At 32.9% G+C, this 230,686-nt stretch carries 218 protein-coding genes, 2 tRNA genes and 2 pseudogenes (2 of these 222 only partly in view); 48 read left to right on the forward strand and 174 right to left on the reverse strand.

Features of this window, described 5'->3' with window-relative positions:
• From ACQY44_RS15550 to ACQY44_RS15570, 5 genes are all read right to left on the reverse strand, one after another.
• Positions 1-813: the 5' portion of an MBOAT family O-acyltransferase gene (locus ACQY44_RS15550; protein ID WP_428231250.1), read on the reverse strand. Its footprint begins 873 nt before the window's first position; the window shows 813 of its 1,686 coding nt (coding positions 1-813); its start codon is at positions 811-813; its stop codon lies beyond the left edge, outside the window.
• Between the two features lies 1 nt (position 814).
• Entirely contained in the window at positions 815-2,146 is a 1,332-nt protein-coding gene (locus ACQY44_RS15555; protein WP_428231251.1) for a GDSL-type esterase/lipase family protein, read from the reverse strand.
• 82 nt (positions 2,147-2,228) lie between these two features.
• Positions 2,229-3,713 carry an SGNH/GDSL hydrolase family protein gene (locus ACQY44_RS15560; protein WP_428231252.1) on the reverse strand — a complete coding sequence of 495 codons (1,485 nt, stop codon included), beginning with the start codon at positions 3,711-3,713 and terminating at the stop codon, positions 2,229-2,231.
• Positions 3,714-3,983: 270 nt separating this feature from the next.
• Positions 3,984-5,081: an HmuY family protein gene (locus tag ACQY44_RS15565; RefSeq protein WP_428231253.1), complete on the reverse strand. Its 1,098-nt coding sequence runs from the start codon at positions 5,079-5,081 to the stop codon at positions 3,984-3,986.
• A 17-nt stretch (positions 5,082-5,098) separates the two neighbouring features.
• Positions 5,099-7,210, reverse strand: a complete 2,112-nt coding sequence (locus ACQY44_RS15570; RefSeq protein WP_428231254.1) for a TonB-dependent receptor plug domain-containing protein — start codon at positions 7,208-7,210, stop codon at positions 5,099-5,101.
• 105 nt (positions 7,211-7,315) lie between these two features.
• Here ACQY44_RS15570 and ACQY44_RS15575 point away from each other — a divergent pair, with 105 nt between their 5' ends.
• Positions 7,316-8,218, forward strand: coding sequence for a DUF6607 family protein (locus ACQY44_RS15575; protein ID WP_428231255.1), 903 nt, complete (start codon positions 7,316-7,318; stop codon positions 8,216-8,218).
• Positions 8,219-8,289: 71 nt separating this feature from the next.
• Here the strand turns inward: ACQY44_RS15575 and argS are convergent, their stop codons facing one another.
• Entirely contained in the window at positions 8,290-10,068 is a 1,779-nt protein-coding gene (gene argS, locus ACQY44_RS15580; protein WP_428231256.1) for an arginine--tRNA ligase, read from the reverse strand.
• A 313-nt stretch (positions 10,069-10,381) separates the two neighbouring features.
• Here argS and ACQY44_RS15585 point away from each other — a divergent pair, with 313 nt between their 5' ends.
• Entirely contained in the window at positions 10,382-12,796 is a 2,415-nt protein-coding gene (locus ACQY44_RS15585; protein ID WP_428231257.1) for a TonB-dependent receptor domain-containing protein, read from the forward strand.
• A gap of 92 nt (positions 12,797-12,888) precedes the next feature.
• Here the strand turns inward: ACQY44_RS15585 and ACQY44_RS15590 are convergent, their stop codons facing one another.
• Positions 12,889-13,560 carry a copper homeostasis protein CutC gene (locus ACQY44_RS15590; RefSeq protein ID WP_428231258.1) on the reverse strand — a complete coding sequence of 224 codons (672 nt, stop codon included), beginning with the start codon at positions 13,558-13,560 and terminating at the stop codon, positions 12,889-12,891.
• 194 nt (positions 13,561-13,754) lie between these two features.
• A complete protein-coding gene (locus tag ACQY44_RS15595; RefSeq protein ID WP_131427020.1) occupies positions 13,755-14,762 on the reverse strand; it encodes a 3-oxoacyl-ACP synthase III family protein in 1,008 nt (335 codons plus the stop codon).
• Between the two features lie 264 nt (positions 14,763-15,026).
• Between ACQY44_RS15595 and ACQY44_RS15600 the strand changes: the two genes are divergently transcribed.
• Positions 15,027-17,438: a prolyl oligopeptidase family serine peptidase gene (locus ACQY44_RS15600; RefSeq protein WP_428231259.1), complete on the forward strand. Its 2,412-nt coding sequence runs from the start codon at positions 15,027-15,029 to the stop codon at positions 17,436-17,438.
• Positions 17,439-17,546: 108 nt separating this feature from the next.
• Here ACQY44_RS15600 and ACQY44_RS15605 read toward each other — a convergent pair whose 3' ends face one another.
• The 3 genes from ACQY44_RS15605 to ACQY44_RS15615 all read right to left on the reverse strand — a co-directional run bounded on the left by ACQY44_RS15605 (position 17,547) and on the right by ACQY44_RS15615 (position 19,819).
• Positions 17,547-18,497, reverse strand: a complete 951-nt coding sequence (locus ACQY44_RS15605; RefSeq protein ID WP_428231260.1) for an ABC transporter ATP-binding protein — start codon at positions 18,495-18,497, stop codon at positions 17,547-17,549.
• Between the two features lie 105 nt (positions 18,498-18,602).
• Entirely contained in the window at positions 18,603-19,298 is a 696-nt protein-coding gene (locus tag ACQY44_RS15610; protein WP_428231261.1) for an OmpA family protein, read from the reverse strand.
• A 17-nt stretch (positions 19,299-19,315) separates the two neighbouring features.
• Positions 19,316-19,819: a hypothetical protein gene (locus tag ACQY44_RS15615; protein ID WP_428231262.1), complete on the reverse strand. Its 504-nt coding sequence runs from the start codon at positions 19,817-19,819 to the stop codon at positions 19,316-19,318.
• A 203-nt stretch (positions 19,820-20,022) separates the two neighbouring features.
• On the opposite strand from ACQY44_RS15615, the gene htpG reads away from it, so the two are divergent.
• The 3 genes from htpG (at position 20,023) to ACQY44_RS15630 (ending at position 23,708) form a co-directional block, all read left to right on the forward strand.
• The gene (gene htpG / locus ACQY44_RS15620) at positions 20,023-21,906 is read left to right on the forward strand and encodes a molecular chaperone HtpG (protein WP_428231263.1); all 1,884 of its coding nucleotides are present in this window, start codon (positions 20,023-20,025) and stop codon (positions 21,904-21,906) included.
• A 122-nt stretch (positions 21,907-22,028) separates the two neighbouring features.
• Positions 22,029-22,859: a hypothetical protein gene (locus ACQY44_RS15625; RefSeq protein ID WP_428231264.1), complete on the forward strand. Its 831-nt coding sequence runs from the start codon at positions 22,029-22,031 to the stop codon at positions 22,857-22,859.
• Positions 22,860-22,991: 132 nt separating this feature from the next.
• Positions 22,992-23,708 (forward strand): DUF4369 domain-containing protein, encoded by a 717-nt coding sequence (locus ACQY44_RS15630; protein WP_428231265.1) that lies wholly within the window; start codon positions 22,992-22,994, stop codon positions 23,706-23,708.
• 102 nt (positions 23,709-23,810) lie between these two features.
• Here the strand turns inward: ACQY44_RS15630 and ACQY44_RS15635 are convergent, their stop codons facing one another.
• From ACQY44_RS15635 to idi, 9 genes are all read right to left on the reverse strand, one after another.
• Complete coding sequence (locus ACQY44_RS15635; protein ID WP_428231266.1) at positions 23,811-24,209, reverse strand: helix-turn-helix domain-containing protein; 399 nt, start codon at positions 24,207-24,209, stop codon at positions 23,811-23,813.
• 46 nt (positions 24,210-24,255) lie between these two features.
• Positions 24,256-24,645 (reverse strand): helix-turn-helix domain-containing protein, encoded by a 390-nt coding sequence (locus tag ACQY44_RS15640; RefSeq protein ID WP_428231267.1) that lies wholly within the window; start codon positions 24,643-24,645, stop codon positions 24,256-24,258.
• 354 nt (positions 24,646-24,999) lie between these two features.
• Positions 25,000-25,073, reverse strand: a tRNA-Thr gene (locus ACQY44_RS15645).
• Positions 25,074-25,178: 105 nt separating this feature from the next.
• Positions 25,179-25,252 (reverse strand) — tRNA-Thr (locus ACQY44_RS15650).
• 78 nt (positions 25,253-25,330) lie between these two features.
• Complete coding sequence (locus ACQY44_RS15655; protein ID WP_428231268.1) at positions 25,331-25,597, reverse strand: hypothetical protein; 267 nt, start codon at positions 25,595-25,597, stop codon at positions 25,331-25,333.
• Positions 25,598-25,654: 57 nt separating this feature from the next.
• Positions 25,655-26,623 carry a type I phosphomannose isomerase catalytic subunit gene (locus tag ACQY44_RS15660; RefSeq protein ID WP_428231269.1) on the reverse strand — a complete coding sequence of 323 codons (969 nt, stop codon included), beginning with the start codon at positions 26,621-26,623 and terminating at the stop codon, positions 25,655-25,657.
• Positions 26,624-26,685: 62 nt separating this feature from the next.
• Positions 26,686-27,144 carry a peroxiredoxin gene (locus ACQY44_RS15665; protein ID WP_428231270.1) on the reverse strand — a complete coding sequence of 153 codons (459 nt, stop codon included), beginning with the start codon at positions 27,142-27,144 and terminating at the stop codon, positions 26,686-26,688.
• A gap of 3 nt (positions 27,145-27,147) precedes the next feature.
• On the reverse strand, positions 27,148-27,558 hold the full coding sequence (locus ACQY44_RS15670; protein WP_428231271.1) for a 6-carboxytetrahydropterin synthase: 411 nt from the start codon (positions 27,556-27,558) through the stop codon (positions 27,148-27,150).
• Between the two features lie 22 nt (positions 27,559-27,580).
• Positions 27,581-28,108: an isopentenyl-diphosphate Delta-isomerase gene (gene idi / locus ACQY44_RS15675; protein WP_428231272.1), complete on the reverse strand. Its 528-nt coding sequence runs from the start codon at positions 28,106-28,108 to the stop codon at positions 27,581-27,583.
• A 296-nt stretch (positions 28,109-28,404) separates the two neighbouring features.
• Here idi and msrB point away from each other — a divergent pair, with 296 nt between their 5' ends.
• The 3 genes from msrB (at position 28,405) to ACQY44_RS15690 (ending at position 30,749) form a co-directional block, all read left to right on the forward strand.
• A complete protein-coding gene (gene msrB / locus ACQY44_RS15680; protein WP_428231273.1) occupies positions 28,405-28,959 on the forward strand; it encodes a peptide-methionine (R)-S-oxide reductase MsrB in 555 nt (184 codons plus the stop codon).
• 5 nt (positions 28,960-28,964) lie between these two features.
• Positions 28,965-29,582 carry a peptide-methionine (S)-S-oxide reductase MsrA gene (msrA, locus tag ACQY44_RS15685; RefSeq protein WP_428231274.1) on the forward strand — a complete coding sequence of 206 codons (618 nt, stop codon included), beginning with the start codon at positions 28,965-28,967 and terminating at the stop codon, positions 29,580-29,582.
• Between the two features lie 207 nt (positions 29,583-29,789).
• Positions 29,790-30,749: a quinone oxidoreductase family protein gene (locus tag ACQY44_RS15690; RefSeq protein WP_428231275.1), complete on the forward strand. Its 960-nt coding sequence runs from the start codon at positions 29,790-29,792 to the stop codon at positions 30,747-30,749.
• Between the two features lie 76 nt (positions 30,750-30,825).
• Here the strand turns inward: ACQY44_RS15690 and ACQY44_RS15695 are convergent, their stop codons facing one another.
• Both ACQY44_RS15695 and ACQY44_RS15700 read right to left on the reverse strand, forming a co-directional pair.
• A complete protein-coding gene (locus ACQY44_RS15695; RefSeq protein WP_428231276.1) occupies positions 30,826-31,920 on the reverse strand; it encodes a DUF6630 family protein in 1,095 nt (364 codons plus the stop codon).
• Positions 31,921-31,926: 6 nt separating this feature from the next.
• Entirely contained in the window at positions 31,927-33,486 is a 1,560-nt protein-coding gene (locus ACQY44_RS15700) for an NAD(P)/FAD-dependent oxidoreductase (RefSeq protein WP_428231277.1), read from the reverse strand.
• Positions 33,487-33,808: 322 nt separating this feature from the next.
• On the opposite strand from ACQY44_RS15700, the pseudogene ACQY44_RS15705 reads away from it, so the two are divergent.
• Both ACQY44_RS15705 and ACQY44_RS15710 read left to right on the forward strand, forming a co-directional pair.
• Positions 33,809-34,945: pseudogene (locus tag ACQY44_RS15705) on the forward strand (PD-(D/E)XK nuclease family protein); the annotation flags it as partial.
• A gap of 71 nt (positions 34,946-35,016) precedes the next feature.
• The gene (locus ACQY44_RS15710) at positions 35,017-35,256 is read left to right on the forward strand and encodes a hypothetical protein (protein WP_056255101.1); all 240 of its coding nucleotides are present in this window, start codon (positions 35,017-35,019) and stop codon (positions 35,254-35,256) included.
• 193 nt (positions 35,257-35,449) lie between these two features.
• Here the strand turns inward: ACQY44_RS15710 and recQ are convergent, their stop codons facing one another.
• Positions 35,450-37,645, reverse strand: a complete 2,196-nt coding sequence (recQ, locus tag ACQY44_RS15715; protein ID WP_428231278.1) for a DNA helicase RecQ — start codon at positions 37,643-37,645, stop codon at positions 35,450-35,452.
• A gap of 86 nt (positions 37,646-37,731) precedes the next feature.
• Here recQ and ACQY44_RS15720 point away from each other — a divergent pair, with 86 nt between their 5' ends.
• The 4 genes from ACQY44_RS15720 to lptB all read left to right on the forward strand — a co-directional run bounded on the left by ACQY44_RS15720 (position 37,732) and on the right by lptB (position 40,686).
• The gene (locus ACQY44_RS15720; RefSeq protein WP_428231279.1) at positions 37,732-38,697 is read left to right on the forward strand and encodes a KpsF/GutQ family sugar-phosphate isomerase; all 966 of its coding nucleotides are present in this window, start codon (positions 37,732-37,734) and stop codon (positions 38,695-38,697) included.
• The gene (tatC, locus tag ACQY44_RS15725; RefSeq protein WP_428231280.1) at positions 38,697-39,512 is read left to right on the forward strand and encodes a twin-arginine translocase subunit TatC; all 816 of its coding nucleotides are present in this window, start codon (positions 38,697-38,699) and stop codon (positions 39,510-39,512) included. The genes ACQY44_RS15720 and tatC overlap by 1 nt, the downstream gene beginning before the upstream one ends.
• On the forward strand, positions 39,505-39,858 hold the full coding sequence (locus ACQY44_RS15730) for a carboxymuconolactone decarboxylase family protein (protein ID WP_428231281.1): 354 nt from the start codon (positions 39,505-39,507) through the stop codon (positions 39,856-39,858). The genes tatC and ACQY44_RS15730 overlap by 8 nt, the downstream gene beginning before the upstream one ends.
• A gap of 87 nt (positions 39,859-39,945) precedes the next feature.
• A complete protein-coding gene (gene lptB, locus ACQY44_RS15735; protein WP_056255108.1) occupies positions 39,946-40,686 on the forward strand; it encodes an LPS export ABC transporter ATP-binding protein in 741 nt (246 codons plus the stop codon).
• 75 nt (positions 40,687-40,761) lie between these two features.
• On the opposite strand, the gene ACQY44_RS15740 is transcribed toward lptB, so the two are convergent.
• Both ACQY44_RS15740 and ACQY44_RS15745 read right to left on the reverse strand, forming a co-directional pair.
• Positions 40,762-41,619, reverse strand: coding sequence for a glycoside hydrolase family 25 protein (locus ACQY44_RS15740; protein ID WP_428231282.1), 858 nt, complete (start codon positions 41,617-41,619; stop codon positions 40,762-40,764).
• Positions 41,620-41,629: 10 nt separating this feature from the next.
• On the reverse strand, positions 41,630-42,346 hold the full coding sequence (locus ACQY44_RS15745; protein ID WP_428231283.1) for a CDP-alcohol phosphatidyltransferase family protein: 717 nt from the start codon (positions 42,344-42,346) through the stop codon (positions 41,630-41,632).
• A 354-nt stretch (positions 42,347-42,700) separates the two neighbouring features.
• Between ACQY44_RS15745 and ACQY44_RS15750 the strand changes: the two genes are divergently transcribed.
• Together ACQY44_RS15750 and ACQY44_RS15755 are read left to right on the forward strand one after the other, a co-directional pair.
• On the forward strand, positions 42,701-43,684 hold the full coding sequence (locus tag ACQY44_RS15750; protein WP_428231490.1) for a PorV/PorQ family protein: 984 nt from the start codon (positions 42,701-42,703) through the stop codon (positions 43,682-43,684).
• Between the two features lie 37 nt (positions 43,685-43,721).
• The gene (locus ACQY44_RS15755) at positions 43,722-44,858 is read left to right on the forward strand and encodes a DUF4105 domain-containing protein (RefSeq protein WP_428231284.1); all 1,137 of its coding nucleotides are present in this window, start codon (positions 43,722-43,724) and stop codon (positions 44,856-44,858) included.
• A 1-nt stretch (position 44,859) separates the two neighbouring features.
• Here ACQY44_RS15755 and ACQY44_RS15760 read toward each other — a convergent pair whose 3' ends face one another.
• From ACQY44_RS15760 to ACQY44_RS16100, 69 genes are all read right to left on the reverse strand, one after another.
• On the reverse strand, positions 44,860-46,254 hold the full coding sequence (locus ACQY44_RS15760) for a sugar transferase (protein ID WP_428231285.1): 1,395 nt from the start codon (positions 46,252-46,254) through the stop codon (positions 44,860-44,862).
• 58 nt (positions 46,255-46,312) lie between these two features.
• Positions 46,313-47,662: an O-antigen ligase family protein gene (locus ACQY44_RS15765; protein WP_428231286.1), complete on the reverse strand. Its 1,350-nt coding sequence runs from the start codon at positions 47,660-47,662 to the stop codon at positions 46,313-46,315.
• 2 nt (positions 47,663-47,664) lie between these two features.
• Positions 47,665-48,762: a glycosyltransferase gene (locus ACQY44_RS15770; RefSeq protein ID WP_428231287.1), complete on the reverse strand. Its 1,098-nt coding sequence runs from the start codon at positions 48,760-48,762 to the stop codon at positions 47,665-47,667.
• Complete coding sequence (locus ACQY44_RS15775; RefSeq protein WP_428231288.1) at positions 48,759-49,877, reverse strand: glycosyltransferase; 1,119 nt, start codon at positions 49,875-49,877, stop codon at positions 48,759-48,761. The genes ACQY44_RS15770 and ACQY44_RS15775 overlap by 4 nt, the downstream gene beginning before the upstream one ends.
• Complete coding sequence (locus tag ACQY44_RS15780) at positions 49,878-50,852, reverse strand: hypothetical protein (protein ID WP_428231289.1); 975 nt, start codon at positions 50,850-50,852, stop codon at positions 49,878-49,880.
• Between the two features lies 1 nt (position 50,853).
• Entirely contained in the window at positions 50,854-51,867 is a 1,014-nt protein-coding gene (locus ACQY44_RS15785; protein ID WP_428231290.1) for a glycosyltransferase family 2 protein, read from the reverse strand.
• Positions 51,868-51,871: 4 nt separating this feature from the next.
• Positions 51,872-52,741 carry a hypothetical protein gene (locus ACQY44_RS15790; RefSeq protein WP_428231291.1) on the reverse strand — a complete coding sequence of 290 codons (870 nt, stop codon included), beginning with the start codon at positions 52,739-52,741 and terminating at the stop codon, positions 51,872-51,874.
• 7 nt (positions 52,742-52,748) lie between these two features.
• Positions 52,749-54,368, reverse strand: a complete 1,620-nt coding sequence (locus tag ACQY44_RS15795; protein ID WP_428231292.1) for a hypothetical protein — start codon at positions 54,366-54,368, stop codon at positions 52,749-52,751.
• Between the two features lie 3 nt (positions 54,369-54,371).
• Entirely contained in the window at positions 54,372-55,916 is a 1,545-nt protein-coding gene (locus ACQY44_RS15800; RefSeq protein WP_428231293.1) for a glycosyltransferase family 2 protein, read from the reverse strand.
• Complete coding sequence (locus ACQY44_RS15805; protein ID WP_428231294.1) at positions 55,916-57,088, reverse strand: glycosyltransferase family 4 protein; 1,173 nt, start codon at positions 57,086-57,088, stop codon at positions 55,916-55,918. The genes ACQY44_RS15800 and ACQY44_RS15805 overlap by 1 nt, the downstream gene beginning before the upstream one ends.
• Positions 57,089-57,090: 2 nt before the next feature.
• Entirely contained in the window at positions 57,091-58,416 is a 1,326-nt protein-coding gene (locus ACQY44_RS15810) for an alpha-1,2-fucosyltransferase (protein WP_428231295.1), read from the reverse strand.
• A gap of 30 nt (positions 58,417-58,446) precedes the next feature.
• Positions 58,447-59,328: a hypothetical protein gene (locus ACQY44_RS15815; RefSeq protein ID WP_428231296.1), complete on the reverse strand. Its 882-nt coding sequence runs from the start codon at positions 59,326-59,328 to the stop codon at positions 58,447-58,449.
• Positions 59,328-60,761, reverse strand: coding sequence for an MBOAT family O-acyltransferase (locus ACQY44_RS15820; protein WP_428231297.1), 1,434 nt, complete (start codon positions 60,759-60,761; stop codon positions 59,328-59,330). The genes ACQY44_RS15815 and ACQY44_RS15820 overlap by 1 nt, the downstream gene beginning before the upstream one ends.
• 6 nt (positions 60,762-60,767) lie before the next feature.
• Positions 60,768-62,165: a UDP-glycosyltransferase gene (locus ACQY44_RS15825; protein ID WP_428231298.1), complete on the reverse strand. Its 1,398-nt coding sequence runs from the start codon at positions 62,163-62,165 to the stop codon at positions 60,768-60,770.
• A 49-nt stretch (positions 62,166-62,214) separates the two neighbouring features.
• Entirely contained in the window at positions 62,215-63,090 is an 876-nt protein-coding gene (locus ACQY44_RS15830) for an N-acetylneuraminate synthase family protein (protein ID WP_428231299.1), read from the reverse strand.
• Complete coding sequence (locus ACQY44_RS15835; protein WP_428231300.1) at positions 63,077-64,243, reverse strand: cytidylyltransferase domain-containing protein; 1,167 nt, start codon at positions 64,241-64,243, stop codon at positions 63,077-63,079. The genes ACQY44_RS15830 and ACQY44_RS15835 overlap by 14 nt, the downstream gene beginning before the upstream one ends.
• Positions 64,244-64,323: 80 nt before the next feature.
• On the reverse strand, positions 64,324-65,478 hold the full coding sequence (locus ACQY44_RS15840) for a glycosyltransferase (RefSeq protein ID WP_428231301.1): 1,155 nt from the start codon (positions 65,476-65,478) through the stop codon (positions 64,324-64,326).
• A gap of 2 nt (positions 65,479-65,480) precedes the next feature.
• Positions 65,481-66,551: a glycosyltransferase family 2 protein gene (locus ACQY44_RS15845; RefSeq protein ID WP_428231302.1), complete on the reverse strand. Its 1,071-nt coding sequence runs from the start codon at positions 66,549-66,551 to the stop codon at positions 65,481-65,483.
• A gap of 64 nt (positions 66,552-66,615) precedes the next feature.
• Positions 66,616-67,812 (reverse strand): glycosyltransferase family 4 protein, encoded by a 1,197-nt coding sequence (locus tag ACQY44_RS15850; protein ID WP_428231303.1) that lies wholly within the window; start codon positions 67,810-67,812, stop codon positions 66,616-66,618.
• Between the two features lie 71 nt (positions 67,813-67,883).
• On the reverse strand, positions 67,884-68,810 hold the full coding sequence (locus ACQY44_RS15855; protein ID WP_428231304.1) for a glycosyltransferase: 927 nt from the start codon (positions 68,808-68,810) through the stop codon (positions 67,884-67,886).
• A 41-nt stretch (positions 68,811-68,851) separates the two neighbouring features.
• A complete protein-coding gene (locus tag ACQY44_RS15860) occupies positions 68,852-69,784 on the reverse strand; it encodes a glycosyltransferase family 2 protein (RefSeq protein WP_428231305.1) in 933 nt (310 codons plus the stop codon).
• Entirely contained in the window at positions 69,777-70,709 is a 933-nt protein-coding gene (locus ACQY44_RS15865) for a glycosyltransferase family 2 protein (protein WP_428231306.1), read from the reverse strand. Before ACQY44_RS15865 ends, ACQY44_RS15860 begins: the two co-directional genes overlap by 8 nt.
• The gene (locus ACQY44_RS15870; protein ID WP_428231307.1) at positions 70,706-71,692 is read right to left on the reverse strand and encodes a glycosyltransferase; all 987 of its coding nucleotides are present in this window, start codon (positions 71,690-71,692) and stop codon (positions 70,706-70,708) included. The genes ACQY44_RS15865 and ACQY44_RS15870 overlap by 4 nt, the downstream gene beginning before the upstream one ends.
• Positions 71,693-71,694: 2 nt before the next feature.
• Entirely contained in the window at positions 71,695-72,339 is a 645-nt protein-coding gene (locus ACQY44_RS15875; protein ID WP_428231308.1) for an acetyltransferase, read from the reverse strand.
• Entirely contained in the window at positions 72,333-73,409 is a 1,077-nt protein-coding gene (locus ACQY44_RS15880) for a DegT/DnrJ/EryC1/StrS family aminotransferase (protein ID WP_428231309.1), read from the reverse strand. The genes ACQY44_RS15875 and ACQY44_RS15880 overlap by 7 nt, the downstream gene beginning before the upstream one ends.
• A gap of 5 nt (positions 73,410-73,414) precedes the next feature.
• Positions 73,415-74,608, reverse strand: coding sequence for a glycosyltransferase (locus tag ACQY44_RS15885; protein WP_428231310.1), 1,194 nt, complete (start codon positions 74,606-74,608; stop codon positions 73,415-73,417).
• Entirely contained in the window at positions 74,605-75,324 is a 720-nt protein-coding gene (locus tag ACQY44_RS15890; RefSeq protein WP_428231311.1) for an FkbM family methyltransferase, read from the reverse strand. The genes ACQY44_RS15885 and ACQY44_RS15890 overlap by 4 nt, the downstream gene beginning before the upstream one ends.
• Before the next feature lie 10 nt (positions 75,325-75,334).
• Positions 75,335-76,600 carry a polysaccharide ABC transporter ATP-binding protein gene (locus tag ACQY44_RS15895; RefSeq protein ID WP_428231312.1) on the reverse strand — a complete coding sequence of 422 codons (1,266 nt, stop codon included), beginning with the start codon at positions 76,598-76,600 and terminating at the stop codon, positions 75,335-75,337.
• A 63-nt stretch (positions 76,601-76,663) separates the two neighbouring features.
• On the reverse strand, positions 76,664-77,530 hold the full coding sequence (locus ACQY44_RS15900) for an ABC transporter permease (protein WP_428231313.1): 867 nt from the start codon (positions 77,528-77,530) through the stop codon (positions 76,664-76,666).
• A gap of 167 nt (positions 77,531-77,697) precedes the next feature.
• Positions 77,698-79,665, reverse strand: coding sequence for a polysaccharide biosynthesis protein (locus ACQY44_RS15905; protein WP_428231314.1), 1,968 nt, complete (start codon positions 79,663-79,665; stop codon positions 77,698-77,700).
• 84 nt (positions 79,666-79,749) lie between these two features.
• Positions 79,750-80,634, reverse strand: a complete 885-nt coding sequence (gene rfbA, locus ACQY44_RS15910) for a glucose-1-phosphate thymidylyltransferase RfbA (RefSeq protein ID WP_428231315.1) — start codon at positions 80,632-80,634, stop codon at positions 79,750-79,752.
• Positions 80,635-80,718: 84 nt separating this feature from the next.
• Entirely contained in the window at positions 80,719-81,564 is an 846-nt protein-coding gene (gene rfbD, locus ACQY44_RS15915; protein WP_428231316.1) for a dTDP-4-dehydrorhamnose reductase, read from the reverse strand.
• Positions 81,564-82,112 (reverse strand): dTDP-4-dehydrorhamnose 3,5-epimerase, encoded by a 549-nt coding sequence (rfbC, locus tag ACQY44_RS15920; RefSeq protein ID WP_428231317.1) that lies wholly within the window; start codon positions 82,110-82,112, stop codon positions 81,564-81,566. Before rfbC ends, rfbD begins: the two co-directional genes overlap by 1 nt.
• 18 nt (positions 82,113-82,130) lie before the next feature.
• Positions 82,131-83,267, reverse strand: a complete 1,137-nt coding sequence (locus ACQY44_RS15925; RefSeq protein ID WP_428231318.1) for a DegT/DnrJ/EryC1/StrS family aminotransferase — start codon at positions 83,265-83,267, stop codon at positions 82,131-82,133.
• Positions 83,260-83,685 (reverse strand): WxcM-like domain-containing protein, encoded by a 426-nt coding sequence (locus tag ACQY44_RS15930; RefSeq protein ID WP_428231319.1) that lies wholly within the window; start codon positions 83,683-83,685, stop codon positions 83,260-83,262. Before ACQY44_RS15930 ends, ACQY44_RS15925 begins: the two co-directional genes overlap by 8 nt.
• Entirely contained in the window at positions 83,682-84,647 is a 966-nt protein-coding gene (locus ACQY44_RS15935; RefSeq protein ID WP_428231320.1) for an MraY family glycosyltransferase, read from the reverse strand. The genes ACQY44_RS15930 and ACQY44_RS15935 overlap by 4 nt, the downstream gene beginning before the upstream one ends.
• Before the next feature lie 181 nt (positions 84,648-84,828).
• Positions 84,829-86,004, reverse strand: coding sequence for a DegT/DnrJ/EryC1/StrS family aminotransferase (locus ACQY44_RS15940; protein WP_428231321.1), 1,176 nt, complete (start codon positions 86,002-86,004; stop codon positions 84,829-84,831).
• Positions 85,970-86,929 carry a GDP-L-fucose synthase family protein gene (locus ACQY44_RS15945; RefSeq protein ID WP_428231322.1) on the reverse strand — a complete coding sequence of 320 codons (960 nt, stop codon included), beginning with the start codon at positions 86,927-86,929 and terminating at the stop codon, positions 85,970-85,972. Before ACQY44_RS15945 ends, ACQY44_RS15940 begins: the two co-directional genes overlap by 35 nt.
• Positions 86,930-86,989: 60 nt before the next feature.
• Entirely contained in the window at positions 86,990-88,117 is a 1,128-nt protein-coding gene (gmd, locus tag ACQY44_RS15950) for a GDP-mannose 4,6-dehydratase (RefSeq protein ID WP_428231323.1), read from the reverse strand.
• Positions 88,118-88,290: 173 nt separating this feature from the next.
• The gene (locus ACQY44_RS15955; protein WP_428231324.1) at positions 88,291-89,196 is read right to left on the reverse strand and encodes an NAD-dependent epimerase/dehydratase family protein; all 906 of its coding nucleotides are present in this window, start codon (positions 89,194-89,196) and stop codon (positions 88,291-88,293) included.
• The gene (locus tag ACQY44_RS15960; RefSeq protein ID WP_428231325.1) at positions 89,197-90,015 is read right to left on the reverse strand and encodes a glycosyltransferase; all 819 of its coding nucleotides are present in this window, start codon (positions 90,013-90,015) and stop codon (positions 89,197-89,199) included. It abuts the gene before it with no gap.
• A 9-nt stretch (positions 90,016-90,024) separates the two neighbouring features.
• Positions 90,025-91,062 carry a glycosyltransferase family 4 protein gene (locus ACQY44_RS15965; protein ID WP_428231326.1) on the reverse strand — a complete coding sequence of 346 codons (1,038 nt, stop codon included), beginning with the start codon at positions 91,060-91,062 and terminating at the stop codon, positions 90,025-90,027.
• Positions 91,059-92,087, reverse strand: coding sequence for a hypothetical protein (locus ACQY44_RS15970; RefSeq protein WP_428231327.1), 1,029 nt, complete (start codon positions 92,085-92,087; stop codon positions 91,059-91,061). Before ACQY44_RS15970 ends, ACQY44_RS15965 begins: the two co-directional genes overlap by 4 nt.
• Positions 92,088-92,098: 11 nt before the next feature.
• Positions 92,099-93,235: an EpsG family protein gene (locus ACQY44_RS15975; RefSeq protein WP_428231328.1), complete on the reverse strand. Its 1,137-nt coding sequence runs from the start codon at positions 93,233-93,235 to the stop codon at positions 92,099-92,101.
• Between the two features lie 148 nt (positions 93,236-93,383).
• Entirely contained in the window at positions 93,384-94,469 is a 1,086-nt protein-coding gene (locus ACQY44_RS15980; protein WP_428231329.1) for a glycosyltransferase family 4 protein, read from the reverse strand.
• A gap of 19 nt (positions 94,470-94,488) precedes the next feature.
• Positions 94,489-95,481: a glycosyltransferase family 2 protein gene (locus tag ACQY44_RS15985; RefSeq protein ID WP_428231330.1), complete on the reverse strand. Its 993-nt coding sequence runs from the start codon at positions 95,479-95,481 to the stop codon at positions 94,489-94,491.
• Positions 95,482-95,775: 294 nt separating this feature from the next.
• Positions 95,776-96,615: an alpha-1,2-fucosyltransferase gene (locus ACQY44_RS15990; RefSeq protein ID WP_428231331.1), complete on the reverse strand. Its 840-nt coding sequence runs from the start codon at positions 96,613-96,615 to the stop codon at positions 95,776-95,778.
• Complete coding sequence (locus ACQY44_RS15995; RefSeq protein ID WP_428231332.1) at positions 96,612-97,673, reverse strand: glycosyltransferase family 10 domain-containing protein; 1,062 nt, start codon at positions 97,671-97,673, stop codon at positions 96,612-96,614. The genes ACQY44_RS15990 and ACQY44_RS15995 overlap by 4 nt, the downstream gene beginning before the upstream one ends.
• A gap of 13 nt (positions 97,674-97,686) precedes the next feature.
• A complete protein-coding gene (locus ACQY44_RS16000) occupies positions 97,687-99,195 on the reverse strand; it encodes a lipopolysaccharide biosynthesis protein (protein WP_428231333.1) in 1,509 nt (502 codons plus the stop codon).
• Between the two features lie 56 nt (positions 99,196-99,251).
• Positions 99,252-100,238, reverse strand: a complete 987-nt coding sequence (locus ACQY44_RS16005; RefSeq protein ID WP_428231334.1) for a glycosyltransferase family 2 protein — start codon at positions 100,236-100,238, stop codon at positions 99,252-99,254.
• 137 nt (positions 100,239-100,375) lie between these two features.
• Positions 100,376-101,680 carry a lipopolysaccharide biosynthesis protein RfbH gene (gene rfbH, locus ACQY44_RS16010; RefSeq protein ID WP_428231335.1) on the reverse strand — a complete coding sequence of 435 codons (1,305 nt, stop codon included), beginning with the start codon at positions 101,678-101,680 and terminating at the stop codon, positions 100,376-100,378.
• A gap of 33 nt (positions 101,681-101,713) precedes the next feature.
• Positions 101,714-103,432: a thiamine pyrophosphate-binding protein gene (locus ACQY44_RS16015; protein WP_428231336.1), complete on the reverse strand. Its 1,719-nt coding sequence runs from the start codon at positions 103,430-103,432 to the stop codon at positions 101,714-101,716.
• A 3-nt stretch (positions 103,433-103,435) separates the two neighbouring features.
• A complete protein-coding gene (locus ACQY44_RS16020) occupies positions 103,436-104,344 on the reverse strand; it encodes an NAD-dependent epimerase/dehydratase family protein (protein WP_428231337.1) in 909 nt (302 codons plus the stop codon).
• Entirely contained in the window at positions 104,337-105,428 is a 1,092-nt protein-coding gene (gene rfbG / locus ACQY44_RS16025; protein WP_428231338.1) for a CDP-glucose 4,6-dehydratase, read from the reverse strand. Before rfbG ends, ACQY44_RS16020 begins: the two co-directional genes overlap by 8 nt.
• Positions 105,422-106,198 (reverse strand): glucose-1-phosphate cytidylyltransferase, encoded by a 777-nt coding sequence (gene rfbF / locus ACQY44_RS16030; RefSeq protein ID WP_428231339.1) that lies wholly within the window; start codon positions 106,196-106,198, stop codon positions 105,422-105,424. Before rfbF ends, rfbG begins: the two co-directional genes overlap by 7 nt.
• 25 nt (positions 106,199-106,223) lie before the next feature.
• A complete protein-coding gene (locus ACQY44_RS16035) occupies positions 106,224-107,252 on the reverse strand; it encodes a flavin reductase family protein (protein WP_428231340.1) in 1,029 nt (342 codons plus the stop codon).
• Between the two features lie 14 nt (positions 107,253-107,266).
• A complete protein-coding gene (locus ACQY44_RS16040) occupies positions 107,267-108,334 on the reverse strand; it encodes a Wzz/FepE/Etk N-terminal domain-containing protein (RefSeq protein WP_428231341.1) in 1,068 nt (355 codons plus the stop codon).
• 7 nt (positions 108,335-108,341) lie between these two features.
• A complete protein-coding gene (locus ACQY44_RS16045; protein WP_428231342.1) occupies positions 108,342-110,786 on the reverse strand; it encodes an SLBB domain-containing protein in 2,445 nt (814 codons plus the stop codon).
• Between the two features lie 47 nt (positions 110,787-110,833).
• A complete protein-coding gene (rfbB, locus tag ACQY44_RS16050) occupies positions 110,834-111,880 on the reverse strand; it encodes a dTDP-glucose 4,6-dehydratase (protein WP_428231343.1) in 1,047 nt (348 codons plus the stop codon).
• A 5-nt stretch (positions 111,881-111,885) separates the two neighbouring features.
• On the reverse strand, positions 111,886-112,887 hold the full coding sequence (locus ACQY44_RS16055; protein ID WP_428231344.1) for a mannose-1-phosphate guanylyltransferase: 1,002 nt from the start codon (positions 112,885-112,887) through the stop codon (positions 111,886-111,888).
• Between the two features lie 6 nt (positions 112,888-112,893).
• The gene (locus tag ACQY44_RS16060; RefSeq protein WP_428231345.1) at positions 112,894-113,316 is read right to left on the reverse strand and encodes an adenylyltransferase/cytidyltransferase family protein; all 423 of its coding nucleotides are present in this window, start codon (positions 113,314-113,316) and stop codon (positions 112,894-112,896) included.
• A 10-nt stretch (positions 113,317-113,326) separates the two neighbouring features.
• Positions 113,327-114,640 (reverse strand): nucleotide sugar dehydrogenase, encoded by a 1,314-nt coding sequence (locus tag ACQY44_RS16065; RefSeq protein WP_428231346.1) that lies wholly within the window; start codon positions 114,638-114,640, stop codon positions 113,327-113,329.
• 270 nt (positions 114,641-114,910) lie between these two features.
• Complete coding sequence (locus tag ACQY44_RS16070) at positions 114,911-115,378, reverse strand: UpxY family transcription antiterminator (protein ID WP_428231347.1); 468 nt, start codon at positions 115,376-115,378, stop codon at positions 114,911-114,913.
• 84 nt (positions 115,379-115,462) lie between these two features.
• Positions 115,463-116,854, reverse strand: coding sequence for a UDP-glucose 6-dehydrogenase (locus tag ACQY44_RS16075; protein ID WP_428231348.1), 1,392 nt, complete (start codon positions 116,852-116,854; stop codon positions 115,463-115,465).
• 26 nt (positions 116,855-116,880) lie between these two features.
• Positions 116,881-117,864 (reverse strand): SDR family oxidoreductase, encoded by a 984-nt coding sequence (locus tag ACQY44_RS16080; RefSeq protein ID WP_428231349.1) that lies wholly within the window; start codon positions 117,862-117,864, stop codon positions 116,881-116,883.
• Positions 117,865-117,873: 9 nt separating this feature from the next.
• The gene (locus ACQY44_RS16085) at positions 117,874-120,321 is read right to left on the reverse strand and encodes a polysaccharide biosynthesis tyrosine autokinase (protein WP_428231350.1); all 2,448 of its coding nucleotides are present in this window, start codon (positions 120,319-120,321) and stop codon (positions 117,874-117,876) included.
• 9 nt (positions 120,322-120,330) lie between these two features.
• Complete coding sequence (locus ACQY44_RS16090; protein WP_428231351.1) at positions 120,331-121,119, reverse strand: polysaccharide biosynthesis/export family protein; 789 nt, start codon at positions 121,117-121,119, stop codon at positions 120,331-120,333.
• A gap of 70 nt (positions 121,120-121,189) precedes the next feature.
• Positions 121,190-121,810 (reverse strand): recombination mediator RecR, encoded by a 621-nt coding sequence (gene recR, locus ACQY44_RS16095; RefSeq protein WP_428231352.1) that lies wholly within the window; start codon positions 121,808-121,810, stop codon positions 121,190-121,192.
• 198 nt (positions 121,811-122,008) lie between these two features.
• Entirely contained in the window at positions 122,009-122,374 is a 366-nt protein-coding gene (locus ACQY44_RS16100; protein WP_271334619.1) for a CoA-binding protein, read from the reverse strand.
• A gap of 152 nt (positions 122,375-122,526) precedes the next feature.
• Here ACQY44_RS16100 and ACQY44_RS16105 point away from each other — a divergent pair, with 152 nt between their 5' ends.
• The gene (locus tag ACQY44_RS16105) at positions 122,527-123,156 is read left to right on the forward strand and encodes a MarC family NAAT transporter (RefSeq protein WP_428231353.1); all 630 of its coding nucleotides are present in this window, start codon (positions 122,527-122,529) and stop codon (positions 123,154-123,156) included.
• 278 nt (positions 123,157-123,434) lie between these two features.
• Positions 123,435-123,842: an XRE family transcriptional regulator gene (locus tag ACQY44_RS16110; RefSeq protein WP_428231354.1), complete on the forward strand. Its 408-nt coding sequence runs from the start codon at positions 123,435-123,437 to the stop codon at positions 123,840-123,842.
• Between the two features lie 83 nt (positions 123,843-123,925).
• Here the strand turns inward: ACQY44_RS16110 and ctlX are convergent, their stop codons facing one another.
• The 37 genes and pseudogenes from ctlX to rpsL form a co-directional block, all read right to left on the reverse strand.
• Positions 123,926-124,861, reverse strand: a complete 936-nt coding sequence (ctlX, locus tag ACQY44_RS16115; protein WP_428231355.1) for a citrulline utilization hydrolase CtlX — start codon at positions 124,859-124,861, stop codon at positions 123,926-123,928.
• Positions 124,862-124,935: 74 nt separating this feature from the next.
• The gene (locus tag ACQY44_RS16120; RefSeq protein WP_428231356.1) at positions 124,936-125,850 is read right to left on the reverse strand and encodes a dimethylarginine dimethylaminohydrolase family protein; all 915 of its coding nucleotides are present in this window, start codon (positions 125,848-125,850) and stop codon (positions 124,936-124,938) included.
• Positions 125,851-125,915: 65 nt separating this feature from the next.
• Positions 125,916-127,193 (reverse strand): citrate synthase, encoded by a 1,278-nt coding sequence (locus tag ACQY44_RS16125; protein ID WP_428231357.1) that lies wholly within the window; start codon positions 127,191-127,193, stop codon positions 125,916-125,918.
• 155 nt (positions 127,194-127,348) lie between these two features.
• Positions 127,349-128,641, reverse strand: a complete 1,293-nt coding sequence (gene eno / locus ACQY44_RS16130) for a phosphopyruvate hydratase (protein WP_428231358.1) — start codon at positions 128,639-128,641, stop codon at positions 127,349-127,351.
• Between the two features lie 102 nt (positions 128,642-128,743).
• On the reverse strand, positions 128,744-129,862 hold the full coding sequence (gene carA, locus ACQY44_RS16135; protein ID WP_428231359.1) for a glutamine-hydrolyzing carbamoyl-phosphate synthase small subunit: 1,119 nt from the start codon (positions 129,860-129,862) through the stop codon (positions 128,744-128,746).
• A 248-nt stretch (positions 129,863-130,110) separates the two neighbouring features.
• Entirely contained in the window at positions 130,111-130,599 is a 489-nt protein-coding gene (rplQ, locus tag ACQY44_RS16140) for a 50S ribosomal protein L17 (RefSeq protein WP_007803683.1), read from the reverse strand.
• Positions 130,600-130,635: 36 nt separating this feature from the next.
• A complete protein-coding gene (locus tag ACQY44_RS16145) occupies positions 130,636-131,628 on the reverse strand; it encodes a DNA-directed RNA polymerase subunit alpha (RefSeq protein ID WP_026109818.1) in 993 nt (330 codons plus the stop codon).
• Between the two features lie 21 nt (positions 131,629-131,649).
• Positions 131,650-132,255, reverse strand: a complete 606-nt coding sequence (rpsD, locus tag ACQY44_RS16150) for a 30S ribosomal protein S4 (RefSeq protein ID WP_026982953.1) — start codon at positions 132,253-132,255, stop codon at positions 131,650-131,652.
• A 95-nt stretch (positions 132,256-132,350) separates the two neighbouring features.
• A complete protein-coding gene (gene rpsK, locus ACQY44_RS16155; RefSeq protein ID WP_007803677.1) occupies positions 132,351-132,734 on the reverse strand; it encodes a 30S ribosomal protein S11 in 384 nt (127 codons plus the stop codon).
• An 8-nt stretch (positions 132,735-132,742) separates the two neighbouring features.
• On the reverse strand, positions 132,743-133,117 hold the full coding sequence (rpsM, locus tag ACQY44_RS16160; protein ID WP_007803675.1) for a 30S ribosomal protein S13: 375 nt from the start codon (positions 133,115-133,117) through the stop codon (positions 132,743-132,745).
• A 2-nt stretch (positions 133,118-133,119) separates the two neighbouring features.
• Complete coding sequence (gene ykgO, locus ACQY44_RS16165; RefSeq protein WP_072945378.1) at positions 133,120-133,236, reverse strand: type B 50S ribosomal protein L36; 117 nt, start codon at positions 133,234-133,236, stop codon at positions 133,120-133,122.
• A 12-nt stretch (positions 133,237-133,248) separates the two neighbouring features.
• On the reverse strand, positions 133,249-133,464 hold the full coding sequence (gene infA / locus ACQY44_RS16170; protein ID WP_007136545.1) for a translation initiation factor IF-1: 216 nt from the start codon (positions 133,462-133,464) through the stop codon (positions 133,249-133,251).
• A gap of 7 nt (positions 133,465-133,471) precedes the next feature.
• Positions 133,472-134,821 (reverse strand): annotated as a pseudogene (gene secY, locus ACQY44_RS16175) (preprotein translocase subunit SecY).
• A gap of 13 nt (positions 134,822-134,834) precedes the next feature.
• Complete coding sequence (gene rplO / locus ACQY44_RS16180) at positions 134,835-135,287, reverse strand: 50S ribosomal protein L15 (RefSeq protein WP_017495009.1); 453 nt, start codon at positions 135,285-135,287, stop codon at positions 134,835-134,837.
• Between the two features lie 11 nt (positions 135,288-135,298).
• A complete protein-coding gene (rpmD, locus tag ACQY44_RS16185) occupies positions 135,299-135,481 on the reverse strand; it encodes a 50S ribosomal protein L30 (RefSeq protein ID WP_017495010.1) in 183 nt (60 codons plus the stop codon).
• 12 nt (positions 135,482-135,493) lie between these two features.
• Positions 135,494-136,018, reverse strand: a complete 525-nt coding sequence (gene rpsE, locus ACQY44_RS16190) for a 30S ribosomal protein S5 (RefSeq protein ID WP_085950926.1) — start codon at positions 136,016-136,018, stop codon at positions 135,494-135,496.
• A 3-nt stretch (positions 136,019-136,021) separates the two neighbouring features.
• A complete protein-coding gene (gene rplR / locus ACQY44_RS16195; protein WP_017495012.1) occupies positions 136,022-136,372 on the reverse strand; it encodes a 50S ribosomal protein L18 in 351 nt (116 codons plus the stop codon).
• Positions 136,373-136,383: 11 nt separating this feature from the next.
• Positions 136,384-136,926 carry a 50S ribosomal protein L6 gene (rplF, locus tag ACQY44_RS16200; RefSeq protein WP_428231360.1) on the reverse strand — a complete coding sequence of 181 codons (543 nt, stop codon included), beginning with the start codon at positions 136,924-136,926 and terminating at the stop codon, positions 136,384-136,386.
• Positions 136,927-136,944: 18 nt separating this feature from the next.
• Complete coding sequence (gene rpsH / locus ACQY44_RS16205) at positions 136,945-137,343, reverse strand: 30S ribosomal protein S8 (RefSeq protein ID WP_017495014.1); 399 nt, start codon at positions 137,341-137,343, stop codon at positions 136,945-136,947.
• 104 nt (positions 137,344-137,447) lie between these two features.
• The gene (gene rpsN, locus ACQY44_RS16210) at positions 137,448-137,717 is read right to left on the reverse strand and encodes a 30S ribosomal protein S14 (RefSeq protein ID WP_007803655.1); all 270 of its coding nucleotides are present in this window, start codon (positions 137,715-137,717) and stop codon (positions 137,448-137,450) included.
• A 3-nt stretch (positions 137,718-137,720) separates the two neighbouring features.
• Positions 137,721-138,272, reverse strand: coding sequence for a 50S ribosomal protein L5 (gene rplE, locus ACQY44_RS16215; RefSeq protein ID WP_035619635.1), 552 nt, complete (start codon positions 138,270-138,272; stop codon positions 137,721-137,723).
• 2 nt (positions 138,273-138,274) lie between these two features.
• A complete protein-coding gene (rplX, locus tag ACQY44_RS16220) occupies positions 138,275-138,589 on the reverse strand; it encodes a 50S ribosomal protein L24 (protein WP_007803650.1) in 315 nt (104 codons plus the stop codon).
• An 11-nt stretch (positions 138,590-138,600) separates the two neighbouring features.
• Positions 138,601-138,969 carry a 50S ribosomal protein L14 gene (rplN, locus tag ACQY44_RS16225; protein WP_007803649.1) on the reverse strand — a complete coding sequence of 123 codons (369 nt, stop codon included), beginning with the start codon at positions 138,967-138,969 and terminating at the stop codon, positions 138,601-138,603.
• Between the two features lie 2 nt (positions 138,970-138,971).
• Positions 138,972-139,232 carry a 30S ribosomal protein S17 gene (gene rpsQ, locus ACQY44_RS16230; protein ID WP_007803646.1) on the reverse strand — a complete coding sequence of 87 codons (261 nt, stop codon included), beginning with the start codon at positions 139,230-139,232 and terminating at the stop codon, positions 138,972-138,974.
• 17 nt (positions 139,233-139,249) lie between these two features.
• Positions 139,250-139,441, reverse strand: a complete 192-nt coding sequence (gene rpmC / locus ACQY44_RS16235; RefSeq protein WP_007803639.1) for a 50S ribosomal protein L29 — start codon at positions 139,439-139,441, stop codon at positions 139,250-139,252.
• A 13-nt stretch (positions 139,442-139,454) separates the two neighbouring features.
• The gene (gene rplP, locus ACQY44_RS16240; protein ID WP_007803637.1) at positions 139,455-139,880 is read right to left on the reverse strand and encodes a 50S ribosomal protein L16; all 426 of its coding nucleotides are present in this window, start codon (positions 139,878-139,880) and stop codon (positions 139,455-139,457) included.
• 19 nt (positions 139,881-139,899) lie between these two features.
• Entirely contained in the window at positions 139,900-140,658 is a 759-nt protein-coding gene (rpsC, locus tag ACQY44_RS16245; protein WP_012022487.1) for a 30S ribosomal protein S3, read from the reverse strand.
• Positions 140,659-140,663: 5 nt separating this feature from the next.
• The gene (gene rplV, locus ACQY44_RS16250) at positions 140,664-141,077 is read right to left on the reverse strand and encodes a 50S ribosomal protein L22 (RefSeq protein WP_007803631.1); all 414 of its coding nucleotides are present in this window, start codon (positions 141,075-141,077) and stop codon (positions 140,664-140,666) included.
• 6 nt (positions 141,078-141,083) lie between these two features.
• A complete protein-coding gene (gene rpsS, locus ACQY44_RS16255) occupies positions 141,084-141,362 on the reverse strand; it encodes a 30S ribosomal protein S19 (protein ID WP_012022488.1) in 279 nt (92 codons plus the stop codon).
• 6 nt (positions 141,363-141,368) lie between these two features.
• Positions 141,369-142,193, reverse strand: a complete 825-nt coding sequence (rplB, locus tag ACQY44_RS16260) for a 50S ribosomal protein L2 (RefSeq protein ID WP_059114053.1) — start codon at positions 142,191-142,193, stop codon at positions 141,369-141,371.
• A gap of 9 nt (positions 142,194-142,202) precedes the next feature.
• On the reverse strand, positions 142,203-142,493 hold the full coding sequence (gene rplW / locus ACQY44_RS16265; protein ID WP_007803621.1) for a 50S ribosomal protein L23: 291 nt from the start codon (positions 142,491-142,493) through the stop codon (positions 142,203-142,205).
• A gap of 7 nt (positions 142,494-142,500) precedes the next feature.
• On the reverse strand, positions 142,501-143,130 hold the full coding sequence (rplD, locus tag ACQY44_RS16270; protein WP_395357230.1) for a 50S ribosomal protein L4: 630 nt from the start codon (positions 143,128-143,130) through the stop codon (positions 142,501-142,503).
• On the reverse strand, positions 143,130-143,747 hold the full coding sequence (rplC, locus tag ACQY44_RS16275; protein ID WP_007803612.1) for a 50S ribosomal protein L3: 618 nt from the start codon (positions 143,745-143,747) through the stop codon (positions 143,130-143,132). Before rplC ends, rplD begins: the two co-directional genes overlap by 1 nt.
• Positions 143,748-144,150: 403 nt before the next feature.
• A complete protein-coding gene (rpsJ, locus tag ACQY44_RS16280) occupies positions 144,151-144,456 on the reverse strand; it encodes a 30S ribosomal protein S10 (protein WP_007803605.1) in 306 nt (101 codons plus the stop codon).
• Between the two features lie 11 nt (positions 144,457-144,467).
• Complete coding sequence (fusA, locus tag ACQY44_RS16285; RefSeq protein WP_428231361.1) at positions 144,468-146,624, reverse strand: elongation factor G; 2,157 nt, start codon at positions 146,622-146,624, stop codon at positions 144,468-144,470.
• 10 nt (positions 146,625-146,634) lie between these two features.
• Positions 146,635-147,111 (reverse strand): 30S ribosomal protein S7, encoded by a 477-nt coding sequence (rpsG, locus tag ACQY44_RS16290; protein WP_007803600.1) that lies wholly within the window; start codon positions 147,109-147,111, stop codon positions 146,635-146,637.
• Between the two features lie 118 nt (positions 147,112-147,229).
• Entirely contained in the window at positions 147,230-147,613 is a 384-nt protein-coding gene (gene rpsL, locus ACQY44_RS16295) for a 30S ribosomal protein S12 (RefSeq protein WP_007136570.1), read from the reverse strand.
• 182 nt (positions 147,614-147,795) lie between these two features.
• Between rpsL and ACQY44_RS16300 the strand changes: the two genes are divergently transcribed.
• The 7 genes from ACQY44_RS16300 (at position 147,796) to ACQY44_RS16330 (ending at position 160,739) form a co-directional block, all read left to right on the forward strand.
• On the forward strand, positions 147,796-149,496 hold the full coding sequence (locus tag ACQY44_RS16300; RefSeq protein WP_428231362.1) for a ShlB/FhaC/HecB family hemolysin secretion/activation protein: 1,701 nt from the start codon (positions 147,796-147,798) through the stop codon (positions 149,494-149,496).
• Positions 149,497-149,583: 87 nt separating this feature from the next.
• On the forward strand, positions 149,584-152,799 hold the full coding sequence (locus ACQY44_RS16305; protein ID WP_428231363.1) for a SusC/RagA family TonB-linked outer membrane protein: 3,216 nt from the start codon (positions 149,584-149,586) through the stop codon (positions 152,797-152,799).
• A gap of 11 nt (positions 152,800-152,810) precedes the next feature.
• Positions 152,811-154,316 (forward strand): SusD/RagB family nutrient-binding outer membrane lipoprotein, encoded by a 1,506-nt coding sequence (locus tag ACQY44_RS16310; protein ID WP_428231364.1) that lies wholly within the window; start codon positions 152,811-152,813, stop codon positions 154,314-154,316.
• Between the two features lie 313 nt (positions 154,317-154,629).
• Positions 154,630-157,680 (forward strand): SusC/RagA family TonB-linked outer membrane protein, encoded by a 3,051-nt coding sequence (locus ACQY44_RS16315; RefSeq protein WP_428231365.1) that lies wholly within the window; start codon positions 154,630-154,632, stop codon positions 157,678-157,680.
• Between the two features lie 17 nt (positions 157,681-157,697).
• Entirely contained in the window at positions 157,698-159,077 is a 1,380-nt protein-coding gene (locus tag ACQY44_RS16320; protein WP_428231366.1) for a SusD/RagB family nutrient-binding outer membrane lipoprotein, read from the forward strand.
• Between the two features lie 85 nt (positions 159,078-159,162).
• On the forward strand, positions 159,163-159,897 hold the full coding sequence (gene rlmB, locus ACQY44_RS16325; RefSeq protein ID WP_428231367.1) for a 23S rRNA (guanosine(2251)-2'-O)-methyltransferase RlmB: 735 nt from the start codon (positions 159,163-159,165) through the stop codon (positions 159,895-159,897).
• Between the two features lie 41 nt (positions 159,898-159,938).
• The gene (locus ACQY44_RS16330; RefSeq protein ID WP_428231368.1) at positions 159,939-160,739 is read left to right on the forward strand and encodes a DUF2490 domain-containing protein; all 801 of its coding nucleotides are present in this window, start codon (positions 159,939-159,941) and stop codon (positions 160,737-160,739) included.
• 5 nt (positions 160,740-160,744) lie between these two features.
• Here ACQY44_RS16330 and ACQY44_RS16335 read toward each other — a convergent pair whose 3' ends face one another.
• Entirely contained in the window at positions 160,745-161,251 is a 507-nt protein-coding gene (locus ACQY44_RS16335; RefSeq protein WP_428231369.1) for a hypothetical protein, read from the reverse strand.
• A gap of 62 nt (positions 161,252-161,313) precedes the next feature.
• Positions 161,314-162,084, reverse strand: a complete 771-nt coding sequence (locus ACQY44_RS16340) for a rhomboid family intramembrane serine protease (RefSeq protein WP_428231370.1) — start codon at positions 162,082-162,084, stop codon at positions 161,314-161,316.
• Positions 162,085-162,236: 152 nt separating this feature from the next.
• On the opposite strand from ACQY44_RS16340, the gene ACQY44_RS16345 reads away from it, so the two are divergent.
• Complete coding sequence (locus ACQY44_RS16345; RefSeq protein ID WP_428231371.1) at positions 162,237-163,514, forward strand: replication-associated recombination protein A; 1,278 nt, start codon at positions 162,237-162,239, stop codon at positions 163,512-163,514.
• A gap of 15 nt (positions 163,515-163,529) precedes the next feature.
• Here ACQY44_RS16345 and ACQY44_RS16350 read toward each other — a convergent pair whose 3' ends face one another.
• From ACQY44_RS16350 to ACQY44_RS16365, 4 genes are read right to left on the reverse strand one after another with little or no spacing between them, the layout of a single operon-like run.
• Entirely contained in the window at positions 163,530-164,270 is a 741-nt protein-coding gene (locus tag ACQY44_RS16350) for a hypothetical protein (protein WP_428231372.1), read from the reverse strand.
• A 2-nt stretch (positions 164,271-164,272) separates the two neighbouring features.
• The gene (locus ACQY44_RS16355) at positions 164,273-164,959 is read right to left on the reverse strand and encodes a YjjG family noncanonical pyrimidine nucleotidase (RefSeq protein ID WP_428231373.1); all 687 of its coding nucleotides are present in this window, start codon (positions 164,957-164,959) and stop codon (positions 164,273-164,275) included.
• Between the two features lie 3 nt (positions 164,960-164,962).
• Entirely contained in the window at positions 164,963-165,652 is a 690-nt protein-coding gene (radC, locus tag ACQY44_RS16360) for a RadC family protein (protein ID WP_428231374.1), read from the reverse strand.
• Positions 165,653-166,123 (reverse strand): GNAT family N-acetyltransferase, encoded by a 471-nt coding sequence (locus ACQY44_RS16365; protein WP_428231375.1) that lies wholly within the window; start codon positions 166,121-166,123, stop codon positions 165,653-165,655.
• Between the two features lie 129 nt (positions 166,124-166,252).
• Here ACQY44_RS16365 and ACQY44_RS16370 point away from each other — a divergent pair, with 129 nt between their 5' ends.
• Entirely contained in the window at positions 166,253-166,879 is a 627-nt protein-coding gene (locus ACQY44_RS16370) for a DUF1287 domain-containing protein (protein ID WP_428231376.1), read from the forward strand.
• Positions 166,880-166,956: 77 nt separating this feature from the next.
• Here the strand turns inward: ACQY44_RS16370 and ACQY44_RS16375 are convergent, their stop codons facing one another.
• The 3 genes from ACQY44_RS16375 to ACQY44_RS16385 all read right to left on the reverse strand — a co-directional run bounded on the left by ACQY44_RS16375 (position 166,957) and on the right by ACQY44_RS16385 (position 171,549).
• Positions 166,957-168,312 (reverse strand): UDP-N-acetylmuramate--L-alanine ligase, encoded by a 1,356-nt coding sequence (locus ACQY44_RS16375; protein ID WP_428231377.1) that lies wholly within the window; start codon positions 168,310-168,312, stop codon positions 166,957-166,959.
• Positions 168,313-168,375: 63 nt separating this feature from the next.
• Positions 168,376-169,062 carry a tetratricopeptide repeat protein gene (locus ACQY44_RS16380; protein WP_428231378.1) on the reverse strand — a complete coding sequence of 229 codons (687 nt, stop codon included), beginning with the start codon at positions 169,060-169,062 and terminating at the stop codon, positions 168,376-168,378.
• Positions 169,063-169,404: 342 nt separating this feature from the next.
• Complete coding sequence (locus ACQY44_RS16385; protein WP_428231379.1) at positions 169,405-171,549, reverse strand: S46 family peptidase; 2,145 nt, start codon at positions 171,547-171,549, stop codon at positions 169,405-169,407.
• 314 nt (positions 171,550-171,863) lie between these two features.
• Here ACQY44_RS16385 and ACQY44_RS16390 point away from each other — a divergent pair, with 314 nt between their 5' ends.
• Entirely contained in the window at positions 171,864-172,394 is a 531-nt protein-coding gene (locus ACQY44_RS16390) for an outer membrane beta-barrel protein (protein ID WP_428231380.1), read from the forward strand.
• Between the two features lie 94 nt (positions 172,395-172,488).
• Here the strand turns inward: ACQY44_RS16390 and obgE are convergent, their stop codons facing one another.
• The 4 genes from obgE to hpt form a co-directional block, all read right to left on the reverse strand.
• Positions 172,489-173,490, reverse strand: a complete 1,002-nt coding sequence (obgE, locus tag ACQY44_RS16395) for a GTPase ObgE (RefSeq protein WP_072960539.1) — start codon at positions 173,488-173,490, stop codon at positions 172,489-172,491.
• Between the two features lie 177 nt (positions 173,491-173,667).
• On the reverse strand, positions 173,668-174,942 hold the full coding sequence (locus ACQY44_RS16400; protein WP_428231381.1) for a hemolysin family protein: 1,275 nt from the start codon (positions 174,940-174,942) through the stop codon (positions 173,668-173,670).
• Between the two features lie 243 nt (positions 174,943-175,185).
• Positions 175,186-175,758: an adenylate kinase gene (locus tag ACQY44_RS16405; protein WP_428231382.1), complete on the reverse strand. Its 573-nt coding sequence runs from the start codon at positions 175,756-175,758 to the stop codon at positions 175,186-175,188.
• Positions 175,759-175,834: 76 nt separating this feature from the next.
• Entirely contained in the window at positions 175,835-176,365 is a 531-nt protein-coding gene (gene hpt, locus ACQY44_RS16410; RefSeq protein ID WP_428231383.1) for a hypoxanthine phosphoribosyltransferase, read from the reverse strand.
• A 183-nt stretch (positions 176,366-176,548) separates the two neighbouring features.
• Here hpt and ACQY44_RS16415 point away from each other — a divergent pair, with 183 nt between their 5' ends.
• From ACQY44_RS16415 to ACQY44_RS16425, 3 genes are all read left to right on the forward strand, one after another.
• Complete coding sequence (locus ACQY44_RS16415) at positions 176,549-177,823, forward strand: PQQ-dependent sugar dehydrogenase (protein ID WP_428231384.1); 1,275 nt, start codon at positions 176,549-176,551, stop codon at positions 177,821-177,823.
• Positions 177,824-178,166: 343 nt separating this feature from the next.
• A complete protein-coding gene (locus tag ACQY44_RS16420; protein WP_428231385.1) occupies positions 178,167-180,155 on the forward strand; it encodes a TonB-dependent receptor in 1,989 nt (662 codons plus the stop codon).
• A gap of 21 nt (positions 180,156-180,176) precedes the next feature.
• Complete coding sequence (locus tag ACQY44_RS16425) at positions 180,177-180,728, forward strand: hypothetical protein (RefSeq protein WP_428231386.1); 552 nt, start codon at positions 180,177-180,179, stop codon at positions 180,726-180,728.
• Positions 180,729-180,819: 91 nt separating this feature from the next.
• On the opposite strand, the gene ACQY44_RS16430 is transcribed toward ACQY44_RS16425, so the two are convergent.
• The 4 genes from ACQY44_RS16430 to ACQY44_RS16445 all read right to left on the reverse strand — a co-directional run bounded on the left by ACQY44_RS16430 (position 180,820) and on the right by ACQY44_RS16445 (position 188,589).
• The gene (locus ACQY44_RS16430; RefSeq protein ID WP_428231387.1) at positions 180,820-181,707 is read right to left on the reverse strand and encodes a PorP/SprF family type IX secretion system membrane protein; all 888 of its coding nucleotides are present in this window, start codon (positions 181,705-181,707) and stop codon (positions 180,820-180,822) included.
• A gap of 23 nt (positions 181,708-181,730) precedes the next feature.
• Complete coding sequence (locus ACQY44_RS16435) at positions 181,731-186,122, reverse strand: gliding motility-associated C-terminal domain-containing protein (protein ID WP_428231388.1); 4,392 nt, start codon at positions 186,120-186,122, stop codon at positions 181,731-181,733.
• Positions 186,123-186,391: 269 nt separating this feature from the next.
• Entirely contained in the window at positions 186,392-187,453 is a 1,062-nt protein-coding gene (locus tag ACQY44_RS16440) for a helix-turn-helix domain-containing protein (RefSeq protein WP_428231389.1), read from the reverse strand.
• Between the two features lie 17 nt (positions 187,454-187,470).
• On the reverse strand, positions 187,471-188,589 hold the full coding sequence (locus tag ACQY44_RS16445; RefSeq protein WP_428231390.1) for a helix-turn-helix domain-containing protein: 1,119 nt from the start codon (positions 188,587-188,589) through the stop codon (positions 187,471-187,473).
• A 152-nt stretch (positions 188,590-188,741) separates the two neighbouring features.
• Here ACQY44_RS16445 and ACQY44_RS16450 point away from each other — a divergent pair, with 152 nt between their 5' ends.
• Both ACQY44_RS16450 and purE read left to right on the forward strand, forming a co-directional pair.
• Positions 188,742-189,896 carry a 5-(carboxyamino)imidazole ribonucleotide synthase gene (locus ACQY44_RS16450; RefSeq protein ID WP_428231391.1) on the forward strand — a complete coding sequence of 385 codons (1,155 nt, stop codon included), beginning with the start codon at positions 188,742-188,744 and terminating at the stop codon, positions 189,894-189,896.
• An 89-nt stretch (positions 189,897-189,985) separates the two neighbouring features.
• A complete protein-coding gene (purE, locus tag ACQY44_RS16455) occupies positions 189,986-190,468 on the forward strand; it encodes a 5-(carboxyamino)imidazole ribonucleotide mutase (RefSeq protein ID WP_041516353.1) in 483 nt (160 codons plus the stop codon).
• Between the two features lie 110 nt (positions 190,469-190,578).
• Here the strand turns inward: purE and ACQY44_RS16460 are convergent, their stop codons facing one another.
• A complete protein-coding gene (locus ACQY44_RS16460; protein ID WP_428231392.1) occupies positions 190,579-191,250 on the reverse strand; it encodes a hypothetical protein in 672 nt (223 codons plus the stop codon).
• 223 nt (positions 191,251-191,473) lie between these two features.
• Here ACQY44_RS16460 and ACQY44_RS16465 point away from each other — a divergent pair, with 223 nt between their 5' ends.
• A complete protein-coding gene (locus ACQY44_RS16465; protein ID WP_428231393.1) occupies positions 191,474-193,501 on the forward strand; it encodes a M3 family metallopeptidase in 2,028 nt (675 codons plus the stop codon).
• Positions 193,502-193,629: 128 nt separating this feature from the next.
• Complete coding sequence (locus ACQY44_RS16470; protein WP_428231394.1) at positions 193,630-194,289, forward strand: SanA/YdcF family protein; 660 nt, start codon at positions 193,630-193,632, stop codon at positions 194,287-194,289.
• A gap of 141 nt (positions 194,290-194,430) precedes the next feature.
• On the opposite strand, the gene ACQY44_RS16475 is transcribed toward ACQY44_RS16470, so the two are convergent.
• The 17 genes from ACQY44_RS16475 to ACQY44_RS16555 all read right to left on the reverse strand — a co-directional run bounded on the left by ACQY44_RS16475 (position 194,431) and on the right by ACQY44_RS16555 (position 212,117).
• Positions 194,431-195,693: a cation:proton antiporter gene (locus ACQY44_RS16475; RefSeq protein WP_428231395.1), complete on the reverse strand. Its 1,263-nt coding sequence runs from the start codon at positions 195,691-195,693 to the stop codon at positions 194,431-194,433.
• Between the two features lie 320 nt (positions 195,694-196,013).
• The gene (locus tag ACQY44_RS16480) at positions 196,014-196,742 is read right to left on the reverse strand and encodes a hypothetical protein (RefSeq protein ID WP_428231396.1); all 729 of its coding nucleotides are present in this window, start codon (positions 196,740-196,742) and stop codon (positions 196,014-196,016) included.
• Positions 196,743-196,874: 132 nt separating this feature from the next.
• Complete coding sequence (locus ACQY44_RS16485) at positions 196,875-197,585, reverse strand: hypothetical protein (protein WP_428231397.1); 711 nt, start codon at positions 197,583-197,585, stop codon at positions 196,875-196,877.
• Positions 197,586-197,931: 346 nt separating this feature from the next.
• Positions 197,932-198,417, reverse strand: a complete 486-nt coding sequence (locus tag ACQY44_RS16490) for a putative adhesin (protein WP_428231398.1) — start codon at positions 198,415-198,417, stop codon at positions 197,932-197,934.
• Between the two features lie 389 nt (positions 198,418-198,806).
• Positions 198,807-199,490, reverse strand: a complete 684-nt coding sequence (locus ACQY44_RS16495; RefSeq protein WP_428231399.1) for a helix-turn-helix transcriptional regulator — start codon at positions 199,488-199,490, stop codon at positions 198,807-198,809.
• A 784-nt stretch (positions 199,491-200,274) separates the two neighbouring features.
• On the reverse strand, positions 200,275-201,756 hold the full coding sequence (locus ACQY44_RS16500; protein WP_428231400.1) for a hypothetical protein: 1,482 nt from the start codon (positions 201,754-201,756) through the stop codon (positions 200,275-200,277).
• A 139-nt stretch (positions 201,757-201,895) separates the two neighbouring features.
• Positions 201,896-202,309: a DUF1842 domain-containing protein gene (locus ACQY44_RS16505; protein ID WP_428231401.1), complete on the reverse strand. Its 414-nt coding sequence runs from the start codon at positions 202,307-202,309 to the stop codon at positions 201,896-201,898.
• Between the two features lie 117 nt (positions 202,310-202,426).
• Positions 202,427-204,196, reverse strand: coding sequence for a hypothetical protein (locus ACQY44_RS16510; protein ID WP_428231402.1), 1,770 nt, complete (start codon positions 204,194-204,196; stop codon positions 202,427-202,429).
• Positions 204,197-204,434: 238 nt separating this feature from the next.
• Complete coding sequence (locus ACQY44_RS16515; RefSeq protein WP_428231403.1) at positions 204,435-205,631, reverse strand: hypothetical protein; 1,197 nt, start codon at positions 205,629-205,631, stop codon at positions 204,435-204,437.
• Between the two features lie 11 nt (positions 205,632-205,642).
• Positions 205,643-206,551 (reverse strand): glycosyltransferase family 2 protein, encoded by a 909-nt coding sequence (locus ACQY44_RS16520; RefSeq protein WP_428231404.1) that lies wholly within the window; start codon positions 206,549-206,551, stop codon positions 205,643-205,645.
• A 17-nt stretch (positions 206,552-206,568) separates the two neighbouring features.
• The gene (locus tag ACQY44_RS16525) at positions 206,569-207,795 is read right to left on the reverse strand and encodes a hypothetical protein (protein WP_428231405.1); all 1,227 of its coding nucleotides are present in this window, start codon (positions 207,793-207,795) and stop codon (positions 206,569-206,571) included.
• A 49-nt stretch (positions 207,796-207,844) separates the two neighbouring features.
• Complete coding sequence (locus tag ACQY44_RS16530) at positions 207,845-208,657, reverse strand: hypothetical protein (protein ID WP_428231406.1); 813 nt, start codon at positions 208,655-208,657, stop codon at positions 207,845-207,847.
• Between the two features lie 190 nt (positions 208,658-208,847).
• A complete protein-coding gene (locus ACQY44_RS16535; protein WP_428231407.1) occupies positions 208,848-209,423 on the reverse strand; it encodes a hypothetical protein in 576 nt (191 codons plus the stop codon).
• 1 nt (position 209,424) lies between these two features.
• Positions 209,425-210,849 carry a radical SAM protein gene (locus tag ACQY44_RS16540; RefSeq protein ID WP_428231408.1) on the reverse strand — a complete coding sequence of 475 codons (1,425 nt, stop codon included), beginning with the start codon at positions 210,847-210,849 and terminating at the stop codon, positions 209,425-209,427.
• A 77-nt stretch (positions 210,850-210,926) separates the two neighbouring features.
• Positions 210,927-211,097, reverse strand: coding sequence for a DUF1843 domain-containing protein (locus ACQY44_RS16545; RefSeq protein WP_428231409.1), 171 nt, complete (start codon positions 211,095-211,097; stop codon positions 210,927-210,929).
• 92 nt (positions 211,098-211,189) lie between these two features.
• Positions 211,190-211,366, reverse strand: a complete 177-nt coding sequence (locus ACQY44_RS16550; protein WP_428231410.1) for a DUF1843 domain-containing protein — start codon at positions 211,364-211,366, stop codon at positions 211,190-211,192.
• Between the two features lie 91 nt (positions 211,367-211,457).
• A complete protein-coding gene (locus tag ACQY44_RS16555; protein ID WP_428231411.1) occupies positions 211,458-212,117 on the reverse strand; it encodes a hypothetical protein in 660 nt (219 codons plus the stop codon).
• A gap of 370 nt (positions 212,118-212,487) precedes the next feature.
• Here ACQY44_RS16555 and ACQY44_RS16560 point away from each other — a divergent pair, with 370 nt between their 5' ends.
• The 5 genes from ACQY44_RS16560 to ACQY44_RS16580 all read left to right on the forward strand — a co-directional run bounded on the left by ACQY44_RS16560 (position 212,488) and on the right by ACQY44_RS16580 (position 215,277).
• Positions 212,488-212,991 carry a GbsR/MarR family transcriptional regulator gene (locus ACQY44_RS16560; protein ID WP_428231412.1) on the forward strand — a complete coding sequence of 168 codons (504 nt, stop codon included), beginning with the start codon at positions 212,488-212,490 and terminating at the stop codon, positions 212,989-212,991.
• Positions 212,992-213,059: 68 nt separating this feature from the next.
• The gene (locus ACQY44_RS16565) at positions 213,060-213,407 is read left to right on the forward strand and encodes a hypothetical protein (protein WP_428231413.1); all 348 of its coding nucleotides are present in this window, start codon (positions 213,060-213,062) and stop codon (positions 213,405-213,407) included.
• A gap of 18 nt (positions 213,408-213,425) precedes the next feature.
• A complete protein-coding gene (locus ACQY44_RS16570) occupies positions 213,426-213,812 on the forward strand; it encodes a hypothetical protein (protein ID WP_428231414.1) in 387 nt (128 codons plus the stop codon).
• Positions 213,813-213,873: 61 nt separating this feature from the next.
• Positions 213,874-214,782: a TIGR01777 family oxidoreductase gene (locus ACQY44_RS16575; protein WP_428231415.1), complete on the forward strand. Its 909-nt coding sequence runs from the start codon at positions 213,874-213,876 to the stop codon at positions 214,780-214,782.
• 48 nt (positions 214,783-214,830) lie between these two features.
• A complete protein-coding gene (locus ACQY44_RS16580) occupies positions 214,831-215,277 on the forward strand; it encodes an SRPBCC family protein (protein ID WP_428231416.1) in 447 nt (148 codons plus the stop codon).
• Between the two features lie 10 nt (positions 215,278-215,287).
• Here ACQY44_RS16580 and ACQY44_RS16585 read toward each other — a convergent pair whose 3' ends face one another.
• Entirely contained in the window at positions 215,288-215,842 is a 555-nt protein-coding gene (locus ACQY44_RS16585; protein ID WP_428231417.1) for an AidA/PixA family protein, read from the reverse strand.
• Positions 215,843-216,193: 351 nt separating this feature from the next.
• Between ACQY44_RS16585 and ACQY44_RS16590 the strand changes: the two genes are divergently transcribed.
• Positions 216,194-216,592 (forward strand): DUF1090 family protein, encoded by a 399-nt coding sequence (locus tag ACQY44_RS16590; RefSeq protein WP_428231418.1) that lies wholly within the window; start codon positions 216,194-216,196, stop codon positions 216,590-216,592.
• A gap of 211 nt (positions 216,593-216,803) precedes the next feature.
• Here the strand turns inward: ACQY44_RS16590 and ACQY44_RS16595 are convergent, their stop codons facing one another.
• Positions 216,804-217,613, reverse strand: a complete 810-nt coding sequence (locus ACQY44_RS16595) for a hypothetical protein (RefSeq protein WP_428231419.1) — start codon at positions 217,611-217,613, stop codon at positions 216,804-216,806.
• A gap of 216 nt (positions 217,614-217,829) precedes the next feature.
• Between ACQY44_RS16595 and gcvP the strand changes: the two genes are divergently transcribed.
• The 6 genes from gcvP (at position 217,830) to ACQY44_RS16625 (ending at position 225,419) form a co-directional block, all read left to right on the forward strand.
• On the forward strand, positions 217,830-220,679 hold the full coding sequence (gene gcvP, locus ACQY44_RS16600) for an aminomethyl-transferring glycine dehydrogenase (protein WP_428231420.1): 2,850 nt from the start codon (positions 217,830-217,832) through the stop codon (positions 220,677-220,679).
• Between the two features lie 402 nt (positions 220,680-221,081).
• Positions 221,082-222,140, forward strand: a complete 1,059-nt coding sequence (locus tag ACQY44_RS16605) for a 3-oxoacyl-ACP synthase III family protein (protein ID WP_428231421.1) — start codon at positions 221,082-221,084, stop codon at positions 222,138-222,140.
• Between the two features lie 222 nt (positions 222,141-222,362).
• A complete protein-coding gene (locus ACQY44_RS16610; RefSeq protein ID WP_428231422.1) occupies positions 222,363-222,905 on the forward strand; it encodes a methyltransferase in 543 nt (180 codons plus the stop codon).
• Positions 222,906-222,931: 26 nt separating this feature from the next.
• Complete coding sequence (locus ACQY44_RS16615) at positions 222,932-223,831, forward strand: glycosyltransferase (protein WP_428231423.1); 900 nt, start codon at positions 222,932-222,934, stop codon at positions 223,829-223,831.
• 80 nt (positions 223,832-223,911) lie between these two features.
• The gene (locus tag ACQY44_RS16620; protein WP_428231424.1) at positions 223,912-224,658 is read left to right on the forward strand and encodes an MlaE family ABC transporter permease; all 747 of its coding nucleotides are present in this window, start codon (positions 223,912-223,914) and stop codon (positions 224,656-224,658) included.
• Positions 224,658-225,419 (forward strand): ABC transporter ATP-binding protein, encoded by a 762-nt coding sequence (locus ACQY44_RS16625; protein WP_428231425.1) that lies wholly within the window; start codon positions 224,658-224,660, stop codon positions 225,417-225,419. The genes ACQY44_RS16620 and ACQY44_RS16625 overlap by 1 nt, the downstream gene beginning before the upstream one ends.
• Before the next feature lie 81 nt (positions 225,420-225,500).
• Here the strand turns inward: ACQY44_RS16625 and ACQY44_RS16630 are convergent, their stop codons facing one another.
• The 6 genes from ACQY44_RS16630 to ACQY44_RS16655 all read right to left on the reverse strand — a co-directional run.
• Positions 225,501-226,097, reverse strand: coding sequence for a SprT-like domain-containing protein (locus tag ACQY44_RS16630; protein ID WP_428231426.1), 597 nt, complete (start codon positions 226,095-226,097; stop codon positions 225,501-225,503).
• A 71-nt stretch (positions 226,098-226,168) separates the two neighbouring features.
• Positions 226,169-226,846 carry an SDR family NAD(P)-dependent oxidoreductase gene (locus tag ACQY44_RS16635; RefSeq protein WP_428231427.1) on the reverse strand — a complete coding sequence of 226 codons (678 nt, stop codon included), beginning with the start codon at positions 226,844-226,846 and terminating at the stop codon, positions 226,169-226,171.
• A gap of 35 nt (positions 226,847-226,881) precedes the next feature.
• Positions 226,882-227,859 carry a M20/M25/M40 family metallo-hydrolase gene (locus tag ACQY44_RS16640; RefSeq protein ID WP_428231428.1) on the reverse strand — a complete coding sequence of 326 codons (978 nt, stop codon included), beginning with the start codon at positions 227,857-227,859 and terminating at the stop codon, positions 226,882-226,884.
• A 356-nt stretch (positions 227,860-228,215) separates the two neighbouring features.
• A complete protein-coding gene (locus ACQY44_RS16645; RefSeq protein WP_428231429.1) occupies positions 228,216-228,929 on the reverse strand; it encodes an NRDE family protein in 714 nt (237 codons plus the stop codon).
• A gap of 6 nt (positions 228,930-228,935) precedes the next feature.
• On the reverse strand, positions 228,936-229,376 hold the full coding sequence (locus tag ACQY44_RS16650) for a DinB family protein (RefSeq protein WP_428231430.1): 441 nt from the start codon (positions 229,374-229,376) through the stop codon (positions 228,936-228,938).
• 242 nt (positions 229,377-229,618) lie between these two features.
• Positions 229,619-230,686, reverse strand: the 3' portion of a protein-coding gene (locus tag ACQY44_RS16655) for an acyl-CoA dehydrogenase (RefSeq protein WP_072960457.1). It continues 75 nt past the right edge of the window; the window shows 1,068 of its 1,143 coding nt (coding positions 76-1,143); its start codon lies beyond the right edge, outside the window; the stop codon is at positions 229,619-229,621.

A 230,686-nucleotide genomic window follows, 5' to 3' on the forward strand; every position in this document is an offset into this window, starting at 1 on the left:
TTGAATAGCATACCCGTAAGATGCCATTAAATTTTCGAAGGACGTATAGTTCATCGGCGTGTCAAAAACACGATCTACAAAGTTTATCGAAATGTAATTTGAGATTACAGTCTTCTTGATCAATCCACCAATAATCAAAAACAAGGCATTGTTTACGTCTTGTTTGGTCAGGTTTAGTTTTTGATAAATCTGAGGCAAGAAATCTTTCGCCCTAACAATTGGACCCGCAACTAACTGTGGAAAAAATGAAACGAAGAATAAATATTCGATGTAGTTTTTAGTTGGTTTAATTTCTTCACGATAAATTTCAATAATATAACTCATCGATTGAAATGTATAAAACGAAATTCCAACAGGCAGAAAAATATCGTGAAGCTGGTAATTACCATGAAACATATCATTGAATGTCACAATAATGAAATTCATATATTTGAAATACCCAAGCAATCCTAAATTAAGAATTACACTTATGACCAGATAGATTTTCTTTCGGCTATCTTTTGCTTCTCTGTAAATGATCTGACTCAGGCCGTAATCTACAACCGAGGAAAGTAATAATAGTAAAAAGTAAATTCCGCTTGACTTATAATAAAAGAAAAGCGAGAAGAGAATAACGTATGTTAATCGCAAATAAAATGTTTTGCGTAAAAAAGCATACACAAAATAAAAAACAAGAAACAAACCTAAGAACAACCCCGTATTAAACAGGAGTTTTTCTTCCGGATTGTATATAAACCAACCTTTTGCCTGTTCTAAAGTAACTTCGCCAAAATTCTGAACAAACCAATTATTTATGCTATCTATTGTAATCAACTTAATTTTGTAATTTAAAATTATCGTATGCTTTTAAAAATGCCTCTGAAAACAAATCCCCTTGTTTTTCGTATCCTTTCTTAGAATAATGAACCCAATCAGGCCCTATAAGTCCTGAAGATTTTAAATTTCTGATTCCATCCATTCCACCAAATTCGTCGTATAAATCCCAAACTGCAAACCCATCTGTTTTTGCGGTTTCTATAATATGTTTTGCATAATCCTGAACATAAACATTGGGTCTTCTTCCTTTTAACAAAGAAGGCGGCGGCGTCATAACAATTATGGGAGCATCAATGTTTTGGTCTTTTATATTTTTTATGAACTGACGCAATTCTGCTATATAAGCCGAAGCTTCCATATGATCATAACTTTCATTGGTTCCCAACGAAAAAATTAATAAATCAGGATGCAACGCTTTTAACTGCACAAAAAATAATGGATACTTATTATAATCTGAAAATTTAGCGCCATTTACTCCAATACTATTATATAGCACACCTGGATTATCTTTTTCTAAAACGATTCCGTTCAATTCATATTTTGAAGCTTCTTTATTCGGAATCAGAAAAATTTTATCTAATGCTTTTTCTGAGTGGTAATAATGAGAAAACGAATCAGATTCAATATTTAAAGGAACAAACTCTGAACTTGTAATGTTTTTAGGCCTTGTTTCGTTGGTTAAAATTTTTAAGGTTCTGCCTGCACGAATGTTATTAGACTTTAAATGATTTTCTCTTTTGATATCAGCGATTGAAATATGGTATTTGTCTGCGATAGTCGAAATGGCTTCTCCTTTTTTAATTTTATACGTGATTATTTTACGTTCTGTAGACTGAATCGTTTTGGTTTGAGACGATAGTGCCAAATCAAACATATTCTGATTCTGGGGCGTAATGATCCTGATTGAATTAAACTTATAATCCGCATCTTTTATGTTCAATTCGATTGCAAAACCGTCATTATCTCTCCAAAGTGCAATTCCGCTTAAACCAACGGGATGACTTTTAAAAGGATGAATGTTTCGATAACTTTCCCAACTTCTGTTAGAATAAAAACGTTCATTATAAGAACCGTTTGTTTTTGCCAACTGATACGGAAAAACTAAGCCCCGACCGGCATTACCTAATTTTTGCTGCAGATTCTTTCTAATTTCATTGGTCATCAAATCGCTCTGAATATGAGAATCTCCAATATGTACCATATTTATCTTCTGACTACTGTGACTTTCATTCTCTTTCAATTTCAGAAAAAAACGCTCTAAGACTTTTGCATTGTAGATTCTATCCTCAGAAAAAGAATCAACTGCTGCTTTATCGACTTTATGAATCATATTTTTTGTTATTGGAGGTGAAGCTGTCTCTTGCGTTTTATCGTTTGTTGAGAAAAAAAGACAACAAAAGAAAATAATAAGTCTATTCATTTACACTATCTTTTTTTACAGATACGGAATCTGTATTTGTTTTCCTGACCGTTTTTCGAGGACCAGTGCCCGTTTCCCTGTTTTCACGCAGTACCTTATATTGCTCGTAACCTTTATTTAACTGATCGTATAATAATTTTCCAATTGCTTTTGCTCCACGTTGGTTAAAGTGCGTATAATCTTTATTGGCTTTTGCCGGAGATTCGTCTACCCATTTTACCATTGAACCATCGCCGCCCATTAGAGTATATAGATTTACAAATCCGGATTCGGTTTCAAGTGCATATCTTTTTTGAGATTTCATTAAAGGAACTACCGCAGAATCTGTTTTCATTTCCAAATCATATTTTGTCGATTTATCTGCTGTTGAAATAATCAAAACAGAAACTCCCGGAAAAGATTCCTTAATTTTATTTACTGCTTTTGTCATTCCTCTCTGATACCAGGAATAATTCTTGGTCCCGTAATTTAAAACGTTTGTTCCGTAGTGCAAAATAACCAGGTCATACTTCAAACTGTTATTGAATCCCTGCATTATGTTTGCATTAAACATTGAGATTGGCAATCCTGAATTTCCTCTTTGCGAGAAATTATCAACATGAACTCCTGTTCCGTTATCAAAATTAAAGCCATAAATTGGAATTGAATCTGCATGAACGAAATTTGCCTTGAATGCTTTTATACTTCCCGAAGTCACTTTTAAAGTATTGATCAGATTATTCGGGATAAGACTTTTTCTTAAGGTGTCTTTACCAATAATAAAATTGACATTTCCTTTCTTAGAAGATCTTCCATAATACAATGTAGGATTATCAAGTGTTGTCGCATATTTATTAGGACCTGCTTCATACTGAACCCAGGTTGTATTTGCTTTGTCATTTGCAAAGAACACATGCCCGTTTACCCCAAAAGGGCTGGTTGGATTTTTGACATTCAGATACGATTGCATTTTCCAGTTCTTGGAATATAATGATTTTACAGATCCCCTTGATGCAGAAGATTCTGAGGTTATAGAAACAAAACCCACACCATTACCGCCAAAACGTTCCTGATAATTAGATCGAACATCCTGTACAATCAAGTCACCATCTGTCATGGAATCTCCGTAATAAGCGATTCTCACCTTGGCTTGCGGATTTTTTTCAAGCTGGTATAATTTTTCATAAAAAGAAATCAGATACTGATATCCTTTATAATTATCAAAAGTTTCAGACGGAAATTCGATTCCTTCAGTCGCATCAAAAGTAATTTTTTCTCCTGCTTCTTTTTTCTCACTATCAGCAATACTATCGCCTTTTAGGGCTAAAGAATCATTAGCCACAGATTCTAATAGCATACTATCAATAAGTACGTTTTTAGAATCGACTTTACTATCCGGAAAAATTTTATCAGGCAGGATTTGTTTAAATCCAATGAAAGCAATAAATGCTAATGCTACAATTGCAAAAGACTGAAAAAAATAAGATTTTGTATTCACTAGTACTTCTAAATTTAAGTAAAGGATTATTGAAAATTTTCATTCAAAATTCCTATTAATTGCTTATAAAAAATATGCGCAAAGATAGAACAATCATTAATGTATTGCTTCTTTTTAACATTAAAATAAAACAAAAAAAGAGGCTAGACAGATCTAACCTCTTTATCAAAAAAAATAAAAAAAACAAAGTTAATGATTAACTAAATTTAATACTTTGGAATTCATTAGTTAAAATAAAACAATCTTTACACTCTTATCTTTTAATCTATTTTATTTCAAAATAGCATATTCTAAAGCAATATTACCTCTTTCTCCAGCATCATTTGTCATAGAAAGGAATTTAATCTTATAGTAGTTTCCAGCCACATCTTTCACTACATAAAAACGATCAGTTCTGATACTTGGTAAAGAAGTCGGGCCTCCACCATTTCTCCAGTTAGAACCAATAGCTCTTTGATCTGTTGCTGATACTGTAAAGTTAGCCTCAACAACTTTATCTTTTGTAAAATCAGCGTAAGATCCACCAGTAGCAACTAAAACTTGATAAACTTGAGTTCCGCCTTTTACATTAGAGCTTACAAAATCAGAAAAACCGTAAGTAACTTCGATTGGTTTTTTATCTGCATCCTGAGATGGAATATAATTTGTAAATGTTGTAAAGTTCAAATCCCATTTAGCTTTTGCAGGCTCTACTGAAACAGTATTCCCTGTAGTTAAACTGAAAAATGAAAAATTAAAATCTGAATCTTTTGAGATTGTTTTCTCAGTAAAAGTTGCAGAATTCAAGTCAGCATATTGAATTTTATATCCATTTCCACTTCTTAAAATTCTAACTTTTTTCCAACCTCTTGAGTCACCATCAACACTTACAGAACCAATAGCCGGAACTTTAGTAGAAATAGCTAATCCTAAATTTACCAGGTAAACTTTGTTATCTGCATCTGTAGCTGAAACTTCTGCAATTGCTGTTCCAATTCCTGCTCCTGCACCAGCTAAAACACCTGTTGGATTATCTACAAATCCATTCGACGAAAGAGTTTCACCACCTCCAACTGAAACATTTGTATCAATTACTTGTGGCAAAGTGATATCAGAAGTTGCCAATTTTTTAGCGGCCATTTTAAGCGAACCGTTCAGGATTACTCTAAATTCTGAATTTGAAGAAAATCCAAGATCCCAAGTTGCTCTGTTTACAGATTTAGATTCTGCAGCACTTAAATCAAGATAAAGCTGATTTGGTTGGTTAGGCCCACCTACAGATTCTTTTAGTGTCGCCCCAACAGTTGGAACTTCAACTGGAGTATCATCATCACTTGAGCATGCAGCTAGTGACAATAAAGCTATCGATAGAAATAAAATTTTTTTCATTGTATTTGTATTTAATATTAAAGATTAAGGTTATATGCTAATTTTAAAAAATAAGAACGCCCGTAAGCAAGCATTACTTCTCCAGGTCCGGCATGCGCCGCTCCATTATTTGTTCCTGTCTGATTTACATTTTTAATATCAAGAATGTTTCTTGCACCAATAGTTACTTCAAATCGATCTTTGAAGAAATTTTGTCTAACAGTAGCATCAAGCCAATTACTTGCATCTATTGTAGACAAAGTATAAGAAGAAGTTCCTGCTATAAATTGTTGTGTCCTACCATTATATTTATAGTACCCTGAAAGAACTGTTTTCCATTTTGGAAGCTTATAAGAAGCACTGGCATTTAAATTGAAAGAATAAAGAAACTTATCATCTGAAGTAAAGACTTCGTTTTTTATTTCCTGGGAAACTCCTATTATCGCTGCTCCAAAATTGAATGTTAGATTCTCTTTTTTGAATTGGTTCATTGTAGAAAAATTCCACATTCTGTATTTACTAATATTGACATATTGATATTCAGGATTTCCTGTATCTGGATTAAATCTTACAAGTGCCATATCAATTCTATCATTCACATCTAAGTAACTTCCGGCAAATGTGCTTGAAAGCTGTGCTCCCTCAGAAAATGTAGTCGCTTTTTTAAGACTGGCTTCATAAGAAGTACTAGTTTCAGGAATAAGATTTTCATTACCTGTAAAAAAGTGTCCGTCAAATATTTGTTTCGAGTATAATTCGTCAAAAGTTGGTGTTCTAAAAGAGTTCCCATAAGAACCGCGAAGTTCAATTCCTTTATCAAATAAATACCTTAATCCAAGAGAGGAAGCATATTGATTGTCAAATTGAGATTGTGCAGAGAATCTTAATCCTGGCCGAATAGAAAATCTCTCGCTGGCCATAATTTCTGAAGAAGCAAAGAAATCGTAATTTTCAAGTGTTTTACGAATAGGAGTCATAATATTATTTGCTTCCTGAACCAAAGAATAACCACGATTGTTTACAAATTCATACCCCAATTGCAAATCAACCATTTTGCTAGAGAAAAAGTTATTTAGTGTCCCTGTAGAATAAATCACTTCCATTGACTGATCTTTCACTGTAGCATTGTTTGCTTCCTTTTTAGTAGATAAATAATATCTAAAATCTTCTACATCTCTTGCTTGTCTTTGGTGCGAAAGTGAAACATTATAATTCAATTGAGAAAACAACTTACCGGTTGCATTTAAATTATGAAAATATCTATTGGTTAAATATCTTTTATCACTTGCATAGCGATAAGATCCTAAAACATCATTAAATCCAGACTGTACAGTACTATTATAATAATCTACGTTTTCATCTAAATATTCGAATTTATAGAAAAAACGAAAATTATCCTTGTGATACGCTATTAATGCTGTACCGTTTAGCTGGTCTTTTGGCAGCCATCTATATCCACGTGTACCATCATTTTCAGAATAGTTTATGCCATTTTTATCGCTCAAATACCCCTGAAAATCGTTACGATTTGCTCCAATCGACACAAACCAATTTTTATTGAACGTATGAGAAACCTTTAAAGACTGAATATGACGTCCTTCGTCAAAAAGAGAATATTCATTATTAACCGTTTCTTCCTGGACTGATGCCGTAATTCCCCATTTATATTGTGACGATTTTTTTGTAATTATATTTAAAACACCACTTACAGCATTCGCACCATAACTAACTCCCATAGATCCTTCAACAATTTCGATATGATCTACGTCATTAAGGTTAATTTGGGATAAATCTGTATTATTACCAAAACCTGCCTCATTAACCAATGGAACATTATCTACCAAAATTTTAAAATACTGCGCATCCAAACCAAATAACGAAACGGTAGAACGTCCACTTGTTCCACTTGGTCTTACCGTAATATTTAAATACTGATTTAAAACATCTGCTAAATTAGTAGCTGCTAAATTTTGAATGTCAGCACTTGAAATAACCCGAACATTAAAAACGGACTTCTTAATAGACTGTGGTTCAAACTGTCCGGTAACAACCACTTCAGAAAGTTTATTCACAGCCGTGGTATCTTTTTGTTGAGCAAAAGATATTTGACAAAAAAGAACAGCTGTAAAAAGGATAAATTTTATTTTCATTATTTTTATTAAGTCTTAATAATGTCGCAAATATATAAACTATTTTTATTTGTTCTAAATAAAATTATATATTTGCCAAAAAATATAAAAACAAAACAATACGTTATGATTTCAAAAAGCCTCTATTTTTCAGCCGTTATGGCTTTGACTTGTAGTCTTGGTTTCAGTCAGGACAAAAAGCAACAGGACATTAAATCGATCAAATCAATGTGTGGTTGCTACGAAGTAAAGTTTAATTTTACAGAAACTTTTCAGTATCCTAAAGATTCTCTTACTTACAAACCTTCGGAAACTAAACACGAATCTGCTTTAGAATGGGTAGAGTTATTAGAAGATACTCCTAACAAAATTGTAATGCAACACTTATTAATCGTAAGTGATGACATGATCATTAAGCACTGGAGACAAGATTGGCTATACGAAAACACTGACTTATATTCCTTTGATAAAGGAACTTCATGGAAATATAAAAAATTAGATAAAAAAGCGGTAAAAGGTCAATGGACTCAAAAAGTTTATCAGGTAGATGACAGTCCAAGATATGAAGGATCATCAACATGGGTACATGTAGACGGACAAGATTATTGGGCAAACATTGCTGATGCTCCTCTACCAAGAAGAGAACAAACAAAACGTAATGACTATAATGTTTTAAAAAGAAGAAACATTCACGAAATTACTGCTACAGGATGGAATCATGAACAGGACAATCAAAAACTAATCAGAGATGATAGTAGAAAAGATGTTTTGTTAGCAGAAGAAAAAGGTATGGATGTATATACGAAAGTGGCAGACATTAAATGTATCGCAGGGCAAAAATGGTGGAAAGAAAATAATGCACTTTGGAAAAACGTTCGTGACAAATGGCAAACGCTGTTTGACAGACACCAAGACTTAAACCTGGAAGCTAAAGTAGACAGAAAAGCTCTTTATTCTCTTTTGTTTGATTTAAAACCAACTGCTACAAAAGCAGAAACGGATGCGATCATCAACAAATTCGTGAAATAAAATATTTGTGTTAGTTATTAAAAAAGCCGATAGTTTTAAAACTATCGGCTTTTTTTTATAGAATGATTTCTTTACATTCTTTCCGGAACTTCAATCCCTAGTAAGGTAAAGGCTGATTTTATAACTTCGGCCACTTTTTGAGAAAGCTGAACTCTGAATACTTTTTTAGTCAAATCTACTTCTCCTAATATATGCACTGATTGATAGAAGGAATTGTACTCTTTTACTAAATCATACGTATAATTTGCAATTAATGCCGGACTGTGATTTTGTGCTGCGTTTTGAATTACTTCAGGAAAAAGTTCGATTTGTTTTACCAGTTCTTTTTCTTTTTCATGTAATTCTTCTGTATTCGTTTGTGCTGAAAAATCAAAATCGGCTTTACGGATTATAGATTGAATTCTCGCGTAAGTATATTGAATAAAAGGACCTGTATTTCCGGCAAAATCAACAGATTCTTCAGGATTAAACAAAATACGTTTTTTAGGGTCTACCTTCAAAATATAATATTTCAAAGCTCCAAGTCCAATTGTTTTGTACAATTTTGCTTTTTCTTCAGCAGAATAACTGTCTAATTTACCCAGATCTTCTGAGATTTGTTGTGCTGTATTGGTCATATCCTGCATCAAATCATCAGCATCAACAACGGTTCCTTCACGGCTTTTCATTTTTCCTGACGGTAAATCTACCATTCCGTATGATAAATGATAGAGACTTGAAGCCCAGTCAAAACCTAATTTTTTAAGAATCAGGAATAACACTTTAAAGTGATAATCTTGTTCATTACCAACTGTATAAACCATTCCGCCAACATCCGGCATATCTTTTACACGCTGAATCGCAGTTCCTATATCTTGCGTCATATAAACAGCAGTTCCGTCAGAACGTAAAACAATTTTACGATCCAGACCTTCATCTGTTAGATCAATCCAAACTGAACCATCAGGATCTTTTTCGAAAACACCACTATCAAGGCCTATCTTAACCACATCTTTTCCTAATAAATACGTATTACTCTCGTAATAATATTTATCAAAATTAACCCCAAGATTGGTATAAGTTGTAGCGAATCCTTCGTAAACCCACTCGTTCATTTTTTTCCAAAGCGAAATTACAGCATCATCTCCAGCTTCCCATTTTTTAAGCATCTCTTGTGCTTCAATAATAATTGGAGCTTGTTTTTTAGCCTCTTCTTCGGTTTTTCCAGTTTCCATCAATTGAGAGATCTCTCCTTTATAGGCTTTATCAAACTCAACATAATATTTTCCAACTAATTTATCTCCTTTTAAACCTGAACTTTCAGGAGTTTCCCCATTTCCAAATTTCTGCCAAGCCAGCATCGATTTACAAATATGAATTCCACGGTCATTAATGATCTGTGTTTTGTATACTTTTTTACCTGAAGCTTTAATAATTTCAGCTACAGAATATCCTAACAAATTGTTACGAACGTGACCTAAATGTAATGGCTTATTTGTATTTGGCGAAGAATATTCGACCATAATAGCTTTATCATCCGGATTTGGAGTAACATATCCAAATTTTTGATTGTCTTTTATTTTATTAAAGAAATCCAAATAATAGCTATCGGCAATAACAATATTCAGAAAACCCGAAACCACGTTAAAACGTGATACCTCAGGAAGATTTTCAACTAAATAATTTCCAATTTTATTTCCTAATTCTACAGGATTGCTTTTGATCACTTTTAGTAAAGGAAAAATGACCATCGTGATATCGCCTTCAAACTCCTTTCGTGTAGTTTGAAATTCGATTTTATCAACAGTAACATCAAATAATGCTTGTATTGCTTTTTGTATAGAAGGAGTAAGAATTTGTGATAATGACATGTAAACTTATTTTTAAAGTGAGCAAAGATACTGCTTATTCACCAATTACAGAAAATGAAAAACATATAAAATACAACAAATGACTCAGAAATCTGTAAAAAGGATTTCATTTTGATTGTTAAAATTATCAAAAAATCAAACCGCTAATCTACTAATAAACAGACTCTCTTAAAAAAAATACAATATTTTTTATTTTTTCCTGTAACATATCCATAATAAAAGAGTCTTAATAGGGACTTTGAATTCATTTGAAGCAAAAAAACTAACAAAAACAATCATCATCAATCAAATCAAAAATAATCACTACTATATTATGAAATTAAAATTCTTTCTGTTCGCATTACTGGGGGTATTTGCAACAGCTCAGGCCCAGAACACCGGAACAGTTTCCGGAAAAATTACCGAAAAATCGAATAATGCACCTATCTCTTATGCAACAGTCTCGATAAAAGACAATGGAAAAGCAGTTACAGGAGTTAACACAGACGATAATGGAGGCTTTACCATTAAAAATTTAGCTTTAAAAAGTTATACGATCGAAATTCAATATATTGGATTCAAAAAATATACCGGATCGATCATTCTAAGCGACAATAAAAAAACAGCTACCATTAATGTCGCTCTTGAAGAAGAAGCAACACAACTTAAAGGCGTAAACATCATAAGTGACCGCTCGACAATAGAACAAAAAATTGACCGTAAAATAATTACAGTAGGAAAAGATTTGACAACTGCCGGAGCGTCTGCATCTGACATCATGAACAACATTCCATCAGTAAATGTGGATCAGGACGGAAAACTTTCGCTTCGCGGAAACGACAATGTTCGTGTATTAATCGACGGACGACCATCAAATATTGACCCTGCGCAATTGCTAAAACAAATTCCGTCAACTTCTATCAAAAAAATTGAGTTGATTACCAATCCAAGTGCAAAATACAATCCTGAAGGAATGTCCGGAATTATCAATATCGTTTTGCATAAAAACACGAATACCGGTTTTAACGGAAGTTACAGTGGGGGAATCACTTTTGGAGAAACGGCAAAATACAACCAATCTTTAAACCTGAATTACAAAACCGGAAAAGTAAATTTCTTTGGAAATGCAGGACAAAACTTCGGAACGTATCAAAACGACGGTTTCATCAAAAGATTTGATCCTGAAGTTGTTCAAAAAATTGATGTTTTAAACGATAATGATTCGTATTTGTATAAAATTGGAATGGATTATTTAATTGATGATCATAACACTTTATCTGTCTACACGAATCAGAATAAATCGAACGGAAAAGGTTTTGTAAACACTGGTATTGATTATAATAATGTAACCGATTCTGACGTTTCAAAAATCTTTCAGAAATCTAAATATTCAGGTCCCGATGAAGTTGGTACTTATAATTTAGCGTACAAACATATCTTTAAAAAAGAAGGACATACCTTAGATTTTGAAGGGAACTACAGCGACAATAAAGAAACACAATATTCTTCTTTTGATACTCAAACCATAAATACTGACAATACTCAAAACAATGTCATTTATGATGACTTTATAAAAGGAACACGTAAACTAACGACTTTAAATGTTGATTACGTAAATCCTCTAAACGAGAAAACTACTCTAGAAGCTGGTGCCGAAGCAAGAATTACTAAAACTGATAACGACTATATTACCGGAAACCCACTTGCAGCACTACCGGTTTCTAATTATACTTATGACACTGATATTTATTCAGCTTATGTAACATTTGGTCAGAAATTTAAAAAATTCAGTTACCAATTAGGCGCTCGTTTTGAAAGTTATAAAGTAGCCGCTAATTTAAACCACGGGCTTGACAAATTTAATGATGACTATATTACGCTATATCCATCAGCTTATTTAACGTATAACCTGAACGAGAAAAACACTTTGCAATTTAGCTATAGCCGTCGTGTAGACCGCCCAAGCTTAGAGCAAACAAAACCTATTCGTGAATTTTCGACTCCATTAGTGACCTCAATAGGAAATCCTGAATTGAGACCACAATTTACAAACTCTGTTGAAGTAAATTACACCAAAACTTTTACAAAAGGAAGTTTTACAACTGGTATTTTCTATAGAAGCATCAATGATCAGATTAGCAGAATTTTATATCCGGATGATACAGACCCAACTGGTAACAAACAAATCCTGACTTATACGAATTATGATCATAATACTTCTTATGGTTTTGAGGTCTCTTTTAATTACAAAATCACAAAATGGTGGGATATTGCACCCTCTATTGATTTCTCAAGTATCAATCAACAAGGTGTTGTATTCGCATACGACCCTGTAACACAAACAAGTAGTCCAATTGAAAGAAAAGTTACTGTTGGAGCATTTAATGGCCGTATGAACTCTAACTTTAAAGTAAACAAACGTTTAAGCTTCTTATTATTTGGTTTCTACAGAGGTGGAGTTGACGGACTTCAAAATAACAGTCACGAAATGTACAAAATGGACATGGGTTCACGTTATACATTGTTAGACAACAAGATGAACATAAGCTTGCGTTTCAATGACGTTTTCAATACTATGAAATATTCTTTTGATGCTATGTATCCTTATGCGCATGAAGGACAATTTAAATGGGAGAGTCAAACCGTTTATTTAGGCTTAACGTATAATTTTGGTGGTGCAAAAATCAAAAATCTAGAACGTAAACAAAGAGAAGACAACACTAGTAAAGGTGGTGGAGGAATGTTTTAATCCCACTTTTATTAGTAGATTTTAATAGTTCTTGTAGAAAAGAAAAGCCTGGAGTTTGCCAACTCCAGGCTTTTTTAGTTTATATCTGTACCTTATAAAAAATTACGTAATTCTTTTATTTCTTCCGGATTCGCTGTTTCGGTATTATTTGTAATTGCTGATGAATGATAAAAAGTAGGCTGGAGCTTTTCTTGTAATAATTTAATATTGGAAGATCGTAAACCTCCGCCCGGCATAATTTCGATTCGATCTTTGGCGAGTTTCTGAATGATTTCTAAATCTTCAATCCCTTCTTCAACATTTTTTCCTCGTCCTGAAGTCAGAATTGTTTGAAAACCACAATCTATAACATCTTCAAGACCTTTCTCAATTGAATCAACAACATCAAAAGCACGGTGAAATGTACACGAAAGCGGACTCGCCAAATCGACTAATTCTTTATTTTGCTTTTTATTGACACTCCCGTCCGGATTTAAAATCCCGAAAACAAAACCATCAATTCCAAGTTTTTTAAGATCTTTTATATCTTCACTCATTTGAGTAAACTCTTCATCAGAATACACAAAATCTCCACCGCGGGGCCTGATAATAACATGCATTTTTATCGATACATTTTCCCGCACCTTTTCTGCCAAAACAGCATTTGGTGTCGTTCCGCCAAGTTGCATATTTTCGCACAGTTCAATTCTGTCCGCACCACTTTCTTGTGCAATTATTGCCGATTCATAATTGAAACAGGCTATTTCTAGTTGATTTTTTTTCATTTTGATTAAAGAATGTTTCTCATCGTTTGTCATTTGTGACTTAACAAAAATATTAATTAAAATCGAAATCTCTTGCTCAAAATTAAAGACTTGCCAATCGAGACTTGGGTTTCGACTTTTCCTGACAAACGGATACAAAAAAACCTGCTCAAAAAAAGAGCAGGTTTTAAAAATATAATGCAAGATGAATTAATTTACCATTTAATAATTGCACTTGCCCAGGTAAAACCACTACCAAAAGCAGCTAAAACAACTGTATCTCCTGATTTGATTTTTCCTTGTTCCCAAGCTTCTGTTAAGGCAATTGGAATAGAGGCTGCGGTTGTATTTCCGTATTTCTGGATATTATTATGAACCTGATCATCTGTCAATTTGAATTTGTTCTGAATGAATTGTGAAATCCTCAAATTTGCCTGATGCGGAATCAACATATCAATATCTGAAACTTGCAGGCCGTTTGCTTCCAGACCCTCATTAATCACCTCAGCAAAACGAACTACTGCATTTTTAAATACAAATTGCCCGTTCATGTAAGGATAATAACTTTCATCATTCGGGTCATTATCGGCTAAAATATCAGTTACCCAACGCGCTCCCATTCCTGGTGCCTGTAAAGCTAATTCCTCTGCATGTTGCCCTTCTGAATGTAAGTGAGTGGATAAAATTCCTTTTGTCAAATCCTCTTCACGGCTTAAAACTGCTGCTCCTGCCCCATCTCCAAAAATTACAGAAACTCCACGACCACGAGTAGTCATGTCTAATCCCGTTGAATGAACCTCAGAACCAATGACCAAAATATTTTTATACATTCCGGTTTTAATGTATTGATCTGCAACAGAAATAGCATAAACAAAACCAGAACATTGATTTCGAACATCTAATGCTCCTACAGTGCGCAAGCCTAAATCACGTTGTACTAAAACTCCGGGTCCAGGAAAATAATAATCTGGACTTAATGTAGCAAAAACCACAAAATCTATATCTTCTTTGGCTACGCCGGAACGCTCTATAGCAATTTTAGCTGCTTTTACACCCATTGTAGTTGTGGTATCTTCTCCACGAATAATATGTCTGCGCTCCTGAATTCCTGTACGCTCCTGAATCCATTCATCATTGGTATCAATAATTTTCGACAAATCGTCGTTGGTCACAACATTTGAAGGAACATAATATCCTAAGCCCGTTATTTTTGAATGATACATATTCTTTTATTATTTGTTAAAAATTTGGATTGCAAATCTAAGTATACTTTAAAACATTAGCGTACAAATTAGTGTTTTTTTCGTAATTGACAATTTAATATACTTCAAATATATATCGAATTAAGCTTGTTTACATTTTGAAAAACCAGTATTTGTGTCAAAATGATGAAAAGTATGAAAAATAACGTTTAAAATGTAACAAGATTAAACTACTTTAGTCAAACATAACGAATACCATTTTTTTAAACTCCTAAAATTCAAATTATGAAATTAAAGGTTACACTCCTCTTATTTCTAAACATTGGCTTTTTTGCCTTTGCTCAAGAAAATTTAACCTATCAAAAACCATCAAAATCTATTTTAGATTTAGCAGACTACGAAAGAGCTCCAACAGTATCTATGGATACTAAAAAAGAGAATATGTTGCTATTATACAGAAGTACTTACAAAACATTAGACGATCTTAATCAGGAAGAACTTCGTTTAGGCGGTTTGAGAATTAATCCGGTAACGAATATTTCAAGCACTGTAACTTATACGATCAATCTTAAATTAAGAAAAATTAGTGGAAAGGAAGAAGTACAAGTTTCAGGTTTACCTCAGAACCCTAAAATAAGTAACGTTTTATGGTCACCAAATGACAAGAAAATTTTGTTCTCACATACTACCAATACAGGTGTGGAGCTTTGGGTTTTGGATGTCGCAACCGCAAAAGCTACAAAACTTACCGATGCCACTGTAAATGCAAATCTTGGAAATCCGTTTAGCTGGTTTTTAGATAATGAAACGATTTTGGTAAAAATGCTTCCAAAAAACAGAAAGCCTTTATTAGATTCTAAAAAAGATTTACCAACCGGCCCAATCATTTCAAGTACTGCGGGAGCAAAATCTCAAAACAGAACGTATCCCGATATGTTGAAAAATCAGAATGATGAAATCAATTTTGAAAATATCATCACTTCTGAATTGTATAAAGTCAACCTTAACGGGACTGCTACTTTATTCAAAGGTGCTGCCATGTATGCAGGAGAAAGAATTTCTCCGGATGGTAATTATATTATGTTAACGACTATTCAAAAACCGTTTTCGTATGTTGTTCCTTTAAACAGATTTCCATCTCAGACAATTGTATATGATGCTAAAGGAAAAGAAGTTAAAACTGTTAACGAAGTTCCGCTAAACGAAGTAATTCCTAAAGGTTTTATGGCAGTTCGAAAAGGAAAAAGAGAAATGGCCTGGAGAAATGACAAGCCAGCGACCTTATCCTACGTTGTAGCGCTTGACGAAGGAGATCCGGCCAATAAAGTTGATTTTAGAGATGAAGTTTATCTTTGGGATGCTCCTTTTGCAAACAATGCCACTTCATTAGCAAAAGTGCCTCAACGTTACAATGATATTGTTTGGGGTAATGATAATACCGCATTTCTTACTGACGAATGGTACGATACCCGTAATACCAAAACGTATTTAATCAATCCGTCAAACCCTGCTCAGCAACCAAAAGTAATTACAGACAGAAATCAGCAAGATGTTTACTCTGACCCTGGCATTTTTGAAACTAAAAAGAACCAATACAATAAATATGTTTTAGCAATCGAAAAAGACAATGCTTATCTTATTGGTGAAGGATATACAAAAGAAGGACAGTTTCCTTTTATTTCTGAATTTAATTTGAAAACATTACAATCAAAACGTATTTACACTTCAACTTATAAAGACAAAAAAGAAGATTTGTTAGGAATTGAAGATTTCAAAACGGGTAAAGTTTTAGTTCAGATTCAGTCTAAAAGTGACTATCCGAATTATTATTTCAGAAATATTAAAAAACAAAATAGCCTGACACCAATTACTTCTTTCAAAAATCCGTTTGAAAGCATTAAAAACGTAAGTAAGGAAGTGATCAAATACAAACGTAAAGATGGTGTTGAACTTTCAGGAACTTTATATTTGCCTGCCGGATACGATAAAGTAAAGAAAGAGAAATTACCTTTGTTAATCTGGGCTTACCCGGCTGAATACAAAGACAAAAACAGCGCAGGGCAATCGACTCAAAACCCAAACGAATTTACGTTTCCTTACTACGGATCGTTTGTATATTGGGTAACCAAAGGATATGTTGTTCTTGATGATGCTGCTTTCCCTATTATTGGTGAAGGAACTACAGAACCTAACGACAACTTTATACCTCAACTGGTAGCGAATGCAGAAGCTGCAATTGACGCCGTTGATGCTTTAGGATATATCAATCGTAAAAAAGTAGCGGTTGGAGGACATTCTTACGGAGCTTTTATGACTGCTAACTTACTGACACATTCTGATCTTTTTGCCTGCGGAATTGCCCGAAGCGGAGCTTACAACAGAACTTTAACTCCATTTGGTTTTCAGAGCGAACAACGTAATTACTGGGAAGTTCCGGAAGTTTATACTGCAATGTCTCCTTTTATGAATGCAGACAAAATGAAAACGCCCCTTTTGTTAGTTCACGGTGAAGCAGATAACAATCCGGGAACTTTTACTTTGCAGACAGAACGTTACTATCAGGCTTTAAAAGGCTTGGGAGCAACAACAAGAATGGTGATTTTACCTAAAGAAGCGCATAGTTATGTTGCCAAAGAAAACATTTTGCACTTGCTTTGGGAACAAGATCAGTTTTTAGAAAAGTATTTAAAAAACTAGATTTTCCAGAATTAACTATAAAAAAGAAACCCGACAGCTTAATCGCTGTCGGGTTTTTATTTTTACAGATAAAAAATTATCTAATTTTCTAATTGACAAATTATCTAATTACAAATAATTTAAACCTAAGAATATTTCCTGCTCTAGAGGCAAATCTATTTCGCTCTCAAAAAAGACTAATTGTCTTTTATAAACTGTTTCGATTAAATAATGATTTCCTCTAAAGTAAGTTCTCCGAATTTTTACCGGCAAATTAGATTCTCCTACCATTTTAAACTGATGCGGATACACCAATGTTTTATGTGTTTGGTCTTCATACGGCAATAACAAATGAGTTGGCAGCTCATTTACTTCACCAAAAAGTGACGCTACATATTTAGTTTCAGGATCTTCGTAAATTTTTATAGGATCGCCTTTTATGATCACTTCTCCGTTTCGCATCACAATTGCCTCATCTGCAAATGATAATGCATCTGTACTATCGTGTGTTGCAATAATACAGGTAATTCCTTTTTGTTTTAGATATCGAAAAAGATTTCGGCGTAAAGCATTTTTACGAAAAGCATCAATTTGACTGAAAGGTTCATCCAGTAAAATCACTTCCGGCTCTAAAGCCAAAACTCTTACTAAAGCGACTCTTTGCTGTTGTCCTCCACTTAAAAATTTTGCTTTTACGTTAGAGAAAGATTCCATTTCAACCATCTCTAATAATTCCTGAACACGAAGTTTTTTCATATTCGCAAAACCGTTTGAAAGAAACTTTCCAACATTTTCAGCTACGGTTTCAAAAGGAGACAGATCAAAATCCTGTGCCAGATATTTCATATAAGGCATTCCGGGAATCAAATTGTATTTAGGACCTAAAATTGGCTTTCCGTCATAAAAAATCTTGCCTTCATCCAAGTTATACAAACCATACAGAAGTTTAAGAAGCGTACTTTTTCCGCAGCCGCTTTCACCAATAATAGCAATATTTTCGCCTTTATTTATGGTAAAAGAAACGTTTTTTATAACAGGGTTTTCGGTATACGAAAAAGAGATATTTTGAATGTCGAGCATGGGTTCTATTTGAAAGCACAAATTTACAATGTTTAATTTCTAAAGTCAAAAAAAAGCTGCTTCAATTATGAAACAGCTTTTAAGAAATTTTATTGCGTTCGAAACTTATTTTCCAGCTTGCGCTTTAGCATCGTTTACCATTTTGTCATTTGCAGTAATAGAAAATTCTACACGACGGTTTTGTGCTCTGCCCTCAGGAGTATCATTGGTTGCAATAGGATCAGCAATTCCTAAACCTGAAGTTTTGAAACGGCTTGATTTTAATCCTTTTGAAACTAAATACGCTTGTACAGAAGCAGCTCTTTGTCCTGAAAGTGTCAGGTTATATTCTGGTTTTCCTGTATTATCAGTATAACCAAAAATTTGAATATCAGTATCTCCGTATTCATTAAATACAGGAACTAATTTATCTAAGTTTGCTTTTGCCTGAGTAGTCAAAGTTGATTTGTTAGTATCAAAACGAACAGAGTTTTCATTTAAAGTCAAATGAATTCCTTCCCCTACTCTTTCTACAGAAGCACCTGGTAAAGCCTGATCGATTTCACGGGCTTGTTTGTCCATTTTATTTCCAATAAGAGCTCCGGTTCCACCACCTACAGCAGCACCAATTGCAGCACCTAAAGCAGCGTTTCCTCCATGTCCTAAATTATTTCCTAAAATACCACCAATTAGTCCACCGGCAACTACTCCAATTCCGGCTCCTTTTTGTGTATTATTAGCGTTTTTTACTGAATCGCAACTTGTAAAGAAACTTACTAATACAAGTAAACTACTCAAACCTAAAACTGTTATCTTTTTCATATTATATATTTTTAATTTTAATTAGCTCTTTGAAATTGGTAAACCACATCCTTTACTTGTCCACCAACATTAATATTATCGATTAACTGAAATGAGTTATCAGTCAAACCTGCAACTTTTAATAAGTATCCGTCTCTTACTTTCTTTGCTTTTATACCAGCATCAAGAATTTTAAGTACAAACATCCCCTGATTGTTAATACTCCAGACAATTGGCGAACTAAAAGCAGTACAACTTGGTGCAGTTAGGGCCATTGTACCTTTATTATTATTAGAGATAAAACTCCAGGTACTACCAATGAAGCATTTTGAATCTGCAAGATCAAAAGAATTTACTTTGATATACTCAGAACCCGGATAAGAAACATTGGTTAGCACCCAATTTCCTTTAATAGCTACTTGAGTAGGTCTGTCAAGTTTAGTCGATAGTGTAGTGCCTTCTGATGAAGCAGTTGTAGACGAAGCTGATTTACACGCGAATAACATCGTGGCGATCATGCAAATGAAAATAATTTTCTTCATTTTGTACTTTTATTTAAGTTAATACTTACTTATTTAACAATTATTATAGCACAAAGATACAATTCATAGGAATATCTTTTGTTTTAGAATCTAATTATTTTCTTTCAAAATTAACACTTACGACATTTTGTCACTCAAAAAACAATTGGTATTCTATTTGAATAAATGAAAATCATCACATTAAACTAAAAAAATATAATAATATGACAACAGGTAAAATTAATGTTTCTGTAGAAAACATCTTTCCCTTAATCAAAAAGTTCTTATACAGCGATCACGAAATTTTCTTACGTGAATTGATTTCTAACGGAACTGATGCTACTTTAAAATTAAAACACTTAATCAGCATTGGTGAAGCTAAAGTAGAATTCGGAAATCCTGTTATAGAAATCAAAATTGATAAAGAGGGTAAAAAAATTCACATTATCGACCAGGGCTTAGGTATGACAGCTGATGAAGTTGAAAAGTACATCAACCAGGTTGCTTTTTCAGGAGCCGAAGAGTTCCTTGACAAATACAAAGATTCTGCTAAAGACTCCGGAATTATTGGTCATTTTGGTCTTGGTTTTTATTCTGCATTTATGGTTGCAGAAAAAGTAGAAATCATCACTAAATCATACAAAGATGAGCCAGCTGCACACTGGACATGTGACGGAAGCCCTGAATTTACTTTAGAGCCGGCTGACAAAACTTCACGTGGTACAGAAATCATCCTGCATATTGCCGAAGATTCACTTGAATTTTTAGAAGATTCAAAAATCAGCGGACTATTAAACAAATACAATAAGTTTATGCCTATTCCGATTAAATTCGGAACAAGAACAGAAACACTTCCTAAACCGGAAGATGCTCCTGAGGATTACGTAAACGAAACTATCGAAGTTGATAACATTATCAATAACCCAAATCCTGCATGGACAAAACAACCAACTGAATTATCTGATGAAGATTACAAAAGTTTCTACAGAGAGTTGTATCCAATGCAATTTGAAGATCCATTATTCAACATTCACTTAAATGTAGATTATCCTTTCAACCTGACCGGAATTTTATACTTTCCTAAATTAGGTTCGGATATGCAAATTCAAAAAGACAAGATTCAGCTGTACCAAAACCAGGTTTACGTTACAGATAACGTAGAAGGAATTGTACCTGAATTCTTAACGATGCTTAAAGGGGTTATCGACTCTCCGGACATTCCTTTGAACGTTTCTCGTTCTGGTTTGCAAGCTGATGGTGCAGTTAAGAAAATTTCTAACTACATCACTCGTAAAGTAGCAGATAAACTAAAAGCTTTATTCAACGAGAACCGCGCTGATTTTGAGCAAAAGTGGAACGATATCAAAATCGTTTTAGAATACGGAATGCTTTCTGAAGATAAATTCTACGAAAAAGCAGGTGCTTTCTTTTTATACCCAACGGTTGACGACACTTATTTTACTCTTGAAGAATTAAAGGAGAAATTAAAAGAAAACCAAACAGATAAAGACGGAAAATTAGTAGTTCTTTATGCCGGAAACAAAGATGCACAACACTCTTACATACAAACAGCAAAAGAAAAAGGATACGAAGTATTACTTTTAGATTCTCCGATTATCTCGCATTTGATTCAAAAAATCGAAGGTGATAATAAAGATGTAACTTTTGTTCGTGTCGATTCTGATCATATTGACAACTTAATCAAAAAAGACGAAAACACGATTTCTAAATTATCTGATGAAGAAAAAGAAACTTTAAAAACTTCATTAGAAGCTTATATTCCTAAAGCATACAGTGTACAACTGGAAGCTATGGACAGTCAGGCAGCACCGTTTATCATCACGCAACCTGAATTTATGCGTAGAATGAAAGAAATGAGCCAGTCTGGTGGTGGCGGAATGTTTGGAATGGGTAATATGCCTGAAATGTATAATTTGGTAGTCAACACCAATTCTGATCTTGCTACCAGCATTTTGAACACTGAAGACAAAACACATCAGGAACATTTGGTAAAACAAGCTTTAGATTTAGCTAAATTATCACAAAACCTATTAAAAGGAGAAGCATTAACTGCTTTTGTAAAAAGAAGTTTTGAGATGATTAAATAATCTTTTCAATAAAAAATCATTTAGAAAATCCTGTAGGCCCAGCTTACAGGATTTTTTTTTGTGATTCATTTTTTTTATTACATTTGAAGGCCTTTTTAACCTAATCAAAAACCAAAACTACTATGAAAAAAACTGCTATTTTACTCTTAACCCTTTGTGCAACAACATTTTTTTATGTTTCTTGCTCCAGTAGTGACAGCGAAAAAACCAACCAGACTGATGTATCATCAATTGGAGCTTCGATTGCAATAGATGCAACGAACGAAATGGACATTAAAACCGGACTATTTGTCGCAACAAAAGCTTCTATTACAGGAAAACCCGCTGAGACCGCACCCAGCCTGTGCGCAACTATTACTGTTAGTCAGGAAAATGCCAACTCGTATCCCAAAGTATTTACTGTAGATTACGGAACAGCTGGTTGCACTGATAATCAAATCTTCAAAAAAGGAAAACTAAAAATTACGCTTTCAGGCCCCATCACAACAACAGGAAGCAAAATGACGATTGAAAGAATCGATTATTCTATTAGCGGAATAAAACTGGAGGGAACAATTGAGTACACCAATACCACAACAGTGGCGACAGTACCTCAATTTAGTAGAAAAGTTTCTAACGGAAAATTTACTGATCTTGCCGGAAGAGTTTATCTGAATTCGGGAATAGTTACCATAAAACAAACTGCCGGCGTTGAAACTCCGTTTGTTTTAGATGATAATATTTATGAGATGCCGGAAGGCACACACACTGTAACTTCATCAACTGGAGCGGTTCTAACATTAACAGTTCAGGAAACCTTAATCAAAAAATATTCTTGTGAATTCATCTCTAAAGGACGATTAAAAGTTCAGGGAGGTTTATTAAACGGAGTTGTCGATTACGGAAACAATGATTGTGACAGTAAGTTTACCTATACAAACGAAAACGGAACATCATTTAATTTAGTGATGTAAGTAAATATTCAATCAAAAAATAACAATCCCAATTTAAAAAAATAGATTGGGATTTATTTTTTGTAAAATTTAAACCACACTCCATTACATTCAAACTATTTTCTTTATTTTGCAGCAAAATCTAAAAAACCAATGAAAAAATCAATTATTGCCTTTGTTACAATTGCCCTATTAGCATCATGTAGCAAAAAAGAATCAACTGACAGTTTGCACCTTACGGGAAATATAAAAGGACTAAAAAACGGAACTTTATACATACAAAGATTCGTTGACACCGCTCTTGTTGCTATCGACAGTATTAAAATAGACGGACAATCCACTTTTGAAACCAACATAAAATTAGAATCACCTGAAGTACTTTATTTGTATCTGGATCGCGGCGTTACCAATTCATTAGACAATAATATTTTGTTTTTTGCAGAACCAGGAAACCTTAACATCGATACCAACTTAGACAATTTTATTTATGGGGCTAAAATTACCGGATCTAAAAATCAGGAGTTATACGATGAATACAAAAAAATAAATTCCCGTTTTAATGACGAAAGCCTTTCTATGGTTGAATCAAAATTTAAAGCCATAAAAAGACAAGATCAAAAAGCTATTGATAGCATAAACGTAAAACAAGAGTCTAATATCAAAAGAAAATACTTGTATGCGACAAACTTTGCACTCAACAACAAAGATCATGAAATAGCTCCTTATATTGCTTTATCTGAGATTTATGACATCAATGTTAAGTTCCTTGATACGATACAAAAATCGATGACCCCGAAAGTAGCACAATCCTTTTACGGAAAGAAACTAACCAAATATGTTGCTGATATTAAAAAAGAGCAACAAAAATAGTCTTAAGAAATCCTTATCCTTACACACAAAAACGTCCTGAAATATTCAGGACGTTTTTTGTTTGAATAAATTCAAATTCTTTTAAATACCGTTTATAAAATATTATTTTCCTTTTAATATTTTTTCTAAATATTCGATTTTATCTTTTTCAACCTGAACCAAACGCTCATAAAGTTCTATTACTTTGTCAAGAGGATTAAAAGTAGGCTGATATTGAATATTTGAATTCATCGAAGCATTATCATTATTATTAATTGTATTACCAATAATATTAAAAATTGCTTCTTCTGAGAAGTTTTTAATTGCCTCAACAGTTACACCTAATGCTTTTGCAACTTCTGCAAGTTTTTCCTCATCAATTGTTTCACTATTTTCCATATTAGATATAGCCTGTTGATTTGTTCCTAAAGCTTGTGCCAATGCTTCTTGCTTCATGTCTCTAAGTTCACGAATACGGCTATTTTTTCGCCCTATATGATTTGGTCTTGCTAATGTGCTCATAATTAAGATAATATTTAAGTATAATAATCCATAAAATTAGAAAGGCTTATTTCCCTTTTAATATTTCTATTTTTTCTTTTTCAGACTGAACTAAACGTTCGTAAAGTTCTACCACTTTGTCAAGAGGATTGAATGAGAATTGCTGATTTTGACTAAATGCTCCTTGGCTATTGCTAAAATCAGTATCATGAAATGTATTGAAATAATTAATCATATTTTCTTCCGAAAAATTCTTAATTGCTTCCGCAGTTACACCAAGCGCTTTTGCTACTTCAATTAATTTGTCTTCATCTATAGTCTCACTATTTTCAATAATCGAAACAGCTTGTTGATTTGTTCCTAAAGCCTGAGCCAACGCTTCTTGCTTCATGTCTCTAAGTTCACGAATACGGCTAATTTTTCGCCCTATATGATTTGGTCTTGCTAATGTGCTCATAATTCAAAGATAATAATTAAGTGTAACGCAACAATATGTAAAAAACATCATGAATATGTATAATACAGTTCAAACAATTTGATGTAACATTTAGTATTGCTTAAATGCTGACAGAAACAAAAATACAATTTTTCGGACAGGATGCAAAATAAACCACTCCTCCAGAATTTCATAATCTTATCATTTCTGACGAAGGAGAAATCACATTAGAAATTCCGCAATGAATGCCGCCAATCTTTGCCGAGCTACGAGTGTGATTTTTCCTTCGTCGAAATGACAAACTAGCGGTTAAAATTTCAGCATTCAGTTTATTCCAAAAAAAAACCACCACTAAAAAGTGATGGTTTTACGTTGAGCCGGCGGAGGGACTCGAACCCACGACCTGCTGATTACAAATCAGCTGCTCTAGCCAACTGAGCTACGCTGGCGACTCATTACGGATGCAAATATAAAGTGGATTTTTGTATTTTCCAAAATAAATTCACTGCTTATTTTATTAAAAAACCACCACAAAAAGTGATGGTTTTATGTTGAGCCGGCGGAGGGACTCGAACCCACGACCTGCTGATTACAAATCAGCTGCTCTAGCCAACTGAGCTACGCTGGCGACTCATTACGGGTGCAAATATAAAGCGGTTTTTCGTTTTACCAAAATAAATTTGCACTTTTTTATACTTTTTTTTGCTTACAATTCGTTGATTTTAGCAATCAATTGATTAGCAGTTTCTTCCAATTCAACATTGATTTGTTTAAAGTGTGCTTTTTTGTTTTCAACATTTTTAGCATTCACTTTAGTGATCAAATTATCAAATGCAGCAATAGCCTGATCGATCAAAGCATTCGTTTCCGGAGTAGGATTTCCTGTTGTAGACATTTCGAATAAGTAAATTGCCTCAATAATATCTCCTAATACGAAGTTGATATCTTTCTTTAAATTTTTAACGTTTGCCATTTTTATTTTTATTTTAATTTGCGACTGCAAAAGTACATATAATCTTTCTATTAAGCGCTATGAAATGTAAATTTCTAAAATAGAAGCTTTTCCGTTCAGAATAAATACATTTATCTCAGCCGGAACTAAAACCGTATCTCCTTTTATATAGGATTGCTTAAATCCGTTATATTCAATTTCAAAACTTCCTTCAATACACATATAAACCGTAAAAGTTTCTCCTGACTTAGAAACTTCAAGCTGATTTTCTAAGGGAATAAAATTAGTCGTAAAATAAGGACAATCAACTACTACATTTGATGTATTTGTTTTTGTCTCATACTTCTTTTGCGTATTTACTTTGTTATAATTAATAGCATCTAGTGCCAGGTCTACATGAAGTTCTCTCGTATTTCCCTGAGCATCTTTTCTGTCAAAATCATACAAACGATACGTGATATCAGATGTTTGCTGAATCTCAGCCACAACCAAACCTGCACCAATGGCATGAACGGTTCCGGTTTCTAAAAAGAAAACATCTCCCGCTTTTGCTTTTACATCATCTAAAATAGAAACAAGGGTCTTATCATGTAAATGCTTTAGGTATTCTTCTTTACTGGAATCTTCCTTAAAACCAACAATGATTCTTGCATCAGCATCCGCTTGTGTCACGTACCACATTTCGGTTTTACCAAAAGAGTTATGACGTTCTTTTGCTAACGCATCATTTGGGTGTACTTGTATCGAAAGATCCTCACGGGCATCTAAATATTTAAAAAGCAACGGAAATTGTTTTCCAAAACGACTGTGAACTTTTGTTCCCAGAATTTCGTTTGGCGTTTCATCAATAAGTTCCATCAAAGATTTCCCTTTCAGGACTCCGTTAGCAACAACACTTACATCCCCTTCTACTGTAGATAACTCCCAGCTTTCACCGGTTATGTTTGAAGTGATTGGTTTATTGAGAATTGTTTTTAGTTTTTCTCCACCCCAGATTCGGTCTTTCAAAATGGGATCAAATTGTAACGGGTATAATTTTGGCGTCATAAATATATTTTTTGGCTAATATCTTTATTAATTTAATAGTTCTCTACTAGTATTTTGTATTTCTATAGTACTAATTCTTTGACTGTTTCAAGTGCTTTCGGAATATGTTTTCCTGCATTCATACTATCAAAAATCAAAATAACAACACCATTTCTGTCAATAACATACGTTACTCTTCCTGGCAAAAGGCCAAATAAAGTATCGCGAACTCCAAAAAGGTGTCGTAATTTCTTATCTTCATCAGACAAGAGAATAAAAGGCAACTGGTGTTTGTTCGCAAATTTATGATGCGATTTTACACTATCGCTGCTTATACCGATGACTTCAGCACCAAGATCCTTAAAATCTTCGTATTGATCTCTAAAACTACAAGCTTCAGTAGTACATCCGGGCGTATTATCTTTTGGGTAAAAATAAATCACTAGAGGTTTTCGCCCCAAAACACTTTGGCTTTCAAAAACTTCTCCATGACTATCTTTTGCAGTAAAATTCGGAACTATATCTCCTATTTTTAGTGACATTTATTATTCTCCTTTATAAGTTACAAAATTGCGGTCCGTTTCGTTCAAAACGATTTCTAAGTCAAAATCAGGTTGAATTTTTTTTCTAATTTTATTCCATATCACAACGGCAATATTTTCAGCTGTTGGATTCAAATCCTGAAATTCCGGAACATCCAGATTCAGGTTTTTGTGATCAAACGGAATTTCCACTTCTTCGTGTATAATATCCGCTAATACTTTCACATCTAAAACAAAACCAGTTTCCGGGTCAATTTTTCCTGTAACACTTACTGTTAAACCATAATTATGACCATGAAAATTGGGATTATTGCATTTTCCAAAAACAGCATCGTTTTTTTCAAATGTCCAATCTTTTCTGTGCAATCGATGTGCAGCATTAAAATGCGCTTTTCTTGATATGGTTACTTTCATTTTGGTGGTTGGTTAGTCTGGGTTAAAGTTTGTGATCTTCTAAATAATGATCAAATTCGTCAAATATTATTTTAAACCAAACGGTATAAATTTCGGGCTGTTTCTCAATATCTTGTTTTACATCTTCAATCTTCATCCATTTCCAGTCTTCGACTTCTTCACGATTTATAACAGGATTATCGTTATAATATCCAATCATAACATGGTCGAGTTCATGCTCTGTCAAACCATTATCAAAAGGTGCTTTATAGATAAAATGAAAAAGCTCTTTCAATTCAGCTTTAATCCCCATTTCTTCAAACAATCTTCTGGTTCCGGCTTCAACATTCGTTTCTCCTTCACGCTGATGGCTACAACATGTATTGGTCCAGAGTAAAGGCGAGTGGTATTTTTGATGAGCGCGTTGCTGCAGCATAATTTCGTTTTTATCATTTAAAATAAAAACTGAAAAAGCGCGATGCAAAACAGCTTTTTCATGTGCTTCTAATTTTGGCATTAAGCCAATTTGCTCATCGTTTTGGTTTACTAATATTACGTTTTCTTCTATCATAGGGCTTATTGATGAAACAAAAATACGAAAAAAGAAATGGCTTGAAAATCTCAGCAGACATTGTGAAAAGTTTAACGAGCAACTTGACCTGCAAAAAATTGATTCACAATTAAATAGAGTTAAATTAAAGCTAAAAAACCTTTTAAAACAAACCCTTAAAAACTAAAACCATTTGTTTTACGTAAATAATAAAAAGTTAAAACATACTTAAAAATATCTGAATTGTAAAGCATACGACATTTCAAGGCGAAATCTAGTCGTATCTTTGAAAGACAGAATTAAAGCATATAGAAATAATGAAAACAAAAACCCAAATTCTCAGCCTTTGCTTTTTAATTCCGCTTTTTATCTTACAGGCATGCGGGCAAAACGCAAAAAAACAAAATACCCAAACAGTAGTCATGGAAAATAAAATCACAAAACCCGGAAATCCCTATTACTCCAACACAGATACAACCAAACTCAATGTGAGTAATGCCGAATGGAAAAAAGTCCTGCCTGCAGATGTTTATGACGTAATGCGAAATGCAGATACCGAAAGACCTTTTACAGGAAAATACTGGAATACAGATGAAAAAGGAACCTACTATTGCGCTTCCTGCGGAAACCTGCTTTTTCGCTCCGGTGCTAAATTTTCCAGCAGCTGCGGATGGCCAAGCTTTTTTGAACAGGAAAACAAAAATAGTGTAGTATACAAAAAAGACAACTCTCTGGGAATGGAAAGACTAGAAGCATTATGTGGACGTTGCGGCGGCCATTTAGGCCATTTATTTGATGACGGACCTGCACCAACCGGAAAACGCTATTGCATGAATTCGATTGCTCTTGACTTTGTTCCTGATAAAAAATAACACACATGAAAAATATAGTCCTAATTTGCATTTTAGTCGTTTCCTTAAACGGATTTGCACAAAGCAACAAAACAAAAACCACCTCAAATTTAGAAACCATCACGCTTGGCGGAGGTTGTTACTGGTGCGTTGAAGCAGTTTACGAAGATTTAAACGGGGTAAAATCAGTAGTGTCCGGTTTTTCCGGAGGAAAAGTTGCCAACCCCACTTACGAAGAAGTTTGTACCGGAACAACCGGTCATGCCGAAGTAGTTCAGATTACTTTTGATAAGAATATCACTGATATTAATGAAATTTTCAAGGTTTTCTTTACCGTACACGATCCTACAACGCTAAACCGACAAGGCGCAGATGTTGGAACCCAATATCGTTCTGTTATTTTTTATAAAAATGCAGAACAAAAAAATGCCGCCGAAAGTATTATTGCAGAACTAAACAAAGCAAAAGTATACAGCAGCCCTATTGTGACGAAAGTAGAACCTTTTAAAGCGTTTTATAAAGCCGAAGATTATCATCAGAATTATTATGCAAACAATAAGAACCAACCGTATTGCAAAATGGTCATCCAGCCGAAAATCGAGAAATTCGAAAAAGTCTTCAAAGACAAACTAAAAAAGAAATAACAGACTTTTATATTGGTTAATAATAGTTGCCGTTCATGAAAATGAACGGTTTTTTTGTGTGTTTTTCGTCCCTAATTACACTAATTTTTATATTCGAAATGTAAAAAGTATAATTCGCGGCAAAATCCTTTTCTACTTTTTTTAAGAACACCTTTTTAAAACTGCAAACGAATTTTACTTTACTTTGTATTCTAAAAATAATTCACAATGAAAGCACTTACCTTCTCCTCTTTCGGGAATTCTGATGTTCTGGACTATATCGAAATTCCGAACCCTGAATTAAAAACCGATGAGATTTTAGTCGAGATGAAAGCCATCGGATTAAACTTTGCCGATGTTTACAGACGAAAAGGAAATTACCACTTAAAAGGAAACCCACCTTTTATAGCAGGTTATGAAGGCGCAGGAATTGTCGTTAACGCAAACAATCATCCCGAATATAAAATTGGAGATCGCGTGGCTTTTGCCGATGTTCCTTTTGCAAACGCAGAACTAGTTGCCGTAAACATAAACCATGTTTTACCGCTGCCCGAAGCTATTTCTTTTGAAACCGCTGCTTCTATTTTACTACAGGGTTTAACAGCACATTATCTGGCAACTGACAGTCATAAAACTGCAAAAGGTGAGACCGTATTAATTCATGCTGTTGCCGGTGGAGTTGGACAATTTCTGACTCAGATCAGTAAATCATTAGGTGCAAATGTCATCGGTTTAACCTCATCTCCTGACAAAGCAAAAGTTGCCGTCGAACAAGGTGCTGATCATGTTTTTCTATATAATGAAGATTGGAAATCAGCTATTTTCAAAGTGATTCCAAAGGGTGTTGATGTCGTTTATGATAGCATCGGAAGTACTTTGACGGATAGTTTTGAAGTTACCAAAGAATGCGGACAAGTCGTTTTCTTCGGAATGGCAGGCGGTGATCCTGAACCCATAAATCCGAGAATGCTAATGGACACTTCAAAAACCTTGACAGGCGGCGATTTATGGAGTTATTTAAACTCTAAAGAAGAACGAATCAAAAGAGCCAATCAATTATTTACCTGGATTATCGAAGGAAAAATCAAACTTTCAGAACCAACTTCATTTAAATTATCCGAAGGTAAATTAGCGCATGATTATCTCGAAAGCCGGAAGAGTACAGGAAAAATAATTTTGATTCCGTAAAAAGCCAGCATAAATTTTTTCACCACGAATTCCCGAATTATTATAAAACTAAAATTCGTGAATTCGTGGCGCTTAATCACAAACTCTCAACTTCAATTTTCGTTAATTCAGATAATTCCAAGATTCTGGCAACATCATTTTTATTCGCCACAAAAAACAAATAATTATCGCCATGAGTATCATAAGTCATTAGTTCAAGATCATGCTTTTCTAATGCTGATTGAATGTAAGGAAACAAATCATGGCTATAAGTTTCTTCCGGATATTCAAAATTTAAATCTTCGCCAATCATTTCAGAAATGAAATATTCAGCATCTTCAGGGTCAAATTTCCAATCGCTGTTCCAGCAATTTATAGCTTCAAAAAAGTTCCAGTGACCTTCAACTTTTGCATGATATTCTTTTATTTCTTTTTTAAAATCCTTGTAAAGCTTTTTAGATTGTTTTTGAAGCAGTTTTTCTTCAACATCTCCTCTGGAAACCAATTTTATAAACTCTTCGAAGGTTTCCTGCCTAACTTCAACCTCTTCCGGCAGTAAATTTTCCTGCGAAGGGAGCTCAATACTTTCCGGTAATTCGACTTCTAAATACTGGCAAATTCCCTGTAAAACCTTTTCAAATTCTTTGAACCCAATTTTCTGAGTATCATTTTTTGGATCCTTTACATCGACAGATTCCGTATCTAATATTCCTCTTGTGTAATCAAGGAAATAACTATTGTTATAAAGCATTCTAAAATCGTTTGTTTCTAAACTATTCGTACAACAAAAGAAGATGACGAAATTATGCAAAACATGCTTCAAATACTTTTTCGCTTCCGGAGTTGGCTCTGTATAAAACTGAATATGGATATAATCGTATTCTAATTCCTGAAGTATTTGTTCTTCAGAAACAGGTCCTATGTTAATCTTTTTATATATTTCGTTTAAAACTTCGTAGGCGTTTTTAAAACCATTTTTCTTAATCTCCTCTCTCCCTTCCTCATGATCAAAAGAACTTGGAAATGAATACAAACTTACAGAAACCGTATCATGAATTCCTTTGACTTTAAATTCAAAACTATTATTCCCATTATACAATTCTGAATAAATAGTATTCATAACATCAAAAGAAACAATTGATTTTGGATCGTTGTTTCTACCAAAGAAATTAGAAAAGAAGTCTTTTATCAAAATATATTATTTTAAAGTTTCTGCAATCATCAAAGCACATTTTTCGCCATCAATTGCAGCTGATATAATTCCACCTGCATATCCGGCTCCTTCCCCACACGGATACAAACCTTTTATTTGTAAATGTTCATACGTTATTGGATCTCTTGGAATACGAACCGGAGACGACGTTCTGCTTTCCGGTGCGTGTAAAATAGCTTCATTAGTAAGATAACCACGCATAGATTTTCCGAATTCCTTAAATCCTTCACGTAAAATTTGTGATAAAAATCCCGGAAAAACCTGCCCCATTTCTACCGAAGTTGTTCCCGGAACATAAGACGTTTTCGGAATATCAGCAGAAACTTTATTTTGGGTAAAATCTACCATTCGCTGTGCAGGAACTTTTTGAGTTTCTCCTGCTAAATGCCACGCTTTTTGTTCGATACTTTTTTGAAATTCCATTCCGGCCAAAGCACCATATTTTTCAAAAGGTTTAAAATCTTCTAATTTTAATTCGATCACAATTCCGGAATTTGCCGTAACCTGATCTCTTTTAGATGGTGACCAACCATTGGTAACCACTTCGCCCGGACTTGTAGCACAAGGCGCAATCACACCACCCGGACACATACAGAATGAATACATTCCGCGGCCGTTTACTTGTTTTACAATAGAATACGGTGCCGGTGGCAAATGTTCGCCACGATAATCACAACTGTACTGAATACTATCAATCAATTCTTGCGAATGTTCTGCACGAACTCCCAAAGCAAAAGGTTTTGCCTCGATAAATATTTTCTTTTTATCTAATAATTCAAAAATATCACGCGCCGAATGTCCTGTTGCTAATATCAATTTATTCGCCAGAATCTTGTCACCGTTTTGCGTTACAATTCCTTCGACTTCATTATTCTTTACGAGAATATCGGTTACTCGTGTATCAAACAAAACCTGACCGCCAAACTCGATGATTTTGTTTCGAATGTCTTCTATGATTTTGGGCAATTTATTAGTTCCGATATGCGGATGTGCTTCAACCAAAATATCTTCTGAAGCACCAAAAGCCACCAAAAGTTCTAAGATTCTGGTTACATCGCCACGCTTTTTAGAACGGGTATATAATTTTCCGTCAGAATACGTTCCTGCTCCGCCTTCTCCAAAACAATAATTAGAATCTTCGTTGACCAAATGATCTACATTGATTGCTTTTAAGTCACGTCGGCGTCCTCGAACATCTTTTCCGCGTTCGATTACAATTGGCTTTAAGCCTAATTCTATTAATTGTAAAGCAGCAAAAAGCCCGGCTGGACCAGCTCCAACCACAATCACTTCCTGCGCAGAAGAAACGTCCTTATATATAGGTAGCTCGATTTTGGTTTCCTGAAAGGGTTCACCTTGTAAATAGATGATCACTTTCAGGTTGATTTTTATCGCTTTTTGGCGCGCATCAATAGATCGTTTTAAAATAGAAACATGTTGAATTTCCTTAGGAGAAACCTTTATTTGTTTAGACAAATAGTCTTTTAGCAACAATTCGTTTGCAGCTATTTCCGGAGTTACCTGAAGTAAAAGTTCTCTTGGCATTTTGTTTTATTTATTCAATTAGCTTTTCTATTTATGAAAAGAACATGCAAAAATACTATTTTGAAATGAAATTAGTTGTTTTAATATGAAATCCATTTTGCATTTACTTCAGTATAATTATCAAATTTTAAATATTTAAAACGATAAAATTCAAAAATTATCAAATTCAAATTTCGCTAAGTAAAGTCTTAATTGTACGTTTGAAAAAAAAATAATAATTTATGCAAGAAAAAAACATAGAACACCTCTTGGTTAACACAGCAATTATTCAAAAAAATATAACGATTTAGCAGAATTAACTGGAGAGAATTATAATGTATTTGACATTTTAGGAAAGCGAAGCGATGAATTAACCCATTCATCAATTATTGCTAATTTACTGAATGCAAAAGGTAAGCATGGACAGAAAGATTTATTTCTTAAGCTTTTTATCGAAATTATTAAAAATAGTTTTATTAATGATGAAAATAAAATAAAATTCTTTACAGATTTTAAAACAGAAATCTCCAAAGCTGAAACAGAAAAATTCACAGGAAAAGTCAACTACATTGCCGAAGAAGGGGGAAGAATTGATATTATAGTAAATAATGGAAATTACAACTTAATAATAGAAAATAAAATCTATGCAGGCGATCAACCTTTACAACTAGTACGCTATAATGAATTTGACAAAAATGCTCCAATTCTATATTTAACATTAGATGGTAAAGATCCAACAGATATTTCTAAAGGTAGTCTAAAAAAAGGGATAGATTATTGTTGCGTATCTTACCGTGTGGAAATAATTAATTGGATCGAACAGTGCATAGAAAAAACTGCAAACAAACCAATTATTCGAGAAACTTTAAATCAATATCTTAATCTTGTAAAAACTATTACAAATCAATCAACAAACAACAATATGAGTGAGGAAATAAAAGATTTAATCAAAAGAGACTTTAAATCTGCAAGTGAAATCGCAAAAAACTACGAAATAGCTAAAAATGACATTTGCAACAATGTAAGAAACACAGTTAAATCAATACTCGAGTCAGAAATTGGTTCTAAATATTTCATCACCTATGCAAACAGTCAAGTCTCAGATAAAAACTCAAAAATTTTCCTAGAATTGAAAGAGTTTCCTAAACTAGGTGTCTTTTTTGGAATTGAACCTTTTAGCGGAAATGGCAATAAAGGAAGTGAATTATTTACAGGAATTCTTGACATCAACCAAAATAATAAACATTTTTTTCAAGAATACAGTTCAAAAGGCAGTTGGTGGTTTGAAAAAATCACCTTTACACCTTTTGACGATTGTAAAATTGATTTTAGTGACATTGATTTTTTAAGCTTACTTGCAAACAACGAAAAGAAGCAAATAGAATTATCAGAAAATCTAGCAACTCAAATTATCACTTATATCATTTCAAGAGAAGCTGATCTCTATAAAACTTGTAAAGAAATTACACAAAAAGTCTGATTATATTTAAAATCCATTTTCAAATTAGACTTTGTACCTTCGCCTCCCTGAACCTTTGCACCTTAAAAAAAATGTCTAGAAAAATAAAACTAATTTGGGATTTTCGTGGTCCGGCTTCTGCAAAAACAGCAGAACATCATGAAATTCATTTAAAAGAATATATCGCAATAGAAAAATTGCCTTTGAATATTACAGGATTTAAAATCATAAACGATATGCACGCTACCGCTTTTATGGTAGTAACTGATGAAAATATGATTCAGGTAAGAGACGCTTTGAAACCGCATCGTGGAGAAGTATACGAGGAATAAATTCCAAATTTTTTAAATTCCAAATTCCAATGGATGGAGGAAATTACAAACTCCAATTGCTTAAAAAATATTAAATAAAAAAAAAACCAAATTCCAATTGCTATGAATAGCTTAGAATTTGGATTTTATATTTTACCGTTTTGTTTTTTGTTTTGTTTTGGAATTTGGAATTTAAAAAAATTGGAATTTAACGCTAGTTCGCAACTTCACTAATAAACTTGATTCGCATTAATCGCAATTCATCGATATCATAATCGCCATCGAATTCTTTAAGAGCGTCTTCGATTTTATCCGATTCTGATTCCATAAAATAGTCATGAATTTCTTCCTGCTGATCGTCATCCAGCATATCATCTACCCAATATTTGATATTTAGTTTAGTACCTGCGTAAACGATCATTTCCATTTCTTTGATCAGAGCATCCATCGAAAGTCCTTTTGCAGAAGCAATATCTTTCAATGATAATTTTCGATCTATATTCTGTATGATGTATAATTTATTTGCTGAGTTGACCCCGGTAGATTTCACCACTAAATCATCCGGACGAATAATATCATTATCTTCGACATAACGATTGATCAGAGTCACAAACTCATTACCATATTTCTTGGCTTTTCCTTCACCAACACCATGTATATTATACAATTCCGTTAAAGTAATCGGATATTTCAGAGCCATATCTTCAAGAGAAGGATCCTGAAAAACCACAAACGGAGGAACCCCTAGTTTTTTGGCTACTTTTTTACGCAGTTCGCGCAACATTCCCATTAGAACTTCATCAGCAGTTCCTGATGATTTCGCTGCCGTTACGATTGCTTCGTCTTCAGATTCATTGTATTCATGATCCTCAGACATCATAAAGGAGACTGGTTTTTTAATAAAATTCAAACCTTCTTTAGTGATTTTGACCACACCATACGTTTCAATATCTTTAGACAAATAACCTGCAACTAAAACTTGTCGCAATAATGCCATCCAATATTTTTCGTCATGATCTGAACCTGAGCCAAAAAAGGATTGTGTATCTGTTTTATGTGCCTTAATTACCGCATTAATACGACCTATTAATGTAAACACAATTTCTTTTGATTTGTAAATATGCTTGGTATCGCGAACAATCTCAAGCAATTTAACCGCCTGATCTTTCGCTTCGACCTTAGTTTTAGGATTACGAACGTTGTCATCCATATCAGCGCCTTCACCGGTTTCACTGTCAAATTCTTCACCAAAATAATGTAACAAGAATTTTCTACGCGACATTGAGGTTTCAGCGTAAGCCACTACTTCCTGCAAAAGGGCAAAACCAATTTCCTGTTCTGCCACAGGTTTCCCTGACATAAATTTCTCTAACTTTTCTACATCCTTATAAGAGTAGTAAGCCAAACAATGTCCTTCTCCTCCATCACGTCCTGCACGCCCGGTTTCCTGATAATAACTTTCAAGTGATTTTGGAATATCATGGTGAATTACAAATCGAACATCCGGTTTATCGATTCCCATTCCGAAGGCAATTGTTGCTACAACCACATCTACATCTTCCATCAGAAACATATCCTGATGTTTGGCTCGTGTTTTAGCATCTAAACCTGCGTGATAAGGAACAGCACTAATGCCGTTTACTTGTAAAACTTCAGCGATCGATTCTACTTTTTTACGGCTTAAGCAGTAAATAATTCCGGACTTGCCTTTATGTTGTTTGATAAATCGAATAATATCCGATTCTATATTTTTAGTTTTGGTTCTAACTTCGTAATATAAGTTAGGTCTGTTGAATGATGCCTTAAAAGTATTGGCATCAGACATGTCCAGGTTTTTCAGGATATCTTCCTGAACTTTTGGAGTTGCAGTAGCCGTTAGACCAATAATAGGAACCTGACCTAATTGTTTGATTATATTTTTCAGGTTTCGGTATTCCGGCCTAAAATCATGGCCCCATTCTGAAATACAATGTGCCTCATCAATAGCGACAAATGAAATAGGCACACTCTGCAAAAAAGCCACATATTCTTCTTTTGTCAAAGATTCCGGTGCCACATACAAAAGCTTAGTCAAACCAGAGGTGATGTCTTTTTTTACTTGTGCGATTTCTGTTTTTGTGAGAGAGGAATTTAACACATGGGCAATTCCGTTTTCTGAAGAAAGGCTTCTGATGGCATCAACCTGATTTTTCATCAAAGCAATTAAAGGAGAAACAACAATAGCTGTTCCGTCCTGAATTAAAGCGGGTAATTGATAACAAAGAGACTTTCCTCCGCCAGTAGGCATAATTACAAAAGTATTCTTTTTACTTAAAATACTCGTAATGACTTGCTCCTGCAAGCCCTTAAATTGGCTAAAGCCGAAATACTTCTTTAATTCCTTGTGTATTTCAATTTCGTTTGAATTCATTCTTTATATTAATGGTATTTTGTATAAATTTGCAACACATAAAGATACAACTTTCTTTTATACATACAAATTTAAAATATCCTGTTTTGATCACAAAAGAAAATATATTGGCTATCGCCAAGAAAACCATACTCTCTGAAAGTGAAGCAATTACAAAGTTAATTGATTTTTTGGACGAAAATTTTTACGAAGCCACTCAACGCATTTACGAAACTAAAGGTCGGCTGATCGTTACAGGGATCGGAAAAAGCGCGATCATCGCACAGAAAATGGTTGCCACTTTTAACTCTACAGGAACACCATCTATGTTCTTACACGCCTCAGAAGCTATTCATGGCGACTTGGGAATGATACAAAAAGAAGATATCATCATCTGCATTTCAAAAAGCGGAAATAGTCCTGAGATTAAAGCTTTGGTTCCTTTATTAACACGCTTTGGAAACACATTAATCGCCATAACAGGAAACGTAACTTCGTTTTTAGCAAAAGGTTCTAATTATGTTTTGAACACAACAGTTGAGATGGAAGCTTGCCCGATAAATCTAGCACCAACAAACAGTACCACAGCTCAACTGGTTATGGGCGATGCCCTTGCAGTTTGTTTGATGGAAATGCGTGATTTTAAACCTGAAGATTTTGCAGTTTATCATCCAGGCGGGGCTTTAGGTAAAAAATTATTGCTTCGCGTAAAAGACATGATTGAACATTCGTTAAAACCAATGGTTACTCCGGAAACTTCAGTTAAAAAAGTTATTTTTGAGATCTCAGAAAAAAGATTAGGCGTAACTGCCGTAATCGAAAATGACAAAATAATTGGAATTATTACCGATGGAGACATCCGAAGAATGCTAAATGACGTAGATACTATTGCTGACTTAAATGCAATAGATATTATGTCAAAAAATCCTAAAACAGTATCTTCGGAGACTATGGCGGTTGATGCCTTAAATATTTTAGAAGATTTTTCGATAACACAACTGATTGTTTCAGACAACGGCGAGTACAAAGGAGTATTACATTTACATGACATTTTAAAAGAAGGAATCGTATAATGGCAAAAAAGAACCTTGGCGAGATGTCATTTTTAGACCATCTTGAAGAACTAAGATGGTTATTAGTTAGAAGCACCATCGCAATATGCATCATGGCATTTTTTACGTATTTTATCAGTGATTATTTATTTGATGAAATTATTCTAGGTCCAACCCGACCTACTTTTTTCACTTATCAATGGTTTTGCCAATTATCACATCAATTAGGTTTTGCAGATAGTATTTGCATTACTGAATTGAATTTCATCATTCAAAATACAGAAATGGAAGGGCAGGTAAACATTTTTGTCTGGATGTGTCTTTTAGCTGGTTTTATTCTAAGTTTTCCTTATATCTTATGGGAACTCTGGAAATTTATAAGTCCTGCTTTGTACGAGAAAGAAAGAAAAAATGCTAAAATATTCATATTCACTTCTTCCCTATTATTCTTCTTAGGAGTTTTATTCGGATATTATGTTGTAATTCCAATGTCCGTGAATTTCGTAGCTACCTTCTCCGTGAGTGATGTAGTAAAAAATCAATTTACAATAGATTCTTATATGGGAATGGTCAAAACGAGTATTCTGGCCAGCGGATTGTTTTTTGAATTGCCAATTATCATTTACTTCCTGACCAAATTAGGTTTGGTAACTCCTGTTTTCTTAAGAAAATACTGGCGATATGCAGTAGTAATTATTTTAATTGTTGCAGCAATCGTAACTCCACCGGACGTAGTAAGCCAAACTATTGTAGCTATACCAATGTTGATTATCTACGAAGTGAGTATCCTGATTTCGAGAATTGTTTATAGAAATAAATTGAAAGAAAATGTCTGATATTATAAAAGAATTTAATGAATATCGTTCTAAAATGAACGAAAAATTACTCGCTGATAATAACAAAATTGTTAAGCGAATTTTTAATCTTGACACTAACGCGTATGCACCTGGAGCTTTGGATGTAAAAACAAAAGAACTTTTAGGATTAGTAGCTTCGGCAGTTTTACGTTGTGACGATTGTGTAAAATATCACTTAGAAACCAGCCACAAAGAAGGTGTTACTAAAGAAGAAATGATGGAAGCAATGGGAATCGCAACTCTGGTTGGAGGAACAATTGTAATTCCGCATTTAAGAAGAGCTTACGAATTCTGGGAAGCTTTAGAAGAAGCCGAAACTAAATAATTGTTAATACGTTTACTTGTTGAATCGTTTATTCGTTAATTTGTGGCGAATAAACGATTCGAACGTTTAAACGATTAAACTTAAAAAATGAAATTAAGAGCTGATAATTTAATCAAGACCTACAAAGGCCGCAGCGTTGTAAAAGGAATTTCTGTTGAAGTAAATCAGGGAGAAATCGTTGGGCTTTTGGGACCAAATGGTGCCGGAAAAACAACTTCATTTTATATGATTGTGGGATTGGTAAAACCAAATTCAGGAAATATTTATCTGGACGATCTGGATATTACTGACTACCCGATGTACAAACGTGCTCAACAAGGAATTGGTTACCTGGCACAAGAAGCTTCTGTTTTTAGAAAATTAAGTATTGAAGATAATATTTTAAGTGTTTTGCAATTGACCAAACTTTCAAAAGAAGAACAAATTGCAAAAATGGAAAGTTTAATTGAAGAATTCAGCTTAGAACACATTCGTACCAACCGAGGAGATTTACTTTCCGGAGGAGAACGCCGTCGTACTGAAATTGCACGTGCTTTGGCAACAGATCCAAAGTTTATTTTATTAGACGAACCTTTTGCAGGAGTTGACCCCGTAGCGGTAGAGGATATTCAGAGAATTGTTGCTCAGTTGAAAAATAAAAACATCGGAATTCTAATCACCGACCACAACGTTCAGGAAACTTTGGCCATTACAGACAAAACATACTTAATGTTTGAAGGAGGTATTTTGAAAGCCGGAATTCCGGAAGAATTAGTTGAAGATGAAATGGTTCGTCGTGTTTACTTAGGACAGAACTTTGAACTTCGTAAAAAGAAACTTGAATTCTAAGAAAGTTAGGTGTAAATGGTAAAAAGTGAAATGCACATTACTTTTTACCATTTACATTTTACCTTTTACAAAGATTTATTCAACGGTTATAAACTGCAATTGTTGTAAATCTCCGTTGTAAATATTCACATCTACACGATGTTTTATCCCCGGCAAAGACGCTTTTTCTGTAAATTGCCAAAAAAGCCAATCGTCTTCAATCTTCTCTCTGTAGAAATTATAGTTCGCTATCCAAAATAAATATTCTCCGAATTCTTCTTTGAGGAAATCACCATAATAACGTTCACCGGTATAAATAATCGGGCGTACCTGATAATGCGCTTCGACTTTATTCAGCCAACGTTTCAAGCCTTTTTTCAAACTATCCAAAGGTTGATTCTTAGGCAATCTTTCTATATCTAAAACGGGCGGCAAATCCCCTTTTTGTAATTTTACTGTCTTGATAAAGAGGTTTGCCTGCTCAATAGAATTTTCATTTGGACGGTAGTAATGATAAGCACCACGTATAAATTTATGCTCTTTAGCGCCTTCCCAATTTTTCTTAAACTGCCTGTCGACTCTATCATTTCCAGCTGTAGCACGAACAAAAACAAATTGTACCGGGTATTTTCCCTCTAAAACCTCAACTTCGTCCCATTTTACTTTTCCCTGAAATTCTGATACGTCTATACCTATTACTTTCCCTTTATGATTTTCGAGAACCTGAATGTTCCTCACATCAGAAAGGTGTTTATCTACCTCATCTTCATCTAAAACTTTATTTGACTTGAAGCCAAGGTAATACGCCAGTCCATCACGATAATGATAAACTGCTGCAAAGAAAAGTAATACACAAAAAGAATAAATTATGAAACGAATTACTCTTGCCAGAATCGATTTTTGAGGTTTCGATTTTCGGGAATAAGAATTTCGTCTTGTCGTTTTTCTTGCCATTAAAATAAAACTACTTTTTCAAAAAGATATTATTCACTACCGATAACATAACATAAAAAATGATAATTAACGGAATCGCGATATAATGAAGTAATAAGACCAATACAATAGAAATTAATAAAAATACTACCTGTAAAGCATTATCTTTTAAATTAAACTTTTTAATTTTTAATGCAAATAGTGGTATTTCTGCATTCAAAATATAAGCACTACACAGAGTAATCGCCAATAAAACCCAGTGATTCGTTAAAATTTCGAACATCATTAAAGAATCTGAAAATTCAATAACCAAAGGCAAACTTAAAATAAATAAGGCATTTGCGGGAGTTGGTAAACCAATAAACGAATCTGTCTGACGCGTATCTATATTAAAATTAGCCAATCTGTAGCATGAACCTAAAGTTATAATAAATCCTAAAAAAGGAATAACAGATGATGCGATGAGATCATTCGGATTTGCACTTTTCAAAAACAAACTATACATAACGTATCCTGGCGCAACACCACTCGTAACCATATCAGCCAGAGAATCTAACTGTAATCCAAGCGGACTTGAAACCTTAAACAATCTCGCAAAAAAGCCATCAAAAAAATCAAAGAAGATTCCCAAACAAACCATATAAAAAGCCATTAAAAAATTGCCTTCTGAAACAAAAACAATGGCGATACAACCACAAAATAAATTGATTAATGTGATTAAATTTGGAATGTGCTTTTTAATATTCATGATTTTAAATTTTGATAATTATAACCACAAATTTCGCATAATAAGTGACATTTTATACTATTAGTACAAAAAAATTACACCATTAGTACTGATAAAGATTATTAAAACGCAAAAGAATGATAGACGGTAAATGAATACTGATATATAAAGACTTTTTTTAATTGAAATCCTCACTTTCATAATATTTCTCAAAAGGGATAAATTTGCTGCGTAAAATATTATATTTTTGGTAAAAATTAAAACAGACTTCGGTTTGCTAAAAAATATCCGTTGAAGAAAATCTTTGTGCTTTTATTATTTTGGAGTTGTACGTTACAGTATGCGCAAACCGTTCGAAAATATTCGAATGAATTTATGAATATTGGTGTTGATGCAGCTGCATTAGGAATGTCAAGTGCCGTAGTTGCGTCTACAGATGATGTGAACTCTGTTTATTGGAATCCTGCTGGTTTGACCAATCTGGAAGATCATCAAATTTCTTTAATGCACGCCAATTATTTTGCCAATATTGCACAATACGATTACATAGGCTACGCAAGCCCAATTGACGACAGAAGTGCCTGGGGGATTTCGATGATTCGTTTTGGTGTAGATGATATACTTGATACAACCCAACTTATCGATAATCAGGGAAATATTGATTATAACAGAATTAGCTTATTTTCGACTGCAGATTATGGTTTTACTTTTTCTTATGCCAGGAGATTACCTGTTGAAGGCCTTCAATATGGTGTAAATGCAAAAATAATCAGAAGAATTATTGGGAAGTTTGCTAATTCCTGGGGATTTGGTTTTGATGTTGGAATTCAGCTTGAAAGAAACAATTGGAAATTTGGATTAATGCTTCGCGATATTACGACCACTTATAATGTCTGGAATATTGACGAAGAAGAATACGCAAAAATTGCCAATGCAATTCCGGGAGAAAACAATACATTACCGGAAAGCACTGAAATAACCTTACCTAAAGCGCAATTAGGAGTGTCGAGAAAGTTTGATTTTCATAATGACTACAGCCTTTTGGTTGCGACAAATTTGAATATGCGTTTTGAACAAACCCATGATATCATTTCGTCAAAAGTAGTCAGTATTGATCCTGCAGTTGGTTTTGAATTTGGCTATACCGATCTTGTGTTTTTGCGGGCTGGTGCTGGGAATTTTCAAAATGTAACGCAACTTGACAATACTGAAAAATTGAATTTTCAACCTAATATTGGCTTGGGTTTTAAATATAAAGGTATTCAAATTGACTATGCTTTGACCGACTTAGGAAATCAAAGTACAGCTTTGTACTCAAATATTTTTTCTTTAAAAGTAGATTTAGGTATCTTTAGATAAAAATTACAAAACCATAAACTTTTTAAAATTTTAAATTATGAAAAAAGTCCTTTTCAAAAAAACACTTTTTAGTTTACTATTATTACTAAGTTTCCTTGGTTATAGCCAGAATTTGCCTTTATCCAAAGATGCTAAAATAAGCGTTATCACTTGCGGATTAGGCAATGAAAGTTACAGTTTTTTTGGGCACACAGCAGTTCGTGTTACCGATCAAATTAACAATATAGATGTTGTTTATAACTACGGCAATTTTGATTTTAGGACACCCAATTTTGTTGCCAAATTTGCAAAAGGCGATTTACAATATTTTGCTAGTGTACGATCATTTCCTGAGTTTATAGACGATTATACCAATGAACAAAGAAGTGTTTTTGAACAAGAACTGATTATTCCTCAAGAAGCAAAGCAAAAACTTTTTGACAATCTAAATACAACTTTAGCTTCTGAAGATCGTTACTACACTTATAAATTTATTGATAAAAACTGTACGTCTATGGTTGTGGATATAATTAATAAATCTTTGAATGGAAATGTAATTACTAAAAAAGGAGACACTGATAAAACATACCGCTCTATTTTATTCCCTTACTTTGATGGCCATTTTTATGAACAATTAGGAACTAGTATTATTTTTGGGACAAAAGTAGATCAATTAGGCACTAAAATATTTTTGCCTTTTGAATTAAAAAACACCTTAGAAAAAACTACTTATCAAAATCATCTTTTGGTAAGCAAAACTAAAACATTGCTTAATTTTGAGAAAGAAACACCAAGATCTTGGTGGAATAATGTTTATACATACCTCTTTATACTTGCGTTTGTTGTTTTGATACACAACAAAATAGTGGATAAAATCTATCTTCTGATTTTATCTTTTATAGGAATCTTTTTTGTTGCTGTTGGATTTTATTCGTTTCACCAGGAATTGGCGATGAATTATAATGTACTTTTATTTAGTCCATTATTATTGATTTTGATTTTATTATCCGTTATAAAAAACAAAAGATGGACGTATCGGTTTTCAGTTTTACATTTAATGTTTCTAATCGTCTACTGCTTTTTACTCATCAACAAAGCGCACTTTTTAATCGTTTTACCAATGATCATTACAAGTGGATTTGTTTTAGTAAGAGTAGCCATTCGAAATAAAAAACGTATTCCGATTATCATCTAAATTATTGTCCGCGATAGAATAAAACTGTAGTAATCGTTTTGAAAGTAATACTCAGGTCAAGAAAAATACTTCGGTGCTTGATGTAGTATAAATCATATTGCAATTTTATCAGACTTTCATCAATAGATTCTCCATAAGAATAATTGACCTGAGCCCATCCCGTAAGTCCTGGTTTTATAACGTGTCTTGTTTCGTAAAAAGGCATTACACGTGCTATTTCTTCCACAAAAAAAGGTCTTTCAGGTCGTGGTCCGATAACAGCCATATCACCTATTAAAACATTGAAAAACTGCGGCAATTCATCTATTCGCGATTTCCGCATCATTTTTCCAAAAGGAGTAACCCGTCTGTCATTTGAAGTCGCAAAAGCAACTCCATTTGATTCAGAATTTTCAATCATTGTTCTAAACTTGTATATTTTAAAAACAATCCCATTTTTACCTACACGTTCCTGAGTATAGAATAATGTGCCTTTATTGGCAAAAATGTTTCCAACATAAATGAAAGGGATAAAAAGAATGCAAACTAGTAGCCCAATAAAAGAAAATAAAAACTCCATAGATCGTACCAAAAATAAGTAGAGCCTATTACTGTTACTTCTGCTAAAAGGGAAAAACCGATAAAAATCCCTGGCAATATAATGCACTGGAATACGCTGTGTTTTGCTTTCGTAAACCTGCGTATATTCCCGAATAACATTTCCCGATTCTAACAAGTGCAGTAATTGCTGGTACAAATCAGCAGTAATTCCATCTGTCTTTTGAGAAGCGATTACAATTTCAGAAACCTGGTTTTTGATTACAAAAGCTTCTAAATCGTTCTTTTTAATTTCTTTTACATAATGAAAATTCAAATTCTCTTCAGAAATTGAATCCGAGTTTACAAAACCAATAATTTTATAATGGGGATCGACGCTTTCTAATCCTAAAACTAATTCTTCTACCTGATTTTGATCGCATATTAAAACAACACTTTGAGAAAATCGATGTGATGCCAAAAAGTAAACATAAAACAAGCGCCATAATAATAATGTAATAAGTATCGTAAAATAAAAGATTACGATAACGAGTCGCTGCTTGGGTAATTCAGGAGATAAAACGGGTGTAAACAAATAGGCTAAACTAGAAGAAGTTGCAGTAAAGATTACACTTTGAAGAATTTGTAATTGATTACTTGCCACCTGCAAATTATACATTTCGAATATTACTCCAAAAACGTATACATAACTTAAGAGTAGAAGAATGCTTAAAAAATTACCTGTATTAAAAACAAAGTAATTATAATCAAATATTAAGCTTAACAGATATAAAGCCGATAAAATAAAAACAGCATCAAAAACAAGAAGCAGTATTCTTCTTTCCGAAATTTCGAAATGCATTTTATTGGTAGAAAACATTTATTCAATTTTGTTTAGGGCTTAAACTTGAGACAAATGTATTATAAAAAAACAGATATTAGTCTACGGAATTTTCTGCTTTTTCAGGAATTTTAACCTGAACTAAAAGAAGCGATAATGCGTAGACGAAAGCTGGAGCAGCTATTCGCATTGCTGCATGATTTATAGTTAAAAACCAAAAGAGAAAAAAGGACAAGAAATATAGATGCTGCCTATTATTTATATAAACAATTAAAGGAGTAGCAAAAAGTATAAGAAGCCCAAAAATACCAAAGAGACCATGCTCACTTAACATACGAGTAATCTCATTATGTGAAGCTGCATCCTCTCCAAATGTTTCTTTTCGGATTTGTTTACCCATTCCGGCACCAACACCTAAAATAGGATTGTCCGTAAAAAGTTTCATTTCTTCGCCCATAATTTGCTCTCTTCCTCCTAAACGATCTTTTTTCTCTCGTCCTCTGGCATCTTGATTTGCGTAACGTTTTTCGATAAGTCCCTTGGTTTGAAAAGAAGAATATCCCCATACCCCAATTGCTATTAGTCCGGTTAAGGTAAAAACTAACACAAACTTTTTCCTTCCCTGAGCATTTGAAAAACTATAAAGGAAAAGCAATAAAAAAATGATCATCACCACAGCAGTTATAATACCTCCTCTAGAAAAAGTTACTATCCCTCTGTAAGTTATAAAAATTAATAATCCGCCATTTAAGATGATCTCTTTTTTTGTTTTAGAGAATAGTACTAATTGCGTAAAAAAAACAAAAATTCCTAATCCTAAAATAGTCGAAACCTGATTAGGTCCAAAACCTCCTGAAGTTTCAAAATTTGATTGCGTACCTGTTACAACATCTCTAACACTAGGATTATATAAAAACAAATATATTGCAGTGCTAACAATTGGTAATCCCATCGCAACTAATATATGTTGTAAATCTGAAAATAAGATTCTTCTTTTAAACATGTATATAGATGATATGGCTAAACATAATGGTCCTGATAAATTAAAAACTAATATTTTTTTTATGTCTATCGAAGTATTAAAAGCTGTAGAAGTAATTAAGATACTCGGAATTAATAAAATCAGGAAAAACAAGTAGATAATTGCATTAGTGGAAAAATTACTATAAATCATACCCAACAGCATGAAAAAAATAACATTAACCTTTACAAACTCATTATTAAAATTTCCTCCGGTCATTCGTAAAAACACCTCAACACCTACTAAATAAGCTGCTACAAACAATACCTCATTATTTCGATTTTTATTTTTATAAACAATGAAGAACCCTACAATCGGAATTACAATTGCATATATTTTTGACAAAAAAGGTAATGCAAAAACTGCCAAAGCAATTACTGCATGAATCAGTAGCAGAAAACTATAGGAAATTTTTGTATTTTTCATCTTTATTTTTGTTTTTTAACTGCAAAAGTAATCAAAGATTGCAGCCATAAAATATAGTCGCTAATAATAGTGTTTTCGCTAAAATTTAATCCAATATTATTATATAAGTTCAATGCCAGTTCTTCTCTGGTTTTTTCGTTCAAAATGAGTTTTTCGATTGCCTGAACAAATTCAGCGACATTATTAGATGGCACAAGTAATCCTTCTTTATCAGAAGTAATTATTTTTGAAATTTCACCAACTTTTGTCGCAACAACGGGCAACTTATACGACCCATATTCTAAAACTGCTAAGGGAAGTCCTTCGGAGAGAGAGGATAAAACTGCAATTTGACCCTGTTTTAACGCATCCGACACATTACTCGCAGAGCCATAAAAGAATACTGTTTCTTCCAGTTTTAAATCTTTAACCTTTTTTTTCAGTCTTTCAGAATATAAATCTTCAAAATCTTTCCCCAACAAATGAAAAGTCCAGTCAGGAAATTTTTTGCTGATCAAACTGGCAGCATCTATTAATAAATCGTGGTTTTTTTGTGGGCGTAAATTGGCTACACAAATAATCTTTTTACCAGCAGATCCTTTTAGTATTTGTTTTTCATTCGAAATTGCATCGACAATAAAATTAGGAAAGTAAACGATATTTGAGCACCATAAATAAGACTTAGCCCAATCTTTCAAAGCTGAATTTACCGAAATAATGCCAGCAAAGAAAAAAGAGCTGAATTTTAAAACTACATTTTTCCGGGCTGATAAATCCTGCGAGATCCCATAATGGTCATGCCAAATAATTTCGATTTTTGGCAAAGTGAGTTTTACCAGCACTGCGATAAAAAAAGAAGAACTGTGAGCATGAATTACCTCCACCTGATTTTTCTTTAAATATTTTCGTAAGCGAAAAATAGCCCCAAAATCAATTCTTTTCTTTTTGTTTACAAACAAATAAGAGACTTTTTTATCAATTTGACTTAGTAATAAACCCTCTTTTCGAGATACTATTAAGCCTGAAAATGGTATTTTTTTTGATAACGCATTCGCATAATTTACAGCCATACGTTCTGCTCCGCCCGCCTCTAAAGAGTCTATTATTTGTGCAATTCTCATTTTGATAATAGTTTTTCAATTTCAGCTTCAAAAACATTTGTGGTATAATTTTGAGACCATTGAGCAGCTAAATGACTTTTTTCAGAAAAAGCTTTTTCGTCTTTAAGCAATAAGCTTATGTTATTTACATCTTTCTCTAAGTTCATTGCTAACAAAAGTCCTCTATTACCGTAATCTAACATATAAGGAACACAGGAAACTTCACTTGCGATAGGAACACATCCCAAAAACATTCCTTCTGCAATGGCTTTTGGCCACCCTTCACTTTTTGAAGCTAAGATCACAAAATGACTTTTTTGATAAGCTTTTTTCAATGTTTCCTGATTTTGATTTCCGTATAAAATTACGATACTTTCTAAATTATTTGTTTGGATATAGTTTTCTAAATAAATCCTTTCGGGGCCTTCTCCGTATAAACTCAAATTTATTTTATATCCTTTTTCCACTAATTTCTCGACTAATTTTACAACATAAATTGGATTTTTACCGGAAACCAGACTTCCAACAAAAATAAATTCTATAGTAGTATCAAAATTTGTTTTTTGAATGCTTTCTTTTTCCAACTCTGAATAAGTAGCGGTAAAAAAAGGTTTTATGTTTTTTGATTGATTATTCCAATCACCATATACCAAAACTTTCATATTACAGGTCAAAAAAGTGTTACTTAAAATCCATTTTTGTATTTTGTATGTGTACGGTTGTTTACTTTCAGGATCCCAATTTCCGGCATATTTTGCTGTTTTTTCTTTTTTTGGAAATAAGATTTGAACCAGACATCCTATTAGCCCCATATTCCCCGGACAACGCAAATGAATATGATCGGCACTTTTCATCGCGCAAAATATTCTCCAGAAAATTATTGGTAATTTAAAAACTGAGTATAAAACATTCTTAAAATTAGTCAGATTAAAATCAGGTACCCGTCGAAAATCAATCTTGTTATGCTGATAAGGAATATCAATTTCTGTTGGTTTTATATTTTTTAATGGAGCAACAATAATTACTTCATCAATATATTTAAACCAAATGTTCATTTCGCGGACATAAGGAGCATAGGCAAAAAATAAATCTTGCTTATTTACATGTTCAACATGACTAATTATTACAAATTTCATTTATTGTTTTTCTTCTAGCCTTTTAATCACTTTTTGAGGAGCAAGATAAGTCTCAAAATAATTTCTGCTTTCGGATTCTAATTTCTTCTTAAAACTTATATCTGTTATTAACCTTTCTATTATATTGTTAATTTCACTATGATTTTCTGCATACATTAAATGTCTTTCATTTACTAAATCTACAGGTAATTTATTGTAATGAGTAGTTGTAATAATGGCTTTCCCCAGAGCTAAAAACTCCGCCAATTTCCAGCCATGACATGATAAAACTGCTGGTGTATTAAAAACAAAAGCAGAGTTTTTTATCTTTTTAATATACATTTTCAAAGGAATTTTTTCTGAATAAACTAAATTATCAAAACCTAAATTATCGCCGTTGTGTCTTGCCGCAAATCCCCCTTCAAAATTGACGTTCTGTTTATTTTTGCAGGTTTCTATAAATAAAGCTCTATTTTTATTCGTCTCACTTTCCTTTTTCCAAATGCTATTTAAAAAAAATACATCATTGATTGACGATTCCGTCAAATTATATTTTTTTAATTTCAATCTTTTATATTGCCGCCAATAATTAGCTGCAAACTCTCGTTTATTTAAGGCAGGATGTTTAAATCTGATAAAATTAAAAGCCAAATAATATAGCGTTTCAAACAAATTCCAGATCTTGATACCAAAGCTTGGTCCAATGGCAACAATTTTTTCGTGATACTTAACAGGTAAACGATCAGCATTATAATTCACTTTTCCATAAACATCACACCATTCTAACTCCGTTAAATTAATCTGGTTAGAATCTTTAGAATCAATAATTATTTTTTGCGAATCATTTTCATTCTCAATAATATAAGCAAAGGTTTCTTCTCCGAATTTGGGAAATTTGCAAACATTAAATTCAAAATCTTTATAAAGCTCTTTTATTCCCTGAATGTAATAACCGTCATAAAAAACATTACAAAGTCCATAAACATATACTTTCATTTTATTTTATTTCTCTGGGTTTACTAAATAATAAGCTCCACCAACCAACTACTCTGCCAATTGCTTCTGTAAATGATGCTTTTTTATTATGTGATGTAATTGCATTAGTAAACCGAATTAAAATCAGAAGAATTGTTATTGCATTCCACTTGAAGCGATCTTTAAAAATTGGATTGGGATTTTTGATTCTCCAGACATACCAGCCGTTTCTAACCACCATTTTACCATAATGGTATTGATTTGGTCTTCCTGGCTCGGCATGAAAATGAGATAACTGTGCTTTTGTATTAATTACATTTTTACCAAAATTAAGAGCACGTAAACTAAAATCTGCATCTTCATACAAACCATAGCCTTCAAAAAATTTAGAAAATTCAATATTGTTAACCACTACTTTTCTAAATGCCATTGACATTCCAATAAGTAAATCGACTTCATATATTTTTCCGGTTAATGGAAATCCGGACGTTCTTCCGTGTGAAAAATGCGGCATTTTTCCAGAACCCAAATCAGAAGAAAGACCTAAATAATTCCTGGCGACATTACGGATACCTTCTTTATAAAAGTACCCTTCAAATAAATAATACTTTTTCTGATTATAAAAAATATCAGGATTTTGAGGTTTCCACTTATGCTCATTAACGGCAACTCCTCCCACTCCGGTAATCTCTAAATTAGATTGAAATGTTTTTATAATCTCAACAAAATAATCAGGTTCTAAAATCGTATCATCATCCAAAAAACAAACTATTTCGGCATCTTGATTTACTTTGGATATTCCAAAATTCCTTTGTTTTGTTAACCCTCTGTTTTCTTCCGGAACTAAAAAATATTGTAAACTTTTGAAATTATTTTCTTCTAAAATAATTTCAGTTTCACGATTCGTTGATCCGTCAATTATTAAAATTTCATCAGGATACAATATTTGCTTCTGAACTGATTGCAGTAAAGACAGCAAAGATTCAGCACGCATATAGGTGCAAACGATTAAGGAAAAGCGCAATGGTAAACTCATTAATTTAGACTTTTAAAATCAGAAAAATATTTCCAGCCGTTAATTCTTCATCCGAATATTTTGTGTAATCTTCATGAAGTTCAATTTTTTTAAACAAATCGTACTTTTTTGTTCCTTTGCTTAGGCTCTCATATTCGAGATGAATAATTTCGTAATCGTATTTTTTAAATATTTCAAGAAACTGAGGCAATCTTAAGCGATTATGAAAATCAAATTTAGTATGAATTTTACTCCATTCGGACTTACTATACTTTAAAAAAGCCTGCTGTGATAAATTACTGTCACTATGTTGTCTTAAATCGCTTGGCGAAATAAAATGAATTACATAACTTCCTTTCTTTAACTCGCTCTTCATTTTTTTATGTAAGGCATCTACATCATTTGCATCCATGTGCGAAAGTACATAACGTGAAAAAACGATATCAACATCAGGATTTTTTTTTTTCACAACATTATAATTCGGAAAATATTCAACTCCATTAGGAAGTTGGTATGGGTTTTCTTGATTAGATAGTACTTTGCAATTGTATTTTTTCAAAAAGAGATCGTTTAATTTTAAAACAGTCTGTTTTTTAAAGTGTTGATTAATATCAACAGTATACACTCTTTTTACTTCAAACTTATACTTAAAAAAATAAGGCATACTGGGAAACCATCCTGACCCAACCTCAAAAACAATTTTATCTTTTAAGTTAATATTTAAATCGTCCAGGACTTTTAAAAGTCTTAAATAAGTTAATTCTACACTTTTTAAACGATCTTCTAATGTCAATTTATCAAAGAAACTTTGAATTTTATGATAGCAATAATCATCTGCCTTATTGGGTAATAAGGAAATTGATTTAAATAATATAGTTTTTAGTTTATGATTCATTTTATAATTAAATTACTTTTCGCCTTTGTAAGCCTGTACTGCTTTTTTCGCATATATTCCCGTTTAAATCAATGTCTAAAATGACTTTTTCAAAATTAGCCCAATATTCAATGAGTTCACTTAAAGTTGGATTCCAAATATCTTTACTTTTAATTTTTGCTCCTAAATATTTAAAATTCTCAGAAACTTTTTGATCTATTATTGCCGGAGTCGAAAACAATCTTCCTACATGATATTCCATCGGAACCGAAAAATAAGTATGCGCTATAAAAACGCCTTTTTCACTTATTAAGGATTGTATGTTTTGTTGTGATAATGACTTTTTAAAATCAAGCATTTCTATAGTCTGAAAAATATAAAAATCTTTTTCTGCAATGCTGTGTTTAAATAAGATTGGAGAATATTTTGCTAATTTATAAGGTCTGGTTTTATTCGTATTCCAAAATAAAAAGACGGAAAAAACAGATATACTAAGCTTAAACACATCTTTTGCTAAGTGAAGAATTGATTTTGTTTTTTTCTGAAAAAATACTTTTTTAAAGTTCGATGCCGCGTTTTTATACTTCAAAATCAAATCTTCTTCATTGTAATAATGAAAAATAATATTCTTAATCATGAGTTGCATTTTTTTTATTAAACCCTGATTTTTATTTCCTTTTAAAAAGCTTGATAACGTAAAATGCGTTGTATTGAACTGGTTTAATACGCCATTTGTTGCAGTTCCTGAATCGATATAATTCCAAAGCGTATTAATTTGCTTTTTATACAGAATCTCTTCGAATTGGTTTTCATTAAAATTCTTATTTTTTATAAGAGAAAAATTATACGGCTGAAATCCGTGATCGATCCATACCTTCATATCATTCAAAGGAGGAACAAATTGGCTGAAATCTGCAAAACTTTCTGTATCAGGTTTTATAGATTGAGAAAGCGAATGATAACACAATTCATGACCATCCTCGTTCCATTTTAAAAGTTCTTCTTTTTGATTTTGAAATGACGCATTATCCTCTCGTTTTGAGAAATGATTTAAAAAAAATCCTTTCGTAATTTTTATTTGATGTTTCTTGAAAAATTTTCTTTGCAAAGTCAAATTTTCTGCTGTATCAAAATCACAATGATCTGTAAAACAAGCAACAGCAGTAAACGGTTTTTTTGACCTACTAAATTCAACTGCTTCTTTTTTAGGAAATAACAATGTGGGATTTGCTTTAAAATCAAATTTTTGGTTTGCTGAAGAAATTGTTTTTCTATTTTCATTTCCCAAATAATTTGTAATTGGCGAAGAAATTTCAGGGTTAAACCTCCAGAACAGAATTTTTGGCGTTTTGTGGTTTATTTCCCAAATACCATCTGTCAAATTTGCCTGAACTAACTGACCGTTTTGAAGCTTTATAATTTTTGGAATAAACTGGTTTGCAATATATGCTTTGGTACATTTTTTCCATGTGTAATCATGATCGCGGAATTCTGAAACAGAGTCTGAAAAAGTGATTTTTATATCAAATGAATTAAAATCTGAAAGATCAAATAAAGATAAATTTATGGTAAGTTTGAAAGAATAATCTGCATCAAACGCAACTGCATGATTTCCTAAAGGTGTTATAATTATTATTGATTGTATCAAAATTTATGCTCTGTTTTTTAATTGATTTGCCCAATACAAACTTTGCTTCCATTGCTTTTTAAAATTCGAAAAATACCGAATAGGATTTTTTATCGATTGCAATTTATAAAACTTAATGAACAAAGTAGTTTTGTATCCATTCATTTCTTCTTTACTCAAATTCAAAATTTTATATAACATTACTGTTGGCGAAGGTTTGGGCTGAATTAGATCATCTTGCCACTCTAAAACTGGTTGGGTTCTAAATCCTCCAATTGGAGCTTTAAGGTGTAGTATTTCCGGTTTTGGGATATACACGATATCTATACCTGTATTTCTTAACTGCATTCCAAAATCGGTATCTTCAGCATAGCCAAATTCAAAACCTTTGCGATATTGAATTCCTTTCAAAAATTTGCGTTTTACGATACTGCAGCCTGATCCAAAAGTTTCCCATTGAATCTCGTTTAAATATTTTTTATTAAAATCGTATTCTCTTTCATAACAGCCAAAAGTAATTTCCTCAAGTCCGAATTTACGTATCTGGATGAATGCTTCTTTTAAAAATGAAATATCAATCCTAATATCATCATCAGCCATAAACACCCATTCATTAGTTGTTTCTGCCATAGCTAAATTTCGAGCATTACAAGCACCTGCCTGATGGGTAAAAATATGTTTTATTTCAAAAGGCCAAAATTCATCCTGAACATAATCAAGTTCAGAAACACTTTTTAAATTTGTGTTTTGTTCTACTATAATAATTTTTGCAGGCAAGTGTGTCTGCAAAGAAAAGTCTTTTAAAATATCATATAAAAATTCTTTTCTTCCAATGGTTGGAATAATGATATCTATATTTTCTGTTTCAGCTATATTTTTTGAAGAGCAAACCTCTATAGTACTCAAAATTTCCTTATTTATATTTCTCCTGGAATAGAATAAACTGGAAATCAAGGGCAAAATAGTTACTTTTCTTTCGTATAAAAATAAATTCAAAAACAACAAAAATACCCAGCGCATTTTATAATGTTGTTTCACAAATTGAAATAAAACAAATGTGTTATTTTTTTTTATTTGAACTTTATCAAAATCTCCGTTCAGTAAAAGTGGCTCCGAATAACAAAAGAGCCCATTTTCCATAGCTAATTTAGCAATAGAATGTAAAAAATATTCAAAATTACCTTTTGCCGGAATCAAATTTTTCACATCTAATAGCACTGATGCATAAATACCTCCTGCACAACTACTCATTTGCCATGTTGGATAGGTAACTTTTTTATTGATTTTTATAAATGGTGATTCTTCTACATAACCAATTGCACCTGAAAGCAACGAATTTAAATATGGATTATAGGACGCCATAATTTTTTTATGATGAAAGATATTCTGAATCTGAGGAAAATTCAAATTGGTTTTTAAATCATAATCACACCAAAGCAGCAATTGATTTGGGTTTGCCTGAGCAATTTCCAAAAGAACATTTAAAACATTCGTCGACGAAAAACTAAGTTGTGCTCTTTCCTGAACGACCTCAACTACTTTATTATTTTGATGATAAATAACAATCATTATCTGGTTTGGTATTGATTGATTATTTTTTGATAGAATGCCACATTCTCAATTACGATTTTGTTTATGTCAAATTTCGCTTCTACTCTGGCGCGGGCTTGCGCTCCTATTTTTAAACAAAGAGCATCACTTTTAAGTAATTGAATAATTCGCTCTGCAAATAAATTGTGATCATTTGGATGTACCAAATACCCACTCTCTTCATCAACAATAAGTTCCTGAGCCCAACCAATATTACTATTAACAACTGCTTTTTGCATTGCCATAGATTCTATTGTTACCATTCCTAAAGTTTCAGCAAAGGTTGGAAACACACAAACATTTGCTTTCCTGATATAATTCTCAACTTCATTGTATGGAATTTTACCCAGATACATTACGTTATTCAAATCATCATTCTTAAATTGATTTTGCATCAATTGCCAGGTAGAATCTGAATTTGTTTTAATATCATTAGAATCACTACCAATTAAAACCAGTTTTGCTTCAGGTAATTCTTTTCGTACTTTATTAAAAATTTCCGGTAATTCTAAAACCCCTTTTTTACGAATTAAAGTTCCAACATATAAAATCAATCCTTTTTCATAAACTGCCGGAGCACTATTGGTAAAATTTTGCAATTCTAATCCGTAATGAATTGTTTTAATTTCTTTATCTTTTAATTTAAAAATTTTCCGCGAAAGTTCACCAGCAAAGGTAGTTGGTGCAATAAATGCTTTTGCCCGGCTTAAGGCTAGCTTTTCAGACCAATAATTTTTAAGTTTTTGTTTTCTGTTTTCTAAATTGCAAAAATAGGCATCACTCCCGTGAAAACGGATTATTAGTGGAATTTTAAATTTCATAAAAGCAGTAATTCCTGTCCAATCAGGTGCTTCAATACTATTTATTCCTTTTTCGGCAATTGTTTTATTTATAATTTTTTCTATTTTTTTTCGGTTAAAATAAAATCTGAAAAATTTCGCTTTACTATCGGTTAAACTATAAATAGTTACATTTTGTTCTTCCAGAGTAAATTCCTTTTCCTGGCCATATATAAAAACTGAAGCCTTAACATCTAACGCCTTAAGTTTCTCGACTAAATTATAAACGCTTGTGCCTAAGCCACCATCATGACCAAAAGCCTTATGCGGATAGTGCGATACGATATATGCTATATGTAATTTTACTGCCATAGTTATTTAATTAAAAGCAATCTTTTAATTCTTTTTTTAAATTGGATTTTTTTTCTTTTTATATATTTTTTAAAACTATACTTATAACCGCCAATATCTAAAAACTTTCCAGCTGAAAAATTTATCCAGATTTCATGGGAAACAAAATCATTAGAGGAATGTTCTATTAAATTATTCCTTTTTTTCAAATAAACATCTGAAGTTTTTCTCCTTTTCATTTTTGTCGCAGGAAAAGAAAAAATAGGGGCAAATAATCCAAAATCTTTTTGAACGCATAAATCATCATAATCAAAATGTCGGGAAACTTTAAAAATCTTAATTGGATTATTGATTACTAAATTTATTCCGGGATGATGTAATGCCAGCCAACTGTAATAAATTAAAATTGGAGGTAAAAAATAATCTTTCTTTAAAACATATATAGTCTCAAATGATTCAGTTTCGTTATTGCTAAAAGTAACGGCGACATCAAAATAATTTAAAATATAGTTTTGAATTATTTCTTTATTTTTTTTTGATGGTATCAAAAAAACTGAATGATCTAATTTAGGTCTGTCATTTAAATGATTATAATTTATCCATCTTTCGGGGTAATAATCTTTATCATTAAGTTCTAAACTCTTTAATCCGTCAAAATTTTTAAACGGTCTGATGATTTTTGAATCACTTTTTTCTCCCAGCCAGGCTGACCACCATGAAAAAGTAGAATTACTAATGATAAAGTCATCACATAATGTTCCTAAACACAATTGTTCTGCCTCATTTAATCCATCTCCGAAAAAGACATTTTCCAGGAATGAAAAATGAAATTTACAATATTTAATATCATCACTTAAAACAATTAAATTACAGGACTGCCAATCCGGAAAAAATCGCACTAAACTATTTAAATAAAAAGCTATTGGTAATTGAAGATAATCCGGATGATTTACAAAATCTCCTCTTCTAATTGAAATTAGAATTGTACGTTTCGTAAAAGCGTGCTGATATAATTTTTTAATGCGGTCAATTAAAGAATCTGAAAACTCAAAATAAAATTTTGTCAATGCTTTATCAAAATATTTCTCAGTTTGCAGCCATCCTGAAATATCATAGTTTGCTGTTCCTAATTCTCTATTATAAAAATTATATTCTTTTTCTTCAACCGGTATAAAATTCAACAAATCTGCCTCTAAAAGAGGTAATTCATTTTTAAAGTAGTGTTGGTACTTCCAGTGTAAAAAAAAGTAATCCTGTTTGCTTTCAATAGCCAATCCGACAGTTGAAGCAATTTGAAAAAGCTGATTTCCCAGATTTCCTTTTTTACCGAGTTTACTATATGTAATCATTTGTAAAAATATTCACTACTTATTTTCGTATTATTTATTGAAAAAGTCTTTTAATATAGTAGCTGTAAAAATTCTGGCACCTGCATTATTCATGTGTCCGCAGGAGGAAAAATATTTATCATCAACAACTACATTTTCGTAATTGTGAATTTCCGGATAGGTTTTTTTTACCTTTTCAAAGTAATTCATTCCTTTTACATTCTCGCACATTGGAGTCATTACCGCAATAAAATTAATATTATTTGCTTTGCAGACAGCCTTAATTTCCTCATAATATTTATTATGCGGCAATGGATTTAAATTGACGATATTATTCTTCATATTTCCATTTTTGTGCTTTTCAAGCGGATAATAGCCTAAATTATCAAGTGCATTAGTTCGTTCGTGAATTAACGTTTTAAACGCTTCTCTAATTCCAATTTTTGAATCTAATTTAATATACCTGTAAAACGGTATATAATACAATTCATTAAAATCTTTAAGAGATGAAAAATGATTTTTTATAATTTCTGAATTATGTATATACGGTAAAAAACTGGCTGATATACCTTCCGACTGATTTTCGTTAGACAAATTCAAATCGGCTTCAAGAATTACATTTTTTATTTGATATTTTCTTTCTATCATTAATTTTAATAGTAAAGATGCTTCAAATAAATGTCCGCCGCTCATTCCGTAATTAAATGTTTTCAATCCTTTGTCTTGAAACATTGGAGCGACAAAATGATTTTGAGCCCTCGATGAGCCTAAAATAACGACATCATAATTTTGAGCTTTAGAGTTCATAACTGTTTCAATTTTTCCACGATTTTTAGATTGAAAAAAAATAAACGTATAAAGTCCGTCCAGCACAACTGCCACTAAAGCTGTTAGTAAAATAATTTTGACTGTATAAATTAAAAAGCGCTTCATTAAAATTGAAAATATATAAATTCCTTATAATCAGAAAAAGTTCCAAAAGCGAGTATGGCAGCTATTGCCAGTACTATTTTCACAATATTTCCTTTACCGGAAAGAGGTTCTGTTTTGGTACGGTTATGCCATTCAACTAAAACAAATAATCCGATCAAAAGAATTAATTCATAATTATAGCGTTCATTATCCAGATATTGAGAACTAAATTCCTGGTTAACCACTATTCGCTTTAAATATAAAACAGCATCTGTTATCGTTTTTGCCCTGAAAAATACCCAGGCAATACAGGTGATACAAAAAGTGAGAAGAATGCTGAATAGTACTTTGACAGAATCAAAATTCCATTTTAATTTTATTACATCCATATTATTTCTATTCTTGTCAGACAAAAGCAATGGAAGAAAGTACACGGCATTTATAAATCCCCAGGCAACATACGTCCAGTTTGCGCCATGCCAAAATCCGCTTACAACAAAGATTATAAAAGTATTTCTAACCTTCATCCAAAGTCCGCCCTTGCTTCCTCCTAAAGGGATATACAAATAATCTCGGAACCAGGAAGAAAGGGAAATATGCCAACGGCGCCAGAATTCAGCAATATCTCTTGAAAAATAAGGATAATTGAAGTTTCGCAATAAATCCAATCCAAACAATTTTGAAACTCCCAAAGCAATATCTGAATATCCTGAAAAGTCTCCATAAATTTGAAATGCAAAATAAATTGCTCCGAGTATTAATGAAAAAGAATTCATTGTAGTGTAATGATCAAAAATAGCATTGGCATAAGTTGCACAAGTATCTGCGATCACAATTTTTTTAACCAGTCCCCAAATAATTTGGCAGACACCATCTTTAGCAGTCTGAAAACTAAATTCCCGTTTTACTTTTACCTGAGGTAATAAATGTGTTGCTCTCTCAATTGGACCTGCAACTAAGAGCGGAAAGTAGCTTACAAATAGGGAATAATCAACAAAGTTATATTCGGCTTTTATGCGTTTATAATAAATATCGATAACATACGATAATCCGTGGAAAGTGTAAAATGAAATCCCAACCGGAAGAATAACATTTAATAAAATTGGACTCGCCTTTACTCCTGCTGAATTTAAAAGTTCTGAAAAAGAAGAAGCAAAGAAGTTATAATATTTGAAAATTGCCAGAAATCCTAAATTAACAGAAATGCTCAGCCAAAACCAAAATTTCCGGTTTCTTTCAGACTTTCCTTTTTCAATTTGAATTCCGGTATAATAATCCAGAAAAGTGGAGAAAACCAGTAAAAACAGAAATCTCCAGTCCCAACAGGAATAGAAGTAATAGCTGGCAATAATTAATAAAGCATTCTGGGTGCTTTTGTTTTTATTAAAAACAAACCAGTACAATAAAAAAACGATTGGCAAAAAAACAGCAAATGCTATTGAATTAAAAAACATATTAATTTATCGTTTTACTATTGAATCAATACTATCCCAAATTTTCTCAGATGCCATAGTTGGATTTTTTCCGGCAACAATTGCATACCATTTTTTACCATCCGGAACATTTGATAATTTTTTATCTAAGATTTGCTTTACCTGATTTTCCAGATTTATTTTACTGGTGCAAAATACTGCCGCTTCCGGACTGGGCATACTTCTAAAATGAACATATTTGTAATTTTGACCTATATCTCTGATGCCTTTTTTTAATTGTGGCTGTTCGTAATTAAAATAAATACACGGTTTATCATGTGCAACAAAATCGAATACAGTTGAAGAACACACATTTGTTACCAATTCTGAATGCGCACAAACATTATGCAATAAGGCAAGATCTTCTTTGGTTGGCAAAATTTCGTTCCAGTTTTTTCCTCCCGGTTTCCATAATGGCTCTATTACTGCTATAACATCCTGATAAGAATTAAGGATCGTTTCATAACGTGTTGTGGTATCTACAGGACATTTACGATAAATAATACCTACATTTTCGCCTTTTGCATTTAAGTTTCGTACCGTAATCGCTAAATCTTCAAGATAATATTGATCGAGAGGAGATGTTGTTTCATCATCTCCGGAGAAACAAATGTATCTTTTCGAGCTGTCTAAATTATTTTCATTAAAAAAGACTTCTCTGCTTTTAAACAGACTGCTATCATAATGCGGTTCAAATTGCGGAGTTCCCGTTACAAAAACCTGAGATGCTGTTACAAAAGGGTAATATTTCAGGATTTCTTCCTTCATTAAATCGCTCCAGACAAAATAGTAATCGGCTTCGACCACTTGCATGGCTTTGGGAACATTGTCCCAGGAATATACAAAGGCAACTACTGGAATATTAAGATCTTTAGCTGCTAATAGTGCGCTAATCGATTGCGTTGCGCGTTGTGTGGTGCAGAAAATTAAATCAGGCTTGTTCTCTTCTAATTGTTTTTTGCAATATTGATATTTTGTGGTCGAACGTTCGAGCGCATTAATGCGTTTTCTTATTCTTAAAATTCCTTTTTCTGAAGAATTAAAACCAATTAATAGCTTGATGAATAAGGTGGTTAAAATATTTTTTAAACCGGTATAATTAAAAGGGAATTTATAGGTTTCATAGACCTTATCGTTAAATTTTTTCTGAGAAACATTGAGTTCTGTATGTTTTCTGATTCTGGAATAAATAGGCGTTAAAGGATGTGTTTTATGATTTTCAATTTTCAACTCATCATAACCTAACTGATCTTTTAAAGAAAAAACAGTATTATTCCAATACACGATTTGGTACTCTTTTTCTTCTCCAATTTCTTTGAAACCTGTAAAAGCAAAATTACGCAGTCCCACCCCATCCGGCAGAAAAATAAATATCTTTTTTTTCATTTTTTTTATTAAAAACAATGTTTACAAAACTGTAAAACAGCATTCAGTATTAGATTTTTTTATTCTTTAATTTATCTCTTTGAACTTGTTCAATAGGAAGAATGTCTGAATTTTTAAATTTTAAAGCCTGATAAACCGCATTTAAATCACGGGAAAGTTTGCGTAAACCCATTGGTTCTAAAGATGCCGCATGATCTGTGCCTTTCCATGTTCTGTCGATTGTGTAGTGTCTTTCGATAATATGAGCTCCTAAAGTGTAAGCGGCAATATCAACAGCTATACCCAAATGATGTCCTGAAAAACCAATATGTTTTACTTTGCCTTCATATTTTTGTTTTAACAAATTGATGTCAAGTAAGCAAACATCTTCAAAAGGTACAGGATATCCAGAAGTACAATTGTATAATACCAGATCTTTGTTTCTTCCTTTTTCGGTAAAATAAGCAACTAAAATATCGGTTTCATCTTTTGTTGTCATTCCGGTTGAAATGTGAATTTCTCCGGAATAATTTTCGCATAGCCATCCTAACATATCAAAATTATTGTTGCATGCAGAAGGAATTTTAATAAACTCCGGATTTAACGACGTAATTTCTTTTGCCGATGTAGTATCCCAAACAGAGGTAGAATATGTAATTCCTATTTCTTCACAGTATTCTTTTAATTGGCGATGCTGATCTACGTCAAACTCCAAATATTCTCTATGTTCTCCATAGGTATCCCCGTATGAATTTGAGGCATTTGGATGCGGTGCATAATATTGTTCCTCTGTTAAAAGTTCTTTATTATTACGTTTCTGAAATTTAACAGCATGTGCACTTCCAAAGATTTTAGCAATTTTAATTAATTCTTTGGCGATTGCCATTTCACCTTTATGATTGCAGCCAATTTCAGCAATAACATAAGGTTTTTTATAATTTTTCATAACGTTTATTGTATTTTAATAAAATTTCACACGTTTCTCTTATTGCCCCGTCTCCGGAAGCATTTGTTAAGATGTAATCAGCATTTGCTTTTACAGTATCAGTTGCATCTGAAGGAGTAAATGACCAGCCTACGCTGCAAATATTTGCTAAATCGTTTACATCGTCACCTACGTACGCAACGGCGCCAAAACTACTATTTCTCTCTAAAAGAAATTGCGTTAAAAAGGAAAACTTATCTTTAACCCCCAAAAAAGTGTGCGTTATCTGCAATTTTTTCATACGTTGTGCCACTAAATCAGAATTTTCTGAAGTCAGGACAATAACCTCAACATTGTTTTGTCTGATTATTTCTAATCCCATTCCGTCGCGCATGTCAAATTTTTTCGCCATTTCGCCTTCTACATTATAGTAAACACAGCCATCTGTAAAAACACCATCAACGTCTAATACCAAATATTCGATTCGCTGATGTATTTTCTTTTTTTTCTGACGATCCGCCAGCAGATTTTCTATAATTTCCCAATCAGACAAACTGTCGATTTCAACGAGAGATTCTTCATTCATTTTTACCAGTCCTATTGTGCCGCTTACTCTGTTTTTTGAACTTAAAAAAGCTTCTTTTGTAGTGGTATAAACTGCTCCGTTTTCGATCAGTAAACCTTCGAAATCCTGACGTCTTGGTCTATTGAAAACATCATAATTTTGCGGCGTCCCATCACTATTCCAGGTAAAACGATGTGTATTTACAACCGTTAATGCAGAAGTTTTGTTATGGATAAGAATTTCATTTAATGATGCGTTTATATCTTCCGAAGCGGTCATCGGTGAAGTTGCCTGTAACAAGCACAATAAATCAAAATCATTTTTTACACTTTCGGCAAATTCCAGCAAAGCACTTTCTGTAGAAGCGGTATCTGATGCATTTTGATCATTACGCAAAAGTGCCTTAACCTTTGGTGTCCAGTGATATTCTTTCTTTACAAAATCAATTATATCCTGATCATCCGTAAATACATAAACTTCATCTAATTCTGAAAAAATAGCAGCAGTCAAAACCCATGAAAATAGCGGACGCCCTAACATTTTTTTCTTGTTTTTTCCAACGATTCCTTTAGAGCCTTTACGAAGCGGAATAATTCCTGTTTTTTTCATTGCAAATTATATTATCAATTTATAAAGAAATGTTTTTATTTCCAGTATTCTTAAAATTATTTGTTATGCTATAATTTAATCTAATTTTTATTTCCCCCAATAGATTTGTACAATTCTACGATCTTAAGTCTGTTACTTTCTCTGTCATATTTTTCTTTTACAGAAATAATATTAAAGGAAAAAGCTTTTTCGATCCTACCAGGATTTAGGATTGCTTTTTTTAGCAGCTCTTCAATGTGTTCCTGATTTAATGCATCCTGGATGAGTAATCCGTTTTGTTCATCGTCTATTAATTCTGCTGTTGCATTTCCCGGATTAGACTGAATAGGAAAAGCTCCCATACCCATTGCTTCAATTAAAGAATTGGGTAATCCGTCTGATAAGCTATTGCCGATGTAAATGTAACTTTGTCCCATTATTTTCATCAGTTCATTATTTTCGACAAACTCTGATCTGAGGTATACCTTAATAATAACATTCACAAACCGACTGTTATTTTTTATATAATCTTTAATTTCCTGATCAGCTCCAAAAACAACAATTTCATAGTCTTTGATCAGGAATAAAATCTCACTTGTCAAGGCTTTTATGATAGTAATGCCTTTGCCTATTTTATTATTATACCCTTTTATTAAAATTGTTTTTCGGGAGGAAACGGGAAGAATTAATTCACTTTTAAATTCCAGACCTCCATTACCCGGATAAACTCCCGAAAATATATTGTTGAAACCTTTTTCTATAGCAATTTTGTAATCTCTAAAACAATCTGTAATTAAAAAATCAACTCTTTTTAATGTTTTTTGCATTAAAAAATTAGAAATTCCTATTTTTTCCGGATAAAACATATCGCTTCCCCAGGACGAATAGGCCCATTTTATAGCAGAGTGCTTCTCCATCACTTCCAAAATGGGCAGGCAGGAAATTTGCATTTCAAAGCTATGCACTAAATCGGGTTGAATTTCGATCAATTTTTGCTCAAAAATTCTTGCTGTATTTCTATCATTAAATTGCTCAATGAAACTATGAAGGCTTGGGAATTTACTTTTAATATAAAAGCGTCCCGGATAATCCCATCGTAATTTCCATCCCACAATTTGATTGACCCAACTTATTCTTGCCGCTTTTTGTTTACTGTCTAAAATATCAAACCAATAGACTTCATTTCCTGCTTCTTCCAGCTGTTCTACCCACTTAAAAAAATGTTGCGAAGCCATTGAAACCATTAGAATTTTCATAACTATAATTTAATTTTTAAATTAATAGTTTGTCCCTGAACTGAATATTCATACTCATAAGGTTGGTTTCGTAAGGAAGAAATTATAGTGAGTAAAACAGCATCGTTTACTGCATCTAATGATAGAAATTGATAGTATTTTTTGCCTGTTATTTTTTTAACCTCATTTTTAAAACTTTTATACCACAAATGCTTTACTATGGTAACATCTATTACGACATCTTTTAAATTTATCAGTGTTCCAGATAAAAATGCTTCAATATCATTTTTGTCATTGGTAATGGAGAACGTGTAGGCCGGAGCATGCAAACAGGAGTATGTCTCCTGTAATGGTAATATTCCCCAATCTAAATGCGTATTTGCCTCAATTGCTTTATTAATTTGCATTTGCTGAATATACTTATGATTTATCTTTTCCAGCTGACGGTGAAAAGGCTCCTGACTGCTTTTTGTTCTGTAGGACTTGGGATGCCATTGGTGTAAAATAAATAGTTCATCGGTATAAAAATTAACCCTGACATTTTTATTATGTAAACGAAAGTGTACATCTGTATCTTCTGCTCCCCAGCCATGATAAAACTCATCGTATCCATTTATGCTTTTTAGTAAAGTTGCAGGATACAATGTCATTCCGGTTGCATCTTTACCCGAAAGATGATTGATTTTATATTCGTGAAAAGATTTCTTTTCTGTTGATTCTTTCTGATCTAAAAAACCGACCTGAAAATAAGTAATTTCATTTTGATTTTTAAGCTGATCTAATTTTTCGATGAAGTTTTGATGAAAAATCATATCGATATCACCAACAAAAAAATAATCAGAAGAACATTGCTGCAAAGCAATATTTACTGCCCGCGATTTGTTCCAGAGTTGTTTTTTTACCGCACAGGAAATAAGTTGTACAAAAGGGTAATTAAGCGTTAATTTAATTAAAGAAGAGGCATAGGAATCTTCGCTTCCAAAGTCTACCAGAACAACCTTAAAGGATGTATTAGATTGGTTTTTTAAAGAATTCAAACAATTTTCAACTATTTGTAAATCTCTATTCCTGTATGTTATTGCAATTGTTATCATTTTAAAAACAATCTATTATTTCTTTACAAAAATTTGCTCCTTGACACAACTTAATGATCCCATTTTATTTAAATAACAACTTCTGGTAGTTATCATTAAATTTTTTAATTTGAAAATTGGAGTGCGCATATAAATAGGCATTACCGGATATTTTTTTAATTTTTTCTTTATTATCTATTAACGTCAAAATAGTATTGGTAAAACTTTTTACAATTGTTTCATCATCATCGTCATCATAAATTACTATTCCGTTTTCTCCATTTATAATGTGCTCACTTATTCCGCCCACGTTTGTTGTTACTGGTATTACACCGTATGCCATTGACTCCATGATAACCATTGGAAATCCTTCTCTGCTGGACGTAATTAATAGAAAAGTCATATTCTTGTAAACTGCTCTCAGAGCATCTCTATTGGTTATCTCTCCTAAAAACACAACTGCTGCTGCATCAATACTTTTTTTATTGCTTTTCATTCCTGTACCTAACATTTGAAACTCGACATTAGGAAAAATCGAGATTACATTTTTTGCAATTTGAAGAAATAATTCAGGTCTTTTTTCATGCGCCCAACGTCCAACAAAGCCAATTTTAATTTTATCAATATCCTTAGAACAAAATTCATAATTACTCATTTCGATCCCATTCTCAATCTTTACGATTCTTTCCTCATATTTTGAATTAATCCTATTTGATTTATACTGATTGAGTAGATCTAGTTTTGTTTTTTCATTTATAACTACCCTGTAATCCAGATATTCAACATAACTAATGCTATCATCCTCAATACCCGGATCTGGAAATGAAAAAGCATGAATTAAATCTATTTTTTTAATTTTTTGATTTAGAAAGGGTAATAATTCATAAAAAAAAGTTGCGTTTGATGCAAAAATCGTTTCAAGGTGATGATTTTTATTAAGTGATTTAATTATTTTTCTTTTTAAAATTTCAATAAGAAACTTATTTTTTTTGGAGATAATTTTATTTATCGAAATTATCTCTGAATGTTGCTGAAAACTTGCTAAAAAGTTTGTTGTATTGGAGTTTTGTGTAAAAAGCACACAACTTCTCTTTCCCTGAACTGCTTTAACTATATTTAAGTGAACTCTTTCTGCACCGCCGGTATGATAAACCGGAAAAAAGAACACAATATTAGATTTTGCTATTTTTCTGTTTTCAAAAAAACAGAATAAGAGTAAATAATATAGCGTACTAAAAAGGTTTACTGTTTTTCTTGCATTTTTTTTGAATCTTTTTTTCACACCTGTTTCTTTAACAAACTCATTTACATATAATTATATTTTTTTTAAAAGCATTTTGCAGTTATTTTAATTCAAAAAGCTTTCTTTAAGGAATGTAAATACAATTTGGTCAAAGATAATTTTCCTTTCTCTTTTTTTAACAACTGAATGAATAATTTAAAGGCTTCTTTTAATTTTTTATCCCGATTATAAGCTAAAAATAAGCCACATTCTTTTTCAAAAATACATTTCGATATAATTTCTGTATGTTTATTGAAATGAACATCGCTTAAGATATTTTTTCTAATATTCAAATCATCACTATACCAGTCTTTCAGCTTGTATGATATGCCTATATTTTTCCTGTAAACTGCGGTAATATCTTCTATATAATGTATTTTGCCTCCATCTTTTATAGTCCACAGATAAGTTGGCCAATCTCCATAAGAGTATTGCTCAAGCCATTGAGGAAGCGGCTCATTAAATTGTATATTTCTGAAAAGTACTGTAACTGAAAAAATGAAATTAGAATAAATCAAGTCTTTAAATTCATTGTAATATAAATTGTCGGGAGCAGAAAAAACATCTAAATCACCATTTGGATATAAGAATTTCAAAGCAGTGTGAACAATTGAATAATCTAAATTATTTTCTAAAAAATCAACCTGCTTTTGAAGTTTTAAAGGATCAATCCAGTAATCATCACCATCGCATATTGCAATGTATCTTCCATCACATTCTTTTATCGTACGTATATAATTTGCGATGAGCCCGATATTCTTTTCAGGACTTGGCAGTAATTTTATTTTATTACCATAATTACCGGCAAATTTTTCGCATACAGCTCTGGTTCTGTCAGAGCTACAATCTTCTCCTATAACCAATTGAAATGAAAAATTTGTTTTTTGATTCAGAATGCTTTCAATCGTCTGGGCAATATAGTGTTCCTGATTGTAGGTAAGTATAAAAATACTAACCATAATATTGCTGTTGTTATATGCTTCTTTCTCCTTTATCATTAAATCGTTCTATATCTATTTTTAATACCATTAAAGAAAAGCTAAAGCCTATCTGAAATAAATTTAAACTTGATGAATCTTTCAAATAGTTTTTTAGCAATTGATAAAACTCCCATTTTTAGTACTATTTTCTTAAAGAAAAAACCCAGTTTGTATGTATTTGAATCTTTGCACACACCGAGTTTGAATTTATAATTCAAACTTGATTTATAAAATCTTGAGATCAGAACAACAGATAATTTATTATATTCTTCATTGCTAAGTATGGTACCAAAATGTTCAATTGCTTTTATAAAATCAGGGAATAGATTTTCATTTCTAGTCATGCTTTTTTGATTTCTTCTATAAAAAGCCAAAAAATCATTATTAAAAAGGATTTTATTTGTTTTTTGAAACAGGCTCACCCACATTACCCAATCTTCTTTTGCTTTTAAATTTTCAGGAAATCTAAAATTATTAAAAAGCGAAGACTCAAAAAAGCCACAATGAATTGGTATCGTAAATAAGTCGTCCCATTGATATAAAACCGATTCTAAATTAAAAAGACCCGGATTTAAATTACAATAAGGACCTGAAGGAGTATTAATATCTTCATCAAACATCTTAAAGTTTGAGATAACGATCTTTAAATCTTTATTTTCTAATAAATTAAAAGACTTTAGAGCATTTTCCAGCTTTAGTTTATCTAAATAATCATCGGAATCTAAAAATTGAATATAATCTCCTTTTATACGATCTAGTCCAAAATTTCTTGCATTGCTTAGCCCGCCATTTTGTTTATGATAATACTTAAATCTATTATCCAGTCTGCACCATCTTTTAGCAACTTCGTCAGTATAATCAGTACTTCCATCATTAACTATAATGCATTCCCAATTACTGTATGATTGATTTAAAACAGACTGCAATGCGTCATCCAGATATTGAGCCTGATTGAAGCAAGGTATAATAATGGAGACCAATTCCTTACTCATCGCGTGTAGCTAAATAATTATATTTTAAGCCACTGAGATATTTCCTGATCGGCATTTTTAATGTGCAATGGCTAAAATTATTTATCATTGTTTTTAAAGCCTCCAGATACAATTTCTCTTTTAATGCCAATCTGAATTTTTTAATATAAAAGTCATTTAAGACATTATATTGTTTTGTCCATACGTTTTTATTTCCTAAATAATTATGAATAGAAATAATTTGAAATATGTGTGTATTATAATAATCAAATTTACTTAAGTTAGACATTACGCCTCCCTCATGAATTCTATATGCTGAAAATAATTCTGTTGATCTGTATGATTTTAATTTACTCGTTTGCATGAGAATAACATACAAAAACCAATCTCCAAATGTTACTCGCTTAAAACTATCCGGAAATTGAAGTACAACATTTCTAAACATTACAGTGCATGTTATAATATTATTGTGAGTCAGGAAATCTTTTAAAGTAAATGTGTCATCAACATTTCCTTTTAGGATTGGTTTTTCATTACTTTTAAAATCATTTGTCAGCTCAATGGCATTGCCACTATGAATTACAAAATCCTGATTTGCATTCAAAAAATCAACTTGTTTTTGAAGTTTTAAAGGATCAGTCCAGTAGTCATCACCCTCGCATAATGCGATATAAGTTCCTGAACATTTATTAAGGGCAAAAATAAAATTAGGCATCATTTTTAAATTATTATCCTGCCTGAAATATTTAATCCATGATTTTTTAGGATGATTTGCTAAAATTTCCTGAACTATTACATCTGTCTTATCAGGAGAACAATCATTGGAAATAATCAGCTCTACTTCAAAATTACAATCTTGCATCAAAACTCCCTCAATAGCCTTCCGAATATAATTTTCGTGACTATAAGTAATCATACAAACACTAACAAGAGGTTTTTTTTTCATCTCATTTTCTGTCTTAAAGATCCTATGCCAACTAATGATAAAAAAAGCTTTACCCAGATATCCGCTTTCATTTTTCTTCTGAAAACGGTCCAGCTGCAATATTTAAAGACTTCTAAAATTAATACATTCTGCAGCAACTTTAAAGCATCTGAATATTTTGCAGCTACAAAAGCGGTATTTATTAATCCTCTATTCGTGTTACAGATAGAATCTGACAACCAAATTCTGTTCAAATTATTTCGTTCTACGAAAGTTTTTCTGGAAAAATAGGTATCTTTTAATGCAAATATGTATTTATCTATTTGTTTGGGATGACTGGCACTTCCTTCAAGTATTCTGTATACCGCAGTTACTTCGTTTAAGAAATACAGCTTTGAAATATATACCGTTTCGAGAATAATTCGTGTATCGCCTATTACTTTTCCTTCCAGTTCTTTTTTTAGTGTCTGAATTACTTGTTCCAGAATTGTTTTTCTAAAAACGGTAGTGGCAAATTCAACAAATTTACTTTTTAACATTTCTGGAATCACATCCTTCTGACTTTGTACAAATCTAGCCTGAATGTCAATAAGTTGTCCTGATTTTTGAATGTATTGTTTTATATTAGAATATACGAGTCCAACGTCCTGATTTTGTTCGAGTATATCGACTTGTTTCTGGAGTTTGTTTTCAGTGATCCAATAATCATCTCCTTCACACATTGCAATATATTTTCCGGTGCATTGTTCCAGAGCAAAAAACAAATTAGGCATTATACCCAAATTTTTATCTTGATTGAAATATTTAATCCAGGATTTTCGAGGATGATTTTCTAAAACATCCTGAATGATCAAATGTGTTTTATCCGGAGAACAGTCATTAGAAATAATCAATTCTACATCAAAATCACATTCTTGCATTAAAATACTTTCTATAGCTTCACGAATATAATTCTCGTGACCATACGTAATCATACAAACACTTACGGTTAGATTTTGATTCATTTTTAAAATTGCAGTGGCTCTAATTGCTTAATAATTTTACCCGGTATTCCTACAACTAAAGAATTATCAGGAATATCTTTAGTTACTACAGCTCCGACACCAACAATAACATTTTTACCAATATTTAAATCAGGTAAAATTGTGGCATTTGCACCTATTTGACAATAGTCGCCTACTTTACATCTTCCTAAAATAGTTGCTCCTGGTGATAATTCAACAAAATCACCAATGACACAATCATGTGTAATAATAGAATTATAATATAAAATAGCCCCTACACCAATTTTTACACTATTCGAAATTGTAGCACCTGATAAGATATTGCTTCCTGTGCCAATAAAAACATCATAATTTCCAATATTTGATTCACTAATTGTAGAAGTAAAAACACCACCTAAAACAATAAATCTATCATATATTATTTTTCTTAAAACTGGATTTCCAATTCCTATCGTAAATCTATTGTCAGTTGTTGTAAAGTATGATAATGCCTCTTGGGTAGTTTTTAGAATAGAAAACTGATCAAATAAATTACCTTTTACCTCCGCATTGACATCATCATAAAAAACCAAATTGTCTAGTTGATTTAATTGATGAAGTATCTCTAACACTTCTTTAGCAAAACCTTTTGCGCCTACAATTAACATATTATACTGTTGATTATTGTAATTATTTTAAAAAGTTCTTCTTCTTTTAATCCTATATATAAAGGTAAACAGATAATTCTGGATGCAATGCTTTCAGAAATTGGCATATCACATCCATTTACATACTTAATAGTATTCAACGAAGGATAGAAATAACGTCGTGGAAAAATTTCATTTTCATTTAATAGTTTTTGAGTTTGAAGTAATTGTGCTTCAGTTTCAAAAATCAAAGGATAATAACTGTAGTTCCAGTTTGTATTTTCTCTTATCTTAACAGACTGTATTTTTGAAAAATCAAGATTATCATTATAAAAATTAACCACTCGTTTTCTTTCATCAATTATTTTATCCATATAAGGAAAAACAGCTAATCCCATTGCCGCCTGTAGTTCAGACATTTTACCATTAATTCCTAAGCCGTGAAAATCCAGCGGGCCATTATGTCCAAAATTATGAGAATAAAACAATTGATGTTTCAAATCTAAATCACTAGTAAACATAGCGCCACCTTCTCCGGTATGAAACAACTTTGTTGCATGAAAGCTACACGTACTTATATCTCCAAAATCAAAAATAGATTGCTCATTAAACTTTACTCCAAAACAATGGGCAGCATCGTAAATGACCTTTAAATTATATTTTTTTGCAATAGACTCGATCGCAATAACATTACATGGGTTGCCAAAAACGTGAGTTGCTAATATAGCCGTAGTTTTGGGTGTGATTGCTGCTTCTATTTTAGTTTCATCAATGGTTAAATATTCTGGATGTATATCTACAAAAACAGGTGTACACTTTTCCCAAATTATTGCAGCTGTAGTAGCCACATAGCTAAATGGTGTGGTTATTATTTCTCCATTATTACCTAATAATTTTAAAGCAATTTGTAAAGGTACTGTACCATTATTAGTAACAATTATATTTGAGACTTCTAAGTGTTTTTTTAATTTTTCTTCAAGCTCTAAAACAAGTTCTCCCCTGTTGGTGAGCCACTCATTGTCCCAAGCCCGCTTTATCTGCTTGTTGTATTCTTCTAAAGGAGGAAGAAAGGTTTTGGTTACGTTAATCATTTTCATCATGCGTAAAAATCATTCATTTTTTTCAAAAAAGAATTTCTTCCACACTGTGAAATTGTAAAATCTCTAATATAAGCAGAATCAAACTTTAGTTCATTATTTTTTATTTTTACTAAAGCATCTGAAATAGCCTGGTAATCTCCGATATCAACTTTCACTCCTGTTTTGTCACTTACACCATCCTCAACTCCTCCGCTTTTTGTTACTATAACCGGAACCCCGCATAGCATAGCTTCTCTTACAGCAACTCCAAAAGTTTCAGCAATACTAGTTGATATGAATACATTTGCAGTATTTAAAACCTCAGAAATTTCATTTCTAGACAGATATGGTATTAAAATGCATTTTGCATATACATTATATTTTTTTGCTAAATTTTCAAAAACAATAGTGTTTGCATTATTGAGATCATCAAATGAATCATTTCCTATTACTACTATTTCTATATCAGCATTATATACCTTAGAAAAACGCTCAATACTCTTAAAAAAAGTATCCATATCTTTAATAAAACTTGGATAGGATATAGTTATAATTCTAAATTTTAAATCCGATTTTGCTGGCTTCATTTGTATCTTATTTTCATCTATAAAATTCCAAATGACGTAAGGATCACAATTGATTGAATTCATTAAAATGCATCTTTTCTGATGATTACTAACAGCACCTACCTTATTTGCACCCTGTAAAGAATTTATCATAAGCTGCTGTTTAAATTTTGAATAGCGATGTAATAAAAATACTTGATGTTCAATAATTAGATATGGAATTTTAAATACGTTGCCTAAATGACTAGCAATAATGCCTCCGTCTACAGTACATTGTGCATGTATTATATCAGGCTTCCAGCCATCTTCTATAAGTTCTGTAAAAGCACTAGTGTACTGCAAACAAATTTCCTCATGAATTCTTTCTTCATTCCATTTGTATAATTTTAATATAGAAAATGAAAATGCCTCTGGCTTCTGAACTAAATAGTTTGTTTGAAGCATAGGCTCTTTTGAAGAAAAAATATTTTTTACTCTTTGCTTAAAATAATTAATATAACCAATGCCTGTAACATTTCCGTATAAAACTTTAATATCATATCCATTATTTGACAAAAATGCTGCTTGTTCTTGAAAAAAAGATCCTACAATATCATTTTTCACGTTAGGATACCAGGAAGGAATAATTAATATTTTCTTCTTCATATATCTTTCTTAAATGCAATTGCATCATTATCTAAAATTATGAGATTATAATTATTCTCAAATAATAAATTTTGGCATTCTACAAATTGTGCCATATTTGTAATACCTTGACGCATACCATGCTCAAACGAAATTATTCGAGGAGCAATTTGATTAAAATCAATCATTTTAATAATTTCAAAATCATATCCCTCAGTATCAATTTGTAAGAGGTCTATTTTTTTTATAGAATATTTATCTATTAATTTATTAAAAGAAATACACTTTACTATTTCTTCAACAATATCACATTCCGGTATATTTCCAAGCTTATGATGATCTTTATTAAATGATGGTGTACCTTTTGTCCAGATTGGATAATCTTTTTTGTGAGGATCTACTCTATACAACTTCATTTCACTTTGATCTTTATGTATTGCAAAATTTAAAAGCTTTACATTAGGATGATTTTTATAATTTTTCTCTAATTGCTTAAAAATATCAGGAATTGGCTCTATTGCAATACCACTAACCTTTTCTTTAGTTACCAGATTATAAATGGGATCAAAACTAATTCCATCATTTGCTCCAATTTGAACAAAGAAAAAATCGTCATGTAATGTTTTATAGAAAAGTTGGGAAAGGGGAGAAAATTCATTTTTTAATCTAAAATGACTATTGTAAAATGATCTTCTTAATAAAATTAGTCCAAGCTTATTTAAAACTTTATTTATCATTATTTTATATTTAGTTATTTTTTATCCAATTTATTTGCAATATCGGAGAAACGATGCCCCCCCAACCTTTATTATATTTATTACCTCTTCTTAAATTATCGTCAATTACATTAAATGATAAAATTTCATTTACATATAAATACTGCTCAAAATTTCCTGTTTCATCTACAATAGAAACGTCAATATTATGAAATCCTGGATTTAATAAATATTTAGGTATCACAAACTCTATTTTGTACTCTCCAGGACAGCGTATTTGTTCATCTTTATAAAAACTTGTCGCAACAAATGCTAAAACAGATTCTCTAAATATGGAAATTGTAATTGAATATGATTTGTTTATGACACTTGTAAAAGTTGTTGACAAAATCAAATCTATACCATTAGTAATTAGTGCATCAGCGTTTACTATTTTAGTGTCTGATATTTTACAATTCTCGCCTTTATATTCATTAGAATTGTATAATCTTTCATCTGATTTTTCATTAATTAAATATTGAGTAATTGCCTCATCTATATTACCTTCAAAGGTCATTTTACCATGTTCTAGTACAATTCCTCTAGTACATAAACTCTTAACTGCTGCCATATTATGACTTACAAATAACACAGTTCTGCCCTGGCCCTTCGAAATATCCTTCATTTTACCTATTGCTTTTTTCTGAAATTCAGCATCTCCAACTGCTAAAACCTCATCAATTACTAAAATTTCAGGTTCTAAAAAAGCAGCTACAGCAAATGCCAATCGAACCGTCATTCCTGAGCTATATCTTTTTACTGGTGTATCTATATACCGTTCGCAGCCAGAGAATTCTATAATTTCATCAAGTTTAGAAGCTATTTCTTTTTTGGTCATTCCGAGAATAGCACCATTTAAGAAAATATTTTCTCGTCCTGTCATTTCTCCGTTAAAACCCGTACCAACTTCTAAAAGTGAAGCAATACGACCACGAGATTTAATACTTCCTGTTGTTGGAGCTGTAACTTTTGAAAGTATTTTTAAAAGCGTTGATTTTCCTGCACCATTTTTACCAATAATACCAAGAACTTCTCCGCGCTCAACCTCAAAATTGATATCCTGTAAAGCCCAAACATAATCAGAGTTTCCTTTGGTAGAACGATCATTTGTTTCACCAATTTTCAGATATGGATTTTCTTTACCTCTGATCTTATACCACCAACGGTTGATATCATGACTCAAAGTTCCTGTACCTACTTGACCTAAACGGTATTGTTTAGAAATGTTTTCAGCTTTTAATATTATATCTTTTTTCAATTGTAAATGGTAAATATAAAAATGGTAAAATTAGATGAAATACCGATTTTTCGGTAATTGAGTTTAAACGGTATCAATAAAACTTTTTTCGGTTTTATTAAAAACCAAAAGACCAATAAAAAATACTGCAATAGTTACAATCAATGTATATGATAATCCTAAAAATGAGACTTTTCCAACGTTTAAAAGCATATAACGGGCTGTTTCTATTATATAAGCCAACGGATTATATTCAACCAACCACCCATAACTTGGTAATTTATCCTTGATTAATTCCATCGGATACATTACTGCAGACAGGTACATTAATAATTGTATCCCAAAACCTATTAAATGACTAAAGTCACGATATTTAGTTACCATTGCCGAAATAAGCATTCCTAACCCTAACCCTAAAATTCCCATTATAACAATCAAAATAGGAAAAAATAAAATCAGACCGTTTAAACCTAAATTTGCTCCTTGAAAATAATAGAAAATATAAAAGCCAATAAAAATCAAAAATTGAATTCCGAATTTTACCAAATTAGAGATCACAACAGATAATGGGGTAATAATTCTGGGAAAATATACTTTTCCAAATATTGCAGCATTAGCTTTAAATGTGTCTGAAGTTCCCGTTAAACAGGCAGTGAAATAATTCCACACTGTTATTCCGGCCAAATTAAACAAAAATGGAGGAACAGTACCGGTATCAATACCGGCAACATTATTAAATATGATAGTAAAAGTTACTGAAGTAAACAGAGGCTGAATCAAGTACCAAAGTGGTCCTAAAACGGTTTGCTTATAGACAGTAATTACATCTCGTTTTACAAAAAGCAGCAATAAATCTCTATATTGCCAAACTTCTTTTAGATTTAGAGAGAAGAATTTATTTTTAGGTGTTATTTCAAACAACCAATCATTTGGGGTATTATTGTCGTTCATTTTATTTAAACTATTTAACCGAAATAGTTTCTAAGTATAAAGTTGTTCTATATCTAATTAACCAGATTTTTATTCGCTTAAAAATTATCTAAAAAGCAAAAAGGCGTTTTATAAAAAAACACCTTTTTAATATCATTTGAATCCAAAATTCAATTTATCATAAGAAACTACTTATCTAAAACTTCAAAAGCAGAATTCATGCTTTTAAATTCAGGAACTATTTTTTTCATTTTAGTTACAATATCGTCGTTATCGTAGAAATCTGCGATACCTATAAGTTCGTCAATTTCAATATGCAAATTTTCGTATTCATCCTGAATTTCCTGAGCAATCATGATTTTATTATGATATGTAGGTAACGTTTTAGAAGTATCGTTTAATAATTCTTCATATAATTTTTCCCCGGGTCTTAGTCCAACGATTTTAATTTTAATCTCTTTATCCGGAATAAAACCTGCCAACTTGATCATTTTTTTTGCCAAATCAATTATTTTAACTGGTTTACCCATATCAAAAATATAAATTTCGCCACCATTACCCATTGCGCCAGCTTCCAAAACTAGTTGACAAGCTTCCGGAATTGTCATAAAATAACGAATAATATCCTGATGTGTTATCGTCACAGGACCTCCTTCAGCAATCTGTTTTGTAAACAAAGGCACAACAGATCCGTTTGAACCTAAAACATTTCCAAAACGAGTTGTAATAAATTTGGTTGCTCCTTCAATATTTTCTCTTTGATTTTTCAAAAATAAAGATTGCACATATTTTTCTGCTATACGTTTACTGGCGCCCATAACATTACTAGGGTTTACAGCCTTATCTGTAGATACCATAACAAATTTTTTCACACGATACTTACAAGATAAATCCGCAAGATTCTTTGTCCCTTTAATATTGGTCTGAATAGCTTGAGATGGGTTCTCTTCCATCAGCGGCACATGTTTGTAAGCCGCAGCATGAAAAACAACATGCGGGTTATAATTTTTAAAAACTTTTTCCAAAGCTTTTTTACTTCTTACATCAGCAATCACAGCTACAATCTTTGATTCAGAACCTAATGTTAAGGTTTCTAAACATAGGTTATGGAGAGGTGTTTCAGCATGGTCTAGAATAATAACCACTTTAGGATTAAATCCTAATACCTGTCTAACAATTTCACTTCCTATTGATCCGGCTGCACCAGTAATAAGAATCGTTTTATCCTTTAATTGTTTCGAAATTGATTTACTATCCAGAACTATAGGTTTTCTTTCTAATAGATCCTCAATCTGAATGTTTTTTACTTTTTGAGATATTTCTTTTTGATTCTCCCAATCTGAAATCAATGGAACAGTATATACTCTATAATTGAATTCTAAGCATTGATCAACTATAATTAATTGCTCTTCTTTAGACAAACTTTTATCAGCTATAATAACACCTTCTGCAGCTACAGAACGCATTAGGGCAGGCAATTTTTTTCTTAAAATCAGAATTGGTAAATCTAACATTCGTTTAGATGCATTCTGATTGTTTTTATCTACAAAACCAACAATTTTAAATCGCGAAGGTGTTTCAAATTTTAAAGCATTTGCTACTGAAATAGCATTAGCATCAGTTCCGTAAATTACTGTTCTGATTAACTTAGAATTTGTTTTCTCTGAAAAGTATAATTCAAAAGTTTGTTTTACTATAACACGATACAAAAACAAACCGCAAAATGATAAAACTAAATTTATAAAAAGTGCTGTGTTCAAAAATGCCTTGTGTCCTGTATACAATTCAAAAACTAAATTGAAAAATAAAAAAAACACCAAGACTGACATTTGAGAAAATAACAATTTAATTGCATCTATGTAAGACGAATGTCTTATAATTCCGGAATAAGTTCTAAAAAGCCAAAAGAAAAATACATTTACAACAATTAAACTAGCGACAAAATAAAACTGATGAGAAGTTATAATATACCCCAATGCTGTTCCTTCAAACAACATATAAGTAAATGTAAACGAAAAAATAAGTACCATTACATCTATAGCAATGATAATCCACCTAGGTAAATAGCTAAGATTGTTTATACTGCTTCGCAAATTTCTTGGTGAGAAAAAATTATGTAACAAAGAGGCTATTTTGGTTTGTTTATCTGTATCCAATTTTGTTTAGTTTAATTTTGTAAACTTTGTATGACTTACAAAAATACAAATTAAAGGTTTTAAAAAATCATTTCTTGATGCAAATTAGATTTTAACACCCTTTTTCTTTTGTTTTAAAAACTCTATCAAATAAGTACCATATCCAGATTTCACCAAAGGCAATGCTAGTTCTTCAAGCTGAGCGTCATTTATAAACCCTTGTCTCCACGCAATTTCTTCGATACAGCCTACTTTTAGCCCTTGTCTTTCTTCCAGAACCTGAACAAATTGTCCTGCTTGCATTAAGCTATTAAAAGTTCCTGTATCCAGCCAGGCTGTTCCTCTACTTAGAATACCTACTTTTAAAGATTCTTTTTCTAAATACACTTTATTGACATCTGTAATTTCATATTCGCCACGTGCACTTGGTTTAATATTTTTAGCAATCTCTACAACCGAATTATCATAAAAATATAATCCCGGAACCGCATAACTAGATTTTGGTTCTTCCGGTTTTTCTTCTATAGAAATCGCCTTGTAATCTTCATCAAACTCAATTACTCCGTATCGTTCAGGATCTGAAACGTGATACGCAAAAACAACACCACCATTTGGTTTTGTATTTGATTTTAAAAGTTCCTGCATATTAGATCCAAAAAAGATATTATCTCCTAGTATTAATGCTACATCATCCTTACCAATAAATTCTTCTCCAATTACAAAAGCCTGAGCTAAACCATTAGGAATTGCCTGTTCTGCATAACTAAATTTGCATCCTAAACTAGCGCCATCTCCTAACAGTTTTTTAAAATTCGGTAAATCATGTGGAGTCGATATAATCAAAATTTCACTGATCCCTGACATCATCAAAGTTGATAACGGATAATAAATCATTGGTTTATCATATACCGGCATCATTTGTTTACTCATAGCAAGAGTCAATGGATGTAAACGTGTACCAGAACCTCCGGCTAAAATAATTCCTTTCATAAAATTTTATTTTAGATTTTAGATTTTAGATTTTAGATTACTTAATTGGAATACTAATATTTAAATCTTCAATGCATCTTTTATTTATACAAACATTTTTTTCAAACTATCTTTATAATTTGGTATAATTAAATTATAAGTGTCTTTAATTTTTTTCTTATCTAATAATGAAAATTCAGGACGTTTTGCAGGAGTGGGATAAGATGCTGATGGTATTCCTCCAACATTACAACTGTATCCTCCAAATTCTTTTATGCTCAACGCAAATTCATACCAACTTATTTCACCTTCATTAGAATAATTGTAAATTCCCGGAATCCATTCCGGAAATTCCAGAATATCAACCATAGCCCGAGCAAGATCAGTTGCATATGTCGGAGATCCAATTTGATCGCTTACCACGTTAATAGCCTCTCTTTCCTGCATTAATCGTTGCATGGTTTTAACGAAATTATTTCCAAATTTACTGTAGACCCAGGAAGTTCTTATAATAATTGAATTTGGATTTTCTTTCAAACAAACAATTTCACCTGCTCTTTTACTGGCTCCATACACATTAACAGGATTAGTTTCCTCATCTTCATTTAGGGCGATTGAAGAAGTCCCATCGAAAACATAATCTGTAGAAATATGTATTAATTTCGCATTATTCTCTTGAGTATATTTTGCAATTAATTCTACCGCTTTATAATTTATTGTAAAAGCCAATTCTTTTTCAGTTTCTGCTTTATCAACTGCTGTATAGGCACCACAATTAAAAATTACATCAGGTTGAATTTGATTGAGTTGAACTTCAAGAATATCTAAATCATCTAAAGTAATTTGAGTTCTATCAGCAAAAATCCATTCATATTGGGAATAATTTGCAGATAAAACAGCTAATTCAGAACCTAACTGCCCATTTGCTCCTGTTACAAGAATTTTTTTCATTAAAATAAACTATTACAATTTTCAATAAATGGAAGTACTTGATCTTTTTCAGAAACAATTGCATCTTTTAAATTCATTCCCCAATCGATATTCAAAAAGGGATCATCAAATTTAATTCCGCCTTCTGAGGCTTTATTATAAAATTGATCACATTTATACATTACAGATGCTGTTTCACTAATAACTGAAAAACCATGTGCAAATCCCTGAGGAACTAGCAATTGCTTTTTATTTTCAGCTGATAACAGAACACTAAATGCTTTCCCGTAGGTAGGTGAATCTTTTCTTAAGTCAACAGCGACATCAATAATTTCACCTTCTAAAACACGAACTAATTTTGTTTGTGCAAATGGTGGATTTTGGTAGTGCAAACCTCTTAAAGTTCCTTTTTTAGAAAAAGATTGATTGTCCTGAACAAAATCAATATTAATACCTAAATCTTCAAATTTAGTCTTACTATAAGATTCAAAAAAATAGCCTCTTTCGTCTCCAAAAACAGTTGGTTCTACAATTACTAAATCTTTTATAAACGTTTCTTCAATTCTCATATTAAAATCAATTCTTATTTATTTTTTAAAGAAGTCAACTATAACTTCTTTAATTCTCTTTTTATCTTCTATTGATAAATTTGATCCCGAGGGTAAGCATAATCCTTTTTCAAATAAATTTTCAGCAATTCTATTACCGTAATATGGGTATTTTTCGAAAATTGGCTGCAAATGCATCGGCTTCCAAAGTGGACGACATTCTATATTTGCTTTTTCAAAAGCAAGTCGCAAACTTTCTTTATTTCTATTTTTATTAGGTTCAACCAAAATGGTACTTAACCAATAGTTCGAAAAATAATTTTCATTAATACTTTCAAAAACATCCACTCCTTCAATATTTTTAAATATCTCCTTATAAAAACTATTTATCTTTCTTCTGGAATCTACATTTTTATCTAAAATTTTTATCTGCCCCAATCCTACTCCGGCACAAATATTACTCATTCGGTAATTATAACCTATCTGACTATGTTGGTAATGCACCGCATCATCTTTAGATTGGGTTGCATAAAAAATGGCTTTCTCTTTTAATTCCTTTGAATTAGTAATCAAAGCACCTCCACTTGATGTTGTAATTATTTTATTTCCATTGAATGAAAATATTCCAAAATCTCCAAAACTCCCGCACTTTTTTCCTTTATAAGAACTTCCTAAAGCTTCAGCACTATCTTCAATAATTGGAATATCGTACTTATCACTAATAGCATGAATTTCATCCACTTTATAAGGATTCCCATAAAGGTGTACTGCTATAATCGCTTTGGGCTTTTTGCCTTTTTTAATTCTATCTTCAATTGCAGCTTCTAAATATTCAGGACAAATATTCCAGGTATCCATTTCACTATCTACAAAAATCGGAATTGCCCCCTGATACAGAATTGGATTGGCCGAAGCTGAAAAAGTCATACTTTGACAAATAACCTCATCACCTTCCTTTACTCCTAATAAAATCAATGCTAAATGAATAGCTGATGTACCTGAATTAAGTGCCGATACAAATGGTTTCTCCTCTAGATAATTTTCTAAAACGCTTTCAAATTCATCTACATTTGGCCCTCCAGAAGTTATCCAATTTGTTTCTAATGCCTTTTGAATATATTCGTGTTCAAAACCACTTTGTTCAGATAAGGATAAATAGATTCGTTTATTATCCATTAATTTTCCAATAATTCGAAGGATAACGAATGTCATCCTCAACAACATAAGCAAGCGGCAATGTTGAAAAAGAAATTAGTTTTGAATCTTTTTCTAAAGATTCTACAGCATTTGCATAACCCGCAGGAATATGAACAATTTTACTTTCCGATTCAGAAACAAAAACAGTTTCTATTGCTAAATCTTTTGATGGATTTTCCCAATTATCGATTTTTATAAAATGAATATTGAAAGAACCCTTTAAACAATAAAAGTTCTTGGTATCTAATTTATGCCCTTGCCAGGCACGAATAGGATTTTGTTCAGAATTACTAATAATGTAAAACCTTTCTATATCTGTAAATTTAAAATCATTTACATACGAAATAGTCCCGCGTTGATCGGAGAAATTCCCTCCCTGAATTATTTTTGGAATCATGCCTTTAATTTTAAATCGCTTTTATTTAACAAATAAAACTTAAGGGTATATAATAAAAGTAAAGGTGATATTACAATTACAAATAGTAGTATGTCATTAACCTTTTGATATAAAAAGATAACTAAAGCTGAAACTGCACTTTGAGCGATGGCGTAGTATAAAGACACCAAACGGTGTTGCATTTTAGATTCATTACTTAAAACCTGGTATAAATGAAGACGATGTGCTTCAAAAATATTTTGTTTTAAGTACAATCGATGGATAATGGTACAAATGGCATCAACACCATAGATCGCTAAGAACAAAAGCCATACAAGAGAATTGGTTACTAATATCAATTTCAAAATCAAATAAATGACCCAAAAAGCAATAGCGATACTGCCAATATCCCCGGCAAAACATTTTGCCTTTTTTCTGTAATTAAAGAACAAGAAAACTAAACTGGCAATCATGGCATACTTTATAAAAACAGCATCAAAGAAAAATTGAATGTTTTTGTTAACATATAATAATGCCCCCATTACAATCAGAGTATACAATCCTGTGATGCCATTAATCCCATCCATAAAGTTATAAGCATTTATCAATCCTATTGCCAGGATATAGGCAATAGCAACTCCATAAAAAGGCATCAGGGTAAATACTCCTAAATCATAAAAAATCAGAGTAATGGCTAAAAAGTGAATTGAAATCCTGATTTTGTTAGACAAACTCTGAATATCATCCCAAAAGCTTACTAAACTGACCAAAGTTATCCCGGTAAAGAAAAAATAATTCGTCTGAATATTTTGCAAGAAATAAATTAGGGCAGAAAACCAAAAAATAATTCCCCCTCCTCTTAATGTGACTTCGGAATGTGAACTTCTTAGATTGGGTTTGTCAATGATATTGTAACGATTGGCTACTTTAAAATAAAGCAGCATCAAAATCATTAAAAGTATTCCTAGTATTGTGTATTGCATTATTTTTTTATAAAGCTTTTTATTGTTTTTTCCAATTCTTGCTTAACTTAATAAAATTGTATTAATCTATCGCTTTTTAAATCATTCCAACATTCCTATTTTAAAAATAATTTTTAAAACACAATTATTCTTCATTAGCATTAGGAACATTGGAACAATCATATGCGTAAATAATTTTGTTTTATTTCCTCAATAAATCCTCAAAAACCATCAAATCTGCTTCTAATAATTCGGGGTAATTTCCGCAATAAAACCCATTAGAATGCATCATGTCGGCACCTGGCATATCATATAAATCGCTTACATATTTTTTATAAAATGGTTGCTCTTGCATGTTACCTGCTATCATTGGTCTAATTTCGACACCAGCCTCAATAAATTTTTTAAGATATTGCGCTCTTAATTCAGGAGTTTTACAAACTAAAGGAAATGCAAAAGTTGACAATGTAGAAATATGATCATGTTTTAAATATATAAAATCATCATTTTCTTTGATTATTTTTTCAATTCTCAAATAATTTTGTTCTCTCTTTTTTATATTTTCATCTAAAAATTGCATTTGATATTGCCCTAAAAAGCCAGTAATTTCTGTAGGCCTAAAGTTATATCCTAAATCATAGAAAGTATATTTAGCTTGAAACTCTGATTCAATACCAAATTTGCTTCTCCATTTATTTTGTTGCTCTTCTGTTAAATTTCTATCCCATCCATTTGCTCTTACAATTGTTAACATTTCTGCAAAATCATCATCATCTGTGCATACCATTCCTCCTTCTATAGTAGACATGTGGTGTGCTACGAAAAATGAAAAACTTGCTCCTATTCCAAAATTCCCTGCTCTACCTTCTGGCAATTCTGTCCCTAGAGATTCACAATTATCTTCGATTAAAATAATATTCTTCTCCTTGCATATCTCTCTGATTATAGCGATATCTCCTGTAAATCCTAAAATATTAGTAATAAATAGAGCCTGCAAATCTGTATTTTTAAGTCTTTCCAATAAATGAGAAGACATTGTATTTAAAGTATCAGGTTGACAGTCTAAAGCTACAGGAACCATATTCAATTGAATTATTGGCATTGTATTCGTCGACCATGTTAATGCAGAAAAACCAACTTTATCACCATCTTTTAATTTACCCAAGTTTTTTAATGCCTGTAACATAGCCAAATTAGCACTTCCTCCACTATTAAATAAAACAGCATGCCTACATTTTTGATATAGTGCAAATTTATTTTCAAATTTTTTACATTCTACATCCATGCTTAATCTGTCTGCTTTTAATATAAATTCTGACAGAGCTTTTTTAGTTTCTTCTTCTTTAAGAAATGCTTTTCGCATTAATGGTATCTTCATTTTTTTGCTTTTTATAACTTATTATTACTTGATCAATTCCTTTTTCTAAACTTATTTCTGGCATAAAATTTTCGTTTCGCATATTGGTAACATCCATACACTTTCTTAACATGCCATTCGGTTTTGTTTCATCCCACAAAATTTCTCCTTCAAATCCCACTTTTTTCGCAATCAATTTTGCCAATTCAAATATACTTATATCATCTCCTGGACCTACATTAATAAAATTTGGAGAATTATAGTTTTCAAAAAAATGTATTACAGCTTTTGAAAAATCCTTAACATGTAAGAATTCTCTTCTTGCAATTCCTGTACCCCATAAAGTTATCGATGGATTTAAATTTTCTTTTGCATCTACAAATTTTTTGACTAGAGACGATAATACATGGGCATGACTTAGATCAAACGTATCATTCGGCCCATATAAATTACTAGGGATTAAACTTATTCCATTAAATCCATATTGCTTATTATATGTTTCTAACAATTTGATTCCTGCTATTTTTCCAATAGCATAACCTTCATTTGTCGGTTCTAATTTACCATCCAATAAATATTCTTCTTTCATAGGCTGAGGACTATCTTTAGGATAGATACAAGAACTTGCAATGAAAACAAATTTCTCAACCCCATTATTATAAGAAGAATTAACAACATTGGCTTGCATAATTAAATTATCATACAAGAAGATCGCTGGGTTATCAATATTTGCTTTTATACCACCAACTTTTGCTGCTATATGTAAGACATATTTTGGCTTCTCAGATTTAAAAAATTCTTCGACCGCTTGTTGATTAGTTAAATCTAATTCTTTATGTGTCTTAGTAATAATGTTGGTATATCCTTTTTCAATTAACAACTTTAAGGTAGTACTCCCTAACATTCCTCTATGCCCAGTTAGGTATATTTTATCTGCTTTATTCATTTTTCCAACATATTTATTTAATAAAAACTATCGAAAATAAATTTCAAATAAATCTAAAATTTATTCAAATTGATTTTTAACACGATATCCTGCTGCTTTCAACATTTTTTCTTTTTGAAAAAGCTCTACGTCAGAAGCCATCATTTCTCTTACTAATCCAGCCAAATCATATTTTGGAATCCAACCTAACTTTGTTTTCGATTTGGTTGGATCGCCAATTAACAAATCTACTTCAGTAGGACGGAAATATTGTGGGTCAATAGCAATGACCAGTTTACCTAGCTCAATCTGATATGCTGGATTACTACAAGATACAACGTATCCTTTTTCATGTACTCCCTCTTCTCTAAATTCAATTTCGATACCCACTTCAGCAAATGCCATTCTTACAAAATCACGCACGTAGGTCGTTTCTCCCATAGCAATGACATAATCCTCAGGAACATCTTGTTGTAGGATACGCCACATCGCTTCAACATAATCTTTGGCATGTCCCCAATCCCGTTGCGCATCCAAATTCCCCAAGTATAAACAATCTTGTTGTCCTAAAGCGATTGCAGCGGCAGCCATAGTAATTTTACGGGTTACAAAAGTTTCCCCTCTACGTGGTGATTCGTGATTAAACAAAATTCCATTACAAGCGAACATACCATAAGCCTCCCGATAATTTTTTGTAATCCAAAAGCCATAAATTTTAGCAGCTCCGTAAGGAGAACGCGGATAAAAAGGAGAGTGCTCATCATAAAACCCTCTTTCATTTTTATTCTCAGGCAAACCACCATACAATTCAGAAGTGGATGCCTGATAAATTCTAGTTTTCTTTTCTAGACCTAAAATACGAACAGCTTCTAAAATTCGCAAAGTACCAATTCCATCCACATTAGCCACATATTCTGGCGAATCAAATGATACCTTAACATGACTCATCGCTCCCAAATTATAAATTTCATCTGGCTGTACATCCTGAATAATTCGAATGATATTCGTAGAATCTGTCAAATCCCCATAATGCAATTTGAAGTTCACATGCACTTCATGTGGATCTTGATAGATGTGGTCAATACGTTGTGTATTGAATGAAGAAGCTCTTCTTTTAACTCCATGAACCACATATCCTTTTTCTAATAATAATTCAGCTAAATAAGATCCGTCTTGTCCTGTAATTCCTGTTATAAGGGCTGTTTTCATTTTTTTATTTATTAATTTTTACTTCTTTTTTTCGAATTTTAATCAAAGTATATATTCAGAGACAATTATTAAAAATAGATTCATATTTTTTTAGTAAAATTACAACTAACTAAAAGCATTTAAAATTATATGCTTATTTAACAGTAATCTTAGATCGATGACTTATTGATGTCTTAATTTTTATAACTATTACTGAAAGAATCAAAAGTTATCGACAATCCTTTTCGGGAAGAAATTGGCAATTCTTTATTTATTGCGATCTTTATTTTTGTATTTGAAACTATATAATTTTCTGTTAACTTTTGAAGACGTTCTGAGTTAAGAGGTAATTTTATTACATCTCCAATTAGCGCTATTTTTTTAATTAATGTTGTTGGAATTTTTATTATTCTCTTTGGTTTTTTTAAGCTTTCACTCAATAACTCAATCAATTCATTAGTTGATAATGGTTCGTCATCTGCTAAATTGTAAATACCTGACTCAATATTAACATTTTGTAATAATTCTTGAACCACAAAACAAAGATTTTCAATACTCAGATAAGAACGTTTATTCTTAAAATCCCCCAATGGCCAAGGCAGCCCTTTAGCAACCAATCCATACAATAAGTTAAGATTCCCTTTATTTCCTGGACCGTGTATCATACATGGTCTTAAAATATAAACTCTTTTACCTAAAGGTATTTTTTTCGACAAAATATATCGTTCTGCTTGCTGCTTTGCTATTCCATAATGTGTTATAGAATTTGGAATCATTTCTTCATTCAATATACCATCAACACGATCTGCAACAGCCTTGACGGTACTCATAAAAATAAACAAAATTGCATCAGAGTTTAAAAAAGCATCAAATAATTGCTTGGTTAATTCAAAATTAGCTTCATAATAATCATTTGGATTGGATACATTTTTCAAATCATGTGCCTTTCCTGCGAGATGAATTAGAGCATCTGTGTTTATTTCAAACTCTTGATTTGCTTGGTAACGTATACTAAACGATTCTACTTCGTTAGAAGTTTTCAAGTAATTTTTAAGATTAGTGCCAACAAATCCAGTAGCTCCCGTAATCAGTATTTTCATTTATTTAAACTGAGACAAAGCCTCCTTATTTATTTTTTTTCTTTCAAAATCAAAAAACCACCCCCACTTATTAAAGTAAGTTATCGCAGAATTTACAAATATTTTAAATAACTTTTTACTTTTATTAGCTCCTGATTCATATTCATGCACAACTGAAACAGTTGGAAAATATATAGTTTTGTACTTTTGATGCATCCTTCGGGATAAATCCCAATCTTCAAAATACATAAAAAAGGCATCATCATACATCCCAACTACTTTTATAGCGTCTAAATTAAGTAAAGTAAAACATCCCGAAATAATTGGAACATTATAGATCATATCCTGTGGCACTTCTCTCAACTCATATTTATTGATAAATTTTTGATAACTGGTCGTTGAGACTTTCAATTTTCTTCTCACAATACTAAACGGGCTTGGCAGGAGTTTTGGCAAATTCTGAATAGTGCCATCGTTATTCAATATCTGAGGCATCATCATCCCAATTGTTTTGTCATTAGACATAAACTTAACCATTTTCGAAATTACATTCCCTTCAAAATAGATGTCAGGATTGACAATAAAATGATACTGAGATCCGGTCTCAGTAGCTTTTTGAATAGCAAAATTATGTGATGCACCAAAACCAGGATTAGAAGGGTTATGAAAATATTCTATTTTATCGTTCGCTACCAAAACTTTTAATTCATTGGTAGGCGAATTATCAACCAAAAACATTTTATCAATATCAGAGGCTTCTAGCATAGATTGTATTGCATTTTGTAATATTGATATATTATTTCTATACAAAACTATACAACAAGTTATTTTTATATTCAAAACGTAAAATTAATTTTGATTAAATAAATTTTTAATTACAAAATCATAGGATTTGTAGATATTATTTTTTTCAAATTTTTCAAAAAACTTAGTATTATCAACAAAACTATTAGATAATGTCAGATTAACTGCATTCAAAAATTCTTTTTCATTATCCAATTCAAAAAAGAAAATATTTGAGGAATTAAATTCTAAAAAAGCAGAGATTTTAGATGCAATTACAAACGTTCCTAAGCGCAAAGATTCAATTATGGGAAGGCCAAAACCTTCATATTTAGATGGAAAAATAAATGCGATAGCAGATTTATACAGTACTCGAAGATGTTCATCTGACACAATTCCTGTTGATATAACATTTTTACCATCCTTATGTCCTTTTCCAGCCAAAACTAAAACAGGTAAATGAGGATTATTTTCAAAAAATTCAATAATAAAATTAATATTTTTATGAGGCCTAGAGTTTCCACAATAAAAATAAAATTTTTTATTCTTTAGTTTAAATTTTTCTAAAATTGATAAATCTTCTTTATAGTCAATTTCGGAATTTTCTGTTATGTGAATTGACTTTAAACCAAATATATCCCAGATGTCATTCATAGTGGTTTCTGAAACTGAGATAATCGTATCAGCACTGTCTAAAGATTTTCCAACAATAAAATCAAAATATTTAATTTTTAAACTATTTAATTTTTCATTTCTACCAAAGAAGTTTGGAACAAATCTATACATCAAATCATGCACAGTAACTATAATCTTAATATTTGGATTTTTACAAAATAATGCAGAATAAAACGGGACATGAAGTAAATCTACATTCAATTTCTTTACATAAGTTGAAAATTGTAAAAAATGCAAAATATTAAATGGTTTCAATTTTGTATACACTACATTACACTCAAAATATTTAAATGATTTATCATTAGAAATCAAAAATATATTTTCACAACTATAACGATTAATATAATAATTAATTAAAAATTCCGTATACCTAGAAATACCCGTATTTTGAGTTTTATTAATTAATCTACAATCAACTGCTATCCTCATTCTTTATTTAAACTATTATATAAGTGACAGTGATCTGAAACTAAACTTTCCCATGAATACATACCTTTTAATAAAGTAGTATCTTTTGGTTTAACTTCATGATTTAAAAGTTTTTTAATTATAGCAGCTGCTTCTAGGTCAGAATCCACTAAATAAATATATTTTTCAAAGAAATCATTAAACTCTCCAATATTAGATTTTGTAGAAACAACTACACAACCATTCTGTATACTTGCTAATAAAGTTCCTCTTCTACTTGAAATACCGTCAGGAAAAGGAAGGTAAATTATTTTAACATTAGCTAACAAATCAGATACTTCATTTTCATCTTTATCCGCTATAATGTTCACTTTCAATTCTTTGGCTTTTTTTTCTATTTCTTTAAAATAATGAGAATATTTATGCAACACCTGACCTATCAACTGTACATTAAAATTTTGCCCCACTATCGAAACCGCATTGATAAAACCTTCGATTCCTTTTATTGGTCTAAAATGACCAAAATACGCTAAATCAACAGTCCTTTTATCAAATTCAACATCTGCGAATACAGATTTTTTAATATTACTTGCTATTGGAATAAGTAAAACCTTTTTTTTATTAAAAATGAATTTCCTTGCATGCTTTAATTCTAAACTATTAGAGACAATACTTCTAGTCGAAAAAAAAATTAAAAACTGAGTATAAATATAAGCCGAGCGATTTCTGCTTGAAAGCTCATGTATTGTAGTTATTGTATTTTTTCCACTTACCTTTAATAAAAGAACCAAAAACAAAGGCAACAGGCTATAACCATACCCCTCCGTTGGGTATTGCATATGATAAATTTTGCTTTTCTTTTCTATTAGTTCGTTAAAATATTTGAATAAATAACTTAATTTCCATTCTGATTTATGAAATATTTTGATTTCATAGTTATTTATTAGTGATAAAGCTTCAAATACTTTTTTTGTATAATCACCAACTCCACAAAAATTAGGAGGAAAAGAACCAGTAATTAAAACAATATGTGTGTGTTTTTTCAACTATTTTAAGTTTAATATGATTTGTATGGAATATAAAGCTCTGGATAAGCATTTAAGGAACTAAGTAATTGGAAAAGGCCATAGAACAAAAGAACTCCTAAAAAAAATAATTTAGTTTTTACAGTTGTATAACTCCAAAAACGGCCTATTAATACAATTTCGATAAATGTAAAATAGGTAGAAAGCATTTGAAATATTGGCGAACCGTTAAATAATAAATATATAGCAAAGCCAATAATATAAACATTAAAAAAATAATCAGAAAGAGAATCCAAAACCCCATTATTCTTTTTTATTACGTATAAATAAAATGATATAAAAACGCTTCTCTTTATTACTGACAAGGTCATCAAAATAACTGGATTAACATTTTCAGATATTACCCCTTCACTATTTTCGGAATAATATAGCATTTTTTCAATAATTGGATTATTGCTAAAAGCAGAGAACAACTCTCCTATAAATCCAACAGCTTTAAAAGGTATTTGTAGAATTCCAACAACTAAACAAATTATTAATATAATATAAATCTGTTTCGATTTTAATCGCTTATGAGGTATAAACCATGTAAATAAAAGCAATATTGAACTACGGTGAAACAAAAATGCCAAAGTTTGCCAATAAGCATATTTTTTTTTATTAACTTGATGTACAAAATAAAAAACAAATAGCGCTGCTCCTAATGAAATAATCCTACGATTGCTTCCCATAAACTGGGCTACAAAAAAAGCATTATAAAAAACAAAGAAGGAAATATTTGGATTCGGAGAATATTTTTTTACAAACCAATAAACAATTCCAACTGCTATAAAGCTATCAATGAGCAAAAATATGGTGTAATCAATTGTAAAGAATCTAACAATAGCATTAAGAATGACGTATCCTAAATCAAAAGAATATACATTTAAAAGAAAGGTCCAATTTAACTCTAAAGTATCAAATAGCTCCTTATAAGAAAACCAGTCTGTTCCAGTCTCCCATCTTAATCCGGTAAAAAAAGCTAATAGAACAAAAGATATAAACGCTAAACAGATTTTATATTGCTTTAAATTCCTGGTAATTTCCAAAACTGCAAAGAAAAAAAACAGTAAATAAAAAAATAAATATATTTTTCCTTCCGAAAAAAGACTAGAAATTAAATTTATCATTAACTTGAAATAAACATTTTTAAATCAAAAAATCAGATATGATTTGATAACTTGACACATAATACTTTTTTTTTACAATGAATTCTTGGAAAAGTTTAAAAATTCTTGCAAAATAAGACTAACCTACGAAAGAAACATTCTTCTTATATTATACTGTCATTATTTCAGCAAACAAGTTGTTCCATTTTTTTATAATACTTTCAGAATCGAATGTTTTTCTATATTCTAAATTATTCCCTCGCAATTCTTCAAGAAGATTTTTTTCATTAACTATTTTTATAATTGCATTAGCAAATTCCTGTATGTTTCCATCTTCAATTAAAAATCCAGTTTTATTCTGCAAAATGATTTCTGCTGGTCCTGTTAGAACATCGAAAGCCACAGCAGGAATGCCAAATTGTAATGCCTCAATAAGTACCATTGGATATCCTTCAAACAAAGATGTCATTAATATTACTGATGCTTTTCTATATAAAACTTCAATTTGATTTGTAAATGGTCGCATCTCTATCTTTTGCAAGCCTTTTTCTTTAATTTTAGTTCGTAAAAAAAACTCCTGCTCTCCCTCTCCAATCAATTCAAGACGATAATCTCCTAATTTACCAGACTTCTCAACAAGCTCCCAGACATCTAACAGACGGTCAAATGCTTTTTGTGGAGAAAATCGACCAATAGCTATAAATAGTTTCTGTTTCTCTTCAATATTAACGCATGGCATATTAAAAACAGGAAAATTAGAAATCGAAATCGCTTTTTTAGTATTCCAAAGCATTTTGTCTCTTTCGGTTAAAACAATAATCTTCTGAGATTTTTTTTTTGCTAAATAAATACAAATGTCGTAAATAAATGATTTATGCGAACTGTAATTTATATGCTCCCAACACACATTACGTATTTTTGTTCCTGCCAAGGCAGGTAAAATCCACAACATATTAGTGGCCTGCACACTAATTAAAATATCAATTTCGTTTTGTTTAACAGAATTTCTTAATAAACAAATAATGCTAAAATAATGTTTTCGAATTGAACCCTTTTGCCCCCAATCTTTGATGTTTAATGATTTAATTTTAACCTTAGGACTTATTTCGTAAACTAATCTAGCTGAATCAAAATCTGCTATAGTAATAATACTAATATCATTATCTTTCGCTAATAAATTAGCAACTGAAATAGTTATTCTTTCTGCACCTCCTCCAAAGGTTATATCCCCAGTCAAAAAACAAATTTTTTTCATTAAGTAATATTTTTTAAAATTAATTTGTCTCTTTAGTACTTATAAAAATTCTAACTTCTTCTTTAAATAAAAAAAGCTTACGAGTTTTAATTTTTTTTCCAAAAATCAATATGAATTTTAAAAAAAAAGAAATTTTATTTGAATTAAATAGAGCAGTACTATTCACTTCTGGAAATAAATTAATCCCTTTATCATATATATACGGATTTTGCAAACCATTCCAAAGATGTAAATTTTTAACTATAATTTTATATTCTAGAAAATCTTTTGCATATTTATTATAGATTTTTTTCTCTCTTAAAAAATTTTCAACATATAAGACAACTTGAACTATATCATTTAGAGATTTTTTAGTATAATGACTGGTTGCGGAAGAATTATTGTATTTATTATAGTAAAATGAGACTATTTCCAGATAATCAATTTTTTTTGCAAAATAAACTAATCGTAAAATTGTGCAAAAATCTTCACCCATATTAAATCCATTTATCACCCTTACATCATTCTCGGTATATAAAGCTTTCTTAATTAACTTATTTGACAAGGAAACATCTAAATCTCCTCTTAAAAGTAAGCTAACACAGTTATTTCCAATTACATTTTTTTGTGATTGCAAAATCTTAGTGCTACCAAAATCCAAAATAAAGTCAGTTACTAAAATATCTAAATCTTTCTCTTTAGCGACGCTATACATTTGAAGTAACATATCTTTATTACAATAATCATCACTATCACAATGTATGATATATTCTCCACGAGCCATATCTATACCTTCAGCTCTAGTGGAAGCAACCCCTCTATTCTCTCTTTTTACAAATAGGATTTTCTCAAAAAAATTGGGATATCTAGTGATAACATTACTAATAATTTCGGCAGATTTGTCAGTTGAACCATCATCAATTATTATAAACTCTACATCACTTAAAGTTTGTTCCATTAAACTGATAAGAGCTCTCTCTACATATTTCTCTGTGTTATAAACAGGTACTATAACTGAAACTTTAGGAATCATATTTAAAAATTTGAAGTATAGATTAGATTATAAATAATTATTTTACTTAAAATCAATCTTCTAAAAAGGTATGAAGTCTGTTAAGACAATTTGATAAAACATTAAAAAACTCTTACAATGATTTTTTTTTGCCGAAAAATTTTAGAGTTGATATAATTACTTTAATTTTTGATTTTACATTGCATATAAATTTGTAACGAACAATTTAATAATATTACAATTTTGCAAAAACAGTTTATTTACCTTTATTCGGGTTTTGTTAGATAATATATTTATAATCATACCAAACTTCTTTTAAGCTTCGATTCTTATCCACTCTTCTGGTACAAATGTATCCATGTTCTCTATCGTCATATCGTTTAAAAATTTTGATGGTACTATCACCATTTTATTTTTATTCTCATTAAGCCATGCTCCCCACCAGCTAAATGTACTATTAGCTAATATGTTGTTTTTACATAAACTCATAAGTTGCATATCTATATAACTGTCAGCTCCCGTATTCCAATCAATGTATTCAGCATTTGGAATTTTTAAATTTTCTTTACACCAAGCAATATCATTAGAGAATATAAAAAAATAAGGATTTTCAACTTTCTCTTTTATCAATTTAATCGCTTGTTCGTAATAATTTAATGTACAAATATTACCATACAGCTTCCTATTTATCTCAGTCTCTAAATAATCACCTCTTCTTACATGCAAAGAAACAGAGTTTGAAGTAAATATTCTATCTGAAATCTCTTTGTTTTTATCAGCCAGTTCATTCTTAAATTTAAAAGAATCTCTGACATCTTGTTCTATTTCGATAAAATATTTTTCGCTCGCCCAATATCCGCTATAATATTTCCAGCCTTTCATCTCCAATACTTCGGGATGATAAAATGTATCTTCAAGAACTACATTTAACTTCAATATTCTTCTTAAAAATTTAATCGCAGTTGAATTAACATTAAAGCTATGTGTTAAATGTTTTAAATTAAAAACATTTTCTAATTGGTAAGCATGTAGAGTGTAGGCTTTAAAACTAGTTGTATCCAATTTTACATTATCATGTTTTTTCATCAGTGCCAAATAAAAAGCGTATTGAAACATCTGATTACCAAGGCCTCCTATTACTTTTACTACTTTCATCTTTTAATAATTGAGAATATTTTTTCTTTAAAATTTAATTTTAATTTTAGAAATGTGTATTTAGAAATCGAAACCAAAGCCTCGATGGTAGAATATTTAACTTCCTCGATATTTTTTAAATTTAAAAAAATAGTATCTGCATAATTTTTAGGTAAAAACAATTTATATTTTTCAGATTCCAAATAATTATTAATTGCGTTTATTTTTTCATTATAATCACTTTCCGACATATTCACAAGATATTCTCTAAGCGTTTCATTATCTTTAAAATCCATTCGATTTACGAAACATTCAGTCGGAACATATTTATCTATATTTTTGGCACCCCAATAAACAGGAACTGTATTTGCATAAAAACAATCAAACATTTTTTCAGTAATATACCCCTCTATGTTTTCCATGTTTTCATAACAAACTGCGAATTTATAATTCTTCAAGACATCAGATTTATTTTCAACTATTCCCTTATAACATGGATGGTTTATTTCATCCCAACCAATACCATATAAATCCAATTCATCTAAGTAATTATTTTCAAAATAGCTTATTGTTTTTAATCTTTCTGAATATAATTCGTAGCTTCCTTTTGAAGTTTTATTTCCTGAAATATTTACTAATAATTTTTTATCATTAAAATCTACAGCAAATTTCTGTCTTTGATAAGGCATTACCCAATAGCATTTATAGATTCTTTCCTTGTTGATAATCTCATCATTCCAAGTTAAAGTCTTACCAAATATTTTAGAAATAATCTTTAAGTTTTTATTTGAATGAAACTGATCAACAATTTCAGGTTCCAAAGGAAGATAAATAGATTTTTTAAGTTTTCTACTTAGAAACAATTTTAAAATCAATTTTAAATCAATTCTATAAAACAAGAAGGCATCACTAGATTCAATTGAGTTAATGTCATTTGTGTTTAAAGATAGTCCAAGGTTTTCAAATGACAATTTTAATTTCTCCATGGGTTCCAATATATTATCCCGAACATTACTATTATCAAAAATTCTGTTTTGTTCTAAGCTATTATATATTGGAATTAATGCTATTTTTTTCATTTTGAGATTTATATTATTCTCTACTAAAAAGTGATTTGATCTGTTTATTGTCTTTTGACAAGCATAAACTTGAAAGCAAAAGATAGAGTAAGCATAAAAGGGTTGTTAGAAAAATAACACATACGATGTTTCCTTCAATTTTATTTATAAAATATCCCCCTATAATTGTTGGAATCATTGAGATAACAAAATGTTTCAATAAAAACACATTATTTTGAACTAATAGATTTTTTGTTCTATTTTTTAAAATTATCGGAAAAAGAAAAAAAGGTGATATTAAAGTTCCCAAAAATGTACCTAATGCTATTCCTGCTAATCCGTAATATTTGCACAAAAAAGCAGATAATAATAAATTTAATCCTCCTTCAAGCCACGTAACAAATACGACTCCTTTTAGATGATTAAATGTATTTATCATAATATAATTTAAATTTACAATAGAAAAAACATAAGAATACGCGCCTAAAAAAAGTAAAACGCCCATTCCGGCATATCCTTCTTTTCCTACCCATAAATATATAAGAGTTTTTCCAAATGCTAAAGTGCCTACCCAAAACAAACCACCTAATATTGTAACAGCAAAAAAAGTTTTGTCGTATATTTTTTTTATATATTCTTTGTTATTAATATTTCTACCAATAAGTGGTACTATTGAACTATTAAAAATATAAATCAAAGAAAAAATAATTGTATAAAGACGATAAGTAACTGAAAAAGAAGTCACATATTCGATTCCCATGAATTTTGCTATAACAATATTATCTGTATTCAAAACAACCATTGAAGCTATTGCTCCAAACATACAACTTATACCTGTATCAAAAATAATCTTGTATGATGTATCCCTGTTGTTGATTTCACTAGTGTGTGAGTCGACATCAAGCTTTCTAAGGATAATGTATTTAAAATAAACCGTTTTTATAATATTTAAAGCAAGAGAAGAAAGACTTACTGCGAAAGCTAACCAAATTAGATCTTTCCGTAAGTAAATAACTAATGAGATACATAATAATGAAAAAACTGAACTAATAATTCCAAAAAAATTTTCTATATAGTTTTTTTGAAACCCATTTAATGCAGATGTTACAAGAGAAAAAGGCAACATTATTACACAAAAAATAATCATTATAATTGATGATAATTTTGCTTCATTTTCTAATGTTCTTGGTGCATTGATAAATTCTATCCATTCTGGAAAAAAATAGTTGCCTAATAATAAAATTATTAGAATTAATGGCAACAAAACAAAAATTAGGTTTAATGATTTTTTAAGTATCTCAATTTTAGATAAAAAATTTGAATTTTTATTGATTAAGATACTAGCTGCAGCATTTAATCCTAAATTTGTCATATTTAAGAATAATATAAAGGAATTGATAACATTCCAAACACCATATTTCTCCGTTCCAAAATATTTTAAAGTCAATGGTACAGAAATAATACCAATTACAGCAACTACTACAGTCTTTATTAAATTAGAATATATTGTTAATTTATATAACGTATTATTATTTTCACTCATTTATTAATTATATGTGTTCCAACAATTTATTTTTGAATTCAAAAATAAATAAATTATTATTTTCTGTGTCTAGGTAAAGATTTCCATAAGCAGCATAAAAAATATACCAATCTTGTTGATGACAAATTTTGAATTATACCAATTTTAGTTTTATAACCTAAATTAAATACCCTCTTCGATTGTTGCAATTTTTGATTGAAACTATTATAATCATGTCTTTTAATAGCTAACTTGGCTAAAAACATATAGTCAATTGCTTCGGTTTTTGATAATTTTTTTTTGTACTTTTCTTCTAATGAATTTTTATTTATAAAATTTTTTATATGTTGTAAATGAAATGCAAGCTCTTCTCTTTTAACATCTAAATAAATTGAGCTCTCTTGCTTACTATGAATTCTATATCTTATTAATTTCTCATTAATTATTCCAATTGGACCATTTAAAAGTATTCGTCCCCACATATCTTGATCCTCTATATATTTTAAATCTGGATCATATCCGTTCAATTTTTCGTAAATATCTTTTCTTATCATTGAAGTGGGACAGCAGAAAGAACTACCCCCTCTATCTATTACAATATTAATGAACTCATCTAAGTATACTTTGTGTAACGTTTTTTCACTATTAGTCGGAAATTTATTTATTTCTATAACTTTTCCATGCTTATCAATTTGATCGTACAAACAAAAAACGCCTAGTAAGTCAATGTCATTATTTAATACTTCAACTTCTTTCTCAATAATATTTACATCATAAACATCATCAGAATGATAAATAGCAATATAATCTCCATTAGACATAGAAATTAATTTATTACAATTTCCAGAATATCCTAAATTGATTTCGTTTCTATAATATCTAATTCGTGAATCTTTTTTTTGAAATTTTTCTACTATTTCATAGGTATTATCTGTCGACGCATTATCTCCAATTATTATTTCAATATTTTTGTAGCTTTGTCCAACTATACTTCTCAAGGCCTCTTCTATAAAATCTCCAGCATTATATGTTGGAATACAAATAGAAACAAGTTTATCTTTCATTTGTTCATTAACTATTTAAGTATCCATCTTATGAAATTCAATTATTATATTATTATTGGTTTTTACAAAAAAACATTTTTAATTACTTATTCGTAATAAAAATCCTTTTTTGATGAATAACCTAGTTTTATTGAAAACTAACTATCCAAATATTCTCTAATTACATTCGCTATATAATCATAATGCGATTCATTCAATCCTGGCCAAACACCCAACCAAAATGATTTATTCATAATAGTGTCTGTATTTTCTAAAGACCCTACCACACGATGTTCAATATTTGCATATGCCGGTTGCCTTAATAAATTACCTCCAAATAACAAGCGTGTGCCAATTTTATTTTTTTCTAAATGCTGCACTAACATATGACGATCATTTGCATCTCCTTCACGAAGAGTCAATAAAAATCCAAACCAAGATGGTTCCGAATTCGGAGTAGGTTCAGGTAAGATAAAAACCTCCTCAAATTCTTTCATACGCTCATATAAAGCGGCATAATTTTCTTTACGTCGCTGTACAAATTGATCAATTTTTCTAATTTGTGAAACCCCAAATGCCGCCTGCATATCAGTAACTTTTAAGTTAAAACCAATATGCGAATAAGTATATTTATGGTCATATCCGTATGGCAATGTTCCTAATTGCTGACCAAATCGACATCCACAAGTATCGTCTTTTCCTGGCTCACAATAACAATCACGTCCCCAATCTCGGAAGCTTTCGGCTAATTTCGATAAAACAGGATTATTTATTAAAACCGCTCCACCCTCACCCATTGTAATATGATGTGCCGGATAAAATGAAAATGTAGAAATATCTCCAAAAGTTCCTGTTTTCTTTCCATTATAAGTTGCTCCTAAAGAATCGCAATCGTCTTCAACTACCCATAAATTGTACTTTTTCGCAACACGCATTATTTCATCTAAGTCAAAAGGATTGCCTAGTGAATGAGCAATCATGATCGCTTTTGTTTTAGGACTTACTGCTGCCTCAATCATATCTGCTTTTACGTTATGTGTTGCAATATCAACATCAATAAAAACGGGGATGGCTCCAAATTGAATTATAGGATTTATTGTTGTTGGAAAACCAGCTGCTACAGTAATAACCTCATCACCCGGCTTAATCGCTCTTTCTCCTAATTTTGGAGAAGTTAAAGCATAAAATGCTACCAAATTAGCAGAAGATCCTGAATTTACCAATAGTGATCTGTGCGCCCCAAAATAGGCAGCAAAATCTGCTTCAAATTTATTAGCAAAACGACCTGCAGTTAACCAACCGTCAAGCGCAGCATCAACTCCCATTAAAATATCTTCTTCATCTAATACTTTTCCAGTAACTGGAATGTAATTTTCTCCAGCAATAATAACTTGAGTTGATTTTTTCTTTGCAATTTCTCTTAAACTGCTTAATAGAGAATCTTCTTTTAAATTTTGTAACATATACGTTTATCTTTAACAATAATTTTAGTCAATTTAAGTGGCTTCCATTGCAATTGGTTTAGCAAATGGTTCCATTTCAGTAATTGGTCTGCCAAAAGCAATTTTGGGATAGGTATTGGTATGAGGATCGATCATGACCTGCAATAATTGCGGTTTATCTTCATTTTCAATATTCCAAAACCAATCTATGGCATTCTCAATTTCACTCGGATTTTCGATTGTTTTCGCATCTATTCCATACGCTATAGCAACTTTAGTAAAATCAGGAGCGTCATATCCCCAATAGGTGGACTGATAACGTGATTCAAAATAGCTATCTTGAAATTGTCTGATCATACCTAAGGTTTTGTTATTTAAAACAACAATTTTCACAGGAAGTTTATTTCTAACAATTGTTTGCAGTTCCTGAATATTAATCTGCATGCAGCCGTCTCCTATTAAAACAACGACAGGCTGTTTGTCAAGTGCAATACTTGCTCCTATTCCAGCTGGCAATGAAAATCCCATTGCCCCCATTCCTCCTGAGGTCAAAAAATGTTGATCATTGTAAAGCTCTAAAGATTGTGCTGCCCACATTTGATGACTTCCTACATCTGCTAAATAAGCTTTTGCTTTTTTAGATTTGTTAGAAAGTAAATGCATAAAAACATTAGGATTTATACCTTTTGGATCTAATTCTTTTGTATCTGGCCAAGTTTTCTTCAATTCATTGATTTGATTGAACCATTCTTGTTTTAGAATAAAAGAATCATTAACTGTATTTTCTTTAAATTCATTAAAAAATGATTTTAAATCTGTTACAATAGACTCACAACCTTTTACTCGATTATTGATCTCGCCTTTCTCACAATCAATATGATAAATTTTTCTATTTTCGATAAATTTAGTATCAGCACCTGTTTGTCTAATATCTAAACGACTTCCTAAAACAATCAATAAATCACATTCTCCAAAAGCAATATTAGCCCATCTATTTCCATAACTGCCAATAAATCCAACACGTTGAGAATTATCATATTTTATTGTATCTAATCCTAAAAGTGTAGTAATGACAGGCAACTGTGTTTTTAAAATAAACTCGTTGAATAATTCCTGACTTTTACTTGCCTTAATGCCTCTTCCGGATAATATAAGCGGTTTTTTAGCTTTTTTAATGTCTTCTATTAGATGATCTAAAATATTAGGATCAATTTTTAAAAATTCTAAAGAATCTTCAATAAGAAAATTATTCTCGATCTGAACGCGTTGAACATCCATTGGAATATCAATAAGAACAGGACCTGGCCTTCCTTCTAGTGCAATTTTAAAAGCATTTTCAAAAATGGCCGGAATATCGTTAGGATCATTAATATGAAAACAAGCTTTAGTAATAGGTTTTGCCATAGAAACAATATCCGTTTCCTGAAAACCTAATTGTCTAATCTCCCTATCTCCTTTTAATTCATGTCTGTTTACCTGACCTGTGATAAAAATAGAAGGTGTTGAATCGAAGAAGCAACTACCAATTCCTGTCAGTAAATTAGTAGCTCCGGGTCCAGAAGTTGCTAAAGCAATTCCTGGCAAACCGGTAATTCTGGCATAACCTTCAGCAGCAAATGCAGCCGCTTGTTCGTGATGCATTGTAATGATATTAATGCTCGTTTTTTGATTTAAAGAGTCTAGAATATGAGTTATCATACCACCTGATAATTCAAAAACACTTTTAATTCCTTTTTTTTCTAAAAACTCTGCAATAAACTCAGATGCTTTCATAATTTATCTTTTTAAATAATAATTTAAAGTATTTTGCAAAGCAATATCATAATTAGAAAATTGAATTTTTCCAATTTGAGCACTTAATTTTAGCATATCGCCTTCCATATGCATTGATTGCCCGGATCTATAATCTAAAGCTCCAAAATTTAAAACAAATTCTGGATTGACAATGTTCTTTATATTTTCAATTAGAGATCTTATAGTTCTAATTTCAGTAGAAGAAATATTATAAACTCCAGACTCAATGTCGTTTACAACAATTCGCTTCATTATTTCAGCATAATCTTTAACATATAAGTAAGCGTATTTCTGCTCTCCTAAAGTAAATTCCATCTCATTTTTATTTAGCATTGAATTTATCAAAGATGGAATTAACCAATTCGAATTTTCTTTTTCGCCAAACACCGAAAACAACCTCAGCCAAATCCAATTTATATTATTTATAGAGGAAAAACTTTTTAAAATTTCCAAACAAGCCAATTTAGTAGCTGCATATGCATTTAAGGCATTTGTTTCAATATCTTCAGATATTTTACTATTTATAATACCGTATTCAGCTTGTGAGCCTAAAAATATTATTTTTTTTACTTCTAAAATTTTAGCGACCTCTAATAACTCGCCAAAAAAGGCAACATTCTTAGTTTGCTCTGTCCAATTATCCCTATCATTTGCCTCAACACCAATCCAAGCAGCGTGAATAATTATATTAAAAGAGTAATTGGTGAGCGATTTTAGAAATCCATTACTTGGAATATCAACCCAAACTACTTTATCTTTAAATTCCTCGCATCTCCATATATCAGAATTTTCACGTTTTAACCCAATTACATTAATATTATTAGAAATTAAATTTTCAGCTATATGAGAGCCGAGAAAACCAGTAATTCCAGTAATTAAAACGTTAAGCATTTAGAAATAATTTAACCTGAGATTCTGTAAATAAATTAATATCCTCTTTTTTAGTAGCAAATTGATTATACCAATCCATTGTCATTTTAACAGCTTTAGCTGCATTCAATTTTGGCTCCCATTTCAATTCATGTATAACTTTGCTAATATCAAGTTTCAATAACCCTGCTTCGTGAGGCTGATTTTCTTCGATTTCCAATTTATATTCTCCTTTGCCCCAGCTTTGAATTGCTAATTTAAGCATGTCCTCTACAGGAAGTGCATCAGACAAATAAGGTCCAAAATTATAGGCTTGATTAAATTGCAATGGGTCTGCACATAAATTAGCCCCCAACAATAGGTAACCCATTACCGGTTCTAATACGTGTTGCCAAGGCCTAACTGATTTAGGATTTCTTATTATTACCTCTTTATTGGCAGTAAAGGCCTTTGCAATATCAGGAACTAAGCGATCCTTTGACCAATCTCCTCCACCTATAACGTTACCAGCTCTTGCAACAGCAATCGCTTTTTGGTGCAAATTATATGTTTTGCTATTAAAAAATGAATTTCTATAAGAGTCTATTACTAATTCAGCACACGCTTTACTCGCACTATATGGATCGTATCCTCCTAATCTATCATTCTCTCGATAAGGATAAAGCCATTCATTATTATGGTAAACCTTATCAGTAGTGATTAGTATTACATCACATTTTTTTTCTAAAAGCCTAACCGCATCTAAAACATTAGCTGTACCTATAACATTTACTTCAAAAGTTTCTGCTGGTATTTCATAAGAAAGGCGAACTAATGGTTGTGCAGCCAAATGAAAAATAAAATCAGGTTGAAAATCAACAACCTCTCTCTCTAAACGTACTTTATCCCTTAAGTCTGCAATTACTGAATCACATATATTTTCGCCTTCAATAAGATAAAATAAATCATCTTTCGTTTGAGGTTCTAGAGCATAACCCTTTATGTCAGCTCCTAATAAAGATAAAGTTTTTAACATCCAAGCACCTTTAAAACCAGTATGACCTGTTAAAAAAATCTTTTTCCCATTATAAGATTTTCTTAATTTTTCAAATAACGAATCTACCATGTTTTCCATTTTGCATTTCCAGAACTCCACATTGCTTCAAGTTCGACTCTATCTCTCAATGCATCCATGCATTTCCAAAATCCATTATGTTTATAAGCTGCCAATTGTTGATCTTTTGCGATAGCTCCCAAAGGTTCTTTTTCCCACTGAATATCTTCAACATCGTCTTCAAGATATTTAAAAATACCCGGTTCCAGAACGAAAAAACCACCGTTTATCCACATTCCGTCACCAACCGGTTTTTCAATAAAACTATCAACTTCACCATTACTGCCAATTTCTAAATTACCAAAACGTCCAGGAACCTGAACACTTGTTAAGGTAGCCAATCTACCATGAGATTTATGAAATTGAAGTAATTCGGACAAATTAACATCCGCTACTCCATCTCCATAAGTGAGCATAAAAGTTTCATCTTTTACATATTTTTGAATACGTTTTAATCTTCCTGCTGTATTAGTATGCAATCCAGTATCTATCAATGTAACTTTAAAAGATTCAGTTTCTGAATAATGAACATTGATATTATTGTTAGCCAATTCAATTGTTACATCAGAATTATGTAAATAATAATTATAAAAATATTCCTTGATATAAGTAGCTTTATAACCCAGACAAATTATGAATTCATTGTAGCCATGTTGTTCAAACATTTTTAAAATATGCCATAAGATAGGTTTACCACCAATTTCGACCATGGGTTTGGGCCTAGCCTCAGTTTCTTCCATAAGGCGAGTCCCAAAACCACCTGCAAAAATTACTACTTTCATTATTTTATCTTGTTATTTATAATTATTATATCTCAACAGAAACATTACTTGTTAAAGGATAACTGCAGCATAATAAGTATTCATTTTCATTCAAATCAGTTCGCGGACTGCTTAATCCGATCATTTTTATCTCTCCTGATTTAAGGGTTGCTTTACAAGTACTACAATTTCCAGTTTGACAGGAATAAGGCAGCTCTAAATCTAATTCTAATGCTTGTTCTAATATCGAATTCCCTTTGATTATTGTAATTTTATTTTCGATGCCCTGAAAATTCAATACAATTTCCTGATCAAATATCTCTTTAAAATCTTCAGGATTTTTAATAATCTCAAAATCTTCAGAAAAGAGATTATCTAGATTTCCTTCTAAGTTCAGTAAAGATTCTTTAATTATATTTTTTAATCCTATCGGTCCACACACATAATGCATTACAGGCTGATCAATTTTTCTCATTAAATCTCCAATAAAATTAGAATTTATTCTTCCATGAAAATTGTGCGATTCACTATCAAAAAACTCTTCTTTGGAATAGAAATAATAAACATTAAAACGTTCTGAATAAATACTCTTAAGTTTTTCTAAATCATCAAAAAAAATCACCGATTTTTTAGACTTATTACCATACACCAAATAAACATTTATTGTGGGAGAAAAATTTAACAATTCTTTTATCATTGAATAAAGAGGTGTAATTCCACTCCCAACTCCCCAAAAAACAATAGACTTCATTAAGTCCTTCGATTTAAGAACAAAATCACCTAACGGTTCTTGCACTTCTATAACATCATTAACTTTAATATTGTCATTAATATAATTCGATACAATACCACCAAAAACACGCTTTACCGTTACATCAAGTGTAGAGTCGATTACTGGTGCCGAAGAAAATGAATAAGGCCTGATATATCTCCTTCCACTTATTCTAAATTGAAGTGTAAGATATTGGCCTGCTAAATATTTAATTTTTTTTAATCCAGGCTGTTTAAAACATAAAGTAACAGTGTCATCACTTTCTTTTTTAACCTGGTGAACTTTTAAAGTATAACTTTTCATTTTAGTATAAAAATTTATTTGGCTAATTCTTTAAATATTCTTTTTAAAATCAAAAAAAAGACAACTAAAAAGCCTGCTAAGGTGCCTCCCAAAAAAACTCCTTTTGCTTTACCAAAGCGCTCTTTCGGTAATGGTAAAATTGGTCTATCAATTATCTGAATCAAAGGAGTTTCCTTACGTAATGTCACTTTAGCCAATTCTGATTGTTTAACCAACTCCGTTAATATAGCTGTATTCGCCTGAACATCTACCTGTCTTCTTGCTGATGGTGCTCTTCTTGCATTAAGTGCCGGATTTAAGCTAAAAGTATTATCAGTTGCTATTGCAACTCCTGTGATAGCGCTATTAAGCTCTCGACGGATAGAATCGACCTGACGTTCTAAAATCAGCATATTCATTCTAGCTTTTTTACTTTTAGTATCAATATAAAAGCGCCCTACCTGCCTTGCTAAAGCCTCACAAAAAAATTTTGCGAATTGTTCATTTGTAGAAGATAAATCAATACTTAAAATTGAGACTTTTTTATCTTTTTGACCTACAGATAATCCTGACTTAGACAAATCCTTATAAATTTCACCTAAGATACTATCCTGTGATCTTGTAAAATGGGTACGATCAGCATTAGGAGAAAATTTTATTGATGCAAATTTTGGTTTTTTATCCCAATCTTTGCGCAATTTATTATTTTCAATATACATTTCTGCTAACGAAATATTTTTCCCATTAAACATAACTGGAGAAAGTAACGTTTTCTCAACCATCGATCTAGATTTAAACAATTCTGTTAAATTAGATCCTGCAAATATTCCTCCACCGCTTCCACCTAAATCTAAACCAAAAGAACTAGCCAAACCAAAAGCACCTCCTAGCCCTCCTGATTTATCATCTTCCAACGCAAAAGATAATGTAGCTGTATAAACTGGCTTTTTGGAAAAAGAATAAAACAATCCCAAACCCGCTCCAAATATTCCAGATAACAGTATTATTTTCCATTGTAAAAGAAGATAATTATACCATTCCTTGACTTTTCCTATTAATTCCGTTAATGAAATTTCATCATTTTCAGTAATTTTGTTATTCATTAAAATTTTATTTAAAAGCTGTAACAATTAACAATGCTAAACTCGCAAAGGCAGTACCAAGACCAGCCCATTCTCCAGCACTCATTTTTTTCTTTTCAGGTTTTTCAGGAACTACAATTTGTGAGTCTGGCTCTACTCGAGGATAAGATTTAAAAAATAAAAAAGAACTTGTCACTGCAGCCTTTCCATTTGGATAAATAATATAAGCTTTTCTTTTCCATCCTTTACTATCTACACCACCTACTGAATTAATATAATACTTAAACCCTTTTCCACTTCGATATGGTATTTCGGAAGTCAGCAATACATTCCCTGTTACTTTTACCCCTTCATTATAAACAGCTACTTCTATCTCATCTCCCGGGAATAATGTCACATTTGAATAATGATTTTTATCCTTTACAATTTTTTCCCAATTTACAGGAATAGTCACATATTTTAAATCTTCACTTAGCTTTTTACTTAATTTTTCTTTAATAGTATCACTTTTTGATAAATTCAGATCAATGCGCTCTAATTGTTCAATCTGTTCTTTTTTAATAGGTCTTTTAATTTTCATTCCATCTAAATTGGCAATAGATGTTAGTCCTCCAGCTCTCATAACAACGTTATACACTGTCTCTTTTTTATTCGCTAATACATACTTACCCGGATAACTTACGGCTCCAACAACTAAAACCATTTCTGGCTTTTCGTAAACTGCAATTCTTCGAATATTAATAACGTCAAAAGGCTTTAAAACAAAATTTTTAATTTGTTCATTATTGTTCGCTCTAATTTCAAGTTCTACTAATTCGATACGTTTAGGATCGGCATCATCAATTACATCAGACTTTACCATTCTTGCAATTTCAACTCTTTTAGATGCTGAACCTGTAAGACCACCAACCTGAACCACCAAATCATTTAATGTCAAATTTTCAAAATATTCATATTCTCCTGGATTTTTAACCTCTCCATCAATCGTAACCTTATATTCTTCTCTAAAATCTAAAATAGAATATACTGTCACGATATCTTCTCTCTTTAATTCAATATCTGAATTTAAATCTCCTGATAAAGCCGCACTTAAGTCGACATTTACAATTTCTGTAGTCAAATCTGTTTTTAAACGAATTATCCTTGCTCTTTTTGTATAAGCATCTTCTTTAAGACCTTCTGCTCTTGTAATAAGATCCGAAATTCGCATTCCTTCATTATAAGAGTAATAGTCCGGTCTAAAAACTGCACCCTCGATTTTAATACGGTTCTCAAATCGGTTTAAAATTTTAGTAATCCTAAACACATCGCCAGATTGTGGTAAATAGGAATTATATTCGCTTTCATTTATATCATGCACTTTGAATTCTTTTCCTGTCTTCTGCATTACATTTACTGAAGCTGTATAAGCAAATTCATTAAAACCAGATGCAAAATTCAATAAATCAGAGAATTTTTCTCCTTTTTTCATCTCGAAAATCCCTGGACGTTTTACCTCACCCTCAACTGTAACCCTCTGGCTATAAGCTGGAATTCGAATTACATCATTATCTTTCAAACTCACATTATCAGATTGGTCTCCTTTAACCAAAAACTTATAGATGTCTACATTTTTGTAGACTTTATTATTTCTAATTAATTCTATATTTCTATAACTTCCATTCTTTCCCGGTCCTCCCGCTAAATGCAAAGCATTATATACTGTTGCCAAAGAAGAAATAGAATAATTACCTGGCTGTTTTCCTCCTACAATAGTAATTTTAATGGTACGAATTCTACTTAAACTTACACTAACTTGTGATTGCCCGGAACTTACTGTACTATAAACCCTTGCAATAGATGCTTTTATTTTTTGAGTAGCTGCTTCGATTGACATTCCCGAAACCGAAATTTGACCAACGTAATCTATCGTTATCTTTCCTTCTACGCTGACTGGAATACTGGCATTGTATTCCTGAACACCATATACACTTATCTGCAATTCATCTCCTGGTCCCAAGACATAATTCATAGGAGTGGCTAACTTTAAATCCGGTTCAAAATTTAAAGTAGGATTATCAAACAATTCAGAACCGAAAATTAAAGCATTTATAGAATCTTTTACTTTATCGTTTTTAATTTTTTCCTGTTTTCTTCCAAAATCCGAATCCTTATCTACTATTTTTGGTTTATTATCTTTATTTTTATCTTTTGAATCGTCTTTTGAATTTTTCTTTTCATATTCATTAAGCTTAGTTCTAAGCTTATTAAACTCCGCTTGAGTCATCCCTTTAGACAAAACCATTGATTCTACACTATCAATTGTTGCATTATTGCTTTTTAATTGAGCACTAATTTTAGCTAAATCATCATCAGACAAATAATCGACTTTAACAGTACTTAAGTCCTTAGACTTAAGTATATCCTGAGCATTTACATTAAATGACAATAATAAAATAAAAATCAGCGTAAGAACGTATGTTATTTTTTTCATATGAAATTATAATTTAACCTATTTGGTTTAAATAAAACTACTTGCTTTTAAGAGTATTGTTTTTGATAATAATCTTTATAAGAACCAGAGGTTACATTTTGTAACCATTCTTCGTTGTTAAGATACCAATTAATTGTTTTTTCCAAACCTTCCTCAAAAGTAACAGAAGGTCTCCATCCTAATTCCTTATTAATTTTAGAAGCATCAATAGCATATCGTAAATCATGCCCAGGACGGTCTTTAACGTAAGTAATCAAATTTTGAGAAGCTCCTTCAGATCTACCTAATTTTTGATCCATAATTTGACATAATAATTTTACCAGATCAATATTCTTCCATTCATTAAAACCTCCAATATTATAAGTCTCATGATTTTTACCATCGTGAAAAACTAAATCTATCGCAATAGCATGATCTTCTACAAACAACCAGTCACGGGTATAATTACCATCTCCATAAACTGGTAGTGGTTTATTATTTATAATATTATTTATAAAAAGCGGAATTAATTTTTCAGGAAAATGATAGGATCCGTAATTATTGGAACAATTCGTTAAAACATAAGGTAATCCATAAGTTTCCCCGTAAGCTCTTACAAAGTGGTCAGAGCTTGCTTTAGAAGCTGAATAAGGAGAATTAGGATCATAAGAAGTAGTTTCAGTAAAAAGTCCTTCTGCTCCTAGTGAACCATAGACTTCATCTGTACTAATATGATAGAAACGTTTCCCTTTAAAATTATTTTTCCATTGATTTTTGGCTGCATTCAATAAATTCATAGTTCCAATAACATTTGTTCTCACAAATGCTAATGGATCTTCAATAGAACGATCTACATGAGATTCTGCTGCCAAATGTAAAATACCATCAAAATTATGCAATGAAAAAAGTTCATTGATAAAAGCTTCATCAACAATATCTCCCTTTATAAAAGAATAGTTCGGTTGATTTTCAATATCTTTAATATTCTCAAGATTACCAGCATAAGTCAAAGCATCTAAATTGAATATTTGATACTCAGGATATTTGTTTACAAAACGTCTTACTACGTGTGAACCAATAAAACCGGCACCGCCAGTGATAAGAATTTTTTTCATTTTACTCAATTTAATAAATCTGAATTTATTTTTTCCAACTCACTGTAGATATCCTTAACATCCTGTGAGTTTTCTTTTTGCAAAATTAAATTTGCTGTATCGGTGTACACGAAAATAGTGTTTTTTAATCCCAGAAAAGTAGTATGCTTACCAGAACCAATTACCATATTTCCATTTTTATCTGTAGGATGTCCTTTTGAAACTAAATAATCATAAACCGACTCAAAAGATCCTAAATCAGACCAAGAAAATGATGCAGGTACTACCTTTATTTTTTTGCTGCGTTCCATAACTGCATAATCAATGCTTATTGATGGAATTTCTAACGACAAATTGAAATCTAAAAATCCATTTTCACTTGCTTCCCAAACAGCTTTAGATTTTTCATATACATCTGGTTGAAATTGTTTCAATTCATCTAAAAGAACGCTTGCCTTAAAGCAAAACATTCCGCTATTCCATAAAAAGTTTCCTTTAGTAATAAATTCTTTAGCTGTAGTTTGATTTGGTTTTTCGCGAAATGAAATTACATTATCTCCTTTTGACTCGATATAACCATATCCTGTTTCCGGCTTCGTAGGAATAATTCCAAAAGTCACAATAAAACCATCCTGAGCTTTTGAAATAGCTTCATTAATTGCTTTATTATAATCCTCTATTTTATCAATAATGTGATCTGATGGAGTTACAATTAAGATATCATCCGGATTTGACGCAAATGCAGCGAAAGCAATTGCTGCGGCAGTATTTCTAGGTGTAGCCTCTACTATATTTATGTAAGAAGTTTTGGTTTTATCCATAACTTTTCCGCTTAAGTGATGATTATCCACATTCCCTACCACCATTACTTTATTTGCTAAATGACTGTTACGATCGACAGTTATTTCAAATAAAGATTTATTTTCAAAGATTTCAAGATATTGTTTAGGTTGGCTTTTTCTTGAAAGTGGCCATAATCTGCTTCCTACACCCCCAGTTAAAATAACGTGAGTTACTGATACTCCCATATAATATTATATTTTTTTTAATTGTTTTTCAGCAACCTCTTTTCTAAGATTACTACTTGAAAATCGATGATCTCGAACATTAAAGTAAAGTGCTATTCCTTTTTGTTCACAATAATCACGTCCAGTAAAATTTTTCTCGCGATATTCATTACCAATAATACGTACATCTATTTTAAAGGAACGTAAAATATCTTCGAGATCCTGTTCTGTTGCATAAGGAACAATTTCATCTACAAATTTACAGCCTTTTAATTGTATATATCTTTCAACTACCGTCTGGGAAGGGCTATTTTTTTCAGGACGATCAAGTGTTGGATCTGTTTGCAAACCTACTATCAAATAATCGCATTCTCTTTTTGCTTCTTCTAACATTTTAATATGTCCAGCATGCAGTAAATCAAAAGCACTAAAAGTTATTCCTACTTTCATAATTTATTAATTAAAGCCTGTTATCTGCTATAGTTCCTAAAACCCCTTTTACATCATATATTAAACTATTCTCATTTTGCAACTCGGCAAAATTCAGCTTTAAAAATTCAGCATGTGCTACTCCTAAGACTAGCGCGTCAAATTTATCGTTTGGAGTACTATTAATTGTTATTAAATTATATTCTTTTTTTACATCATTCACATTAGCAAGCGGATCAAATATTGTCACTAAAATACCATACTCTTTTAATGCTTTTATAACATCTACAATTTTGGTATTACGAACATCAGGACAATTTTCTTTAAAAGTTATTCCAAGCATTAATAAATTTGCTCCATTAACAGAAATTCCTTTTTTAATCATCAACTTCACTATTTGTGAAGCAACATATTCGCCCATACTATCATTTAAACGTCGTCCAGCTAGAATTATTTCAGGATGATAACCGAATTCCTGAGCTCTTTGTGCTAAATAATAGGGATCAACGCCAATACAGTGTCCTCCTACTAATCCTGGTTTAAATGGTAAAAAGTTCCATTTTGTAGATGCGGCGGCTAATACTTCCTGCGTATCAATATTCATTAAATTGAATATTTTAGCCAATTCATTTACAAAAGCAATATTAATGTCTCTTTGTGAGTTCTCAATCACTTTTGCAGCTTCCGCCACTTTTATACTTGGGGCTAAATGTGTTCCTGCCGTAATCACTGATTTATATAAAGCATCAACTTTTAATCCAATTTCAGGTGTTGAACCTGAAGTAACTTTTAATATTTTTTCGACTGTATGCTCTTTATCGCCTGGATTTATTCTTTCCGGTGAATATCCCGCATAGAAGTCTTCATTAAATTTTAATCCTGAAACTTTTTCTAAAACAGGAACGCATTGTTCTTCTGTTACACCTGGATAAACAGTTGACTCGTAAATTACGATATCTCCTTTTTTTAAAATTTTACCAACTGATTCACTTGATTTATATAATGGACTTAGATCAGGTCTATTATTTTTATCTACCGGAGTAGGAACTGTAACTATAAAATAATTACAATCTGCAATATCATTTAAAGAAGTGGTGCAATACAATCCAGCTTCAGCGGTCGAATTATCCACTAAAACAGCTTGCAAAGTAGCATCATCAACTTCTAACGTTGTATCTGTACCTGATTTTAATGAAGCTACCCGGGCTTCATTAATATCAAAACCAATAACTGAATATTTCGTTGCAAATAATCTAGCCAAGGGCAAACCAACATAACCTAAACCAATAATGGCTATTTTTATGTTTTCGCTCAATTTATAATCTTTTTTATCCATTTCAGTCATAACAATTCACGGCTTCGCCACTCTGAGTCACAAAGATTGGACACAGATACTCTAAAATCATTTTCGGCAAATATAGCACATTAAGTCAATTTATTCAATACGGTTTCCCGTAATACAGAAAAAACTAACAAATAAATAGTACCACTAAGCACCAACACTCTATCTATCAGTACGTAAAAATTTACGTTATAAAAAAAACAGAAAATAAAATCTCTATTTGAAGAAATTTTACCTTCTGTTTATTACCAATAGTTACACAATATAACTACATTATTTATATTTTATTTTAAGAACACACCCTAAAGATTCCAAAACTAACGTATAATAAGTATTCGATATTTCCTGAACTATTGCATCCTGATTGCTAAATGCGCCAGATTCTAACTTTATACGATCTCCAACTTGGATGGATGTTACTGAAATGTCACTAATATTTGGAGCTTTAAGACTATTTTTTATAATATCTATTTCTACATCTTTAACAATAGCAGGTTTACCTAACCAAAATAAATATCGAACAACACCGGAAATTTGAAAAACAGAATTTCGATTACCATCTTCTAATTGAACAAATACATACGAATTAAAAAGAGGAACTTCTACTTTCTTTTTTCTATCTGTCCATTGCTTAATTTGGGTTATTAAAGGACAATAACACTCTATCCCAATTTCACTAAGCTTTTCTGCAACTTTCTTTTCCCACTTGGGTTTTGTATATACCACATACCAATTCTTCATTTTTTCTTTATATTGAAACAAAAATTTTAAGCCAATCTTTCTCTATTTATTTCATATTAAATTCTACCTCAATATTTTTTCAAACTAAGAACCTATCCCTTTATAAATAAATCCTATCGACTCTAATTCTTTTGCATTTAATATATTTCTTCCATCAAAAACAAAGGCCGGTTTATGCATTGATTCATAAATTTTTTGCCAATCATAATTAATAAATTCATCCCACTCTGTAAGAATTGCAACTGCATGCGCTCCTTTACACGCTTCATAAGCATCATCAAATATTGCTAATGCTTTATTATTTTCTTCACCAGTTCTAGTCTCTAAATAATCCAAATCACTCAACATTTTATTTCTCGAAACTTTCGGATCATAAACAGAAATCTTAGCCTGTTCATTGATCAAATCATCTGCCACATATATCGCAGCAGATTCACGAGTATCATTGGTATCTTTCTTGAAGGCCCATCCTAAAAATGTAATTTTCTTATCAGCTACCGTATTATATAAAGTCTGAACTATTTTATTTGAAAATCTTCTTTTTTGATGATCGTTCATTATAATTACCTGCTCCCAATAATCAGCAACTTCGTTTAATCCGTATGATTTTGCAATATAAACCAAATTTAAAATGTCTTTTTGAAAACAAGAACCTCCAAAACCAACTGATGCTTTTAGAAATTTCGAACCAATTCTGCTATCCATTCCAATTGCCTTTGCAACTTCATTTACATCAGCACCAGTCTTTTCGCACAATTCAGACATTGCATTAATAGACGAAATTCGTTGTGCCAAAAAAGCATTAGCCGTAAGTTTAGACAATTCTGATGACCAAACATTTGTTGTCAGAATTCTATCTTTACTTACCCAATTTGCATAAACATCAACTAAAGCATTAATTGCTTCTTGACCTTCCGGCGTTGTATCTCCACCAATTAAAATTCTATCCGGATTTAATAAATCGGTAACCGCAGTTCCTTCAGCTAAAAATTCCGGATTTGATAAGATTTGAAACTGAACCCCATTCCCGGTATTATCCAGAATACTTTTTATAGCCTCGGCCGTGCGTACTGGTAAAGTCGATTTTTCGACTACAATTTTATTTTGTTTTGCTACTTTGGCAATTTGTCTTGCACAAAGCTCAATATATTTTAAGTCAGCAGCCATACCTTTTCCTTTTCCGTAGGTTTTGGTTGGTGTATTTACCGATATAAAAATCACCTGAGCCTCATCAATGGCTTTTTCCACCTCAGTTGAAAAGAAAAGATTTCTTCCTCTAGCTTCAGCAACTATTTCTGACAAACCCGGTTCATAAATCGGAATATTATCTGTATTGGGATCATTCCAATCTTTAATTCTTTGTTCATTCAAATCGACAACAGTCACTTGAATATGCGGGCATTTTTGCGCAATTACAGCCATTGTCGGACCTCCAACATAACCTGCACCAATGCAACAAATCTTTGTAATTTTCATTTATATATTATTATCTTAACCTTATTTTATTTCAAATTATCCCAATACCAACTCACAGCCTCTTTTAATCCCTCTTGTAAAGAATACTTTGGATTATAACCTAAGATTGTTTTTGCTTTATCAATACTTGCCAATGAATGCGGAATATCACCAGCTCTATTGGCTCCATACACAATTTCTACATCGGCAATTTTGGAATCAAATTCAGCTAAATATTCTTTTAAATATCCAACTAAATCATTCAATGTATTTCTATCACCAAATGCCGTGTTATAAACTGTGTTTACAGCTTCCGGATTCTGACTTGTCATTGCCAATTCATTCATCTGGATCACATTATCGATATAAGTAAAATCACGAGAATAGTTTCCATCACCATTAATTACAGGACTTTCATGATTCATTAACTGCATCACAAATTTTGGAATTACCGCAGCGTACGCTCCATTCGGATCTTGTTTCCTTCCAAAAACATTAAAATAACGTAATCCAATTGTTTCCAAGCCATAAGTTCTACTAAAAATCTCAGCATACAACTCGTTTACATACTTCGTTATAGCATATGGTGATAATGGCTTACCAATTACATCTTCTACTTTCGGCAATCCTTCAGAATCTCCATATGTAGAAGAACTTGCCGCATAAATAAAGCGTTTTATCTTTGCATCGCGAGAAGCAACCAGCATATTCAAAAATCCAGAAACATTGACATCATTTGTCGTAATTGGGTCGTTAATCGATCTTGGAACAGAACCTAAAGCAGCCTGATGCAAAACGTAATCAACGCCTTCAACTGCCGAAATACAATCTTTTATATTTCGAATATCTCCTTCAATTAATTTATAATTCGGATTATTGATAAAATCTTTCAAATTATGATGATGACCAGTCGCAAAATTATCGAGACAGATTACTTTATGTCCCAATCCCAAAAAATATTCAGATAGATTTGAACCAATAAAGCCTGCTCCACCAGTAATTAAAATTGTATTTTGAGTTGATCCTTTCATTGCTTCAAATTATTTTTTCTTGAATTTATTCAAAATTGTTTTCCCGAAACTTAATTTCTCCGCTTCTTCATGATATCCATTTGAATAAGCTCCATAACCATACCCATATCCATAAGCTGTACCATATTTCGCTTTATTCTCATAACCATTCAAAACAATACTCGCATTTGTAAGCTCACCTCTTTTTACTCTTGTATTAAGTAAGGTTATCATATCCTTTTTAGTATAATTTTGTCTTACTATATAAAGAGTAACATCTGCATACTGTGCTAATTCTAAAGCATCTGACACCAATCCAACAGGAGGTGTGTCAAGAATAATATAATCATATTTTTGTTTCAGCTCGATGATTAATTCTTTCATTGCATCACTCAAAATAAGTTCTGACGGATTTGGCGGAATTGGTCCGGAGAGTATAACGTCAAGATTAGGAATTTGTGTTGAATTTGTAATTTCAGTCAAACTATTTTGTTTGATCAAATAATTCACAACTCCAGTTTGATTTTTCAAATTAAACTCATCTGCCAGTCTTGGCTTTCTTAAATCTAAACCTATAATAACCGTTTTCTTTTCGCTTAAAGCAAAAACTGTAGCAATATTTATGGAGCAAAATGTTTTTCCCTCACCACTTATAGACGAAGTTATCATCAAAGTTTTCGAACCACTAACCTGTTGTTTTTTGTACAAAAACTGCAATGAGGAACGAATAGTACGAAATGCCTCTGAAAGTGCTGATTTTGGCTTATCAAATACTGCTAAGTTCAAAGAATCTTTATTAACCCCAATTATACCAATCAATGGTATCTGTGTTAATTTACTAATATCCTCAGCATTTTGAATTGCATTATTAATGAAGAAGATTCCAAAAACAAATAACAAAGGTATCAGAATCCCCAAGAAAAGAGCTAATATATAATTTACTGAGGTCTTTGGACCAATTAATCCGCCTCCTATATCTTTTGCAGGATCTATAAAATGAATATCCGATAAATTAGACGCTTTTACAATCTCTGCTTCATTTCTTTTTTTGAGAAATTCAGTATAGATGTTATCACTTAAATCATATTTCCTCTGAATCTTTAATAATTCCTGCTGTTCTTCCGGAAGTCTTTTAACAGTACTCTCAGCCTGACCAATTTTAGCATTCACCATTGCCAAATCTGTCATTAAAGATCCTTTTGCAGAAGCAATATTTTCCAGCAAAACATTTTTAACAGCTTGCATTTGATTGTCAAAATCTTTAAAAATCTTATCACTTTTTACAGCATAAGCCATTTCTGATCTTTGAGTCGAAAGCGCAATAAGTTTTGAAACATTTACAACAACGTTTGGATCCTCAATTCCGGCAACAGAAGGAGCGGGCAATCTTGAATAATCAATGCTATTATTTAAATATGATTTTAAAGAATTGTAATAAGCTATCTTTCTGGTTACCTGATCTTTCTCAACATCAAAATCCATTATTTTATCCGAAAACTTTGCTCCTCCTCCTTCAATTTGATAAATATTCTTATCTTTTCTGAATGATTTTAGTTCACTGCCTGTTTCTTTCAATTGTAACTCCATTGCTACAAGAGTACTATCTATAAATCTAATGGTATTCGTTGCAAACTGATTTTTTCCGTCAAGCTGAAGTTTAATTAACATTTTTACTGTAGCATTCAAATATTCGACCATTCTGGCCTTATTTGTACCCTGCATACTCAAAGTTAATATTGAACCTCCTTTATCATCAGAACTAACGTTTACTCCTCTATAACCTGATACTGTCCCATCAAAATCATTGAATCTCACAAAATATTCGTTTCCGGTATACAAACCCGGATTATCATTTATTTGCAACTTCCAGTTTAAAAAAGGCAACGAGACTTGTTCTCCAACTTTATACTTTTTTACAAATTCTACTGGCTGAACAGCAGTATTACTGTATAAATTATTAGAATATGTAATTAATGAAACCGAGTTATTTTCAAAAGGAATTCTGACTTCATATTCATTTGCACTCAAGAATTTAATACCAATTAATGTATTTGCAAGCTGAGCTTTTGTTTTATCAATATTTACATAAAAAGGAACAGCACCATAGGAATCAATTAAGCTATATTTTCCTTGTACCAAATAATCAATATAAAATTGTAATTTATCTACAACTAATTCGTTGTGTGATCTGGATTGTATGATAGTCGAAATTCCGTTTACCTGATCCGAAACGCCTCCCCAATTAAAAACTAAACTGGTATTTGAAGTAAAAAATGGATTTCTTTCTTCTTTAATAGAAACCATTGTCTGCATAGCGTAAATTTTTTCCTTACGAATATTTACCTGATATGCAATTGTAAAAGCTATTATCAAACTAGCTAAAAACCATTTCCAATAACTGAGTATTTTTAATAAAAATCCCTTAAAATCAAAATTTGAATGATTTTCAAAAATGGAAAAATCTTTTATATCTAACATCTTTTGAATTTAATTTTTTAGCAATAAAAAAACCGTTGTAGCTAATGATAAAACCGTAACAATTGTAGTAATAGATTCTATACCGGTCTTTCCTGTCCCCCAAGTTTTTTGTTTAAGCGGTTTTACATAAACATAATCATTAGGCTGCAAATAATAATAGGGCGATTTCATTACATTGACATCGGTCAAATCTAAATCATTTATTTGTACACCTGTTGGTGTTTGACGAATTACAGTTACTGCTTTCCTATTTCCGGTTATGGTTATATCTCCGGCATTTGCGATAGCCTCCATAATATTTACATGTTCCTGAAACAAGGTCTTAGTTCCCGTACTCCCCACTTCTCCGTTTATCGTATATTTAAAACCTGCTAATTTTACAGTAACAAAAATATTAGCTTCTCTTTTAAAATATTCTTCCAGTAATTTTTTCTCAATCTTAATCCGAACTTCCTCAAGAGTATACCCTATCACATTGATTTCACCTAAAATCGGCATTCTAATATTTCCGTGATCATCGATTGTAAATCCGTTAAAGTACAAATCTGATTCAGATTTTCCTGCTACAGAATTTTGACTTGTATTAAAAATCGATACTAATTTTGGATCAATTGCTTTTATATCAACACTCAAAACATCATTTACCTGTAATCTATAAGGTTTCGATTCTACTGCAGAAACTGTACTTTGCTCCTCCGAAGTATTTTTATCTTGCAAATACACCAAATCTTTTACAGGAATACAAGATGTAAACAACACGCTAATTAGCAATAATATATAAAAACCGTTTTTTGTCATTATTAAAATTTTATCGCAAATATAGCTTTTCCTTTAATCTTCAGAAAATCTAAGTGTTATTTGGTTTTATTTAATTGTTTTTGAAAGTTTTTTCAAACGGAACACGATGTAAAATACTTCTTCCGAGTGTTATTTCGTCTGCGTATTCTAATTCATCACCTACTGATATTCCTCTTGCAATTGTAGAAATTATAATTTCTGATTCGGCAATTTGTTTATAGATATAAAAATTTGTCGTGTCACCTTCCATCGTCGAACTTAATGCAAAAATAATTTCGACAACTTTACCGGATTTTACTTTTTCGACTAAACTCGAAATATTCAACTGACTTGGACCAACACCTTCGATCGGTGAAATCTTCCCACCTAAAACATGATAAATCCCTTTATATTGTCCAGTGTTTTCAATAGCCATTACATCACGAATATCCTCTACCACACAAATAGTCTGATGATTTCTCACTGCATTTGCGCATATTTCACACACTTTTGTATCCGAGATATTATGGCAACTTTCACAAAATTTTATATCTGCACGCATATTCAGTAATGCCTGGGATAAAAAACCTGTTTGTTCTTTGGGCTGCTTTAATAAATGCAAAACCAATCGTAACGCCGTGCGCTTACCAATTCCAGGTAATTGCGACATTTCGTTGACTGCTTTTTCAATTAATTTTGATGAAAATTCCATGACGACAAAAGTAATATTTTTAATGGTTTAGTAAACTTGACAGCAAGTTATATTCCATGGTATATTAAATGCAATTTATGATGTTATTTCCAGAGCGAAGCGAAATACTTTTGTGTCCGCCGCGGCGGACATAAAAGATATAGCATAAAGCCGGACACGAGCAACAGCGAACTGATGAACTAAATATTTCCTAAAAAATCAATATTGATTTGTTGCCAATAAAACCAAGGTACAGGCAACTTCAGCCTTAATATTATTCAATTCTAATAATTGATAGAATTCCGGGTTTTCTGTCCCAGGGTTAAAAACTACTCTCTTAGGTTGCGCTTCTATTATATAATTATAATAATCACGTTGACGAGCAGGATTTAAATATAAAGTAACTGTATCAATATTTTTTACCGGAATTGCCTTAGTGTAAATTTTTACACCAGCAACTTCACCTGTATTTTGACCAATTGCCAAAACAGTATGTCCTTTTTCTACCAACATATTGATAGCCTTAAAAGCGTAACGATCTGGTTTCGTGGTAGCACCCAGAACTAAAGTTTTTTTATTTTTCATCATTTTTAAATATGTCACAAAAGTAATCAAAAAGAATGAGCTTAGTTTAGGTTATGGATACAGAATTAATAGCAACAAAAAACAATATCCTATTATGAATTTGGCTTGAGATATCAAAAATTGACTATTTTTACTTCATTAACTAAAACAGTATGGATTTATTCATTTATTTATTTGCAGCTCTTTTTTCGGTATTAAACCCAATTGGCACAGTACCAATTTTTGTTGGGCTAACGCAACATGACTCTCAAAAAGAACGTTCCCGTATTTCACTCTGGACAGCAATAAATGTTTTCATCATTTTGATCGTTTCCTTTTTTATCGGTCAATATGTTCTGTCATTTTTTGGAATTAGTATTGATGCACTTCGAATAGCCGGAGGAATTGTAATTGTAAATTCAGGCTTCTCATTGCTTTCCGGGAAATTCAATAAAAAACGAGGAATCAATAAAAAAATTGAAAATGAAGTTCAACAACGAAATGATATCGCCCTTACTCCATTAGCTATCCCAATGTTAGCTGGTCCCGGATCAATATCTTTATTAATTGCTTTTCATCAGGAACACAGTGGAATGGAAGAAATGGCTTTTTCTTCTTTAGCAATTTTTGCCATTGCAATAGCAATTTTCGCTATTCTTAAAAGCGCACATTATTTAGCCCGAATTTTAGGAGCATCAGGAATTGTAGCCATTTCGAGAATTGTTGGTTTTATAGTTATTTCAATCGGAATACAATATATCGTGAGTTCTATAATTAATATCGTAAAGGGAAATTTGATGTAAATACCTTTATTTCATAAAAAAAACGCCAATAGATAGCATCTATTCTTTAGGGGATTCAATTGTATCCCTTTTGACATTTTAAAATTTTAAAAGCTATATCGTCAGAACATTTACAATTAACTCGTAAAGTTCCATTCTTTGAAAGGATAATCTATTCCAAATACAGATATAATATCTGACAAAACGGATGTTTTACGGGATATTTTTTTATCTTTGAAATCATAATTTTTAATCCAAATGGCTTTATCTTTAAGCCTTCAGAAAATTTATATTCATTAATGGAACAAAAAATACATCAGGGAAGAAACGTAAAACGTTTCAGAGAAATGCTCGGTATCAAACAGGAGTCATTAACTTTTGATCTGGGAAATGAATGGAATCAAAAGAAAATCTCTATGCTTGAGCAAAAAGATATAATTGAAGATGATATACTTGATCAAATCTCACATGCATTAAAAATTCCTGTAGAAGCGTTTCAGAACTTTGATGAGGAACAGGCAGTAAATATTATTTCTAATACATTTTCAGATTTTAAAGATGGAGCTTCTGCAATTAATCTTCATCCAATATTTAACCCTTTAAAAGAGGTTTTAAAACTACACGAAGAAAAAATTGCGTTATACGAGCGTATGCTGAAAGAAAAAGATGAAATGATGGCAAGGCTTGAAAAATCAATCAACAAATAATATTAAATTCTTATTCATAATAAATAACAAAAGGCTCAACCAAATAGTTGAGCCTTTATTTATGAAATTTTATTGTTCCGCTTTTAACTTCTTGGCAAAAATACTTCGGCCATCATACATCTTGCACTTCCACCTCCACAAGCTTCAATTGTATCCAGACTTGAACTTAAAATTTCAGCATGATTTTCTAATTGAGTAATTTGTTTTGGGGTTAAGCTCTGATGTGCTGATGTACTCATGACAACATATTTTTTATCATTTGTTCCTCGGACTTCTAACATATTACCTGCAAAATTATTTACTTGAGCCTCGGTAATTAGAATAATTTCTTTTTTATCTGCCTTTAGGTTTTCAAGAACCATTTTACGCTCTTTTTTATCATCTATACAATCTGCACAGATAACTGCAAAAGTTTCACCTAAACACATCATAACATTGGTATGATAGATCAATTTACGTTCTCCGTCAACTGTCTGGAAAGCTTCAAAAATAACCGGGGCATAATCGAAATCTTCACAAAATTCTATAAATAACTCTTCATCAGCTCTTGGTGACAATGCACAATATGCTTTTGCATTCGCACGATCTAAAAGTAAACTTCCGGTTCCTTCAAGAAAAAAACCATCTTCTTCCGCTGATGTATAATCCATTATATTAGAAATTTCGAAGCCTTTATCTTCAAGGGTATCCAAAATATCTTCGCGACGTTCCTGTCGACGATTTTCGGCAAACATGGGATAAAGTGCTACATCTCCATTTTCATGAAAAGAAACCCAATTGTTTGGAAAAATACTGTCCGGAGTATCTGTTTCTAAAGTATCATCAATAACTGTCACATCAACTCCAACAGCTCTTAGCTTTTCTACGAAAGTATCAAATTCTTGTTGCGCTTTTGCATTTACAGTACTTGGCAAAAGTCCGTCTAATACTTTTTGGTAATAATTATTCACGGCAGTTTGCTCATTCATTCTGAAGGCAATTGGCCGAATCATTACAATTGCATTTGTCGTTTGTTTCATAATCTTTATGTTTTTTTGTTTCAAGTTTCAGGTTTCACGCTACAGTAACCTAAAACTTTAAACCTGAAACTTTTTTAGTCTCTAATTAATGGCAAAGTCGAACATCTCAACAAACCTTCTTGTTTAGCGATTTCAGCATAAGGAATTTCCTCAACAGTAAAACCATTTGCACGTAACCAATTGTTTAATCGCGTAAAATTTTTCTCTGAAACGACTACATTTTCATCTATAGAAAACACGTTCGAAAACATGTTGTACATTTCGTTTCTTTCAATATGGAATAGATTCTCTTTTCCAAAAAGATTTACCAGATACATATAATCTGCTTCTTCGCGGAAACCTCTTTTATAAATAATCCCTTTATCTTTTCCTACTGGCTGAAAACAACAATCAAGATGTAACGCATTATCACGAGCTTCTAATTTGGATTTTACCAAATCAAACTCCTTTACAATTTTATTCGGAAACAATTCTTTAATAAAATTAACACCGTGCATATTTGTTCTTGCTGTAATGTAATCTTTATAATCACTTCCTTTATAAGTACCAATAAAGATATGATCATTCCAAAGCATAACATCTCCACCTTCGATATGAACTTCCTCTGGCGGACGAACGACTTTCAGCGGATCCATCTGATCAATTACATATTGAATCGCGTCTAATTCGCGTTCTCTATCAGGCAGAATATTAGATTTTACAAAAATATCATCTATTACAAAACCAATATCTCTCGCAAAAATCTGATTATAGTTCTCAATCATTTCCGGGCGATAAACCTTTACATCATATTTTTGAAAAACAGCATTAAAAGCTTCCATTTCAACAACCATATCTTTTTCTACAGGATAAGTTCCGGCTTTAATATGCTCCAATGATTTAGGATCATAGGCTTCATCCAGAGATGGAGTGGGCCCATTATGAACAGCAGAACCCAAAACTACAGCACGCAATCTTGATGTTTCGTTCTTTATATTTAATTGCAACATAACTTTATTATATTTTGGCCAAAGATAAAAAAAGCTTCACAGTTAAGTGAAGCTTTAAAATATTTTTATTTGTTCGACTTAAAGTCTCTCAGCGGATGCCCAGTGTAAATTTGTCTTGGTCTACCAATTGGTTCTTTATTCTCACGCATCTCTTTCCATTGCGCAATCCAGCCTGGCAATCTTCCAATAGCAAACATTACTGTAAACATATCTGTAGGAATCCCTAAAGCTCTGTATATAATTCCAGAATAGAAGTCTACGTTTGGATATAAATTTCTTGATTTGAAGTAGTCATCCTCTAAAGCTGCAGTTTCTAATTTTTTCGCAATTTCTAAAATAGGATCTTCAACTCCTAAAGTATCTAATACCTCTTTTGCTGCTTTCTTAATTATTCTAGCTCTTGGATCGAAGTTTTTATAAACTCTATGACCAAATCCCATTAAACGGAAAGGATCGTTTTTATCTTTTGCTTTTGCTAAAAATTTTTCTGTATCTCCACCATCTTTATTGATTTCTTCCAGCATTTCAAGTACTGCCTGATTCGCACCACCATGAAGTGGTCCCCAAAGAGCAGAAACTCCCGCAGAAATAGAAGCAAATAAACCTGCATGAGATGAACCTACCATTCTTACTGTCGATGTAGAACAGTTTTGCTCGTGATCTGCATGCAGAATAAACAATTTATCCAAAGCAGCCACAACAACTGGATTTGCTGCGTAAGGTCCTGTAGGTAATTTAAACATTAACTGCATAAAATTATCAACATAACCTGTTGTGTTATCATAGTAATTCAACGGATAACCCATCGTTTTTCTATAAGTCCATGTAGCAATTACAAGAAATTTACCCATTGTTTTACAAATGGCTTCGTACATTTCTTTTTCATTTTCTACGTTCACAGGCTTAGGGTTAAATGCTGTTAAAGCACTTGTCAAAGCAGATAAAACTCCCATTGGGTGAGCCGTTTTTGGGAATCCGTCAATGATATTTTTCATCTCTTCGTTTACCAAAGTATGTTTTTTAATACCATTTTCAAACTGCTCTAATTCTTGAGCTGTTGGTAGTTCTCCGAAAATTAAAAGATAAGACACTTCTAAAAAATTAGCCTTTTCAGCTAAATCTTCGATTGAATATCCTCTGTAACGTAAAATTCCTAATTCCCCGTCTAAGAATGTGATCTCACTTTTACAAGATCCAGAATTCTTATATCCAGGGTCTAAAGTAATAATACCAGTTAAATCACGTAATTTGTTAATATCGATAGCTGATTCATTTTCGCTTCCTGTAATTACCGGAAGTTCAATTTTTTGACCATCTACTTCTAATGTAGCTATTTTTGACATAATATATCGGAAATAAATCTTTAAAATAATAATTTATCAAATCTAAGGAATTTAAGACTAATTAAAAAAAGAATCCTGCTATGAATTTGTTAAAACTCCAAAAAAAAACCATTCGCAAAAACGAATGGTTTAAATTTAATATATAACTCTTACAATTATTTGATCTTGAAAGCGTTTAATCCCGGGAAATAAGCAGTACTTCCTAACTCCTCTTCGATTCTTAATAATTGATTGTATTTTGCCATACGATCAGAACGAGAAGCAGAACCTGTCTTAATTTGACCACAGTTTAAAGCTACAGCTAAGTCAGCAATAGTATTATCTTCTGTTTCTCCTGAACGGTGAGACATTACTGAAGTATATCCTGCATTTTTAGCCATATTTACGGCAGCGATAGTTTCTGTTAAAGTACCAATTTGGTTTACTTTTACTAAAATAGAATTTGCAATTCCTTTTTCGATTCCAGTTGATAGACGCTCAACATTAGTAACAAATAAATCGTCACCTACTAATTGAACTTTATGTCCAATTTTTTCAGTAAGAAGTTTCCAACCATCCCAGTCATTTTCATCCATTCCATCTTCAATAGAAATAATTGGATATTTAGCTACTAATTCAGCTAAGTATTCAACTTGCTCAGCAGAAGATCTTACTTTACCAGTTTCTCCTTCAAATTTAGAGTAATCGTATTTACCGTTTACATAAAATTCAGCAGAAGCACAGTCAAGGGCAATCATAATTTCGTCACCAAAAGTATATCCTGCCTTTTCAACAGCAAGTTTAATAGTATCTAAAGCATCTTCAGTACCACCAGCCAAGTTTGGAGCAAAACCACCCTCGTCACCTACAGCAGTACTTAAACCTCTGTCGTGTAAAACTTTTTTCAGACTGTGAAAAATTTCAGTTCCCATTTGCATAGCATGGGAGAAAGAAGTCGCTTTTACAGGAAAAATCATGAACTCCTGAAATGCGATAGGCGCATCAGAGTGCGAACCACCGTTGATGATATTCATCATTGGTACAGGTAATGTATTAGCAGAAACTCCACCTACATATCTGTACAATGGCAATCCTAATTCATTAGCCGCAGCTTTTGCAGCAGCCAAAGAAACTCCTAAAATAGCATTAGCTCCTAATTTAGATTTGTTTGGAGTTCCGTCTAAATCAATCATTAATTGATCAATTGTATTTTGTTCGAAAACAGAAGTTCCAACTAATTCTTCAGCAATAACAGTATTTACATTATTCACTGCGTTCAAAACTCCTTTTCCTAAGAAAGCTTTTCCTCCATCACGTAATTCAACAGCCTCATGTTCTCCAGTTGAAGCTCCAGATGGAACAGCAGCTCTTCCTAAAACTCCATTTTCAGTAATGACATCAACTTCAATAGTAGGATTACCTCTTGAATCAAAAATTTGTCTTGCGTGAACTTTTATTATAATACTCATTATTTTTGTTTTTTATTAATAAATTATAAATATTTTTCGAAATTATAAAAATATTTAATATTAAATACCACATTTAACAATTAAATACCTTTATTTTATTAACTACATCGTTTTAGCAGAAACTTCTTTTATATTCTCAATAAACTGATCAAATAAATAAGAAGAATCATGTGGTCCGGGGCTAGCCTCCGGGTGATATTGTACAGAAAAGCAATTCTTATTTTTCATACGCATGCCAGCAACAGTCCCATCGTTTAAATGTAGATGTGTAATCTCTAAATCAGGATGATTATCTAATGCATCTTTATTTACAGCGAAGCCGTGATTTTGAGACGTAATCTCTCCTTTACCAGTAATAAGATTTTTAACCGGATGATTTATTCCGCGGTGACCGTTAAACATTTTATAGGTCTGAACCCCATTAGCCAAAGCAATAACCTGGTGGCCCAGGCAAATTCCAAATAACGGATTGTTATTAGCTAAAATCTCTTTTGCAACTTCAATAGCACCAAAAAGAGGGTCCGGATCTCCGGGACCATTTGACAAGAAGTATCCATCAGGATTGAATTCAGCTAAATCTTTATAGGTTGAATTATATGGGAAAACTTTAATATAACAATCTCTTTTAGCAAGGTTTCTTAAGATATTCTTTTTAATTCCTAAATCTAAAGCAGAAATCTTATAAGTGGAATTTTCATCTCCAAAAAAATAAGGCTCAGTAGTTGAAACTTTTGAAGCCAACTCTAAACCCTCCATGTTTGGCACATTAGCCAATTCTTTCTTCAAATCTTCAATCGACGTTCCATCTGTACAAATTACAGCATTCATTGCGCCATTGTCACGAATATAACTTACTAGTGCTCGTGTATCAACATCAGAAATACAGATTAGATTTTGCTTAATAAAATAATCTTCTAAACTTCCAGAAGAATCTTCTCTCGAATAATTAAAACTAAAGTTTTTACAAACTAACCCGGCAATTTTGATGCTATCCGATTCAACTTCTAAATCGTTAACACCATAATTTCCAATATGAGGATTAGTTGCAACCATAATTTGACCAAAATAAGAAGGATCGGTAAAAATCTCCTGATATCCTGTCATTCCAGTATTAAAACAAACTTCACCGAAAGTCTTACCGCTAATTCCGATAGATTTCCCATGAAAAATAGTTCCATCACTTAGTAATAAAATGGCGCTTTGTCGTGTAGTGTATTTCATTATTTAATTTGTATTGTTTTTTTTAATTGTTTCATGAAACTCGCGATACTCATTTCATTTGTAATTAGATATTTTGCAAATTTACTTCTTTAAAAGAGTGCTTCCAAGATTTTTTAAAAATTTCATTCATAAAAATAAAACCATACTATTTAAATAAGTTAAATTTTACTTTTAAAAAAAATTCAAAAAAAAAGGATAAACTAAAAATTAGCTTATCCTTGATTTTTATAGAATCATTACTTTCATAATTATTCAGAAGCTTCAGTAGTCGTTTCTGACTCAGCAGCTGGAGCTTCAGTAGTTTCCTCAGCTTTTTTTGCTTTACCACCACGACGGCTTTTTGCTTTTTTAACTTCTTTTTTACCTCCATTGTAAAGTTCATTAAAATCTACAAGTTCGATCATTGCCATATCAGCATTATCTCCCAAACGATTTCCAACTTTAATGATACGAGTGTATCCACCTGGACGGTCTCCAACTTTAGCAGCTACGTCTCTGAACAAATCAGTTACCGCATATTTACTACGTAAGTAAGCAAAAACAATACGACGATTGTGAGTCGTATCTTCTTTTGATTTTGTGATTAAAGGCTCAACGAATTGTTTAAGCGCTTTAGCTTTAGCAACAGTAGTGTTAATACGTTTGTGCTCAATAAGAGAACAAGCCATATTAGCTAACATAGCTTTTCTATGTCCAGTCTGTCTGCTTAAGTGATTGAATTTTTTTCCGTGTCTCATTGCTATTTTAAATTTAATCCGCCAAGGCGGATTGAATTATTCTTTATCTAATTTGTATTTAGCTAAGTCCATTCCGAAAGTTAAATTTTTAACCGCTACAAGTTCATCTAGCTCAGTTAAAGATTTTTTACCAAAATTACGGAATTTCATTAGGTCATTTTTATTGAACGATACTAAATCACCAAGTGTATCAACTTCAGCCGCTTTCAAGCAATTTAATGCTCTCACAGATAAATCCATATCAACAAGCTTAGTTTTAAGCAATTGTCTCATATGCAATGACTCTTCATCATACGATTCTGTTTGTGCAATTTCGTCAGCCTCGAGTGTAATTCTTTCGTCAGAAAATAACATGAAGTGGTGAATTAAAACTTTAGCAGCTTCAGTAAGAGCATCTTTTGGATTAATAGATCCATCAGTTTTGATTTCAAAAACTAATTTCTCGTAATCTGTTTTTTGCTCTACACGGAAGTTTTCAATTGCATATTTTACATTTTTTACCGGAGTAAAAATAGAGTCTGTAAAAATGGTACCAATTGCAGCGTTCTGTTTTTTGTTCTCCTCAGCAGGAACATATCCTCTACCTTTTTCGATTGTTAAATCGAAGTTCAATTTGATTTTAGAATCTAAATTACAGATAACAAGGTCTGGGTTCAGCACTTGGAAACCTGAAATAAATTTTTGAAAATCACCTGCTGTTAGTTGATCTTTACCAGAAACAGAAATTGTAACTGCTTCATTATCGATATCTTCAATCTGACGTTTGAAACGCACTTGTTTTAGATTAAGGATAATTTCGGTAACATCTTCAACAACACCTGAAATAGTAGAAAACTCATGATCTACACCTTCGATACGAACAGATGTAATTGCATAACCTTCTAATGCTGAAAGCAAAACTCTTCTAAGTGCATTACCAACTGTCAATCCATAACCAGGTTCTAAAGGTCTAAATTCGAATTTACCTTCAAAATCGGTTGAATCGATCATGATAACTTTATCGGGCTTTTGAAAATTAAATATTGCCATAAATTTCGACTAAGTCAATTATTATTTGTTGTACAACTCTACGATTAATTGTTCTTTAATGTTTTCTGGAATTTGAAGTCTTGCAGGTACAGAAACGAAAGTTCCTTCTTTAAGATCATTGTTCCAGGTAATCCATTCATAAACATGACTTGAATTTGATAAAGAACGTTCGATAGCTTCTAAAGATTTAGATTTTTCACGAACTGCAACTTTATCACCAGGCTTAAGGTGGTAAGAAGCGATATTTACAACTTCACCATTAACAGTAACGTGTCTGTGAGAAACTAATTGTCTCGCACCTCTTCTAGAAGGAGCAATACCCATTCTAAAAACAACGTTATCTAATCTTGCTTCACATAATTGTAAAAGAACTTCACCAGTAACACCTTTAGTAGCTGATGCTTTTTTGAATAAATTTCTGAATTGTTTTTCTAAAATTCCATAAGAATATTTAGCTTTTTGCTTTTCCATTAACTGAACAGCGTACTCAGATTTTTTACCTCTTTTTTTAGCCATCCCGTGTTGTCCAGGTGGGTAATTTCTTTTTTCGAAAGATTTATCATCTCCGAAGATTGCCTCGCCAAATTTACGAGCAATTCTAGTTTTTGGACCAGTATATCTTGCCATTTCTAAAAAATTAAATTTAAGGTAGAGATTATGAATTCAGGTCAAATCCTTCGATAATCTATATTCTACCTTGTTTATACTATAAATAAATAAAATTAAACTCTACGTCTTTTTGGAGGACGACATCCGTTGTGAGGCATTGGAGTAACATCGATAATCTCAGTAACTTCAATTCCACCGTTATGAATAGAACGGATAGCAGACTCACGTCCGTTTCCTGGTCCTTTTACATAAACTTTCACTTTTTTAAGTCCAGCCTCAAGAGCTACTTTACTACAATCTTCTGCTGCCATTTGGGCTGCGTATGGAGTGTTCTTTTTAGAACCTCTAAAACCCATTTTACCAGCTGAAGACCAAGAAATAACCTCACCTTTTTTGTTAGTCAAAGAAATGATGATGTTATTGAAGGTAGCAGAAATATGAGCTTCTCCCGTTGATTCAACGATAACTTTACGTTTTTTTGCAGTTGCTTTAGCCATATTACTTATTATTTAGTTGCTTTTTTCTTGTTAGCAACAGTTTTTCTTTTACCTTTTCTTGTTCTAGAGTTGTTTTTAGTTCTTTGCCCTCTTAATGGAAGACCAGATCTATGACGGATACCTCTGTAACAACCAATATCCATTAAACGTTTGATGTTCAAAGAAACTTCAGAACGTAATTCTCCTTCAATTTTGTAAAATGAAACTGCATCACGAATCGCTCCGATCTCATCATCATTCCAATCTTGAACTTTTTTATCTTGGCTAACTTGAGCTTTTTCTAAAATCTCAATAGCTCTACTTCTTCCTAATCCAAAGATATAGGTAAGTGCTATAACACCTCTTTTATTTTTTGGGATATCTACCCCTGCTATTCTTGCCATAATTATCCTTGTCTTTGTTTAAATCTAGGATTCTTTTTGTTTATTACGTACAATCTCCCTTTTCTACGCACAATGATGCACTCGGGACTTCTCTTTTTTACTGATGCTCTAACTTTCATAGTGAATATCCTTTAATATCGATAAGTAATTCTTGCTTTTGACAAATCATAAGGACTCATTTCTAGTTTCACTTTATCACCAGGTAATAACTTGATGTAATGCATACGCATTTTTCCAGAAATATGAGCAATTACGATATGTCCATTTTCTAACTCCACACGGAACATCGCATTTGATAATGCTTCGATGATTGATCCGTCTTGTTCTATTGCTGATTGTTTTGCCATATAAAAATTAAGCTACTGCTTTTCTATTTTTACCAGTCTTCATTAAACCATCATAATGTTTGTTTAACAAGTATGAGTTGATTTGCTGAATAGTATCTATCGCAACTCCAACCATAATTATTAACGAGGTACCTCCAAAAAACATTGCCCAAGATTGTTGTACATCCATAATACTTACAACAATAGCTGGGAACACAGCAATCAAAGCAAGGAATAAAGATCCTGGGAAAGTTATTAAAGACATCACTTTATCAAGAAATTCTGAAGTTTCTGCTCCCGGACGAACGCCAGGAATAAAACCACCACTTCTTTTCAAATCATCGGCCATTTTGTTAGTAGGAACTGTAATCGCAGTATAGAAAAATGTAAATACAATAATTAAAGTTGCAAATACAAAATTATACCAAAATCCGAACATATTACTAAACGCGCCAACAATAGATTGTGATGTGTCTGATTTAGACAATCCAGCTACAGCTGCAGGTATAAACATAATTGCCTGAGCAAAAATGATAGGCATAACCCCGGAAGCATTAAGCTTAAGAGGAATCCATTGTCTATTACCACCTGCCAAATCTTGTTCGTAATCCCCGCTTGTTGTACGACGAGCGTACTGAACAGGAATTCTACGTACTGCCATTGTAAGCAATACACAAGAAATGATTACTAATAACCAAACAATAATTTCAATAACTAACAACATTGGACCACCATTGTTATTGGTAACTCTGGTTGTAAACTCTTGAATAAAAGCTTGCGGTAAACGCGCCAAAATACCAACCATAATCAATAATGAAATTCCATTTCCAATACCTTTATCTGTAATTTTTTCCCCAAGCCACATAGCAAAAATAGTACCAGTAACTAAGATAATAACAGACGAAAACAAAAATTCAGGTGAATTAAAGCCTAGTAAGAATGCACTTCCAGGTAACGTTCTGTATAAATTGTAGATATAAGTTGGACCTTGAACCAGTGTAATAGCTATAGTCAACCAACGAGTGATTTGATTAATCTTTTTTCTACCACTCTCTCCATCGTTTTGAAGTTTTTGTAAATAAGGAATAGCAATTCCCATTAACTGAACAACAATAGATGCAGAAATATAAGGCATAATACCTAAAGCAAAAACTGAAGCTTTAGAGAAAGCACCCCCTGTAAACATGTCTAGGATAGATCCTAAAACCATTTTTAGTTTGTCCCGCTAAACCTGTCAATTGAGTTGCGTCAATTCCAGGTAGCGTTACGTGTGCACCAAAAACGATATACTAAAAGCAATCCTAATGTAATTAAGATTCTGTTTTTTCAGTTCTTCGATTTTCCAAACATTACTTATTGATTCAATAAATTTCTTCATCTTAGTAGATAAGTTATATAGTTACAGCTTCTCCTCCAGCAGCTTCAATAGCAGCTTTTGCAGTAGCAGTAAATTTGTGGGCAGTTACTTTTAATTTTGCTTTCAATTCTCCTCTACCTAAAATCTTAACGATTTCATTTTTGGTAGCAAGACGATTTGCTACGAAATCTGTCATTGAAACAGAATCAGTAATCACACCATTGTCTACTAATAATTGAAGCGTATCTAAATTAACACCTTCGTATTCTTTACGATTGATGTTTGTGAAACCAAACTTAGGCACACGTCTTTGAAGTGGCATTTGCCCTCCCTCAAAACCAATCTTTTTAGAATAACCAGAACGAGATTTTGCTCCTTTGTGACCTCTTGCAGAAGTACCACCTTTTCCAGAACCTTCTCCTCTACCTAATCTTTTATTTTGATTGTGTGTTGACCCTTCAGCTGGTTGTAAGTTACTTAAATTCATAACAGTATTTGTTATTTAGCTTCTTCGACAGAAACTAAGTGTTTAACTTTGTTTATCATCCCAAGGATAGCAGGATTTGAATCATGCTCTACAACTTGTCCCATTTTACGTAGACCTAAAGCTTCTAAACCTCTCTTTTGAGAAAGAGGACAGTTGATTTTGCTTCTTACTTGTTTTACTAATAATTTAGCCATAATTTCCTTGAATTAACCTTTAAAAACTTTTTCTAAAGAAACACCTCTTTGTTTTGCAACAGTGTGAGCGCTTCTCATTTGTAATAAAGCATCAAAAGTTGCTTTTACCACGTTATGAGGATTTGATGATCCTTGAGATTTAGATAATACATCGTGAATACCTACTGATTCAAGAACTGAACGAACAGCTCCACCAGCAATAACTCCTGTACCATGAGAAGCAGGAATTAAGAATACACGTGCACCACCAAATTTACCTTTTTGTTCGTGAGGAACAGATTGTCCGTTCAAAGGAATTTTTACTAAATTTTTCTTAGCATCTTCTACTGCTTTCGCAATTGCTTCAGAAACGTCTTTAGATTTTCCTAATCCATGACCAACTACTCCATTTTCATCACCTACAACTACAATAGCAGAAAAACCGAAAGCTCTACCACCTTTTGTAACTTTAGTAACACGATTAACACTTACCAGACGATCTTTAAGTTCAAGACCACTTGGTTTTACCAATTCTACATTTTTGTATTTAGACATAATATATTAGAATTTAAGTCCAGCCGCTCTTGCGCCTTCTGCTAATGATTTAATACGACCGTGATACAAATATCCACCTCTGTCAAAAGTGATGGTATCGATCCCGGCTTTTAACGCTTTCTCTGCAACTAATTTTCCAACAGCAGCAGCTACTTCAACGTTAGTACCTTTTCCTATTTCTTTTTCTCTTGAAGATGCAGCTAATAAAGTAACTCCATTCACGTCATCAATAAGTTGAGCGTAAATTTCTTTGTTACTTCTAAATACAGATAGTCTTGGGTTAGCAGCAGTACCACTAATCGATTTTCTAATTCTGAATCTAATTCTCTGTCTTCTATCAGATTTTGTTAATGACATAATCTTATTTTTTAAGCTGATTTACCTGCTTTTCTTCTTAATACTTCACCCACAAATTTAACACCTTTTCCTTTGTACGGCTCAGGCTTACGGAAACCTCTGATTTTCGCAGCAACCTGTCCTAAAAGTTGTTTATCAAATGATGTTAATTTTACGATAGGGTTTTTACCTTTTTCAGATATTGTTTCTAAAGCTACTTCTGGAGCAATTTCTAAAACAATATTGTGAGAATATCCAAGAGCTAAATCTAATTTTTGACCTTGGTTTGAAGCTCTATAACCAACTCCAACTAATTCAAGTTCTTTTGTAAAACCTTCAGACACACCAATTATCATATTATTGATTAATGATCTGTATAATCCGTGTTTTGCTCTTTGGTCTTTATGATCAGACGATCTTTCTAATAGAACCTGATCGCCTTCAACTTTTACAGTAATGTCCGAAAACTCCTGAGTTAGTTGACCTTTTTTTCCTTTTACCGTAACGATACCATCTTTAACTTCTACAGTTACTCCGGCAACGATTACAATTGGGCTTTTACCTATTCTTGACATCTTATTTAGTCTTTAAAATTAGTATACGTAACAAATTACTTCACCACCTACATTTAATTGTTTCGCTTGTTTTCCAGTCATAAGACCTTTTGAAGTTGAAACAATAGCAATTCCTAATCCGTTAAGGATTCTTGGTAATTTGGCAGCACCTGCATATTTACGTAAACCAGGTTTACTAATTCTTTGGATATCTTTAATTACAGGCTCTTTAGTATCTTTATCATACTTCAAAGCAATTTTGATTGAACCCTGTACAGAGTTGTCTTCAAATTTGTAACTCAAGATATAACCTTGATCAAATAAGATCTTAGTTATTTCTTTTTTTAGATTAGATGCCGGAATTTCAACAACTTTGTGGTTTGCAGCCACAGCGTTACGAACTCTAGTCAAATAATCTGCAATAGGATCTGTATACATATGTATTTGATTGCGACTATGGTTTTCGGGAGGCACTCGCCTCCCGAACCTTTAATCAATTAAAATTATTTTTTGGTTTGCAAAAGTAGTAACTTATTGCGAGATTACCAAGATGCTTTTTTAACTCCAGGAATTAACCCATTATTAGCCATCTCACGGAAAGTTACACGTGAAATACCAAATTGACGGATATAACCTCTTGGTCTACCTGTTAATTTACAACGATTGTGCAAACGAACTGGTGAAGCATTTTTAGGTAATTTTTGTAAACCTTCAAAATCTCCGGCTTCTTTCAAAGCTTTTCTTTTTTCAGCATACTTAGCTACCGTTTTCTCTCTTTTCACCTCACGGGCTTTCATTGATTCTTTAGCCATGTCTTAATTCTTTTTAAAAGGTAATCCTAATTCAGCCAATAATGACTTTGCTTCCTTGTCTGTTTGAGCAGTAGTAACAAATGTAATATCCATTCCTGAAATTTTGTTTACTTTGTCAATATCAATTTCAGGAAAAATGATTTGCTCTAAAACTCCAAGATTGTAATTACCTCTTCCGTCGAAACCAGTAGCTTTGATACCACTAAAATCTCTAACGCGTGGTAAAGCAGAAGTAATAAGTCTATCTAAAAACTCATACATTCTTTCACCACGTAAAGTAACTTTTGCTCCAATAGGCATCCCTTTTCTCAATTTGAATGACGCAACGTCTTTCTTTGAAATTGTAGATACTGCTTTTTGTCCAGTGATCTTTGTTAACTCATCAACTGCATAGTCAATAAGTTTTTTATCAGATACAGCTGCACCAACTCCACGGCTCAAAACGATTTTTTCAAGTTTTGGAACTTGCATTACGTTTGTATATCCGAATTCCTCTTTAAGAGCAGAGATCACTCTACTCTTATATTCTTCTTTTAGTCTAGGTGTATATGCCATTACTATAGTACTTGATTAGATTTTTTTGAAAATCTTACTTTCTTATCTCCTTCTACTCTAATACCAACTCTAGTTGTTTCCTTAGTTTTAGGATCAATTAGTGAAATGTTAGATATTTGTATAGAAGCTTCTTTCTTAACGATACCACCTTGAGGGTTTTTTGCACTTGGTTTTGTATGTTTCGAAACCATGTTTACACCTTCAACTATCGCTTTATTTTTCTCACGGTAAACGCGTAATACTTTACCTTCAGCACCTTTATGGTCTCCAGCAATAACTCTTACGATGTCTCCTGATTTTATTTTTAGCTTTATCATCATAAAACGAATTAAAGCACTTCTGGTGCTAATGATACAATTTTCATGAATTGTTTTTCACGAAGTTCTCTTGCTACCGGACCAAAAACACGAGTTCCTCTCATTTCCCCTGCAGCGTTCAAAAGAACACATGCATTATCATCGAAACGGATATAAGAACCATCAGCTCTTCTCACTTCTTTTTTGGTACGTACAACAACTGCAGTTGAAACAGCTCCTTTTTTAACGTTACCGTTAGGAGTTGCATCTTTAATAGATACTACAATCTTGTCACCAACAGAGGCATACCTTCTTTTGGTACCTCCTAAAACACGGATAGTTAAAACTTCTTTTGCTCCCGTGTTATCTGCTACTTTTAGTCTTGATTCCTGTTGTACCATAATTATTTAGCTCTTTCTAAGATTTCAACTAATCTCCAACACTTTGTTTTACTTAAAGGACGCGTTTCGCTAATTCTTACAGTATCTCCAATGTTACAGTCGTTTGTTTCGTCGTGTGCAACATATTTCTTAGTTTTCAACACGAACTTACCGTATAATGGGTGTTTTACTTTTCTTACTTCAGCAATAACAATAGATTTATCCATTTTATTTGAAGTAACAACACCTATTCTTTCTTTTCTTAAATTTCTTTTTTCTTCCATCTTTCAGCAGAATACAATTATTGTAACTCTCTTTTAGTTAGCTCTGTAGCCAATCTTGCAACTGTTCTTCTTACACTTCTAATTTGAAGTGGGTTCTCAATTGGAGAAATAGCGTGGGCCATTTTTAGGTCAGCATATATCTTCTTAGTTTGACTAAGTTTTTCTTGCAACTCCGCTGCAGAAAGATCTTTTATTTCTGATTGTTTCATAATATAATATAAATTATGCTTCGAAATCTCTAGCAACGACGAATTTAGTTTTTACTGGAAGCTTTTGAGCTGCAAGACGTAACGCCTCTTTTGCAACTGATAAAGGAACTCCTCCAACTTCAAACATAATTCTTCCGGGTTTAACAACGGCAGCCCAATATTCAACGGCACCTTTACCTTTACCCATACGTACCTCAAGAGGCTTCTTAGTAATTGGTTTGTCTGGAAATATTTTGATCCATAATTGTCCCTCTCTCTTCATGAAACGAGTTGCAGCAATACGTGCAGCTTCGATTTGACGAGACGTTAAGAACATTCCATCTTCATGTACAGATTTAATACCAAACATTCCATTAGAAAGTTCATGCCCTCTTTGAGAGTTACCTTTCATTTTACCCTTTTGTACCTTACGGTATTTTGTTCTTTTAGGCTGTAACATTTTTCTTTAGTTTAAAAATTTACTTTCTTTTACGAGCGTCTGGTTTTCCACCTTTATTAAAGTTAGATTTACCTCTAGGGGCATCTCCACCTTTACCACCACCAGTTCCAGATTGTTTTTTATCCATTCCTGCAAGCGGAGAAAGATCTCTCTTTCCATAAACTTCACCTTTCATGATCCATACTTTGATACCCATTCTACCATAAGTAGTGTGAGCTTCAGCCAAAGCATAATCAATATCAGCTCTGAAAGTTGATAGAGGAATTCTACCTTCTTTGAAACCTTCTGAACGTGCCATCTCAGCACCATTCAAACGACCAGAAATCAAAACTTTGATACCTTCAGCGTTCATACGCATAGAAGCAGCAATAGCCATTTTGATTGCACGTCTGTAAGAAATACGGCTTTCGATTTGACGAGCGATGCTTGTCGCCACAAGATAAGCATCTAATTCAGGTCTTTTGATTTCAAAGATGTTGATTTGAACCTCTTTGTCAGTAACTTTCTTAAGTTCTTCTTTTAACTTGTCTACCTCTTGTCCACCTTTTCCGATAATGATACCAGGTCTGGCAGTAGTGATAGTAACGGTTACAAGTTTCAAAGTTCTCTCGATGATTACTTTAGATACACTAGCTTTTGATAAACGAGCGTGGATATACTTTCTGATTTTGTGATCTTCGGCAAGTTTATCACCGTAATCATTTCCACCATACCAGTTTGAGTCCCACCCTCTGATGATACCAAGTCTATTTCCAATTGGATTTGTCTTTTGTCCCATGCTGCTTAAGAATTGCTTTGTGTGTTATTGATAGCTCCAAGCACGATTGTAACGTGATTAGAACGTTTTCTTATTCTGTGTGCACGACCTTGTGGAGCTGGACGAAGTCTTTTCAACATCATTCCACCATCTACTCTGATCTCCTTAACAAATAATCCAGCTTCTTCTAAATTACCTTCACTATTTTTTTGCTCCCAGTTATTGATTGCAGATAATAATAGTTTCTCTAATTTTCTTGAAGCTTCTTTAGAACTAAATCTTAAGATGTTAAGTGCTCTTTCTACCTTCTGACCTCTTACCAAGTCCGCTACTAAGCGCATTTTTCTAGGTGAAGTAGGGCAGTTATTCAATTTTGCGAAAGCAATAGACTTATTAGCCTCTTTTCTCGCATCTGCTGTTTCTCTTTTACGAACTCCCATTGCTTCTTATTTTTTACCTTTATTTTTTGCTCCAGCATGACCTCTAAAAGATCTAGTTGGTGAAAATTCTCCTAATTTGTGACCTACCATGTTTTCTGTTACGTAAACTGGTACAAATTGACGACCGTTATGAACTGCGATAGTTTGTCCAACGAAATCTGGAGTAATCATAGAAGCTCTAGACCAAGTCTTTACTACACTATTTTTACCACTTTCTACGTTTTCCTGAACTTTCTTGTCTAACTTATAATGAACGAAAGGTCCTTTTTTTAATGAACGTGCCATATCTTATTATTTCTTTCTACGTTCTACGATATACTTGTTACTCGGGTTTTTCTTAGAACGAGTTCTATAACCTTTTGCTGGTATTCCATTTCTTGAACGTGGATGTCCACCAGAAGAACGTCCTTCTCCACCACCCATTGGGTGATCAACAGGGTTCATTGCAACAGGTCTTGTTCTAGGTCTTCTTCCTAACCATCTTGTTCTACCAGCTTTTCCTGATACAACTAATTGGTGGTCTGAATTAGAAACAGCTCCAATTGTAGCCGAACAAGTTAACAAGATTAATCTTGTTTCACCAGATGGCATTTTAATTGTAGCATATTTTCCATCTCTTGCCATTAATTGAGCAAATGTACCAGCTGAACGAGCGATTACCGCTCCTTGACCTGGACGTAACTCAATACAAGAGATTACAGTTCCTAAAGGAATTCTGCTTAAAGGCAATGTATTACCAATTTCAGGTTGAGATTCAGGACCAGAAACTAATTTCTGACCAACTTTCAATCCGTTTTGAGCAATAACGTATGTTTTCTCTCCATCAGCATAAGCTAATAAAGCGATAAATGCAGTACGATTTGGATCATATTCAATTGATTTCACTGTAGCCGGAATTCCTTCTTTTGTACGTTTGAAATCAATGATACGATATCTCTGCTTGTGACCACCACCCGTATAACGCATGGTCATCTTTCCTTGACTATTTCTACCTCCAGAGTTTTTTATCGGCGCTATCAAAGAGCGTTCCGGCTTATCAGTTGTAATGGCGTCATAACCATTCACAACTCTAAATCGCTGACCTGGGGTAATAGGTTTTAATTTTCTTACTGACATTTTTCTATCTTAGATATTGTTGTAAAAATCAATTGTTTCTCCTTCTTGTACTTGAACAATCGCTTTCTTAATTGCATTTGTCTTTCCACTGATCAAACCACTTTTAGTGTATTTTGTAGTTCTGTCCGGTCTTACGTTCATCGTGTTAACTGAAACAATAGTCACTCCATAAGCGGCTTCAATAGCTTTCTTAATTTGAACTTTGTTTGCTTTTTTGTCAACAACAAATCCGAAGCGGTTTAAAACTTCACTTTCTTTGGTTACTTTTTCTGTTACTATAGGTCTAATTATGATACTCATATTCCTATTATTTGCTTAAATTTTCTTCGATTAACTCCAAAGAACCTTCTAAAAGCACTAAATTATTAGTGTTTAAAATAGCGTAAGTGCTTAATTCTGAGCTAGTTACGACATTAGAAGCCTTTAAATTGCGTGAGGACAAATATACATTTTTATTCGACTCTCCCAACACAAATAGAGATTTTTTATTTTCTAACCCTAAAGCTTTCAAAACGTTAATGAAATTTTTAGTGTTTGGCGCTTCAAAATTAAAGTCTTCAAGAACGATAATATTCGCCTCTTTTGCTTTGATTGAGAAAGCTGATTTTCTTGCCAATCTTTTCAAGCTTTTATTCAATTTGAATGAATAACTTCTTGGTCTTGGTCCGAAAATTGTTCCACCACCTTTAAACAATGGATTTTTGATACTTCCCGCACGAGCAGTACCTGTTCCTTTTTGTTTTTTAATCTTACGTGTACTTCCTGTCACTTCAGCTCTTTCTTTAGCTTTGTGAGTTCCTTGTCTTTGATTAGCAAGATATTGCTTAACATCAAGGTATACAGCGTGATTGTTTGGTTCAATTGCGAATACTGAATCAGAAAGTTGAACTTTTCTTCCAGTATCTTTTCCGTTGAAATCTAATACTTTTACTTCCATTACTTCTGAATGATTACATAAGAGTTTTTATGTCCAGGAACACATCCTTTAATAACAAGCAGGTTCTTTTCAGCAACTACTTTTAAAACTCTAAGGTTTTGAACTTTTACATTGTCTCCTCCCATTCTTCCAGCCATACGCATTCCTTTGAATACTCTAGATGGATAAGAAGAAGCTCCTACAGAACCTGGCGCTCTTAAACGGTTGTGTTGACCGTGAGTTGCCTGTCCAACACCACCAAATCCGTGACGTTTAACAACCCCTTGAAAACCTTTACCTTTAGATACACCTTGTACATCTACAAATTCTCCTTCAGCAAAAATAGAAACATCAATAAGATCCCCTAATTTTTGTTCAGTTGCAAAATCTTGAAATTCAACGACTTTTTTCTTAGCAACAGTTCCAGCTTTTTTAAAGTGACCTAAAGCCGCTTTAGTGGAATGTTTCTCGTTTTTGTCATCGAAACCAAGTTGCAACGCTTCGTACCCGTCAACACCTTTGGTTCTGACTTGGGTAACAACACACGGCCCAGCCTCGATTACTGTACAAGGAATGTTTTTCCCGTTTTCGTCGAAAATACTAGTCATGCCGATTTTTTTACCAATTAACCCAGACATAAATATTAATTATTAATTACTAAAATTCCCTTCAATTTGAAAATAACAGAAATTTCCAAACAGGGAGTGCAAAAGTATACATTAAAATTGAATATACCAAACCGTTATAAAAATTAAATAGCTCATAATCAAAATCAAAGCACCAATCACACCATTACCAACATTACAATTCTTCAAAAAAATAACTTAAACCATTTTAACTTACAGCATCAACTAGCTTAACAATTACTTAATTTCCAAAAGAAAAAACTTCCGTAACCCCCTAAACAAAAGACATCTCAATCAAAACAGAAATAATTAATCACAAAGAACACTTCAAATAAAATCACAAAGCCAAATTTTAAAAAACAAAAAAAGCGAGACATTTCTGTCTCGCTTTTTATATATAAAATATAATAAAAAATTATACTTTTATTTCTACTTCAACCCCACTTGGCAATTCAAGCTTCATTAAAGCATCAATAGTTTTAGATGAAGATGAATAAATATCAATCAATCTCTTGTATGACATTACTTCAAATTGCTCTCTCGCTTTTTTATTAACGTGCGGAGAACGTAACACAGTGAAAAGTTTTTTGTGAGTTGGCAACGGAATTGGACCTGTTACAACTGCTCCAGTAGTTTTTACTGTTTTTACGATCTTTTCAGCAGACTTATCTACCAACATGTGATCGTAAGATTTTAGTTTTATTCTGATTTTTTGACTCATTTTCTTAAGAATTAAGCGTTACCTTTTGCTTTTTTAATTACAGCTTCTGAAATATTAGAAGGTGTTTCTGCATAGTGAGAAAACTCCATTGTCGAAGTCGCTCTACCAGAAGATAATGTTCTCAATGTAGTTACATATCCAAACATTTCTGATAAAGGCACATCAGCTTTAATAGTTTTCGCACCGTTTCTGTCACCCATGTCATTAACCTGACCTCTACGACGGTTGATATCACCAACGATATCCCCCATGTTTTCTTCAGGAGTAATAACTTCCATTTTCATGATTGGCTCCAAAATAACCGCACCAGCAGCCTTAGCCACTTCTCTATAACCCATTCTTGCAGCTAACTCAAAAGAAAGCGCATCAGAATCGACAGGGTGGAAAGATCCGTCTGTCAAAGTTACTTTCAAACTATCCACTTGATAACCAGCCAATGGACCAGTTTTCATAGCTTCACGGAAACCTTTTTCTACAGATGGAATATATTCCTTAGGAACGTTACCACCTTTTACCGCATTAACAAATTGCAATCCTACAGGAACTTTACCATCAACTTCTTCAGCTGGCTCAAGTGTAAATACGATATCACCGAATTTACCACGACCACCTGATTGTTTCTTATATGTTTCTCTATGAGTTGCACTTCTTGTAAATGCTTCCTTATATTCAACCTGAGGCTCACCTTGGTTCACTTCAACTTTAAATTCACGTTTCATACGATCTACCAAGATATCCAAGTGAAGCTCACCCATACCAGAGATAATCGTTTGCCCTGAAGCCTCATCTGTTCTAACAGTAAATGTTGGATCTTCTTCAGCTAATTTAGCTAAAGCCATACCCATTTTATCAACGTCAGCTTTTGTTTTAGGCTCAATTGCAATACCAATTACCGGAGCAGGGAATTTCATAGACTCAAGAATAATTGGGTGTTTTTCATCACACAATGTATCTCCAGTTTTGATATCTTTAAATCCAACAGCAGCCCCAATATCTCCAGCCTCAATAAATTCGATTGGATTTTGTTTATTAGCATGCATTTGGTAAATACGAGAAATTCTTTCTTTATTTCCTGAACGAGTGTTCAAAACATAAGAACCAGCATCTAAACGACCAGAGTAAGCACGGAAGAAAGCTAAACGACCTACGAATGGGTCAGTAGCAATTTTAAATGCCAAAGCAGCAAACGGCTCTTTTACATCTGGCTTACGCAAGATTTTAGTTTGATCTTCTTCTAACAATTCAGCATCATCAGGATGAATCCCTTCGATACCTTCTTTGTCCATTGGAGAAGGCAAATATTTACAAACTGCATCTAACATGAATTGAACTCCTTTGTTTTTGAAAGAAGAACCAGCGATCATAGGAATGATAGCCATATCCATAGTAGCAGCCCTTAAAGCTTTGTTGATTTCTTCCTCTGTAATAGAGTTTTCATCTTCCATGAATTTCTCTAAAAGATTTTCATCGTAATCAGCAACTGCCTCAATAAGAATAGATCTGTATTCTTTAACCTCTGCAACCATATCCTCAGGGATTGGCACAATATCAAAAGTTGCCCCTTGAGTAGCATCATGCCAGATGATAGCTTGGTTTTTTACTAAATCCACAACACCTTTGAAATCATTTTCCTCACCAATTGGCAAAGTGATTGCAACAGCATTTGATTTCAACATATCACGAACTTGTTGACAAACAGCCAAGAAGTTAGATCCTTGACGGTCCATTTTGTTTACGAATCCCATACGAGGAACTCTATATTGATCAGCAAGTCTCCAGTTAGTTTCTGATTGAGGCTCAACACCATCAACAGCACTAAACAAGAAAACCAAACCATCAAGCACACGTAACGAACGGTTTACCTCTACAGTAAAATCAACGTGTCCAGGAGTATCAATAATATTAAAGTGGTAAGGCAATGATTCAGGCAAAATTTTACCTTGCTCAGTTGGAAAATTCCATTCACAAGTTGTTGCAGCTGAAGTAATTGTAATACCTCTTTCTTGCTCTTGAGCCATCCAGTCCATTGTTGCAGCACCATCGTGTACTTCACCAATTTTATGTGACTTTCCAGTATAAAAAAGGATACGCTCAGTTGTTGTTGTTTTACCAGCATCAATGTGAGCAGCAATTCCAATATTTCTTGTATATTTTAAATCTCTAGCCATTTCTTACGAATTAAAATCTAAAGTGAGAGAAAGCTTTATTAGCTTCTGCCATCTTGTGAGTATCCATTCTTTTCTTAACCGCAGCACCTTCTTCTTTAGCCGCAGCTAAACATTCTGACGCTAAACGTTGTGCCATAGATTTTTCATTTCTTCTTCTAGAATAAAGTATCAACCACTTCATTGCCATAGAAATTTTTCTGTCCGGTCTAATTTGCATTGGAATTTGAAATGTAGCTCCACCAACTCTACGACTACGTACTTCTACGTGAGGCATAACGTTTGTTAAAGCATCTTTCCAAATTTCTAATGAAGATTTTTCTGAATCTTGCTTTTTAGACTCAATGATGTCAATTGCATCATAAAATACTTTGAAAGCTGTAGATTTCTTACCATCCCACATTAAGTTGTTCACAAAACGTGTTACCAATTGGTCGTTAAACCTTGGATCTGGTAAAAGTGGTCTTTTCTTTGCCGCTCTTTTTCTCATGTCTTTTTTTTAATAAAAAGTTATAGGTTATCCGTTAAATGTTATGTGTTATCTTTTTCAGCTTACGCTTAAAAATTCAAACCCTTAACTCCTAACCTCCAACTCTTAACGTTTTAAATTACTTTTTTGCTTCTTTTGGGCGTTTAGCACCGTACTTAGATCTTCTTTGCGTTCTTCCTGCAACTCCTGACGTGTCAAGCGCTCCACGAACGATATGATATCTAACACCTGGTAAATCTTTTACCCTTCCACCTCGCACTAATACTATCGAGTGCTCTTGTAGATTGTGTCCTTCTCCAGGGATGTAAGCATTCACTTCATTACCATTTGTCAAACGTACACGCGCAACTTTACGCATTGCAGAGTTTGGTTTTTTTGGTGTAGTAGTGTAAACACGCGTACAAACCCCTCTTCTTTGAGGACAAGAATCTAAAGCAACCGATTTACTCTTCTTAGTGATCTGAGTTCTTCCTGTTCTTACTAATTGTTGAATTGTTGGCATAATTAATACTAAAAATTTATTATGTATATTAAATTCCCGCTTTTTACGGGGTTGCAAATGTATAAAATATTTTTCACTATACAAACGTTAATTCATTAATTTTCAATAACATTATTTAAGCTTATGTTTTTACAAACAAACAATTGATATTTGCAATACTTTTAAAAACCAAACAATTAGTTTTGAAACACTTTTTATACATATTTCTTTTTTGCCTAAGCACTTCTATTTATAGCCAAAATTTTTATTTAAAAATAAACGGCTCAAATGAAATCGAAAGTCAAATAATTGACTCCATTAGTTATACCATAAAACATCCAAATATCAAATCCCTGCAAGAGGAATTAAAAAGCACTTCAGAACGACTAACCAAAATTGGCTTTTTAGACAATAAACCCCAACAAATAAAACAGCTAAATGACAGCTTATATACTTCAATAATAGACTTAAAAAAAAGAATTAAGGCACTACATATATATATAGGTACAAACAATATTTTTTATGACCCAATAGAAACAAAAAAGGACACCATAATAATACCTTATAAAGAAGTGGAAAACTTCCTGAATCAAAAAATAATTGATGCCGAAAAAAAAGGTTTTGCGTTAAGTAAAATAAAATTAGAGAATATCAAAAGAAAGAATTTAATAATTTATGCTGACTTAAATTTTAAATCCGAAAAAAAACGCACCATAAATTCAATTATTCTAACCCAGGAAAACCCTGAAGGAAGATTTTTTTTTCCTAAAGGACATTTAAAGCAACTCAACAAAAAATACCTCAATAAAACTTTTAATCAAGAAACTGTAAAAGAATTATACGACGATATAAATAATTTTGAATTTGTCACACAAACAAAGTACCCTCAAATATTATTCACAAATGACTCTACTAAAATCTACACTTATATTGAAAAAAGGAAAGCCAATACTTTTGATGGATATATAGGCTTTTCAAATGATGACAATAAAAAAACCACATTAAACGGCTATCTGGATATCGCATTGCTCAATACCCTTCATGCCGGTGAGCAATTTTCATTATACTGGAAAAGTGATGGAAACCAACAAAAAACTTTTAACACAAAAATAGAAATACCCTATGTATTCAAATCGGCATTAGGAATAAAGGCACAGTTAAATATTTTCAAACAAGACAGTACTTTTCAGAATACCAAAACCGCAATTGACTTAGGCTATTACTTAAATTACAATTCGAAAATATATCTTGGATATCAATCAACAGAATCAAGTGACATTCAAAATACTAACAATTCAACCATCAGCGATTACAAAAACTCCTTCACTACCTCGACAATCGACTATAAAAAAACAGATCATATTAATCATTTATTTCCAAAAAAGGCATATTTGAATTTTATGATTGGATACGGAAAGAGAGACACTAATAACAATCCGGAAACAGCTGAATCAAGCAAGCAATTTTACACTAACTTAAACCTATCCTACAATTTCGAATTAAACAAAAAGAACTTCATTTATATTAATTCGCAAAATTTTTATTTAAAAAGCAAAAATTATATCTCTAATGAACTTTTTAGATTTGGAGGTCTAAATTCAATTAGAGGTTTTTCCGAAAATAGCCTACAAGGCAATAACGTAAATCTACTTTTAACCGAATATCGATACTTAACAGCCAAAAATCTATACCTACACAGCATAATTGATTATGGAATTTATGAAGATCAGACCAATTTGAACAACAATAAAAAATTCAATAATTTAATTTCATTTGGTGTAGGATTAGGACTACTTACGGAAAGTGGATTTTTGAGAATAATTATCGCGAACGGCCGCGTAAACAAAGAAGAAATAAAATTTTATAACAGTATTTTGAATATATGTTATAATGTTAAATTTTAAACATTCTTTAAAATTCATTAACAGAACATTAGGATTATTAACGAATTATTATGAATATTGTAAAACTAATTCAAAATAATTGAGAAAATGAAACCAAAGTTCAATGGATTTTTAGTACTGTTATTAGTACTATTCGCGCAACTAACCTTTGCGCAGGAAAGAGCCGTTTCCGGTACAGTTACCGATGATGCAGGCATGCCTTTACCAGGTGTAATTGTATTAATCAAGGGGACAAAAACGGGAACACAAACTGATTTTGATGGCAAATATTCCATCAAAGCAACAACAAGTCAAATTTTAGTTTTTAGTTACATTGGAATGAAGTCGCAAGAAGCCATAGCGAGCTCATCACAAATCAACACCAAACTATCCGGAGACGCACAACAACTAGAAGGCGTTGTAGTAACAACCGCAATGGGTATCAAGAGAGAAAAAAAATCTCTAGGATATGCTTCGCAACAAATTTCAGGCAAGGATATCAATGGCGGAGCCGGGAGCACTAACGTTTCCAACCTTCTATCAGGTAAAGCTGCCGGTGTAGAAGTTCAAAGAAATAACAACTTTGGCGGATCTACGAATGTTGTCATAAGGGGAAATAAATCTCTTACCGGAAACAATCAGGCGCTTTGGGTAATTGACGGGGTGCCAATTGACAACTCAAACTCAAATGCATCTTCTCAACAAGTTGGTGGCGGAGGTTATGATTACGGTAACAACGCATCAGACATTAACCAGGAAGACATCGAAAGTATCAACATCCTAAAAGGAGCCGCCGCAACTGCACTTTACGGATCAAGAGCTGCAAATGGTGTCGTAATGGTAACAACCAAAAAAGGAAAATCAAATGACAATAAAATAGGTTTCTCCTTCTCAAGTGGCTTCACCAACGGAAGTGTTGATAAATCAACATTTCCAAAATACCAAAACAGATACGGATCAGGTTACGGTTTTGGATCATCATTTTTAGGAACCGGAACACCTGACACAGTAGATACATCAAATGATGCATCAGACGGAGACGCATTTGACAATCAATTGGTATACCAATGGGATGCATTCACTCCTTTTTCACCAAATTACGGAAAAGCCACTCCATGGACAGCTGCCAAAAATGGTCCGGTAACCTTTTTTAAAGATGCTCAAACTTTTGTAAATAGCATATCATTAGAAAAATCAACCGAAAGATCAAGTCTTTCTATGACGTACGTAAACACAAATCAAACTGGAATCTTACCAAATAGCGAACTGAAAAAGAATCAAATCAGCGCTAGATTTAGTCAAAAAGTAACAGATAAACTTACTGCTAACGCATATGCCTCTGTCACACTACAAAGCACAATAGGCAGAAACTCAACAGGTTACAACGATAACATCATGAGTAATTTCAGACAATGGTGGCAAACTAACACGGATGTACAAGCACAAAAAGACGTTTATTTTGCTTCAGGAGGCCAAAATATAACATGGAACTGGGCAGATCCAACATCTCCGGAAGGACTAGTACCAGCATACTGGGACAACCCGTATTTCACCCGTTATCAAAATTATTCTTCAGATGACAGAACACGTTTATTCAGCTATGCATCCCTTAATTATGACATCGCGCCATGGTTAAGCGCCTTAGGAAGAGTTTCGTTAGATACTTACAAACAACTTCAGGAAGAAAGAAGAGCGATAGGATCTATTGCATCAGGATTTGGTCTTTCACCGGTTGACGAATCTTCGGGATACCAAAGAAATGACATCAACTTCCAGGAAATCAACTACGATTTCATGTTAAATTTCAATAAAAAATTCGGGGACAACATTAGCATAAATGGAGTACTTGGTACTAACATAAGAAGAAATGACAGAGACAATGTACTATCTTCAACAGTGGGAGGCTTAGTAGTACCGGGAATATATGCTTTATCCAATTCACGCTTAGACTTACCATTCCCAAAAGAAGCTAAAATATCATCCGGAGTTAACGGTATTTATGCTCAGGGATCGATTGGCTACTTAGACACTTATTTTGTAGATGCCTCCATAAGAAGAGACGTCTCATCTACATTACCGGACGATAACAATTCATACGTTTATCCGGCAGTTTCAGGATCTTTCTTATTCTCAAACCTTGTAAAAGCAAACTGGTTAAATCTAGGAAAGTTCAGAATCAACTACGCCGAAGTTGGAAATGATGCAGATGCATTACAATTAAACAACACCTACACCAGAGTTTCAAACTTTCAAGGACAACCTCTTTACACGAACTACCTACTTCTTCCGTTTCGTAGTATCAATAAAAACCCCGAACTTAAGCCTGAAAGAACAAAATCTTTCGAAATTGGTTTAGAATCAAGTATGTTTGACAGAAGACTGGGATTCGATATTACGTATTACAAAACAAACTCGGTTGACCAAATCGTATCTGCAGCAGTTTCATCTGCTTCCGGATACACTAACGGACTTGTTAACGGCGGAAATATCGAAAACAGAGGATTTGAAATTCAATTGAACGGGACCCCAATAAGAACTAAAGATTTTAGCTGGGAAATAATCGTCAACTGGTCAAATAACAGAAGTAAGGTTATTACTTTACCAAACGGCCTAGACAATCTTCAACTTGGAGCTTTTCAGGGAGGAGTTACAGTTAACGCCGCACCAGGAGAAGCTTATGGTGCACTAAAAGGAACAGATTATGTTTATACAAACGGCCAGCCAACTATAGATCAAGCTACTGGGAAATATATGATAACTACATCTTCAAGCAATACAATAGGAAATATTACTCCGGACTGGATTGGTGGTGTTAGAAATAAATTTACTTATAAAAATTTAAGTCTTGGTTTTTTAATTGACACACAAAAAGGCGGTGACATATTTTCATTAGACATGTACTACGGACTTGCTTCCGGATTATACAGAGAAACTGCGGTAGGGGATATTAGAGAAAATGGTGTTTTGCACGAAGGAGTAGCTCCAAACGGAACACCTAATACTGTAAAAACAAAAGGTGGTACAATTGCAAACAGCCTGGGATATCAAGCTGCACCAAATAAAGCTTTTATTTATGATGCATCATTTGTAAAATTAAGAGAAGTATCAATTACCTACAACTTCCCAAAAAACATGTTCGACAATACTTTCTTGAGCTCTGCATCTGCAAGTCTTGTAGGATCGAATTTATGGATAATCAGTAAAAATCTACCTTACGCAGATCCAGAAAGCGGATTATCTTCAGGAAATAGCTCTAGAGGTTATTCAGTTGGTTCACTTCCAACTACCAGAGATATTGGATTTAACCTAACATTCAAATTTTAATACGAAAAAAAATGAAAAAATTAATATATGCTTTAGGAATCATGATCCTCACGATATCATGTGACGATAGTAGCCTAACAGACTTAAATGTAGATGTCAAAAACCCCTCTGTAGTACCTGCAAGCACCTTATTTACAAATGCAGAAAAAGGGTTAACAGAACAACTTGTTAATACTAATGTAAACAGAAACATATTTAGATTAGCAAATCAACAATGGACTGAGACCACATACCTAGACGAATCCGTTTATAATTGGGTCACCCGTAAAATCTCAGACAATCACTGGGACAGACTATACGCAGGAGCCTTAGCTGATTTATCACAAGCAAAAGGTTTCTTAGAGAAGGATGTTATTTTATCTACAGATCCTGAATTTGCACAAAAAACTATTACTAAAAAGAATCAATTAATTCTAATTGATATTTTAATGGTTTACACTTATCAAGTACTAGTAGATACTTACGGAGATGTTCCCTACACAGAATCTCTAAAGGCATCTGGAAACTATCTGCCTAAATATGATAAAGCAGTAGACATCTACAAAGATCTTATCGTTCGTCTAAATAATGACATAGCAAATATAGATCCTTCACAGCCTGGATTTGGAGATGCCGAAGTTATTTACAAAGACAACTTAAATGCATGGATCAAATTCGCCAATAGTATCAAATTAAAATTAGGGATAAACCTAAAAGCTTCGGGCTTAGAAAGTGCAATCGCAGACGCAACAATTATTTCAGGTGCAGCAGGTGGATTTACATCTAATGCAGACAATGCAAAATTACCTTACATGTTAAACCTTCCTAATACAAATCCACTTTATGTAGATATGGTATTCTCAGGAAGAAATGATTTCGTTGTTGCAAAGCCATTTGTTGACGCACTAGTAACATTGAATGACCCTAGAAAAACACCCTATTTCAGACCAACTTACAAAGACACAGACCCAGTTACCGGAGATTTAATAACAATCACAGGTTATAAAGGAGGTATCGTTGGATCTAAAAATTCACAATCAAGATTTACGCATGTAAGTGATAAGATAAAAGCTCCAGACTTCAGTGGTACTTTATTAGATTATGCAGAAGTAGAATTTTTACTGGCAGAGGCTTCTGGAAGAGGAGTAGCCGTAGGAGGCACTATCGCTTCACATTATGAAGCAGCAATTAGAGCTTCTATGCAGGATTGGGGCGTTGCCTCAGCAGATGCCGATACCTATTTAGCCCAGCCAGCAGTTGCTTACGCCACGGCCACAGGAACATGGCAGCAAAAAGTTGGAGAACAAGCATGGTATGCTTTATTCAACAGAGGGTTTGAAGGATGGACATCTACAAGAAGGCTAAATTTCCCTGCTCTTACACCACCGGCAAATGCAGATGCCGCTGCTGAAGGACAAATTCCGTCCAGAATGGCATATCCTATAAGAGAGCAAACATTAAATGCTACAAATTATAACGCTGCTTCTACATCAATTGGAGGAGATAAATTAAGCACTAAAATATTCTGGGATAAATAAAACCATAAATACTAAGTTAATTTAACATAAAAACCACTCTTTAAAAAGAGTGGTTTTTTTGCATAAAAGTTATAAAAAAAAGAATACCATCGACTATTTTCTTAAATTTAACATTTTAAACAATTGCATAATTTTTCATTATTATCATATTTGAAGCATAAAAATGCGAATTTATAATTTACACGCGTTTTTTAACTATAAAAAAACAATATCTTATAGCAAAATCATAATTTAACTAAAAAAAAAGCTTTTTATATTAGGTAGATTAACAAATTATTAAGATTTTTGTCAAACTAATTCAAAATATTTAAAAATGAAACTAAAGTTCAATGGATTCTTAGTGCTATTATTAGTACTAGTTGCGCAACTTACTTTCGCGCAAGAAAGAGCTGTTTCTGGAACAGTTTCTGACAATACAGGAATGCCTTTACCGGGTGTTAGTGTATTAGTTAAAGGAACAAAGACAGGAACACAAACAGACTTTGATGGTAAATTCTCTATCAAAGCATCTTCAAGCCAAATTTTGGTATTTAGCTACATCGGGATGAAATCCCAGGAAGTAGCTGCAAGTTCAACATCTCTTAATGTAAAATTAAAAGATGACTCAGTAGAACTGGAAGGTGTGGTTGTAACCGCATTGGGTATCAAAAAGGAAGAGAAAAAACTTGGATACGCAGTATCTAAGGTAACTTCTGACGAAATCACAAAATCTGGTGAGCAAAACGTTCTTCAGGCATTAGCAGGAAAAGCTGCCGGTGTTCAGATTATTGGTTCTGGTGGTACTCCGGGAGCTTCAAGTAAAATTATTATTAGAGGTGCTAATACAATTACAGGTACTACTGACCCCCTAATCGTTGTTGACGGTGTTCCAATTGACAACACAACAGATCAAACTACTGCAGGAGACAACCCATTTAACTCTAACTTATCTGGAATCAACAACTCTAACAGAGCATTAGACATCAACCCTAATGACATCGAAAGTGTTACCATCCTTAAAGGACCAGCAGCAGCTGCATTGTACGGAGCAAGAGCTGGTAATGGTGTTATTATTTACACTACTAAAAAAGGTAAAAACGGAAAAGGTTTAGGAATCGACTTCAACACTTCATTAGGAATAGATAAAGTAAGCCAATTACCTGCAAAACAAAGAATATATGTTCAAGGGACAAATACTAAAGACTTCAATGGTGCTAGCCCACAAAGCTGGGGACCAACTGCAGCTTCATTAGGTTTACCAACTTACAATAATGAAAAGAACTTTTTTCAAGAAGGTATAACGCAAACTAACAACATCTCTATTTACGGAGGAGACGAAAAAGCTACGTTTAGAGCATCTTACGGAAATGTTACCCAAACAGGTATGATACCGGAAACAGGACTAAAAAGAAATACTCTTAGACTTGTAGGGGATATCAAATTAAGCGAAAGCTGGAAAGCTGGAGGTAGCTTACAATACACACATACGACTAACGTTTTAGCTCAAAATGGTAGTAATGTATCTGGGGTTATGTTAAGTTTATTACGTTCTCCAACTAATTATGATTTAAGAGATTATATTACTCCAATAGGAGATAACAAAAATTATGTTACATCATACGACAACCCATATTTTACAGTAAACGAAAATCCTGCAACTAGTGACGTTAATCGTGCTCTAGGAAATATGTACTTAACTTATCAGCATGCTGCGTGGTTAAACGTAACTGCAAAAGGTGGTATTGACGCTTATTCAGATGCACGTAAACAAATTTTCGCGAAGTCATCAAACGGAGATGGCTTAGGAGGAATAGGTGAAGTTGCATTTAACAGCATTACAAATAAAGATTACTACGGAGATTTAATCGCATCAGGTTTACTTCCATTAAAATCTGAGTGGTTAAAAATTAACTATACAGCTGGTCTTAACTTACGTTCTACTCAATATTTGAGCGTATACTCAAGAGGTAAAGACTTGGCAGTTAGAGGAGTTTATAATTTAGGAAATGCAACTGAGTTATATGCTTCTAATTACGAAGAAAACCAAATCTCAAGAGCATTATTTGCTCAAGTAGATTTTGAGATTAAAGACCAACTTTTCCTTTCAGGGACTGTACGTAAAGAATGGTCATCAACTTATGGTGACAATGTAAAAAGCGCAATATTTCCTTCAGGAACTGCTTCTTGGATTTTATCAAATACATTTGACTGGGCTAGTTTTGCTAAGTTAAGCTATGGTTACGGTGAAGTAGGTATCGCTCCAAAACCTTACAGAACAATTAGCACCTTTGCTCAACCATTTATGACTGATGGTTTCACAGACGGTTTAAGCTTTCCTTATAACGGAGTAAACGGAATGTCACCTGCTGGAAGACTAGGAAATCAAGATTTAAAACCAGAAAGAGTACTAGGACATGACTTAGGTTTAAGTACAAAATTTTTAGAAAATCGTTTAGCAATAGATCTTAACCTTTATTACAAAACTTCTAAAGACCTATTAATTGACGTACCGCTTCCTCAATCATCAGGTTTCGCTTTAGACTACAGAAATGCAGCTGAGTTAGTTAACAAAGGTATTGAACTTGAAATTGGATATGACATTTTCAAAAAGAGTAATGCTTTCCAATGGAACATCAACTTAAACTGGGCTAAAAACGAAAATAAAGTTACTGATATTTCAGGTGGTTTAAATGAAATTTCTATAGAACCCGCTTTTGCTTCAATTGGTTACTATGCCGTTAAAGGACAGCCATTAGGTAGTTTTTACGGTACAAAATGGGAACGTGATGCAAATGGACAAAAAATAATTGGAAGTGACGGATTACCAATAATTGCTGACCAAACTGGTAACTTAGGTAATTCTGCTCCAAAATGGACAGGAGGAATTAGAAATACATTCTCTTTCAAAAGAGTAACATTATCAGCATTAATAGACGTAAGACATGGTGGCGCAGTATATAATGGTACTTTAGCCAGATTAGACAACTTTGGTCTTTCTGAAAGATCTGCAGACAGAGAACACAACTATATTATTGACGGAGTTAAAGAAGACGGAAGTAAAAATGATATAGCTATACCAGCTCAAAAATACTACAGAGAATTCCTTGGTGACAATGGTGGAGCAGCAGAAGAAGCTGTTACACAAGTTAACTGGGTTAGATTACGTGACGCAACAATAAGCTATGACTTTAATGTAAAAGAATTCCCATTGTTTACTGCAGCACAGATATCATTGACAGGAAGAAACCTATGGTTAAACACTAACTATAAAGGTGTTGACCCAGAAACTAGTTTAACCGGTGCAGGTTCAAGCATCAATGGATTAGATTACTTTAACAATCCAGGGAGCAAATCATTCATAATGAGCTTAAGAGTAAGTTTTTAATCTAAAAATAAATGAAAATGAAAAAATATATAAAAAGTGTAATTCTAACGGCATTTAGTATTAGTTTACTAACAAGCTGCCAGACAGAATTAGACACCTTTAACGAAAATCCAAACACTCCAATAACCACTACGCCATCATTATTAATGGCAGCGATGGAAGTTTCTACTTTTTCTACAAGTACAAGTGGAGTAATAAGAACTGCATCGATTTTCACCCAACATTTAGCGGGAACGGATATTGGTCAATTTGGACCTGTTTCACGCTACATTGTAACTGAACAAGATGTTAACAATGAATGGAACAATATTTACGGAACAACATTGGTAAGTGGCTATATTCTAAACCGTGATTTTGGAACACAATATCCATATTACAATGGAATAGGTCAAGTATTAACCGCCATAAATCTTGGATATGCAACAGACATGTGGGGAGACGTTCCTTATGATGATGCATTTAAAGCTGATGCAGGTAATAAGGCTCCAAAATACAATACACAACAAGAAATCTATCAAAGATTACAATCTATTTTAGATGCTGCTATTGTAAATTTAAAAAAACCTGAAGCGAGCAATCTAGAAACCCCTGGTACCGATGATTTCATCTTTAAAGGTGACACTGAAAAATGGATCAAAATTGCATACGTCTTAAAGGCAAGATATGCTTTGAGATTAACTCAAGTAGATACTGGTGCAGCCCAAAAAGCTTTAGATTACATTAATGCATCTGGAGTTACTTCAAATGCTGACGATGCAAATACTTATTTCCCTGGAACAGCAAATGGCTGGAATCAGTGGTTCGCTCTTAACAACGGAACTCGTTTAAACTACCTAAAAGTTGGTAAATATTTTGTAGACAATTTGCAAAACGCAGCTGACCCAAGACTACCATTTTCAGTAGCAAAAGACGCAAATGGAAATTACACAGGAAATGCACCTGAAGATCAAACGTCCAATACAACTTCTTATATTGGATCAGCATATGCTACTTCAACATCGTCTACAGGAATAGTAACTTATGCTGAAGCTAAATTTATTGAAGCTGAGGCTAAAGCTAGATTAAACCAACCTGCTCAGGCAGCTTTATCACAAGCTGTAGCTGCATCTGTACTTAAAATAACTGGTACAGCAGCAACTCCAGCATTTCTAGCTACTGCAACTGCAACTTTCGACGTTCAAAGTATCATCAAACAAAAATACCTTGCTCTATTCTTAACTATGGAGCCATATAATGACTTCAGAAGAACTGGATTTCCAGTTTTGATTCCGAATTTAAACTCGCAATCAAAAACTATCCCAGTAAGACTTCCAACTCCATCTGACGAAAGACAATATAATGCTAATGCTACAGTAGTTAGTAATTTAACTTCACCAATCTGGTGGGATAAAGACTAACTTTATTCTCAACTAAATATATTAAACCACTCTGTTCATTCAGAGTGGTTTTTTTTTATATCAACATTATACCTATATTTGTCCCATGGAAAAAGAACATCAAATATTTGGAATTAGAGCCATTATAGAAGCAATTCAAGCAGGAAAAGAAGTTGATAAAGTATTTATACAAAAGGAGATTTCAGGCGAATTAATGAAAGACTTAATGAAAGTGATGAAACGCGCTAACATTAATTTCTCTTATGTACCTGTAGAAAAATTAAATCGATTAACACCTAATAACCATCAGGGAGCAGTGGCAACCATCTCTCCTATTGGCTTTATAGAGCTGGAACATTTAGTTGAATCAACTATTGCCTCCGGAACTAAACCCTTATTTTTAATATTAGATCAGATTTCTGATGCCCGTAATTTTGGAGCAATTATCAGAACTGCAGAATGCACTGGCGTAAACGGAATCATTGTACAAAAGTCCGGCTCTGCCCCAGTAAACGGAGATACCGTTAAGACATCTGCCGGAGCTGTCTTTAATGTCCCTATTTGCAAAGTGGAACACATTAAAGATGCTATTTTCTATTTGCAGGGTTCAGGAATTAAAACAGTTGCTGCCACCGAAAAAACAGATCAGAATATTTATGACGTTACATTAAACGAACCGATAGCTATCATCATGGGATCTGAAGAAAGAGGAATAAACCCTTCTGTACTTAAAATCGTCGATGAAAAAGCAAAATTACCAATGTTTGGATCTATAGGATCACTAAACGTTTCTGTAGCTTGTGGAGCATTTTTATATGAGGCTGTTCGACAAAGAAGTTAAATAGTATTAGGAATTAGGATGGCAAATAAATATCTCAATTGATGTCTTTAACCCCTACTCGAAACAGATTACTTAAAAAACCTGGTTTAATACTTGTAATTTTATTGATTACAAGTATTAACTACGGACAGAAGACTACTTACAATCAATTTTGGAATGAAATTCAATTCACCCGAACTATTAATGAAAAATGGTCGACTGAATTGAATCTGGGCGCCGTCTATAGCAGTACGGAATCTTCTTCAAATATTTTCCAGCAAAACACACAAAGATCTGCACGCGTTTGGGGACATTACTACTTTTCTCCACGCTGGAAGTTCTCCTCTTTTCTGGCTTACAATTACAACAAAGATGTTCCCGAAATTGGCCAATTCAAATCTCCAGAAGTGAGGTTTGCTCTGCAGGGAATTTACTATTTTCATAAAACCGGTTACACATTAAGCACAAGAATGCGAATGGAACTTCGGCACATGCGAAGCGAGGACGGAACCTATGATAATGTTTTACGCTATCGCCAACAAATAAAATATATTCAACCAATAAACAGTAAAGTTCTAAGAGAAGGTGTTGTTTATGGAGTGGCTTCTGACGAACTGTTTTTTAAGTCAGGAACTAAAGTAACCGGCCTAAGCTTCTTTGACCGAAACAGGGTAAATATTGGAGCGGGTTATTTATTTAGTGATGACATACAAGTCGAACTCACCTATGCTAACGAATATCTTCCCAGAGACGAGGGAAACCAAATTGTAAACGCAGCATCACTGACTGTTACCTTTAATAATTTTTTTAAAAATCTAAATAAAAAATTACATCATAAGAATGAAGCTTCAAGTGAAGATTAGTAATTTTATTTGTCCTCTTTTTTCAAAAAACAAGCGAGCTGCTTAACGATAGCATCTTTATGCAATTTAAAATCATAATTACGCACAAACTCCGTCCCTTCCATATTAATTTCAGCTACCACAGCATCAAACTTAGCAAAAGCTTCAATATCTTTTTGATCTATTAAATAAAGCACTTGCATAACTGAATCGTTATCTCTGTATTGTGTATCGTAATGTGTTAATTTATATACTTTTTTATCAGCAAGATGAATTATTAAATCTTCCTTAATTTTTTTGCCGTCTTTTTTAGCAGGAAATGGTGAAGGCTGAAGTGCTATAAAAAAATGTTCTTTATCCGTTACGATATTAATCTTTAGTGACTTTGACTTTGTTGTATAAAAATCTGCAGGATCAAAATAGTACGTCATAGTACCATCAGGAAGTACTCTGTTCTTTATGTCACATTGAGCATGCAATTTCAAACTTATTACAACTAATAATAAAACGATTGTAAAGTTTATTTTTATCATAACATGTCGATTTGAAATTAGAATACAAACAAAAATAGGCTTTTTTAATTAATCCAAATACATCAATTTACACTTTCATCTCCTGATTCTGTTTTGGTTACAGTATAATTAACTAAAAAATTAGAATTATAATAAGTTGAAAAATCTTGTACCTCTTCTTCAGGTATTTCAGTATTTACAAAGTTTCCGTTTTCATCGAAATGCTTCATAAAAGCATCTTCCCCGGGATTGAAATCCGGTTTTTGCCATTCGTAGACTATAGGCTTAGCATATTCCGGCGTTTTATAAATTAACGACATTGCGAACCCGGTAACAAAACCAGCTAAATGCCCCTCCCAGGAAATGGTTTTGTCAACGTCCGGAAAAACATACCAAATCATTCCTCCATAAAGCAGAATTACTGATAACGAAAGTGCTACTAAGCGATAATATCCAGTCTGAATGCCTTTAAAAAAAATAAAACTCACCAATACATAAATCAATCCACTGGCACCTATGTGATAATTGGAGCGACCAATAATCCAGGTTACTAATCCTGAAAACAAAATTCCGAAAGCAATGACAGACAAAGATTGTTTTGGGTAAAAAAATTGCATCGCCGCCAATAATACTAAAAGGGGAATAGAGTTATTATATAAATGGCTTAAATTTTCATGAATAAAAGGACTGAACAAAACACCCTGCAAACCTGAAAAGTGACGAGGATAAATCCCATATTGATAAAAGTCAAAATCGAAACGGATTTGTACCCAATAAACAATCCACAAAAAAAGAACAAAAAAAACAGGAAGGCCAATAACAGCATTCGAAAATTTAAAGTGGTTGTCATTCATCGTTTTTTGAAATAAAGTTATGAAGATGATATCAAAAAACTATCCAATTACAATTTACTGATAATTTGTCAGCTAAAACTTCTATAGCCTTTGTTATGATTTGTAACCCTTTAAAAGTATAAAATTAAAATTGAAAATAGTAATTTTACAAAATGGAAGCACCTTTAGCCGAGCGTATTCGCCCACAGCAATTAGAAGACTATATTAGTCAAAGTCATTTAGTTGGACCAAACGGTTCGTTGACCCAACAAATTTCGAAAGGACTCATTCCTTCATTAATCTTTTGGGGACCACCCGGAACTGGGAAAACTACGCTGGCACAAATTATTGCTCAGGAATCTAAGCGTCCGTTTTATATATTGAGTGCTATCAATTCAGGCGTTAAAGACATACGTGATGTAATTGAAAAAGCAAAACAAAGTGGCGGATTGTTTACTGCTAAAAATCCCATTTTGTTTATTGATGAGATTCATCGCTTTAGTAAATCGCAACAAGATTCACTTCTGGCTGCGGTCGAAAAAGGCTGGATTACACTTATTGGCGCAACAACCGAAAATCCAAGCTTTGAAGTTATTCCTGCATTATTGTCACGTTGTCAAGTTTATATCCTGAATGCTTTTACAAAAGCTGACCTGGAAGCTTTGCTACATCGCGCCATGAAAATAGACCCCTATTTAGCCTCAAAAAACATTAGGCTTAAGGAAACAGAAGCTTTACTCCGACTTTCTGGCGGGGATGGAAGAAAACTACTGAATATTTTTGAACTTGTAATAAATGCTTCTGCAGGAGATGAAATCATTATTACCAACGATCGCGTTTTCGAATTAGTACAACAAAATACGGTTTTATATGACAAAAGTGGCGAACAGCATTATGATATTGTTTCAGCATTTATAAAATCAATTCGTGGCAGCGATCCAAACGGAGCTGTATATTGGCTGGCAAGAATGATTGAAGGTGGCGAAGATGTGAAATTTATTGCCCGAAGAATGCTTATTTTGTCCAGTGAAGACATTGGAAATGCAAATCCAACGGCTTTTATAATGGCTAATAACACGTTTCAGGCGGTAACCACTATTGGCTATCCTGAAAGCCGAATTATCCTAAGCCAATGTGCCATTTATTTAGCGACCTCTCCTAAAAGTAATGCCTCGTATATGGCAATTGGAAACGCGCAACAACTGGTCAAACAAACAGGTGACTTACCGGTTCCTATTCATTTAAGAAATGCTCCGACTAAACTTATGAAAGAATTGGGTTATGGCGATGATTATAAATATTCGCACGATTATGCCAATAATTTTGCAGAACAAGAATTTTTACCGGATGCTGTAAAAGAAACGGTTCTTTATAATCCGGGAAGCAACTCAAGAGAGAACAGCAACCGCGAATTTTTAAAGAACCGTTGGAAAGATAAATATGGCTATTAAACCTTTATTTTATTTTTAGAATTTTACCGAAACTTTTTCAGAAATTAACTGATCGTTTTTATAATATTCAAAGAACCATTGATTGTCCTTTGCATTTAATGATCCCTGAACACCATCTTTGATTGCTATAAAAGAGTCAGGACGTGATGTTTTCAGCAATTTCATTACCACTTTTGGTGTTTTATCAATTAATTGATATCCGTTCTCTGTTGGTTGAGCATACAATAAATTAGGATCTTTCATATCTGCAACAGGAGCAGAAACTGCTGTAGCAGCCACCACCTGAGCAGGAGCAGTTTTTGTACTTACAGTATTTGTAGTGTTAAAACTTTTTCCATTGTATTTATAATGCAATGCATTTATAGAAACAAATGCCAAATCAAGACATTCTCTATAAGCAGCTTCGTAATCTTTCTCTTTACTTTTCCCTACTTCAGAAGTAAAAATTACTTTACCATAGCAATCTTTAAATTCTACATAAAGTTTAGTAATCAAAAAACCATTATCCTTTTTCACATCAACATATAAAAGATCACAACGATCACCGTAGCCTGCAGGAAGTTCTTCATTACCATAAAAAGCCTGAAAACCTGCTTTACTCAAATTTGCCTTTGTCATGGTAGACATTCTATATTGATTCTCTGATTTTAGAAAATCATATCTTAAAGGTACAATAACCGCTTTGTAATCATTAACTGTTTGCGAAAATCCAATAACTGAAGTAAGAAGTGCAATTAATAAAAATTTTATTCTCATAATTATAAATATTTTTTAAGTTCTAATAAATGGTTTACTTGTTTAATATCTTCCGGAGCTTCAACTTTTTTATCATTAAAGAAAATAGCATCCAATCCTGCATTTAATGCACCGTTGACATCGGCATCAAGACAATCGCCAATCATAACACTATTTGCTTTTGAAGCTTTGGCTGCATTTATGGCATAGTCAAAGATAATACTATTTGGCTTTTTTACGCCTGCTAACTCAGAATTTGTTATAGTATCAAAATAACCTGATAGTGCAGCGTTATTTAGTTTCTTATCCTGAACATTGGCAAAACCATTTGTAATAATATGCAACTTGTATTTTGGCTTTAAATATTCCAAAACTTCAATTGCGCCTTCAAAAAGATGATTATTATCGGTTAAGAATTCTATATAATCATTTGCAATATGATTGATATCTGCATCTGAAATTTCAACATTTAAAGCATCAAAAGAAAATTTCAACCTGTTGTAACGCAACTCGAGATGCGTAATTTTATCATTTTGATACAACTTCCAGCATTCCTGATTTATAGGAGCATATTTGGCGATAAAATCCTGTATTTTAATTTCAGGAAATCTGTTTTTAAAAATTCGATCAAAAGCCATTTCGGAATTTTTATCAAAGTCCCAAAGTGTGTGATCCAAATCAAAAAAAACATCGGTAATAGTGGTGTTCATAAGCTAAAAAATTCCTTCATCTACAAAACTATAATATTTTGTTTCAGTTATAATCAAATGATCTAAAACTTTAACATCTAAACTTTTCCCTGCCAGCGTCAATTTCTTTGTAATTTCTTTGTCAGCTTCACTTGGCTGCAAATTGCCTGAGGGATGATTATGGCACAAAATCAAGCTGGTAGCACCACTTTCCAGCGCTAATTTAAAAACAAGACGTACATCAACAATTGTACCTGTAATACCACCTGTACTCAATTTCGATTTAGAAATTACTTTATTAGAATTATTCAGAAAAAGCACCCAAAATTCTTCGTGTGGCAGCTCCCCAATAATAGGTTGCATAATTTCGAAAACCATTTTGCTTGAGACAATTTTTATTAATTCAACAGTTTTTTCAATCCTTCTGCGTCGACCCAATTCTAAGGCAGCAATAATAGTAATTGCCTTGGCCTCTCCTACTCCTCTAAAGTTCATTAGCTGTGCAATAGTCAATTTTGACAAAGAATTCAGGTTATCAGCAACACTGGCCAGTATACGCCTGCTGAGATCAACTGCAGATTCATTTCTACTTCCTGAGCCAATTAAAATAGCAATTAATTCGGCGTTGCTCAAAGCCTCTTTTCCTTTAAGCATTAATTTTTCACGAGGACGGTCTTCTTCAGACCACTTTGAAATTGAAGAGTAAGTTGCCATCTATTGTATTGTATTAATTGATCTGCTCATACAAACACTATTCGACAAGCCAACATAAGGCTCGTAGTTTTCAATAATTTCAAAACCTACCTTTTGGTATAAACTTATCGCTTCAATTTGTTTGTACAGGGTTTCTAAAATCATGATTTGAAAACCTTGATTCCTTGCTTCTTTTTCAAGTTCTTTAATTACTAATTGTGCCAGACCTAAACCTCTTGCTTCGGGCGAAACAAACATTCGCTTTAGTTCTACGGTGTCCCCATTATATTTTTTAAAACAGCCACTTGCAACAGCTTTTTCATCTAAATAAATAAGAACAACATTTGCATTAAATTCTATTAAATTATTACCCCAATAATCCTTTTTAAGTTCAGGATAACGATCCCATAAAAAAGTATCAAATATTTGTATCAAGGATATAAAATCCGGATTTTCGCTTGTTGTTTTTACAACTTTTATTCTTGAATTCATCTTTCTATAATCTAAAGGGCGAATATATTTAAAAAATAAGAAAAATCACTCATAAAAAGCACTTTCTATTTTCAAATTAATTACTTTTAAAAACAAATAGCTACTAAACAAACTCCTATCATAATAAGGATGCAACATATATACACCTTAACCATCATCTTTTTATTCATTTCTTGTAATCAGAAAGAAAAAAACAGATCCATAGCTAAAAAAGCTCCTGCAATAGCAAATAATTTTGCAGGGAAACTATCTAATGCAGCAATAACTATAATTGACCCTTCGATTGATTATGATCCTGCTTATTTTTCGATTAAATACCCTAACGGAGACATCCCTGAGAACAAAGGAGTTTGTACAGATGTTGTTATACGTTCCTATCGAAAACTGGGTATCGATTTACAAAAAGAAGTTCATGAAGATATGATCGCGCATTTTTCAGAATATCATAATTTAAAAAAATGGGGAATGACCAAAACCGACACTAATATTGATCACAGAAGAGTTACTAACCTGGAGGTTTTCTTTGAAAGAAAAGGAGAAAAGCTTGCAGTAACACAAGATCCAAAAGAGTATAAAACGGGAGAAATTGTGACCTGGATGATTAACAATAAACTTCCGCATATTGGAATTGTGACAAACAAGAAGTCAAGAGACGGGAAACGAAACCTAATTGTTCACAATGTTGGCCATGGACAAGTTCTGGAAGACTGTTTGTTTGAATATAAAATTGTAGGACATTATAAGTACTGGAAATAAAACATAAATTCCAAAAAAATATGCCAACTGCAAAACTGCAATTGGCACATTATCTTATTTTCAAATTATCTAATGGACTAGTTAATCAACCTTTTTACTTCATCAAAGTTTAAGCCTCCGTAATTTCCTGAACTCATTAATAACAGAGCTGAATTATCAAGGTTTAAATTGAATAAATATTCCCTAAATTCCGTTGGATTGGTATAAATAATTAGATCTTTACGATTAAAAGCTGTTGCTATCTGATCGTATGTAACTTCTTCCAGCTGTTTAATTTTTACCGCATCCGGGGAATAAAACACTACAGCAACATCTGCATATTCTAAGGCTCCTTCATATTCTTTCAGGAACTCAGCATTTAGACTACTATAGGTGTGCAGCTCTAAGCAAGCTACTAAAGTTCTGTTTGGGTATTGTTCTTTTACGGCTTTTGTCGTTGCAGCCACTTTACTTGGTGAATGGGCAAAATCTTTGTAAGCGACTTTTCCCTTTCCTTCTGCAATTTTCTCTAATCTTTTAGAGGCACCTTTAAAGCTGGCAATTGCTTCATAGAAATCTGCTTCATCTACGCCCATGTTTTGGCAAATCCATTTAGCTCCTGCTAAATTATTTAAATTATGCGCACCAAAAACCTCAATTGGCATATCGCCTTCAGGAGTTTCTAACAAGGTCACTCCATCATTTACACTATAATTTGGAGTAGAATAGGCCAATTTACGAATTGGGTTTGTAGCGGCTTCTGCAACACGTTTTACTTCTGGATCTTCTTCATTATAAACTAAGATTCCTCCATTGGTGATTTTTGCAATAAAAATTTCGAATTGCTCTACGTAGTTCTCATAAGTTGGGAATACATTAATATGATCCCAGGCAATTCCTGAAATTAAAGCAATGTTGGGCTGATACAAATGAAATTTGGGACGTCTGTCTATTGGAGATGATAAATACTCATCCCCTTCCAGAACCACAAAATCATTTTCTTCCGTAAGATGCACCATGGTATCAAAACCTTCTAATTGTGCGCCTACCATATAATCAACTTCGATATTATGATAATGCATAACATGCAAAATCATAGAAGTAATCGTAGTTTTCCCGTGAGACCCCCCGATTACAACTCTGGTCTTGTTTTTAGATTGTTCATATAAAAATTCCGGATAAGAGTAAATTTTCAAACCCAATTCCTGCGCTTTCAACAATTCAGGATTATCAGCTTTAGCATGCATTCCTAAGATTATAGCATCAATATCGGCAGTTATTTTTTCAGGAAACCAACCCAATTCAACAGGCAAAATTCCTTTTTTTTCTAATCTGGATTTTGATGGCTCAAAAATAGCATCATCGCTACCTGTAACCTTATATCCTTTGTTATGTAATGCTAATGCTAAATTGTGCATAGCGCTCCCGCCTATTGCGATGAAATGTGTTTTCATTAAATTCCAATTTTTTAAAATTCCAAATTCCAATCTTTAAGTGGAATTCCATTTTGAGCTTTATCAAAGCTCAAACTTTTGTTTCAATTCCCTGGCTTTTTTAGGGTCTTTTAATTTATTCAAATATAAATTATATAATTTTTGAAATGTGACTTTTGATTTACCAATTTCATTAGCCTTCATATAATTTTTTTCGGCTGCTGTATATCTTTTAAAATATTCGTCGATTCTGCCTTTTGACAAATAACCGTCTACTGGCGAAAATTGTGCTAGTTCATTCGAATACCCAAGTGCTTTTGATTCGCTTCCTCCTAAAATTCCCGGTAGCAGTAAATAAATTTCTATCAGAGCCCATCTGGCCTGAACATGTTTTGGATTTAAAATAATTGCTCTTTCAAATGCCTCTTTCATTCCATCAACCATCGTAAAAGCTTTGAGCTTGTTCACTTCCATTGCCCTCATTGCCAAACAGCCTCCATATTTATAAAAATATTCAGCTTCTGTTGGTTTTAATTCTTTCAGCTTCTTGAAATATTCGGCACCTTTTACCCACGATTTATGAATGGCGGCTATCTCTCCCAGAAATTCAATTGTCTTAATATCCGAAGGTTTATTCTTTAAAACTCCTTCGAATAGAACTTGTGCCTCGTCATATTTTTTGGCATGAAATAATTTTTCCGCTTTTTCAAAATTCGATTGTGACCATAATAAAATGGGCATCAATAAAAAGAAGAAAAGGAGTTTTTTCATGTTTCAAAAATAAGGAAATATAAAACGTAACATTTCCTTTTAGATATAAATTAATAATTTCTATCCAATTTATTTTATCAGTTTCCGAAACTTTAAATGCGAGTACACAACAGCAGCGAATTCACAAGCCATACAAAGGGAATCAGTGTAAAGGTTAATGAACAAGTGTTTGTAAAATTCCAAAATTACTGTAAATTATCTACCAAAAAAAAAATCATAAAAAAACCCGGCAGGTTTTAATAACCTGTCGGGTTTAATTTTTTAAAATCGATAAAACCAATTTCAAAAAAAATTACCTAACAGTTTTTTAAAACCTGTTAGGTCTGCTTAATGATAAATCAATTATTTTACAATCGTCAATTCATCAATAATATTCTTAGCTCCTGCATATTTGTCGATGATCCAAAGTACATAACGAATATCTACATTAATGGTTCTTTGCAATTTAGGATCAAAAATAACATCCCCAGCCATAGCTTCGATGTTACCATCAAAAGCGATTCCGATTAATTCTCCTTTTCCGTTAAGAACCGGTGAACCTGAATTTCCTCCTGTAATATCATTATCTGTCAGGAAGTTTACCGGCATATATCCTGCTTTATCAGCATATTGTCCAAAATCTTTTGCTTTGTTTAATTCTAATAAACGTTTTGGTAAATCAAATTCCTGATCTCCTGCTTTGTATTTTTTTACCATACTTTCCATAGTAGTATAGTTATTAATTTTAGCATCGTTACGTGGGTCTGCAGGTAAAGCGCGAACTTTTCCGTAAGTCAATCTCAAAGTAGAGTTGGCATCAGGGTATTGAATCGTATTTAATTTTGACTCTCTTAGACCCTCAACCAATTCGCGGAAAGCAGTTGCAAAACCATCGTCAGCTTTAGCCTGATCATCCGTTTTAGCACGGTATTTTGTCATTAAATCATTTGAAATAATATACAACGGATCGTGTACAATCGCTAATGGTTTTGGATTAGCCATAAATGCCAATACTTTTTCTTTAGTTGTAAAGTAACTTATTTCAGTTGCTTTTGCAACGTCAGCCGTAAAGTCACCATTGTTCTCTGCTTTCATTTTAGCTACTTGAGTACCTAAACCGTATTCAGCACCTTTTGAAGTATATAAATTCAATTGTGCAGCGAATATCTCTTTTTCTAGCGGCGCATAAAACTCGCCATAAATGTTATCGATCATTGTATTGATCTTAGGCAACATTTCTGCTTTCTTAGCGTCATTTTCATTATAGTAAGCAATCAAAGCATTTCCTAAATTTGAAGGTCCCGTTGCATAACTTGATGTACGCAAAAGTTGTGTCAAATAATTATCATGAGTAGCTTTTAAATTCGTAGATCTGTAATAATCATTGATAGTAGGAATTACATTTTCGTACTTTTCTTTATTAGCCGGTTTAGTTGCCCACTCGTAGAATTTATCTTCTTGCGCCGTTTTAGTATCTACAGTTCCTGCTTTAGTTAAAGCATCGATCATTCCCTGACGGTTTTTCCAGTAGTTGGCAGTCGAAGCATATTTAGAGGCATATTGCAAACGAACTGTTGCATCTTTGTCCATATACTTTTTCATTACATCCATACCTGTTTTTGCCCCTTCAACCCATGCAGGATATGCGAATTTGATGTTTTGCTCAATTCCGCCAGCTGGCATCCAACGGTTTGTTCTTCCCGGATATCCTAAAATCATCGCAAAATCATTTTCTTTTACTCCTTTAATACTTACAGGTAAGTAATGTTTAGGTTGTAAAGGCACATTATTTTTCGAATATTCTGCAGGATTTCCGTCTTTGTCAGCATACACTCTGAACATAGAGAAATCTCCTGTTTGACGAGGCCACTCCCAGTTGTCTGTATCTCCACCAAATTTACCTACACTTTCAGGAGGTGTTCCTACTAAACGAACATCTGTATAATCCTGGTAAACGAAATAGTAATACTCATTTCCCTGAAAGAAAGGACGAACAGAAACCGTATATTTTCCGCCTTCGTTATTTTCTTTTTCAATCAAATTGATTTCTTGCTGAATGATTTTGTTTCTTTCAGTTTCCGACATTTGGTCGTTTACTTTTGATAAAATTCTTTTAGAAACATCATCCATACGAACGAAGAAACGAACGTATAACGATTTTGGTTTCATTTCAGCACTTCTTTGCTTTGCCCAAAAACCGTCTTTTAGATAATTTTGTTCTGCTGTAGAAAGTTCCGCAATGGCATTATATCCACAGTGGTGATTGGTTAAAACCAATCCGTCTTTAGAAACGATTTCAGCAGTACAACCTCCGTTGAATTGCACAATCGCATCTTTTAAACTATGATGATTAATGCTGTAAATTTCTTCGGCTGTCAATTGTAAGCCCATTTTTTCCATATCTCTATGGTTCAATCTTTCGATAAACATCAAAAACCACATTCCTTCATCAGCTTTCACCGGAAGAGCCATTAAGCACATGGTTAAGAATAAAACTATTTTTTTCATGTTAATTTGTTTAAGTTCTGCGAATATAGAGCATTTTCGCAAAAAAAATATGCCAAAACATCAAAATCAGAACATATCAAATACATTCTACCTTTGTTTTACGAATTTCGCAAATTTCACAAATAGAAAATTAAGATTATATTATGATAAAATAGTCATTTAAATTATGAAAATTAAAACAAAACTTAAATAAAAAATTTAATCAATTGCTTATTTTGTAATAATTAACTTCCTTTAATAAAATTAACTTATAAATTATTTCCTACTATTTCAATTTGTATAGATTTGTAAAAATTTTACTTAATCAATACAAAATGAAAAAATTATTATTAGTAGTTGCCTTATTTATAGCAACTGTTTCAAACGCTCAAAAAGGTTCTGTCTTTTTAGGAGGAAATGTAGGCTTTACATCAGAAAAAATTGGGGATTCCAAATCGAATGATTTTGAATTTGCACCAAGAGTTGGATACCAGTTTGCTGACAACTGGGGAGCCGGTGTAGAAGGATCAATCCAGAATGTAGATACTGACGGATTAGAAAAAAGTGAAAAATATAAAATTGGAGGCTTTTTACGTTATACAACTTCAATTACTGAATTATTTGCATTTTATGCTGATTTAGGAGTAGGGTATCAAACCAACTCTATCAATGACGCAAAGGGTATGTATGCCAGTTTTACGCCTAATTTATCTATCAATATAAAAAGAGGCCTTGCCTTAAATTTCTCTATTGGTGGACTGAATTATGACAACATCGATGGCCATAATGATCTGAGACAGGAACGCATAGGATTTGATTTTGGAAAAACTTTTAAAATTGGAATTTCCAAAAATTTCGAATTGTAATTTAAATTAATCGAAATAATTTGTTTTTTTCGTTAAAAAACAAAAACCCGACAATCACAAAATTGTCGGGTTTTCTATTTTTAAAACATAATGTTTACTCGTTTAACATTTTCCAAAGTTTATCCTTCAGATCTGTTAACCCTTGTTGGGCCACTGAAGAAATAAACATATATGGAATATCTTTGAAAGCAACATCCAGTTCAACTTTAAGTTCAGCTTTAAGTTCATCATCAAGCATATCGCATTTTGAGATTACTAAAAGACGTTCTTTGTCTAACATTTCAGGATTGTATTTGGTCAACTCGTTAACCAAAATATCATACTCCCCTTTGATGTCCGGCGTATCAACAGGAACCAAGAACAACAATGTTGAGTTACGCTCAATATGACGCAGGAAATAATGTCCTAAACCTTTTCCTTCGGCAGCACCTTCAATAATCCCGGGAATATCAGCAATTACAAAAGACTGAAAATCTCTATATGCCACAATTCCTAAGTTTGGTTTTAAAGTTGTAAAAGGATAATCAGCAATTTTTGGTTTTGCAGAAGTCAATACCGATAATAAAGTTGATTTTCCAGCATTAGGAAAACCTACTAAGCCAACGTCTGCCAAAACTTTTAATTCCAGGATAACATCCATTTCTACTCCCGGTAAACCTGGTTGTGCATATCTTGGTGTTTGATTGGTTGAACTTCTAAAATGCCAGTTTCCTAATCCTCCTTTTCCTCCTCTTGAAAGAATTTGTTTTTCACCGTCCTCAGTAATTTCGAATAAAGTTTCGCCGGTTTCTTTATCTTTTACGACAGTCCCTAAAGGAACTTCAATAAATTTATCATCTCCATCAGCACCTGTACTACGATCTCCTCCTCCATCTCCACCGTGACCGGCTTTAATATGACGGGCAAATTTTAAATGAAACAATGTCCAAAGACCTTTATTCCCTACTAAATATACGTGTCCTCCACGACCACCATCACCTCCGTCCGGGCCTCCTTTTTCGATAAATTTCTCCCTATGTAAATGTGTAGATCCTTTTCCTCCCTTTCCGGAAGAAACATATATCTTAACATAATCTACAAAATTTCCTTCTGTCATTTTCTTTTTGTTTATGTATAGTTTAAAGTCTAAAGTTTCAGGTTTCAAGTTGGCGTGATACACATAACCTGAAACCTGAAACAAAATAAACCTGAAACAAATTTTTATTCTCAGTCTCAGCCTCGTTTTCAGCGCAAACTGCGACTGAATACTGTGACTGAAAACTATTTATTCTCTTTACTCTTTAAGTGCTTTTACCAGCACTTTATCAATCTTTACGCCATCCATATCGATGACTTCTAACACAAATTTTTGCCATATTAATTTTTCGCCTTCCTTAGGAATATGAGAAAGCTCGGTCATAATCATTCCGCTTACAGTATTTACTTCATAGTCATTTGTCAATTCGTCCAACTCAAAATAAGTTAGGAAATCGTGTAATGAATAGTGTCCGTCAACCAACCATGAACCATCTTCTCTTTCTATTAATTGAAATTCATCCTTATAAAAATCAGATGCATCTCCAACCAAAGCTTCCAGAATATCATTCAAAGTAATGATACCCTGAAAAACACCATATTCATCAGAAACCAAAGCATAGTGAATTCCTGTTTTTTTGAAATTCTCAAGTGCTTTGTAAGCGGTTGTCTGCTCCATTAAATAGGGAGCATCTACCATAATTGCGCTTAAATCAAAATGATCGCTTTCGATATTGGCAAATATGTTTTTTAAGGTTACAATTCCAACAATATCGTCGTAATTATCCCTGTAAACTGGATAAATGGTATGTAAATCCATTAAAACCAATTCCTTTATTTTTGCTTTATCGGCATTTAAAGGCAACATGTCTACCGATTTACGGTGTGTCATTAAAGAATTTACTTTTCGGTCGCCAATATGAAAAACACGCTCTACAATATCTTGCTCGATTTCCTGAACTTCTCCACCTTCTGTTCCTTCCTTGATGATGGCTTTAATTTCTTCCTCTGTTACTTTACCGTCGGCAGAAGGTTTTATTTGCAAAATATTCAATAAAAAATCAGTCGAAGTGGTAAGCAGCCAAATAAACGGCGCTGTAATGATCGAAATAATCTTCATTGGCAATGCTACCATTTTTGCAATCGATTCGGGATAGTTTAATCCGATTCGTTTTGGCAATAATTCTCCTAAAACTAATGAGAAAAATGTTAAAACTACCACAACAATCCCTACGGCAACTGAATGTGCGTAAGGTCTGAAAATTGCAAATCCGTTAACAAATGATTCTACATCAATTGTGATTTTATCACCACTATAAATACCGGTTAAAATCCCGATTAAGGTAATTCCGATTTGTACTGTAGACAAAAATTTATTTGGCGAATTGGCTAAATCGAGCGCAATTTTGGCACTTTTATTTCCTTTTTTTGCGGCAGTTTCAAGTCTATTTTTTCTTGCTGAAATAAGTGCAATTTCAGACATAGAGAAAACTCCGTTTAATAGTATTAGAAAAAATATTATTAGTATTTCCAATTTGAGGGTGATTCGTTATTTACTAGTTAGTTAATGTAATTTGTAATCTAAATGTTTTTAGCTCATCCCGATAGCTATTATCGGGAAAAGAAAAAAGCCCGGAGCTAAAAAAACTAATTTTTCCTGCCAGAAAACAATCGATTCCCAAGCATAGGGATAAGCTCGTTTTATAGTATAGAAAAATAGTTTTTTTACTCGGGTCCCGATAGCTATCGGAAGGTAACGTACAGCTGGAAAAAGCTTCTACAAATTATCTATAACTGACGTTAATCGTTCTGTAATTTCTTCGATAGTTCCGATACCGTTTACGGCGTGAAACTTATTTTGTTCTTTATAATATCCAATTAATGGAGCGGTTTTCTCGTTGTACTCCTGATATCTGACACGAATTTTTTCTTCGTCCTGATCATCAACTCTTCCACTTGTTTTCCCTCTTTCTAACAAACGCGCTATAAGAATTTCATCATCAGCTTCTAATGCGATTGTAGCAGTAACACTTGACCCAATTGTTGGTAAAAATTTATCCAAAGCTTCTGCCTGGTCCAAAGTTCTTGGATAACCATCAAACAAAAAACCTTGAGTATCCGGATGTTTATTTACCTCGTCTATTAACATTGCAGTAGTAACTTCGCAAGGAACCAATTCTCCATTGTCCATAAAAACTCTTGCTTTTTTACCTAAATCTGTATCATTTTTTAAATTAAAACGAAAAATATCTCCTGTTGAAAGATGTGTTAATTTGTATTTTTCTTTTAAAAATTCTGCCTGAGTCCCTTTTCCTGCCCCTGGCTTTCCAAATAAAACAATGTTAATCATAATATGAGTGAGTGTTGTTACTTCTGTTTTTTATAAGAAGTTTTAAATGAATATATAGTTGTGTGTGTGTTTATAATTATTCTGCCAATTTATATACTTCGGCTAAATTTCGTCCTAAACCATCGTAATCTAATCCGTAACCAACAATGAATTTATTTGGAATTCTGATTCCGATATAATCTATTTTAATGTCTTTTTTATAAGCATCCGGTTTAAAAAACAATGTAGCAATTTTAAAATGCTTTACGTTTAGCTCTTTAAATATGTGTTTTAATTCTTCGATTGTGTTTCCGGTATCGATAATATCCTCGATGATAATCACGGTTCTGCCTGTCAAATCCTGATTGATACCAATTAATTCTTTTACTGTATTAGTACTTTCAGTTCCTTCGTAAGATGCCATTTTGATAAATGAAACCTCGCAGGGACTTTTGTACTTTTTAAGAAAATCAGCAACGACCATGAATGCACCATTTAAAACACCAATAAAAATTGGAGTATCATCTCCAAAATCATCCTCTACTTGTGCTACTAATTTGGTCAAAGCAAAATCAATTTCTTTGGCCGAAATAAACGGAACAAATTGTTTATCGTGAAGTTGTATCATTATTTTTATGTTTAAAATAATGGGCAAAGATACAGAATTACAACCAAACTGTAAGTATCAAAATAGGCAGGACACATATTTTTTTAAGAATGTTAAATATCACTTAATATTTACAAATATTTTCTTGCAAGTATTTTTTATTTTACTAAATTGTTGTTCTATAAACATTTAACCCAAACACCAATGAAAACTACTTCGCAAATATTTTCAATATCTTTATTAGCCATACTGACAGCCTGTAATGGACAAGTAAAAAAAGAAGAGAAAGAGGCTCTCGCCAAACAACCCAACATTATAGTAAAAACTGCTATTGGCGATATTACCTTACCACCGCCGTATGCCACCGAATCTAAAACCAACAACAGCAAAGTGATAAAATGGCCTGAAGGCAAAACACCAGTAGCACCTGCAGGTTTTACAGTTACAAAATTTGCAGATGGTTTCGAAAATCCACGTTGGACTTATATTGCTCCAAATAATGACATTTTTGTGGTGGAAAGCGGAACAAGAACGAGTAAAAATCAGATTATCATTCTTCGTGATAAAGATAAAGACGGAAAATTTGAAACACGTGAGGTTTTCTTAAAAGACCTCAACAGGCCTTTTGGAATGCTGGTGCTTAAAGACTTTTTTTATGTGGCGAATACTGACGGACTATACCGATATCCTTATAAAAATACCCCTCTTAAATTAGAAACTCAGGGAACCAAAATTCTTGAACTTCCTGCGGGAGGGTACAACAATCACTGGACGAGAAATATAATTGCCAATCCTGATGGAACAAAAATCTATGTTTCAGTGGGTTCCGGGAGTAATGTTGGCGAAAACGGAATGGATAAAGAAGTTCGTCGTGCGGATATCTTAGAAATTAATCCTGACGGAACAGGTGAAAAAATTTATGCTGCCGGTCTTAGAAATCCTGTTGGAATGGACTGGAACCCTGCCAACAAAGAACTCTGGACAGCGGTTAACGAACGTGATGAATTGGGCGATGACCTTGTTCCGGATTACATTACCAGTGTAAAAAGAGACGGTTTTTATGGTTGGCCATACTCATATTACGGAAATAACCTCGATCCGAGAATGAAAGGCGAACGTAAAGATCTTGCCGAAAAAGCAATTGTTCCTGATGTTCCGGTTGGTGCTCACACGGCTTCTTTAGGATTGGCATTTTATAACAAAACAGCTTTTCCTGCAAAATATAAAAATGGAGCTTTCGTAGGACAACACGGATCATGGAACCGTGCTAAAATATCAGGTTACAAAGTTGTTTTTGTTCCTTTTGCAAACGGAAAACCTTCCGGCAAACCAGAAGACTTTTTAACTGGTTTTATTTCTAATGCTGATAAAGCTGAAGTTTTTGGTCGCCCGGTTGCGGTAACGGTTATGCAAGACGGATCGCTTTTGGTTAATGATGATAGCGGGAATACAATTTGGAAGGTAACTGCTAATAAATAAATTCCACATTAGGTTTCTTAGGACCATAACTAATTTAACCGCAAAGTTCGCTAAGTTTTTTCTATAGTTTTTATAAATACAAAGTTCGCAAAGCTTTGTATAGAACTAGCTTTGCGAACTTTCTATTTTTTAAAGTTAACATTAGGATATAAATCTTATCGAACTTTGCGATTAATTTTTTTCACTTTTCCATATTTTTAATAATTAAGCGTAAAACTGCTCAACAAACTCTTTTATGATTTTAAAAAAATATTGTTTCCTTTTTTTTGTGTTTATATGTTTCCAAAGCATCAAGGCACAAAAAAGAGAAAGCAAAACTATTGATTCTGTAAAAACCCAAAAATTGGACGAAGTAGTTATTAGTCCGCTCCATATTAATAACCGATTACAAAACACCCCTGCTTCTATTGGGATTTTATCTAAAAAAGACCTTCTGCAAAATAACGCCACAGATATTAGTACCGTAATCAATACGATTCCCGGTGTATTCATGCAATCATCCAATTTTACAACAACCCGAATTTCGATTCGTGGTATTGGCGCACGAACTCCTTACGGAACTAATAAAATCAGGGCTTTTTATGGTAGTATTCCGCTGACTTCAGGAAACAGCGAAACGGTGATTGATGATATTGATCTGGAAAATATCGGGCAAATTGAAGTGATTAAAGGTCCGCTCTCTAGTATTTATGGTGCGGGTTTGGGCGGTGCGATTTTGATTTCACCTCAACTTCTAAAAACAAATGGAGAAAATGCAAATGTAAGCAGTATTTTTGGTTCGTTTGGATTACTTAAAAATAGTTTGAATTATAGTCTAAATGAGAAAAGTTCTAGTCTGAATATCAACTATCATAATCTTAAGACTGATGGATGGCGAGAAAACAGTTCTTATAATCGGGAAGGAATCACCCTTGCCGGAGAACTATTCAAAAAGAAAAACAGCAAGCTTACTTACTTTTCAAATTATACGTATCTAAAAGCGTATATTCCGAGTTCTATTAGTAAGGAAGTATTTGACAGTAATCCGAAACTGGGCGCTCCCACCTGGGTAGCTTCAAAAGGATATAAAGAATACAAATCGACTCTGGGCGGATTGGCTTATGATTTTAAAATTAATAATCATCTGAATAATTCAACTTCGGTTTTTATTAATTATAAGGATAGTAACGAACCCCGTCCTTTTGACATTTTACGCCAATATACTTTTGGGACCGGAGGGAGAACCCAATTTTCAGGAAATTTTAAAACAGGAAAAACAGAAAATCAATTTATTGCCGGGATTGAATATTTTACGGATAATTATAACGGTAATACTTTTGAAAATTTATATAAAAACAACAACGGACAAGGCAGTTTGCAAGGAAATCAACTAACTGAAACCGATCAAAAAAGGCATTTTTACAATATCTTTTCACAAATCAGAACTTTACTTTCGGATCAATTCGAAATTCAGGCGGGACTGAATTATAACGAAACCCATTTTGAGCTTACGAATTTTCTCCCGAATAAAACCTCAACTGAAAAATACAGTTATGACGGAATCTTTTCGCCACAACTGTCTTTTTTATTTAAACCTAATCAGGAACGCACTTTATACTTTTCGGCAAGTCGCGGATTTTCATTACCTGCCACCGAAGAAACACTTACCAGTACGGGAAACATCAATCCCGATATAAAACCTGAAAGTGGTTATAATTTTGAAGCGGGGGGAAAATTCTATTTCTTCAATAAAAACCTTTACACGGAATTTGCCCTTTACCGAATGGAAATAAAAGATTTATTGGTAGCCAAACGAATCGGCGATGATCAGTACGAAGGTATAAATGCCGGCAAAACTTTTCATGAAGGAATTGAAATTCTGACAAAACACAATTGGCCAATAAATCGTTTTTTGACGTTGAATTCTTTTATTGCTGCTTCTATAGGAAAATATGAATTTAAAGATTTTGTCGATAACGGAAATGATTATTCGGGAAATAAATTAACGGGGGTTGCTGCCAATAAAGTAAACGCCGGGATTATTTTAAACACGAATTTAGGCATTTACCTTTCTGCTGATTTTCAGTTTACAGATAAAATTCCGTTGAACGATGCCAATTCAGCTTATTCCGATTCTTATACTATCATTAATCTAAAAACAGGTTATCGATTTGAAATACTACACAATTTAAATACCAATTTCGCTTTTGGCATTAATAACTTAACAGATGAAAAATATGCCTCTATGATTTTACCCAATGCAGTTGCTGTAGGGAATTCAACTCCCCGATATTATTATCCCGGCCTTCCTGTAAATTATTACGGATCAATTTCATTAAATTACTTATTTTAGAGGTGTATTAAAACCCGAAAAATGTCATCTGAATTACAAACAAAACTGGATTATGTAAAAGCGTACAGGGAAAATCGCCTGATGGCAGCACAATATGTTCTTGAAAATCAGTCTTTATTTCATGAATTGATTCAAATTTGTTTTTCTCCATTAGATAAAAACAATCACAAAGCCTGCTGGATTTTAGAATTTGTGTCTTATGAAGAATTGATATGGCTGCAACCTTATCTTGATTTCTTTTGTTCTCATTTGAAAGTTTTAAAAGACGAAAGTTCCATTAGGCCAATTGCAAAGGTGGTGCAGTTGTTGGTGAAATCACATTATAAAAAGAATGAAAATGTCATTTTTCTTTCTGAACAAAACCTGCAAGATTGCATCGAAGCTTCTTTTGACTGGCTAATCAACGATGTAAAAGTGGCTACTAAAGCCTATTCAATCAGAACATTATATATCTTAGGAAATCATTATGACTGGATTCATCCGGAACTTCAAATTATCCTCAATAAAGATTATGGGGATCACTCTGCTGCCTATAAAGCGGTAGCAAGAGAAGTTTTAAAGAAAATAGAATAGTTTTTAATGCATAAAAAAAGGACATCTACCTACAGATGTCCTCTTTTACTACTCAAAAAAATAAAAAAACGTTTCGATTATTGTACCTCTGTTAAAATTTAAAGCGAAGGAAAAACTCATTTGAATTTTTAGCACTTGCTACTATTTTACCAATATTGGTTTCGTATGCATATCCAAGTGTTAAATGATCACTAATTGTCAAACCTGCAATTGCCGCATAAGCATCATCGAATCTATAGCTCCCTCCAATTTCCAGAAATTTCTCGATTTGAAGCATTAAATTAACATCTACCGAAAGTGGTGAACCATTAACATATCGCATCATAAAGGATGGTTTTAACACTAACTCTGTAGCAGTATTAAAAGTATAATCATAACCACTGCTCAAATAAATATGTGCTCTGTCTGTTGCAACAGAAGTGTATCCCTCTTTATTTTTGGCACGTTCCGTATTTAACATTCTTGGGACAGAAAGGGATACGAAAAATTTATCATTCTTTAATAAAGCTCCAACACCTACGTTTGGATTAAATTGATTGATAGTCACTAAAGCCGGATCTGATTGAGGCGAATAGGTTTCAAGCCCTGAAGTATTCACGTTGTAGAAATTACCTCCTGCTTTTACTCCCAGATACAAATCAGTAAGAGCACCTACCTGAATTTTATAAGAGAAATCAATTCCTAATTGGGTTTGTTTTTCGATAAATGTTTTATCATACACCATAGAAACACCTAACCCTAAATTACTGCCAACTGATGTTCCGAAAGAAACTGCTTGTGTTTGCGGTGCGTCTTTAATCCCTGTCCATTGCTGACGAATGGTGCTTGCTAAAACAGTTTCTCCGTCAACACCTGCATAGGCTGGATTCACAACATTCATATGGTAGCGATACGTTGTAAAAAGACTTTCTTGTTGGGCAAAAAGCATACTACTAAAAAGTAGTAATGCTCCCGCCAATATATTTTTAATTATTTTCATTTCTAAAATTTTATTTTTTACAATTACCTGTTAATGTAGATCCAACCTTCTTTGTCAACTGTTCCGTTACCATCTAAATCAATCTGATAGTAATAGGAACTTGATTCTGGTAAAGAGCTTGAATTTCCTTTGTAATGTCCGTCCCAATCATTTTGGTAATTTCTTGCTGTGAATACTTCTGTTCCCCAACGATTGAAAACACGTACAACTGAATTAGGATGATTTTCGATATTCGAAATAACCCATGTATCATTGATACCATCTCCGTTTGGAGTAAATGCCTGAGAAATATTCATTTGATCTTTATCACAAGCATCGCCTATACCATTGTTGTTACGATCTTCCTGATACGGATTTGCTGTAATTGGACAGTTGTCAAACGAATCTTTAACTCCGTCATTGTCGTCATCATCGTCACAATTGTCTAAAATTCCGTCATTATCATTATCTCCAGCTTTATTTACAATCGTAACTTTTGCAGTAGCCGTAGCTGTATTTCCAGCTTTGTCTTTTACAGTCAGAATAACCGTATTCACTCCAACATTGGTACAATTAAAAGAAAGTTTATCAAGTGTTATTGTAGCAATACCACAATTGTCAGAACTTCCGTTATTGATTTGATTTGGTGTTATAGAAACATTTCCGACATCATCAAGTTCTACAGTTAAGTCCTGAGTTTTTGCAATTGGAAGAATATTATCCTGAACAGTTAAAATTGCTGTTGCAGAAGATTTATTTCCGCTTGCATCAATAGCAGTAAGTGTAATTGTATTAGCTCCTACATTATTACAAGTAAATGTACTTTTAGAAAGAGACAATATTGGCGCGTTACAAATATCTGTTGATCCATTGTCTACTTGTGCAGGAATTATTGTTACACTTCCGGTTGCATCAAGCTGAACTGTAATGTTTTTTGCCAGTACAATTGGCGCAATCTTATCTTCTATAATTACTGTTGCAGTTTTAGACGAAACGTTTCCGTATGCATCTGTTGCAGTCAACGTAACAATATTAGCTCCAATATTCGCACATGTAAATGTATTTGGTGAAACGATTAAAGTTGGAGTTCCGCAAGCATAAGTTGATCCGTTATTAATATCTGTAGCTACAAGCGATGCGTTTCCTGATGCATTCAATTGAATCGTAATATTTTTTGTTACTACGTTTGGTAAAATTTTGTTTTCCACTTTTACTATTGCAGTTTTCGACGAAGTATTTCCGCTCGCATCCGTAGCCGTAAGTGTCACTGTATTGTTTCCAATGTTTGCACAAGTAAATGTACTTGGAGATACAACCAAAGTTGGGGCTCCACAAATATCAGTTGATCCATTATCAACATCTGCAGCCTGAATTGTTACTACACCAGAAGCATCAAGTTGAACTGTGATATCTTTTGTCAAAACAGTTGGTGCAATTTTATCTTCGATTTTTACAATGGCAGTTTGAGAAGAAATATTCCCGTTTACATCTGTAGCTGTTAAAGTAACTGTATTGTCTCCAAGATTAGCACACGTAAATGCATTTGGAGAAACGACTAAAATTGCAATTCCACAAGCATCTGTCGATCCATTATCAATATCAGAAGTTACAATTGAGGCGTTTCCTGTTGCATCAAGCTGAACTGTGATATCTTTTGTTAAAACAGTAGCAGCAATTTTATCTTCGATTGTTACAATGGCAGTTTGAGAAGAAATGTTTCCGTTTGCATCTGTAGCTGTTAAAGTTACTGTATTGTCTCCAAGATTAGCACACGTAAATGCATTTGGAGAAACGACTAAAGTTGCAATTCCACAAGCATCTGTCGATCCATTATCAATATCAGAAGTTACAACTGAGACGTTTCCTGTTGCATCAAGCTGAACTGTGATATCTTTTGTCAAAACAGTAGCAGCAATTTTATCTTCGATTGTTACAATGGCAGTTTGAGAAGAAATATTACCGTTTGTATCTGTAGCTGTTAAAGTAACTGTATTGTCTCCAAGATTAGCACACGTAAATGCATTTGGAGAAACGACTAAAGTTGCAATTCCGCAAGCATCTGTCGATCCATTATCAATATCAGAAGTTACAATTGAGGCGTTTCCTGTTGCATCAAGCTGAACCGTGATATCTTTTGTCAAAACAGTAGCAGCAATTTTATCTTCGATTGTTACAATGGCAGTTTGAGAAGAAACATTCCCGTTTACATCTGTAACTGTTAAAGTAACTGTATTTGCTCCAATATTAGCACAAGTAAATGAAGTTTTATCTAATTCAATTTTATCAATGCCACAATTATCAGATGAACCGTTGTCAACATCAGAAGTTAAAATCGTAGCATTTCCTGTTGCATCAAGCTGGGCTGTAAAATCTTTTACAATTACCGTTGGCAACTCATTATCTGTTACCATTACCGTTTGAATTACTACAGCGGCCGCATTTCCGTTATCATCACTTACATTCCATGTAATTGTTGTACTTCCTACAGGATAAAAATCTGTAAGCAATTTTGAATCACTTCTTACTCCTGTTGGAGTAACAACTGCACAATTATCAGTAGCTGTTGCCGAAACTGAAACCAATGCACCGCAAATACCTGAATCTGTATTTACATTTTGATCTCCGTTTGAAACAATTACCGGAATTTCATTATCTGTTACCGTTACGGCTTGGATTAATTCAACTGCATCATTCCCGTTAACATCTTTTACATTCCATTTGATTGTTGTTGTTCCCACCGGATAAACATCTGTAAGTAATTTGGCATCACTTCGCACGCCTGTTGGATTTCCAACGCTACAATTGTCTGTTGCAGATGCTGAAACGGTTACAGTTGCACCACAAGTATTTGCATCAACATTTACATTTTGATCTCCGTTTGAAGTAACAACGGGAATTTGATTGTCTTTTACTTCTACTGTTTGTGTACATTGAACTGAGTTTCCGGAAGCATCAGTTGCTTTCCAAATTACTTCAGTAATTCCTACAGGATACACTCCCGAGGCGTCATTCGTTCCGGTAATATTATTGGTAACTGTAATTCCATTTGAACAATTATCCGAAGCTATTGAATTTGCACTACCAACCACCCAAAGAAGTGCGTTTTTCATCAGAATAGTTCCATCTGTAGTAGCAGTCCAAAAATCAGATCGTGAAGTTGATGAAGGAGGGAAAAAATTTAAATCTGCCCTGCGAACCTTTGATAATCCAACATTTTCTTTAATAATTACAAGTGGTGTCCCATCTGCCCAGTCTGCAATCTTAACCGCTCCTGTTGCCAATGTTCTGGAACTGCTTCTATAACCTGAAGTTCCCCCATTAAAACTTAACACTCCATTCATAATTGGATGCATTGAGTTGTAAACGGTCCCTAATGATTGCGATCTACCATTCAACTGCCCCCCTGCAATAAGACAACGGTATGCATCTGTATTAAAAGCACCTGACACTCCTAAGCCACTAAGTTCAAATACCATTGACACAACTCCTCCGCCATTATCTACATAAGTTGCTAAATTATTTCCTAAAAGTGTTGCGTTATTTAAAACATTATCAGTCCAAACTAATGCGGCTTTATAGTTAGCCAAAAGCGTCGTACCGGGCGTACCTGAAGCTGCATTAAAAAAATCAACCGAGTCAAAAGCTCCAGTTGCAATTAATTTATTTTGTACTTCGGCTACCCAACTTACATTCTCAGCAGCAATAAGTAATATTTTAGGTTTCAAATTACCTGCCTTAGGAATTACAACATTTGCAGTGCAAATTCCGGGATCACTATTTGTCACAATATTAGCCGGACACGTTATTACCGGCGCAGTATCATCTATAACCTTAATTGTCGCTGTTGCATAACTTTTATTTCCATCTGTATCAGTAACAACAAGAGTAACTGTATTGTCGCCAATATTTGCACAGCTAAAAGTGAAAGAAGGTTTCAAAGATGCCGGTGAAGGTTCGTATGAAGCGCTTATAGAAAGTATCTTACCTACATTCGGACAAGGATCGCCCCCCATATTAGCATTACTTATAAAAATACTGGCTGAATTGTTATTCAAGAAATAAGACGAAACAAAAGATTGAACATTTGAATAACAAGAAGGATAAGAAGCATCTGCACAACTTTTGGCTGATGTACCATAAATTGCAAAATCTACCGTCTTAAAAATTGATCCTGTTGCTGCAGCAGCCAACAGCGTACTGTTCTCATTTGCTGTAATACAACGTGTTCCAACAGTAGCGGTCGTCAGCATGTAACTGGCGATTCCTGTGTTATCTGTAGAACCATTATCCACATCCTGAGCATTCACTGTCACATTTCCGGAAGCATCGAGCTTTACAGTAATGTTTTTTGCTATTGCAGTAGGGGGATTTTGAGCATGTATCATATTGATAAAAAGAAATACGATACTCACTAAAAAGAGTAATTTTAATTTCATACTGGTTAGGTTTAGATTTATTTCAAGCGCAAAAATAGACTGAAATAAAACCCTCGAATAGCCCATTCGGACACATCAATAGCCCGAAACGACCAGCACAATTTACCATACAAAACAGAATGCTTATAACTTGCAAAACAACACAATTAAAAACCTAAAAAACAATGAGTTAAAAATAAAAACACGTATAAATACGGTGTTAACAAAATCATAAAAAAAAATAACAAAAAGAAGAATCAAATCACTGAAAAGAAAGAATTTTACACTGATTATAATCGAATTTCTGACGGCATTTTTCCAAAACGTTTTTTAAAGTTAGCCGTAAACTTGCTGGAACTTTTATAACCGGTTGCCAAAGCAATGTTTTTTATTTGCATATCGGTATTCTGAATCATCTGCATGGCGAGCAATAATTTCTTTTCTTTATGATACTGTCCCATCGAAACGCCATGAACAGATTTAAAAGTCAGCTTGAGTTTTGTTGGAGACATGCCTACTTTTTCGGCAATATATTCTACTCCTAAAAAAGGATTGGTAATCGTATCCAAAAGTAATTTTTCAGCCTTCGCAATTTTTCTATACTCCGGAGTTTCTGTTGGAGTATAATTACCAATGCGCTGATCTATATAAGCATTTTTAAAAAAAGTAGAAATCAATTGAAAGGTCTGCGTTTTTAAAATCGCCTTACTCAATAAGTCATGATTATTCTTTTCTAAATTAATCAAAATTTCTCTGGATAATTCTGCAGCATTAGGCACAATATCCTGATAGGTAATAAAGCCTTTATCTGAATTCAGAAACTTTTTGATCTGATTTTCTTCCGGTAATGTCTTAAAAGAAAAATTGTGTTCTGCCCATTCTTTGCTAAATCCATATAAATAAAATTCGCAAACAGAACCTTTATAAAAATATGCACCAACTTCTGTCCCCGGTCTTTTAAATCCCCAGTATTTGCTTGAGAAAGGCGTTTTATCGGCAAATGTATTTTGTAGTTTTACCTCACTTTCAAAAACCGAAAAGGTAAGCGTATAATAGTCAATTGGAAAATCTTCATCATAAATAGCTTTTAACATCACGTTTTTCTTAAAAGTAATATTTGTCGCAATGATCCAGAAACCCTCTTCGATTTCGCGATAACGCATTACTCCTTTCGAAAAAGGATTGTTTCTGTAAACTGCCTGCTCTTCTACAATATGTTTGACTGATGGAGAATTTATAATGCTTTGAACAATAACCTGAGGAGAATTAGACAAATACGGTAATTCGAAAAAACCATCTCTATAAAAGTTGATATTCTCCTTTATAAATTTAATCCACTTTCCAACATTCATAAAATGATATTCAAATTTTAATTTTCTCTCAAAACAGATGGTAACTCGCCAAATCGTTTCTTAAATGCCGCCGCAAATTTACTGGCACTTTCATAGCCTGTAATGGCTGCAATCATCTGAATTTCGACTTCAGAGTTCTGCAGTAATTGTTGGGCAAGAAGCATATTTTTTTCTTTATGATATTGCAGCATAGAGAATCCAAATACAATTTTAAAATTGGCTTTTAATTTTGTTGGAGAAGTATTTACCTCAGCCGCAATAGTATCGATTCCCAGAAAAGCAGCTTGCAAATTATGCAGAATCATTTTCTCTGCTTTAGCCACATTAAAGTAATCTAAATTACTTAACGAAACATTATCCGGTATACGACTATCCTCAAAAGAATGTTTAAAAAACTCCGTAATTAACTTCATACACGACTTGCGCAATTCTGGTGTATTTAGGTGTATTTTATCTTCAGCTTCTAATATTTTTGATATTTTTTTTGATAAAACATGAGCCTTTGGAGCAATATCCAACCAGGTATAAAATCCTTTTTGAGTATTAAAAAAGCTTTCCAGCACACCTTTCCCACAAAACTTACCTGATTTAATATTTTGATCTACCCATTCCTTATTCATGGCAATATTGAAAAACTTACCTTCGGTTCCTTTATAAAAGTAAGTAGCAACCTCGGTATCAGGCTTATAAAAAGTCCAGCAAGTACTCAATAAAGTAATGGGATCAGAATCTTTAAAAGGAAATTTATATTCGAAAACTGAAAACGATAAAATATAATACTCTTTGAGGTGATCTTTTGTATAAGTCGCTTTTGCAAGGACATTTTCTTTAAGTGCAATATTAGTTTCCAAAATCCAGAATCCTTCCTCTATTTTGCGGTAACGCATTTTTCCTTTCCAAAAAGTATTGTCTGACGAAATAACCTGCTTTACAGCATTATGTTTGATTATAGGAATTTTGATAAGGCTGTCTAACATCACCTGAGGAGAATTAGACAAGTACGGTAATTCGAAAAAATCATCTTTTAAGAGAAAAAGAAACTTTTGAATGTGAATTGCCCAATCGTTTGTGGTCATGTACTTTATTAAATCTACAGCGGTTAAAAATCGGGTCAAACGTACGGAATTCAAATCCACAAAACAAAATTTTGAAACGAGATATTTTAAAAAATTTTAACATTTAAGGCGATCCTTTTTTTTTGTACTATTAATATGAAAAAACAGGAATTCAATACACAATAAATTGGCATTTCTATTTTATAAAGTATCTTTGCAAAAACACCACAACAATGAATTATTTTTCTTCTGATTTTAAGTTAGGAATATTAGGTGGCGGACAATTAGGAAAAATGCTGTTGTCTGACACTCGAAAATTTGACATACAAACTTATGTTTTAGATCCGAGCGATGAAGCTCCGAGTAAAATTGCCTGTAATAAATTCTTCAAAGGCGATTTGATGGATTATGAAACGGTTTATAATTTTGGGAAACAAGTCGACGTTCTAACTTTCGAAATTGAGTTGGTCAATCTTGAAGCTTTAACGCAGTTGGAAAAAGAAGGTCTAAAAGTATATCCTTCTCCAAAAACCCTAAAAGGAATTCAGAATAAAGGCGTTCAGAAAGATTTTTATATTGAAAGTAAAATTCCAACAGCGGCTTATTTAAGATTTGAAAGCCCCTTACAACTTCAAAAATCTGTTGGAAATAATGAAATCACGATTCCGTTTGTGTGGAAATGTACAGAGTTTGGTTACGATGGCAATGGCGTAAAAGTAATTCGTCAGATTTCAGACATGGATGATTTACCCAATGTAGAATGTATTGCTGAAACAATGGTGCCTTTCAAAAATGAATTGGCCGTTATCGTAGTAAGAAATCCGTCAGGAGAAATTAAAACGTATCCGGTTGTCGAAATGGAGTTTCATCCGGAAGCCAATCAGGTAGAATATGTAATTTGTCCTGCCAGAATTGACGAAAAAGTGGCCGAAAAAGCCAGAGCAATTGCTTTGAATGTTTCGGAGAAATTCAACCATGTTGGTCTTTTGGCAGTTGAAATGTTTCAAACCCACGAAGATGAAATTTTGGTAAACGAAGTAGCTCCCCGCCCACACAATTCAGGTCATTATTCTATCGAAGCCAGTTATACCTCACAATTCGAAAATCATTTACGCGCTATTCTTGATCTTCCGTTAGGAAATACTGATAGTAAAGTTGCCGGAGTTATGGTAAATTTAGTCGGTGCCGAAGGTTTCTCCGGAGATGTAGTTTACGAAAATATCGAAACTATTTTAGGTTGGAATGGCGTTACACCACACATTTACGGTAAAAAACAAACACGTCCGTTCAGAAAAATGGGTCACGTTACGATTGTTAACGAGAATATGAACGAAGCAAGACGAATTGCTGAGGATGTTAAGAACACTATTAAAGTAATTAGTATATAAGTTTCAGTCGCAGTCCACAATTTGAAACCTGAAACTTGAAACAAAACAAACTGTTTTCAAAACCTGAAACAAACAAAACAAAAACACACATGAGCAAAGTAGCCATTATAATGGGAAGTATCTCAGACATGCCGGTCATGCAGGATGCCATCGACATACTAAAACAATTTAATATCGAAACTGAAGTTGATATCGTTTCTGCACACAGAACACCGGAAAAATTATTCGATTTCAGTAAAAATGCGCATACCCGTGGCATTTCGGTAATTATTGCCGGAGCCGGAGGAGCTGCACATTTACCTGGAATGGTCGCTTCAATGTCGCCACTTCCTGTAATTGGAGTTCCGGTAAAATCAAGTAATTCAATCGATGGTTGGGATTCAGTTTTATCGATTCTTCAAATGCCGGGCGGAGTTCCTGTTGCCACTGTAGCGTTGAACGGCGCTAAAAATGCCGGTATCTTAGCAGCACAAATTATCGGGAGCCACGACAAAAAAGTTTTGGATACGATTATTGCTTACAAAGAAGAATTGAAAGCGGCTGTTAATAAAGCAGCTGAAGGATTGAAATAGTTTTCAGTTTTTAGTCGCAGTTTTCCGTATAAAACTGCAACTGAATAGAATACTAAAAAACAAAGGCTTCCTGTTACGGAAGCCTTTCTACTTTATAGTTTTTTTTAAAATTATGCTTCCTCTTCAATATCTTCCAGAACAGCTTCGAATTCATATTCTGTAATATCTTCTTTATTTATCCAGTTTTCTGAAGTAACGAGATTATAATTTACATTATCTTGTGTTGTCAATTCCCAAACAATAGCTTCGGCTTCAGGAAATGGAATGTTTTGAGAGATTTGATTTTCAAACAATCTTTTGATAAGGTTTCTGTCAGATAAGCCATTATTCAATAATTTCAGCACATTTTCGGCTGTTAGTCTTTTTACTTCACCATCTGCTGGTGTCATTGAAAAATGAACAACGGACGCTTTTGCATTCGGGAATTTTCCGTTGTATGCTTTAAAAAGTAGCTGATTAATATGAAACAAAGTTCCCTGCATGTCTATTTCTGGATATTCCTCACAAACCTTATCAATTAACATGTTGTGTGCTATTTGCTCAATTTGTCCTTCGCTTAATCGATCACTGAATTTATAGTGCAAGACTATTTCGGCTGCTTCATTAGGTTCGTAATCAGAAATTGCCATTTCTAACAATTCCGGCAAACTCGCTTTGTCTGCTGTTGCACCATCCGGATAGTTGAATTTTTCTAATAGCTGAACAAAATCTTCATCAGACCAATATCCTTCTACTTCATTAACCGTATCTATATTCTTTATTACAATTTGATAATTCATCATTTTATTTTTTACAATTAGTAGGATTAGCATTCTATACTTCTAATCCTATTTTTTACAATTTAGCATTTTTAAAACCGGCACAGAAATAAATAACATATATATAACACAATTTAGTAAGGCTTTTATACTGACAATCAATCTTGTTTAGGTGATTAGATTTTTATAAATTACTATCTTTGGGATTCAAAAATATTGACTTCAATTCATAAATAATTATATCATAATGAACGTTTTACTTTCAAAATTCACCACCAAACATAACACAGCACCTTTTTCGCAAATCAAAATCGAAGATTATTTACCTGCTTTTCAGGAAGGAATTGCTTTGGCTAAAGCTGAAATCGATGCTATCGTAAACAATCCCGAAACTCCAACATTTGAAAATACTGTTGTAGCGATGGATTTTTCAGGAGATATTTTAGATCGCCTTTCTAGTGTTTTCTTCAATTTGAATTCAGCTGAAACCAATGATGAAATGCAGAAGATTGCTCAGGAAGTTTCGCCTTTATTAGCTGAATTCGGGAATGACATTACACTAAACGCTGCTTTATTTGCTAAAATAAAGACGGTTTACGATCAAAAAGAGACCTTAAATCTAAATCCGGAGCAAACGACACTTTTGGATAAAAAATACAAAAGCTTTTCCAGAAACGGCGCTAATTTACCAGAAGATAAAAAAGATAAACTTAGAGAAATTGACAAAGAATTATCGAAACTAAGCTTACAATTTGGTGAAAATGTTTTAGCAGAAACGAATGCTTTCGAATTGCATTTGACTGATGAAAAAGACTTGACAGGATTACCGGAAGGTACAATTGAAGCCGCAAGATTATTGGCAAAAAGCCAGGAAAAAGAAGGATGGATTTTCACATTAGATCACCCAAGTTATGTTCCGTTTTTGACGTATGCGGATAATCGCGAATTGCGTAAAAAAATGGCAATTGCTTTTGGCGCAAAAGCTTTTCAGAATAACGAATTTGACAATCAGGAAAATGTATTAAAGATTGCAAAATTACGTTTCGAAAGAGCGAATTTATTAGGCTACAAAACGCATGCGCATTTTGTTTTGGAAGAAAGAATGGCTGAAAACCCGGAGAAGGTTTTCTCTTTTCTGAATGATTTATTAGCAAAAGCAAAACCGGCAGCTCAAAAAGAATTTGCTGAGTTAACGGCTTTCGCCAAAGAACTGGACGGAATTGAACAATTGGAAAAATGGGACGGTGCCTATTATTCTGAAAAACTGAAACAACAGCTTTTCAACTTAGACGATGAAAAACTAAAACCTTACTTTCAATTAGAAAAAGTACTCAACGGTGCTTTTACAGTTGCCAAAAAATTATACGGATTAACTTTTACTGAAGTTTTTGATATTGACAAATACCACGAAGAAGTTACCACTTATGAAGTAACCGATGCTGATGGTAATTTAGTTTCGATTTTCTATGCTGATTTTTTTCCTAGAAAAGGAAAAAGAAACGGCGCGTGGATGACTTCATTTAAATCACAATATAAAAAAGACGGTGTAAACGAAAGACCGCATATTTCGAACGTTTGTAATTTCACCAAACCAACAGAAACAAAACCATCTTTATTGACTTTTAATGAAGTAACGACTTTATTCCACGAGTTTGGTCATGGTTTACATGGCATGTTGGCCAATACCGTTTACCCTGGTTTATCCGGAACTTCTGTATACTGGGATTTCGTAGAATTACCAAGTCAGATTATGGAAAACTGGTGTTACGAACCGGAAGCCTTAGCTTTGTTTGCGAACCATTACGAAACGGGAGAGATTATCCCAATTGAATATGTTCAGAAAATTAAAGAAAGTGCGAGCTTCCAGGAAGGTTTGGCAACTTTACGCCAATTGAGTTTTGGATTACTAGACATGGCTTGGCACGGACAAGATCCAACACACATTACGGATTTAAAAACATTCGAAACGGAACAATTTGCCAACACGCAATTGTATCCTGATGTAAAAGAAAATGCGATGAGTACTGCTTTTTCTCATATCTTTCAAGGTGGATATTCTTCCGGATATTACAGCTATAAATGGGCTGAAGTTCTGGATGCTGATGCTTTTGAATATTTTCAGGAAAAAGGAATTTTCAATCACGAAGTGGCAACAAAATTCAAAGACAATGTACTTTCTAAAGGAGGAACAGAACATCCGATGATTTTGTACAAACGTTTTAGAGGTCAGGAACCAAAACCGGAAGCTTTATTGAAAAGAGCAGGATTGTTATAAAATTTTAGATCTCAGATTTTAGATTAAAACCGAAGTAGAAATGCTTCGGTTTTTTATTTCATTTTGACTGTAAACAAATGTTATTTATCTTCACCACTTTTTAAATCTTAATCTTACAAAAAAATATAGTGAAAAAATATTTTAAAATCTTTCTTTACCTTACAATTATCGGATTGGTTGCCATTGTTTCCGTAAATTATTATGTAAAATCTTCGACCAAAAAGCACATTTATTATTCACTAAAAAAATTCCCGAAAAATGATATCGGAATTATTTTTGGTGCGGGAATAAATGGAGATCAGCCAAGTAAATATTTAAAAGATCGTCTGGATGCAGGAATCTTATTGTACAAAGCAAACCGCATCAATAAAATTTTACTTTCGGGAGATAATGGCCGTGAAGAATATGATGAATTAACGGTAATGAAAAATTACTGTTCTAGAAACGGAGTTGATACTACTAAGATATTTATAGATTATGCCGGATTTGACACTTACTCTACTATGTATCGTGCCAAGCATATTTTCAATATCAAAAAAGCAACTTTAATCTCTCAGGAATATCATTTAAACCGAGCCATCTATATTGGACAAAAACTGGGCATAAAATCTATTGGATATTCTGCTAATAAGGGAGATTATCTGGGATACAAATATGTAACTTTTAGAGAATATGGTTCTATTTTTAAATCTTTTTTTGATGTTTTAAGAAATAGGGAACCTCGTTTTTTAGGAAATCAAATTGATATAAATGGTCCTTCTAATTATTCGAAAGAAGATAAACGATAAAAAAAAGCCTGCGAGAAAATCTTGCAGGTTTTTTTCTTCCAGTCATCAAATATCAAATATTCTAAAGATAAAAAGTCTTCATTCTTTACTCTTTATTCTATTCTCTTTATTCTATTCTCTTTACTCTATATTCTATACCTTTCACTCTTTCTCTAAAACTTTTTTGGCTAATTTTCCAACTGTCAGTCCCTGTACCACAATTGAAAACAATACCACAATATAGGTTACTTCCAGCAACAGGTTTTTATATTCTCCTTCTGGCATAGAAAGTACCAATGCAATAGAAACTCCTCCTCGAATTCCGCCCCAAACCAGTACCATTAAGGAACCTTTATTATAAGCCGATTTAATACCGAAAAACTTAAAGATATCAAAGAATTTCCATGGTAAAACTATAGACGCAATTCTGGCAAACAACACTATAAAAATCGCTACACAACCAGTTAGCAATTGTTTGTTTAAATCTGGCAACAATAATAATTCAAAGCCAATAAATAAGAATAAAATAGCGTTGAGTATTTCATCGATAAGCTCCCAGAATTTCCCTAAGTAATCTTTAGTTTCTTCGCTCATTGCTACTTTTTTGCCATAATTTCCAATAATTAACCCAGCCACTACCATTGCTAACGGGCTTGAAACATGCAGACTTTGGGCAATCAAAAATCCTCCCATCACAATAGAAAGTGTAATAAGAACCGAAACTTTATAATCGTCGATTTTCTTCATAACCCTTGATGCAGTATATCCTAAAACAGCTCCTAATAAAAGTCCGCCTATTCCTTCTTTTGCAAACAACCAGGCGATAGAACCAAAAGTCATATCAAATGTAGGATCGGTTGCCATCTTTAAAACAACAGCAAACATAACTACTGCTACACCATCATTAAACAAAGATTCACCCACAATTTTGGTTTCTATTCTTTTAGGTACTTTAGCTTGTTTTAAAACACCCAACACTACAATTGGATCCGTAGGGGAAATCAATGTTCCGAAAACCAGACAAAATATATAAGGAATTTTTATCCCCAAAATTGGCGCAATATAAAAAAGCAGCATAGAAATAATTAATGCCGACAATACAACGCTAACAGTAGAGTAAATTATGATAGGAACTTTTTGTTCTTTAAGATCAGACATATTCACATGCAGAGCACCGGCGAACAAAAGAAAGTTAAGCATCGCCCCCATTAAGATTTCATTAAAGTCAAATTCTTTTATTAATTCAAAAAAATGTTTGGTTGTAGCAGGAAAATAAGAATCTCCCAACAGGCGAATGCCTACGGAAACCAACATTGCAATAATCATTATTCCAATAGTTCCCGGAAGTTTTAAAAATCTTAAATTTAAATAGGCGAAGAAAGAAGCCAATACAATAAGTACTGAAAAGGTGTAATATAATTCCATAAAAGTGATTTTTACAAAAATATATTTCCATTATCTAATACAAAATTCCATTTCCTCAATTAACATAACTTTATAACACTTAAAGAATATGGTGCTAATTTTAATCCTTTTGATATTTTAAGAATCAGGCATCTTGCCTTCCTGAATATCCAATCATTAGTAATGAAGTTTCAAGTTATTTAAAACAAACGAAAAATCCGAAGTGAAAACACTTCGGATTTTTTTAGTTAATAATCAAAGAGTTCTCCTGCATTTTTCACTCTACTTCGTTTCTTTGCAACTAACTATTTATATATTTTAAAAATTCTGATATCTGTAAATCATCCAGAAACCAGCAAAGTCTTAAGATTTGTTCCCGTGGGATATTGTATTCCCCAAACTTGTCCGTCTGAACTCCATCCATTATTGATGTCATACGTGACCGTTCGTGAATTATCATTACTGGTTGTAAAATCAATCAGCATCCCTGGATTTTCAGACTTAAGAATTACAGTACTATTTTGAATGTCCTTACTACTAACCATTAAAAACGCTTTGTTAGCAGGAGCCACTTTAATAGTATGCCCTCCATAAGTTTTAAAAGCACAATTGCCATAATATTGATCATCATTATTGCTGTAGATACATAGTCCGGTAGTATATTCAGTAGTAGAATCATTTTGAATCAATACTGTTTCAAAAGCATTTTCGGCATCAACTATAACCTCGCCATAGTTCTTAATCAACATTCGTTGTTGTACTGCTATGCGATAATTAGTTCCCATTATACTTCGTGACCTGGACCTGGATGTAGTTTTAGCAAATTCCGGTTGAGGGATATAAATAATTTTATTATCTGTAATTTCACTAGTGGACAAATAGGCGCTCAGATTATATTCCCATTCTATCACAACAGATTTCAAAAAACTTTTCGTAACACTCCAGCACAGGGGCGTAAAAGCAGAAGTATTTTCAGACTTACAAGCCAGAAAACAACATAAGGTATAATTTTCCTTATTTAATGCTTCTACAGTTTCCTGAGAAAAGTTAATTATTAATGCGTTTTTCATCTGCTTTTTTTTAAAGATTGAAAAAATACTTGCTTTTTGGCTAACCTATTTTTTTAAACATGTTTATCCGGTAAGGAAGAATTACTCCTCATTAAAAAATTTAATGAAGAGTAATTCAAAAACACCATGTTATTATTTGCTTCTTTCACTAAGAGCTCTTTCCTGGCTGCTTGTGTTATCAATTAATAACTTTTTCAAGTCTGTAAATGCACTAAAATTTGTTAACCATGTTCCTCCTTTTGCACTCCATCCATCGTTTATAGAATAATCTGCTACACGTGCATTAACACCTGTAAGGTTAATAAATGCACCAGCAGACATTGCTTTTGTGATTACAGTTGCTGTTTCTATTTTTTCTGTAGAAAAAATCAGTGCAATTTTAGTAATAGGCGTAATAACTCTTGAAGACCCGGCCCCTAAAATTGGAAATGCACACAGAATATTTGACACTCCATTTACCAACTGGTTAATACCAACTGTAAAACGCTGATTATCATTATTCAGAAAAGACACAGCTCCATCATATCCGCCTGTGCTGGAATCAATGTTACCTGATCCTTTTTCAATAGTTATCAATTGCCCTAAATCAGTAGGTATCGTATTACTTGCTTCAATTTTAACTTGTGGGGCTACTGTACTGGTTGAATTATAAGCTTGAAACTGTTCTTGCCAGGTAATTTTTGTTGTTCCTAGTAATTTTTCCGCTGGTAGATTAAACCAAACGGTAGGAGAACCATCACCCGAAGCTGCTACAGACTTAAATCCGTATAGAGAATATCCTTCACTTTTTAAAATCTTTACATCCTCTGCACTAATATTGATTGTTGTGGTAAAAGTTGCCATAATTTATTTGTTTATTGGGCCCTACTCATAAGGCTTTTCGGGTTACGCCTCACATTATTTCCTGAATGTGAACAGTTCGTTTTTTAAAGTGGCTTCTGCTCCACTAAAATATTTTTATCATTTTAGTTTACCTTAAGTACTCTTTCATACAATCGTTATCAATCAAAATGTACTTTGTCGTTTTTGCTTGAGATAAAATCCCATTTACACTGTTGAATTTGATTATTTTATTAACTACTCTTGGCTTTTCATGTTCTAATCTGCAGTATCAGTTCATGATTTTTTTTGATTTTATAACTACAAATGATAAAACTAATACACTAAAATTGTAATAGTTCCTTTTAATTTATACCAGACTAGCAGTGTATCCACTTACCTGATTAGCACATGCTGACCAGTATAATTTTAGTTTTTCACCTTTAGGCAGATTTTTAAGAGCTTCTTTGATTTTCTCATTAGATTCAATCAATACAGAAAGTAAAGTATCTTTACTAACAGTAACAACATTCTCTTTTTGCCCAATAGTTTGCGTGCCCCATTGTGAAAGATCCCCAAGATTATACAGGGTAAGGTTCGGGGCATCGGTTCCTCCGGAATATATCACGAAAGGAGGCTCGATAATTTCAACACTGGTACCATTATTACTCAACTTTATTTTTTTAATTTCCACTTGTTGAATCAATGCTGATGCTACACCTGTCGTCAAAGTATATCCAACAGGAGGTAAAAGATAGAGATCAATATTTAAAGGAAGTCTCGTATTAGTCGCTCCGCCCGGGTAACTCCCGTGCCCCAGAAGCACTAGATCTTTATTTGTAACTTGTACACTCATAATTTTGTTATTTAGTTTTTAAACTTATGTTATGGGCTTTCTTCATGCCTGTAACAATCTTTTAATTTTTACTTTATTTCTGGTTTTCTATACGTCTATATTGAACCTTTTAAAGCAAAAATTGCAAACTCTGTATTAAAGTTTTTTAAATCTCAAATAAAATTTAATATAACAGTAATTAAATTTTGTATAAGACTTGACATATTGTACGTCTTATAACTCTGTTTGATTTATTCATCTGAAATTCAATTACTTATCACTCTGACCTACAAGATCAGCTGATGTTTTTTAGATTCTAAATTGTACAATTATCAATTCTAATAGGTCAAAATTACAGCTATACTCTTTTTTTTGTTTGTACAGAAAAAGCTACTTTTTATCGATTTGACTCATAGCTCTTTTTTTAATAAATCAATAAAAGGGAATAGAACTATTTTTGTCCTGTATTTACCCGGAGAACAATTAAAAGTTTGTTTGAAATAGCGGGAAAAATGAGCTATATCAAAAAAACCGGCAAGAGATGCAGCTTCACTAACCGATTTATCTTGTAATGCTATTAGTTCTGTACCATACTGAAGTCTGATATCACGAACCAAACGTATAGTAGGAAATCCAAACAAAGACTTCACTTTCCGGTTAAGATTGGATGGACTCATAAAAAGTTTTCCGGATAAGATTTCGATAGAGAATGCTTCGTTATCTAAATTGTCTATAAGAATGACTAATAACTTCGTCAGCCATTTGTATTCACTTTTTAATTGAATGAGTTTATTAAAGCAGGCATCGTTTAACGGAATTTTCCAATCATCTGGTTTAAATCCGGTAATCAAACTATTTTCGCGGTATGCAGAAGGAGAAAGACCAAACTCTTGTTTGAATTTGCGACTGAAATTAGCAATTCCGCTAAACCCGCATTGCAGCGCTGTTTCTTCAATAGAACTCACATTCCTATCCAAAATATGCTTTGCCAGCTCCATCTTATAATACAAAATGAGTCTCCCTGGCGAGAGACTCATTTGATTTTGTATTTTCCGGTTCAGTTGAGCTTTACTAATTTTCAATTGGTCTGCCAACTGAGAAACTCCAAAAGAAGGATTTGTTTTTTTTCTTGCATAATAACATCTATTTGCCTTAAAAATTCTGTGTCAGGAAAGCACATGTCTACATAGAAGATGTTTTTTTTATTCGCAATTTCTTTCATAATGAATATGGGTTTTGAATATATAGTTGTTGTAAATAATCTCTTTATTTACAATTCTTGAATAAATTTTTAATGTGATAAGAGGAATTCAAAGAGAGAAACTGGAGAAGCTTTTCGAAAAATTTAGCTTAACAATTCATTTTCAAAAAGAAAATGCTATATTTTTTTAATCCGGTTTTTTTTAAATTTATATCTGCTTTTTATTGAACAACAGCATAAAGAAGGCGCTACAGTTTGTATCTAATCTCTTTCGAATTTAATGCAGATCAATAAATTTAACTCGAAAAATGCTACAGGATGGTTATAAGCAGGTATGAAAACGATTAAACAAGTCACAAGATTTTTCTGACAATAATTTATCCCGGCAAAAAGGCTGTTGTAATGCTAAAAAAATATTAGATCAAAAAAAACCGAGACATTCCTGCCCCGGTTTTATTAAACAACTTCATTATTTTGAAGATGGCCTATTTTATAAATTGTTCTGTTCTTATAAAACCTGCCTGATTCCTCAAGAGTTCCAGCGTTATATAAGGTTTTCCATAATTACTTAGAAATAAATCTCCGTGCTTCCGGACAAAATTGAACTTAATAACAGTCCCTAAACTGAATGTTTATAGAAATGCTTAACTGAATTATATTTTAAACTACTTATCCTTTTACTTTTTTGCACGAACAAAATCTTCAAGTTGTTGCATTTTCTGGGCATTTATTTCCTGAATACGTTTCGCTCTTGAATTGTTTAAATTATTTGCATTTTTACCCGTAACCGTTGCAGGTTTGGTAAACAATAAATAATCTCCAAATAAATGGCTTAAAAATAAAGGAGAATTACCTGGTCTGCTTTTGTCAAAGTTTGAAGATTGATGACAAAAAAAGCAACTGATTACATTACTATTATTAATAGTATGTATATCATCCTGAAAAGTTTGTGTGTAAGTTTCCATAGTAATGTTTGCGAGATTAACAGAACCTCTTGCCAATGAATCCGGAAGCGCACTTGCAATATCTCTTGTGACAATTGCTTTTGCCTGATTCTCAGGAGAAACTCCATCAAAATTTAACCAGATCGAACCATTGTAAAAATAATTTACAAAAACATCTTTCAGACGAGATGCTACACACTTATTGATATTCTCTATATTATCAAAATTAGCGGGTTCAGCCTGACTTGTTGCCATAAATGCACCAGTCTTTAAATCCTTTGGCACTCCATACTCATAAAGAATAAATGCTTTATTAGGAACAACAGGCGAAGTTGCACCTCTAGGCCATTTGATACCATCTATACCGGTAGTTGTCCCTTTTTCGTAAAACAGCATTTCATTTGCCGACGTTACAGAATTTGTCTTCTTATCGTAAACAGGCGCCATATCTTTGTGTTCAAAAGTTGCCCAGATAAATTCAGGATGATTTTTTACAACTCCTACCACATGCATCCCTAATAGTGCCACTGTTCTTTCTACATATTGCCCTTTACTATTTATAACAGCAGCTTTCGTTGTAAAGTATTCTTGTTGCTGTGCTTTTGCAATTGCATCAATATTAATCCAGGAAACTTTTAATTCTAAAGCCCCAACAGGAAATGTCTCTAAATTAGAAACAGGTAATTTCCCGTTATTGATTAAGGAAGCCATTGAAACTGCTTTGTCTTTTAGCAGCGTATTGATATGAATTGAATAATAGACGGTATCTGTAGCATTATTAAATTTGGGATTAGAAACTAAAACCCCATTACGGCCTGCCTGGTTAATAGAACTCAACACTAACTTTATGCCCAGCTGTGGCGGAACATTTTCCATTTGCGGAGTTACTAAATCGAGAGAATCTAAAAACAATGGATTTCCGCCTGGCAGTGGTTTTGTAAGCCACAAAAACTTTTGCCACGACCATTGGTGAAAGTCGCAATTTGTAGTGCTCTTGCTATCAAACGGACTTCCGTCCCCTTCTTTAGGTGGTGGAGTCTGCTCGTGGGGAAACCAACTTTCTTCACAGTTACAGGATTCAGATGCTGCATTTGCATAAGAAGATTTAATGCCGTCTTTATATATTCCGTTATTTCTATTAAAGAGAAACAACCACAAACCGATTGCTAGTAAAACAACAATTAGCAGACTAATAATAATATATTTTTTTTTCATTTGTTTAGGTTTATTGGTCATTTAGAAACAGCATATTAAAAAAAAGACCGCCTAGGCCAGGCGATCTTTAAATCAAAACTCTTATCGAGTCAGGAAATTTTTATTATCCTGTTGCATTTGTTTTTGGGAGAATTTTAATTTAAGCTAATTGCTCTTTTAAATTCTTTGCTGCCGTAACCGGTGCATTTTCAATATGATGTTTGTAATATTCAAAACCTCCAGTTCCGTTCCACGCAGCATCGATAGCTAAATGAGCATCGAAATCAGCTAAGAAAGAACCAATTGCCGGAGGAGGAAAAGACTGAACATATTGTCCGTGCAAACTAACTACCTGAGTGATTTTTCCAAATCCGGTTGCATATATTTTACCTTTTACCTGAACAACAATATGACTATCAGGACCATTTACGGCCTGTGTGATTACTACAGTACCAGTAACAGAATGTTGTGATGGTACCACTACCAAACTAAATGTTGCGATTGGAGCACCTGGTGTTCCTACATTTCCAATTGTGCCTTTTGCTAAATAAGCACCTGCTAATAAATCTGACATAACTTTTTAATTTAAATTTTTCCCTACTCGTAAGGCTTTTCAGAGCCGCCCCGTTTTTTTGAGTGGTTTCTGCTCCACTTTATATTTTAAGTTTACCCGGATATCATTTATAATTCCTTAGGATCCAACAGCTATCTTCACATTTATAAAACCTTTATTATCTGTCAAACCAGCACCATATTCTCCGGTTAAATCATCGTTGATACATAATTCTAATTTTCCAACCAGTCCGGCCGGAGTCTTAGCTCCCATTCCTATTAGAAAGACAGTTTGCCCAACTCTGCCAATGAGAGCTCCTTCGTTTTGATTGGGCATTGTATATCCTGGTTTTGCATTGATATAAGTTGGATTTCCGGCAGCATTGTACAACTTACCATTGTTGATATTGGGATTTGCTGTCCATAAACCATCGAAATACGAAATAGTTGCAGATGTACTCGCATTAATTCTAATACCGGTGTCAAGCCAGGGATAAGCAGGATTCGGATTCTCCGGCGTACTTGGTGCAGGCTTGGCTTCGACTTTAAAATCCGAAGGCGGAACAGCGAAATTACATGGTGGAATCTGGGTTTTGAATTCTTCATAATCAAAATAATCGGCCAACGCCAGGCTAGTTCCCAAACCTACACCTGATTGTGATTGCATAAAGGTTACTGGTCGGCTGCTGCTTCCGCTTGCATTGAGCGGACTATACCAAGTCCATAAATAGGTAGAATCCGGATAATTAGGCGATGAAGGAGGAAAAAGTACTCCTAAAACAGTAACTGTATTTTTTGGACAAAGTACAGGATTATTCACAACCGTGGCCTGAATACTGCCTTGTACTGCTGGTATCTGAACCCAATTGGGTGCCTGTTGAGGAAATGGAAAGTTTCCAAAACCAATACATTTTATCACCTTATCTCCCAGATAATTTATTAAGAAACCGGCACGACTATTGGGTGGCGGAGTTACCCCTGCCGGAGCTGGCCCTGTAAGAAGTGCTGCTTGTGCCGTAAATGGATTCGTTGGATTGTAGGTAAATTTCATCAAAGTATTTTGACTTCTGTCTGAAGAAACCTTATACTGATTATCTGCTGCCCAGTTATATAAAACCCTTGTAGGCAACGGATTAAATTCTTCATTGACCGGGGTCATAAAAACAGTCATTCCAAAATTTGTATTCCATTCAAATAATTGATACTTGTTAGGATTGCCAAAGGTGAAACCTGTAATAGTTGGATCCGTCAAAGGTGAAGTCAAAGGATTGCTCGTTAATGCCTGAAAAGAGGGAAAATAGGTAAAGGAAAACATTTGAAAAAGTGCCAGTTGATTCACATCTCCCAAAGTAGGAGAAGCCACAGGCCCTTGCCCGAACATAAGACGAACCGGTAAATTAGATACACTGTCAAACCACATCCATGTAGCAGGTGGCGGACTCTGAGTTCCAACCGGAATTTTCCACCAGTTTACTTGCTGGGCTTTCATCCAGTTCAGGTAGCTCGTTCCTGCACAAGCCGCTTTATTACTTGCATTTCCAAACCAATTTGTACCAGGAATTGTCCAGCCCAAATTTATCGGTGTAAAATTAGTTCCATCTGTAGATACTGTCGTTTGCGAAGAGGTGACTTTATACCACCACTTTCTTCCGGAACTACCCAGTAATAAAGCATTTAATCCAATTCCTTCTGCATAATAAACGGTGGCAATGCAAATCTCAAAAAATGGACTCGCTTTATCCGCAGCACTACTGTTACTTTGAAGAGGACTAAAAGGATGAAGCAAAGCAGTAGATTTCCAATATTTTGGAAGTACGGGCTGAGACCCTGTGAAAGGTTTCAAAATTGGATATTGTGAGTCTGATATGGGATCTACACATGTTGTCGAAGGGGAGGATAAGTCTTTCATAAGAATTAGATTTTGAATTATTTTTTCGGATTGTCCAAATATCTCACATAACACATACTTCACTTATAATCAAACACTTATTACTAAAAATTCAATTTAAAGTACTCTTTCCAAACAATCATTTTTTAATTTCCTGATTAAAATTACAATGCATATGAAGCCACTAATAAAAAAATGTCATAAGACAGGTATTTTTATCCATGAAGTGTATAATAAGTGGGATGAACTGTTTTAAAAATTATCTCAAATCCCACAATGCCGGTATTTTGGTAGTATTAGGATCTGTATACAATTCAGCTGCTGTAACCAGCAAAACTTCGACGTCCATGGAGCGTTCATTGTACTGTAATAGTTTTTTCAGCCCTGAGGCTTTTTCCTGAACAAAATCTACTTTTTTATTTTCGGAAACATTTTGCACAAGCAACAGTCGAACGACTTCCTTAAAAGCATTGTCAGTAGACAATTGAATCTGAAAAGCGTCTGCTTTATTTATAAAAGGCTGCAATTCCTCTAAATCATAATGTTGCTCGCCAACGATAAAAGATTTAGTTTCTCTGGATTTTAATTCGAGGAAAGATTTTCCGTCCAATTCAATCCAACGCCCTAGATCGCCTATTGCATATCGAAAAACCGGAAATCTTTTGCGAAAAGTATTGGTAACAGCAATGGTACCATATCCGTTTATATCAGGATTTATAATTTCGATGATAATACCTTTAATAACAGAAAACAGTGACGGGGTTTTAGTAAAATCTGACCACGCCCAAATTCCGGTTTCGGCAGAACCATACATCGAATAAATCTGTTGGCAACTAAATGTTTCTTGCAAAAGTTGCTGTGTGTTCGGTCTTAAAAATTCTCCTGCATAAAGCAAATTTTCTATCGCTATTTTTTTATTATTCTGTACTAAAAACTGTGCAAAACACAATAATTTTGAAGGTGTCCCCAGTATAAAATCCGGTTTAAAATAATGGGCTGCATGTTCAATATCTTCGTAAGTTGCATGCGCACTCAATGCTAATGTAGTGGCGTAACATTTTTCTAAAATATCATCCATAATCGCTGCTGTACGGTACATATCTGAATAACCAAAAATATTTAAGGCAATTGTTCCGGAGGTAAAAAATTTATTTTTAGTTAATTCCTCTGCAAGTGCAAGGCGTTGGTTTTGATTTTCTTGTATGTCAACCGGAAAGACCAACGGTTTTTGAGTACTTCCGCCTGAACGCACCAGATATACTCCCTTTTTTTCTTCCTTAAGTTTAAAATTGGTATTTAAAATTGGAATTAATTCCTTTTTGCTTAGCATAGGAGCCTCAGCTACACAATCATATCCTTTATAAAATTCGATGTATAAAGAATTCTGTTTTGCTAATTCAAAATAATCCTGCAATTCTGAATGGTCTATTTCCGGGGCAATATCATCTGGGTACATAAGTGCTGGTTTTATTTATTTCTTTTTCTGAAATAGTAGCCGTTTTTAATTAGAAGCCTGGAATGATTTAAAACAAATAAAGCTTTCTGCTTCCAGGATGGTAATCGCTCCATCGCATGCTCCAGCCAACGTTGTGACAACATTCCCATTAATTGTTGATCGTACCGATTAGCACTTTTTTGATATCGTTTTATCGAAATGGGAATTTCTATTTCTTTCCAATTCGCATAGCTACTTCGGGACAAACTTCCCTCCACTTCCCGTACTTCGATACAGGCTTTATTGAGTAATCCAACCCGGTACGGTTCAGGTATGTTATTTAAAACACGATACCAAAAATCGATTACTTCATTTAAGGAAGCATGAGTGTCGTAACGAATGTCTTTCAGATATTTTTTTCGGATAACAACATTACAGCTCATAATAAAATCCGGCGAACTAATGCTATGCAATATATTGTGTATTAAATACGATTCATTGGAAAGAAAAGTCAGCTCCTCTTCAAAAGATTTAATGTCTGGCAAATAATAATTCGAAGGAATCCACAGCATTCCAAGTACTACAATATCTATATTTTCCTTTTCCATAGCTGAATTCACATCGCTTAAACAGGAAGAGGTATAACAATCATCTGCGTCTAAAAAACTTATAAGATCTCCGGTTGCCAGTTCTATACCAACGTTTCTTGCATTACCCGGGCCTTTATTTTCGTTTAATTCAATAATTTGAATATCAGTTTGTAAAAATTGTGGCGCAAAAAACGATAATGAATCTTTTAAATAAATCAGGCTTTGATCTGTACTAAAATCATCAACAATAATAATTTGCGATGGTTTTTTTTCCTGAAAAGCCAGTGAACGAATCGTATCATAGATGTAAGCATCCTTATTGTAGAGCGGTATAACAACAGTATGTTTCATGATGTTTCATCTTTTTATTACTCTAATATTGGATAAATCAAAGCCCTTCCCTGGTGTACATTTACAACTGATTCATCTGAACCCCGAAACAGACCTGATCCATAATTCTTGTCATCTCTGCACAACAACATGCCTACTAAATGAATTTGACAATTGTTTTTGGCATCCGTAAATTCTTTTTGATCAACAAAATGTTGAATGAGGTATTTATTCCAATTCTCTCTAATAATGGTAGCCCAGTCTTCGGGTGTACAGTCACTTTTGACATAAGCTCCTATTCCTCTTCCGCCACTGTTTAATTTTAAAATCAAATTTTGTTCGCAATCTGTAAAAACATCGCATTCAGAAGGATCACTAATAACAAAACTCGGGATAAGATATTCCTGCAAAAAGTTATAATCTTCTTCGCTTAAGTAATCCCGCATAATTTCAGCATCATACATTACAGCCAAAACCCTTTTGTCGTGAATTAAGATTAAGGTTCGGATATCATTGAAATAAGAATTGTTTTCGATTAGCATATCGATTACCTCCGGACTTATTTTTTTTAATTCTTCCCGGTCCATTTCCAAAATAAATTGTGAAACCGGTACTCCCTTAACATGTATTGCATCATTTGAAACTGTTAAATCCTGAGGTTTTGCAGAAATTAATTCGATTTTTAATTTTGCCAATTCCTCTTGAAGATAAAAAATCTCGGTTCCTTTTTCATCATCATGAATAAGAGCTACTTTTTCGTGAGGAACAAATTGAGTATGTAAATCGTCAATAAGATTTTTTAGAGTTTCACTTCCGATACTTATGTTATCTTTTTCGATATTGGAATGCTGGTTTATCAATTGCAAATAATAACTAATCATCCAGCCATTTAGAGGATATCGCGCCCCTATTTCACAAATTTTAGCCTGATCGTTTGTATCATATAAAAAATCAGGGCGATAAAAACCCTGATTATATGTCGCATGATTACTTTTTTTCAATAAAGCCTCAAGAGCATTATCCAGCTGATAATATTTTCGAATTCTATTGTCTTCAAAATAATGTAAAACAATTGCTTTGCATGCTTTGTTTAAAACAGAACACAAACGATTCATTTGTCCAGTGTATTCTGAAGATAGGATTACAGAAGAATTAGCAAAATAATCGATACTTAATCCCGTATCATGCTGAAAATATTCAGTAAATAATTGATTCCATTTTTTCTGAAAATCAGCTTGGTTTTGCTGCAACTTAATTTTAGACATAACGAATCGAAGTTTCTTTCTTGTAATAATTATTTGTTTAGATCTGGATTTAAAAACTTAATTCTTCAACTTCCATAAGATCCTCCATCACGGTCGATTTTTTATCTAAATACTCGTAAATAATTCGTTCCAGGTCATACGCTTTTAGATCAATATTCATTGCTTTGGCATAATGAAAAATGGAACTAACGGCAAAAAAGAAATGATTTTTTTCTGTTGGACCACAATGAACACTGATCCACGCTAATGTTTTTTCGCATTCGTCTTCTGAAAAACCATAATCCTTTATCAACCAGGATTTAAATCTTGGCAGAATATATTCCACTTCACCATGCGTATAAATTTCGTGTATCAAAGTGGTCAGTAAAGCAATCATTATGTCTTTATTTCGCAACGAATTTTGGTCTTTCCAGGCTTTAAAATCACAAGCACTTTGATTTAAGTATCGACGTAAAAGCCAATCGTCATCTGTACAAATTGTGGTTGCCATAGTATAAAACAACTGAGAATGTAAAATTCTGCCCACAACTGCTAAATCTTCATCTACAATTCGATTTAAACTTGTGATAGAATGCAATAGTGCTTTCTCATCAGCAATGGGTTGATTTTTATGAACCAGCATTGTGATGCGGTTGCTAATTCCTGCAACGGTCATTGCACTATTATTGGTTTGGCTCCAGCTATGAAAAAAGCGCTGTAGTCTTTCTTTATCTTGTACTTTAGATGTTAGTTGATTAAAACTTTTTTCAATTTTCGAAAATGACTCTTGTTGATTAGGCAAGAATTTTAATAATTGATCCTTTAAATGTGATTCCTCCATTCCTTCAAGAACCGGAAGAATAATCGAGCTTAAATTGGTCATGATTACTTGATTTTAAATTAGTTAATGATTTATTTATATGATTAAGGGGATTTTAAAAAAAACTAATTGAGCGAGAATGCACAAAAAATGCAAAATGGCGTAAACTCGTTACTAATCAAACAACATTTTTACTTTGCTCTTGTCATGGATTGCAATAACCTTTTAGTAAAATGTTGTCTCATTTGTAGAATTAATATTTTGTAGAACGATAGTATTTTATTTTCCTGACTACATCAATATCCTTAAGATCATATTGTTCTAACCAACCGGCTTCATCAAAAAAAATGCAACGGGATTCAGCAATTACTGTAATATTCTTTTTTAAAGAAATCTGATATAGTTTATTTAATAATGCTTCGTATTGAAAATCAAAAAGAGGATTATACAGGTAGAAAACATTCCCGTCAGAAATATCAGCCTTTAAAATATCGTCGGAAATTGCAGTAGCATTTGCAATTCCTTCTTTTTCAATTAAACTGATACAAACTTTATTTCGTTCTTCCAGAATTTCAATTCCTTTAAACCGAGCTTCAGGGTATTTTATAGCTCCGTATAAAATGATGTTTCCATAACCGGATCCTAAATCATAAAATACCGTTTCATTTGTTATTTCGACAGGGTCAAAAAGATCAGATAAAAAACTGGAAGATCCATACCTGTACGAATTAAGGCCGTATTTAATGGTGATTTCCGGCAGGCTTAAAGCTTCTTCAATATTATTTGAATACTGATCAATTTTAGATTGAATTTTTTTAAACTGCTCCATATTATTTCATCATTAATAGTTCTAATTTTTCCAGTGAGCGTTTTGCTTTTTCCAGTTTAACGGCATATTCATCATTTACTTTTTGAATGTCAGCATTACAAAAACTGCAAGTAGTTTCTTCCTCATATACATAATTATCACAGCCATTGCATAATTTAAGTGCTTTGGGTATTCTGGGCACCCGTTCTGTATCATATGAAACCGGAATTGGAGCAGTACTGTTAGGAGATTGTATTTCTACTATTTCTCCTTTTTCGTTCTCAACTATAATCTCAAAAAGTCCAGTATCGAATGATAATCCCGGTGCTTCTTGTATTTTTCTTATTCGTTCCTTTAGACCTTTCTTTTTTAATTCTAAAGCACGATGATGACAGAAAGGATTGTTGCCTCTTTTACCAAACAGCACATGACTGGTCCAGGTACAGCCGGCTAAACAAGAAGATTCATAATAGCAGCCTTTACAGCCTCCCCATAATTCTTCTTTATTTCTATATCTTGAAAAAACCATTTCTTCGCTATATTTCCAGATATCTTCCAGTTGCATGTCTTTTACATTCCCTCCTGTATATTCGCTTGTTGGTAATGACGGACAGCCTTTAATTTTACCATCTGCCTCGATCCCTATTCCTGTATGTCCAGCTGAACACCCTGTATAATATTTCTCATTACCCTGTCTCCAGATATGTTCATAAGGTCCAAAATAACCAATGTTATTTCCTGCCTGTATTAAAACATTATTTGCCAAAGCTTTTCTGTATATTACAATAAGATTGTCGTAAAAATCATTTAATTCGTAAGGCTGCACTATCAATTCTTCTGAGTTATCAACGGCATTTCCCATAGCAACAGCAAGTTGTATTTGCCAGTTTCTCACACCATTTTCAATTAAAACATCCAGAAGTTCATTAAGCTCATTTTTACTCCTTTTAGTAATTACTGTATTTACACTAGAAGGTATATTGTGTTTTTTAAGGAGTTGCAGACAATTAATAACATGCTCAAAAGAATCTCTTCTTCCTCTTATTTTATTATGAGTTTCAGGCATTCCATCAATAGAAACACCAATATTTCTTATCCCTGCTTTTTTTGCATCCGTTATTCGTTCTTCTGTTAAATTGTAGGCACCGGACTGCATTGAACATTCAATTCCGCTTTGATTTATTCTTTCAATAATTTCCAGCCAGTCTTTTCTTAAAAAAGCTTCTCCGCCAATAATGGTAATCTCTCTTGTACCAAGACGTTTAAGACTATCAATAACACCAAAACATTGCTCGGTCGTTAATTCGCCAGGCCTTACTTTTCCAGCTCTGGATCCGCAATGTGAGCATTTCAAATTACAGGCTAAAGTAATTTCCCATACTACATGAACCGGGGTGGCTGTTTTATAATCATCTCTTACTCTGTATCGTATCGAAGTCTTATCCATCTTAATGTGATTTATGGTTTGATAATAGTTAAAAAACGGTTTAAAAAGTAAAACTTAATAAACCGTCTTTTTTCAGATTACTTTTTCAGCTTGTCAATTGCATCTAACAATTCCAGCAACGCTACATGTAAATCTTTTTGTTCTCTAACAGTTTGTTTCGCTTGTTCAGCTACTGCTTTCATTTTTTCTAAATCATTAGAAGCTATCGCTTCTCTGATTCCTGCTGCGTAAAGCATTATTACTCCCATAATATTTTGTTTTTGTTTTAATCCTACTCTTAAGGTTTTTCAGATACACCCTTGTTTTACTGTACAAGTCAGTTTGTTTTTAAGACCTCTCCTTATTTTTTATTCTTTAGAGCTTCTATTGCGTCCAATAATTCTAACAAAGCTGTACCTAAGTCTCCTTGGTCTTTTATTGTTTTCTTCGCTTGTTCTGCAATAGCTTCCATTTTTGTTAAATCGTTTGAGGCTATAGCTTCTCTAATGGCGACGCCATAAGGCATAATTACTCCCATAGTTATTCTCTTTATTGATTATTATTTGTGCTAGTTCAGGATTTATCTCTTTTATAACCCAAATTTTGCTATTCAGGAGACACTCCTTTTTTTAATTTTCAGGGCCAAACTGACGTAAAAAAAGGGCTGGTTCATTTGGACTCAGACAAGTTAAATTACCCAGAGTAACCGTTTTGCCTTCTTTGTTTTTTCCTGTAATTATGATGTTTTTCATCCCCGCTGCTAATTGCCCTACGCGATTACCACCAGTTACTTCAATTCCCATTTCATGAGGAGTACCTGTTCGGGTAGCAATAATATTACCTGAACCATTTTCAATCAGTAGTCTCTCCCCTATTGCCGGTGGCGGAAATAACTGAGTAGCTGTAATATTGGTAAGCGGACCAAGGGTAATATAAGGCGGTATACCTCCTGTGTTAATAGCTGCAGCATCTTCCTTATTAAGGGTTATCGTTCTTCCAAACTCCGGTTGGCTACTTGCATTTGTACAATACATCCACGGCGTATTGAAAGGAGTACCATCTTCTGTTTCTCCTATAGCCACATATCTCTGGTGTATACCCAGTTTAGGCTTTTGAGTCTGTAAATCAAGATCAAGATTGTAGAACACAGACATTAAAAGTGTGCCCACGGCATAGGTTCCACTGGCTCCTTCAATAATAGGAAGAATAACGGGCCCAACGCCTCCACCAGTCCAGTCAATGTAAGGATACACATTTACGTTTTTTACTTTTACAGGTATTGCTTGCATAATAATAAATTTTTATTCCTACTCGTTTGGCTTTTCAGATCCGCCTTCGCTTTTTACTGTGCGAAACAGTTCGTTTTTTTAGTGGGTTCTGCTCCACATATCTGATTTGTTAACTGTATCATTATAAACACGTTAATAATACAATAGGGGTTTATTTTGTATTTCAAAACTATAAGAAATAAAAAGGTACTTTGGACAAAATGGTATAAAATGGAAATTATTGGTTATGAAACAGTTAAAAAATGTCACAGAATATTCTTACACGTAAAATCTGATGAATTTTAACCGCTTATAATATTATATAAACACTTCATATACTAAACTTTCATTTATTATTGAAAGTTTAAAAACTTTTACTTACATTTGTTTCATGGAATTCAAAGAAGCAAAAAATAAGTTTGTACAAACCTGGGGAGCATTAGGTTCTCAATGGGGAATTAATAAAACCATGGCACAGATTCATGCTTTATTAATGGTCTCGAACGAACCTGTTTCTATGGAAGACATCATGGAGGAATTGCAAATTTCCCGCGGAAATACCAGCATGAACCTAAAAGCTTTAATGGATTGGGGAATTGTCTACAAAGAATACAAAGCCGGAGAAAGAAGGGAGTTTTTTACTGCTGAAAAAGATTTAGACGAGTTAGCTGTAAAAATTGCCAGAGAAAGAAGCAAAAGAGAAATTAAACCTGCTCTTAGAATCTTAAAAGAGGTTTCGACAATTGATGCAAAAGATTCTCCAGAAGAAAAACACTTTGTTGATCAGACCTCCAAACTGTATGATTTTGTTTTAAAGGCTGATAATATGCTAGACAAAATGACGGAATTCAATGAAAACTGGTTAGGACGTTTGGTCCTTAAAATTATGAAGTAAATCTCGACCTAAAAAAATTTAAACAAAACTTTCATTTTTTTCTGAAAGTTTAAAAATAAATGACAATTATGAATCTCAACATCATAGGATATTTTATTTATCTCGGCATCACGATTTTCATCATTTTGAAAGTTGGAAAAATATGCTACAAGAACGGAAATGTGTATGTCGCCGAATTGATTCCAAATCATGCAGACATCTGCCAGAAAATTAATCAGGTTTTGCTTTTAGGCTATTATCTTTTAAATATTGGGTATTGTGCAATGACGCTTATTTCCTGGCAAAAAATCAGTTCATCTACACAATTAATTGAAACTATCGGAATAAAAACTTCCATCATAATTTTTATTATTTCACTATTACATTATCTGAATATCATAATTTTAACCAAGTACATTCATAAATTAATTAAATAACATCTTAAATTAAATACCATGGAAACTACAAAAATTTTAATCGGTTACGGAATCTATTTACCAATTGCTTTATTCCTTACTTATTACGTTTCTAAAACACTTTTCAAAAACGGAAAAATATTTATGCTTGACATTTTTAAAGGCCGTGAAGATATTGCACAGGCAACAAATAAACTTTTCGAAACCGGATTTTATCTTTTAAATATTGGTTTTGCTTTAATGATTTTAGAATTACAATTAAGCAACAACAGTTATCAGGAATTAATAGAACGATTAAGTTACAAAATTGGCGAATTTTCTATCTATTTGGGAATAATGCTATTTTTCAATTTATATTTTTTCTTTAGAGGAAAAAGAAAAGCCAAAGAAGGGCAACAAGAAGAAAGATTGGTTTTTAAAGCATAACGTTTCATCATGAAACCCGACAACTTTTAAAAACCTGTCGGGCTTAACACAACTGAATAAAATGAACAAACTTATAATTGCAGCCGGAACCGGTTTTTTAGGACAAGTTCTTATTAATCATTTCAAAGATAAATTTGAAGAAATTGTAATTCTGACCAGAGGAAATTCAAAAATAGTTAACGGAATCAAATATGTAAACTGGAATGCAAAGACTTTTTCCGGCTGGGAAGAGGAACTGGAAAATGCAACGGTTTTAATAAATCTTGCAGGCAAATCTGTTGATTGCCGTTATACCAAAGAAAACAAAAAAGAAATTTTATTATCCAGAATCGAAAGTACAAAAGTTCTAAACAAAGCGGTTTTAAATTGTACAAATCCACCAAAACACTGGCTGAATTCATCAACCTCAACTATTTATCGATTTTCATTAGATAAAAAAATGGATGAGGTTGATGGCGAAATTGGAAATGATTTTTCTATAAATGTTGCTTTGTCCTGGGAAAAAGCATTCTTTAAAACCGAAACTCCAAATACCTTAAAAACGGCTTTACGAACTTCGATTGTTTTAGGAAAAAATGGCGGCGCTTTTATTCCGTTGAAGACTTTGGCAAAAATTGGTTTTGGAGGAAAACAAGGAAAAGGAAATCAGTTTATAAGCTGGATTCACGAAGAAGATTTTGTGAATGCAGTCGATTTTATAATTCGAAAAGAAATTTCCGGAATTATAAATGTTGTTTCACCGGAACCAATTCGCAATGCTGATTTTATGACAAAACTTAGAAAAGCTGTTGGTTTTCCTTTCGGAATTCCGATGAACAAATTTTTACTTGAAATTGGATCTTTCTTTATCCGGACAGAAACTGAATTGGTTTTGAAAAGCAGAAATGTGATTCCGAAAAGACTTTTGGAGAATGGATTTGAATTTAAGTTTGCAAATATTGATAATGCTTTCCGTGATCTTTTAACCTAAAATCTTTGTCAAAGTTTTAAACTTTGACAAAGATAACGCACACTAATCATGACAACAAAAATAAAAGCACCCAAACAAATCGTTTTTGATGCATCCAGAAACATAGACATTCACCAACAATCAGCCAGTAAAACAAGTGAAGTGGCAATTGCCGGGATAACATCAGGCTTAATCAATTTAAACGAAACGGTAACCTGGCGAGGCCAACACTTTGGCTTTTATCTTACTCATAAAAGCCGAATCACTGCCATGAATTTCTACGATTATTTTGTGGATGAAATGGAAGAAGGAAAATTCAAATCTTATAGACACGAACATTTTTTTAAAGAAGAAAACAGAATTACGATTATGGAAGATAAAATGCAATACGAAACTCCGTTTGGGATATTAGGAAAAATGTTTGATATTTTATTTTTGAAAAAGCACTTAATAAAATTCCTTTTGGAAAGAAATAAGGTTTTAAAAGAGGTATCAATCACTATCGCAATGTCCTGATTTGGGCTCTCTACTTAATAAAATCAACTTTGAATTGTGGATCCCAATAATAATACCCGTATAATTCATGACTTTCGCCATTATTACTAAGAACATAAAGTGCCAAATATATAAAAACATTTTCTGTTCCTTCGCTTTTTATTTTAGCATTATAATTGGCAAAATATTGTCTTTTAAATAATGGCGGTAGAGGACGATATGTATCAATATTAAACTGTACAGCATTAGTATAGCTAAAATCCCATTGAAATGGAGTAAAGATTGTATTTCCATTTCCATGTTCAATTTTGTATACAATTACTGCGAAATCATCATTATTTTGATGAATTGTAGTAGTCCTTAAATAAAAAATATCTCCTAGTTTTGCTTTTATACCTAAATCTGCCGTTCCCTGACCCAAAACGATTTCTCTTGGATTATGGCTTATCAAATAATGGTTATTATGATCTATTTTTTGAGCATTATTAGGATCCGTATTTCGAGGATAATTTTTCTTAATATATTCAGCATTTATTACAATAAGAACATCGATAGTTTCAGAACTAGCTTTTACTTTTTGATTCATGATATATGTATTTTTTATATATCAAAACTAGATTAAACACACACACTTCTTAAAAGAAATGGCATAAACACCAAATTTCATGTCATAACACGAAGAAACCAAGTCGTGAAAAATTTAGAGAAAAAAAATAAGTTTTTGAAACAAGTTTCAGAAACTGAATTACTTTAGTTTTAAATACTTAATCATGATCCTGATCATCAAAAATAATAACTTCATCTCATGCATCCTCGCTTCCTTTTCTATAAAACATTCTGTACATTAAAAAGATCGAAAAATATTCAAAAGAAATAATTAGTGAGAAAATTTATCTATTTTAGAGATTTCTATTAATCTTCTTAAAAAAATAAACTTATGACAATAAAGACTAAAATTTTATCGATAGCATTTTTCGCCATCTCTTTTATTGGTTTTTCGCAAAGCAATTGTACTACTTTAAAAGGCTGCGAAAGAAAATTATGCGAATTAAACATCAAACTAACTGCAGCGAAAAAAGCCGGTAATCAAAATCAAATCAAAGGTGTTGAAGATGCAATAACTAAAACCAAAAAAAACTGTACGACAAGAACAGTACAAAATGACCTCGATAAAAAAGTAAAAGAAAAACAACAAAAGGTTAAGGAGAAAACCGATGATCTAAACAAAGCCATCAAAGAAAACGAAAGCAAAGAAAAAATCGCCAAGAAAAGAAAAAAACTGGATGAAGCAAAAGCTGATTTGAGTAAAGCTTTGGCAGAGCAAAAAACGAAATAATTATTTAATTTTTTTGTTCTTGTTGATTTTAGATTGAAAAGGGATTTTCTCATTTTACGGCTTGCGTGAGGGATTGAGGCGGTATCCTTTTATGAAGTGCTAACGAAATAAAAGATATAGCCGAAAGCCCGACCCGCAGGGACACGCCCAAAACATGAAAAATGATATTTTCTAAAATAAATCATTAGAACTTATTATACCTGTATTTCGCTTATTTAAAAAACACAATCATCAGCCACCAAAAAACCGGCACACTTTCGACCCAGAAAGAGGTATAATATTTAGATCGGTTTGGGTTTGCAAACAAGATAAACAGCATCAGCATGACTACCATGATAAGATTTATCAGAAGATCATGAAAACTGAATGTCAATATCCCAACAATCCAAAACGGAACTAAAAGTGAAAACCCCAGAATTTTAGTTCTCTTTACCCCTATGTTCTGCGGAACCGTTTTTAAATGCGGATCATCGTTGGCCAAATCTAAAATTTCGAAAACTAGAATCAATACAAAAACCAACACAAAACGCTGAATACATTTTATATAAAAGTTACCCGTAAAGGGAATTTCAGCATTGATATAAGGCAGAATCAAAGTCGCTCCAACCCAGCAAAGCGCTACGATATAAATTTTTACACCTGCCCAATTTCTGGCATTTTTTCGATTAGGAAAAAAAGGTAAAGTATAAAGTGCCGTGATCACAAAAATTATAACGGAAACAATTTGGGTAATGCGTTTTAAATGAAAAAAATAATAACCAACTAAAACGAGTGAAACGAAGCTCAAAACAGCGATAATTTTCAATTGATTTCCTATTGGTTTTTTCTTGACACGAACCAAAGCATCATATTTAACAAAATTATACCCTACAATTGTTCCAAAAAAAACGAACAAAGCCATTGGTTCATCGTACTGAATATGAAACACATAAAACGTAATACGAACCAAAGCATAACAGGATAAAGCCACATGAATACTGCTATTCAGGTAAAAATCGAATATCTGTTTTACTTGTTTCATTTATTAAATCTAATCAATTATTAACAAATCAACTCTTTAGTTGTAAATTTCATAAAAATTGAAGTTAAAAATACCTATTAAATTATTAATAATACTTAATTTTGCGCCACAAAAAAACAACACATTTACTATAAAATGTAATAAACGTTGTGTTACACTTGATTAAGTCAAAGAACATCGTGAATTACATTGCCTTTAAAAATTAGATAGCTACAAATGAGAACAGATGCTTTTGCTTTAAGACACATTGGCCCAAGAGAAACAGATCTTCAACACATGTTACAAACCATTGGAGTTGAATCGATCGAACAACTTGTTTACGAAACCCTTCCGGATGACATTCGTTTAAAAGCACCTTTAAACTTAGATCCAGCTATGACAGAATATGAGTTTTCAAACCATATTCAACAATTAGGGAATAAAAATAAAATTTTCAAAACCTACATTGGTTTAGGTTACAATCAGGCAATTGTTCCTGCAGTAATCCAACGTAACGTTTTCGAAAATCCGGGATGGTATACAGCATATACGCCTTACCAGGCCGAAATTGCTCAAGGTCGTCTTGAAGCAATTTTGAATTTCCAAACAACTGTAATTGAACTTACAGGAATGGAAATTGCAAATGCATCTTTACTTGATGAAGGAACAGCTGCGGCAGAAGCTATGGCTTTGTTGTTAGACGTTCGTTCTCGTGATCAAAAGAAAAACAACGTAAATAAATTTTTCGTTTCAGAAGAAATTCTTCCTCAGACACTTTCGGTTTTACAAACTCGTGCAACACCAATTGGCGTTGAATTAGTAATTGGAAACCACGAAACTTTTGATTTCTCTACTGAATTCTTCGGAGCTATTTTACAATACCCGGGGAAATACGGACAAGTTTACGATTATACAGCTTTTATCGAAAAAGCAGCTGCAAGCGAAATTAAAGTTGCCGTTGCTGCTGACATTTTGAGCTTAGCAAAATTAACGCCTCCGGGAGAAATGGGAGCTGCAGTTGTAGTAGGAACAACACAACGTTTCGGAATCCCGTTAGGTTACGGAGGTCCACACGCTGCTTACTTTGCAACAAAAGACGAATACAAACGAAGCATGCCTGGACGTATTATTGGGGTAACTGTTGACACCAACGGAAACCGTGCTTTACGTATGGCATTACAAACTCGTGAACAACATATCAAACGTGATAAAGCTACTTCAAACATTTGTACCGCTCAGGTTTTATTATCTGTAATGGCCGGAATGTATGCCGTATATCACGGTCCAAAAGGTTTACAATATATCGCAAACAAAGTACATGCTGCGGCGGCAACTTTAACAAACGAATTGAAAACTTTAGGGATTGAGCAATTAAACTCCGCTTTCTTTGACACTATTTTAGTGAAAGCTGATGCTAAAAAAGTAAAAGCAGTTGCAGAAGCAAACGAAGTAAACTTTTACTATGTTGATGAAAACACGATCTCAATTTCGTTAAACGAAACTACAAGTGTTTCTGATGTAAACGATATCATCACTATTTTTGCTGAAGCGCTTTCGTTACAGCCTACTACAGTTGCTGATTTAACAGAAACCAATCATTATCCGGAAACGTTAAACAGAACTTCTGCTTTCTTAACGCATGATGTTTTCAACAAATACCATTCTGAGACGGCCTTAATGCGTTACATCAAAATGTTGGAGCGTAAAGATTTGGCATTGAACCACTCGATGATTTCATTAGGTTCTTGTACGATGAAATTGAACGCTGCTGCAGAAATGCTTCCGTTAAGTAATCCAAACTGGAATAACATTCACCCTTTTGCTCCGCTTGATCAGGCACAAGGATATCAGGAAATGTTGAAAAAATTAGAGCAACAATTAAATGTAATTACAGGTTTTGCCGGAACGACTTTGCAACCTAACTCAGGTGCACAAGGAGAATACGCCGGGCTTATGGTAATTCGTGCGTACCACCAATCTCGTGGGGACGATCACAGAAATATTGCTTTGATTCCTTCATCAGCCCACGGAACAAATCCAGCTTCTGCTGCAATGGCCGGAATGAAAGTGGTGGTTACTAAAACTTTAGAAAACGGAAATATCGACGTTGAAGATTTACGCGAAAAAGCAATTTTACACAAAGACAATTTATCATGTCTGATGGTAACATATCCATCTACTCATGGTGTTTTTGAAAGTGCTATTCAGGAAATTACACAATTGATCCACGAAAATGGTGGACAAGTATATATGGACGGTGCAAACATGAACGCTCAGGTTGGATTAACAAATCCTGCTACAATCGGTGCTGACGTTTGTCACTTAAACTTACACAAAACATTTGCAATTCCTCACGGTGGTGGAGGTCCGGGTGTTGGCCCAATTTGTGTGGCGCCGCAATTGGTTCCTTTCTTACCAGGAAATCCGGTAATTCCAACAGGAGGAGAAACTGCAATTACAGCTATTTCTGCTGCTCCTTGGGGATCTGCATTAGTATGTTTGATTTCTTACGGATACATTTCGATGCTAGGTGCTGAAGGTTTAAAAAGCGCTACAGAGCATGCAATCCTGAATGCCAACTACATTAAAGAAAAGTTAACCGGACATTACGATACTTTATATTCCGGAGAAATGGGCCGTGCCGCTCACGAAATGATCTTAGAATGTCGTCCTTTCAAACAAAAAGGAATCGAAGTAACAGATATCGCAAAACGTCTAATGGATTATGGTTTCCATGCCCCAACAGTTTCTTTCCCGGTTGCAGGAACTTTAATGATCGAACCAACTGAAAGTGAAAACTTAGAAGAACTAGATCGTTTTTGTGAGGCTATGATTTCGATCCGAAAAGAAATTGAAGCTGCAACAATCGAAGACAGCAACAACGTATTGAAAAATTCTCCTCACACTTTAGCCATGCTGACAACTGAGACCTGGAATTTTCCTTACACCAGAGAACAAGCTGCTTTCCCGTTAGACTATATTGCTGAGAACAAATTCTGGCCTTCAGTTCGAAGAGCTGATGATGCTTTTGGAGACAGAAACTTAATTTGTAGTTGTGCTCCTATCGAAGCTTATATGGAAAACTAAAAATAAGTTTTACAATTACATCAATACCCCGATCCGAAATTCCGGAACCGGGGTATTTTTTTTCCTCAGATTAAAAATATTTTTATATTTTTTTTCGTTTAAAAAGCAAAAAAAAATGAATCTGTGATATCTGTAACATTTTTTTAACCTTACATTTTGTTAATCTTCTTTTGCCCTTAGTTAAACAAAAAAACTTCTTGAATCTTTAAGAAAAAAATCCGTCTGAGAAATCATTTCAAACGTTTGAAATCTCGGTTAAACCCAAATTTCATTAAAAAATTAACAATAAATCCAATAAATAATTATTATTTCATAATTATATGCATGCATAGTATTTTTTATGATAGTTATCATAAATTTATTTATAATTTAGCCATAAATTTATCGGATAATAAAGGACTAATGAAAATAAAAATAATAGGCATAGGAAGTTATATTCCAAATAAAGAAGTAAGCAATACTGACTTCGGTGATCATGTTTTTTTGAATGAAGACGGAACTCCTTTTGCTTACCCTAACGAAGTTGTAATTAAAAAATTCAAAGGCATTACCGGAATCGAAAATCGTCGTTATGCCGAAGATCAACATACCTCATCTGATTTAGCTTTTTTTGCTGCTGAAAGAGCACTTGCAAACGCTAATATCGATCGTGAAACTTTAGATTATATTATTTTCGCCCATAATTTTGGCGATGTAAAATCCGGAACAAATCAAACGGATATTTTACCAAGTTTAGCAACGCGCGTAAAAAACAAATTAGACATCAAAAACCCAAAATGTGTGGCTTACGATATCCTTTTTGGATGTCCGGGCTGGATCGAAGGGGTTTTGCAGGCCAATGCTTTTATTAAATCAGGCATGGCAAAACGCGTTTTGGTAATTGGAGCTGAAACTTTATCAAGAGTAGTTGATGATCATGATCGCGATTCTATGATTTATTCTGATGGTGCCGGAGCTTCAATTTTAGAAGCTTCAGATGATGAATCAGGTTTGTTATCTTACGAAAGTGCCACTTTTGCGAATGAAGAAGCCAATTATTTATACTTTGGAAAATCATACAATCCTGACTTAGATCCGGACATCAAATACATCAAAATGTATGGTCGCAAAATTTACGAATTTGCCTTAAGCCAGGTTCCTTGTGCGATGAAAAGCTGCCTGGACAAAAGCGGAATTGCAATTGATGACGTGAAGAAAATCCTGATTCACCAGGCCAATGAAAAAATGGATGAAGCCATTATCGATCGTTTCTATAAATTATATGATAAAACTGCACCAAAAGATATTATGCCAATGAGTATTCATGATTTAGGAAACAGCAGCGTTGCCACCGTTCCTACTCTTTTTGATCTTTTGCTACAAGGAAAAATAGAAAATCATCAAATCAACAAAGGCGATGTTGTTATTTTTGCTTCTGTTGGAGCAGGAATGAATGTAAATGCATTTGTATATAGATATTAATTTATAGTATTCAGTGTTCAGTTTTTAGTATTCAGTCGTATTTACGCAGAATTTAATCTCCGTCTAAAAAGTAGTAACTAATTGTACCAACTAAAATCTGAACACTGTAAATCTAATAACTACACTATTCACTAAAAACTGAACACTGAATACTTTTTTAGTATATTTGCGACCTAATTATAAAATCAAGAACGAGAGATTGTTTCGTTCCTCGCAACGACTATGTACGAAAAAACGTTTCCGAATAAAAGATTCAAACTTACTTTAGAGTTTTTACAAAAACACGTTAATACATCAGAAACTATTTTTGATTTTGGCGTACCAAATCCATTCTCTAAAATAATGGAAGAAAATGGCTATACCGTAAAAAATACAAAAGGCGAAGATTTAGACAACGATCAAACGGCTTTACAAACGGAACAATATACTGTTTTTACTGCATTTGAAATTTTCGAACACTTACTAAATCCTTACACCATTTTACAAAACGTAAAATGTGATAAATTGCTAATTTCAATTCCTTTACGTTTATGGTTTTCACCGGCATATCGATCGAAAACTGACATGTGGGACAGACATTATCACGAATTCGAAGATTGGCAATTAGACTGGCTTTTAGAAAAAACAGGCTGGAAAATTACGGACCGCCAAAAATTTACACATCCTGTAAAAAAGTTTGGATTCAGACCCTTATTAAGATATTTCACACCAAGATATTATATTGTTGTGGCAGAGAAAAGCCCCCTAACCCCCAAGGGGGAATAAAATAGTTTCCGAACAAATTTTACAAAATGAAGAATTCAGACTCACAAAATTCATCAAGCTCCCCCTTCGGGGGTTGGGGGGCTTACTACATTGTTATTCCCGCGCACAACGAACAGGATTTAATTGGCCTGACTTTGCAATCTCTGGTTTCGCAAACTGTCGTGCCATCAAAAGTGGTGGTTGTAAACGACAATTCGACTGATAAAACAGAAGAAGTGGTATTGGGGTTTGCAAAGGAAAATCCTTTTATTTCTGTTGTAAACAAAACTTCAGATTCGATTCATATGCCCGGAAGCAAAGTAATTCAGGCCTTTCAGAAAGGTTTTGAAACTTTAGATGGTGATTATGACATCATTGTAAAGATAGATGGCGATTTAATTTTTCCTGCCAATTATTTTGAAACTATCATTAAACATTTTGAATCTGATCCCAAAATTGGAATGGTTGGAGGATTTTGTTACATCGAAAAAAATGGTGATTGGGTTTTAGAAAACCTAACCGATAAAGATCATATTCGCGGAGCACTGAAAGCTTACCGAAAGGACACTTATCAACAAATTGGAGGACTAAAACCGGCTATGGGCTGGGACACAGTAGACGAGTTACTGTGTAAATACTACGATTGGAAAATAGTAACAGACCCTTCTTTACACGTAAAACACCTTAAACCAACAGGCGCAAACTACAACAAAACAGCACGTTATAAACAAGGAGAAGCCTTCTATACGCTGGGTTATGGTTTTTGGATTACCGCAATAGCATCGGCAAAACTGGCGATGATGAAGAAAAAACCATTTTTATTTTTGGACTACATAAGAGGTTTCTGGAAAGCTAAAAAAGCCAAAACTCCCTTACTAGTTACACCCGAACAGGCTAAATTTATTAGAAATTATCGTTTTAAGAAAATGAAACAAAAGTTAATTTGATTCGGAAAACTACCGAAAATCCTTAACCCATACCCCAAAACTCATAACTTCTTTTTACCTTAGCCAATATTTGTAAAACTATGATGCTAATTCGTTATTTATCCCAAATAGGGAAATATTTTTTAATGCTGAAAGAAATTTTCAATAAACAGACCAAATGGCCTGTCATGAAAAAATTGATTTTCAAAGAAATCGACGATTTAATAATTGATTCTCTTGGCATCGTTTGCTTTATCTCTTTTTTCATCGGAGGGGTTGTAGCCATTCAAACCGCACTAAATTTGACTAATCCACTAATTCCAAAATATTTAATTGGTTTTGCTACACGTCAATCAGTAATATTGGAGTTTGCCCCTACTTTTATTTCGGTGATTATGGCCGGAAAAATGGGATCTTACATTACTTCCAGTATTGGAACAATGCGTGTTACAGAACAAATTGACGCCTTAGAAGTTATGGGTGTTAATTCGTTAAACTATCTTGTTTTCCCTAAAATAGCAGCTTTACTAATGTATCCTTTTGTAATCGGAATTAGTATGTTTTTAGGTGTTTTTGGTGGATGGCTTGCTTGTGCATACGGAGGATTTTCGACTAGTGAAGATTTTATTCAGGGTGCTCAAATGGAATTTATTCCTTTTCACATTACTTATGCCTTTATTAAAACTTTAATTTTCGCCATGTTATTAGCGACAATTCCGTCATTTCACGGATACTATATGAAAGGTGGGGCACTAGAAGTAGGTAAAGCAAGTACAGTTTCTTTTGTATGGACATCCGTTTGTATTATTCTTTTTAATTATATACTAACTCAATTATTATTAGGATAATGATAGAAGTAAAAAACATAGAAAAATCATTTGGCGACAGTAAGGTTTTAAAAGGCGTTTCGACGGTTTTTGAAACTGGAAAAACCAACCTGATTATTGGACAGAGTGGATCCGGAAAAACCGTTTTATTAAAAACTTTGCTAGGAATTCACACCCCGGATTCAGGAACAATTGAATTTGACGGGCGTGTCTATTCTGAGTTAAATCCAGACGAAAAAAGAGCATTACGAACAGAAATTGGAATGGTTTTTCAGGGAAGTGCCTTATTTGACTCAATGACTGTTGAAGAAAATGTCGCTTTTCCATTAAAAATGTTCACAAACGATAATAAAGCTAAAATCAAAGAACGTGTTGATTTTGTTTTAGAAAGAGTAAATCTGATTGATGCACACAAGAAATTACCCTCTGAAATTTCAGGAGGTATGCAAAAACGTGTGGCTATCGCCCGTGCGATTGTAAATAATCCAAAATATTTATTTTGTGATGAACCTAACTCAGGTTTAGACCCAAACACCTCAACTTTGATCGATAATCTGATTAAAGAAATTACGGAAGAATACAATATAACAACTGTAATCAATACGCACGATATGAACTCGGTGATGGAAATTGGTGAAAATATTGTTTTCTTAAAAAAAGGAGTAAAAGCGTGGCAGGGAACTAAAGAGGAGATTTTCAGAACTGATAATAAAGATATTGTAAAATTTGTTTATTCTTCAAATCTGTTTAAAAAAGTAAGAGAAGCTTATTTAAAAGGTTAAAGGTTTTATTCAGGTTCCAAAATAAAAAATCCAAATTCTAATGCACATCAGTATTGGAATTTGGATTTTTTTATTTGTGATTTAATCTATCAGCTCTACTTCAGCATTAGGATTAAAAAGGTATGTTCTTCCTGAACTGATTTCGATACATTCAAAACGTTTCGTCCTTACCGCTAGTTTCTTGAATATTTTACCGTTTTTAATTCTAAAGACACTTCCGTACGGAATTTCAAAAACATAGTTTTTATCGCTTCCCACATCGTATTGCTTTAAGGCCAGAGACAAAGTAGTATCTGTGTCGCTACTTGCAGATGGATTTTTAAAATGTCTCGCTAATAAAGGCAATAAACCACCGGGAAAGATCTCCGGACGTATAAAAGGAATCATCATACGCTGAAAAGTGTGCTTCCACTCATTTCCATGAGGTTTTATGTTTCGTCCAAATTTTTCGAACGCTACTAAATGCGAAATCTCATGAATCAGTGTAATCAAAAAACGATATTTGTTTAAACTCGAATTTACCGTAATCTCATGTTTACCGCTTGGTCCCCTCCTATAATCTCCATGACGCGTCTGACGTTCGTTTACGATCTTAAGATGAACCTGATTGGCAACAATCAAATCAAAGACAGGCTTTACAGCATGTTCGGGTATGTATCTTGCTAGGGTTTCGTTCAATTTTTTTACGTTAAAAGTTATATGTCACAAGTTAAAGGTTTACTATCGAGATTGGAATATTGCAAATTGAACTAAGGATTAGTGGAAGAAACTTCCAAAACTTTCCCGTTAAAGTACTTATTTCCATTAAGCGTAAAATCATAAATATAAGTAGCCATTCCTTCTGCTGAAATGGGTGCCTGATATCCTGGAAAAGCTTCCTGCAGCATTTCTGTCTGAACAGATCCCAAAGCTAAAACATTAAAAGAAATCCCTTGCTCTTTGTATTCTTCTGCTAACAATTCGCTTAAAGTGATTACAGCGCCTTTGCTTGAACTATAAACGGCTAATCCCGGGAATTTAAGACTTCCCCTTACGCCTCCAATTGAACTAATTGTAACGACATGACTTCCTCTTTGAAGATACGGTATACAAATTCTCGTAAGATTTGCCACTGCAAAAACATTCACTTTATAAATACTTTCAAAATCAGCCTGAGTGGTTTCGGCAAAAGGTTTTAATAACAAAGCCCCTGCATTATGAACGACTGCATCTACTTTTTTCCAGGACGAAGAAAGAAAACTTTCTACTTCCTGCAAAGCAGTTTCGTCTGACAAATCAACTGAAAGACACGTAATATTTTGATGTTCTAAAAGCGTTTGAGGTATTTTTCTGGAAATGGCTAAAACCTGATTTCCGGCATTAGCAAATTGTAATGCTAATTCGTAACCAATTCCTCTACTGGTCCCGGTAACAATAATATTTTTCATAAAACAAAAATAAGCAAATCAGATAAAAGGACCAGTTATTTATTCATCGTAATTTCTTCGGTTGGCGAAGTAGTGATTTTAGTCACGGCCGGCAAAAATTCCTGAATAAAAGAAGTCATGTGCGGAATATCCATTACTTTAAATTCATCCGAAACATGGTGATAAAATTCAAAATTTTCAAAATCAAAGGTACTTATCGATTGACACGGTTTCTTGAATACATCATAAAAAGAATAATTATCAGATCTGTAAAACAATTTATATTCCGCTTCTTTTGGCAGAAATCCTATTGTTTTCTTACCGGTATATTCATTTATCTTTTCGGCCATATTCGATTTATCAAAACCTGTAATGTAAGCCAGATAATCGCGTTTCATTGGCACACCAATCATTTCAATATTCAATTGCACATATAAATTGAAGTCTTGCTTTTTAAGTTTTTGCACCAAACTTTTAGATCCCAGCAAACCCTTTTCTTCACCGGCAAAAAACACAAAAAGAATACTGCGTTTATTCGATTTTGTCTCGCTAAAATATTTGGCCATTTGCGCAACAGCCGTAACTCCTGATGCATCATCATTCGCACCGTTATTAATAACATCCGGTTGTTGCTTTTTCTCCAGACCAATATGATCGTAATGCGCACTTAAAACTACAAACTCCTTTTTTAGAACAGGATCTGTTCCTTCTAAAACTCCAACTATATTATACGCTGGCGGATTAAAATTAGTAAGTGTATCACGATAAGAAGCAAAATATGGCTTAATATTGTTTTTCTTAAAGAAATCCTCTAAAAATATGGCCGCTTTTTCTATCCCCTTTGTACCGGTTTCACGACCTTCTAACTCATCTGAAGAAAGATATTTCAGGAAATCCGAAACTTCCGTTTCAGCTACTTTATAGGTAATCTCAACAGGCTTAGAAGATTTCTTTGCCCCATTTTCGTTTACTGCAGAAGGATTTGATTTGCAACTTAATAAAACAAACGGAAGAAGAAAGTACAGTTTTTTCATAATTGAAGATTGAATTATACTTCAGAACTTAAATTTCTAAAGCAGACGATTTAAACTATTTTATACACTTTAAACACCTGAATTCTTTCTAGAACAATAAAATAATAGAGTAAAAACAGGCACCACATCCTTTAAAAATTGATTTATTCCTGAAAAAAGTTTGTAAAACTACAATCAAAATAAACAATTCTCAAAGTTCCTGCAATATAATACTATTTTAACTTTATTGCTCTTGTAATATACTTTCTGTTAAGCCAATATAAGTTATAAGTGATCCAAAAAAGAGATTATTAAAATTAAATTACTTTAAAATTACTTCAATTACAAATGGCGGACAAATCAGATAATACCCGAAGTTATTTGATACTTGAAAAAGAAGTTGAAAAATCTTGTGCTTTTATTAAATCACAATATCTCATTACACCTTTATCCTGTTCGATTATGACTTGCGTGATACTTACTGTTTTTATGGTATTTTCTCTATTGATAACCAGTCCATTTTCAGAATCATCGCGTTTGGTATAGCGATGAAAATCGAAAATTTCTGAAGCTGAGATTGCTTTTTTGTTTCTTAAAAAATGACCAAACCACATTGCCCTTCCTCGCCTAACTTCAACAGGATATAAAGTAACTGATGACCAGATATGGTTTTGAGATTCATTTAGCGGTGTCGCCCTTTTGACGAAACCATCCCAAATAAATTCATACAATGCCGCTTTCTGATATAAAACCAAAGTAAACGGTTCGATATCTTCCAAATCAATTTCTGCCCACAAGTCCTTTGGCGAATCACTCGAAATAATATCCAGAGCAATTAATCCACGGCTTTTTCTGTAAGGAAACACGGGATCATGATTTACAATTCCGCCATTTAATACTACTAATACAGTTCCGTATTCATCAACTGCAAACCAGGTTCCACCGGCTTTCGGATCTTTTGGATACATAATGTTTTTACCATTATGATAATAATTTCTGGGTGAAACAGCCGCAGGACGAAATACCTTCTCATCTCGATTTGAAGTGATAATAACAACTCCATTACTGTTTACAAAACTTAGTGTACACATTACTTTCTATATTTCATTAACCGCCATATTCTCGAATTGCAAAATGGCAATTTTAATTAAAGCCTGATGATGCATGCCATTTTCCAGATTATAAAGTAATTCTCTGTAATAACTGCTCTGAATCCTGATACCAAGTCCGTTGATTACTTTTTCGAGATAGAGGGTTTTGTTTTCGCTTTTTAATCCCATTTTGATCTCGACAATGCATTGTTTCGCAAATTCGGTTTCTGTTTGAATCTGATTGTTTCCTTCGCGATAGTCATAATTCAGGATTCCTGAATCATATCCATTTTCAAGGCATTTAAACATTTCCAGAATATATCTTGTATGTTCGCCAATCGTTGCATTGCTTAAGGCTTCGCAAGATTTTGTATAATCATGATCAGACACCTGATCTAATAGACAAATTAATTCATCTAAACTATGATGTATTGATTTTAGTAACATGGCTACTTAAATTTAGAAGATTAAACAATTTATTTTTACAGTACGGGTAATAAGTTTATGTCAATCCTATTATAATGTACGTTAATACTTTATCTATAGTTTTCCGAAGCGTTAAAAACAATTCATTTATTTCGCAAATCATTTTTGAATGATTCATCAGAGCTATTCTTACTAAAAACAGAAAGCCCTTTCAGACAGCTGTGTCTGAAAGGGCTTTTATTTATTATATTCTTAATATAAAATTATCCTGCGATAACGGATCTTGAAATTACAATTTTCTGAATTTCAGAAGTTCCTTCATAAATCTGGGTAATTTTTGCATCACGCATAAAACGTTCTACATGATATTCTTTTACATAACCATTTCCTCCGTGAATCTGAACCGCTTCTACAGCCGTATCCATTGCCACTTGCGAAGCAAATAATTTTGCCATAGCCCCACTTACATCATAGTTTTTATGCTGGTCTTTATCCCAGGCTGCTTTCATACACAAATGACGCGCTGCTTCTATGTTTACTGCCATATCTGCCAGTTTAAAAGCAATTGCCTGGTGATTGCAAATCTCTGTTCCAAAAGCTTTACGTTCTTTAGAATATTTCAAAGCCAGCTCATAAGCTCCGGATGCAATTCCCAAAGCCTGAGATGCAATCCCGATACGTCCGCCTGCAAGTGTTTTCATTGCAAATTTGAATCCGAAACCATCTTCACCAATTCTGTTTTCCTTAGGTACTTTTACATCGCTAAACATTAACGAATGTGTATCAGAACCACGGATTCCCATTTTTTGTTCTTTTGGACCAATAGAGAAACCCGGCATATCTTTGGTCATAATCAAAGCATTAATTCCCTTATGCTTTAACTCCGGATGCGTTTGGGCAATTACCAGATAAACTGATGCGGTATTTCCGTTTGTAATCCAGTTTTTTGTTCCGTTTACGATATAGTGATCTCCCATATCTACTGCAGTAGTTTTTTGCGAAGTTGCATCACTTCCGGCTTCCGGCTCACTTAGACAAAATGCTCCGTGAATTTCACCGGATGCTAAACCCGGCAGGTATTTTTGTTTTTGTTCTTCGGTTCCAAATTCCTGTAGCCCCCAACAAACTAAAGAATTATTTACAGACATCACTACAGAAGCAGATGCATCTACTTTCGAAATTTCTTCCATCGCAATTACGTATGAAATCGCATCTAAACCACTTCCTCCGTATTTAGGATCAACCATCATTCCCATGAACCCTAATTGCCCCATTTTTTTTACTTGCTCTGTCGGAAAAATTTGTTTTTCGTCACGCTCAATGACACCCGG

Source organism: Flavobacterium sp. (genome assembly GCF_965277525.1).
Lineage (GTDB): Bacteria > Bacteroidota > Bacteroidia > Flavobacteriales > Flavobacteriaceae > Flavobacterium.

Coding starts and splice junctions, on each gene's coding strand:
- ACQY44_RS15555 (WP_428231251.1), bottom strand. CDS start 2,146: ATGATTCATAAAGTCGATAAAGCAGCAGTTGATTCTTTTTCTGAGGAT.
- ACQY44_RS15565 (WP_428231253.1), bottom strand. CDS start 5,081: ATGAAAAAAATTTTATTTCTATCGATAGCTTTATTGTCACTAGCTGCA.
- ACQY44_RS15570 (WP_428231254.1), bottom strand. CDS start 7,210: ATGAAAATAAAATTTATCCTTTTTACAGCTGTTCTTTTTTGTCAAATA.
- ACQY44_RS15575 (WP_428231255.1), top strand. CDS start 7,316: ATGATTTCAAAAAGCCTCTATTTTTCAGCCGTTATGGCTTTGACTTGT.
- argS (WP_428231256.1), bottom strand. CDS start 10,068: ATGTCATTATCACAAATTCTTACTCCTTCTATACAAAAAGCAATACAA.
- ACQY44_RS15585 (WP_428231257.1), top strand. CDS start 10,382: ATGAAATTAAAATTCTTTCTGTTCGCATTACTGGGGGTATTTGCAACA.
- ACQY44_RS15590 (WP_428231258.1), bottom strand. CDS start 13,560: ATGAAAAAAAATCAACTAGAAATAGCCTGTTTCAATTATGAATCGGCA.
- ACQY44_RS15595 (WP_131427020.1), bottom strand. CDS start 14,762: ATGTATCATTCAAAAATAACGGGCTTAGGATATTATGTTCCTTCAAAT.
- ACQY44_RS15600 (WP_428231259.1), top strand. CDS start 15,027: ATGAAATTAAAGGTTACACTCCTCTTATTTCTAAACATTGGCTTTTTT.
- ACQY44_RS15605 (WP_428231260.1), bottom strand. CDS start 18,497: ATGCTCGACATTCAAAATATCTCTTTTTCGTATACCGAAAACCCTGTT.
- ACQY44_RS15610 (WP_428231261.1), bottom strand. CDS start 19,298: ATGAAAAAGATAACAGTTTTAGGTTTGAGTAGTTTACTTGTATTAGTA.
- ACQY44_RS15615 (WP_428231262.1), bottom strand. CDS start 19,819: ATGAAGAAAATTATTTTCATTTGCATGATCGCCACGATGTTATTCGCG.
- htpG (WP_428231263.1), top strand. CDS start 20,023: ATGACAACAGGTAAAATTAATGTTTCTGTAGAAAACATCTTTCCCTTA.
- ACQY44_RS15625 (WP_428231264.1), top strand. CDS start 22,029: ATGAAAAAAACTGCTATTTTACTCTTAACCCTTTGTGCAACAACATTT.
- ACQY44_RS15630 (WP_428231265.1), top strand. CDS start 22,992: ATGAAAAAATCAATTATTGCCTTTGTTACAATTGCCCTATTAGCATCA.
- ACQY44_RS15635 (WP_428231266.1), bottom strand. CDS start 24,209: ATGAGCACATTAGCAAGACCAAATCATATAGGGCGAAAAAATAGCCGT.
- ACQY44_RS15640 (WP_428231267.1), bottom strand. CDS start 24,645: ATGAGCACATTAGCAAGACCAAATCATATAGGGCGAAAAATTAGCCGT.
- ACQY44_RS15655 (WP_428231268.1), bottom strand. CDS start 25,597: ATGGCAAACGTTAAAAATTTAAAGAAAGATATCAACTTCGTATTAGGA.
- ACQY44_RS15660 (WP_428231269.1), bottom strand. CDS start 26,623: ATGACGCCAAAATTATACCCGTTACAATTTGATCCCATTTTGAAAGAC.
- ACQY44_RS15665 (WP_428231270.1), bottom strand. CDS start 27,144: ATGTCACTAAAAATAGGAGATATAGTTCCGAATTTTACTGCAAAAGAT.
- ACQY44_RS15670 (WP_428231271.1), bottom strand. CDS start 27,558: ATGAAAGTAACCATATCAAGAAAAGCGCATTTTAATGCTGCACATCGA.
- idi (WP_428231272.1), bottom strand. CDS start 28,108: ATGATAGAAGAAAACGTAATATTAGTAAACCAAAACGATGAGCAAATT.
- msrB (WP_428231273.1), top strand. CDS start 28,405: ATGAAAACAAAAACCCAAATTCTCAGCCTTTGCTTTTTAATTCCGCTT.
- msrA (WP_428231274.1), top strand. CDS start 28,965: ATGAAAAATATAGTCCTAATTTGCATTTTAGTCGTTTCCTTAAACGGA.
- ACQY44_RS15690 (WP_428231275.1), top strand. CDS start 29,790: ATGAAAGCACTTACCTTCTCCTCTTTCGGGAATTCTGATGTTCTGGAC.
- ACQY44_RS15700 (WP_428231277.1), bottom strand. CDS start 33,486: ATGCCAAGAGAACTTTTACTTCAGGTAACTCCGGAAATAGCTGCAAAC.
- ACQY44_RS15710 (WP_056255101.1), top strand. CDS start 35,017: ATGTCTAGAAAAATAAAACTAATTTGGGATTTTCGTGGTCCGGCTTCT.
- recQ (WP_428231278.1), bottom strand. CDS start 37,645: ATGAATTCAAACGAAATTGAAATACACAAGGAATTAAAGAAGTATTTC.
- tatC (WP_428231280.1), top strand. CDS start 38,697: ATGGCAAAAAAGAACCTTGGCGAGATGTCATTTTTAGACCATCTTGAA.
- ACQY44_RS15730 (WP_428231281.1), top strand. CDS start 39,505: ATGTCTGATATTATAAAAGAATTTAATGAATATCGTTCTAAAATGAAC.
- lptB (WP_056255108.1), top strand. CDS start 39,946: ATGAAATTAAGAGCTGATAATTTAATCAAGACCTACAAAGGCCGCAGC.
- ACQY44_RS15740 (WP_428231282.1), bottom strand. CDS start 41,619: ATGGCAAGAAAAACGACAAGACGAAATTCTTATTCCCGAAAATCGAAA.
- ACQY44_RS15745 (WP_428231283.1), bottom strand. CDS start 42,346: ATGAATATTAAAAAGCACATTCCAAATTTAATCACATTAATCAATTTA.
- ACQY44_RS15750 (WP_428231490.1), top strand. CDS start 42,701: ATGAATATTGGTGTTGATGCAGCTGCATTAGGAATGTCAAGTGCCGTA.
- ACQY44_RS15755 (WP_428231284.1), top strand. CDS start 43,722: ATGAAAAAAGTCCTTTTCAAAAAAACACTTTTTAGTTTACTATTATTA.
- ACQY44_RS15760 (WP_428231285.1), bottom strand. CDS start 46,254: ATGTTTTCTACCAATAAAATGCATTTCGAAATTTCGGAAAGAAGAATA.
- ACQY44_RS15765 (WP_428231286.1), bottom strand. CDS start 47,662: ATGAAAAATACAAAAATTTCCTATAGTTTTCTGCTACTGATTCATGCA.
- ACQY44_RS15770 (WP_428231287.1), bottom strand. CDS start 48,762: ATGAGAATTGCACAAATAATAGACTCTTTAGAGGCGGGCGGAGCAGAA.
- ACQY44_RS15775 (WP_428231288.1), bottom strand. CDS start 49,877: ATGAAATTTGTAATAATTAGTCATGTTGAACATGTAAATAAGCAAGAT.
- ACQY44_RS15780 (WP_428231289.1), bottom strand. CDS start 50,852: ATGAAAGTATATGTTTATGGACTTTGTAATGTTTTTTATGACGGTTAT.
- ACQY44_RS15785 (WP_428231290.1), bottom strand. CDS start 51,867: ATGAGTTTACCATTGCGCTTTTCCTTAATCGTTTGCACCTATATGCGT.
- ACQY44_RS15790 (WP_428231291.1), bottom strand. CDS start 52,741: ATGAATCATAAACTAAAAACTATATTATTTAAATCAATTTCCTTATTA.
- ACQY44_RS15800 (WP_428231293.1), bottom strand. CDS start 55,916: ATGATTGTTATTTATCATCAAAATAATAAAGTAGTTGAGGTCGTTCAG.
- ACQY44_RS15805 (WP_428231294.1), bottom strand. CDS start 57,088: ATGGCAGTAAAATTACATATAGCATATATCGTATCGCACTATCCGCAT.
- ACQY44_RS15810 (WP_428231295.1), bottom strand. CDS start 58,416: ATGATTACATATAGTAAACTCGGTAAAAAAGGAAATCTGGGAAATCAG.
- ACQY44_RS15815 (WP_428231296.1), bottom strand. CDS start 59,328: ATGAAGCGCTTTTTAATTTATACAGTCAAAATTATTTTACTAACAGCT.
- ACQY44_RS15820 (WP_428231297.1), bottom strand. CDS start 60,761: ATGTTTTTTAATTCAATAGCATTTGCTGTTTTTTTGCCAATCGTTTTT.
- ACQY44_RS15825 (WP_428231298.1), bottom strand. CDS start 62,165: ATGAAAAAAAAGATATTTATTTTTCTGCCGGATGGGGTGGGACTGCGT.
- ACQY44_RS15830 (WP_428231299.1), bottom strand. CDS start 63,090: ATGAAAAATTATAAAAAACCTTATGTTATTGCTGAAATTGGCTGCAAT.
- ACQY44_RS15835 (WP_428231300.1), bottom strand. CDS start 64,243: ATGAAAAAAACAGGAATTATTCCGCTTCGTAAAGGCTCTAAAGGAATC.
- ACQY44_RS15840 (WP_428231301.1), bottom strand. CDS start 65,478: ATGAAAATTCTAATGGTTTCAATGGCTTCGCAACATTTTTTTAAGTGG.
- ACQY44_RS15845 (WP_428231302.1), bottom strand. CDS start 66,551: ATGATAACAATTGCAATAACATACAGGAATAGAGATTTACAAATAGTT.
- ACQY44_RS15855 (WP_428231304.1), bottom strand. CDS start 68,810: ATGATAAAGGAGAAAGAAGCATATAACAACAGCAATATTATGGTTAGT.
- ACQY44_RS15860 (WP_428231305.1), bottom strand. CDS start 69,784: ATGAGTAAGGAATTGGTCTCCATTATTATACCTTGCTTCAATCAGGCT.
- ACQY44_RS15865 (WP_428231306.1), bottom strand. CDS start 70,709: ATGAAAAAAAAACCTCTTGTTAGTGTTTGTATGATTACTTATAGTCAC.
- ACQY44_RS15870 (WP_428231307.1), bottom strand. CDS start 71,692: ATGAATCAAAATCTAACCGTAAGTGTTTGTATGATTACGTATGGTCAC.
- ACQY44_RS15875 (WP_428231308.1), bottom strand. CDS start 72,339: ATGTTAATTGTAGGCGCAAAAGGTTTTGCTAAAGAAGTGTTAGAGATA.
- ACQY44_RS15880 (WP_428231309.1), bottom strand. CDS start 73,409: ATGATTAACGTAACCAAAACCTTTCTTCCTCCTTTAGAAGAATACAAC.
- ACQY44_RS15885 (WP_428231310.1), bottom strand. CDS start 74,608: ATGAAGAAGAAAATATTAATTATTCCTTCCTGGTATCCTAACGTGAAA.
- ACQY44_RS15890 (WP_428231311.1), bottom strand. CDS start 75,324: ATGATAAATAAAGTTTTAAATAAGCTTGGACTAATTTTATTAAGAAGA.
- ACQY44_RS15900 (WP_428231313.1), bottom strand. CDS start 77,530: ATGAACGACAATAATACCCCAAATGATTGGTTGTTTGAAATAACACCT.
- rfbA (WP_428231315.1), bottom strand. CDS start 80,634: ATGAAAGGAATTATTTTAGCCGGAGGTTCTGGTACACGTTTACATCCA.
- rfbD (WP_428231316.1), bottom strand. CDS start 81,564: ATGAAAAAAATTCTTGTAACAGGAGCAAATGGGCAGTTAGGTTCTGAA.
- rfbC (WP_428231317.1), bottom strand. CDS start 82,112: ATGAGAATTGAAGAAACGTTTATAAAAGATTTAGTAATTGTAGAACCA.
- ACQY44_RS15925 (WP_428231318.1), bottom strand. CDS start 83,267: ATGGATAATAAACGAATCTATTTATCCTTATCTGAACAAAGTGGTTTT.
- ACQY44_RS15930 (WP_428231319.1), bottom strand. CDS start 83,685: ATGATTCCAAAAATAATTCAGGGAGGGAATTTCTCCGATCAACGCGGG.
- ACQY44_RS15935 (WP_428231320.1), bottom strand. CDS start 84,647: ATGCAATACACAATACTAGGAATACTTTTAATGATTTTGATGCTGCTT.
- ACQY44_RS15940 (WP_428231321.1), bottom strand. CDS start 86,004: ATGAAGATACCATTAATGCGAAAAGCATTTCTTAAAGAAGAAGAAACT.
- ACQY44_RS15945 (WP_428231322.1), bottom strand. CDS start 86,929: ATGAATAAAGCAGATAAAATATACCTAACTGGGCATAGAGGAATGTTA.
- gmd (WP_428231323.1), bottom strand. CDS start 88,117: ATGAAAACAGCCCTTATAACAGGAATTACAGGACAAGACGGATCTTAT.
- ACQY44_RS15955 (WP_428231324.1), bottom strand. CDS start 89,196: ATGAAAATACTGATTACGGGAGCTACTGGATTTGTTGGCACTAATCTT.
- ACQY44_RS15965 (WP_428231326.1), bottom strand. CDS start 91,062: ATGAGGATAGCAGTTGATTGTAGATTAATTAATAAAACTCAAAATACG.
- ACQY44_RS15975 (WP_428231328.1), bottom strand. CDS start 93,235: ATGATAAATTTAATTTCTAGTCTTTTTTCGGAAGGAAAAATATATTTA.
- ACQY44_RS15980 (WP_428231329.1), bottom strand. CDS start 94,469: ATGAAAAAAATTTGTTTTTTGACTGGGGATATAACCTTTGGAGGAGGT.
- ACQY44_RS15985 (WP_428231330.1), bottom strand. CDS start 95,481: ATGATTCCTAAAGTTTCAGTTATAGTACCTGTTTATAACACAGAGAAA.
- ACQY44_RS15990 (WP_428231331.1), bottom strand. CDS start 96,615: ATGAAAGTAGTAAAAGTAATAGGAGGCCTTGGTAATCAGATGTTTCAA.
- ACQY44_RS15995 (WP_428231332.1), bottom strand. CDS start 97,673: ATGAAAAAAATAGCATTAATTCCAATATATAATAGCTTAGAACAAAAC.
- ACQY44_RS16000 (WP_428231333.1), bottom strand. CDS start 99,195: ATGAGTGAAAATAATAATACGTTATATAAATTAACAATATATTCTAAT.
- ACQY44_RS16005 (WP_428231334.1), bottom strand. CDS start 100,238: ATGAAAGATAAACTTGTTTCTATTTGTATTCCAACATATAATGCTGGA.
- rfbH (WP_428231335.1), bottom strand. CDS start 101,680: ATGTTACAAAATTTAAAAGAAGATTCTCTATTAAGCAGTTTAAGAGAA.
- ACQY44_RS16015 (WP_428231336.1), bottom strand. CDS start 103,432: ATGAAAGCATCTGAGTTTATTGCAGAGTTTTTAGAAAAAAAAGGAATT.
- ACQY44_RS16020 (WP_428231337.1), bottom strand. CDS start 104,344: ATGCTTAACGTTTTAATTACTGGAATTACTGGTTTTCTCGGCTCTCAT.
- rfbG (WP_428231338.1), bottom strand. CDS start 105,428: ATGGTAGATTCGTTATTTGAAAAATTAAGAAAATCTTATAATGGGAAA.
- rfbF (WP_428231339.1), bottom strand. CDS start 106,198: ATGAAAGTAGTAATTTTTGCAGGTGGTTTTGGGACTCGCCTTATGGAA.
- ACQY44_RS16035 (WP_428231340.1), bottom strand. CDS start 107,252: ATGAAAAGTTATACTTTAAAAGTTCACCAGGTTAAAAAAGAAAGTGAT.
- ACQY44_RS16040 (WP_428231341.1), bottom strand. CDS start 108,334: ATGAATAACAAAATTACTGAAAATGATGAAATTTCATTAACGGAATTA.
- ACQY44_RS16045 (WP_428231342.1), bottom strand. CDS start 110,786: ATGAAAAAAATAACATACGTTCTTACGCTGATTTTTATTTTATTATTG.
- rfbB (WP_428231343.1), bottom strand. CDS start 111,880: ATGAAAAAAATTCTTATCACTGGCGGTGCCGGTTTTATTGGTTCACAC.
- ACQY44_RS16055 (WP_428231344.1), bottom strand. CDS start 112,887: ATGGGAGTATCAGTAACTCACGTTATTTTAACTGGGGGTGTAGGAAGC.
- ACQY44_RS16060 (WP_428231345.1), bottom strand. CDS start 113,316: ATGAAAGTAGGAATAACTTTTAGTGCTTTTGATTTACTGCATGCTGGA.
- ACQY44_RS16065 (WP_428231346.1), bottom strand. CDS start 114,640: ATGACTGAAATGGATAAAAAAGATTATAAATTGAGCGAAAACATAAAA.
- ACQY44_RS16070 (WP_428231347.1), bottom strand. CDS start 115,378: ATGAAGAATTGGTATGTGGTATATACAAAACCCAAGTGGGAAAAGAAA.
- ACQY44_RS16075 (WP_428231348.1), bottom strand. CDS start 116,854: ATGAAAATTACAAAGATTTGTTGCATTGGTGCAGGTTATGTTGGAGGT.
- ACQY44_RS16080 (WP_428231349.1), bottom strand. CDS start 117,864: ATGAAAGGATCAACTCAAAATACAATTTTAATTACTGGTGGAGCAGGC.
- ACQY44_RS16085 (WP_428231350.1), bottom strand. CDS start 120,321: ATGTTAGATATAAAAGATTTTTCCATTTTTGAAAATCATTCAAATTTT.
- ACQY44_RS16090 (WP_428231351.1), bottom strand. CDS start 121,119: ATGACAAAAAACGGTTTTTATATATTATTGCTAATTAGCGTGTTGTTT.
- recR (WP_428231352.1), bottom strand. CDS start 121,810: ATGGAATTTTCATCAAAATTAATTGAAAAAGCAGTCAACGAAATGTCG.
- ACQY44_RS16100 (WP_271334619.1), bottom strand. CDS start 122,374: ATGAAAAATAAAAAAACTTTAGTTCTGGGTGCTACCACGAAACCAGAT.
- ACQY44_RS16105 (WP_428231353.1), top strand. CDS start 122,527: ATGGATTTATTCATTTATTTATTTGCAGCTCTTTTTTCGGTATTAAAC.
- ACQY44_RS16110 (WP_428231354.1), top strand. CDS start 123,435: ATGGAACAAAAAATACATCAGGGAAGAAACGTAAAACGTTTCAGAGAA.
- ctlX (WP_428231355.1), bottom strand. CDS start 124,861: ATGAAACAAACGACAAATGCAATTGTAATGATTCGGCCAATTGCCTTC.
- ACQY44_RS16120 (WP_428231356.1), bottom strand. CDS start 125,850: ATGTTGCAATTAAATATAAAGAACGAAACATCAAGATTGCGTGCTGTA.
- ACQY44_RS16125 (WP_428231357.1), bottom strand. CDS start 127,193: ATGTCAAAAATAGCTACATTAGAAGTAGATGGTCAAAAAATTGAACTT.
- eno (WP_428231358.1), bottom strand. CDS start 128,641: ATGAGTATTATAATAAAAGTTCACGCAAGACAAATTTTTGATTCAAGA.
- carA (WP_428231359.1), bottom strand. CDS start 129,862: ATGAAATACACTACACGACAAAGCGCCATTTTATTACTAAGTGATGGA.
- rplQ (WP_007803683.1), bottom strand. CDS start 130,599: ATGAGACACGGAAAAAAATTCAATCACTTAAGCAGACAGACTGGACAT.
- ACQY44_RS16145 (WP_026109818.1), bottom strand. CDS start 131,628: ATGGCAATATTTAATTTTCAAAAGCCCGATAAAGTTATCATGATCGAT.
- rpsD (WP_026982953.1), bottom strand. CDS start 132,255: ATGGCAAGATATACTGGTCCAAAAACTAGAATTGCTCGTAAATTTGGC.
- rpsK (WP_007803677.1), bottom strand. CDS start 132,734: ATGGCTAAAGCAACTGCAAAAAAACGTAAAGTTATCGTTGAATCAACG.
- rpsM (WP_007803675.1), bottom strand. CDS start 133,117: ATGGCAAGAATAGCAGGGGTAGATATCCCAAAAAATAAAAGAGGTGTT.
- ykgO (WP_072945378.1), bottom strand. CDS start 133,236: ATGAAAGTTAGAGCATCAGTAAAAAAGAGAAGTCCCGAGTGCATCATT.
- infA (WP_007136545.1), bottom strand. CDS start 133,464: ATGGCAAAACAATCAGCAATAGAACAAGACGGATCAATCATCGAAGCA.
- rplO (WP_017495009.1), bottom strand. CDS start 135,287: ATGAATTTAAGTAACTTACAACCAGCTGAAGGGTCAACACACAATCAA.
- rpmD (WP_017495010.1), bottom strand. CDS start 135,481: ATGGCTAAATTATTAGTAAAACAAGTAAGAAGCAAAATCAACTGTCCT.
- rplR (WP_017495012.1), bottom strand. CDS start 136,372: ATGTCATTAACAAAATCTGATAGAAGACAGAGAATTAGATTCAGAATT.
- rplF (WP_428231360.1), bottom strand. CDS start 136,926: ATGTCAAGAATAGGTAAAAGCCCAATTGTAATCGTTGCCGGAGTAACT.
- rpsH (WP_017495014.1), bottom strand. CDS start 137,343: ATGTATACAGATCCTATTGCAGATTATTTGACTAGAGTTCGTAACGCT.
- rpsN (WP_007803655.1), bottom strand. CDS start 137,717: ATGGCTAAAGAATCAATGAAAGCCCGTGAGGTGAAAAGAGAGAAAACG.
- rplE (WP_035619635.1), bottom strand. CDS start 138,272: ATGGCATATACACCTAGACTAAAAGAAGAATATAAGAGTAGAGTGATC.
- rplX (WP_007803650.1), bottom strand. CDS start 138,589: ATGATAAAGCTAAAAATAAAATCAGGAGACATCGTAAGAGTTATTGCT.
- rplN (WP_007803649.1), bottom strand. CDS start 138,969: ATGGTACAACAGGAATCAAGACTAAAAGTAGCAGATAACACGGGAGCA.
- rpsQ (WP_007803646.1), bottom strand. CDS start 139,232: ATGGAAGAAAAAAGAAATTTAAGAAAAGAAAGAATAGGTGTTGTTACT.
- rpmC (WP_007803639.1), bottom strand. CDS start 139,441: ATGAAACAATCAGAAATAAAAGATCTTTCTGCAGCGGAGTTGCAAGAA.
- rplP (WP_007803637.1), bottom strand. CDS start 139,880: ATGTTACAGCCTAAAAGAACAAAATACCGTAAGGTACAAAAGGGTAAA.
- rpsC (WP_012022487.1), bottom strand. CDS start 140,658: ATGGGACAAAAGACAAATCCAATTGGAAATAGACTTGGTATCATCAGA.
- rplV (WP_007803631.1), bottom strand. CDS start 141,077: ATGGGAGTTCGTAAAAGAGAAACAGCAGATGCGAGAAAAGAGGCTAAT.
- rpsS (WP_012022488.1), bottom strand. CDS start 141,362: ATGGCACGTTCATTAAAAAAAGGACCTTTCGTTCATTATAAGTTAGAC.
- rplB (WP_059114053.1), bottom strand. CDS start 142,193: ATGTCAGTAAGAAAATTAAAACCTATTACCCCAGGTCAGCGATTTAGA.
- rplW (WP_007803621.1), bottom strand. CDS start 142,493: ATGAGTATCATAATTAGACCTATAGTAACAGAAAAAGTAACCAAAGAA.
- rplD (WP_395357230.1), bottom strand. CDS start 143,130: ATGGAAGTAAAAGTATTAGATTTCAACGGAAAAGATACTGGAAGAAAA.
- rplC (WP_007803612.1), bottom strand. CDS start 143,747: ATGTCTGGGTTAATTGGTAAAAAAATCGGCATGACTAGTATTTTCGAC.
- rpsJ (WP_007803605.1), bottom strand. CDS start 144,456: ATGAGTCAAAAAATCAGAATAAAACTAAAATCTTACGATCACATGTTG.
- fusA (WP_428231361.1), bottom strand. CDS start 146,624: ATGGCTAGAGATTTAAAATATACAAGAAATATTGGAATTGCTGCTCAC.
- rpsG (WP_007803600.1), bottom strand. CDS start 147,111: ATGAGAAAAAGAGCGGCAAAGAAAAGACCACTTTTACCAGATCCAAGG.
- rpsL (WP_007136570.1), bottom strand. CDS start 147,613: ATGCCAACAATTCAACAATTAGTAAGAACAGGAAGAACTCAGATCACT.
- ACQY44_RS16305 (WP_428231363.1), top strand. CDS start 149,584: ATGAAACCAAAGTTCAATGGATTTTTAGTACTGTTATTAGTACTATTC.
- ACQY44_RS16310 (WP_428231364.1), top strand. CDS start 152,811: ATGAAAAAATTAATATATGCTTTAGGAATCATGATCCTCACGATATCA.
- ACQY44_RS16315 (WP_428231365.1), top strand. CDS start 154,630: ATGAAACTAAAGTTCAATGGATTCTTAGTGCTATTATTAGTACTAGTT.
- ACQY44_RS16320 (WP_428231366.1), top strand. CDS start 157,698: ATGAAAAAATATATAAAAAGTGTAATTCTAACGGCATTTAGTATTAGT.
- rlmB (WP_428231367.1), top strand. CDS start 159,163: ATGGAAAAAGAACATCAAATATTTGGAATTAGAGCCATTATAGAAGCA.
- ACQY44_RS16330 (WP_428231368.1), top strand. CDS start 159,939: ATGTCTTTAACCCCTACTCGAAACAGATTACTTAAAAAACCTGGTTTA.
- ACQY44_RS16335 (WP_428231369.1), bottom strand. CDS start 161,251: ATGATAAAAATAAACTTTACAATCGTTTTATTATTAGTTGTAATAAGT.
- ACQY44_RS16340 (WP_428231370.1), bottom strand. CDS start 162,084: ATGAATGACAACCACTTTAAATTTTCGAATGCTGTTATTGGCCTTCCT.
- ACQY44_RS16345 (WP_428231371.1), top strand. CDS start 162,237: ATGGAAGCACCTTTAGCCGAGCGTATTCGCCCACAGCAATTAGAAGAC.
- ACQY44_RS16350 (WP_428231372.1), bottom strand. CDS start 164,270: ATGAGAATAAAATTTTTATTAATTGCACTTCTTACTTCAGTTATTGGA.
- ACQY44_RS16355 (WP_428231373.1), bottom strand. CDS start 164,959: ATGAACACCACTATTACCGATGTTTTTTTTGATTTGGATCACACACTT.
- radC (WP_428231374.1), bottom strand. CDS start 165,652: ATGGCAACTTACTCTTCAATTTCAAAGTGGTCTGAAGAAGACCGTCCT.
- ACQY44_RS16365 (WP_428231375.1), bottom strand. CDS start 166,123: ATGAATTCAAGAATAAAAGTTGTAAAAACAACAAGCGAAAATCCGGAT.
- ACQY44_RS16370 (WP_428231376.1), top strand. CDS start 166,253: ATGCAACATATATACACCTTAACCATCATCTTTTTATTCATTTCTTGT.
- ACQY44_RS16375 (WP_428231377.1), bottom strand. CDS start 168,312: ATGAAAACACATTTCATCGCAATAGGCGGGAGCGCTATGCACAATTTA.
- ACQY44_RS16380 (WP_428231378.1), bottom strand. CDS start 169,062: ATGAAAAAACTCCTTTTCTTCTTTTTATTGATGCCCATTTTATTATGG.
- ACQY44_RS16385 (WP_428231379.1), bottom strand. CDS start 171,549: ATGAAAAAAATAGTTTTATTCTTAACCATGTGCTTAATGGCTCTTCCG.
- ACQY44_RS16390 (WP_428231380.1), top strand. CDS start 171,864: ATGAAAAAATTATTATTAGTAGTTGCCTTATTTATAGCAACTGTTTCA.
- obgE (WP_072960539.1), bottom strand. CDS start 173,490: ATGACAGAAGGAAATTTTGTAGATTATGTTAAGATATATGTTTCTTCC.
- ACQY44_RS16405 (WP_428231382.1), bottom strand. CDS start 175,758: ATGATTAACATTGTTTTATTTGGAAAGCCAGGGGCAGGAAAAGGGACT.
- hpt (WP_428231383.1), bottom strand. CDS start 176,365: ATGATACAACTTCACGATAAACAATTTGTTCCGTTTATTTCGGCCAAA.
- ACQY44_RS16415 (WP_428231384.1), top strand. CDS start 176,549: ATGAAAACTACTTCGCAAATATTTTCAATATCTTTATTAGCCATACTG.
- ACQY44_RS16425 (WP_428231386.1), top strand. CDS start 180,177: ATGTCATCTGAATTACAAACAAAACTGGATTATGTAAAAGCGTACAGG.
- ACQY44_RS16430 (WP_428231387.1), bottom strand. CDS start 181,707: ATGAAAATAATTAAAAATATATTGGCGGGAGCATTACTACTTTTTAGT.
- ACQY44_RS16435 (WP_428231388.1), bottom strand. CDS start 186,122: ATGAAATTAAAATTACTCTTTTTAGTGAGTATCGTATTTCTTTTTATC.
- ACQY44_RS16440 (WP_428231389.1), bottom strand. CDS start 187,453: ATGAATGTTGGAAAGTGGATTAAATTTATAAAGGAGAATATCAACTTT.
- ACQY44_RS16450 (WP_428231391.1), top strand. CDS start 188,742: ATGAATTATTTTTCTTCTGATTTTAAGTTAGGAATATTAGGTGGCGGA.
- purE (WP_041516353.1), top strand. CDS start 189,986: ATGAGCAAAGTAGCCATTATAATGGGAAGTATCTCAGACATGCCGGTC.
- ACQY44_RS16460 (WP_428231392.1), bottom strand. CDS start 191,250: ATGATGAATTATCAAATTGTAATAAAGAATATAGATACGGTTAATGAA.
- ACQY44_RS16465 (WP_428231393.1), top strand. CDS start 191,474: ATGAACGTTTTACTTTCAAAATTCACCACCAAACATAACACAGCACCT.
- ACQY44_RS16475 (WP_428231395.1), bottom strand. CDS start 195,693: ATGGAATTATATTACACCTTTTCAGTACTTATTGTATTGGCTTCTTTC.
- ACQY44_RS16480 (WP_428231396.1), bottom strand. CDS start 196,742: ATGAAAAACGCATTAATAATTAACTTTTCTCAGGAAACTGTAGAAGCA.
- ACQY44_RS16485 (WP_428231397.1), bottom strand. CDS start 197,585: ATGGCAACTTTTACCACAACAATCAATATTAGTGCAGAGGATGTAAAG.
- ACQY44_RS16490 (WP_428231398.1), bottom strand. CDS start 198,417: ATGAGTGTACAAGTTACAAATAAAGATCTAGTGCTTCTGGGGCACGGG.
- ACQY44_RS16500 (WP_428231400.1), bottom strand. CDS start 201,756: ATGAAAAAAAAATATATTATTATTAGTCTGCTAATTGTTGTTTTACTA.
- ACQY44_RS16505 (WP_428231401.1), bottom strand. CDS start 202,309: ATGTCAGATTTATTAGCAGGTGCTTATTTAGCAAAAGGCACAATTGGA.
- ACQY44_RS16510 (WP_428231402.1), bottom strand. CDS start 204,196: ATGAAAGACTTATCCTCCCCTTCGACAACATGTGTAGATCCCATATCA.
- ACQY44_RS16515 (WP_428231403.1), bottom strand. CDS start 205,631: ATGTACCCAGATGATATTGCCCCGGAAATAGACCATTCAGAATTGCAG.
- ACQY44_RS16520 (WP_428231404.1), bottom strand. CDS start 206,551: ATGAAACATACTGTTGTTATACCGCTCTACAATAAGGATGCTTACATC.
- ACQY44_RS16525 (WP_428231405.1), bottom strand. CDS start 207,795: ATGTCTAAAATTAAGTTGCAGCAAAACCAAGCTGATTTTCAGAAAAAA.
- ACQY44_RS16530 (WP_428231406.1), bottom strand. CDS start 208,657: ATGACCAATTTAAGCTCGATTATTCTTCCGGTTCTTGAAGGAATGGAG.
- ACQY44_RS16535 (WP_428231407.1), bottom strand. CDS start 209,423: ATGGAGCAGTTTAAAAAAATTCAATCTAAAATTGATCAGTATTCAAAT.
- ACQY44_RS16540 (WP_428231408.1), bottom strand. CDS start 210,849: ATGGATAAGACTTCGATACGATACAGAGTAAGAGATGATTATAAAACA.
- ACQY44_RS16545 (WP_428231409.1), bottom strand. CDS start 211,097: ATGGGAGTAATAATGCTTTACGCAGCAGGAATCAGAGAAGCGATAGCT.
- ACQY44_RS16550 (WP_428231410.1), bottom strand. CDS start 211,366: ATGGGAGTAATTATGCCTTATGGCGTCGCCATTAGAGAAGCTATAGCC.
- ACQY44_RS16555 (WP_428231411.1), bottom strand. CDS start 212,117: ATGCAAGCAATACCTGTAAAAGTAAAAAACGTAAATGTGTATCCTTAC.
- ACQY44_RS16560 (WP_428231412.1), top strand. CDS start 212,488: ATGGAATTCAAAGAAGCAAAAAATAAGTTTGTACAAACCTGGGGAGCA.
- ACQY44_RS16565 (WP_428231413.1), top strand. CDS start 213,060: ATGAATCTCAACATCATAGGATATTTTATTTATCTCGGCATCACGATT.
- ACQY44_RS16570 (WP_428231414.1), top strand. CDS start 213,426: ATGGAAACTACAAAAATTTTAATCGGTTACGGAATCTATTTACCAATT.
- ACQY44_RS16575 (WP_428231415.1), top strand. CDS start 213,874: ATGAACAAACTTATAATTGCAGCCGGAACCGGTTTTTTAGGACAAGTT.
- ACQY44_RS16580 (WP_428231416.1), top strand. CDS start 214,831: ATGACAACAAAAATAAAAGCACCCAAACAAATCGTTTTTGATGCATCC.
- ACQY44_RS16585 (WP_428231417.1), bottom strand. CDS start 215,842: ATGAATCAAAAAGTAAAAGCTAGTTCTGAAACTATCGATGTTCTTATT.
- ACQY44_RS16590 (WP_428231418.1), top strand. CDS start 216,194: ATGACAATAAAGACTAAAATTTTATCGATAGCATTTTTCGCCATCTCT.
- ACQY44_RS16595 (WP_428231419.1), bottom strand. CDS start 217,613: ATGAAACAAGTAAAACAGATATTCGATTTTTACCTGAATAGCAGTATT.
- gcvP (WP_428231420.1), top strand. CDS start 217,830: ATGAGAACAGATGCTTTTGCTTTAAGACACATTGGCCCAAGAGAAACA.
- ACQY44_RS16605 (WP_428231421.1), top strand. CDS start 221,082: ATGAAAATAAAAATAATAGGCATAGGAAGTTATATTCCAAATAAAGAA.
- ACQY44_RS16610 (WP_428231422.1), top strand. CDS start 222,363: ATGTACGAAAAAACGTTTCCGAATAAAAGATTCAAACTTACTTTAGAG.
- ACQY44_RS16615 (WP_428231423.1), top strand. CDS start 222,932: ATGAAGAATTCAGACTCACAAAATTCATCAAGCTCCCCCTTCGGGGGT.
- ACQY44_RS16620 (WP_428231424.1), top strand. CDS start 223,912: ATGATGCTAATTCGTTATTTATCCCAAATAGGGAAATATTTTTTAATG.
- ACQY44_RS16625 (WP_428231425.1), top strand. CDS start 224,658: ATGATAGAAGTAAAAAACATAGAAAAATCATTTGGCGACAGTAAGGTT.
- ACQY44_RS16635 (WP_428231427.1), bottom strand. CDS start 226,846: ATGAAAAATATTATTGTTACCGGGACCAGTAGAGGAATTGGTTACGAA.
- ACQY44_RS16640 (WP_428231428.1), bottom strand. CDS start 227,859: ATGAAAAAACTGTACTTTCTTCTTCCGTTTGTTTTATTAAGTTGCAAA.
- ACQY44_RS16645 (WP_428231429.1), bottom strand. CDS start 228,929: ATGTGTACACTAAGTTTTGTAAACAGTAATGGAGTTGTTATTATCACT.
- ACQY44_RS16650 (WP_428231430.1), bottom strand. CDS start 229,376: ATGTTACTAAAATCAATACATCATAGTTTAGATGAATTAATTTGTCTA.